Genomic DNA, 227,081 nt, shown 5'->3' with positions numbered 1-227,081 from the left:
CGCGTTCCTCGCCCAGTGGCTCGGTGGCGATGACGTAGCTGCCGGCGGGCAGCACCTTGCCGCCCAGTTCGCGGTTGAGGTCGTTGTGGTAGGCGTTGCAGCACAGTACCAGGGTGCTGGCGCGGACCCGCCCTTTGGCGGTGTGGACCTGTACCTGCGGGCCGTAGTCGATGCGGGTCACTTCCGACATTTCGTGCAGTTTCACCCCCAGCCGGGTGGCGGCTTGCGCTTCGCCCAGGGCCAGGTTGAGCGGGTGCAGGTGCCCCGAGCCCATGTCGACCAGCCCGCCGACGTAGCGGTCGGAGCCGACCACGCTGTGGATGTCGCTCTGTGGAACCAGGCGCAGTTCATGGCGATAGCCCAGGCTGCGCAGCTCTTCGGCGTCCTCGGCGAAGCCTTCCAGCTCGCGAGGCTTGTTGGCCAGGTCGCAGTAGCCCCAGGTCAGGTCGCAGGCGATGGCGTGACGCTCGATGCGCTCGCGGACGATGTCCACGGCCTCCAGGCCCATCAGCTTCATGCTGCGCACGCCTTGCTCGCCGATGATCGGCAGGAATTGCTCCAGGCCGTGGCCGACGCCACGGATCAGTTGCCCGCCGTTGCGCCCGCTGGCGCCCCAGCCGATCTTGCGGGCTTCCAGGAGGATCACCGAGAGGCCGCGTTCGGCCAGTTCGATGGCGGTGTTCAGGCCTGAGTAGCCGCCGCCGACGATGCACACGTCAGCGCTGTGTTCGCCTTGCAGGGCAGGGTAATCGGGCTGTGGCGCGCTGCTGGCGGCGTAATAGGAGGCGGCGTGCTGCGCGCTGTGGGTCATGGGGCGGGTCCTGGAGTTGGAGCGGGAGGGGCGAGGATAAGCTGGGGGTTCGCGGTGGGGCAACTAGAGCAATACCCGTCAGTTAAGCGGCCCCAAAGCCCGCCACCGCGAATGGGATATAATCCGACCCACCTCTTCGACTCGCCCGCCGACCATGTCCTGCAACCGCCACAAGATCCACTTCCTGCGCGAACTGATCCCGTCCTTCGACTGTGAGCCCGGCTGCCACGACTGCTGCGGCCCGGTCACCACCTCGGCCGAAGAGATGGCCCGGCTGCCACGCAAGTCCCGCGCCGAGCAGGAGGCCGCGCTGGAGCGCCTGGACTGCGTGCACCTGGGCCCCGAGGGATGCACGGTGTACCAGGAGCGGCCGCTGATCTGCCGCCTGTTCGGCACCACGCCACGCATGGCCTGCCCGCGGGGGCGCGGGCCTGCGCAGATGATCGAGCCCGAAGCCGAGCAGCTCGTCCACCAGTACATCGCCAGCACCCGCCAGGTGCTGGTCTGACGCTCAGTCCGGGATCGGCAGGCAGAGGCTTTCCTTCACCTCTTCCATGACGATGTAGCTCTTCGACTCCCGCACATGGGGCAGCTTGAGCAGGATGTCGCCAAGCAGCTTGCGGTACGAGGCCATTTCCGAGATGCGCGCTTTCACCAGGTAGTCGAAGTCGCCCGATACCAGGTGGCACTCCAGCACATGAGGCAGCTTGAGCACGGCACGGCGGAACTCCTCGAAGGTATCGCCGGACTTGTAGTCCAGGCTGATCTCGACGAATACCAGCAGGCTGCCCTTGAGGTGCTGCGGATTGAGCCGGGCGTTGTAGCCCATGATGATCCCCTCGCGCTCCAGCCGGCGCACACGCTCGGTGCATGGCGTGGTGGAAAGGCCGACCTTCTCGCCCAGTTCGGTGAACGAGATGCGCCCGTCGTTTTGCAGGATACGCAGGATGTTGCGGTCGATCTTGTCCAGTTCACGCTTGCTCTGGTGCTGGGTTCTCATAGGGGATGCCCCTCCACAAAAGGCGACTATGCCGAGAATTCTCGCCAAATATAGGCTTTTATATAGTGAAATACACTGGCCTGTCCTTCTTATACTGCGCCCATCCAAGCCATTTCAACAAAAGACTGCGGCAAGCCGCGTGCGAGGGATAAACAATGCGAGTTCTGGTACTTGGTAGCGGTGTGATCGGAACCGCCAGTGCCTATTATCTGGCCCGGCAAGGTTTCGAAGTCGTGGTGGTCGATCGCCAGCCGGCGGTGGCCATGGAGACCAGCTTCGCCAACGCTGGCCAGATCTCGCCGGGCTATGCCTCGCCCTGGGCCGCGCCGGGCGTGCCGCTGAAGGCCATCAAGTGGCTGCTCGAGCGCCATGCCCCGCTGGCCATCAAGCTCACCGGCAACGTCGACCAGTACCTGTGGATGGCGCAAATGCTGCGCAACTGCACCGCCAACCGCTACGCGGTGAACAAGGAGCGGATGGTGCGCCTGTCCGAGTACAGCCGCGACTGCCTCGACGAACTGCGCGCCGAGACCGGTATCGCCTACGAAAGCCGCACTCTGGGCACCACCCAGCTGTTCCGCACCCAGGCCCAGGTGGATGCGGCGGCCAAGGACATCGCCGTGCTCGAGCAATCCGGCGTGCCATACGAGTTGCTCGATCGTGACGGTATCGCCCGCGTCGAGCCGGCCCTGGCTGGGGTGAAGGACATCCTCGCCGGCGCCCTGCGCCTGCCCAACGACCAGACCGGCGACTGCCAGCTGTTCACCACCAAGCTCGCCGAGATGGCCATCAAGCTGGGCGTCGAGTTCCGCTTCGGCCAGGACATCCAGCGCCTGGACTGCGCCGGCGACCGTATCAATGGCGTGTGGATCGACGGCAAGCTGGAAACCGCCGACCGCTACGTCCTGGCCCTGGGCAGCTACTCGCCGCAGATGCTCAAGCCGCTGGGCATCAAGGCTCCGGTGTACCCGCTCAAGGGCTACTCGCTGACCGTGCCGATCACCGATCCGGACATGGCGCCGACCTCGACCATCCTCGACGAGACCTACAAGGTCGCCATCACCCGTTTCGACAACCGCATCCGTGTCGGGGGCATGGCCGAGATCGCCGGCTTCGACCTTTCGCTGAACCCGCGTCGGCGCGAAACGCTGGAGATGATCGTCAACGATCTTTATCCTCGCGGCGGCGACCTGAGCCAGGCCAGCTTCTGGACCGGCCTGCGCCCGGCGACCCCGGACGGCACGCCGATCGTCGGCGCTACCTCCTTGCGCAACCTGTACCTCAACACCGGTCACGGCACCCTGGGGTGGACCATGGCCTGTGGTTCGGGCCGCCTGCTGGCCGACCTGATCGCGCGCAAGAAGCCGCAGATCAGCGCCGAGGGCCTCGACATTTCGCGTTATGGCAAAAATCAGGAGATCGCCAAGCATGCCAATCCAGCGCCAGCTCACCAATGAGCGCATGAGCCAGATCGTCGTTCACAACGGTACCGTCTACCTGGCGGGCCAGGTGGGTGACGACATGGATGCCGGGATCGAGCAGCAGACCCGCGAGACCCTGGCCAACATCGAACAGTTCCTCGAGCAGGCCGGCACCGACAAGACCCGCCTGCTCTCGGTGACCATCTACCTGAAGGACATCGACGCCCACTTCCAGGGCATGAACGCGGTGTGGGACCAGTGGCTGCCCCAGGGCGTCGCGCCGGCCCGCGCCACGGTCGAGGCCAAGCTGTGCGAGCCAGAGATCCTCGTCGAGATGTCGGTGATCGCCGCACTGCCGTAAACCGTTCCCTCACCCTGGTGCGGCGGGCACTACCCCTCACCCGTCGCGCCAGGGGCTTATCGATAACCAGAACTGCCAGAAGGCTGCCGCCATGCGTCCTGCCCGTGCCCTGATCGACCTCCAAGCCCTTCGCCACAACTACCGTCTGGCCCGTGAACTGTCCGGCGCCAAGGCCCTCGCCGTGATCAAGGCCGATGCCTATGGCCATGGCGCGGTGCGCTGCGCCCTTGCCCTGGAGGCCGAGGCCGACGGTTTCGCCGTCGCCTGCATCGAGGAGGCGCTGGAGCTGCGCGCCGCCGGGATCAAGGCGCCGGTGCTGCTGCTCGAAGGCTTCTTCGAGGCCAGCGAGCTGGCGCTGATCGCCGAGCACGACCTGTGGTGCGTGGTGCATTCGTTGTGGCAACTGGAGGCCATCGAAAAGGCCCAGGTGCACAAGCCGCTGAACATCTGGCTGAAGCTGGACACCGGCATGCATAGGGTCGGCCTGCACCCGAAGGACTACCACGACGCCTACCAGCGCCTGCTGGCCAGCGGCAAGGTGGCGCGCATCGTGCTGATGAGCCACTTCGCCCGTGCCGACGAGCTTCAGGCCGACGCCACCGCGCAGCAGGTGGCGGTGTTCGAGGCGGCGCGCCAGGGCCTGGCCGCCGAGTGCAGCCTGCGCAACTCGCCGGCGGTGCTGGGTTGGCCGCAGGTGCCGAGCGACTGGGTGCGCCCGGGCATCATGCTGTATGGCGCAACGCCCTTCGAGGTGCCCCAGGCCCAGGCCGAACGCCTGCAGCCCGTGATGACCCTGCAATCGCGCATCATCGCCGTACGTGAGCTGCCGGCCGGCGAGCCGGTCGGCTATGGCGCCAAGTTCATCAGCCCACGCCCGACCCGCGTCGGTGTGGTCGCCATGGGTTATGCCGATGGTTACCCACGCCAGGCACCTACCGGCACCCCGGTGATGGTCGCCGGCAAGCGCACCCAACTGATTGGCCGGGTTTCGATGGACATGCTCTGCGTCGACCTGACCGACGTGCTGCAAGCGACCGTCGGCAGCCCGGTGGAGTTGTGGGGCAAGCAAGTGCTGGCCAGCGAAGTGGCGCTACTGGCGGGGATGATCCCCTACCAGATCTTCTGCAACCTCAAGCGCGTGCCGCTGGACTATATCGGCGAATGAGGCGCTGAAGCGGACAGGCTGCGGGGCGAAGTGTTGTAAATACTGAACGGCGTTGCCATCATATCGTTCACACTTCTCCCCCACCTCGACCGTTTCAGGAGGCTCCAGCTTTGGACGTCGGTGAACGACTGCAAGCCATCCGCAAGCTCAAGGGCCTGTCCCAGCGTGAACTCGCCAAGCGTGCGGGCGTGACCAATAGCACTATCTCGATGATCGAGAAGAACAGCGTGAGCCCGTCGATCAGCTCCCTGCGCAAGGTGCTCAGTGGCATTCCCATGTCCATGGTCGAGTTCTTCTCCGTCGAGCTGGCGCCGGAAAGCCCCACGCAGATCGTCTACAAGGCCCACGAGCTGATCGACATCTCCGACGGTGCGGTGACCATGAAACTGGTGGGCAAGTCGCACCCCAACCGGGCCATCGCCTTTCTCAACGAGGTCTACCCGCCGGGTGCCGACACCGGCGAAGAGATGCTCACCCATGATGGCGAGGAAACCGGCATCCTGCTCGAAGGCCGCCTGGAGCTGGTGGTCGGCACCGAGACCTTCATCCTCGAGGCCGGCGACAGCTACTACTTCGAAAGCACCCGCCCGCACCGTTTTCGCAACCCCTTCGACGAGCCCGCCCGGCTGATCAGCGCGGCCACGCCTTCCAACTTCTGAATGGCTGCGCGGCATGTTGTCGCGGCTATACCCTTTCGAACACTAGGGTTGTTCCGCTCACCTCCGGGATCCCGCTATACTTTCCAACGCCCGCGTATCCCGTGGCCGCGGGCGTGATTAGCCGCCATGAGGGTGTACGCGTGAACCAAATCAAGAAGATGCTGGCCCTACCAGCAGCCGTAGTAGCCCTTTGGGCAATCAATGCACACGCAGCGACCAATGACGATATCGCCAAGCGCCTGGAGCCGGTCGGCCAGGTGTGTATCCAGGGCCAGGAGTGCAAAGGCATGGAGGTGGCCGTTGCCGCTGGCGGCGGCGGAGCCAAGACCCCGGACGAAATCATCGCCAAGCATTGCAACGCCTGCCACGGCAGCGGCCTGCTCGGCGCGCCGAAGATCGGCGACACCGCCGCCTGGAAGGAGCGGGCGGATCACCAGGGTGGCCTCGACGGCATCCTGGCCAAGGCCATTACCGGCATCAACGCCATGCCGCCGAAGGGGACCTGCGCCGATTGTTCGGACGAGGACCTGATGAACGCCATCAAGAAGATGTCCGGTCTGTGAGTTGCACCTGATCACGCCACGGCCTGCCTTCATGGCGTGATGCTGTTCACTCAAGACGTGTAGCGACCCTTTTCGCGGGCAAGCCCGCTCCCCCGGATTCGGCGCCGACTTCGAAAGTGGCGCGGCCCTTGTGGGAGCGGGCTTGCCTGCGATGGGCTGCAAAGCAGCCCCAACGCTTTGCCCATGGGCCCATGCAGCAAAACCAGGCAGGCAAGGGTCCAACCCCCTGTATGCATGGATGTCACAGGAGGCACCGATGGCGCAACGCTGTTCCCTCGATGCGGTGGTCGACCAGGTGCTGGCTTGCCTGCCCGCCCATATCCACCTGGGCCTGCCGCTCGGCCTGGGCAAGCCCAACGCCTTCGTCAACGCGCTTTACGCCCGGGTGCGTGAGCTGCCCGAACGTCGCCTGACGATCTACACCGCCCTGAGCCTGGGCCGCCCGCCCTTGGGCGACGGCCTGCAGCAGCGCTTCCTCGAACCTTTCGTCGAGCGTGTGTTCGCCGACTATGAGGAGCTCGATTACCTGGCCGACCTGCGGGGCGACAACCTGCCCGCGAACATCCGCATCGAACAGTTCTTCGTGCAGCCCGGCAGCCTGCTGAACAGCGACCTCGCCCAGCAAGACTATGTCAGCAGCAACTACAGCCACGCCGCCCGCGATATCAACGCCAAGGGCCTGAACCTGGTCGCTCAGCTGGTGGCGGCCACGCCCGAGTGCCCTGGCCGCTTGAGCCTGTCGTGCAATCCCGACATCACGCTCGACCTGCTGCCGATGATCGCCCGTCGCCGTGCCGCCGGCGAAACCATCCTGTTGCTGGGCCAGGAGCATGTCGAGCTGCCCTATATGCCGGGCGATGCCGAGCTTGCCGAGGACGCCTTCGACCTGCTGATCGACGAGCCCGAGCGGCGCCGCCTGTTTTCCACCCCGAACATGCCGGTCACGACCCAGGACCACTGCATCGGCCTGTTCGCCAGTGCCCTGGTGCGCGATGGCGGTACGCTGCAGGTCGGCATCGGCGCCATGGGCGATGCGCTGACCGCGGCCTTGCTGGCGCGCCACGGCGACAACGCAGGTTACCGGGCGCTGCTCGCCGAGTTCGAGCCGGGCCCATGGCAGGGGCTGATCGACAGGGAAGGGGGCCTGGAGACCTTCGCCGAGGGTCTGTACGGCTGCAGCGAGATGTTCGTCAACGGCCTGCTGGCGCTGGTCGAAGCGGGCGTGGTACGGCGCTGCGCCGATGAGCGGGGAACGCTGGTGCATGGCGGTTTCTTCCTCGGCCCTCGGGCCTTCTACCAGCAACTGCGGGAAATGCCGCTCGGGCAACGCGAGCGCTTCGCCATGAGCGCTATCAGCTTCATCAACGAGCTGTATGGCGAGGAAGACCTCAAGCGTCGCCAGCGCCGCGATGCGCGCTTCGTCAACACGGTGTTCGGCATGACCCTGCTCGGTGCCGGGGTGGCTGACCAACTGGAAGATGGGCGAGTGCTCAGCGGTGTGGGTGGGCAATACAACTTCGTCGCCCAGGGCCATGCCCTGGAAGGCGGACGCTCCATCCTGCTGCTGCGCAGCTGGCGCGAGGCGGGCGGCGAGGTGACCTCGAACCTGTTCTGGACCTACGGTCACTGCACCATTCCCCGGCATCTGCGCGACATCGTGGTGACCGAGTACGGCATCGCGGATTTGCGCGGGCAGACCGACAGCGAGGTGATCGCGCGGTTGCTGGCGATCAGCGATTCACGCTTCCAGGGTGAGTTGATGGTGCAGGCCAAGGAGGCCGGCAAGCTGGCCAAGGACTTCCAGCTCGATGCGCGTTTTACCGACAACACGCCGGAGCGCCTGGAGGCGATACGCGCACGCTATCGGCGGTTGTTCCCGGAGTATCCGCTGGGGACCGACTTCTCGGCTGAGGAACAGGAGCTGTTGCGGGCGCTGAACTGGCTCAAGGGCAAGTTCAGGTTGAGCGAGGTGCTGGAGCTGGGCAAGGCGACGCTGGATGCACCTGGGCCGCAGGGGTATGCGGCACAGTTGGCGCGCATGGGACTGGATGAGCCGCAGGGGCTCAAGGAGGAGCTGTATCAGCGGCTGTTGCTGGCAGGGTTGGCGGCGACGCGGTGACTGCAAGGGGCTGCTGCGCAGCCCATCGCCGGCAAGCCGGCTCCCCTGTGGGGCTTGCCGGCAATAGGGCCCGTACGGTCAATCGATGAACGTGACCACACCACCTTCCAGCGACTTCACCCGGGCCAGCGATTCGACGCGATAGCCCTGGCGATCCAGCTCGGCGCGACCGCCCTGGAACGACTTCTCGATGACGATGCCCAGGCCCGCGACAGTGGCGCCGGCCTGCTTGATGATCGAGATCAGCGCCTGGGAGGCCTTGCCGTTGGCCAGGAAGTCGTCGATCACCAGCACGCGGTCGCTGCTGTTGAGATGGCGTGGCGAGATGGCCACGGTGTTCTCGGTCTGCTTGGTGAAGGAATACACCGAGGCGGTCAGCAGGTTCTCGGTCAGGGTCAGCGACTGGTGCTTGCGGGCGAAGATGACAGGCACACCCAGCTTCAGGCCGGTCATCACGGCCGGGGCGATGCCCGACGCCTCGATGGTGACGATCTTGGTCACGCCGGAGTCGGCGAACAGGCGGGCGAATTCGTCACCGATCAGCTGCATCAGCGCTGGATCGATCTGATGGTTGAGAAACGCGTCGACTTTGAGAACCTGGTCGGAAAGCACGATGCCTTCTTCGCGAATCTTCTGCTGCAGTGCTTCCACTGTGGTATTCCTCGATGTAGCAAAGGTGGCCACGGCCGGGGCCGCGACAAAGGTTAAAGAGTAATGGTTGATCAGCGTTTGAGCATTGCCCGGATGTCGGCCAACGCATTGTTGCCTCGCGCCGCGCGAACCTCGGTCGGCGCATCTTCCAGCCCTTCCCAGGCCAGGTCGTCCGGTGGCAGTTCGTCGAGGAACCGGCTGGGCGTGCAGTCGATGATCTCGCCGTACTGCTTGCGCTTGGCGGCGAAGGTGAAGGCCAGGGTCTGGCGTGCGCGGGTGATGCCCACGTAGGCCAGGCGGCGTTCTTCCTCGATGGTGTCGGCCTCGATGCTGGAGCGGTGCGGGAGGATTTCCTCCTCCATGCCCATGATGAACACGTAGGGGAACTCCAGGCCCTTGGAGGCGTGCAGGGTCATCATCTGCACGCCCTCGGCGTTCTCTTCCTCTTCCTGCTGGCGCTCGAGCATGTCGCGCAGCACCAGCTTGCCGATGGCGTCCTCGATGGTCATGTCACCCTCTTCGTCCTTCTCGAGGGTGTTCTTCAGCGCGTCGATCAGGAACCAGACGTTGCTGATGCGAAACTCCGCGGCCTTGTCGCTGGCGGTGTTCTGGCGGATCCAGTTCTCGTAGTCGATGTCGCGGATCATCTCGTGCAGGGCGGCGATCGGGTCTTCCAGGGCGACCCGCTGGCGCACCCCATCGAGCCAGTGCTTGAAGCGCTGCAGGCGCTCGGTGTAGCGCGCATCCAGGTGCTCGCCCAGGCCCAGCTCGTCGCTGGCGGCGTACATCGACACGCCACGTTCGGTGGCGTAGTTGCCGAGTTTCTCCAGGGTGGTCGAGCCGATCTCTCGGCGAGGCACGTTGATCACTCGCAGGTAGGCGTTGTCGTCGTCCGGGTTGACCAGCAGGCGCAGGTAGGCCATGAGGTCCTTGACCTCCTGGCGGCCGAAGAAGCTGTTGCCGCCAGAGAGGCGGTAGGGCACCTGGTGGTGCTGCAGCTTGAGTTCGATCAGCTTGGCCTGGTAGTTGCCCCGGTAGAGGATGGCGAAGTCGCTGTAGGGGCGGTTGGTGCGCAGGTGCAGGGTGAGGATCTCCATGGCCACCCGCTCGGCCTCGGCTTCCTCGTTCTTGCAGCGGATCACGCGGATCTCGTCGCCCACGCCCATCTCGCTCCACAGCTGTTTCTCGAAGGCGTGCGGGTTGTTGGCGATCAGTACGTTGGCGCAGCGCAGGATGCGGCTGGTGGAGCGGTAGTTCTGCTCCAGCATCACCACCTTCAGGGAGGGGTAGTCCTCCTTGAGCAGCATGAGGTTTTCCGGGCGGGCGCCACGCCAGGCGTAGATCGACTGGTCGTCGTCGCCGACCACGGTGAACTGGTTGCGCATGCCGATCAGCATCTTCACCAGCAGGTACTGGCTGGCGTTGGTGTCCTGGTATTCGTCCACCAGCAGGTAGCGCACACGGTTCTGCCAGCGTTCGAGCACGTCCTTGTGTTCCTCGAACAGTTTCACCGGCAGCAGGATCAGGTCGTCGAAGTCCACCGCGTTGAACGCCTTGAGCGTGCGCTGGTAGTGGGTGTAGACGATGGCGGCGGTCTGCTCGCGTGGGTTGCGTGCCTTTTCCAGGGCCTCGGCGGGGAGGATCAGGTCGTTCTTCCAGGCACCGATCATGTTCTTGATCTCGTCGATGCCGTCGTCGCCGGAGTATTCCTTTTGCATGATGTCCGACAGCAAGGCCTTGATGTCGGTCTCGTCGAAGATCGAGAAGCCCGGCTTGTAGCCCAGGCGCTCGTGCTCCCGGCGGATGATGTTCAGGCCCAGGTTGTGGAAGGTGCACACCGTCAGGCCACGGCCTTCGCCGGGGCGCAGCAGGGTGCCGACCCGCTCCTTCATCTCGCGCGCCGCCTTGTTGGTGAAGGTCATGGCCACGATGTACTGGGCACGGATGCCGCAGTTCTGGATGAGGTGGGCGATCTTGCGCGTGATCACGCTGGTCTTGCCGGAGCCTGCACCGGCGAGCACCAATAGAGGGCCGCCGACGTAGTCACAGGCTTCCTGTTGCCGGGGATTGAGTCGGGACATGCTAGAAACCGGGGGTCACCAGAAAATAGCCGCGCATTCTAGCAGGCATGGGGCGCTTGTGGCGCGACCGTCTGACAGTGTGAATCGGATTTGCCGACCGCGCCGGTTTCGCGCAGGATGCACGACAAAATACGTCGGGGCGCAGGCCACGCAGTGGCATGTATTAAAGTGAAAATCATTTTCACTTATACGGTAGGATACCTCGCGCCCGCTCGTCGATTCACCGTCCACGCCTTAAGGAGCCCGCTTGTCCACGCCTGTCGAACCCTTGCGTTTGCTGCTGTTGGCCGATGAGCCGGAATGGGCTGCCCTGCTGCGCGAGTGCCTGCAACCGTTGGCCGGCAGTGTGGTGTTGCTGACCGCGCCGGACTGGGCGGCGGTCGACAGCCTGTTCGCCCACGACCGCCAGGCCGTGGTGCTGGCGACCCCGGCCTTGCTGCCGGCGCCGGGCCGCTGCGACCTGCCCACCATCCTGCTGCTGGAGGACGAGCCCGAAGCGCCGCCGGCCGGCGTCAGCGACTGGCTGGTACGTACGCAGCTGACCGGCGATACCTTGCGCCGCTCCCTGCGCCACGTGCGCGAGCGCGGTGTGCTGGTGGCTACCCTGCAGCGGCTGGCCGAACAGGATCCGCTGACCGGTATCGCCAATCGCCAGGGTTTCCAGGCCTTGCTGAGCGCGCGCCTGGCGCAGAACGAGGGCCGTGGCGTAGCCCTCGGGCACCTCGACCTGGACAATTTCCGTCACGTCAACGACGCCCTCGGCCACCAGGGCGGTGACCGCCTGATCCTGCAGGTGGTGGCGCGGTTGAAGCAGCAGTTGGAAGCTGGCGACCAGCTGGCGCGCCTGGGCAGCGACGAGTTCGCCCTGCTGATCGATACCCGCCGCGACGGCAACCGTGCCGAGTGGGTGGCCGAGCGCATCGTCGAGGCCCTGGCCGAGCCCTACTGGATCGACGGCGAGAGCCTGTTGCTCGGCTGCAGCCTGGGGCTGGCCCATGCCCGTGCCCAGGGTGGGGCCGACCCGCTGATGTGGCATGCGCACATCGCCATGCGCCAGGCCAAGGGCAGCCAGGGTTGCACCTTCCATGTGTTCAACGAGCGGATCAACCGTAACGCCCGCAGCCTGGCCGACCTGGAGAGCGAACTGCGCCGGGCCCTGCGCCGCGACGAGCTGGAGCTGCACTACCAGCCGCGGCTGAACCTGGCCGATGGCTGCATCGTCGGCCTGGAGGCCCTGGTGCGCTGGCGCCATGTCGAGCGTGGCCTGCTGCCGCCCAGCGAATTCGTGCCCCTGGCCGAGCAGAGCGGGCTGATCGTGCCGCTGGGCTACTGGGTGATCTCCCGCGCCCTGCGCGACATGCAGGCCCTGCGCGAGCGTGGCGTGGCGCCGTTGCACATGGCGGTGAACCTGAGCTTCCGCCAGTTCCAGGACAGCCAGCTGCTGGCCACCCTGAGCCGGCTGATCATCGAGCACGGCGTCGATGCCCGTTGGCTGGAGTTCGAGCTGACCGAGACCGCGGTGATGCGCCGCAACGAACTGGTGCAGCAGACCATGGATGCCCTGGGCCGCCTGGGGGTGCGCTTTTCGCTCGATGATTTCGGCACCGGGTTTTCGTCGTTCGTTCACCTCAACAGCTTGCCGATCACCTTGCTCAAGGTCGATCGCAGCTTCGTCGGCGGCATGGAGCAGCGCGAGGAGAACCGCAAGCTGGTGCACGCCATGATCAACCTGGCGCACAACCTCAACCTGGAAGTGGTGGCCGAGGGGGTCGAGACCGAGGAACAGATGGCGTTGCTGCGTGGGTTCGGCTGCGACCAGGTGCAGGGGTACCTGGTGAGCAGGCCGTTGCCGGTAGGGGAGTTGATGGAGTACCTGGTATCAGGCGCTCGCCGGCAGATGGCCGAGGCCCTGTAATCGCGCGGTGTTCAGGGCTGCAAGGCAGCCCCAGGACTACAAGGTGTCTTTGGATCAGGTCGCGACGCTGGCCTCCCCAGCAACCTCCGCCTTCCCCAGCATCCGTTTCATCCGCCACTCGAAAGCGATGGTCAGCGCCACTGCCGCACAGGCCAACCCCAGTGCCAGCCCCCACCACACACCGACCGCGCCGCCACCCAGGGTAAAGGTGAACAGCCAGGCGCAGGGCGCACCCACCAGCCAGTAGCAGGCCAGCCCGATGAGGAAGGTGGTCTTGGCGTCCTTCAGCCCACGGATCGAGCCCATGGCGATGGTCTGCATGCCGTCGAACAGTTCGAACCAGGCCGCGACCATCAGCAGGCTCACCGCGAGCTGGAAGATCGCTGCGAAGGCCGGGTCGTCGCGGTCGATGAACAGTCCCACCAGCGCATCCGGCAGCAGCCAGAACAGCGCGGCGAAGGCGAACATGATCGTCGCCCCGAAGCCGATCCCCACGCGCCCGGCGCTACGTGCAGCCAGCAGGTTGCCAGCGCCGTAGTAGAGCCCCACGCGCATGGTCACCGCATAGGACAACCCGGTCGGCACCATGAACGCGGTGGAGACGATCTGCAAGGCGATCTGGTGCGCGGCGAGTTCCGTGCTGCCGAGCACGCCCATGCACAGGGCGGCGAAGGCGAACAGCCCGACCTCGACCATGTAGGTGCCGCCGATCGGCAGGCCCAGCCGCCACAGCTCGCGCAGTGCCGGCAGCGAAGGCCGCGACAGGCCCCGGCGCAGCGGGTAGGCGTCGTAGGCCTTGTGCCAGCGGATGTACAGGGCCAGGGCAATGGCCATGCCCATCGAAACCAGGGCGGTGACCATGCCGATGCCCATCAGCCCCAGCTTGGGCAGGCCGAACATGCCTTCGATCAGCGCATGGTTGAACAGGTAGTTGAACACCGTGCCCACCAGGCTGATGACCATCACCGGCGTCGAGCGGCCCAGGGCACTGGTGAAGCCACGCAGGGCCATGAACGTCAGGTAGCCGGGCAGGGCCAGGGGCAGCAGGGTGAGGAACTCCATGGCCGAGGTGACGTTCTCCGGCTTCTGCCCGAACAGCAGCAGGACCGGCTCCAGGTTCCACAAGGCCAGCGCGGCCACCAGCGCCAGGCCCCAGGCCAGCCACAGGCCATTCTGCGCCAGCCGCGTGGCCCCGGGGATGTCGCCGGCGCCCTGGCGGATGGCGACCAGGGTGCCGACCGCGGCGATCACGCCCAGGCAGAAGATCGACACGAACGAATAGCTGGCCGCCCCCAGGCCGCCGCCGGCCAGGGCCTGGGGGCTGATGCGGGCCATCATCAGGGTATCGGTCAGCACCATCAGCATGTGCGCCAACTGCGAGGCGATCAGCGGCCCGGCCAGGCGCAGCAGAGCCTTGAGTTCGGTGGTGGGCGCGACGTGCATGGAGGTGGTCCTTCTTGTTGCAGGGGGAATGAGGCGACGATTCTGAGGCTTCGGTCAACTTTGCACAAAAGGATAAAAGCGATCGTTGGCATGAGTTAAAGTCATGTTCATATGATGCCTGGCAGGCTTGCCAGCCCCCGAAAAAGCAGGTGCGAAATGTCCCGACAGCTACCGCCGCTTTATGCGTTGCGCGCATTCGAAGCCGCCGCCCGGCTGAGCTCCTTCACCCGTGCTGGCGAGGAATTGTCCATCACCCAGAGCGCGGTCAGCCGGCACATCCGCACCCTGGAGGAGCACTTCGCCTGCCGCTTGTTCGTGCGTAGCGGCCGTAGCCTGCAACTGACCGAGGCAGCGCGGATGTTGCTGCCCGGCGTGCGCGACGGTTTCGCTGCGCTGGAGCGGGCCTGCGATACCCTGCGCGGCGAGGATGACATCCTGCGCATGAAGGCCCCCTCGACCTTGACCATGCGCTGGCTGTTGGCGCGCCTGAGCCAGTACCGTCACCTGCAACCAGGCAACGAGGTGCAACTGACCAGTGCCTGGATGGATGTGGACCATGTGGATTTCAACCAGGAACCGTTCGACTGTGCCGTGCTGCTCAGCGACGGTGCATTCCCGGCAGACTGGGAAGTGCGGCGGCTGTTCTCTGAATTGCTGATCCCGGTAGGCGCCCCGGACCTGCTCGACGAGGGCCCCTGGGACGAGCGTCGCCTGGCGGGCATCGAGCTGCTGCACCCGACCCCGGACAAGCGAGACTGGCGCGCCTGGCTGGAGCGCATGGGCCTGCTCGACAAGGTCTCGCTCAAGGGCGGGCAGGTGTTCGACACCCTGGAGCTGGGCATGATCGCGGCGGCCCGTGGCTATGGCATTTCCATGGGGGATTTGCTGATGGTGGCCGAGGACGTGGCCCAAGGGCGGCTCAGCCTGCCTTGGCCGACCGCCGTGCCCAGTGGCATGGACTATTACCTGGTGTGGCCGCGCACGCGCCCTGGCGCAGAGCGGTTGCGGCGATTGAGCCAGTACCTGCAGGAGGAGGCCGATGCCGTGAACCTGCCCGATGTGCGGATCCTGGAGGCGCCGCCGCGAGCAAGGGCGTAGAGCCCTGGCATCGGCGGTTCGGCGCCGCGAATGCTCGCTATCGGCTCACAATGCTTCCAGGTTCAACGCCTGGGCACAGGCTTGCAGCGATCGCTGCTCGCTCTGGGCATACAGCGCCAGTTCATCCTGCACCTTCAGCCCCAGCGCCGCCTCGAAGGCATCCCGGTTGGCGTTGCTGCCATATTCGGCCTGGGCATCGTCGCCCAGGTTGGACTGGAAGATCCCGGCCGCGCTGACTGGCAGGAAGTCCTCGTACACCAGCGCTTCATAGTGCACATGGCCTGCGTCGATCAGCCCTTGCAGGGTGGTCGGGCGGCCGGCCTGGTCGCGTGCGGCCAGGCCCTTCTCGGTCGGGAAGTAGCGGAAGTAGGCCAGGCCTTGTTCACGCATCTGCGCCAGGTCATCCGGGAATTCGGCGAAGTGCATCTCGAGCAGGGCCTTGTAGCGTTCGGCATTGGCCTCGGCCGGCGCACCGCCCAGGGCGCTACGGGTGGCATCGAGCAGGCGGTCGTAGAGCTGGCGGCCCTTCGGCGTCAACGCCGCCCCGCGTTGTTCGATCTCGCCGAAACGCGCGGTATGGCTGCCTTGCGCGTCGCTGAAGGCGACCTTTTCCTGCAGGGCCTTGAAGCTGGTCTGGCGCAGCAGGATCGGATGACGGCGGCCAGGTGGGCCTTCGACCACGGCCTTGGGCGGGATGCCCTTGGCCGGCATGCCCAGCTGGATCGCGTCGATGTCCAGGGTGCGCGGGGTCAGGTGGTTGATGTGCGGGCCTTTGAACGCCACCACGTCGGCGATCAGGCGGTGCTGGTCGTGCAGTCGCTGGTACTGCTCGGCTGTCACCGTCGCTTCCTGGTGCCAGCGGAAGGTGTGCAGGGCTTCCTGGACGAAGACCTCGGCATCCGTGGCGTTCAGGCCGCCCTCGCGCTCGTGCTGGGCGATCAGCTCCAGGACGCGCGGCGTGAAGATCCTGCGCTTGGCCAGGATGCCCTGGGCCAGTTCGCGCAACTGCGGGCTGTCGATCAGCTCCAGGCGCAGCAGCGAGGTGAACACGCGGAACGGGCTGACATGCAGCGATCGCTCGTGCACCGCGCGGAACGCGGTGGAATGCACCGGCACGCCGGCCGAGCTGAGGTCGTAGTAGCCGACCGGCTGCATGCCCATGACCGCGAACAGCCGGGCGATGGTCGCCAGCTCCTCGGCGGTGCCGACGCGGATGGCGCCATGGCGTTCCTGGTCGAGGCGCTCGATCTCGCCGGTCCAGCGCAGGGCCTCGGCCACTTGAGGCTGCTGGGTCATGACCTGCTGGTTGATTTCGCTCACCAGCTCCAGCAGCGTGCCATACAGGGGCACTTCCTGTTTGTACATGAGCGACATGGCGGCAGAGAACTGCGCACGGATGCTGTCGGGGCTGACGAAATCGTGGGCGGGCATCGCTAGCTTCCTGAGGGTGGGGAGTACCCTTACATGAAAGCGGGGAATGCACCCTCCTCACAAGCGAAAAAAAGTGCAGCTGTCATTCCTTTTTGGATCGATCCAGCAGCTCCCCCAGCTCATGCAGGCAATTGCTCCTTCACCCACTTCACCAACGCCCGCACCTTCGGCACCTCCGCTGCATGTTCGGCGAACGCCAGGTAGTGCGCGCCCTCGCTTTTCATCGCATGGTTCCAGGCAAGCACCAGGCTGCCCTCGGCCAGCTCCTTCGCCACCAGGTAGCGTGGCACCAAGGCCACCCCGCAGCCTGCCTGCGCCGCGCTCAGCGCCATGTAGAAGGTATCGAACCGTGGCCCGTGGTAGCTGTTGTCGGTGTGCAGCCCCTGCTCCAGGAACCACTCATGCCAGGCCTCCGGTCGCGAGGTGCTCTGCAGCAACACCAACTGCGCCAGCGCACCGGCATTCGCCAGCTCATGCCCCTGCAGCAGCTCTGGCGCGCAGACCGGCACCACTTCCTCGCGGAACAGTTCCATGCAGGTTGCCCCTGGCCAGGTGCCCCGGCCATAGAAGAACACCACGTCGGCCGAGCCCTGGAGCAGGGCGAAGGGTTCCATTTCGTTGCGGATGTCCAAGTGGATGTTCGGGTGGCGTTTGCCGAAGCCCTTGAGATGCGGAATCAGCCAGCGCACACCGAAACTCGGTTGAGTGGCTACCTTCAATACTTCGGTCTGCTCGCCGTAGGTGAGGACGTAGCGGCTGGACATGTCCACCTGGGTGAGGATCTTGTTGACCTCCGCCAGGTACAGCGAGCCCGCCGGCGTCAGTTGCAAGCGCCGGCGGATGCGCAGGAACAGGTGATGGCGAAGCATCTCTTCGAGCTGCGCCACCTGCTTGCTGACGGCACTCTGGGTCAGGTGCAGTTCCTCGGCGGCGCGGGTGAAGCTCAGGTGTCGAGCAGCAGCCTCGAAGCACTGCAGGGCGGTCATGGAAGGCACCAGGCGTTTGGACATAGCGTTCTCTGCGGCTGAAATCATTACCTGGTGGAATGATATGCGGAATAAAGGTCGTTTGTTGCACCGGTGTGATCGGATTAATACTGATCCACATCATTTTTCCACCCCATCACCCGATGTAGGAGAAGCACAAATGGTTGCTGGATTGCTCGAGCGCCTTGGCGTTGCCGCCGAGGCTTACACCCAGGGCGACTACCCTGTTCACACGCCGATCGACGGCAGCCAGATCGCCTCGGTGAAACTGCTCGGCAAGGCCGAGACCACCGCCCGCATCGACCAGGCGCAGCAGGCCTTCGAAGCCTGGCGCAGCGTACCGGCCCCGCGCCGTGGCGAGCTGGTGCGCCTGTTCGGCGACGTGCTGCGAGAGCACAAGGCCGATCTCGGCGAGCTGGTCTCGATCGAAGCCGGCAAGATCACCCAGGAAGGCCTGGGCGAAGTGCAGGAAATGATCGACATCTGCGACTTCGCCGTTGGCCTGTCTCGCCAGCTCTACGGCCTGACCATCGCCTCCGAGCGCCCTGGCCACCACATGCGTGAAACGTGGCACCCGCTGGGCGTGGTCGGCGTGATCAGCGCCTTCAACTTCCCGGTGGCAGTCTGGGCCTGGAACACCGCCCTGGCCCTGGTGGCGGGTAACTCGGTGGTCTGGAAACCTTCGGAAAAGACCCCACTGACCGCCCTGGCTTGCCAGGCGCTGTTCGAAAAAGCCCTGAAAGCTTTCGGCGATGCCCCAGTTGGCTTGGCACAACTGGTGATCGGCGGCCGTGAAGCCGGCGAAGCCATGGTCGATGACCCGCGCGTGCCGCTGGTCAGCGCCACCGGTAGCACCCGCATGGGCCGTGAAGTGGGCCCACGTGTTGCCGCCCGCTTCGGCCGCAGCATCCTCGAACTGGGCGGCAACAACGCCATGATCCTGGCCCCGAGTGCCGACCTGGACCTGGCCGTGCGCGGCATCCTGTTCTCCGCTGTCGGCACCGCCGGTCAGCGTTGCACTACCCTGCGCCGTCTGATCGTGCACCGTTCGATCAAGGATGAAGTGGTTGCCCGCGTCAAAGCCGCCTACGGCAAGGTGCGCATCGGCGACCCACGCAAGGACAACCTGGTCGGCCCGCTGATCGACAAGCAGTCGTTCGACGCCATGCAGGGCGCGCTGGCCAAGGCCCGCGACGAAGGCGGCCAGGTGTTTGGCGGCGAGCGCCAACTGGTCGACCAGTACCCGAACGCTTACTACGTTTCGCCTGCCATTGCCGAAATGCCTGCGCAGAGCGACGTGGTGCGCCATGAAACTTTCGCACCGATCCTGTACGTGCTGACCTACGACGACTTCGAAGAGGCCCTGCGCCTTAACAACGAAGTGCCACAAGGCCTGTCGTCGTGCATCTTCACCACCGACATCCGCGAAGCCGAGCGCTTCCAGAGCGCGTCGGGCAGCGACTGCGGCATTGCCAACGTCAACATCGGCACCAGCGGCGCCGAGATCGGCGGAGCGTTCGGTGGCGAGAAGGAAACCGGCGGTGGTCGTGAGTCCGGTTCGGATGCCTGGAAAGGCTACATGCGTCGCCAGACCAACACCGTGAACTACTCGCGCGAGCTGCCGCTGGCGCAGGGGATCGTGTTCGATTGATCGGTTGATGCTGCATGGCCGGGGGCACTGCCCCCGGTTCGCGGCAGTGCGGCGAATGGGCCGTACTGCGGCGCCAAACAAGAACAAATTGCTGGAGCCTGGCCATGTCCGAACTGCGTCAAGAATGCCTGTGGGAATCCGTCAGCGAACCGACCGTCGCCGCCCAGGCCCTGGCCGGTGAGCACAAGACCGATGTCTGCGTGATCGGTGGCGGCATCACCGGCCTGTCGGCGGCCATCCACCTGCTCGAACAGGGCAAGTCGGTGATCCTGCTGGAGGCCTGGAAGATCGGCCACGGTGGCTCCGGGCGCAACGTCGGCCTGGTCAACGCCGGTACCTGGATCCGCCCCGACGATGTTGAGGCGACCCTCGGGCAGAAGCAGGGCAGCCGCCTGAACAAGGTGCTCGGCGAGGCGCCGGGAGAAGTGTTCGCCATGATCGAGCGCTTTGGCATCGACTGCCAGGCCCAGCACAAGGGCACCCTGCACATGGCGCATAACGCCACCGGTATCGCCGACCTCGAAGCCCGCCACGCCCAGTGGGCTCGGCGCGGTGCCGATGTCGAGCTGCTGACCGGTGCGCAGTGCCAGGAATATTGCGGTACCGACAAGATTTCCGCCGCGCTGCTCGACCGCCGCGCCGGCACCATCAACCCCATGGGCTACACCCAGGGCCTGGCTGGCGCCGTGGTGCGCCTGGGCGGCCAGTTGTTCCAGCAATCCTCGGTCGAGGGCCTGGAACGCGACGGCGACGCCTGGCGGGTGAAGACCGCGCGTGGTTCGGTGCGCGCCGACAAGGTGGTGATCTCCACCGGGGCCTACACCGAAGGCGAGTGGAGCAACCTGCAGAAGCACTTCTTCCGTGGCTACTACTACCAAGTGGCCTCCAAGCCGCTGCAAGGCGCCGCCGCCGACAAGGTGCTGCCCCATGGCCAAGGCTCCTGGGACACCCGCACGGTGCTCAGCAGCATCCGCCGCGACGACCAGGGCCGCCTGCTGCTCGGCAGCCTGGGGCGGGTCGACAACAAGCCGACCTGGTTCGTGCGCAGTTGGGCCGACCGTATCCAGAGCCATTACTACCCGGAGCTGGGCAAGGTCGAGTGGGAGATGCACTGGACCGGCTGCATCGACTTCACCCCTGACCACCTGATGCGCCTGTTCGAGCCGGCTCCAGGCCTGGTGGCCGTGACTGGCTACAACGGTCGTGGCAATACCACCGGCACGGTGATCGGCCGGGCGTTCGCCGAGTTCCTGCTCAAGGACGACCCCGACAGCCTGCCCATCCCGTTCTCGCCGATGAAACCGGTGAGCGCGCCGTCGCTGCGTACGACCTTCTACGAGACGGGGTTCTCGCTGTATCACGCGGGCCAGTGTTTGCGGGTGGTCTTGTAACCCAAGGCGAAACCGGACCACACGCCATCACTTGTGCAGCCAACTGAGGAATCCACCTTTCTTCACCACCGGTGGCTTCTGCATCAGCAGTGACTCACGGCCCTGGCGGCGAAAGCGTTGCAGCTTGGTCAGGGCTGTCTCCACGTCGCCACGTGTTGCCAGGCAACTGCGCACCTGCTCCTTGTCGATGCGATAAAGCAGGCAACCGGTGAGGGTGCGGAACTCGACGAAAGAGTCGTCCTCGTCGATGAGGCCCTCGATGCCCAGCACCTCGCCGGGCCCCATGCGCCCAGCCTCGATCAGCCGCTCGCCATCGCGGATCGATGCAGCGACCACTCCGCTGCCAATCACCAGCAGGTGGTCGGACTGTTCGCCCACGCCGAGAATCACCTGGTCCGCCAGGTACTCCACGGCGGTCATGCGCTGGCTCAGGGCGTCGCGCTCCTCGCTGGCCAGCGAGCGGAACACCCGCACCTCGTCAAGCAGTTCGCGCTGGCGGCTGCGGGGAGGCACGGTGAGGTCGATGTTCCACACCACCCCGCTTGCTTCCAGGTGACGATGGGCCAGATCGAACAGCTGGTTGCGTACTTCGGTCTTGCGGGCCATGTCGGCAATGAAGCCGCTGGCCTCGTACTCCACCGATTCCAGGGTCGAGGCTTTTACCGTGACCTTGGGCCGGGGCGTGGCGAGCAGCGCGCTGGAGCCCTGCAGCGCCTTCTCCAAGGCATCGAATACCCACTTGGGCCTTACCCTGGCCGGCACTACCACGCTGATCGACACCCCATGCATATCGGCCGGGCGGCTGAAGTTGAGCAACCTGGCTTTGGCCGCTACCGAGTTGGGGATTACCGCCAGGCTGCCGTTGCCGGTAAGCAGGCGGGTAGTGCGCCAGTCGATATCCACCACCTTGCCCTCGGTGCCGTCGATGGAAACCGAGTCGCCGATCTGGTAGGGCCGCGTGGTGTTGAGCACGATGCCGGAGAACACATCCGCCAGGGTGCTCTGCAACGCCAGGCCGATGACGATGGCCATCACGCCGGAGGTTGCCAGCAGGCCCTTGACCGGCAGTTGCATCACATAGGCCGCGGCGGCCACCACTGCCGCGAGAAAGATCAGTGCCCCGAGCACATCCTGCAGCAGCCGCCCACCATGGCTGCCCCGCGCCACCAGCAGCAGGCCGAAGACCACCGTGACCGTGCGCGCACCGAACAACCACCAGGCGATCGCCAGCACCGTGGCCATCAGGTTGCGTGGCACATCGTCCACCTAGGGCGGAGGTTGCAGCGGGCTCATCCCGGCGGCCAGCAGCACCCAGCTGAACAACAGGAAGATCAGCAGCCGCGTGGCGATGCGCCAGGCCCGGCGTTCGAGCGGAATCAGCTGCCACAGCAGCAGGTCGAGCAGGAGCAGGCAAGCGCCGAGCGACAGCGGGGAGGACTGGATGAAGGCCGGCATGGCGGTCTCGGTACGGAGGGGCTCAGAGCTAGTAAAGAGCAGGGTGTTTGCACAATCAACCGAGGACCGAAGCCAACGGATGCAAGGTAATTGTGCGTTTGGAGCGCTGGAGGTGATTCGTTACGCCATATCGCTGATGGCGAACTCTTGCGCCAGGTGATCGAGCAGCGAACGTACAGAAGGCAGCAAGCCCCGTCGCGACGGGAAGATCGCATGGACGATGCCGCAACGCGGATGCCAGCCCGGCAGCATTTCCACCAGCCTCCCGGCCGCCAGGTCCTCGCGCACCGACACCCGTGGCAGATGGACAATGCCCACGCCAGCCAGGACGAAGTGGCGCAGCGTGACCAGGTCGTCTGTGACCACCCGTGGCGTATGCACGATCACCTGCTTGTGCGCCATGTCCTCTCCCTGGTACAGCTCCCATTGGTACTCCCGCTGCGAGCCGCCCCAGTGCAGGCTGGGCAGTTGTCCCAGCAGCTGAGGGTCGAAGCCCTGCGGCAGTTGTTCCAGGAACGAGGGTCGGCCGACCAGGCACTGGGTGCTGTTGCCCAGTACCTTCATCACCATGTCGGTATTCTCCAGCGGCGGGAAGCGCACCCGCAGGGCCAGGTCGAAGCCCTCGTGCAGCAGGTCGACCCGGCGGTTGGTGCTTTCGATGAACAGCTCGACGCGGGGGTACTTGAGCATGTAGCGGGTCAGCATCGGCCCGACCCAGGCGTTGAGCAGGGTGGTGGGGCAACTGAGGCGCACCAGCCCTCGTGGCTCGCTGCGGTTGCGTTCGATGATTTCCGCAGCGCCTTCGGCCTCCACCCGCATGGCCAGGCAGCGCTGGTAATAGGCCTGGCCGATCTCGGTCAGCGAGCAGTGCCGACTGGTGCGATGCAGCAGCCGCACGCCGAGGCGTTCCTCGAGCTCGGCGATACGCCGGCTGAGCTTGGACTTGGGCATGTCCAGGGCCCGGCCGGCCGGCGCGAAGCCACCGTGCTCGACTACCTGGGTGAAGTAGTAGAGGGAGTTGAGGTCTTCCATGGAGCGTTCTCGGGACGGGCGCTGGGAGTATTTGCGCAGTCTACCGCAGCGGTGGCGAGGGGGGCGTGCCGGGCTGGCCTCGTGCTGCCGGTGGCGAAGGCGCCTGCTCTGGTGCCGAGGGGGCATTCAAAATCTACGTCTTCTGGCGCTGCGCTTTCGACCAGTGCCCTGCACACTGGGTTGCTCGCAATCATGTGCTGGGTGCGCCAGGATGCTGATAGTTCATTGGAAAATTCGGACATGGACTCGGTCTCCATGCGACCGAACAGGTTCTCCTCCTGAGCATGAAGGTGGGTCATTTTAAAAAGCAGCAAAATATCTTGACTCTTCATGGGCATTTGTCGGATAGCATATTTTTAAAAGTCAAGAAATTTCGAAAAATCATCGATTCCGCATTTGATCCTCAAGTAAATCAAGAGATTAAAATTCGTGCGGTGTTTCGCCTTGCCCGCGAAACACCGCGATCAGCCGATTACTCGAGGTGCTCTTTGAGCGCCTGGGCAGCCTGGGTCATGGCACTGCGTGTCCCCGGCACCTGCCCCAGCACATTGAGCAGGCCGAAGTCATGGATCATGCCGTTGTAGCGCACGGCGGTCACCGGCACCCCGGCGGCATCGAGCTTGCGGGCGTAGGCTTCGCCTTCGTCACGTAGTACGTCCATCTCGGCAGTCTGCACCAGGGCCGGTGGCAGGCCCTCGAGCTGTTCCAGGCTGGCGCGCAGTGGTGACGCATGGATATCGTCGCGCTGCTTCGGATCGGTGGTGTAGTTGTCCCAGAACCACTGCATCATGTTGCGAGTCAGGAAATGGCCTTCGGCGAACTGGTTATAGGAGCTGTTGTTGAAGTTGGCATCGGTCACCGGCCACAGCAGGGCCTGGAAGCGCAGCTTCGGCGTGCCGGCTTCCTTGGCCTTGAGCGCCACGACTGCGGCCATGTTGCCGCCCACACTGTTGCCCGCCACGGCCAGGCGGCTGCCATCGACACCGATCTGCCGGCCATGTTCGGCAACCCAGCGGGTCGCGGCATAGGCTTGGTTGATCGCCGTGGGGTACTTGGCTTCGGGCGATGGTGTGTAGTCGACGTAGACCGCCGCTGCGCCGGAGCCCACCACCAGGTCATGGATCAGGCGTTCATGGGTGGGGTAGTCGCCCAACACCCAGCCACCGCCGTGGAAGAACATGAACACCGGCAGGTCGCCTTGCGTCCCTTCTGGCCGCACCACGCGGATTTCCAGCGCCTGGCCGTCGGCCTGGATGGTCCGGCGTTCGACGCTGATGCCCGACAGGTCGACCTTGACGCCTGCCTGGGCGTTGCTCAATACGCTGCGCGCGGCTTGTGGGGAAAGGGTTTCGAGCGGTTTGCCGCCACCTGCGGCCAGGGCATCGAGGAAGCCCTGGGTGGTACGTTCCACTCCAGGGCTGCCGGCGGCGAAGGCGCCTGCGCTGGTGCCGAGGGTGAGGGTGGCGATGGCGACTGCTTTGCGAAGGGTGGTCATGATCGTGCTCCGAGTTCGGTGAGGGGGCAGCGGCTGCTTGCTGCTTGAGTGTTATGTTGCGCAATAATATTTAGTGCACAAAATATATTTCAGCTATGGAGTCGATTGAACCGGTGCATTGGCCCGCAAGGGCCGCTCAGGAGCCGGGACGATATTGCAGGGCTTCGGCCAGATGCTGGCGGGCGATAGCCTCGGCCTGTTCCAGATCGGCGAGGGTACGTGCCACCTTGAGCAGACGGTGGGCGGCGCGCAGGGACAGGTTCAGGCGCTCGCAGGCGTTTTCCAGCCAGGCCTGGTCGGCGCTCTCCAGGCGGCAATGGCGGTGCAGCCCGTTGAGCGTGAGGAAGGCATTGGCACAGCCCTGGCGACGCTGTTGCCGTTCACGGGCCTCGGCCACCTGCCGGGCGACCGTGGCGCTGGATTCGCCACTGGGCTGGTTGGTCAGCACGGTGCTTTCCCGGGCCACGGTCAGGTGCAGGTCGATGCGGTCGAGCAGCGGGCCGGACAGCTTGTTGCGGTAGCGCTGGATCTGTTCGGTGCTGCAGCGGCAGCGACCGCTGGGGTCGCCCAGGTAGCCGCAGGGGCAGGGGTTCATGGCGGCCACCAACTGGAAGCGCGCGGGGAAGCGTACCTTGTCCTTGGCCCGCGCCACCACGATTTCGCCAGACTCCAAAGGCTCGCGAAGCACTTCCAGCACACGTCGTTCGAACTCCGGGAGCTCGTCCAGAAACAGCACGCCATGATGCGCCAGGGTGATCTCCCCGGGCTGCGGCCGGCTGCCGCCACCCACCAGGGCCGGCCCGGAGGCGGAATGATGGGGATGGCGAAAGGGCCGCTGTGGCCAGCTGTCCAGGGGCGTATGCCCAGTGACCGACTGGATGGCCGCGACCTCCAGCGCCTCGCGCTCGTCCAGCGGTGGCAACAACCCTGGCAGGCGGCTGGCGAGCAAGGTCTTGCCGGTGCCGGGAGGCCCGGTGAACAGCAGGTTGTGGGCACCGGCCGCTGCCACCAGCAGGGCGCGCTTGGCCGCCACCTGCCCCTGCACCTCGCTGAGGTCAGGGTAGGGCCGGCTGTGCAGCAGCAGGCCATTGGCGGCGTAGGGTGGCAGTGGCACCTGCCCATTGAGATGGGCCACCAGCTCCAGCAGATGGCCCACCGCGTAGACCACCAGCCCGCTCGCCAGGCTCGCCTCCTCGGCGTTCTCCCGTGGCACCACCAGCGCCCGCCCGGCCTCCCTGGCCGCCAAGGCTGCAGGCAACACGCCCTGCACCGGGCGCAGGCTACCGGAGAGTGCCAGTTCGCCGAGGCATTCGATCTCGCTCAAGGTCGCCGCCGGCACCTGGCCGTTGGCGGCGAGGATGCCCAGAGCGATGGCCAGGTCGTAGCGGCCGCCGTCCTTGGGCAGGTCGGCGGGGGCGAGGTTCTGGGTGATGCGCCGGGCTGGGTAGTCCAGGCCGGAATTGACGATGGCGCTGCGTACCCGGTCCTTGCTTTCCTTGACGGTGGTTTCGGGCAGGCCGACCAGGGTCAGTGTGGGCAGGCCGTTGGCCAGGTGGGTTTCGACGCTGACAGCCGGCGCCAGCACCCCGACCTGGGCGCGGCTGTGGACGAGGGCGAGGGACATGGACACTCCGTGGTCGCTTGTGGAAAAGCCGCTTCCTGCGGTCACGGAAGAATAGTGAGCGATGGTGAGGGGCACTGGGAAAGAGTGCATCCGGATTTTACTGCGGATGCCTGGGGACTGGGTCTTGGGATTGCCCCAATGCTGGTCAGCCAGGGCTTTCAGCTGTCATTTGGGGCTGCAAAGCAGCCCCATGCTCAAGGTGTCAGGGCTTGGCGCCCAGGATGATGTGCGAGGCCTTGATCAACGCCGTGGCCGCCACGCCCGGCGTCAGGCCCAGCTCCTGCACCGCTTCGCGGGTGACGATGGCAGACACCTCGGTACCTCCTGCCAACTGCAGCACCACCTCGGCGTTCACCGCACCGTCGCCGACCCGCACCACCTTGCCTTGCAGGGCGTTGCGCGCCGACAGCCTGTAGCCGTCGGCATCGGTCATCAGCACCACCCAGGGCGCCTTGACCAGGGCCACGGCCTGCTTGCCGACGTTGATGTTCAGGTTGTGCAGGCTGGCCATGGTGACCACCGCCACCAGTTTCTCGCCGCCGCCCAGGGTCAGTTCGACCTCGGCGTTGACCGCGCCAGGCTGGACGTTGCTGACGGTACCTTCGAAGACATTGCGGGCACTGACTTTCATGGGAGCCGCTCCGTGTGTCGGTTGTTATTCCTGGATTGTCGGCGCCATCCGGGCTTCCAGCTCAGCGACTTGTCGTTCCAGGGCTTCCAGGCGCGCGCGGGTGCGGGCCAGGACGACCATCTGGCTGTCGAATTCTTCCCGGCTGACCAGGTCGAGCTTGCTGAAGGCACTCTGCATCAGGATCTTGAACTGGCTCTCCAGTTCGGCCCGTGGCGGCGTGTTGTCGCCGTTGAACAGGCGCGAGGCCTGGTCGCTCAGGGCATCGAGAAAGGCTTTGGGCGCGAGCATGTTCGGCGTTCCGCTAATCATGGAAAAGGAGGGCAGTGTAGCACGCTGCCTGGCGGGCCTTGCGCTGCACACTTTTTGCGCAGGGCGGCCGAGGTGTGCGCACCGAAGTTGTGCATCTTTTCTCTGCTGGCGACTGGCCAATGCCGGGCTTTTTCCGCAACTGATTGTTTTCACTGGCTTTCCATGACCTGGCAAGGTTTCTGCAAAGACCTTGGCAAGCCATGCACTGATGCAGTTCCTTGTGACCAGGCAGTGCGCAGGTGGAGCTGAAAGGCCCTTCGTCATTGCCGCGACATGCGTCGGCGGGGGAGGAGGGAGTCGACGACGGGTTACAAAGCCAGGCGCTGCGCTTAGACTTGAGACGGGTTTGTTTTCCTGGGGCAAGTCCACCAAATCGGGAGAGAGTTTCATGAAGCTAGTCACTGCCATCATCAAGCCGTTCAAGCTGGACGACGTGCGCGAGTCGCTGTCGGAAATCGGCGTGCAGGGCATCACCGTGACCGAAGTCAAGGGCTTCGGTCGGCAGAAAGGCCACACCGAGCTGTATCGCGGTGCCGAGTACGTGGTCGATTTCCTGCCCAAGGTGAAGATCGATGTCGCCATCGACGACAAAGACCTTGACCGGGTGATCGAAGCCATCACCAAGGCCGCCAACACCGGAAAGATCGGTGACGGCAAGATCTTCGTGGTCAATCTGGAGCAGGCGATCCGCATCCGTACCGGCGAAACCGATACCGACGCGATCTAAGAAAAAGCCTCACCAAACCCAACGCCCCAGGAGAAAACAACATGACTCTGCGCAAGATCGCAGGGCTAGGAGCCCTATTGTCCCTCGTAATGCCTGGCCTGGCCCTGGCAGAGGAAGCCACCCCGGCGCTCAACGCCGGTGACACCGCCTGGATGCTCACCGCCACCGCGCTGGTGCTGTTCATGACCATTCCGGGCCTGGCCCTGTTCTACGGCGGCATGGTGCGTTCGAAGAACGTGTTGTCGGTGATGATGCAATGCTTCGCCATCACCGGCCTGATGAGCGTCCTGTGGATGGTCTACGGCTACAGCCTGGCGTTCGATACCACCGGTATGGAACAGGGCGTGGTCAACTTCAATTCCTTCGTGGGCGGTTTCTCCAAGGCATTCCTCAGCGGCGTGACCCCTGACAGCCTGACCGCGGCGTTCCCCGAGGCGGTGTTCATCACCTTCCAGATGACCTTCGCCATCATCACCCCGGCGCTGATCGTCGGTGCCTTCGCCGAGCGCATGAAGTTCTCCGCCATGCTGATCTTCATGGGCGTGTGGTTCACCCTGGTCTACGCTCCGATCGCGCACATGGTCTGGAGCGGTGACGGCGCGCTGATGTGGGACTGGGGCGTGTTGGACTTCGCCGGTGGCACCGTGGTGCACATCAACGCCGGTATCGCCGGCCTGGTCTGCTGCCTGGTGCTGGGCAAGCGCAAGGGCTACCCCACCACGCCAATGGCGCCGCACAACCTGGGCTACACCCTGATGGGCGCGGCCATGCTGTGGATCGGCTGGTTCGGCTTCAACGCCGGCTCCGCCGCAGCCGCCAACGGCACCGCCGGCATGGCCATGCTGGTGACCCAGATCGCCACGGCTGCCGCGGCCTTGGGCTGGATGTTCGCCGAATGGATCGGTCACGGTAAGCCAAGCGCCCTGGGCATCGCCTCCGGCGTGGTCGCCGGCCTGGTGGCCATCACCCCGGCCGCCGGCACCGTCGGCCCGATGGGCGCCCTGGTGATCGGCCTCTGCTCGGGCGTGATCTGCTACTTCTGCGCCACCAGCCTCAAGCGCAAGCTCGGCTATGACGACTCCCTCGACGCCTTCGGCGTGCACGGGATCGGCGGTATCGTCGGCGCGATCCTCACGGGGGTCTTCGCCGCCCCGGCCCTGGGCGGGTTCGGCGAGGTCGTGGATATCGGCGCGCAGGTCTGGGTGCAGGCCAAGGGCGTGATTTTCACCGTGGTCTACACCGCCATCGTCACCTTCGTGATCCTCAAGGTGCTGGATGTGGTGATGGGCCTGCGGGTCAACGAAGAAGAAGAGTCGGTCGGCCTCGACCTGGCTCAGCACAACGAACGCGGCTACAACCTGTAACTGCGACGCGGTAAAAAATCTGCCCGGTTCGCCGGGCATTTTTTTGCCTGGAATTCGCTGTTCGGCGAAGAGCAAACGGTTTACCCGACACGTTCGTGACACGGCCCGAAAACTTACAGCTCACAGGGCATTCAGGGAGCTTTGCTTTTTCTCCGGGCGCGCTAGAATGCGCGCCGGAAGGGTGCTTGACGAGCTGTCCGCACACTTCGCCACCCTTTGCTAGGCTTGCCAATAGCACGGAGCCAGCAGGTGGCGCCGGGCTGTTCCGGCCAATGGCTCAAGGATTTCGTCAGGCCCTGCCAGGAGCAGGGTCTGCAGGGTGCCGGCCTCCCATCAGGAGGTGAACGCCCAGGGCAGTGGCCAACCCACGGCCAGTTGAATTTTCACCGATGGCTGCCGGTCTACGGCTGCACGGTCTATAACTAATCTGCTTTTCGCAAGTCATGAGGTAGAACATGAGCGACGACGATCTGGAAAACGATGACCTCGAAGTAGGCGATGAAGACGAGGGTGATGAGGGCCTCGACGCAGCAGCGGCAGATGATGTAGCCGAAGACGCTGGCGAAGACGACAGCCCCGCCCCCGCTGCGAAGGGCAAGGCCAAGGCCGCTGTCTCGGTTGACGACATGCCGAGCTTGGAAGCCAAGCAGAAGGAGCGCGATGCCTTGGCCAAGGCCATGGAAGAGTTCCTGGCGCGTGGCGGCAAGATCCAGGAGGTCGAGCCCAACGTGGTCGCCGATCCGCCCAAGAAGCCGGACAACAAGTACGGCAGCCGCCCTATCTGAGTGGTTGAATGCAAGAAAGCCCGCCGTCGCTGCGGGCTTTTTTGTGGGCGCTGTCGGCCCAAATGACGGCTGGAAAGTCTTAACTGACCGGCCTCGAGCTTGCTCTGCAGGGTGCCGAGCCCCTAGCGCCAGCGTGCCAGAACGTCGGGCAACTGCGATAACCGCTGGATCTGCGCATCCGGCGCCTGTTCGCCTTCCCAGTCCTTGCCCTGGGGGTTGAACCACACCGCTCGCAGCCCGGCGCGCTGGGCGCCGGCGATATCGTCCCCAGGGTGGTCGCCGATATGCACGGCGGCCTGCGCCTCTACTTCACCCCGGCGCAGGGCCTCCAGGAACGGGGCTGGGTCCGGCTTGCCGATCCCCAGGTCCTCGGCGCACAGGGCGAACCTGAAGTAGTCCGCCAGCCCCAGGCGGTGCACGTCGGCATTGCCGTTGGTGACCACGCCGAGGGTGTAGTGATGGCGCAGGATCTCCAGCACCGGCTGCACCTCGGGGAACACCTCGACCTGGTGTCGTGCGTGGAGGAACACTTCGAAACCTTCGTTGGCCAGCTCCTGGGCGTGCTTCTCGCTGTAGCCGACCTCTTCCAGGGCATGGAACAGCACGCGCCGACGCAGGGCGCTGATGCGGTGCTTGAGGCCCGGTTCGGCCTGCACCAGGCGTTCGCGGATGGCATACAGGTGCTCGACCGGTACGCTGCCCAGGCTTGGCGCGTTGGCTTCGAGCCAGTCGCGCAGGACGATCTCGGCGCTGGCGATCACCGGTGCGGTGTCCCACAGAGTGTCGTCCAGGTCGAAGGTGATCAGCTTGATGCTCATGAGTCTGTGCCTTTGCTGCGTTTGGCCCGGGGGTGGGCGCTGTCGTACACCGCGGCCAGGTGCTGGAAGTCCAGGTGGGTGTAGATCTGCGTGGTGCTGATGTCGGCATGGCCGAGCATCTCCTGTACCGCGCGCAGGTCCTGGGACGACTCCAGCAAGTGGCTGGCGAAGGAATGGCGAAGCATGTGCGGATGCAGGTGCTGGCCCAGCTCGCGCTCGCCGGCGGCCTTGACCCGCAGTTGGATGGCGCGTGGGCCCAGGCGCCGGCCCTGGCGGGAGAGAAACACCGCGTTATCCTGTGGGGCGCTGATACCGCGCAGCCGGAGCCACGCCTGCAACGCTTCGCGGGCCTTGCGGCCGACCGGCAACACGCGGGTCTTGCCGCCCTTGCCCAGCACCTGCACCAGCCCGCCTGCCAGGTCCAGATGCTCCAGGTCGAGGTTGGTCAGCTCCGACAGGCGCAGGCCGGACGAATAGAACAGTTCGAGGATGGCCTGGTCGCGGCGGGCGATGAAGTCGTCGTCGACGCCACCGTCGAGCAGTTGCAGGGCGCGATCGGTATCCAGCGCCTTGGGCAGCCGGCGCTCCCCTTTGGGTGGCGCCAGGCTGTTGGCTGGGTCGTGCTGGCACAGGCCCTCGCGGTTGAGGTAGCGGTACAGGCCGCGCACCGCCGAGAGCAGGCGTGCCAGGCTGCGGGCGGACTGGCCATGCTGGTGCTGGCGCGCCACCAATTGGCGCAGTTGCTGGACCTGCAGCGCTTCCCAGCCAGCGATACCCTGGCTGTTGCAGAAGTCGATGACCTTTTCCAGGTCGCGGCGATAGGCCAGCTGGGTGTGTTCGGACACCTGGCGCTCGTTGCGCAGGTGTGCGCAATAAGCCTCCAGCTGGCGTTCCATCAGCGCACCGATCGCAGGGTCTGGGTGAAGCGCGGGAGGACGCGGCCGAGCACCTCGGCGATATAGCTCAGGAACAGGGTGCCAACGGAGCTCTTGTAGTGCTGCGGATCGCGGCTGCCGATCGCCAGCACGCCGTGCAGGCCCTGGTGCTCGAGGGTGGCGACGGCGCTGGAGCCGACCTCCTTGTGCTGTCCCTCGCCGAACAGGAAGGCCAGTTCGTGCTCGCGCAGGTTGCCACTGACCGTCTTGCCACTGCCCAGCAGCCCGCCAATGGCTTGCTGGGCCTCGGCGCTGCTGACCCAGCGGCCGACCGGGGCGGCATTCTCGCCGAACAGGATCAGGCTGACGAAGGGCACCTGGAACGCCTGGCGCAGGCTGTCCTCGACCGCCATCACCACTTCCTCCAGGCTGCTGGCATCCAGCAGGTCGAGGATCAGCCGGCGGGTCTTGTCGAACAGCCGGTCGTTGTCCCGGGCCACATCCATCAACTGCGACAGGCGATGGCGCATCTCGATGTTGCGGTCGCGCAGCAGCGTGAGCTGGCGTTCGACCAGCGACACGCTGTCGCCGCGCTGGTGCGGGATGCGCTGCTCGATGAGCAGCTCGTCGTGCTCGGCGAAGAACGTCGGGCGGGCACGCAGGTAGGCGACCACGGCCTCGTCATCGAGGTCGCTGGCCTGTTCGGGTAGAACCTGGGGCTGATCGGTCATGGAAGTCACTCGCTTAGAGACGAACCTGTCCCTCAAAGACACGTACGGCCGGGCCGGTCATCAGCACCGGTTTGCCGGGGCCGGCCCACTCGATGCTCAGGCGACCGCCTGGCAGGTCGATGGATACCGGCGAGTCCATCCAGCCCTGGCTGATGGCCGCCACCGCGGCCGCGCAGGCACCGGTGCCGCAAGCCTGGGTCTCGCCAGCACCACGCTCCCAGACGCGCAGGTTGGCGCGGTGGCGGTCGATGACCTGGATGAATCCGGCGTTGACCCGCTGCGGGAAGCGCGGATGGTGCTCGATCTTCGGGCCCAGTTCATGGACCGGGGCCGTGCGCACGTCGTCGACGCGCAGCACGCAATGGGGGTTGCCCATGGACACCGCGGCGATCGGGTAGATCTGGCCGTCGACCTCCAACGGATAGCTCAGCGCCTGGGCCTGGGCAACGAACGGGATGTCGGCCGGGGCGAGGCGTGGTGGGCCCATGTCGACACAGACCTGGCCATCGTTGCGCACGTCCAGCTCGATGATGCCGCCCTTGGTTTCCACACGGATGCGCTTTTTCGCGGTCAGGCGCTTGTCCTGCACGAAACGGGCGAAGCATCGCGCACCGTTGCCGCACTGTTCGACTTCGGAGCCATCGGCGTTGAAGATCCGGTAGCGGAAGTCCACGTCCGGGTTGTTCGGTGCCTCGACGATCAGCAGCTGGTCGAAGCCGACGCCGGTGTGGCGGTCGCCCCATTGCTTGGCATGCTTGGGCTGGATGTGCGCGTGCTGGCTGACCAGGTCGAGGACCATGAAGTCGTTGCCCAGCCCATGCATCTTGGTGAAACGCAGCAGCATGGGGTCACTCCGGCAGCAGGCTTTCGCCGGCGAACAGTTCGGCGATGGTTTCCCGGCGACGTACTTCATGGGCCTGGTCGCCGTCGACCAGTACCTCGGCGCAACGGCCACGGGTGTTGTAGTTCGAGCTCATGACGAAACCATAGGCGCCTGCGGAGCGCACGGCCAGCAGATCGCCCTCGGCGAGGTTCAGCACGCGGTCCTTGGCCAGGAAATCGCCGGTCTCGCAGATCGGGCCGACCAGGTCGTAGGCGCGGCCTTCGCCCTCGCGCGGGGTGACGGCGTCGACCCCCATCCAGGCCTGGTACAGGGCCGGGCGGATCAGGTCGTTCATCGCCGCGTCGATGATGGCGAAGTCCTTGTGCTCGGTGTGCTTGAGGTATTCCACCCGGGTCAGCAGGACACCGGCGTTGGCCACGATGTAGCGGCCCGGCTCGAACACCAGGGCCAGGTCGCGCTCGCCCACGCGCTCGCGGATCGCCTTGATGTAGTCGGCCACCAGGGGCGGCTCTTCGTCACGGTAGCGCACGCCGACACCGCCGCCCAGGTCCAGATGGCGCAGGTGAATGCCGCATTCGGCGAGGCGATCGACCAGCACCAGCAGGCGGTCGAGGGCATCGAGGAAGGGGGCGACGCTGGTCAGCTGCGAGCCGATGTGGCAGTCGACGCCGACGACGTCCAGGTTCGGCAGTTGCGCCGCGCGCACGTACAGGGCCTCGGCGTCGGTGATGGCGATGCCGAACTTGTTTTCCTTCAGGCCGGTGGAGATGTAGGGGTGGGTACCGGCATCGACGTCCGGGTTGACCCGCAGCGAGACCGGTGCCTGCACGCCCATCTCGGCGGCGACTGCCTGCAGGCGCTCGAGCTCGTCGGCGGATTCGACGTTGAAGCAGTGCACGCCCACTTCCAGGGCGCGACGCATGTCCTGGCGGGTCTTGCCGACGCCGGAGAACACCACGCGATCGGCACGGCCACCGGCGGCCAGCACGCGCTCCAGTTCACCGCCAGAAACGATGTCGAAGCCTGCGCCCAGGCGGGCGAGCAGGTTCAGCACGCCGAGGTTGGAGTTGGCCTTGACGGCGAAGCAGACCAGGTGCGAGGTGCCCTCGAGGGCATCGGCGTAGCTGCGGTACTGGGCCTCGATGTGGGCTCGCGAGTACACGTAGGTGGGGGTGCCGAAACGTTCGGCGATGGCCGACAGGGCCACGCCTTCCGCGAACAGTTCGCCGTCGCGGTAGTTGAAAGCGTCCATTGGATTTCCTTACTGCGCTGGCGTCTGCTCGGGCTGCAGCTCAGGCTGCTGTTCCTGCGGCTGCGATGGCTGGGCGTGTTGGTGCTGGTGGGACTTTTGCTCTTTCCCATTGCCCTCTTCAGGCAGGTACAGGGGGCCCTTCTGACCGCAGGCCGAAACCAGGCAAGCAACCGCGACCAGCGCCGCAAGGGAGGAAATCAGGCGCTTCATTGGCGAAATCCTTTGAAATAAGCAGTATTGCGCCCGAGTATACCGAGCGACCGCCGGATTGCCTATGCAAGGGCCGGTCCGCCCGGCGGGCCAGCCTCGAGCGGCAAGCGGCAAGAAAAAGCAGCCTGGCGCACAATGTCAGTCAGTTAAGCGGCGCTTTGTCATTTTTGGGGCTACCTTGCAGCCCACCGTCGGCAAGCCGGCTCCCACAGGGATCGCGGCGACCACACATGATGCGGTTTGCATGGACAGTGTGGGAGCCGGCTTGCCGGCGATGGGGCGCGAAGCGGCCCCAAATGACAACTGAACGTCTTAACTGACCGGCATTGGCCTGGCGCATGCTTGGCTTTTTCTTGCCGCTCGACGCTTGCAGCTTGCAGCTGATTGGCGTGAAGCTTTGCATTCCCGCCAAGTCGCCCGTATCTTGCCCGGCTTGCCGTAAGTAGCCAATTTCGAGGTTCCTGCAATGAGTTTGAGCGAAGCGCGTTTCCATGATCTGGTCGACGCGACCCAACAGGCCCTGGAAGACCTGTTCGATGAGAGCGGCCTGGATGTGGACATGGAGAATTCCGCCGGGGTGCTGACCGTCAAGTTCGACAACGGCAGCCAGTTGATCTTCAGCCGCCAGGAACCGCTGCGCCAGTTGTGGCTGGCCGATCGCTCCGGCGGCTTCCACTTCGACTACGACGAACAGAGCGGCAAGTGGGTCTGCGAGAAGAGCGAGGAGCTGCTGGGCGAGATGCTCGAGCGTATCGTCTGGGAGCGGGCCGGCGAGAAGCTGGACTTCGACGAGATCTGAGATGAGCGACCCGGCACGGCCCCCGAAGCCGCTCTACAGCAACGTCAGCCCGGCGGTACCTTCGCCGTGCGTGAACGTCTGCCGGCTCGATGAGCACAAGGTCTGTCGTGGCTGTTTCCGGCCGGTGGAGCACATCCGCGAATGGCGTTCGGCCGATGACGAGCGACGCCGGCAGATCTGCCGCGAGGCCCAGGCCCGACGGGTGCGGTACGCCGCGCAGTGACGGCCGGGCTTGAGTATTTGCCCGGCTGTGGTAGTGTCGAACCCAGCGTCGGTGATGCCGAAAGTATTCACAAACCCCGCCCTTGGGCGGGGTTTTGCTTTATCTGCCTGTTAAAAAGGAGTCTGACTGGATCATGAGCACCAAGCCTTCCCTCATCCTCACCCGATTGGACGTACAGCGTCTCGAGCGTCTGATCGACAGCCTCGATGAAAGTACGCCGGGTGTGCTCGCCCTGCAGGACGAGCTGGACCGCGCCGACCAGGTTGTCGGTCACGAGGAGGTCCCGGCCGGTGTAGTGACCATGAATTCGCGCGTGCACTGCCGCGAAGAAGCCAGTGGCAAGGACTACCACCTGACCCTGGTCTATCCCAAGGACGCAGGGCCTGAAGGGAACGTCTCCATTCTCGCGCCGATCGGCTGTGCGTTGCTGGGGCTGTCGGTGGGCGACCAGATCGACTGGCCGGCCCCTGGTGGCAAGACCCTCAAGCTCACCCTGCTGGATGTCGAATACCAGCCGGAGGCGGCGGGCGACTACGACCTGTAGGCGGTTTTCGCGGTAGCGGTGCCGGCCATCTGGGGACGCGAAGCGGCCCCAATGAAGGCCTGCAGGGCCCCACTAGGGCTCCAGGGCCGCCTGCAACTGCTCCAGCCCATCGTTGAGCGCCTGCTCCAGCTCGCGCTTGTAGCGCAGGTAGAGCACCGTCGAGCCTTGGTCGTCCTCCAGTAGCTCGGACAGGTCCAGGTCGGTGATGTAGCAGCGGTAGTTGCCGGCGCTGCGACGCCGGCCGATGATCTGGCGGGCAACCACGGCGTAGAGCTGGTCGCCATGCTCCAGTTCGGAGAACTCCTGCTGGTCGCAGTAGAGCGTGACGTGCACATCGTCGCCCGTGCCAGCCTGCAGGATCGCTTGCACCTCATAGTAGGGCTGGTCGCTGCCATCGCTCGGCGCCGGGCGCGGCTCCAGGCTGCGGGCCTTGCCGGCACCGGAGGGCTGCAACTGGTAGTAGAGGATGTCCAGCGATGCCTGTTGCAGGCTGTCGAGCGGCAGCAGGGCGTCGCGGCGTATCACTACCGAACGCAAGAAGCGCTGCAGGGGCAGCAGCAGGTGGGTTTCGTCCTGCAAGGGCAGGCGCTGCTGCCAGAGGGCGTTGTACTCGTCCAGCACGTAGAGGTCGGCCCAGCCGTCGAGCAGGCGATAGAACACCTGGATGCAGCCCGGTTGCCCTTGCCCCAGAATCAGCGGCAGGTCGTGATCCTGCAGGGCATTGGCGTCCAGGTGCAGGGGGCTGTACTCACCGCGTTCCTCGCCCAGGCAATCGAGCACGGCCTCGTGGTCGGCGAGGGTGGCCAGGCTGACCTGCCCAGGCTGCAGCTCCAGCACATGGGTGTACTGCGCCACCTGCAGCAGGTAGCGATGGTTCAGCGCCTGGTCGAGCAGCGACTGCGCGGTATCGAAGATATCCTCGACCCGCTGGCGGATGGCCTGGGCGCGGTTGTGGCAGAAACAGCGTACCCGCAGCCGTGGCCGGTGCTTGCGCTGGCCGAGGCTGTTGAGGAAGTCGCGCAGGCAGCGCACCAGCGCGTGCTCGCCGTCGTAGCGCTGCACCAGCACTTCGTTCCAGCTGTTGAGGGTGACCTGGTCGAGGGTCAGCACCAGGTTCTCGCGCACACCGGCGTAGCTCAGCGAGTCGGTGCGCTCGGTGGTCATCAGGATGTTCAGGTCGCGATGATGGCGCAGCGGGTCGATGCCGACGTTGACCAGCAGCAGGATCTCGTCGGCCACGCTCGGCTGCAGCAGGCGGATCTCGCTGACGGTTTCCAGCGGCAGCGCAATGGTCTGTTGCAGGCTGCCCAGCAGGTTGAACAGCTCGAATTCGCTCAGGTCGCTGACCCCGGGGTGCAGGGCCAAGCGTGTGCTGCTGTCGATCACCCCGTTGCGATGGGCCCAGGTGAGCAGTTCGAGCAGTTCGCGGCAGCGCTTGATCGGGCTGAAGTGCTCCCATTCGTGCACGCCGAGGTTGCCATTGTACAGCCCCCAGTGGTGGGTCCCGGGCTCCTTGCGGTTGGGCGATTGGACCAGGGTCAGGGTATCTTCGGCCAGGTCCGGGGCGATGCCTGGGTTGATCACCTCGATCTTGCCAGCGCGGCGCTCGAAGGCAGCGTACAGGCGGCGGCCGAGGACGTTGAGGTCGCGCTGGTCGGCGCGGCTGCTGGCGTTCTGGCTGCGGGCGAACTCGCCGAGGAAGCGGTAGCTGTGGTTCAACTCGGCCACCAGCTCACGGCGCTCGGCAGCTACCTGGCGTACCTTCCACTGGCTGCGGCTGTCGAGCATGGCCAGTTGGCGCAGGTTCCAGCCCCATTCCTCGGCCAGGCGCCCGAGCAACCGGCGTTGCCAACCGCCGACACGTGAGCGGCCGGGTTCGCTGAGCTTCTTGTTGACCTTCAGGTACAGGGCGCGCCGCACCAACTCCAGGCGTGCGGTTTCGCCCCGGCGTTGCAGGTAGCGCTCGATGCGCCGGTAGACCATCACGTAGGGGTCGAGCTCGTCGAGGTCCAGGCGATTGGCGAACACTGCCTGCTTGTAGTCCAGGCTCAGGCAGCGTACCTCGGGGTGCTCGCTGGCATAGGCTTCGGTCAGCAGCAGCTTGAGCACCGACTTGTAGGGCGAGTCGATGCCCTTGAACAGTTGCCACAGCCCGGCACCGACGAATTCGCCCGGCGGGATGTGCGCCAGGTGGCCGAGGTCGAGGTCGTCCTCGGCACGGATGAAACGCTTGGACAGCAGCACCTGGGTGTATTCCCGGTAGTTGTGCTCCTGGTAGACCGGGACCAGCCACCACAGCGGCGTGCGGCCGGCCAGCCAGATCGCCGTGCGGTAGAACTCGTCGAGTAGCAAGTAATGCTGGGTGGTGCCGCAGTCATCGGAGCCGAGCTGGCCATCGCGCTCACCCTGGACGAACCCCTGGGGCTCGATGAGGAAGAAGTGCGCCTCGGCGCCCTGGCTGGCGGCCCAGGCCTCGAGCAACTGGCACTTGCGCCGCAGCTCGGCCAGTTCGGCCTCGCCCAGGTTCGCGGCATGGCAGACCCACAGGTCCATGTCGCTTTGCTCGGCCTGGGCCAGGGTGCCCAGGCTGCCCATCAGGAACAGGCCAAGGATCGGTCGCGGTGGGTTGCCATGACGGGCCTTGTGGGTGAACGAGCGGGCCAGGCGCTGGGCCTCGGCCAGCAACTGGGCGTCGGGCTCGAACCCCGAGACACCGGCCGGTGTATTGCCCGAGACATAGCCGGGCAGCAACGGGTGGTTGACGTGGAACAGTAGCGGCAGCAGGGTCAGCACCTGCTGCTGGCGTGTGGACAACCCTTCCATGGCCCGCTCCAGTCGCCCCTGGTTGAGCTGCAGGAAGCGCGCACGCAGCTTCGCCAGCTCCTTGCGGTCGATGCCTTGTTCCAGGTCGGGGCGGATTTCGTGGGGGTGGTTCATTGCGCACTCAGGCAGGCCAGGGGAGCACTGGCGAGTTTAGCCTGAGTGCGGCGCTCGGATAAGCGTTGGCTGGGTTATTGACGTCATTTTCCTCGCGGGCGTGGGGCTTTTTCGCGGCAGTTCGGCGCCCCGGCAGGCCCCCACAGGAACAACGCCGTCCTTGAGGGCGCCGGCGAACCTGTGGGAGCTTGCCCGCGCAAAGGGCGCTGCGAACTCAAGCCGGCTGCACGGCCTTGAGGATGGTCAGCAACTGCTGGACGTTCTCGGCGGCATCCAGCCCCAGGCTGGTCAGGTAGCCGCCATCGGGCTGGGTGGTCAGTTGCTTGTCGTGCAGGCGCCGGGCCGCGGCGACCAAAGTGGGGGAGGCGTTGCTGTGGACCTTGATGCCTTCCTGGCTGCTGTCCAGGTTGAACAGGGCGAGGACTTCCAGTTCGGCGATCAGTTCGGGGGTGAAGGACATGGATGACTCCTGACTTCCAGACAAGGATGGCGGCACCGTTGCCGGCGCCTGATCCAGGAGTGTAGTCAGGCTTCGTCGTTGTCGCCTTGATCTGCTTCAGGTGGCAGCTCGGGCAAGGCGCGCAGGGCGTTCTCGTACCATTGGCCATTGAACGGCCGGTCCTCGTCGAGCATGGCGTCGATCTCGATGGCCAGCACATGGGCCATGAGGTTGAGGATGTCCTCGCGTTCGTAGCCGACCAGGGTCAGCTTATTGAAGGTGGCCTTGGCCGCTGCTGGCTCGCCGCTTTCGATCTGGTTCTCGATGGCCTGAATCAGGGTCGCTTCGACGAAGGCTTCCTCGTCATTGTTGTCGATGTCGCTGGGTTCGCTCATGGCGCTGCTCCTGTGGTGGAGCACACAGTGTGCCATGCCCGCACTGCGGATGCCCTGTCATCGACAGCTCGCATGATGCTGGCCAGGCCGGGGCGATCGGTCTATAACAGCCGGGCCATCCCCACACGGCCTGGAGGCTGTATCAATGCTCAAGCTTCACGGATTCGCGGTCAGCAACTACTACAACATGGTCAAGCTGGCCCTGATGGAAAAAGGCTTGCCCTTCGAAGAGGTGCCGTTCTTCGCCGGCCAGAGCCCGCAGGCCCTGGCCATCAGCCCACGCGGCAAGGTGCCGGTGCTGGAGACCGAGCAGGGGTTTATCAGCGAGACCTGCGTGATCCTCGACTATATCGAGCAGACCCAGGCCGGCAAGCCACTGCTGCCGGCGGATGCCTTCGCCCAGGCCAAGGTGCGCGAGTTGCTCAAGGAGATCGAGCTGTACATCGAGTTGCCGGCGCGTACCTGCTACCCCGAGGCGTTCTTCGGCATGGCGGTGGAGCCGGTGATCAAGGAACGCGCCCGCAGCGAGCTGCTGGCCGGTTTCGCCACGCTCAAGCGCAACGGCCGCTTCGCCCCCTACGTGGCGGGCGAGCAGTTGACGCTGGCCGACCTGATGTTCTGTTTCTCGGTGGACCTGGCCTGCCTGGTGGGCAAGAAGGTGCTGAACATCGATTTCCTGGCGGACTTCCCGCAGGCAGGGGCATTGCTGGAGAAGCTGGGAGAGAACCCGCACATGGCGCGGATCGTGGCGGACAAGGACGCGGCGATGCCGGCGTTCCTGGAGATGATGCGCAGCAAGCGCTGAGGGGGATGCCGCGAGCGAGGGCGTAGCCCTCGCACTGGGGGAAGCCTTAGCGCGAAGCCAGCAGCGCCTTGCCCCGGGCCACGGCTGCACGCACCTGCGCCGGCGCGGTGCCGCCGATATGGTCACGGGCGTTGACCGAGCCTTCCAGGGTGAGCACGGCGAACACGTCCTGCTCGATCTGGTCGCTGAACTGGCGCAGCTCGTCCAGGCTCATCTCGGCCAGGTCCTTGCCGGTGTCGACGCCGTACTTCACCGCGTGGCCGACGATCTCGTGGCAGTCGCGGAAGGGCAGGCCACGGCGCACCAGGTAGTCCGCCAGGTCGGTGGCGGTGGAGAAGCCGCGCAGGGCCGCCTCGCGCATCACCGCGTGGCGCGGCTTGATCGCCGGGATCATGTCGGCGAAGGCGCGCAGGGAGTCGCGCAGGGTGTCGGCGGCGTCGAACAGCGGTTCCTTGTCTTCCTGGTTGTCCTTGTTGTAGGCCAGCGGCTGGCCTTTCATCAGGGTCAGCAGGCCGGTCAGGGCGCCGAACACGCGGCCGCTCTTGCCGCGAACCAGCTCGGGAACGTCCGGGTTCTTCTTCTGCGGCATGATCGAGCTGCCGGTGCAGAAGCGATCAGGCAGGTCGATGAACTGGAACTGGGCGCTGGTCCACAGCACCAGTTCCTCGGAGAAGCGCGACAGGTGCATCATCGCCACGCTTGCAGCCGCGCAGAATTCGATGGCGAAGTCACGGTCCGACACGCCGTCGAGCGAGTTGCCGGCCACGGCCTCGAAGCCCAGCAGCTTGCAGGTCAGCGCGCGGTCGATCGGGTAGGTGGTACCGGCCAGCGCGGCGCTGCCCAGGGGCATGCGGTTGGTGCGCTTGCGGCAGTCGACCAGGCGCTCGTAGTCGCGGCTGAGCATCTCGAACCAGGCCAGCAGGTGGTGGCCGAAGGTGACCGGCTGGGCGGTCTGCAGGTGGGTGAAGCCGGGCATGATGGTCTCGGCCTCACGCTCGGCCTGCTCCAGCAGGCCCTGCTGCAGGCGGGTGATCTCGGCCAGGATCAGGTCGATCTCGTCGCGCAGCCACAGGCGGATGTCGGTGGCCACCTGGTCGTTGCGGCTGCGGCCGGTGTGCAGCTTCTTGCCGGTGATGCCGATGCGGTCGGTCAGGCGGGCCTCGATGTTCATGTGCACGTCTTCCAGGTCGACGTGCCAGTCGAAGGCGCCGGCCTCGATCTCGCCCTGGATGGTCTTCAGGCCGTCGATGATGGCGTCGCGCTCGGCGTCGGTGAGTACGCCGACCTGCGCCAGCATGGTGGCGTGGGCGATCGAACCCATGATGTCGTGGCGGTACAGGCGCTTGTCGAAATCGACCGAGGCGGTGAAGCGGGCGACGAAGGCGTCGACGGGCTCACTGAAGCGGCCGCCCCAGGACTGATTGGTCTTGTCGGTGCTCATGGATTCACTCGTTGAAGGCGTGAACGAAAAAAGTGGCGTCGATCATAACAGGGTTGAGGCCTGCGCCGCAGGGGCGTCGGTCGAGAGAAACCCCGGCGAGGCGGAGGCGGGCGGGTCCTGGGGATATTCAATGATTGAACGGCAGTGTTCCACGGACCGTCTACAGTTGGACAAAGGGCTGGCGGCGAAACTGCCAGGCCAGTGAATCTTTGGCCATCGCGTCGGTCTAGAGCGTGACCGCGGTGTCGGTCGCCCTACACCTGTCTACGCTATACCGATGCGAGACTCACTCAGGAATCCAGCGCAATTATGAATGTCCTGATCGTTGATGACGAACCCCAAGCCCGCGAACGCCTGAGCCGGCTGCTCGGCGAGCTTGAGGGCTACACCGTGCTGGAGCCCAGCGCCACCAACGGCGAGGAGGCCCTGGCCCTGATCGACAGCCACAAACCCGATGTGGTCCTGCTGGACATCGGCATGCCTGGCCTGGACGGCCTGCAGGTGGCCGCCCGGCTGTGCGAGCGCGAGGCGCCGCCGGCCGTGGTGTTCTGCACCGGCGACGACGAATACGGCAGCCAGGCCTTCAAGGACAGCACCCTCAGCCACGTGACCAAGCCGATCCAACCCCAGGCCCTGCGCGAAGCCCTGCGCAAGGCCGACAAGCCCAATCGCGCCCAGCTCGCGGCCCTGACCCGGCCGGCCAACGAGGGCGGCGGCCCGCGCAGCCACATCAGCGCACGAACGCGCAAGGGCATCGAGCTGATCCCCTTGCCACAGGTCATCTATTTCATCGCCGACCACAAGTACGTGACCCTGCGCCATGAGGCCGGGGAAGTGTTGCTGGACGAGCCATTGAAGGCCTTGGAGGACGAGTTCGGTGAACGTTTCGTGCGCATCCACCGCAACGCGCTGGTGGCCCGGGAGCGCATCGAGCGTCTGCAGCGCACGCCGCTTGGGCATTTCCAGCTGTTCCTCAAAGGCCTGGATGGCGATGCCCTGACCGTCAGCCGGCGTCATGTGGCGGGTGTGCGCAAGATGATGCAGACGCTCTGACACGGGCTTCACGGTATGGCAAGGGCCTAGCCCTTGTTCGTGGCCAGGCGATAGCCGCTCAGTCAATACTTTCAGCTGCCAGCTGGGGCTGCTTCGCGCCCCATCGTCGGCAAGGCAGCCTCGGATGATAAAACACCGCGCCTACAGGGTAGCCTGATGACCTGGATCTGCTGGCAAGGCCGGCGGAGCTGTTATGATCGGCGGTATTTCTCTGGATCGGGGCGTTTCATGTCCACTCGCGAAATCCGTATTGCCACCCGTAAAAGTGCCCTGGCCCTGTGGCAGGCCGAATATGTCAAGGCCCGCCTGGAGCAGGCCCACCCGGGCCTCGTGGTGACCCTGGTGCCCATGGTCAGCCGCGGCGACAAGTTGCTCGATGCGCCCCTGGCGAAGATCGGTGGCAAGGGGTTGTTCGTCAAGGAGCTGGAAACCGCGCTGCTGGACAACGAGGCCGATATCGCCGTGCACTCGATGAAGGACGTGCCCATGGACTTCCCCGAAGGCCTGGGCCTGTACTGCATCTGCGAGCGCGAGGACCCACGCGACGCCTTCGTTTCCAATCGCTTCGCCAGCCTCGACGCGCTGCCGGCCGGCAGTGTCGTCGGCACCTCCAGCCTGCGTCGCCAGGCCCAGTTGCTGGCGCGCCGTCCGGACCTGGAAATCCGCTTCCTGCGTGGCAACGTCAATACCCGCCTGGCCAAGCTCGATGCCGGCGAGTACGACGCCATCATCCTCGCTGCGGCCGGCCTGATCCGCCTCGGCTTCGAGGCACGCATCACCTCGACCATCGGTGTCGATGACAGCCTGCCGGCCGGTGGCCAGGGGGCCGTGGGCATCGAATGCCGCAGTGCCGATCATGAAATCCATGCCCTGCTGGCACCCCTGCATCATGCCGACACCGCCGACCGCGTGGTGGCCGAGCGAGCCCTGAACAAGCGCCTCAACGGCGGTTGCCAGGTGCCGATCGCCTGCTATGCCGTGCTCGAAGGCGAGCAGTTGTGGCTGCGCGGCCTGGTCGGCCAGCCCAGCGGCGGTACCTTGCTGCGCGCCGAGGCACGCGCTCCGCGCAGCGCCGCCGAGGCGTTGGGCGTGCAGGTCGCCGAAGACCTGCTCAGCCAGGGCGCCGAGGCCATTCTCAAGGATGTCTATGGCGAGGCCGGACACCCGTGAGCCCCTGGCGCCTGCTGCTGACCCGGCCCGAGGAAGACTGCCAGGCACTGGCGCAGAGCCTCGCTGCCGCCGGCATTGCCAGCAGTTGCCTGCCATTGCTGGCCATCGAGCCGGTGGTGCTGGACGCCCGGCAAGGCCAGCGCCTGGCCAACCTGCGCGACTACCAGGCGATCATCGTGGTCAGCAAGCCGGCCGCGCGCCTGCTGCTCGAGCAACTGGCCGGGGCGGGCCTGCCGCCGCCTCGCCGGGGCTGGTTCACGGTGGGCGCAGCCACGGCGCGGATTCTCCAGGACCAGGGCCTGCTGGTCGACTTCCCCGCTGACGGCGATGACAGTGAAGCCTTGCTCGCACTGCCGGTCCTGGGCGAGGCTATCGCCGCCGTCGCCACGCCGCGCGTGCTGGTCGTGCGGGGTGTGGGAGGTCGCGAACTGCTGGCCGAGCGTCTTGGGGAGCAAGGTGCTAGTGTCGATTATCTGGAACTGTATCGCCGCCAGTTGCCGGATTACCCGGAGGGGACCCTGGTGCGTCGAATCGAGGCGGAACGCCTCAACGGCCTGGTGGTCAGCAGTGGGCAAGGTCTTGAACACCTGCTGCGCCTGGCGGGTGCCGACTGGCCGCGCCTGGCGCGTGTGCCGTTGTTCGTGCCGAGCCCCCGGGTCGCCGAACAGGCCCGGGCGGCGGGCGCCCAACAGATCGTGGATTGCCGTGGCGCCAGTGCCGCGGCCTTGCTGGCAGCCGTGCAGCGTAGCGCTGCACCTGCCTCCTAAGGCGCTAAGCTCAATGCGACGCGCCCCCATGCAAAGGATGGATACGTGAGCGAAACTGTCTTGTCCAACAACGAACAGCCATCGGCGCCCGAGACGCCGGAAACCCCCGCCGCCAAACCTGCCAAGCGCTCTGGCAATGGCTTGGCATTGCTGGCCCTGCTGCTGGGCGCGGCCGGGATCGCGGTCGGGGGCTGGGGAGCCTGGCAGGTCCGCCAGCTGCAAGGCAGCGAGCAGGGCCAGGGCCAGCACCTGCAGGCCCTGAGTGAACGCACCAGCGCGCTGCAGCAGCGAGAGCAGCAGATCAGCGCGCAACTGGCCAGCCTGCCGGCGGCCAGCGAGCTGGAAGACCGACGCCGCCTGGTGGCGCAGTTGCAGGGCGACCAGCAGCGCCTGAGCCAGCGCCTGGAAACCGTGCTCGGCGAGAGCCGCAAGGAATGGCGACTGGCCGAAGCCGAGCACCTGCTGCGTCTGGCCACCCTGCGCCTGTCGGCCCTGCAGGACATCGCCAGCGCCAAGGCCCTGGTCGAAGGCGCCGACGAGATCCTGCGCGAGCAGAGCGACCCGGGCGCCTTCGCCGCCCGCGAGCAACTGGCCCGCAGCCTGGCGATGCTCGACAGCACCCAGCAGCCTGACCGTACCGGCCTGTTCCTCAAGCTCGCGGCCCAGCGCGAGCTGGTGCAGCAGCTCAGCGCCCAGTCCCCCGAGTTCGACAGCAATGCCGACGCCCTCGGTGCCCTGACCGCCGACGGCGATGGAGCCAGCCGCTGGTCCCAGTGGTGGGCAGAAATCTCCAAGTACTTCCAGATCGAGTTCAACGCCGACGAGAACGTGCGTCCGTTGCTGGCCGGGCAATCGCTCAACCAGTTGCGCCTGGCCCTGAGCCTGACCATCGAGCAGGCGCAGTGGGCGGCGCTCAACGGCGAGGCCAAGGTCTACACCCAGGCCCTGGACGATGCGCGCAGCGTGCTGCTGGCCAACTTCAACGCCGACAACCCGCAGAGCAAGGCCATGCTCGACAGCCTCAACGCGCTGGCCGAGCAGCCGGTCTCGGTGGTCACGCCCGACCTGAGCGAGAGCCTGGCTGCGGTGCAGGCCTACATCCAGCGTCGCCACCTGCCGGCCGAAGCCGAAGGGGGCAAGCCATGAAGCGTGTCTACCTGCTGGCGGTGCTGGCGATCGTGGTGGCCGCGGCGCTGGGGATCGCCGTTGCCAAGCACAGTGGCTACGTGCTGATCGCCTATGGCGGGTTCCGTTACCAGTCGGGGCTGTGGGCGGCATTGGCGGCGCTGGTGGCCATCGTCGGGGCGCTCTGGCTGTTGCGCTACCTGGTCGGCCTGGTGTTGACCTCGAGCGGTGTGGTCAACCCCTGGTCGCGGCGCAACCGTAGCCGGCGTACTCGCATCGCCATCGAGCAAGGCCAATTGGACCTGGCCGAGGGCCGCTGGGCAAGTGCCCAGCGCCACTTGCACCGGGCTGCCGAAGCCGAGCGCCAACCACTGCTCTATTACCTTGGCGCCGCACGTGCGGCCAACGAGCTGGGCCGTACCGAGGACAGCGACAACCTGCTCGAGCGCGCTCTCGAACGCCAGCCACAGGCGGAACTCGCCATCGCCCTGACCCATGCCCAGTTGCAGATGGACCGTGGCGATGCCGAGGGGGCGCTCGACACCCTGCTGGCCATGCAAGAGCGTCACCCGCACAACGCCCAGGTGCTGCGCCTGCTGCAGCGCCTGCACCTGGAGCGGGGCGATTGGCCGGCGCTGATCCGCCTGCTGCCCGATTTGCGCAAGGGCAAGGTACTGCCGGCCAAGGAGCTGGCAGAGCTGGAACAGCGCGCCTGGGGCCAGAACCTGTGCCTGGCGGCGACCCGTGGCGAGGATGCCCAGGCCGCCCGCCAGGGCCTGGAGCGTGCCTGGCAGCAACTTACCGCTGCCCAGCGTCAGGAGCCGCAGTTGGTGCTGGCCTACGCCGAGCAACTGCGCCAGGTCGGTGCCCAGGGCGAGGCCGAGCAGGTGCTGCGCACCGCGCTCAAGCGCCAGTACGAAAGCCACCTGGCTCGCTTGTACGGCCTGGTACGGGGCGATGATCCGGCGCGCCAGCTGCAGGCTGCCGAGGGCTGGCTCAAGGAGCACCCCGAGGATGCGAGCCTGCTGCTGACCCTGGGCCGCCTGAGCCTGCAGAACCGTCTGTGGGGCAAGGCGCGCGACTACCTGGAAAGCAGCCTGCGCCTGGAGCGTAACCCAGAGACCTGCGCCGAGCTGGCCCGCCTGCTCGCCGGCCTGGGCGAAACCGAGCGCAGCAACCAGCTGTTCCAGGAAGGCCTGGGCCTGTTGGACGAGCGCCTGCTGGCCCTGCCATTGCCCGAGGGGATGCGAGCCTGAGTACCCCCAAGCGCCCGCGCCAGTGCGCGGGCGCTTGGGTTTGTGGATTTTCCAGCCGCAAAGGCTGGGTTTGCGCTTTCCTTCTTCGGAAATTTCCTACTGATTGTTGAAAACTTTCCTTGTCAATCAGCGACTTGTCCCCACTGTAGCGCCTTGAAACAAAGCGCGCCTTTCCTCTACCGTTCCAAGCCATATCTTCAACCCGGGACCTACATCGCTCATGCTGCTGGCCCGTTTGCATACGTTCTTTCTTCCTGCCTGGCTCGCCTCGCTGGCGGTGCTGGCTGCCTCTTTCCACCTCGAAAGCGTTCTGGGCCTGGTGCCGTGCCCCTTGTGCTTCAGCCAACGCTTTCTGCTGGGGCTCTACTCGCTGGTCTGTCTGTGCGCGGTCATCCACCACCCCGGCTCGTCGGGCCGGCGCGCCTACTGCGCGCTGGCCTTGGCCTGTTCGCTGGGTGGCGCGCTGCTGGCGGCGCGGCATGTCTGGTTGCAGGGGGGGAGCATGCCGCTGGAAGCCTGCCATGTCCCGTTCCAGCAGGTCCTGGAGCAGTCCTGGGGCCAGGCCTTGAAGATGCTGTTGCTGGGCGGCCCGGACTGCGACTCGCTGACCTGGAGCTTTCTCGACCTGACCCTGCCCGAGTGGAGCCTGCTGGCGTTCCTGCTGTTGTCGGCGCTGCCGTTGTCCTGGCTGCTGAGGTTTTGTTTGCGCCGCCTGGGCAACGCTTGATCCAGGGCAAGCCCGCCACGATCGCTCGACCAGTGGTGAGCCGCAACGAGATTAAACGCTTGTACGAACTTTGTCCGATGCGTACCTTGATGGTCAGCACGCGCGGGAATAATCTCCCTGCACGCATACCGAAAACACAACTGCTCGATGCCGTCCTGCTGATGTCACCTTTGTGCTGTGGTGTTGTGGTGCGAGGTGCAGCGGCATCTACCCAGAAGGGAAGAGATAGCCATGCTCGATAGTTGTCAGAACGCTCAGGAACGCTGGGGTGGGGTTCACAAGCTGATCGACCGCTGGCTGGAGGAGCGCCAGGAACTGGTGCACGCCTTCCGCGCCCTGCGCGACGCCAAGCCGGCCTTTGCCGACAAGGAGCAGAACGGCCGTTTCTGCGAGATCCTGGTCGATTATGTCTCGGCATGGCACTTCGAAGTCTGCGAACAACTGGTCAGCGAGGCCAAGGCCTTCGGCGACGACGGCGCGCTGGAGCTGGCCGAGCAGATCAACCCGCGGATCAACGACATCACCCAGATCGCTTTGGCCTTCAACGACCATTGCGAAAAAGGCCAGTGCAAGGACCCCGAGCGTTTCTCCAAGAAACTCGGCGAGCTGGGCAGCCTGCTGCACGAGCGCTTCGAGCTGGAGGATTGCCTGATCGAGGTGCTGCACAACGCCCACAAGGAAGAAGGGGCGGTCCAGGCCTGACGCCTGGCCTCAGTCGGCCACCGCCAGCAATTCGATCTCGAATACCAGGGGGGTGTAGGGCGCGATCAGGTCGCCCGCACCTTCGGCGCCGTAGGCTTGCGCCGAGGGGATCACCAGCCGCCATTTCGCCCCTGCCTTCATGTGTGGCAACGCCACCTGCCAACCTTCGATCACCGAGCCCAGGCTGAACCACTGGGGTTGCAGGTTCTGGTCGAACACCGAGCCGTCGGGCAATTTCCCCACGTAACGTACCTGCACCTTGCCGCCCGCCTTGGGTTGGGCGCCGTTGCCAGGCACCTGTTCGCTGTAGAGAACGCCACCGGCCAGCTCATGCATGCCGGCGCGGGCGCGTTCGTTGGCCAGAAAACGCTGCTCCGCGACCTGGAGCTGCTCCGCCTGGGCTTGTTCGGCTGCGGCAGCGGCCTGCGCCTCATGCTGCTGGAGAATGGCCTGCATGCGTGGCGCGTCGAGCTTGAGCGGTTGGCCCTGGTAGGCCTGGCGCAGGCCTTGCACCAGGGCATCGAGCTGCAGGCCGGGTACTTCCTCGCGCAGCCGCTCGCCGAGGCTGGCGCCCAGGCTGTAGGCGAGGTCGTGGTCGTTGGCGGGGGCGGTGTCTGGGCCTGCGAAGGCGAAGGGGGCGGCCAGGCACAGCCCGAGAACAAGATAGCGAGGCACGGTTGGCTCCTGCGGCAATGAGCCGGAAGTATGCCAGCCTTGTTGGCGGGAAATGTGTAAATATCAGCAATTGCTTATTGGGCAACTACACTTGCACCGAGCTGCAAGATAACAACTTTGCCCAGGCATGCAACGCGGCGGCACCAATACTGTCAACATGCCCTAGCGGCGTTAGCAGCAGAAGCATAGTATGAGCCGCAATCTCGTCAGCCAGGAGGTAAACCATGTCGGCCAAGAAGAAGCCAGTCAGTACGCCGTTGCACCTGCTCCAGCAACTTTCGGGTAGTCTGCTCGAACATTTGGAAGATGCCTGCTCGCAAGCGCTGGCGGATGCGGAAAAACTGCTGGCCAAGTTGGAAAAACAACGTGGCAAGGCCCAGGAGAAACTGCACAACGCACGCCTGAAGTTGCAGGATGCCGCCAAGGCCGGTAAAGCCAAGGCGCAGAACAAGGCGAAGAAAGCCACCGGCGAACTTGAAGCGTTGCTCGACTCGCTCAAAGAGCGCCAGACCCAGACCCGTACTTATATCCAGCAACTCAAGCGTGATGCCCAGGAAAGCCTGAAACTGGCCCAGGGCGTTGGCAAGGTACGCGAGGCTGCCGGCAAGGCCCTCGACCAGCGTGCCGCGGCCACCAAGGCAGCCGCCAAGCCCGTTGCCAAGGTTGCGGCCAAACCCGCCACCGCGAAACCCGCCGCCAAGCCGACCGCCACCCGCACACCGGCCAAGGCCGCTGCAGCCAAACCAGTTGCCAAGAGCACCGTTAAACCGGCTGCCAAGAGTGCCGCCAAACCGGCTGCCAGCAAGGCGCCGGCTAGGGCTGCTGCCGCGACTGCGGCCAAGGGCACCGCCGCCACCCGCGCACCTGCCAAGGCTGCTGCGACCAAACCGGCGGCCAAGGCCGCCAGCAAGCCTGCTGCCAAGGCGCCGGCCAAGGCCAGCGCTGCGAAACCAGCGGCCAAGCCTGCGGCGAAAGCGTCCAGCGCCAAGCCCGTAGCGGCCAAGCCAGCGGCGAAACCGGCTGCGGCCAGGGCCAATGCTGCGAAACCTGCTGCCAAACCCGCTGCAACCCGTTCCACAGCCGCCAAGCCGGCAGCCAAGCCCGGCGCTACCCGCTCGGCGGTTGCCAAGGCAGCGGCCAAGCCTGCCGCGAGCAAACCTGTCGAAAGCAAGCCGGCCGCACCCGCCACCAGCGCCCCGGCGCCAGTGACCAACTCGGCCGCGCCAGCCAGCGCCTCGCCGGCACCGGCCAGCAACCCGGTTCAGTCGCCGTCCACGGCGTCCTGAAGCGCCTCGGCCGCGACGCGCAAGCGATGCAGCGCGTCGTGGCCGCGGGCCTGGTCCGGCGCCAGCCAGGCCAGCCAATCGTCCGTGGGCCCGTCTGGGCCTGCGGGCCATGCCCTTGCCTGCTCCTGCAGGCGCGCCAGCAAGGTGCGCTCCGCCTCCAGTTCCAGTCCCTTGACCTGCTCACGCAGCACCGCCAGGTGCGCATCGTCCTGGGCATCGGCACGCCATTGCTGGCGTAGGACGCGCAGCGGGGCGACCACTTGCCGCTGCCAGGGTTCGGCAAGGCTCCGGAGTGCGTGTACGCGCTCGGCATCGGGTTGGACGTTACCGGCCTGCAGCCAGGTACCGCACAGCAGCAGGCAGACATCGCCGCCCAGCGCCTGCAGCTCCAGGCAGGCGGCTTCGACGCCGGGTTGCCCATAAAGCGCCAAGGCATGGCGCCACAAATCGGTATGCATGTTCGCCTCGCGCCGACGATCAAGTGGCCTGTGTGGTTGCAGGGGAAGCTGATAGACTCCGCGACCATCATGATCAGACTATCGAACCTCACTTTACAGCGTGGTCCGCAGCGCTTGCTAGAAGGCGCCGAGATGACCCTGCACCCCGGTCACAAGGCCGGCCTGATCGGCGCCAACGGTGCCGGTAAATCCAGCCTGTTCGCCCTGCTGCGCGGCGAGCTCTCGCCCGATGCCGGCGACTGCCAGCTCCCCAGCGATTGGCGCATCGCCCACATGCGTCAGGAGGTCGACACCCTCGATCGCCTGGCGGTGGACTATGTGCTCGACGGCGACGTGCGCCTGCGCCAGGTCCAGGCCGAGCTGGCAGCCGCCGAGTCGGCCCACGACGGCACCGCCCTGGCGCGCCTGCACAGCGAGCTGGAGAGCGCCGACGGCTATACCGCCGACGCCCGTGCGCGCAAGCTGCTGGCCGGCCTGGGGTTCACCGCCGAGCAGATGAACCGCCGTGTCGGCGATTTCTCCGGTGGCTGGCGCATGCGCCTGAACCTGGCGCAGGCGCTGATGTGCCCATCTGACCTGCTGCTGCTCGACGAGCCGACCAACCACCTGGACCTGGATGCCATCCTCTGGCTGGAAGACTGGCTCAAGGGCTACCCAGGCACACTGTTGCTGATCTCCCACGACCGCGACTTCCTCGATGCTGTGGTCGACCATGTGCTGCACGTCGAGCAACGCAAGCTCAACCTCTACCGCGGCGGCTACACCGCTTTCGAGCGCACCCGTGCCGAGCGCCTGGCGCAGCAGCAACAGGCCTACGAGAAGCAGCAGGCCCGCCGTGCGCACATGGAGAAATACATCGCCCGCTTCCGCGCCCAGGCCACCAAGGCCCGTCAGGCACAGAGCCGGATCAAGGCGCTGGAACGCATGGAGGAGCTGTCGGCGGCCCATGTGGATTCGCCGTTCGACTTCGTCTTTCGCGAGTCGCAGAAAATCTCCAATCCGTTGCTCGACCTGTCCGAGGGCCGCCTCGGTTATGGCGACAAGGTGATCCTGGAGAAGGTCAAGCTGCAGCTGGCGCCGGGTGCACGCATCGGCCTGCTCGGCCCCAACGGCGCCGGCAAGTCGACCCTGATCAAGAACCTCGCCGGTGAGCTGGAGCCGCTGGGCGGGCGTCTGGTACGTGGCGAGAACCTGGCCGTGGGCTACTTCGCCCAGCACCAGCTCGACGCCCTCGACGACAAGGCCAGCCCGCTGCTGCACCTGCAGCGCATCGCCCCGACCGAGCGCGAGCAGACCCTGCGCGACTTCCTCGGTGGCTTCGACTTCCATGGCGACCGGGTCGACGAGCCGGTGGTCAACTTCTCCGGTGGCGAGAAGGCGCGCCTGGCCCTGGCGCTGATCGCCTGGGAGCGGCCGAACCTGCTGCTGCTCGACGAACCGACCAACCACCTGGATCTGGAGATGCGCCTGGCCCTGACCATGGCCTTGCAGGAGTTCAGTGGAGCGGTGGTGGTAGTGTCCCACGACCGTCACCTGCTCAAGAGCACCACCAACGACTTCCTGCTGGTGGCCGACGGCAAGGTCCAGGCCTTCGATGGCGACCTGGACGACTACAGCCGCTGGCTGATCGATTACCGTCAGCGCAGTGCGCCCGCCAGCAATGCCCCAGCCAACCCGGACAAGACCGACAAGAAAGCCCAGCGCCAGGCTGCTGCAGCCCTGCGCCAGCAACTGGCGCCGCACAAGCGTGCCGCCGAGAAGCTGGAGGCCGAACTGGGCCAGGTTCACGCCCAACTGGCCGGGATCGAGGCCGCCCTGGGCGACGCGGGCCTCTACGAGGCTGCGCGCAAGGACGAGTTGCGCGACCTGCTGGCGCGCCAGAGCACGCTCAAGCAGCGTGAGGGCGAGCTGGAGGAGGCCTGGATGGAGGCGTTGGAGACGCTCGAAAGCATGCAGGCCGAGCTGGAGGCGCTGTCCTGATGGAGGCGCTGCGCACGCTACTGCCGGGCCAATGGATGGAGCCGTTCTGGCTGGGGCTGCAGATCCTGCTGATCCTGGTGGCTGCATTCGTCCTGCAACGCATCGTCGCCCGCGGCCTGAGCCGCCTGGGCGATCGCTACCCGTTGCCGCCGGAGCTGCTGGTGCCGGTGCGCGGCAGCCTGCGCTGGTTGATCATGGGCAGCGCACTGTTGTTCGTGTTGGAGCGCCTGGGTGTCTCGGCCACGGTGCTGTGGACCGCCCTGTCGGGCTTCGTCGCGGTGGCGGCGGTGGCCTTCTTCGCCATCTGGAGCGTATTGTCCAACCTGCTCTGCGCGGTGTTGATCTTCACCGTGGGGCCGTTTCGCATCGGCGATGTGGTCGAGCTGGTCGACACCCTCGACAAGCCCGGTGTGAAGGGGCGGGTGATCGCCATCAACCTGCTCTATACCACCTTGCTGGAAGTGCCGGAGGCGGGTGGGGCGCTGGTGCAGGTGCCCAACAGCCAGTTCTTCCAGAAGGCCGTGCGGCGTTGGCGCGGTACCGAAGTGCCGGTGCTGGCCCAGGACACGACAGGCGAGGCCGATTGAGCGGCAGCTGAAAAATCGCTGGTGAAAATTTCACCAACACCGTAGCTTAACGTTTTGCAACATGTTCGAACGAGGTGTGCGATGTCGATGGAAACCTGGTTGGCCTTCTTTGCCGCGTGCTGGGTGATCAGCCTGTCGCTGGGTGCCGGGGCCATCGCCTCGATGTCCAGTGGGCTGCAGTACGGTTTCTGGCGTGGTTACTGGAACGCCCTGGGCCTGCAACTGGGCCTGATCGTGCAGATCGCCATCATCGCCGCCGGTGTCGGCGCGATCCTCGCCGCCTCGGCCACCGCGTTCCAGATCATCAAATGGTTCGGTGTCGCCTACCTGGTGTACCTGGCGTACCGGCAATGGCGCGCGTTGCCCATGGACATGGACGATTCGTCGGGCGTGCGCCCGATCGGCAAGCCGTTGAGCCTGGTGTTCCGCGGTTTCCTGGTCAATGTCAGCAATCCCAAGGCGCTGGTGTTCATGCTCGCGGTGCTGCCGCAGTTCATCAATCCGCATGCCCCGCTGCTGCCCCAGTACCTGGCGATCACCCTCACCATGATCAGCGTCGACATGCTGGTGATGGCCGGCTACACCGGGCTGGCGGCCCGGGTGCTGCGGATGCTGCGCACGCCCAGGCAGCAGAAGCGTTTGAACCGGACCTTTGCCGGGCTGTTCATCGGCGCGGCGACCTTCCTGGCCACCCTGCGTCGCGCGCCGGTCTAGGCCAGCAGTTGAGTGGCCCCGCTAGCGCTGCTTGTCGACCAATCCCTTGAGCAGGTCCACCGGTAACGGAAAGACGATGGTCGAGCTCTTGTCTCCGGCGATCGAGCCCAGGGTCTGCATGTAGCGCAGTTGCATGGCCCCCGGTTCCTTGCCGAGCATCTGTGCGGCCTGCATAAGTTTCTCCGACGCCTGCAACTCACCCTCGGCGTGGATCACCTTGGCCCGCCGCTCGCGTTCGGCCTCGGCCTGGCGGGCGATGGCGCGGACCATCGACTCGTTGAGGTCGACATGCTTGATCTCGACGTTGGCCACCTTGATGCCCCAGGCATCGGTCTGGGCGTCCAGCACCTGGCGAACGTCCGAGTTGAGCTGCTCGCGCTCGGCCAGCAGCTCGTCCAGCTCATGCTTGCCGAGCACGGCGCGCAGGGTGGTCTGGGCCAGCTGGCTGGTGGCGGTGAGGAAATCCTCGACCTGGATGATCGCCTTCTGCGGGTCGAGCACGCGAAAGTACACCACGGCGTTGACCTTGACCGAGACGTTGTCACGGGTGATCACGTCCTGGGGCGGTACGTCGAGCACCACGGTGCGCAAGTCGACCCGGACCATCTGCTGGATCCCCGGGATCAGGATGATCAACCCTGGCCCCTTGACCTGCCAGAAGCGCCCCAGCTGGAACACTACGCCACGCTCGTACTCGCGCAGGATGCGCAGTGCCGACACCAACAGCACGCCAAGCAATGCCAGCAAGGCGCCGAAACCGAACTGAACGAACATCTTCACTCTCCTTGCGCCGCGGGCGCGGTGGCACTGACCTCCAACATCACGCCATGGCGGGCGATTACCCGCACATGCTGCCCAGGCTGCAATGGGGTCGCGCATTGAACTTGCCATTGTTCGCCCTGGGCCTGCACCGAGCCGCAGAACGGGTTGTCCGCCATCACTTGGGTCACCGTGACCAGGCTGCCGACCAGGCCGGCATCGCCGCTGACCAGGGCCCGCTGTCGCGCCTTGAGGGCCATGCCCAGCACACCGCCCAGGAGCACCGCCGAGAGCACTGCCAGGCTGACGATCAAGCCCAGAGGGATACCGAAGCCGGGCGCTTCGGTATCCATCAGGATCACCGCGCCGACCACGAAGGCTACGATGCCACCGAAGCCGACCACGCCGAAGCTGGGCAGGAACGCTTCGGCGATCATGAACGCCAAGCCGAGCAGGATCAGCGCCACGCCGGCATAGCTGACCGGTAGCAACTGCAGGGCGTACAAGGCCAGCAACAGGCAGATACCGCCGACCACGCCGCCAACCCCGGAGCCGGGGTTCATGAACTCGAACAGCAGGCCATAGACGCCGATCATGATCAGGATCAGTGCCACGCTAGGGTTGGTGATCACCGCCAGCAGGCGGGTGCGCCAGTCTGGCGGATGCTCGAGCACCAGGGCGCCGGCGGTCTGCAACTGACGGGGTTGGCCGGCGACCTCCAGGGTCTTGCCGTCCAGCTGGCGTAGCAGGTCGGGCAGGTCGTTGGCCACCAAGTCGACGACCTTGAGGCGCAGGGCCTCGTTGGCCGGCAGGCTGACCGCCTCGCGCACGGCCTTCTCGGCCCAGTCGGCGTTGCGTCCGCGCAACTGCGCCAGGCCGCGGATGTAGGCGGCGGCATCGTTGACCTGCTTGCGTGTGAGGGCGTCCTGGCCCTCGGGGGCGGAGGCCTTCTCGTCCTTGTCCTTGGAGGCGGGCGAGGAGGGCGGGCCGGGGGCGCCGACCTGCACCGGCGTGGCCGCGCCCAGGTTGGTCCCCGGCGCCATGGCTGCCACGTGACTGGCATACAGGATATAGGTCCCGGCGCTGGCGGCCCGGGCGCCGCTGGGGGCGACGAAGCTGGCCACCGGTACGGGGCTGGCGATGATCGCCTTGATGATCTGGCGCATGGAGCTGTCCAGCCCACCGGGGGTGTCCAGGCGGATCACCACCAACTGCGCGCCTTGCTCCTGTGCCTGCTCCAGACCGCGTACCAGGTAGTCCGCACTGGCCGGGCCGATGGCATCGTCGATGCCCAGCACCCACACGCTACCGCCTGGTGCGGCCTGGCCTCCCGGGGCCGCGCCGAGCATCAGTAACAGCAGCAGGCAGTACCAGCAGCGAGCGATCACCTGTCGTCACCTCGTCGGACCTGTCCCCGAAGTTTAGTCGTGCTCGCCGGACCAGGGCCTAAACTTCAGGTTGGGGGCTAAACCGGAGGTGCATCATGCGTATGGCCAAGACCCTGCAGCAGCGCCTGGACCAGGCCAACTGCGACTACGACATCATTTCCCATCCACACTCGGCCACGAGCCTGGAGTCGGCACGCACTGCCGGCGTACCCGCCGAACGGGTCGCCAAGTCGGTGATGCTCGACGACCGTCATGGCAACTACCTCATGGCCGTGCTGCCGGCCAACCGGCACCTGGACATGAGCAAGGTGCGCATGACCGGCGCCTGGCAACTGACCCGCGAGAGTGGCCTGCCGACGCTGTTCGGCGACTGCGAGCGCGGCGCCATCCCGGCGCTCGGCGATGCCTATGACGTGAAGATGTTGCTCGACCCGAGCCTTACCCGCCAGGGCGATGTCTACCTGGAGGCAGGTGATCACGATCACTTGATCCACATGAGCATGGAGCAATACCTGAAGCTGGTTCCGCACGCCGAAGTGCGCGAACTGTGCTGATGACGTTCAAGCCAATGCCGGGCCGGCGTCGTGGACGACCCGCCCGGCCCGAGGAGGAATCATGGAAGCACCGATCCATCCATTTTCCGAGCTGTTCAAGCAATTGGGCCTGGCGGACGATGCCGAGAGCATCGACAAGTTCATCACCACGCACTCGCCGTTGAAGAACGAGATCAAGCTGGTGGATGCGCCGTTCTGGAGCGACGCCCAGCGTGCCTTTCTCAAGGAGAGCGTGATAGACGATGCCGATTGGGCGGTGCCCTTCGATCAACTCAACGAAGCGTTGCGCCGCCCCCGCAAATAAAGCGCCGAGCGGCACCTGTTGAGTGATTTGGCCGTTGCTATGCTCAGGAAAAACAAAAAGGGGATAGCGCGATGAAAGATCCCTACGCACCAGGATTCTGGTGCACCGTGACGATCCTGGGCACCCTGACGGCGGGTTACTTCTACGGTATCCGGCACGTCCACCACATGGACCAGGCCGTGCAGTTCCTGTATGCCGCCGCCGCGGTCACCGCGGCGGTGGCGCTCTGCGCCCTGGCCTGGATCGCCTGGCAGCAACTGCACCTGAACAAGCGCGAAGTGAGCCAGGGGCGAACGTTGCTGAGCATCTGGAACACCAAGGTGGCCCTGCGCCGGGTCGAGACCGTATTCGATCGTTATTTCTGGGGCAGCTACTGGCATTCGGGGAGGACCTTCGAGGAGGTCATGGGCGAGCTCAAGGGCACGCCGCTGGAGCAGAGCCTGGATGCCCTCAAGCGTCAGTGTCGGGAGCTGGACCGGGAGGTCCACGATCCTCATCACCGCTGGCTGGCCAATGCCCGTGACCTTTCCAGCGTGGCCACGGCCATGGCTCGCGAGCGCTATCAGCTCGACCTGTGCGACCCACGGGGCAGCGATGGGGGCAATACCGCAGTGCTCAACCGCGACCTGGAAGTGCTGGTGTACACCTGGTCGGCGCGCCTGCGCAGCTTCGACCATCAGCTGGACGAACTGGAGCGCGCCTACCACTGATCACTCGCCGCGGATGTACTGCTCCAGCTGCAGGATGAGGTTGGCCTGTTCGGCGATGGTTTCCTTGACCAGGTCGCCGATCGACAGCAGGCCGAGCAGTTCGCCGTTGCTCACCACCGGCAGGTGGCGCAGGTGGCGGTTGGTCATCAGGTTCATGCAGTACTCCAGGTTCTGCTTGGGTTCGACTGTGACCACCGGCGCACTCATGATCTCGCGCACGGGCGTCGCCGCCGACGAGCGGCCCTTGAGCACCAGTTTGCGGGCGTAGTCGCGTTCGCTGACGATACCCATCACCTGGCCGTTCTCCACCACCGGCAGTGCACCGACGTTCTTTTCCGCCAGCAACTTCAGGGCGTCGAGCACCGAGTCGTCAGGCCCTATGGTGTAGACGGTCTGATGCTGAGACTTGGTCTTGAGGATTTCTTCGACGTTCTTCATACGGGCCTCTGCGGGTGGAAAAGCGATGTGTCGGCAGTAAATAAAGCATCCTGCACGGCGTCCTGCACGGCAATGCGGAAAACGGCATGGACTTGATTGAAAAACGTCATTGGCGGGGGCTGGGGGCTTCGTGGGCAGTTGGGCGGTATTGGGCTGCCTTGCAGCCCATCGCCCAAATGGCGCGTACCGAAGGCTCAGAGCTCTGGCATCTGCCCGATCCGCGCCACCATCTCGCTGACGATCTGCAGGTCCAGCATGAACTGCTCCACGGTCTTGAACTCGTTGTCGTTGTGCCCGGTGTACTTCACGTTGGGCATGGCCAGGCCGAACTGCACGCCATTGGGCAGGTCATGCACCGAGGTGGCGCCGGCGGAGGCGCCGAACTCATGGGGCAGGCCGAGGTTCTCGCTGGCCACGGCGAGCAAGGCCTTGACCCATTCGCCTTCGGGGTTGCGGTACATCGGCTCGTCGAGGCTGTACTCGAACGCTACCGAGGTGTGGCTGCCGCGGGCCCAGGTCCCGAGCTTGTCGGCCAGCTCATCCTTGATCGTGGCAATCGCCTTGCCTTTTGGAATGCGCAGGTTCACCGCCAGCTTGAGGGCCTTCTGATCGAGCCCGACGTAGGTTAGCGAAGCGGTCAGTGGGCCCATGAACTTGTCCTCGAAGTCCACGCCAAGCTTCTTGCCGAAGTAGTCCAGCCCCCAGTTATCGGCCGCATAGCGCGCGGCATCGGTGATGTGGTTGTGCTTGAGCGGTACCTGGTCGCCCAGGCCGTTGAGGAAGTCGAGCATCCGGGCCACGGGGTTGATCCCCGATTCGGGCTCCGAAGAGTGGGCCGAGACCCCGGTCACCGTCAGCACCACTTCCTTGCCGGCTACCTTGGCATCGAGGATGAAATCGCCGCCGTTGCGCTTGACGTAGTCGGCACCGGCCTTCTGCAGGTCTGCGGCCAGGGCGGTGGGATTGTCGCCACGCAGGGTCGCCACCGAGGTGGTGGGGATCTGGTTGGTGGCCAGCCCGCCCGTCAGGTGGATGATTTCCGCCCCCTTGCCGGTGGCGGGGCGCCGGCGGAAGCTGGCCATCACGGTGCCGTAGCCTTTCTCGGCGATCACCACCGGGTAGCCGCCATCCAGCGCCAGGTTGTAGGTGGGCGTGGGGTTGCGGGCGAAGTAGTAGGGGATCGCATCGCCGCTGGTTTCCTCGGTGGTGTCCACCAACAGCTTGAATTGACGGGCCAGGGGCAGTTTTTCGTCCTTGGCCACCTTCAGCGCATACAGCGCCACGACGATGCCGTTCTTGTCGTCCTCGGTGCCGCGGCCATACATGCGATCGCCCACCAGGGTGACCTTGAACGGGTCCAGGCGGGTGCCGTCCTCGAGCTTCCAGTTGTCCGGGTTCACCGGTACTACATCGGCATGGGCGTGGATGCCGACCACTTCCTTGGCGTCGTCACCCAGGGTGATCTCGTAGACCCGGTTGTCGATGTTGCGAAAGTGCAGGCCGAAACCCTCGGCCAGCGCCTTGATCTTGTCGGCGATCTTCAGGAACTCGGGGTTCTCGTGCTGCGGCACGCCCTCGACCTGGAAGGTCGGGATGGCCACCAGCTCACGCAGGGTCTCGGTCGCGGCCTTGCCGTACTTGATGCGGGTGTAGAGGCCGAGCAAGCGGTGGATCTCGTTCTGTTGCTCGGCACCCAGCGGCTTGTTGGCCAGGTACGCCTTGAGGGTTTCAGCCAGGTTGTCGGCCTTGGCCAGTTCGCTGCTGGCAAGCTGGCCGAGGAACCGGCGGAAATCCGCCGGGTCGCTGTTATCGTAGGCCTTGAGGATCGCGGCGGACTGCTGCGGGGTGAGGTTGGCCTGGGCCTGGTTGGCGAACAAGCCCAGGCTGGCCAGCAGCAGGGTCGCGGCGGTGAGTTTTTTCAGGTACATGGGCGAGCGCATTCCTTTGCTGAGCGTTGGAAGGGAGGTACCCGTTTGTAGGAAACGGGAAGACGCTCACGCTAACACCAATGGCCTGCGGTACGGGAGTGCCAAGCGTGCGATGTCGCACAAACGAAAAAGCCCCGGGAAGGTTCCCAGGGCTTTTCAGGTATGGCGCACTCGGCGGGATTCGAACCCACGACCCCTGCCTTCGGAGGGCAGTACTCTATCCAGCTGAGCTACGAGTGCAACGGGGCGCAATGATACCCATCTGCGTCGATGACGTCCATCGCCTTGATTCAGGGTGATTTTCCAGGGTCTCGGGCAGCGATGGGCGTGCCTTGGGGCCCGTGCTTGTGAATAACCATATTCAATATCGGTATTTCCCCGGGGGCTCTTATGCTCGCTACTCTCTGGTCACAACTTGTTATAACAAGTCAGTCCATAGCGAAGAGATCCCATGGCCGAACTGCTCCCCCTCTCCCCGGTACCGCTCTACACCCAGCTCAAGGAACTGCTGCGCGGGCGAATCCTCGACGGCACCTACCCGCCGCACAGCCGCATGCCTTCGGAAAACGAGCTGGGCAAGGCCTTCGACGTCAGCCGCATCACCGTGCGCCAGGCGCTGGGCGACCTGCAGAAGGAGGGGCTGATCTTCAAGATCCACGGCAAGGGCACCTTCGTCGCCAAGCCCAAGGCGTTCCAGAACGTCACCACCCTGCAAGGCCTGGCCGAGTCCATGACCCAGATGGGCTACGAGGTGCTCAACCGTCTGCGCAGCCTGCGCCATGTGCCAGCCAACGCGCTGGTGGCGGCGCGCTTGCAGGTGGAGGAGGGCAGCCTGGTCACCGAGATCCGCCGGGTACGCCTGATCAACCGCGAGCCGGTGTCGCTCGAGCTGACCTGGCTGCCCAAGGCCATCGGCGAAAAACTGGAAAAGACCGACCTGGCCACCCGTGACATCTTCCTGGTGCTGGAGAACGACTGCGGCATCGCCCTGGGCCACGCCGACCTGGCCATCGATGCGGTGCTGGCCGACAGCGACCTGACCCAGGCGCTGGAGGTGGAGGAGGGCTCGCCGATCATGCGCATCGAGCGCCTGACCCACGCCGCCGACGGCACGCCGCTGGACTTCGAGCACCTCTACTACCGCGGCGATGCCTTCCAGTATCGCCTGCGCATCGACCGTCAGAAGGGACCCAAGCCATGAGCATCGACACCCAGGACTACGACATCGTCGTGATCGGCGGCGGCACCGCCGGCCCCATGGCCGCCATCAAGGCCAAGGAGCAGGACAAGACCCTGCGCGTGCTGTTGCTGGACAAGGCCAACGTCAAGCGCAGTGGCGCCATCAGCATGGGCATGGACGGCCTGAACAACGCCATCATTCCCGGCCACGCCACCGCCGAGCAGTACACCAAGGAAATCACCGTGGCCAACGACGGCATCGTCAACCAGGCCACGGTGCATGCCTATGCCACCCATAGCTTCGAGACCCTCTCGCAGCTCGACCGCTGGGGCGTGAAGTTCGAGAAGGACGAGACGGGCGACTACGCGGTGAAAAAGGTCCACCACATGGGCGCCTACGTGCTGCCCATGCCCGAAGGGCACGACATCAAGAAGGTGCTGTACCGCCAGCTCAAGCGTGCCCGGGTAGACATCAGCAACCGCATGGTCTGCACCCGCCTGCTGCTGGACGCCGAAGGCGCTGCTGCCGGGGTCATGGGCTTCGACTGCCGCAGCGGCGAGTTCCGGGTGATCCGTGCCAAGGCGGTGATCCTCGCCTGCGGCGCCGCCGGCCGCCTGGGCCTGCCGTCCTCCGGGTACCTGATGGGCACCTACGAGAACCCGACCAACGCCGGTGATGGCTATGCCATGGCCTACCACGCCGGAGCCGAGCTGGCCAACCTGGAGTGCTTCCAGATCAACCCACTGATCAAGGACTACAACGGCCCGGCCTGCGCCTACGTCACCGGCCCCCTCGGTGGCTACACCGCCAACAGCAAGGGCGAGCGCTTCATCGAGTGCGACTACTGGAGCGGGCAGATGATGTGGGAGTTCCACCAGGAACTCGAAGGCGGCAACGGCCCGGTGTTCCTCAAGCTCGACCACTTGGCCGAGGAGACCATCCAGACCATCGAGCAGATCCTGCATGGCAACGAGCGCCCCAGCCGTGGCCAGTTCCACGCCGGCCGTGGCACTGACTATCGCCAGCAAATGGTCGAGATGCACATCTCCGAGATCGGCTTCTGCTCCGGGCATTCGGCCTCGGGGGTGTGGGTCAACGAGAAGGCCGAGACCAGCGTCAGCGGGCTCTACGCCGCCGGCGACATGGCCGCCGTGCCGCACAACTACATGCTCGGCGCCTTCACCTATGGCTGGTTCGCCGGCGTCAACGCGGCGCAGTACGTGGCCGGTCGTGCATTGGCCGCAGTGGACCAGGCCCAGGTCGAACGCGAGCAGGCGCGGGTGTTCGCCCCGCTGCATCGCGAGCATGGCCTGCCGCCGGCACAGGTCGAGTACAAACTGCGGCGCATGGTCAATGACTACCTGCAACCGCCGAAGGTGACGAAGAAGATGGAAATCGGCCTGGCGCGCTTCGCCGAGATCGAGCAGGACCTGGCGCAGATGAAAGCGAGCAACCCGCACGAGCTGATGCGTGCCATGGAGGTCACGGTGATCCGTGACTGCGCCGAGATGGCGGCCCGGGCATCGCTGTTTCGCGAGGAGAGCCGCTGGGGGTTGTACCACCACCGGGTCGATTTCCCCGAGCGCAATGACCGTGAGTGGTTCTGCCATTGCCATCTGAAGAAGGACGAACAGGGGCGGATGACCAGCTTCAAGAAAGCGGTCGAGCCGTACCTGGTGGCCCTGGATGCCGAGGAGCAGACCGCGTACGAGCGATTGAGGGTCAAGGCTGACGCTGCCTAGACACTGCCCTTTGGGGCCGCTTCGCGCCCCATCGCCGGCAAGCCGGCTCCCACAGAGTCCGCTGCATGGCACAGATTTGTGAGCTCCACTGGCCCCCTGTGGGAGCCGGCTTGCCGGCGATGGGCTGCAAGGCAGCCCCACTGGATCACCGAAGAACTCAGAAACGAGAGCCAAAGGCTCCAAGGACTCCGTGACATGCCCTATCGTCCCCAGGACATCTTTTTCCGCAGCAGCGCCCCGGTGACCATCGACGAAGACAAGTGCATCGCCGAGAAGGGCTGCACCGTCTGCGTCGATGTCTGCCCCATGGACCTGCTGGCCATCGACCCGGCCACGCAGAAGGCCTACATGGCCTTCGACGAATGCTGGTACTGCATGCCTTGCGAGAAAGACTGCCCGACTGGCGCGGTGAAGGTCGACATTCCCTACCTGCTGCGCTGAAACGAACCCTTAGCCTCACGCCATCCGGCCAAACCACCGGACGCCCATCTGCAAAGCCCCCTCGTTTCCCACCACCCCGCCTGGTGGCGGAGACGACTCCAATGACTCAAACGATTCGAGGGGAAACACCCATGCGCCTTGTTGCAACCGTGGCCGGCCTCGCGCTGGCGATCGTTGGCCTGAACGCCAATGCCCAGACCATCCGTGTGGCCATCGGCACACAGGACACCACCATCAACTGCGCCACCGGCGGCCTGCTGATCCGCGAGCTGGGCCTGCTGGAGAAGTACCTGCCCCATGACGGCAAGTACAAGGATGCGAAGTACCAGATCGAATGGAAGAACTTCACCAGCGGCGCGCCGCTGACCAACGAGATGGTCGCCGGCAAGCTCGACTTCGGCGCCATGGCCGACTTCCCAGGCTCGTTCAACGGTGTCGCCCACCTCGATGCCGGCAAGCGCAGCCTGTTCATCAGCGTGCTGTCCGGCAGCGTGCAGGGCAGCGGCAACGGCATCGTGGTGCCGGCCGCGTCCGCCGTGCAGTCGTTGGCCGAGCTCAAGGGCAAGACCATCTCCGTGCCCTTCGCCTCCACCGCCCACGGCATGCTGCTGCGGGCCATCGCCGCCCAGGGCTGGGACCCGCAGAAGGACGTGCGGATCATTGCCCAGGCGCCGGAAATCGCCGGCTCCGCCCTGCGCAGCAACCGTATCGAGGCCCACGCCGACTTCGTACCGTTCGCCGAGCTGTTCCCCAACCGTGGCTTCGCCCGCAAGATCTACGATGGTTCCCAGGCCAACGCGCCGACGCTGCATGGTGCCCTGGTGGATGCCGACTATGCGCAGAAGTACCCCGAAGTGGTCACCGCCTACCTGCGAGCGAGCCTCGAAGCCGACCGCCTGATCGCCGCCGAGCCGGAAAAGTACAGCGAGCTGATCGAGAAAGTCACCGGCATCGAGGCTGAGGTCAACTACCTGTTCCACGGCCCGCTCGGCCTGCAAACCCGCGACCTGACCTGGAAACCGGAATACCGCCAGGCCGTGGCGACCTCCATCGATACCCTCAAGTTGCTGAAGAAGACCGACCGTGGTCTGGACACCGACAGGTTCATCGACGACAGGTATATCCGTGCCGCCTTCGCGCAAGCCGGACTCGACTATGACAAGGCCCTGCACAACTACGACCCGCTGCCGTTGCAGGCCACGGATGCGCTGACCGGCAAGCCGATCACCGACTTCAGCCGCCTGGCGCAGATTTGGGTGCGCGGCGAGGATAAGGTCCGCCACTATGCCTCGCCCGAAGCCGCGCTCAGCGCCCTGGCGCAGCTGGAGCAAGCGGGCAAGGACATCCGCGCTATCTACGCCCAGGCCGCCGACAGCGGCATCAAGTTGCTCGCCAACCAAGCTTGGTTCGTACGCAACGCCAAGGGTGAGCTGGCCGCCTTCCTGCTGAAGGAGCAGGCGCAGCGCTATGCCCAGGCGCACGGTGGCGAGGCACTGGACTTCGTCAGCGCCAACCAGAAGCTGCTTGCCCAGCGCTGACCGGGAGACACCCTCATGAGCCGCGATCTCAAGCGCTGGCCCCTGCGCCTGGCTTCCCTGCTGGCCTGCCTGCTGTTCTGGCACCTGGCCGCCAGGCTGAAGCTGGACCTGGGGCTGTTCACCTTCACCTACGTGCCCACGCCACGGGCCGTGCTCGACGCCGCTTGGCAGTTGCTGGCCTCCAGTGCCTTGCTGGCACACCTGGGCAGCAGCCTGTCGCGGGTCTTCGCCGGGTACCTGGTCGCCGCCGTGCTGGGGGTGACGTTGGGCCTGCTGATCGGCCGCTCGAAATGGGCCGAGGACACCTTGCTGCCGCCTCTGGAAGTGCTGCGGCCGATCCCGGCGGTGGCCTGGATCCCGCTGGCGATCCTGATGTTCCCGTCCTCGGAACTGTCGATGGTGTTCATCACCTTCACCGGGGCGCTGTTTCCGGTATTGCTCAACACCGTGCATGGTGTCGAGGCGATCGACCCGCGCCTGGTGGCCTCGGCGCGCAGCCTGGGCGCCAGCCGCTACGCGATACTGCGCGAGGTGGTCCTGCCAGGGGCGCTGCCGAGCATCGTCACTGGGTTGGCCATCGGCATGGGCACCTCGTGGTTTTGCCTGGTGACCGCCGAGATGATCTCCGGGCAGTTCGGCATCGGCTACTACACCTGGGAGTCCTACACCCTGCAGAACTACCCGGACATCATCGTCGGCATGTTGCTGATCGGTGTGCTGGGCATGGGCAGCAGCGCACTGGTCAAGCGCCTGGGCGCGCTGGCCACGCCTTGGTGCCGGGCACGGAGGGGCGCATGATGGGCAGCTATCGACAGGCGCCGGAGCCCGGGCGCATCGAGGCACGTGGGCTGTCCATCCGCCTGGGGCAGGGCAGCGAGGCGTTCGAAGCGGTACAGGCGCTGGACCTGGCCATTGCCCCTGGCGAGTTCGTCTGCATCCTCGGGCCATCCGGCTGCGGCAAATCGACCTTGCTGGGCGCCCTGGCCGGGCACCTGGCGCCCAGCTCCGGCCAGTTGCGGGTGGATGGCCAGGCCATCGACGGGCCTTCGCCCCAGCGCGGCATGGTGTTCCAGCACCATACCCTGCTGCCCTGGCGCAGCGTGCTCGACAACGTCGCCTTCGGCCTGAAGATGCAAGGTTTGGGCAAGGCCGAACGGCACCGCCAGGCGGGTGAAATGCTGCGCCTGGTGGGCCTGGCCGACTTCGCCGGGCGCTGGCCCAACCAGCTTTCCGGCGGCATGCAGCAGCGTGCCGAGATCGCCCGGGTGCTCATCAACCGGCCGCGCCTGCTGCTGATGGACGAGCCCTTCGGCGCCCTCGATGCCCAGACCCGCTCGCGCATGCAGGCGTTGCTCCTGGACATCTGGGCGCGCATCCGTACCACCGTGGTGTTCGTTACCCATGACATCGACGAGGCGCTGTTCCTCGCCGACCGTCTGCTGGTCATGAGCCCGCGCCCCGGGCGCATCATCGAGGACCTGCGCCTGGACTTCGCCCGTCCGCGCCAGGCTGGCTTGCTGACCAGCCCGGCCTTCACCCACCTCAAGCGCCATTGCCTGGCCCTGCTGCGACATGAAGAAGGCCGCGAACTGCCGCGTCTGACGCCGCTGGGCCTGCCCGATGCCGACCACCCACCGCTGCGGATAGCCCTATGACCGAACGTACCACCGACAACCCCGACATCCTCGAACTGCTGCCACGCCTGGCCGATGCCGACGCAGGCGTGCGGCGCATCGCCCTGATCGCCCTGGCCGACCTGGAAGACCCGGACGGCCTGCCCTGGTTGACCGACGCCGTGCTGGTCGACGCCGATGCCACGGTGCGGGCCGAGGCCGCGCGCTTGCTGGAGGCCTGGGAAGAGCCCGAGGTGGTCCAGGCGTTGTGCGCCGCCCTGGCTGATGCTGACGAAGCGGTGCGCCTGGCGGCGGCCCAGAGCCTGAGCGAACTCAAGTCGCTGGAAGCCGGGCCGCTCATCCTGCCGTGGGTGGGCCATGCCGATGCCTTCGTCCGCGCCAGTGCCTTGCGTGCCCTGCGCGAGCTGCGCCTGGAGGATGCCGCCGGGCCAGCGCTGCTGGCGCTCGCCGACGCCGACGCCTCGGTGCGCCGTGAGGCGGTGGGTATCCTCGGTTGGCTCAAGCACGTGCCCGCCTTGCCGGCATTGGCCCGTTTGGCGGAGGAAGAAGCGGACACCGAGGTCCGCCGTGCAGCGATCGGCGCCTTGGGGCTGGCCCGTGATGCCAGTGTTCTGCCGGCCCTGGTCGCAGCCCTGCGCGACGACGCCTGGCAGGTACGCGAAGAGGCCGCCACGACCTTGGGCAAGGTGGGCGTGGGCGATGCGGGGGCGGCGTTGGTCGCGGCGCTGGACGACAGCTACTGGCAGGTGCGCCTGCGGGCGGCCCGCTCGCTGGGGCGCCTGCGCCATGGCCAGGCCTTGGATGCGCTGGCCACCTTGCTCGGCCATAGGATCGCCAACCTGCGCAAGGAAGCGGCGCTGGCCCTGGGCGAGCTGGGCAGGGCCCAGGCCCTGCCGGCATTGCAGGCAGCCGAGGCAGACAGCGACCCGGAAGTGCGCAAGGCTGTGCGCATCGCCCTGGCGCAGTTGCAAGGGGCGGCCTGATGGACGCTCCCAGCGCCCTGCGCAACCAGCGTGGTGCGAGGCAGTTGAGCGTGCAATGGCGCGATGCTGAGCAGGTGATCAGCCATGTCCGACTGCGCGGTGCCTGCCCCTGCTCGTGGTGCCGGGCGACGAAGCTGCGCGGGGGGATCGCCCTGGTGCGCGACGATGTGCGCCTGGAGCGCATCGCGCCACATGGCTATGGCGTCCAATTGGTGTTCAGCGACGGGCACGACAAGGGCATCTATCCCTGGGCGTACCTGCGCGAACTGGGGGGCGCAGCCCTCTCGGCACAGGACGCGCCGAGCGGGTAGGAAAGTGTTAACGCCTTGCAGGGAGAGCGTGTGCGCCTAATCGAGGATCCTTCTTGACCAAGGATCTTCACATGGCAATCGATAGTGAACACTACGCACGCAGCCTGGCCTCCCTGGGCGATGCGCGAGCGGTGATGGACAAGGCCCGTCGATACCTTGCGGCCTGGCCCGACCCCTACCGCTTGGCCCATGAAGCGGCGGGCGTCTATCTGCGTGAGCATACCGGCCAGGCGCTGGACCCCGACAACGTCTGGTGGCACGTATTCGACAGCGGTGTCAGTGCCCCGACGTTCACCGGCTGGCGCCATGCCGGCCCGCCGCGCTGCTCGATGCGTTTCACTGAACTGTTGATCCACCGCTTCGCCGGTGGCTTTCAGGCAGCGCCCGACGTGCTGCCCGTGTTCGGCGGGTTCTACACGCGGGCGGCCGGTGCGGGCGAATATGGCGTTGACGATCAAGTGGCGCTGCTGCCGCAGGCGGTGATGGATGATTTGTGGCGGCTGGATTTCGCCTCCGTGATGCGTGCCCGTGTCGAGCGCTTCTGGGGCGAGGAGGGCGAAGACTTCGCGCTACTGGCCAAGGCGCGTTTCATCGCCGCGATCGACGAAGGCGTGCGGGCCGGGCTGCTGGAAAGGCGTGATCGCAGGCACTTGCTGGCCTGGCTCGGCTTCGAGGCCGGGCAACCGCTGACGCTGGCGCGGCTGGCGCGCTCCGGGCATGGGCCCGGCACGAGCGTGCGACACTACACACCGGGCGCAGGGCACCTGTTCACGTTGAGCCACGAGTCAGGCCGCGTCGTGCTCTACGCGCCGACCCTGGCCATGCCCTTGCGGGCATTCGCCAACCACGCCGCGATGCTGACCTGGATCGCCCAGCGCCTGGCCGGGAGCGACGGGCAGGCTTGGGTAGACGCCCTGTACAGGGTGGACCAACGGGCGCCGGTGGCCGAGCGGCGGGGCCGGTTGCAGATGCTGCGCCAGCGTGTTGGCTCGTTCACCACGCCGACGTGGCCCTTTGGCGAAGGCCGCGAGTTGATGCTGCCGGACCTTTTCGACACCCTGCAGCTGTGGGCGAAGGCCGACCTCAACACCGTCCTGCACAACCTGGTCGGCAATGCCGAACTGCGCAAGCAGCTCTGGCGCGGCTACCTGGGCGCGTTCATCCAGGTGTTCGGCATTTTCGCGGCTGCAGCCTGGCCGATCGGCCTGGCCATGCTGGGGGCCGGTACCGCGCGCATGGTGCTGGACATCGACATGGCGGTGCGTGCTCGATCCAGCGGGGCACGCGACCGGGCTATCCTCGAGGCGTTCGGTGATGCGCTGGTCGTGGTGTTCTCGATCATCGACGCAGGCCTTGGGCTCAAGGCCCTGGTCCACCCGTATCCGCCACATTGGTTGCGGCTCACACCGCAAGCCTGGGAGCCGGTCGAGGATGCCCGGCAGGTAGCAGAGCGCCTTGGGCTGCTCGACAACAACCGCGTGCCCACGGAGCCACCGGGTAGGGGCGGCCCACTCGAAGGTGTGATGCTCGACGACGATGGCGCTACCTGGATCGAAATGCAGGCGATGTCCTTGCCGGTGCGCTATCACGCCTCGCTGTCCTGCTGGATGGTCGTGCAAGACCTGGATGCCCTGGAGCCGAGCCTGCTGGTGCGTCGGGGCCGGGACGGCCGGTGGCGGTTGTATGCACCGGGCGGCGACATGGATGGGCTGGTGAGGCAGTTCTGGGACACCTACATGCAAGCCGACAGGCGATCGAGCGACAGCCTGTCGCGTGCGCTCCTGGCCCGACAGGCCGCACACCTGGAAGAGGCAGGCCTGCCCGTTTTCGAAGGGCACATGGCGCAGGCGGACCGCTTCGGCCACCACTTCGTCGAGCGCGATGGGGTGCGCTTCTATACGTTCAGGCAGGAGGGCGAGTTCCATAACGACCTGGTCATGGAGTACAGCGGCCACATGGCCAAGGTCAACGACCTGTTCAGGGGCGAAAGGTCGCGGTTGCAAGGGATCGCGCAAGACGAGCTGCGCGATTTCGTCGAGCGTTTGGCCGACTCGCTGGAGCAGTTGCCCAAGAGCAAGGCTTCGCTGCTCTGGCGAGGAGGGCGCAGCCCGCGCGTCAGCCTGGGGGCCCGTTACCGCGCCGGTGAGATCAAGGCCGGCGACCTGTTGGTCAGCACCGACATCACGTCCTTCACCAGCAATCCCTTCATCCCGCGCCGGTTCATGTTGCCGCCGGACGTTGCCGACAGCCCGCTTGCGCAGGCGTCAGCCTGGTTCGACGACGATACGGTGCTGTACGAACTGGTCGGTAGCGAAGAAACCAGCGGCGCACCGGTGGCGCCGATGTCGCTGCACTGGCAGGAGGCGGAGGTCCTGTTCCTCCCTGGGCGGTGCTTCCGTATCGACGGGGTCGGCGAAGTGCGGGGCGAGCACTACCGCTTCGTCACGTTCAGGCTTCGCGAAGTGGACAGGCCCTTTGGCGAGCCTGTCCATGAGCTGCGCACCGGCCAGGTGTTCGACCGTCAGGCCTATGCCGGGCGCGTGGCCGACGAGGGGCTGGTAGAGCGCTTCTTCCCCGCTGCGCGATGGCGTTGAACGCTACAGGGCGATCAACTCGGGGCGCAGGCTCTCGATCCTGTGCACGGGCGCCGGCAAGTAGCCCTCGCCGCCGGTGATCTGGTGCAGCACCTTCTCGCGTAAACCGTGCAGGGCCACGCCGGTGCGCTGGCGCGGGTGCGGCAGGTCGATTTCCACCACCGCCTTGATCCGCCCCGGACGTGGCTCCAGCACCACCACACGGTCGGCCAGGTAGGTCGCTTCCTCGGCATCGTGGGTGACCAGCAGGGTGGTGATGCCGGCGCGTTCGCGGATCGCCAGCAGCTCGTCCTGCAATTGCTGTCGGGTCAGGGCATCGAGGGCGCCGAACGGCTCGTCGAGCAACAGGATGCGCGGGCTGGCCACCAGGCCACGGGCGATCGCCACGCGCTGGGCCATGCCCCCGGAGAGCTGGTGTGGGTAGGCCGACTCGAAGCCCACCAGGCCCACCAACTGGACGAACGCGTGCACCTTGCGGGCACGCTCGCCCTGGGTGAGCTTCTCGTTGACCAGCCCCAGGCCGATGTTCTGCTCCACGGTCAGCCAGGGGAACAGCCGATGTTCCTGGAACACGATGCCGCGTTCGCCGCCGATGCCGCTGACGGGCTGGCCATCGACGCGGATGCTGCCGCTGTAGTCGGTGTCCAGCCCCACCAGCAGGCGCAGAAGGGTGGACTTGCCACAACCGGAGGCACCGACGATGGCGATGAACTCGCCCTCGTCTATCGTCAGGTCGAAGTCGCGGATGGCTTCGAAGGGCTGGCCGTCCACCGAGAAGACCTTGCCGACCCGCTCGAAGCTGACCAGTGGCGGAGTGACGTCGGGTTGGTTGGCCGCGTGCAGGGCCGAGGTGTTGAAAGCGTTCATGCGGTTCTCCAGCGCGTGGCGCGTGATTCGAGGCGTTGTCCGAGGCTGCCCAGCAGGGCGCCGACCAGGCCGATCAAGACCATGGCGGCCATCACCTGGTCCATGCGAAACAGCTGTTGGGCGCCGAGCATGAGGCTGGCGATGCCACCATCGGAGGGCATGAAGTATTCCGCGCCGAGGGTGCCCAGCCAGGCATAGATGAGCGACAGGCGCAGGCCGGCGAAGATCGACGGGGCCGCACCCGGCAGCACCAGCAGGCGCAGGCGTTGCGGCAAGCCCAGGCGCAGCGCGCGGGCCGCCTCGCCCAGTTGCGGCGAGAGGCTGGCGATACCGCGCTGGGTGGCGATGAACAAGGGGAAGAACGCCGCCAGGGCGACGAACACCACCTTGGCCCCTTCGCCCAGGCCGAACCAGGCGGTGAGCAGCGGCACCCAGGCGAACAGCGCTACTTGGCGCAGCGCCGACAGGCTTGGCCCGAGCAGGCGCTCGGCCACCGGCGCCAGGCCCAGCAGCAAGCCCAGGGCGAAGCCTGCACCACCACCCAGCAGCAGGCCGACGAGGCTGCGCTGCAGGCTCAGGTACAGGGCCTCGGGCAGCGAGCCGTCCGCCAGCCCTGCCAGCAGGCTGCGCAGGACCTCCAGCGGCGAGGTGAGGATGTTGCCGTCGACCCAGCCGAGGCTGTTGGCGGCCTGCCACAGCGCCAGTAGCGCCACCGGCAGCAGTAGGCCCTGCCAACTCCGTGGGGCGGTGCTGCGCGGTTGCTCGCCCATGGCCGGTTGCGGCCAGTACAGCAGGCGGCGCTCCAGTGTCGAGAAACCACGGTCCATGCAGGCGCCGACCAGGCCGATCAGCAGGATGCAGAGCAACACCAGGTCGAGCATGAACAGCTGCCGCCCCCAGACCATCAGGTAGCCGATGCCTTCGCTGGAGGCCAGCAACTCCACGGCCAGCAGCGATGTCCAGCCGGTGGCCAGGGCCAGGCGTACGCCGGCGAGGAAGGCGGGTAGGGCGGCCGGTAGCAGCAGGCGCAGGAACAGCAGGTGCGGCGGCAGGCGCAGCACGGCAGCGGCTTCGCGCAGCTTGGGCTGGGCATCGCGCACCCCGACCAGCGTGTGCAGCGTCACCGGCACGATCACCGCCTTGACCAGCACCACCAGCTTGAGCAGTTCGCCGATACCGAAGAACAGCATGAACAGCGGAATCCAGGCCAGCGTGGGGATTTGCGCGAGGGCCACGAACGTCGGCAGCACCAGCGCCTGTGCCCGACGCGACGCGCCAAGCCAGGCCCCCAGCAACAAGCCACTGGCGATACCCAGCAAAAGGCCCCAGAACAGCCGTTGCAGGCTGATCCACAGGTGGCTCCACAGTTCGCCCGCACCGAATTCCTGCGCGCTCTGCCAGACCAGCGCCGGCGCCGGCAGGATCTGTTCGCTCATCCAGTGCAGGCGGCTGGCCGTGACCCACAAGGCGGCCAGGGCCAAGGGCAGCACCCACGGCAGGAGGTGAGCGCCTGGAGTGGCGAAAGCGCCAAGCGCCCCCCGCAGACGCCATGGACTCGTGCTCAGGATTTCGCTCATCAGGCATCCCTCGAAGCGTTTTTGATTTATGCGTTTATGGAATTAAAAATTCACTAGATCGCTGCTCAAGGGATAAGAGCATGGGCCGGTGGTACGTGGAAGCCCTGTGCCGTTGCGTTTTCCTCATATTTTCCATGCGCGTTGCGCAAGCCCGTCGCGAAGGCGCATGTCGCCTGATTTATGTCTTTTGGTTACTAAAAAATGAAGTTTTGATCTTTGTCGGTTCTAATCCGGACAGCCTAGCTTCTGGGCAAAGCGCCGGCCATCGCCGGTGGCAGCCTGCCAAGGAGCCTTGTCATGAACACGCCCTTTCGCCACTTGCTCAGTGCCTTCGGACTGCTGAGTGCATTCGCCCTGAGCGCCCAGGCCGCCGATACGGCCAGGCCGGACAGCATCCGTATCGCCGTGCCTGACCTCAGCGCCGGCAGCAAGCCCAGCGCTGGAGGCGTGGTGGATGTGCTGCGTGACCAGCAGTTGCTGGAAAAGGAATTCGCCAAGGACGGTATCCGTATCGAGTGGCGCTTCTTCAAGGGCGCCGGGCCGGTGGTCAACGAAGCCCTGGCCAACGGCCAGGCGGACTTCGCTTACTTGGGCGATCTGGCGGCGATCATCGGCAAGGCCAATGGCCTGGATACCCGCGTGCTGTCCGCCGGGGTACGTGGGGTCAAGAGCTACCTGGGCGTGGTGCCCGGCTCGGGTATCCACAGCCTGCACGACCTCAAGGGCAAGCGCGTGGCGGTGTTCCGTGGCACCGCCAACCAGCTGTCGTTCGCCAGCGCGCTGGCCAGCCAGGGCCTGTCCGAGCGCGAGCTGAAGGTCATCAACCTCGACTTCAACGCGGCCAACGCCGCCTTGGCAGCCAAGCAGATCGACGCCACCTGGGGCCTGTCCAGCCTGCTGTCGCTGCGCGAGCGTGGCCTGGTCGAGTTGCCGGTGAACTCGCGCGACCTGGAGGGGGCCGGCAGTACCCAGTCGGTGTTGCTGGGCACCGGCGAGTTCATCCGCCAGCACCCTGACCTGGTGCAGCGGCTGGTCAATGCCCAGCAGCAGGCGGTGCAGTGGCTGCGAAACGAGCACAACCGCGACGCCTACATCGAGCTGGTGGCGAGCACCGCCAACTGGCCGCGCTCCATCCTGAGCGACGACCTGGCCCAGGAGGACCTCGCCCACTACTTCGATCCCCGCCTGGATGCCGAATTCGTCGGCCTGCTGCAGCAGGGCGTGGACCTTGCCGCCAAGGAACGCCTGATCCGCCGTGGCTTCCAGGTGTCCGAATGGATCGAGCCACGCTTTCTCGATGCCGCCCTGCAACAGGCCCGGGCCGTGCAGGCCGTCCGCTGAACCCGCAACCCCATCATCGACCGTGAGGAGCACGACATGAGCAACGCTGCATTGGCCGCCGCGCCACAGATCCCCGAACTCGACATCCAGCCGGTCGCCGGCCGTATCGGTGCCCAGATCCGGGGCGTGAAACTGTCCGCCGACCTGGACGCCGCCACCCTCGACGCCATCCAGGCCGCCCTGGTGCAATACAAGGTGATCTTCTTCCGGGGCCAGGACCACCTGGACGACCAGGGCCAGGAAGCTTTCGCCAAGCTGCTCGGCGAGCCGGTCGCCCACCCCACCGTGCCGGTGGTCGATGGCACCAGCTACCTGCTGCAGCTCGATGGCGCCGAGGGCCAGCGGGCCAATTCCTGGCACACCGACGTGACCTTCGTCGACGCCTACCCCAAGGCCTCGATCCTGCGCAGCGTGGTGGCACCGGCCTCGGGGGGCGACACGGTGTGGGCCAACACCGCCGCGGCCTATCAAAGCCTGCCTGAGCCGCTGCGCGAGCTGGCTGACAAGCTCTGGGCGGTGCACAGCAACGAATACGACTATGCCGGTGCCAAGCCGGATGTCGAGCCCGAGAAGCTCGAGCGCTACCGCAAGATATTCACCTCGACGGTGTACGAGACCGAGCACCCGGTGGTCCGTGTGCATCCGGTCAGTGGCGAGCGGGTGCTGCAGCTGGGGCACTTCGTCAAGCGCATCAAGGGGTACTCGCAGGCCGATTCGGCCTACCTGTTCTCCTTGCTGCAGGGGCACGTGACGCGCTTGGAGAACACCGTGCGCTGGCGTTGGCAGGCCGGTGACGTGGCGATCTGGGACAACCGCGCGACCCAGCATTATGCGGTGGATGACTATGGCACCCAGCCACGGGTGGTGCGCCGGGTGACCTTGGCGGGCGAGGTGCCGGTGGGGGTGGATGGGCAACTGAGCCGGACCCTCCGCAAGGGGTGAGCCGGTCAATGGATCCTGGGGCCGCTGCGAAGCGGCCCCTGCCAGCTACACCTCTTTGTCACAGGCAATCAATTGCCTGACCAACCCCTGTGCCAACGCCGACAACCCATACCCCACCCGGCTCACCACCCCATAACGGGTGTAGAACGCTTCCTCCTGCTCCGGCGCAAGGTCGGCAAGCTCCAGTGCCACCAACCCCCCTTCCCGCTGGTAAGGCCGCAGGTTCGCGCTGCAGGCGATGCCCAGGGTGTCCGAATGCAGCACCACGTTGAGTAGCGCATAGCCATGCTCGCATTCCACGCTGGGCAGGAAGTCCTGGCGGCCGCTGAGGTCGCCGAGGACCTTGCGGATGTTCGGCGGGCGGAAGGTGGTGGCCAGGGGGTAGTCGAACAGGTCGCGGGCGTGCACTTCGGCACGCTCGGTCAAGGGATGCCCGGCCCGGCAGCAGAAATGCCAGCGCTGCGGGGTCAGCTTGTGCACCTGGTAGTCCGGGTCGGCCTCGAACTGGCGGGTGTCGGCGACGAAGAACTCGATCTCCTCGGCGACCAGCCTGCGGTTCAGCGCCTGCCAGTTATCCACCTGGAAACAGGTACGCGCTGCCGGGTACTCGGCGACGAAGCGCGCCACCGCCCGAGGGACCAGGCCCCCAGCCGGCGCCGGGCCGGAACCGAAGCGCACCACCCCGGTGGTGGCGCCGTTGAACTGGTTGATCTCGTTGACCAGGTTGTGCGCCCCGTGCACCAGGCGCCGCGAGTGTTCCAGCACCAGCAGGCCCTGGCGGGTCGGCGCCAGTTCCTTGCTGGCGCGGTCGACCAGGCGGCAGCCGACGTTGTGTTCCAGCGTCTGGATGCTGCGGCTGAAGGCCGATTGCGACAGGTTCACCGCCGCCGCCGCCGCGACGAAACTGCGGTGCTCGACAAGGGCGATGAAGTGGCGGAGCTGGCGGAGATCGATATGCATTTTCTACATGGAAACTTTCGGTCGAATGCAATTGCTGATGAGGGTCTCGATCCTTATAAAGGGAGTTACTTATTCCACAAAATATGAATTACAAATATTTATATCTCTTAAAAGAATATAAGCCTGCCTGACCGCGATTCGGTTCCGCCAACGGAAATGCTCGCCAGGGCCCATGCCTCAAGGAGCATTTGCATGTCCCGACTTCACCGTTGGCCAGCCCGCGTGTCGCTGTTCTCCCTGCAACCCTTGGCCGCCGGCGTGCTGCTGGCCACGGCCGGCGGCAGCTTCGCCGAGCAAGCGCCGGTCGACGTGGCCCCGGCGGCCCAGCAGGACGCCAGGCTCGGCACCGTCACGGTCAATGCCCGCCGCCGTGAGGAGACCGCCCAGAGCGTACCCACGCCGATCAGCGTGCTCGGCAGCGAAACCTTGGAAACCCAGCGGATCTACCGGGTCCAGGACCTGCAGCAACTGGTGCCGAGCACCAATGTCGCCTACGTCCACGCCCGTCAGTCGAGCATTTCCATTCGCGGCCTGGGCAACAATCCGGCCAGCGACGGCCTGGAAGGCAGCGTCGGTGTCTACCTGGACAACGTCTACCTGGGCCGCCCGGGCATGGCGGTGTTCGACCTGCTCGACGTCGAGCAACTGGAAGTGCTGCGTGGCCCGCAGGGTACGCTGTTCGGCAAGAACACCACCGCCGGGGTGCTCAACATCACCACCCGCAAGCCGACCTTCCACCGCGAGGGCAGCATCCAGTCGTCCCTGGGCGAAGACGGCTACTGGCAGACCCAGGGCAGCTTCTCCGGGCCGCTCAGCGAAACCCTCGCCGGGCGCATCAGCGCCTACCACACCGAGGACGACGGTTATGTGAAGAACGTCTACAACGGCGACGACCTCAACGGCGGCAAGCGCCAGGGCTTTCGTACCCAGTTGCTGTTCGCGCCGAGCGAGACCTTCAACCTGCGCTGGATCGGCGAATACAACGAGGAAGACTCCAACAACGGCATCCTCAGCCTCTACAGCACCGGGCCGACCATCAACGGCGTCAACCGCTACGAGAGCCTGGCGGCCCAGGCCGGCGCCACGCTGGTGTCGGGCAAGGACCGCAAGGTCAATTTCGACGCCGACCAGATGGTCAAGGTATTCCAGGGCGGCACCTCGGTGGAGGCCAACTGGACCCTACCCAACGATTTCACCCTGACCTCGATCACCGCCTACCGTTGGTGGGACTTCACCCCGCGCAACGACGACGGGCTCAACGTGGCAGCCGCCCACAATGCCGGCGTCTCGGTCCGCGACAAGCAATACTCCCAGGAGCTGCGCCTGGCCTCGCCCACCGGTGGGTTCTTCGACTATGTGCTGGGCGCTTACTACTTCAAGCAAGACCTGGACAACAAGTCCTTCACCTACTTCGGCCCCCAGGCGGACATCTGGAACCTCACCCCGGCCGGTGCCCTGGCCAATGTCACGACCCTCGGCGACGGCCACATCGACACCGACAGCTACGCGCTGTTCGCCCAGGGCACCTGGCACCTGTCCGAGCGCCTGGACTTCACCGCCGGTGTACGCGGCACCTACGAGGAAAAGAGCGCCTGGGTCACCCGCGACGCGCCGATCGGTGGTGCGGCGGTGACGGGTGGGGCGGCTGCCGCGCGCCAGGGCCGGGTCGGCGCCTACGACTCGGGCGACCTCAACCAGTACAGCTTCAGCCCTTCCGGCCTGCTCAGCCTGAGCTACCGCTTCAGCGACGAGGTGCTCGGCTACGCCAGCCTGTCCCACGGCGAGAAGTCCGGTGGCATCAACCTCACCGTAGGTGCCGCGCCGCGCCTGGGCACCGACTCGCTGCTGGTCGGTACCGAGCGGGTCAACAACGCCGAGCTGGGGATCAAGAGCACCCTGCTGGACAACCGCCTGCAACTCAACGCCAACCTGTTCTGGGCCGAGGTCCATGGCTACCAGGCCAACGTCTACGACCAGGTCAACCGCGTGCAGTACCTGGCCAACGCCGGCAGCGTGCGTTCCCGGGGCCTGGAGTTCGAGGCCACGGCGCTGCCGCTGCGCGGCCTGACGCTCAACGTCAACGGCTCGTGGAACGACGTGCGCTACACCGAGTACGACGACGCCCCATGCCCGCCGGAGGTGAGCCTGGCCGACGCCACCGCCACCTGCGACCTGACCGGGCACCAGGTGGTCGGCGCCTCCAAGTACATCGCCAACTTCAATGGCCAGTACAGCTGGCAACTGGCCGAGCGCATCGAGCCCTACCTCACCGCCAGTTACGCCTTCCGCTCCAGGGCGGTGGGCACCATCGACGACTCCGACTACGGGCAGATTCCCAGCTACGCCATCGTCAACCTCTCCGCCGGCGTGCGCCTGGACCAGGGCGACGGTGTCCTCGACCTGTCGCTGTGGGTGAAGAACGCCGGCGACAAGACCTACTTCACCAGCCTGTGGAACTCCGCCAACGGCGGTTATGCCGGCGTGCTCGGCACGCCGCGCACCGTCGGTGCCACAGCCCGCTACGACTTCTGAGCACAAGGAGCTTTGCCATGAATGCCAAGACCCAAACCCCACGCCTGCCCGAAGGCGCCTGCATCACCGCCAAGGTCCCCGACCACGATGAGGCGTTGCTCGGTGACGTGGTGGTCAATCCCTATCGCCTGGCGCCGCTGACCGCCATCATCCGTGACGGTGGCCGCATCCTCGGCGCGGCCCACGTACGGGTGCTGGGCCGTGGCGAGCGCGGCGTGGACATCGCCTACGCGGTGTCCGACCGCTCGCTGTGGACCTACGGCGGCATCCCGGTGTTCGGCCTGTACCCGGATCACGTCAACCAGGTGGAGGTCACCTACAAGCTCGATGGCGAGCGCATTCGCGAGCGCTACGAAATCTACGCGCCTGCCGTGCGCCTGCCGGTGGTGGCCAGGCAGACGGCCGCCTTGCCCGAGGTGGAGCCGGTCAAGGTCGCGCCAGGCTTCGAGCAGCGCCTGTACCTGTTCAACCACCTGCTCGGCGACATCCCGGGCGGGCGCGCCTTCAAGTGGAACGGCCTGGGTGGCGCTGCCGAGTGGGACCAGGTCGGCAACAATTGGATCGCCGACAGCAATGGCGACGTGCGCTGGTACCTGGACATCGAGCAGATCCACGACTCCAACCGCCGCGACGGCCTGGGCGGCACCATGGGCTTCCAGCAGACCCGCGATGGCAAGCTGATCTGGGGCCAGGGCCAGACCTACTCCAAGTACGACCTGCTCGGCCGGCGTATCTGGCAGCGCAGCCTGCCGGACAAGTTCGCCGACTTCTCCCACGAGATCCGCGAGACCGCGCACGGCACCTACCTGCTGCGGGTCGGCACCAGCGACTACCGCCGTCCGGACGGCAAGCGCGTGCGTTCGATCCGTGACCACATCATCGAAGTGAACGAGGCCGGCGACGTGCTGGACTTCTGGGACCTCAACCAGATCCTCGACCCGTACCGCGGCGACTTGCTGGAAACCCTGGGCAAGGCGGCGATCCAGCTACCGGATGGCGTGCAGAAGCAGGACAGCCGGCTGGCCAACGAGCTGGCCGAGGGCGAGCTGCCGTTCGGCGACACGCCGGGCGTCGGCACCGGGCGCAACTGGGCCCACGTCAATGCCATCGACTACGACGCCGATGACGACAGCATCATCGTTTCAGCCCGTCACCAGGGCGTGGTGAAGATCGGCCGCGACAAGGCGGTGAAGTGGATTCTCGCCTCGCCCCAGGGCTGGCCGGCGCACCTGAAGGCCAAGGTGCTGACCCCGGTCGGCAGCGACGACTTCGACTGGTCCTGGACCCAACACACCGCCTGGTTGACCGGGCAGGGCACGCTGACGGTGTTCGACAATGGCTGGGGACGTGGCTTTGCCCCGACGAAACTGAGCGGCAACTACAGCCGGGCGGTCGAGTACAGGATCGACGAGACCAAGGGAACGGTCGAGCAAATCTGGCAGTACGGCAAGGAGCGGGGCGAGGCGTGGTACAGCCCGATCACCTCGGTGGTGGCGTATCGGCCGGATACCGACACCCAGTTCATCTATTCGGCGTCGGTGGGCTACCTGACGCCACAGAAGCTGACCACCACCGTGCTCAATGAGGTGCGCCGAGGTACCCAGGAGGTGCTGGTGGAGCTCAAGGTGCACAGCCGCCAGCCAGGGAGCGTCGGCTACCGGGCACTGGTGATCGACCTCGCCAAGGCGTTCTGACCCTGCCGGGAGGGCCGTCGGTCCTCCCATCACGATGTCTCCTGGCCCATGGTCTAACCTTCACTGGCCCTTTCGCGGGCACGCCCGCTCCCACAAGCTTCGAGCCGATCACACATCAATTGTGGTTTGCAGGGCCCTGCGGGGGCCACGAAGGGGGCTCATGCCTCACCGCCGATCTGGAAATTCCAGCCCGGTGTTCAACCATTCGTTCTTTTTTTCGAACAGCCTATTGTCCAACACCCCAGCAGCCGCTTAGCATTCGTTTGAGATTTCAAACGCTCACTGCCCAGGCGTTGAACACCCTTGGTGCAAGAATTCCTGACGGCAGCCCCTTGGGGCGCCTTTTCAACAATCAATAATTCGCCCCGTGCGTGCACGGTGCTTTAAGGGAAGCCGACATGCAGCTCAAAGACGCTCAGTTGTTCCGCCAGCAAGCCTTCATCAACGGTGAATGGCTGGATGCGGACAGCGGTCAGACCATCAAGGTGACCAACCCGGCCACCGGCGAAGTCATCGGTACCGTGCCGAAGATGGGCGCCGCCGAAACCCGCCGCGCCATCGAAGCGGCCGACAAGGCCCTGCCGGCCTGGCGCGCACTGACCGCCAAGGAGCGTTCGAACAAGCTGCGCCGCTGGTTCGAGCTGATGATCGAGAACCAGGACGACCTGGCCCGCCTGATGACCACCGAGCAGGGCAAGCCGCTGGCCGAAGCCAAGGGCGAGATCGCCTACGCCGCCTCGTTCATCGAGTGGTTCGCCGAGGAGGCCAAGCGCGTCTACGGCGACACCATCCCGGGTCACCAGCCGGACAAGCGCCTGATCGTCATCAAGCAGCCGATCGGTGTCACCGCCGCGATCACCCCGTGGAACTTCCCGGCCGCGATGATCACCCGCAAGGCCGGCCCGGCCCTGGCCGCCGGTTGCACCATGGTCCTCAAGCCTGCTTCGCAGACCCCGTACTCCGCCCTGGCCCTGGTCGAGCTGGCCAACCGTGCCGGCATCCCGGCCGGTGTGCTGAGCGTGGTCACCGGCAGCGCGGGCGAAGTCGGCGGCGAGCTGACCGGCAACTCGCTGGTGCGCAAGCTGTCCTTCACCGGCTCGACCGAGATCGGCCGCCAGCTGATGGAAGAGTGCGCCAAGGACATCAAGAAAGTGTCCCTGGAGCTGGGTGGCAACGCCCCGTTCATCGTGTTCGACGACGCCGACCTGGACAAGGCCGTCGAGGGCGCGATCGTCTCCAAGTACCGCAACAACGGCCAGACCTGCGTCTGCGCCAACCGCATCTACGTACAGGACGGCGTCTATGACGCGTTCGCCGAGAAGCTCAAGGCCGCCGTGGCCAAGCTGAAGATCGGCAACGGCCTGGAAGAAGGCACCACCACCGGCCCGCTGATCGACGGCAAGGCCGTGGCGAAGGTCCAGGAGCACATCGAGGACGCCGTTGGCAAAGGCGCCAAGGTGCTGTCCGGCGGCAAGCTGATCGAAGGCAACTTCTTCGAGCCGACCATCCTGGTCGACGTACCGAAGACCGCCGCCGTGGCCAAGGAAGAAACCTTCGGCCCGCTGGCCCCGCTGTTCCGCTTCAAGGACGAGGCCGAGGTCATCGCCATGTCCAACGACACCGAGTTCGGCCTGGCCTCGTACTTCTACGCCCGTGACATGAGCCGTGTGTTCCGTGTCGCCGAGGCCCTGGAATATGGCATGGTCGGCATCAACACCGGCCTGATCTCCAACGAAGTCGCGCCGTTCGGCGGCATCAAGGCCTCGGGCCTGGGTCGCGAAGGTTCCAAGTACGGCATCGAGGACTACCTGGAGATCAAGTACCTGTGCATCAGCGTCTGATCACGGGCTGACAGTTTTTACCTCTGCCAGCGGGGCGCGAGAGCGACGTCTCGCTGGTCTTTTTTACACCGCGGTACCTGGTGGCCAGGGCGTTCATGACAGTCGATCAACGCATGCTGCTCATGCACGGATCCAGCCACCCCCGAATAACAGCGCCGTCAGCGTCGGCGCGAATGAGGGCACTATGAGCAAGACCAACGAATCCTTGATGCAACGCCGTGTCAACGCCGTCCCACGTGGCGTTGGCCAGATCCACCCGATCTTCGTCGACACCGCGAAGAACGCGACCGTGATCGACGTTGAAGGCCGCGAACTGATCGACTTCGCCGGCGGCATCGCAGTACTGAACACCGGCCACCTGCACCCGAAAGTGGTGGCGGCCGTGCAAGAGCAGCTGACCAAGGTCAGCCACACCTGCTTCCAGGTTCTGGCCTACGAGCCCTACGTAGAGCTGTGCGAGAAGATCAACGCCCTGGTGCCAGGAGACTTCGCCAAGAAGACCCTGCTGGTCACCACCGGTTCCGAAGCCGTTGAAAACGCCGTCAAGATCGCCCGTGCCGCCACTGGCCGTGCCGGCGTCATCGCCTTCACCGGCGGTTACCACGGCCGTACCATGATGACCCTGGGCCTGACCGGCAAGGTCGTGCCGTACTCCGCTGGCATGGGCCTGATGCCAGGTGGCATCTTCCGCGCCTTGTACCCGAGCGAGCTGCACGGCGTCAGCGTCGACGAGTCGATCGCTTCGATCGAGCGTATCTTCAAGAACGATGCCGAGCCTAAGGACATCGCTGCGATCATCCTCGAGCCGGTCCAGGGCGAGGGTGGTTTCATCCCGGCACCGAAAGAGCTGATGCAGCGCCTGCGCGCCCTGTGCGACCAGCACGGCATCCTGCTGATCGCCGACGAAGTGCAGACCGGCGCTGGCCGTACCGGCACCTTCTTCGCCATGGAGCAGATGGGCGTCGCGCCTGACCTGACCACCTTCGCCAAGTCCATCGCTGGCGGCTTCCCGCTGGCCGGTGTGTGCGGCAAGGCCGAGTACATGGACGCCATCGCCCCGGGTGGCCTGGGCGGTACCTACGCCGGTTCCCCGATCGCCTGCGCCGCGGCCCTGGCCGTGATCGAAGTGTTCGAGGAAGAGAAGCTGCTCGAGCGCAGCCAGGCGGTGGGCGAGCGCCTGACCGCTGGCCTGCGCAAGATCCAGGAAAAGCACCCGATCATCGGTGATGTCCGTGGCCTGGGCTCGATGGTCGCTGTCGAAGTGTTCGAGAAGGGGACCCACACCCCGAACGCTGCCGCGGTCGCCCAGGTCGTGGCCAAGGCACGCGACAAGGGCCTGATCCTGCTGTCCTGCGGCACCTACGGCAACGTCCTGCGTATCCTGGTGCCGGTCACCGCGCCGGACGAGCAGCTGGACAAAGGCCTGGCGATCATCGAAGAGTGCTTCGCCGAGCTGGCCTGAATGTGACAGGCGTTAGAAAAAAACCCGCTTCGGCGGGTTTTTTTTGCACCCTCGATGCGGCTGGGCGCTATCGTAGGCGGATGGATTTGCCTTGGAAGCTGCGAAGGATCGTGTGTCAAGGATTACCCAGGAGCCACTCATGAGCGCTGCCGACCCCATCCCGCCTTGTATCCTGATTGCCGAAGGCGATCCGTGGGTGCGCGACATGCTTCGCGACATGTTGCTCAGCGTGCGCTGCGACGCCCGCCTGCAGGTCTGCGCCAACGGCTCCGAGGCCTTGGCCGCGCTGTCGAGCAAGCCTGACCTGATCATTGCCGCCCGTGAGCTGGCCGGGGTCGATGGCCTCGACCTGTTGCGCAACGTGCGTGCCAAGGGGTACAAGCCGTCCCTGCCGTTCATATTGATGAGCGAGCGCACCGACAGCGCCAGTGTGCATGAGGTGCTACCGTTCCACCCCACCGCCTACCTGGGCAAACCCCTCGACCTGGCCAACCTGCGCAAGCGGTTGGAGAGCCTGTTGCTGGCGGTTGGCGAGCAGATTGCCTGCCCGACGCCGTCCTTGCAGCCGGGCATCCGCCTGTCGGCGTTCCTCGAGCAACGCCGTGTCACTGCCGATGGCGGGCCGCTGTTCGCCGATGTGCAGGTGGCGATCAAGCGCGCCCTCAACCCCCATGGGCTGAACCTCAAGGTGCTCGAGGAAGAGGTACGCAACGATCCGCAGATCACCGGCGTGCTGATCGCGGCGGCCAACAGCGCCGCACTGCATCGCGAGGCGCCGGTGCAGACCCTGCTGCAGGCGCTGAACAAGCTCGGCAGCACCCAGAGCATGAACCTGATCCTGGGCCTGGCGCTCAAGCGCAGCGCTCGCCTGAGCGACCTGTTGCTGGCCCGGCATGCCGCTCACTACTGGGACCTGTCCCTGCACACCGCCGAGTACGCCCGCAGCCTGGCGCGCATGCTCGAGCTGGATGAAGGCCGCTGCTACTGCGCCGGACTGCTGCACTGCCTGGGCGACCTGGCCGTGCTGCGTTGCCTGCAGGAATGGCGCCTGGCCGGTGGCGAGCTGGACGAGGACCAGGTGCAGTTGTCGCTGAACGCGTTCGGCGCCGCCTTCGGCTCGGCGCTGCGCACCCGCTGGCGGCTGCCGCTGAGCCTGCGCGAGCTGATCGCCGCCATCTACCAGTTGGGTGGCGGGGTGTATTCGCGGGAGATCCTGGCAATGAACCTGGCCGGGCAACTGGCGCGGCTGCCGGCGGAGCAGGGGATGGAGAAAATCGCCGACAGCAAGACGGCACGGTTGCTCAAGCTGGGCTTGCCGGAGCTGGGGCGGTTGCGCAGGGTGGAGAAACAGGAGATCGTCCAGCCGGAGGCCAACCGGTAGATCCCGTGTGACAGCCCAGGATCTTGAGAAAACAGGGGGTTCTGAATGGCGAAACCCAGCCTAGGCTGGGTTTCGCAGGTCCCTCTAAGGGGAATAAAGCGCTGAGTGCCTCTAAGGGCTACGGGGCCACGATAGGGAAAAGCTTGGATCCTGTCAATTTTTGAGCAGGGAGCTCGCATTCATCACCTTCACCACGGCGCGTTGGACTCGCTCGACAACCTCGCGTGCCACGACTTGCTCAAGAAAACCGCGGCCGATGGTCCTGGGCTTGAACAAGCGCTCCCGGCTCACCTGGGCGACCAAGTCAGCCTTGGCCCAACGTACCTGTTGCTTGAAATACGGGAGATCCTCGATCAGGTCGGCAGAGAACTGCACATGCCATCCTCGGCTCAGCTTGCCGGGATCCTTGGTGGTCGAGAGTGGAACGACAATACAGGCATTCGAATCGATTTTTCCATTGAGCACCATGACAAGCCGATTTTTCACCATTTCCGGTTTAAGGCGGAAGTCGTACCGACTCGATGCTGAAACAACATCGCCTTGATCTCGATACTCGCCGTAATTGCATTCCAGCACCTGCCCTACTTTTGGCTCGAACCTAATTGCCATGTTCCACCCTGAGCAGTTGTTAAGCGGCTCATGGTGTCATAACGGGAACAGCTTCCGATTGCTCTAGGAATGCCTCACGGCAATTAAAGAATATTCCCCTTTGGAAGGTAACCAAAGGGAGTAAGACATTTCTGAGCTTGCTAGATAATGGATCCAAATGGGCAAGTATGGCCATTCGGGGCTGGCTCACCCCAGCACGATCTGGTTCTTGCCCTGCCGCTTGGCCTGGTACATGGCTGCATCGGCCCGGGCGAACAGGGCTTCGAGGGTTTCGTCGGTGTCGTTCAGGCCAGTCAGGCCCTGGCTCACGGTGACGCCATACACCTGCTGCCCATGGCTGAAGCTCAGGCGCTGGATCTCGCGTTGCAAGCGTTCGGCGATGTGCTTGGCGACTTGGGCGGTGCAGCCGGGGAAGACCGCCGCGAACTCCTCGCCACCGATACGCCCGAACAGGTCGCCCCGGCGCAGCACGGCCCTGCCGCTGTCAGCGATACGTTGCAGCACCTGGTCGCCTTCCTGGTGGCCGTAGCTGTCGTTGATCTGCTTGAAGTCGTCGATGTCGAGCAACAGGAAGGCCAGGGGCGAACCCTCCTCGCGCGCGGCCTCGAAGGCTTGGCGGGCGCATTCGAAGAAGTGCCGACGGTTGCTGCTCTGGGTCAGCACATCGGTGGTGGCCAGGCGTTGCAACTCGCCTTCGAGCTGCTTCTTCTCGGTGATGTCCTCGGCGATACCGACGATGATCACCCGCTGTTCGTTTTCACGTTGCTGGTTGATGAAGCATTTGTCGCTCAGCCAGCGCACTTGGCCCGCGGCATTGATGATGCGGTACTCGCGGTCTTCCACCGCGCCCTTGAGCAGCACCTGGGCCAGGCTGCGCTCGGCGTAGTCCAGGTCGTCGGGGTAGATGCTGTCGCGCCACTCGTTGTAGTCGGCCAGCACCAGGCTGGCCGGGCGCCCGAAGATACGTTCGTAGGCTGGGCTGACATACAGCACCTGGCGGGTCTCCCAGTCGAAGGCCCAGAGCACGGCATTGAGGCTGTCGAGCAGCGAGCTGTAGAGCTGCTCGCGTTCGCTCAGGCGAGCCACTTCGCCCTGAGCGTGCAGCAGGGCGAGCAGGGTCTGGGCGGCTTCGGGCGGCGGGTTGCCGCAGAGGGGCGGGGTGAAGTCTTTGGCCATGAGCACGGAACGGTTCTCGGCATGAAAGCGTGCGGCCACGATCCGGCCCGCCACGCGGGCGATGTGCCGGATTTGAGTGGAAGGCAGGGGACGAAGTTCCGGGGTGGCCCGCCCCGTCGCGGGGCGGGCCGATCAACGGTGCTCAGGCCCCGGCAGGGCGCAGGGAGTAGGTCTTGAGCTGGCCGGCGAAGTCGCGCAGGGCCTGGATACCACTGGCCTCGGCCTCATGCACCCAATCCTTCATGGCGGCGAGCATGTCGTGGCCGTTGGCGCTGGTACGGGCCCAGATCTGCTGCAGGGCCAGGCGTTTTTCATAGATGGTCTTGAGCGCCTGGCTGTGGGCCAGCATGGACTCGATACGTACGTGATGGCGGTCCTGCAGCAGGCTGGTTTCCCGCGACAACAGGCGCTTGGCGCGGCGGAAGCGGTGGCGCATCGAGGCATCGACCCGGGCCAGTTCCTGCTTGACCAATGGCGCGATCACCAGCTTGCGGTACTGGGCCATGATCTGGAAACGGTTGTTGAGGATCGCCATGGCCGTGTCCATGTCCAGGTGCGCCTTGCCCTCGACGCGGTGGGCGATGGGCGCCACACGCTGCACCTTGGCCAGGCGCAGCAGGCACAGCAGGCGGATCCACATCCAGCCGATGTCGAACTCCCAGCGCTTGACCGACAGCTTGGCCGAGTTGGGGTAGGTGTGGTGATTGTTGTGCAGCTCCTCGCCGCCAATGACGATGCCCCAGGGCACCAGGTTGGTGGCCGCGTCGCGGCATTCGAAGTTGCGGTAGCCCAGCGCATGGCCCAGGCCGTTGACCACGCCAGCGGCCCAGAACGGAATCCACATCATCTGCACTGCCCAGATGGTGATGCCGATGGTGCCGAACAGCAGCAGGTCGATCAGTGCCATCAGCGCCACGCCGCCGAGCCTGTAGCGCGAATAGAGGTTGCGTTCGATCCAGTCGTCCGGGCAGTTCTTGCCGTAGATGCGCAGGGTCTCGGGGTTGCGCGCTTCCTCACGGTAGAGCTCGGCGCCCTTGCGCAGCACGGTGCCCAGGCCCTTGTGCAGCGGGCTGTGCGGGTCGTCGGGGGTTTCGCACTTGGCGTGGTGCTTGCGGTGCACCGCGGTCCACTCGCGGGTGTTCTGCGCGGTGGTCAGCCACAGCCAGAAGCGGAAGAAGTGCTTGACCCCGGCATTGAGCTCCAGGGCGCGGTGGGCCGAGTAGCGATGCAGGTAGAGGGTGACGCTGACGATGGTCACATGGGTCATCAGCAGGGTGACGCCGACCAGTTGCCAGGCCGACAAGTCGAGCAAACCGTTGTACCACATAGGTGTAGAAGCCCTCGGAAACACAGGGGAACAGCGTCGGCAATTATCCCCTGGCGGGGAAATAAAGCCAGTCGCCCGTTGCGAGGGTGCCAGCCCTGTCGCGGGTGCGCGCGCTCCCGCACGAGGTCGTGCAGCCCCCGTGGCAGCGGGCTTGCCCGCGAGCAGGGCAGATGAAATCTGCAACCTATTTCTAATGCCGGGAATTAAGTCACGGCATGTTTCCGCCTTTATAATGCCCCATCCTTTTTCATGGGCTTACCCACCCGACATGTCTGTTTCCGTTCGCGACGCCCTGCGCATGGCGGCGTTGTACCTGGTGCTCTCGATTCTCTGGCTGGTGCTGTCCGAACAGGTGCTGCGCGGCCTTTCCGATGACCCGACGGTGCTGGCCGTGGGCCGCCAGGCCAATGTGCTCGTCTGGGTGCTGGTCAGTGCCTTGCTGATCTTCGTCTCGCGTGCTCGCCTGCTCAATTTCATCGGCATCGGTGCGCGCCTGCGCAGCGAGGACCGTGAGCGCCTGCGCATGGCCGCGGCGGTGTTCGACAGCACCCTGGAGGGCGTGTTGGTGACCGACCGCGACGGCCTGATCGTGCACGTCAACCGGGCCTTCATGCGCATCACCGGCTACCAGCAGGACGAGGTGATCGGCCAGCGCCCGAGCAAGTTCAAGTCGGGCCACCACGGTGCGCCGTTCTACCAGCAGATCTACGCCGCGCTGGCGCAGAAGGGCGAGTGGAGCGGCGAGATCTGGAACCGGCGCAAGAGCGGCGAGATCTACCCGCAGTGGCAGACGATCTGCGCCATCCGCGACGACAGCGGCGCGGTCAGCCACTATGTGGCGGTGTTCAGCGACATCAGCGCGATCAAGCACTCCGAACGGGAGCTGGCCTACCTGGCGCACCACGATCCGCTGACCGGCCTGCCCAACCGATTGCTGTTCAACGACCGGGCCGAGCAGGCCCTGGCCGCCGCCCAGGCCAACAAGCGCGGCTGTGCCCTGTTGCTGCTGGACCTCGATCATTTCCAGAGCATCAACGATGGCCTTGGCCACACCATCGGCGACCAGTTGCTCAAGCTGGTCGGCGAGCGCCTGCGCGACATCCTCGGCCATGGCGTGACCCTGGCGCGCCTGGGCGGCGACGAGTTCGGCGTGCTGGCGGAGAACTGCCCACAGGTCGGCCAAGCCGCGACCCTGGCGCAGACGATCATCGAGCGCATGCGCGAGCCGTTCGTCTTCGACGACAATCGCCTGTTCATCAGCGTCAGTGTCGGTATCAGCCTGTTCCCCAGCGATGCGCTCGGCGCCGAGCAACTGCTGCGCAATGCCGATTCGGCGCTGTTCAAGGCCAAGAGCAATGGCCGCGCCTGCTACGCCCTGTACACCGAGGAACTGACCGCCCACGCTCAGCACCGGGTCGAGACTGCCGGCGAGTTGCGCCGTGCCCTGGAGCACGAAGAGCTGCGTGTGTACTTCCAGCCGGTGCACGACCTGTGCAGCGACAGGATGGTCGGGGTCGAGGCGTTGGTGCGCTGGCAGCATCCGCTACGCGGGCTGGTGTCGCCGGGCGAGTTCATCCCCATCGCCGAGCGTACCGGGTTGATCGCCGAGATCGATGCCTGGGTGCTGCGCCAGGCATGCCGGCAGATGGTGCGCTGGCAGGGCAAGGGGCGGCAGCTGGCGTTCGTCGCGGTGAACATTTCCAGCCGCCTGTTCGGCCAGCGCGATCTGTACCGGCAGGTGGCCGAGGTGCTGCACGACACCGGCATGGACCCGGCGCTGCTGGAGCTGGAGGTCACCGAAAGCGCGGTGATGGAAGATCCGGAGGTGGCTCTGGAACAGTTGCACCGGCTGCGCGAGCTGGGCCTGAGCCTGGCCATCGACGACTTCGGTACCGGTTATTCGTCGTTGCTGCGGCTCAAGCGATTGCCGGTGCAGAAGCTCAAGATCGACCAGGGCTTCGTCGCCGGTCTGCCCCATGACGAGGATGACATCGCCATCGTCCGGGTGATCATCGCCCTGGCCCGCAGCATGGGCATGCAGGTGCACGCCGAGGGGATCGAGCAGGCCGAGCAGGCTCGCTTCCTGCTGGAACAGCAATGTCACCTGGGGCAGGGGTACTGGTTCGGGCGGCCGGTACCGGCACAGGCGTTGCGCTGGGACTGAGGCCGGTCCGGGGCCGCTCCGACCAGTAGGGGAAGGCTTCAGCGCTTGTTCAAGCCCTTCGCCAACCGATCCCCACCCAGCTGGATCAACGCCACCAACGCCACCAGCATGGCGATCACGGTTAGCATGACCTGGCTGTCGAAGCGCTGGTACCCATAGCGATAGGCAATGTCCCCCAGCCCGCCCGCGCCGATGGCACCGGCCATGGCCGAGGAGTTGATCAAGGTCACCAGGGTGATGGTGAAGCCGCCGACGATCCCCGGCAGTGCCTCGGGCAGCAGCACGTGCCAGACGATGTGCCAGCGCCGGCACCCCATGGCCTGGGCCGCCTCGATCAGGCCATGGTCGACCTCGCGCAGGCTGACCTCGGCGATCCTGGCGAAGAAGGGCGTGGCGGCGATGGTCAGCGGGACCACGGCGGCCCACACGCCATAGGTGGTACCCACCACCAGGCGGGTGAAGGGGATCAGGGCGACCATCAGGATCAGGAACGGGATCGAGCGGAACAGGTTGACGAACGCACTCAACACACGGTTCAGCAACGGCGCCTCGAAGATCCCACCCTTGTCGCTGGTGACCAGCAGCACCGCCATCGGCACCCCGACCAGCAGGGCGATCAGCGACGACACGCCGACCATCAGCAAGGTATCCAGCAAGCCCTGGAACAGACGCTCAAACCACATAGCCCAGTACCTCCACCTCATCGGCCCAGCGACGGGCGCGCTCCAGCAATAGCGGCAGTGCATGGGGCGAACCCTGTACCGACAGGATCAGTTGCCCCACGGCCCGCTCGCCGATGGTCTCGATGCCGCCCTGGAGCAGGCGCACGCGCCCGCCCAGGGCACTGAACAGCTCGGACAGTTCCGGCGCGCCCAGCAGGCTCAGCCTGAGTACCAGCGCCGCATCGCTTGCGCCCGGGCTGGTGCGCAGGTTGGCCTGCAAGGCGGCGGGCAGCTTGGCTTGCAACGGCGCGAGCAAGCTGCGGGTGACCTCGTGCCGCGGTGCGCCGAACACCTGCCAGACGTCGCCCTGCTCGACGATCTGCCCACGTTCGAGCACCAGCACCCGGTGGCAGATGTCGCGGATCACCGCCATCTCGTGGGTGATCAGCACGATGGTCAGGCCCAGGCGCTGGTTGATGTCGCGCAGCAGCTCGAGGATCGAGGCGGTGGTTTCCGGGTCGAGCGCCGAGGTGGCCTCGTCGCACAGCAGGATTTCAGGGTCATGGACCAGCGCCCGGGCGATGCCCACCCGCTGCTTCTGCCCGCCCGACAACTGCGCCGGGTAGACGTGGTGCTTGTGCGCAAGCCCCACCAGCTCCAGCAGTTCGCGAACCTTGCGTTGGCGCTCGGCCTTGGCCACGCCCGCCACCTTCAGCGGCAACTCGACGTTCTGCCAGACAGTCTTGGCCGACATCAGGTTGAAGTGCTGGAAGATCATGCCGATGCGCCGGCGCAGCGCGACCAAGTGGTCCTCGTCGAACGGCGCGATGTCCACCTGGTCGATCAGCACCCGGCCCTGGGAGGGCTGTTCCAGGCGGTTGATGGTGCGTAGCAGCGATGACTTGCCGGCGCCGCTGCGGCCGATGATGCCGAAGATCTCGCCGCGGCGGATGTTCAGGTCGATGCCCTGCAAGGCGGGCTGGGCCTGGCCCGGGTAGGTCTTGCCCAGGCCGACGAAGCGCACGTGGGCATCGTTCACCTCTGGGCGCAGGGCCTGCTCGCGGGCAGGGGCCGGCGAGGCTTGCGCGGTGGGCGCCCTGAGGGCGCTGGCGCTGCTCATCTCAACCCTCCCAGCCGGCCTGGTAGAGGCTGCCGTGGGCTTTGTCCAGGGCCGCGCGCACGGCGGGCGAATGCTGGTAGATGTCGACGAACCTGGCCAGGCGCGGGTCGTCCTTGCTCTGTGGGCGGATGACGAACTGGATCACGTATTCCTTGTTCTCCAGGCCATCGAACAGCAGTGCCGAGGTGGCGTCGAAGCTGTTGGCCAGGCGGATGTACGCGGGGTAGCCCTGGACCAGGTCGGCGTCATCGTAGGCACGTACCAGTTGTACAGCTTCCACCTGGAGGATCTTCAACTGCTTCGGGTTGGCGACGATGTCGTCCTCGGTGGCCTTGTAGCCAACCCCCGGCTTGAGGTCGATCAACCCAGCCTTGGCCAGCAACTGCAGGCCGCGGCCGCTGTTGATCGGGTCGTTGGCGATGGCCACGCTGGCCCCGTTGGGCAGATCGGCAAAGCGCTTGTAGCGCTTGGAGTACAGGCCGACGTTGTTGATGATGCCCGGGGCGTAGGGCTCCAGCTCGAAGCCGGCGGCGGCCTTGGCGTTCTCTAGGAAGGGGATGTGCTGGAAGTAGTTCACGTCGATGTCGCCGCTGGCCAGGCTCACGTTCGGCGCGATCCAGTCGCTGAACTCGATCAGCTTGACCTCCAGGCCCTGCTTGCGGGCCTCGTCTACCGCCGCTTCGAGCGGGATGGCAAAGGCTGCGGTGGTGCCGACCTTCAGCGGTTCGCCGGCCAGCGCAGTGGCGGCCAGGCCCAGGGACAGCACGGCGGCCGCGACGGGCCGGAACAGTTTCTCAAGCATGGTGCAAGGCTCCAGTCGGGGCAGGGGGGGTGGCGCGGTAGGCGGCACCGGGGTGGTCGGCGGGCAGGTGCGGGTGGCCGCTGGCGAAGAGCTTCTCGCGCAGGCTGCCGGGTGCGTAGGCGGTCTTGTAGCGGCCACGGCGTTGCAGCTCGGGGACCACCAGGTCGATGAACGCCTCATGGCTTTCCGGGGTGACGGTGCGGGTCAGGTTGAAGCCGTCCAGGCCGGTCTCGTCGATCCAGGCGATCAACTGCCCGGCGACCTGTTCGGGCGAGCCGACCAGGGTCACGTAGCGCCCGCCCAGGGCGTGCTGCTCCAGCAGGCGGCGGCGGGTCCAGGCGTTGTCCTGCAACTGGCGGGTCGCGGACTGGATGGCGTTGCCCTTGGCGAAGCCGATCGGCTCGTCCAGGCCGTAGGCGGCGAAGTCGATGCCGGTGGAACTGGCAAAGTGCGCCACGCCCGCTTCCGGGCTGGCATAGCGCAGGTATTCGGCGTGCAGGGCCTGGGCCTGCTGTTCGCTCGGCGCGACGATCACCGTGATGCCCATGAAGACCTTGATCGCCTGCGGGGCGCGGCCGCTGGCCTGGGCCGCGGCACGTACCTTGTCGACCTGTGCACGGGTGGTCGCCTTGTCCTGGCCGCTGATGAACACGCACTCGGCATGCTGGCCGGCGAAGGCCAGGCCGCGTGGCGAGCTGCCGGCCTGGAACAGCACCGGGGTACGCTGGGGCGAGGGCTCGCACAGGTGGTAGCCCTCGACATGGTAGAACTCGCCCTGGTGGCGAACCTTGCGCACCTTGTCTGGGCGGGCATAGACGCGCCGAGCGCGGTCGGCGACCACGGCGTCGTCGTCCCAGCTGCCTTCGAGCAGTTTGTACAGCACCTGCAGGTATTCGTCGGCCTGGTCGTAACGGCGGTCGTGCTCGGGTTGCCGTGCCAGGCCCATGGCGCGGGCGGCGCTGTCCAGGTAGCCGGTGACGATGTTCCAGCCGACCCGGCCATTGCTCAAATGGTCGAGGGTGGAGAGGCGCCGAGCGAACAGGTAGGGCGCGTCATAGGTGAGGTTGGCGGTCAGGCCGAAGCCCAGGTGCCGGGTCACGGCGGCCATGGCCGAGACCAGCAGCAGCGGGTCGTTGACCGGCAACTGGATGGACTCTTTGAGCGTCACGTCCACCGACTGCCCGTAGACGTCGTAGGTGCCGACGATATCGGCGATGAACAGCCCGTCGAACAGCCCGCGCTCGAGCAACTGGGCCAGCCGGGTCCAGTATTCCAGGGTCCGGTACTGGGTCGCTTGGTCCCGAGGGTGGGTCCACAGGCCGTGGTTGATGTGCCCGACGCAGTTCATGTCGAAGGCGTTGAGGAGGATCTGCTTGCCCATCAGATCGTCCCCCGGCGTGGCGGGTTCTCGCCGTTGAGGTAGTAGTTGCCGATGGCGTGGTACTTCCAGCGCACCGGGTCGTGCAGGGTGTGGACCCGGGCGTTGCGCCAGTGGCGGTCGAGGTTGTGCTCGGCCAGGGTGGCCTGGCTGCCGGCCAGTTCGAACAGGGTGCTGCCAGCTGCCAGGGCAATCTCGGTGCTGATCGCCCGGGCCTCGGCCACGGCGATGGACGCGGCGGCGACGGTGTCGGCGTTGCTGGCGTCGCGGGCGCGGTCGAGGTATTCACCGGCGCGCTCCAGCAGGGCCTCGGCGGCATGCAGGCGGATGGCCAGGTAACCGAAGCTCTTGAGACTCAGTGGGTCGTCGCTGGCCTTGTCGACGCCGGAATCGACCCAGGGGCGGCTACGGCTGCGCACGAAGCGCAGGGCGTCGTCGAAGGCGGCGCGGGCGATGCCGGTATCGATGGCGGCATGGAGGATCTGCGCCAGCGGGCCGACCGGGGTCGGGCGCTCGAAGGCGCTGTCGAAGGGCACCACGTCCTGGTTCGCGACGAACACGTTGTCGAACGTCACCGAGCCGCTGCCGGTGGTACGCTGGCCGAAGCCGCTCCAGTCGTCGATCACCTGCAGGCCAGCAGCATCGGCAGGCACGAAGGCCAGGTGCTGTACACCCTGTTCATCGATCACCGAGGTGGGGATGCGCTGGGCGTACAGGGCGCCGGTGGCGTAGAACTTGCGGCCGTTGATCCGCCAGCCATCGCCATCGCGGGTCAGGCGGGTGGTGCGGTCGTGGGCGGTCTTGGTGCCCAGCTCGGCCAGGGCGTTGCCCAAGCGTCGCCCGGCCAGGACCTCGGCATAGAGGCGCCGTTGCTGCTCGGGGGCGCCGTTCACCCGTAGCACTTCCAGGGCATAGAAGTGGTTCTGCGGAATCTGCCCGAGGGAGGCGTCGGCCTGGGCGATGCGGGCGATGACCTTGGCCAGGGTGACGTTGGATACCCCCGCGCCGCCGAAGGCCTTGGGCACGCTGATGGCCCACAGGCCGGAGCGGGTGAACAGGTCGAGCTCGGCGTGGGGCAGGCGGCGCTCGCGGTCGCGCAGGGCGCTGTCGCGTTGCAGCTGCTGGGCGATTTCCTCGGCGACGGCCAGGGCCTGGGCGTCGGAGGTGATCAGGGATTGGGTCATGTCGTTCTCCAAGGGGCGCTGCTTCGCTGCTCTCGCAGGGACACCCACATGAGTCGCGCTGTTCGTGAGAACAGCGTCAAACCTATGGGTGCGGGCTTGTCCGCGAAGGGCTGCGAAGCAGCCCCGGCTCACTCAAATCCAGGAATGACGGGCAGGGCGGGTGCCGTTGAGGTGCCAGGCGCCGACCGCGTGGTATTTCCAGCGCACCGGGTCGTGCAGGGTGTGCACCCGGGCGTTGCGCCAGTGACGGTCGAGGTTGAACTCGGCGAGGGTGGCGCGGCTGCCGGCCAGTTCGAACAGCTTCTCGCTGGCTTGCAGGGCGATCTCGGTGGTCAGCACCTTGGCCTCGGCCACGGCGATCGAGGCGCGTGCCGCGGCGTCTTCGTCCACGGCGCCGGCGTTGACCTCGTCGAGCACCCTGGCGGCCTTGCGCAGCAGGGCCTCGGCGGCATGCAGCTCGAGCTTGAGACGGCCGATGTCGGCGATCACGTAGAGATCATCGCCGGCCCGCTCGACCTTGGCGTCGACCCATGGCCGGGACTTGTCGCGCACGAAGGCGATGGCATCCTCGATCGCCGCTTCGGCGATGCCGGCATCGATGGCCGCCTGGATCAGTTGCGAGGCGGCACCCTGGGTGTTGGGGACTTCGCGCTGGCGGCGGGTGTCGATCACCAGGTCCGCCTCCACCGGCACCTGGTCGAGCAGCACGGTGCCGCTGGCGGTGGTGCGCTGGCCGAAGCCGGACCAGTCGTCGACGATGCGCAGCCCCGGGCTGCCACGGCGGACGAAGGCCAGGCGCTGGTGGCCCTCGTCATCCAGGGCCTTGACCGCTACCCAGTGGGCGAACAGGGCGCCGGTGGAGTAGAACTTCTCGCCACTGATGCGATAGCCGGCGCCGTCGCGGGTGATCCGCGCCTTGAGCGTCAGGGTGTCCTTGGTGCCGCGTTCGGGGCCGGCATTGCCGATGCGCCAGCCGTCGAGCACGGAACGAAACAGCACGGCCTGCTGCGCCTCGCTGGCGGTCAGGCGCAGCAGTTGGAGCATGCCGAACTGGTTCTGCGGGATCTGCCCGAGCGCCGGATCGGCGGCGCTGATGAGGCGAAAGACCTCGGCGATGGTGGCGAAGGAAACCTCGGGGCCGCCATGGGCCTTGGGAATGCTGATGCTGCCCAGGCCGCTGCGGGTGAATTGTTCGATCTCGGCCCATGGCAGCCTGCGCTGCTGGTCACGGCGTGCGGCTTGCTGGCGAGCGGTCTCGGCCAGTTCGCGGGCGGCTTGCAGGGCCTCGGCATCGGTGCGCAGCACCTTGGCCGGCAGCAGCAGGGGCGAGCTGTCGAGATCGCTGGAGGGAAGCGTGTTCGGCTGGCTGGACATCAGTGCCGCTCCCTGGCTGCACTCAATGCCCTGGCGTTGCGCACTGGGGTGATTGTGATCCTGACCATTCCTTACCTCACAAAAGTTGAAAGCGTCGCCTCAGCTGACGGCGACAGACGTTTGCTGGTCCGGTGGTCCGGTCTATATACCCTATGCGCTTATAAAAACTTTATGAACTAACTTTTTGGACTATAGATAGAAGAGCCGCTCGGGCGGGGAAGGATGGCGCTTGATTGATAGGGGCGCAAAGCGCCCCCAGGTGCTCGAAGGCGCTCTAGCCTTGCGAGGCTGCCGTGCCAAGGAACTTGCGCAGGAACTGCCGCGTACGCTCCTGCTGCGGATGGGCGAACAACGCCTTGGCCTCGCCCTGCTCGACGATCACCCCCTTGTCGAAGAAGATCACCCGGTTGGCCACGTCCCGGGCAAAGCTCATCTCGTGGGTGACGATGATCATGGTGCGCTTTTCCTCGGCCAGGCCGCGGATGGTCGCCAGGACCTCGCCGACCAACTCTGGATCGAGCGCCGAGGTCGGTTCGTCGAAGAGGATCACCTCCGGTTCCATCGCCAGGGCCCGGGCGATGGCCACCCGCTGCTGCTGGCCGCCGGACAGGCGCCGCGGATACGCGTCTTCCTTGCCGCCCAGGCCGACCTTGGCCAACAGCGTGCGGCCCAGTTCCACGGCCCTGTCGCGGGGCATCTTCTTGACGATCACCGGCCCCTCGATGACGTTCTCCAGGGCGGTGCGGTGGGGGAACAGGTTGAAGTTCTGGAACACGAAGCCGGCCTGCTGGCGCAGACGGCGGATCGCCGCTTGCTGGCCGCCGAGCGGGCGGTTGGCGTCGATGCTGATGTCACCGACCTGGATGCGTCCGGCGTCGGGTGTCTCGAGCAGGTTGAGGCAGCGCAGGAAGGTGGTCTTGCCGGAGCCACTGGGGCCGATGATGGCCACCACCTCGCCGGGCTGGACGGTCAGGTCGATGCCGTTGAGCACGGTGTGGCCCTTGAACTGCTTGCTCAGGCCTTCTACGACGATCATCTTCAGTGCTCCCGGTCATGCTGGTTGACCCGCGCTTCCATGCGGTTCTGGAAGTGCGCGAGGATGCTGCACAGTATCCAGTAGATAACGGCCACGGCCAGGTACATGGTGAAGACCTCGAAGGTCCGCGCGGTGATCAGTTGGGCCTGGCGGAACAGCTCCGGTACCTGGATGGTCGCCGCCAGGGCGGTGTCCTTGACCAGGGAGATGAAACTGTTGCCCAGCGGCGGCAGGGCGGTGCGCATGGCCTGTGGCAGGATCGCCCGGCGCATGGCCTGGGTGCGGGTCATGCCGATACTGGCGGCGGCCTCCCACTGGCCACGGTCGATCGAGGAAATCGCCGCGCGCAGGATCTCGCAGATGTACGCCGCCATGTTCAGCGACAGGCCGATCAGCGACGCCGGTATCGGGTCGAGCTCGATACCGATCTGCGGCATGCCGAAGTAGATCACGAACAGTTGCACCAGCAACGGCGTGCCGCGGAAGAACGACACGTACACCCGGGCCAGCCAGTCCAGCGGCAGGATCTTCGACAGGCGCATCAGCGCCAGGGCAAAGCCCAGGATCAGACCGAAGAACATGCCGCCGACGCTGAGGACGACCGTGTAGCCAGCGCCCTTGAGCAGGAAGGGCGTGGAGTCGAGGACGAGTTGCAGGCTTTCGGCGATCATTGAGTGACGTCGGCACCGAAGTATTTCTCGGACAGCTTGGCCAGGGTGCCGTCAGCCTTGAGCTTGTCCAGTGCCTTGTTGATCGCCTCGAGCAGCTCCGGCTCGCCCTTGCGCAGGGCCACGCCCGATTCCAGGCGCGAGAACGCCTCGCCGGCGAGCTGGGTGTCCTTGGCCTTCTGGGCGTATTCCAGGGCGGCCAGGCGGTCGATCAGGATGGCGTCGATGCGGCCGTTGCGCAGGTCGGCGAACTTGCTCGGGTCGTCCTCGTAGGTGCGCACGTCGGCCTGCGGCACGTCCTGCTTCACCCATTGCTCGTAGTTGGTGCCCAGGCCCACGCCAACCTTCTTGCCGGCCAGGTCGGCGGCCTTGTGGATGTTCAATTGCTCGGCCTTCTTCTTCAGCACCAGGGCCTGGATGCCGGAGATGGTGTAGGGCTCGGAGAAGTCGTATTTCTTCTTGCGCTCCTCGGAGATGGTCACCTGGTTGACCACCACGTCCAGGCGCTTGGATTCCAACGCCGCGAGTATACCGTCCCACTTGGTCGGCTGGATCCTGGCCTTGACCCCCAGCTCCTTGGCTAGCAGCTCGGACAACTCCACCTCGAAACCGGCCAGCTTGCCGTTCTCGTCGACGAAGCTGAACGGCGGGTAGGTGCCCTCCAGGCCGATGCTGATGCTGCCTTTTTCCTGGATGGTCTTGAGTTGCTCGCCGGCGAAGGCCTGGTTGAACAGGCCGGTGCCCAGCAGGATGGCCAGGCTGGCGGTGAGAAGCGGTTTGGCGAATGTCGACATGTGTGGGCCCCGCGCTTGTTGTGGAAGTAGTGGGTGGCGACTATAGGGGTGGGCTATATAGGTCTTGAAATAATAAAAACTTATTTTGTTATTTCTTTTGTTTCTTTATCGAGGGTTCGACAGCATTGAGGGTAGGTCAGGAATGCCTGGTCTGTCAGCGCTGCTTATGCCCGACTTAGCGCAGGATGGAATAAAGCGTTGTTTTTTCCAAGGGACGGATTTGCCGTAGAGTGGATCGTACCGGCGCAGCCATTACCAAGAAAACCGCCGGGTCAGGAGAATACCGTGAGCGAACATCCATCGACTGGGCATTGGCAACTGCAGGGCATCGTCAGCGGCTTGCGCAGCGCCCGTGAGCAATGGCGTAGCCGCAACGGCCGCAGCAGCGGCGAGCAAGGCGGGCGGGAATTGCCTTCGCGCGAGGCCATGCGGCAGATCCTCGAGCAGTTGTGCGGGGCGCTGTTTCCCATGCGTCTGGGGCCGGTGGACCTGCGTGAGGAAAGCGAGGACTTCTATGTCGGCCATACCCTGGATGCCGCCCTCACGGCGTTGCTGGCCCAGGCCCGTCTGGAGCTGCGCTACGCGGCGCGCCACGGCAAGGCCGAGATCGTCGACGTGGATGCCCATGCCCTGCGCCTGATCCAGGACTTCGCCGCCGCCCTGCCGGGCTTGCGCGTGCTGCTCGACACCGATGTACTGGCCGCCTACCAGGGCGACCCGGCGGCGCGCAGCGTCGACGAGGTCTTGCTGTGCTACCCGGGCATCCTGGCGGTCATCCACCACCGCCTGGCCCACCACCTGTACCAGGCCGGCTTGCCGCTGCTGGCGCGGATCAGTTCGGAGCTGGCCCACTCGGCCACCGGTATCGACATCCACCCCGGTGCGCAGATCGGCTCGAGCTTCTTCATCGACCATGGCACGGGCGTGGTGATCGGCGAGACCGCGATCATCGGTGAACGGGTACGCATCTACCAGGCGGTGACCCTGGGCGCCAAGCGCTTCCCGGCCGACGAGACCGGCATGCTGCACAAGGGCGAGCCGCGCCACCCGATCGTCGAGGACGATGTGGTGATCTATGCCGGGGCGACCATCCTTGGGCGGATCACCATCGGCAAGGGCTCGACCATCGGCGGCAACGTCTGGCTGACCCGCAGCGTTCCGCCGGAGAGCAACATCACCCAGGCGAACCTGCAGCTGGAATGCGAGGGGCAGAAGTAGGCCTGGCGCTTGGGATGACGGGGGCAGTCCATTCTGTGGGAGCCGGCTTGCCGGCGATGGGGCGCGAAGCGGCCCCAACTACCCGCGCCGTGAAAGGTTCGATGGTCGGCCGAACCGCGACCCCGGGTCGCATTGAACGCCGATCCATGTTTAACTTGAACGCTTGTTCAAATTAAACGCTGGTCCATTGCCGGTGTTCAACAGGAGGATTCCCTTTGCTGAACCCGTTCAATCCGAACCTTACGTCCTTCGACGAGGTGCACGTTCAATGACTGCACCGACGCCATCCCTTGCCAACGGCAAGATCCGCATGAACCCGCCGGTGTTCTATTTCGCGGCAAGCTTCATCCTCATCTTCGGCCTGGTGGTCATCGCCAACCCGCAGGCGGCGGGCGAGTGGTTGCTGGCGGCACAGAACTGGGCGGCCAACACGGTCGGCTGGTACTACATGCTGGCCATGACCCTGTACCTGGTCTTCGTGGTGGTCACCGCCTTGTCTGGCTACGGCAAGATCAAGCTCGGTGCCGACCACGACGAACCCGAGTTCAGCTACCTGTCCTGGGCCGGCATGCTGTTCGCCGCCGGTATCAGCATCACCCTGTTCTTCTTCTGCGTCTCCGAACCCCTGACCCACATGCTCCAGCCCCCCCAGGGCGAGGTGGGCACGGTGGAGGCCGGGCGCCAGGCGATGCAGTTGCTGTTCCTGCACTGGGGCCTGCATGGTTGGGGTGTGTTCGCCTTCGTCGGCATGGCCCTGGCCTATTTCGCCTACCGCCACAACCTACCGCTGGCGCTGCGCTCGGCGCTGTACCCGTTGATCGGCAAGCGCATCAACGGGCCGATCGGCTACGCGGTGGACGGCTTCGGCATCATCGCCACGGTGTTCGGCCTGGGCGCCGACATGGGCTTTGGCGTGCTGCACCTGAACGCAGGCCTGGACTACCTGTTCGGCATCGACCACAGCCAGTGGGTGCAGGTGACACTCATCGTGCTGATGATGGGCGCGGCCGTCGCCGTGGCGGTCGCCGGGGTGGAGAAGGGCGTGCGGGTGATGAGCGACATCAACTTGTTCCTGGCCTGCGCTCTGCTGTTGTTCGTGCTGTTCGCCGGGCCTACTCAGCACCTGTTCAACACCCTGATCCAGAACCTGGGCGACTACCTTGGCGCCTTGCCGCGCAAGAGCTTCGATGTCTATGCCTACGGCGAGAACCGAGACTGGCTGGGCGGCTGGACGGTGTTCTACTGGGCCTGGTGGATCGCCTGGGCGCCCTTCGTCGGGCTGTTCATCGCACGGATTTCCCGGGGCCGCACGATCCGTGAGTTCGTCTTCGGCGTGCTGCTGATCCCGCTGGGGTTCACCCTGGCGTGGATGTCGATCTTCGGCAACAGCGCCATCAATCAGGTGCTCGAACACGGCATGACCGCGCTGGCCCAGTCGGCCTTGGACAACCCGCCCATGAGCCTGTACCTGCTGCTGGAAACCTACCCGTGGAGCAAGACGGTGATCGCGGTGACGGTGTTCATCAGCTTCGTGTTCTTCGTCACCTCGGCCGACTCCGGCACCGTGGTGCTCTCGACCCTGTCGGCCAAGGGCGGCAACGCCGACGAAGACGGGCCGAACTGGCTGCGCATCTTCTGGGGGGCGATGACCGCATTGGTCACCAGTGGGCTGCTGTTCGCCGGCAGCATCGACTCGCTCAAGTCCGCGGTGGTGCTGACCTCGCTGCCGTTCTCGCTGATCCTGCTGTGCATGATGTGGGGGTTGCACAAGGCGTTCTACCTGGAGTCCCAGCGGCAGATCGCGCAGATGCATTCGCTGGCACCGTTCGCCCAGTCACGCCGTGGTCGCGGCGGCTGGCGCCAGCGCCTGAGCCAGGCGGTGCACTTCCCATCGCGGGACGAGGTGTATCGCTTCATGGATGACGTGGTGCGCCCGGCCATCGCCGAGGTGACCGAGGTGTTCGAGCAGAAGGGGCTGGCGTTGATCACCCAGGACGATCCGAGCCATGACAACGTCAGCCTGAAGATCGGCCATGGCGAGGAACAGCCGTTCATCTACCAGGTGCAGATGCGCGGGTACTTCACCCCATCGTTCGCCCTCGGTGGGCTGGGGACCCAGGAGTTGAGGAATCGCCGTTACTACCGCGCCGAGGTGCATCTGTCCGAGGGCAGCCAGAACTACGACCTGGTGGGCTACAGCAAGGAGCAGATCATCAACGACATCCTCGACCAGTACGAGCGGCACATGCAGTTCCTGCACCTGGTCCGGTAGATCGCTGGGGCCGCTTTGCGGCCCCTTCGCGACACGAGGCCCTTCAGAACGGCACATCCCCAAGAATGGTCGCCCGGTGCATCACCCGCCGCTGCGGCCGGTAGTCGTCCACCGCGTAATGCTGGGTCACACGGTTGTCCCAGAACGCCACGTCATGCTCCTGCCATCTCCAGCGAATGCTGAACTCCGGCCGTGTGGCATGGGCGAACAGCAGCTTGAGCAGCGCCTCGCTCTCATGCTCGTTCAATTCGTTGATCCGTGTAGTGAACCCTTCGTTGACGAACAGCGCCTTGCGCCCGCTCACCGGGTGGGTGCGCACCACCGGGTGCGACAACGGTGGGTTGTTGCGCCGGGTCGCCTCCCAGCGTGCCAGGTCTTCGGGGGTGGTGCCGAAGCGCTCCAGGGGGAACGACTTGGTGAAGTCATGCGTGGCGGTCAGGCCGTCGAGCAGCGCCTGCAATGGCGCCGACAGCGCTTCGAAGGCGGCGATGCCGCTGGCCCACAGGGTGTCTCCGCCAAAGGCTGGCAACTGCTTGGCGCTGAGCACCGCGCCCAGCGCCGGCGTCGGCAGGAAGGTGACGTCGGTGTGCCACACGGCATTGTCGCGTACATCGGTGACCGCCGTGTCGAGGACCAGCACCTGTGGGGTGTCCGGCACGTTGGGGTAGATCGGGTGGATGTGCAGGTCGCCGAAGCGCGCGGCGAAGTTCGCCTGCTGTACCGGCTCGATCGGCTGGTCGCGGAAGAACAGTACCTGGTGTTCGAGCAACGCCTGCTCGATGGCATCGCGCTGTTCGGCGCTGATGTCGCGGGTGAGGTCCACGCCGCTGATCTGGGCGCCGAGCGCCGGGCTGAGGGGGGTGACGATCAGGCTCATGTCGGTTGCTTTCCTAGGCGCCGGGGTGCCGGCGTGGTCAGTGTCATCAGTGGCTCTGCCCGTGCCAGGGCACCAGCTTGCGTTGCAGGGCGCGCAGGCCCATCTCCAGGGCGAAGGCGATCAGGGCGATCAGCAGGATCCCCAGCACCACCACGTCGGTGACCAGGAACTGCGCCGCCGACTGCACCATGAAGCCCAGGCCGCTGGTGGCGGCGATGAGCTCGGCGGCCACCAGGGTCGACCAGCCGACACCCAGGCCGATGCGGATGCCGGTGAGGATGTCGGGCAGGGCGCTGGGCAGGATCACGTGGCGGATCAGCTGGGCCTTGCTGGCGCCCAGGGACTGCGCCGCGCGCAGCCTGGCCGGATCGACGGTGCGCACGCCGGTGGCCGTGGCGATGGCGATTGGGGCGAAGATCGCCAGGTAGATCAGCAGCACCTTCGACAGCTCGCCGATGCCGCACCAGATCACGATCAGCGGCAGGTAGGCCAGCGGAGGGATCGGCCGGTAGAACTCGATCAGCGGGTCGAGGATGCCGCGGGCCACACGGTTATGGCCGATGGCGAGGCCGACCGGGATGGCGCTGAGCACCGCGGCGCCCAGGGCCAGGCCGATGCGCCCGAGGCTGGCGCCCAGGTGTTGCCAGAGGCTGGCGTCCATGTAGCCCTGGCTCAGCAGTGTCCAGGCCTTGGCCAGGATGTCGGCGGGCGAGGGCAGGAACAGCGGCTCGATCCAGCCGGCCGCGGTCACCAGCCACCAGGCCAGCAGCAAGGTGGCCAGGGTCAGGGCGCTGATCCAGCGGGTCGGCAGCGCGCGGCGTGCCTTGGCGGAGGGGTGTGGCCGGGCGTTGCGCTTGGCGGCGACCGGCAGGTCCAGGCTGCTCATGCGGACTCCTGCCGACGGGCGGCTTCGCGTTGGGAGAACACCCGCGCCAGTACGTGCTCGCGGGTCTCGATGAAGCGTGGGTGGGACTTGATCGCCCGCGCCGGCTCACCGGCGGCGTAGCGCTGGCCGAAGTCCAGCTGCAGGCGCTCGACCACGCGCCCCGGGTTGGGCGCCAGCAACACCAGTTCGCTGGCGAGGAACACGGCTTCCTCGATGTCGTGGGTGATCAGGAACACCGGCTTGGCGGTGCGTTGCCAGACTTGCAGCAACAGCTCCTGCATCTGTTCGCGGGTGAAGGCGTCGAGGGCGCCGAAGGGTTCGTCCATCAACAGCACCCGAGGGTCGGCCGCCAGCGCTCGGGCCAGGCCCACGCGCTGTTTCTGGCCGCCGGAGAGTTGCCAGATGCGCCGCTCGCCGAAGCCGGCGAGGTCGACCAGGGCGAGCATTTCGCGGGCCTTGGCCTCGCGCTCGGCGCGGGGCACTCCAGCGAGTTCCAGGCCAAAGGCGACGTTGCTCAGCACGTCCTGCCAGGGCAGCAAGGCGTCGTCCTGGAACACCACGCCGCGCTCGGCGCCCGGGCCCTGCACCGGCGCGCCATCGAGGGTGATGCGCCCACCGCTGGGGGCGACGAACCCGGCGATCAGGTTGAGCAGCGAGGTCTTGCCGCTGCCGGAGGGGCCCAGGGCTACCAGCAGTTGGCGGGGGCCGAGGTTCAGGTTGATATCGGCCAGCACCGGGGTGGTGGCGCCGGGGTACTGTGCGCTGATGCGCTCCAGTTCGAGCAAGGCCATGGCAGGCTCCGGATCAGTTGGGGAGGTATTGCGCGCTGACGTAGGGCGAGTAGTCCGGCAGTACCGCCTCGACCTTGCCTTGCTGCTTGAGGAAGGTGGCGGTGTCGGTCAGCGCCTGGGTGGTCGGTGCACCGAGCGCGCTGGCCTGGTCGGCGGCCAGGGGGTAGACGTTGCCCTGCAGCAGCACCGGGATATCGGCGGGCTTGGCGCCGGAAAGCTTGGCCAGCTTGGCGACGTTGTCCGGGTTGGCCAGCCAGGCCTGTGGGTCCTTGCCGTAGTCGGCGTAGGCGTCGAGGGTCACCTTGGCGAACGACTTGACGATGTCCGGGTGCTTGGCGGCGAAGTCCTTGCGCACGATCCAGGCGTCGAAGGTCGGTGCGCCTTTCTCGGCCAGCTCGCCAGAGGTGATCAGCACCTTGCCGTTCTCCTTGGCCACGCCCAGGGCAGGGTCCCAGACGTAGGTGGCGTCGATGTCGCCACGTTTCCAGGCGACGATGATCGCCGGTGGCGCCAGGTTGAGGATCTGCACCTTGGCCGGGTCGATGTTCCAGTTCTTCAGGGCGGCCAGCAGGCTGTAGTGGCCGGTGGAGACGAAGGGCACGGCGACTTTCTTGCCGACCAGGTCCTGCGGCGTCTTGATGCCATCGCGGGCGACCAGGGCTTCGCCGGCGCCGATCTGCGTGGCGATCAGGAAGGTTTCCACCGGCAGCTTGCGGGTGGCCGCGGCGGCCAGCGGGCTGGAGCCCAGGTAGCCGATCTGCACGTCGCCGGAGGCCACGGCGGTGATCACGTCGGCGCCGTTGTCGAACTTGCGCCAGTCGATGCTGGCCTGGCTGGCCTTTTCATAGGTGCCATCGACCTGGGCGACCTTGGCGGGGTCGACGGTGGTCTGGTAGGCCACCGTCAGGTCGGCTGCCTGGGCGAACCAGCTGGCGCCGGCCAGGGTCAGGGCGGCGAACAGGCGCAGCGGAGCGTGCGGGATCATGGGAGGACTCCTCGTCAGGCAATCAGGGTGATGGATGGCGAGAGGCTAAATGATCTAAGAAATTAAAAATAAATAACTTTTTAGCATTAGCTTAGGAGCCAATCGCTTTAAGCCTGGGGCGGCAGGCTGACGGGACGTGATCTTGCGCAATGGCGAAACGGGAGAGGCCTGCTAGGCTTTCCGGGCTTTGCTGGAGGGTGATGACGGTTATAGGCAAACGTTTGCAAATAACCTAAAGGAATGGTAGCCGGGTGCCGATACAACTTTTGGCAGTAAAGGTTCCTAGATTATTCCTTAAAAGTCTTAGGAATTCATAAAACAGTCATTTTGGATTTATAGGATTGTCATTATCCTGTAGCGCAGGCGGCGTCTTAGACCAAAGTCGTGAAATGATTGGTAACGATTGACTTCACGACCACTCTTTGGTGCTAACCCGGATTTCTCATGAGGCCGGCAGGCGTGGCCGGTGAAGCCTCGGCGTATCAACAACCTGCCTTCCACCGCTAAAAATTGATCGTTTTTTATTCAATTCCCGCGTATGGGGCGCACTGCCCCCTTTCCCCCATTGAGCCGGGCCGGGGGCGCCCGCCTGTTCAGGTCGGCTTGAGGCGGGCAACCAGCCCCGCAAAGAGTTCCTGATGCGGATAGGCCTCGCTGATCAGCACGCGGATGCGCCGGCTGTTGCGAATGATCACCGCACCGATCTTGAGCAGTTTCAAGCGCAGGTTATGGATGCTCATGCGCGCCAATGCGGTGCCCTGGAGATGATCGCGTAGCCGTTCGAACAGCACATAGGCAAAGGCCGACAGCATCAGCCGCCACTGGTTGGTCCACCAGCGTGGGCTGGAGGTGCGGTCGGCGAACAGATCCAACTGTTGGTCCTTGATCCGATTCTCCATGTCGCCACGGCCGCAGTAGTCTTCGTAGTACTGCTGGGCAGCATCCTCGGCAAAGCGGGACACGACGATGAAGCGTGGATTGGCACCCTGCTCGCCATGTTCCAGGCGCGACACGACCAGGCGGCGCCTACGCCAACTACCGGCCTGATAGAGGAAGCGATACACGCCGGACATCTTCTGCCCGGTTTCTTGGTAGGCCTCGGCGACCGCTTGCATGGCCGGCGCCGCCATCCGCTGCAGGCGGGTGTTGCGGGCCAGACCCACCACATAATCCACCTGCTTGCGGTCACACCAGTCGAGCATGCGATGTCGGCAAAAACCGCCGTCACCGCGGAACACGATGCGGGTCTCTGGCCAGAAGCGGCGAATGAACTTGACCAGCAGTGCCAGGATGGCCCAACTGTGTCGGGCGCCATCGATGTTGCTCGGGCGCAAATAGCTCACCAGCAGATGGCGACCACAGAACACATAGAGCGGCAGGAAGCAGTAATGGTCGTAATAGCCATGGAAGAAGCGCCCTTCCTGATCTCCATGCACCGGCACATCGGTCGCATCGAAGTCGAGCACGATCTCAGCCGGCGCCTGGTCATGCTGGGCGATGAAGTGCTCCCACAGCAGGCGATGGGCTTGCACCACCGTTTCGCGATCGGCTTGCTGTTCCAGGCGCCCCAGAGTGGATTTGCCGGCCAGCGGTTGCAGGCGGTTGACCGCAGTCTGCAGCGCGTAGTCATGGCGCAGGCCGTCATGATCGTTGAGATCCTCGTAGCCGGCGGCCAGTGCATAGATACGCTGGGCGAGCAGTGTCTGCAGTCCATGCTGGACACGCCCAGGATCACGCCGATCGGGAACGATTTTGGCCAGGCGGCGGGTCAAGCCATGTTGCCGGTCGACCTCGCGCAGCAGCAACAAGCCCGCATCCGAGGTGATGTGACCACCGGTGAAAGAGGCCTCGACGAGGCGGCGAGAGAGGGGTGAAAAGTGGAGTTTTTCTGGTAGCATTTTGTGCGCGGCTGAAGACTTATGGGGCTTTGTTTGGCGACAAGAATCATAAGGCTTTCAGCCGTTTTTGTTTATGCGGTCATGAGAAATCCGGGCTAAATCGCCCATCCCGGGTGAGCGGGGCAGAAGATCCCGCCGCCAGAGACGCACAAGAATTAGAACGTAGAGGAGCAAAACATGTACAAGTCCAGCCTGGCCCTGGCCGTGGCACTGGGGGTTCTCGCCCAACAAGCAAGCGCAGCCGGTTTCATCGAGGACAGCAAGCTGTCCCTGAGCTCGCGCACCATGTACTTCAACGACGATAACCGCGAAGGCGGTGCCGACCAGAAAGAAAGTGGCCAGGGCTTCAAGCTCGACTACCTGTCTGGCTTTACCGAAGGCACCGTAGGTTTTGGCGTTGATGTTCAAGCGCTGTGGGGCATTCACCTGGATGGTGGCCGTGGCAGCCGTCCAGATGCCAACAACACGTTCTTCCCAAGTGATTCCGACGGTTCGGCCGTCCACAATTGGGCCCGCATCGGTGGTAACGCCAAGGCGCGCTTCTCGAAGACCGAGGCTCACTTCGGTAGCGCCCTGGCGCCGAACCTGCCGATCCTGGTCTCCAACGACGGTCGTCTGCTGCCGCAGACCTTCGAAGGTGGCACCATCACCTCGAAGGAAATCGACAACCTGACCATCAATGCCGGTCAGCTGACCCACGCCATGGGCCGTGCTTCGAGCAACCGTACCGGCCTGTCGGTCGCTGGCGCCTCGGCTGACAGCAACAAGTTCCGCTTCGGTGGCGTGGACTGGAAAGTCACTCCAGACCTGACCCTGCAGTACTACTACTCGAACCTCGAAGACTTCTACAAACAGCACTTCCTGGGTGCGACCCACGTCTTCAAGATCTCCGACGATTCGTCGTTCAAGACCGACCTGCGCTACTTTGACAGCAGCAGCGACGGTAAGAACGGCGACGGCGGCGGCTACAACTTCAACAACAACGGTGGTTATGCCAAGAACACCGGCGAGGTCGACAACAGGACCTGGTCTGCCATGTTCACCTACACCCTGGGTGGCCATGCGTTGATGGTCGGCCATCAGCAAGTCAGCGATGACGGCGGTTTCGTCTGGCTGAACCAAGGCAACGTCGAAGATGGCAACGGCAACCTGGAAGGCGCTGGCGGTGCCAGCTTCTACCTGTTCACCGATAGCATGATCAACCAGTTCGCACGTGCGGGTACCAACACCACCTTCGGTCAGTACAGCTATGACTTCGCCCGTGTCGGCGTACCTGGCCTGAAAGCGTCGGTCGCTTACCTGCGTGGTACCGACATCCGTAACGCTTCCGGCAACGGTACCTACCATGAGTGGGAACGTGATGCGCGGATCGACTACGTGATCCAGGAAGGTACCCTCAAGGGCCTGGGCGCCAGCCTGCGTCACGGCGTCTACCGTGGCGAGGGCGAAGCTCCGGTCGACAAGGACCAGACCCGCTTCATCGTCAACTACACTTACAGCTTCATGTAAGTCGTAGCTGCATACAAAAGCCTCGCCTAGTGCGAGGCTTTTTTGTGATCGTGATTTCGTATGCTTTGTGGTTATAAATAAATCGATATTTATTCTTTTTGTTTTGCATTGGATACAGGCACATTGAACCCATAACGCAGACACAGGAGCCCCACCATGAGCCTCAAACTCGGCGACATCGCCCCCGACTTCGAACAGGATTCCAGCGCCGGCAAGATCCGTTTCCACGAATGGCTGGGCGACAGCTGGGGCGTACTGTTCTCCCACCCGGCCGACTTCACCCCGGTGTGCACCACCGAACTGGGCCTGACCGCCAAGCTCAAGGAGGACTTCGCCCAGCGCGGCGTCAAGGCCATCGCCCTGTCGGTGGACCCGGTCGAGTCGCATACCCGCTGGATCGATGACATCAACGAGACCCAGAACACTGTGGTCAACTTCCCGATCATCGCCGACGCCGACCGCAAGGTTTCCGACCTGTACGACCTGATCCACCCCAATGCCAGCGACACCCTGACCGTACGTTCGCTGTTCGTCATCGACCCGAACAAGAAGGTGCGCCTGACGATCACCTACCCGGCCAGCACCGGGCGCAACTTCAACGAGATCCTGCGGGTGATCGACTCGTTGCAACTGACCGACAACCACAAGGTCGCCACGCCGGCCAACTGGCAGGATGGCGACGAGGTGGTGATCGTGCCGTCGTTGAAGGACGAGGACGAGATCAAGCAGCGCTTCCCGAAAGGCTACCGGGCGGTGAAACCCTATCTGCGGCTGACTCCGCAACCCAATCGTTGAGAATCCTTCGTTGCATTGCTCTTAGCCATAGCAGGGATCTTCGGGCCGTTTCGACGGCCCTTTTTTATGGGCGCAATCTTGTGGGTGAATCGGAGCGATGGTTCTTGGGGCCGCTCTGCGGCCCCACATGCATTGCCCCAATTTGTCGGACATTTCCGATCCTGAAACGAATTGCTTCAGTTCATCGTAATTAGCGAACTATCCTACGTGCCTGCCGGAAACCGCCGCATTGTTGGTGCAATGCCCCGGGGATAATTTCACCGGGTCGTCATATTTGGCGACCGGGGGTGAGATCCCGGAGCTACAAGCGGCCTTTCCTGTTATGGCAGCCGTGTTCGGGCAGACTTCGGTCTGACCGGGTTTCTTGTGCCCCGGATCTCACCCCGTACACGGCTGCCACCCTTCGTCTTGTGAGATTGACGATGGTGGTGACTTCCTGAAATCGCACAAGAGTCTCTGCCATGAAGAAGATCGTCCCCGATCCACCGCACTCTCCTGATTTTCCCGCCGACAACCACCTCCGCCCATATCAGGAGCAAGGCGATGACCGATAGCCCCTGGAAGACGGCAGGTGTCCAGACCTGCCTGGATACGTATCGCATCCAGCCCGGCATTCCATTCCAAACGGCCTTCAGCGAACTCTCCGTATTGCTCGGCTGCATCCGTCATCTGGCCTGTGAAGCGGAAATGGAGGGCGACCTGATCGCTGGCAGCGCCACCCGGATCCTCAGCGCCATGGCCAAGGCGTTGATCGATGACATGGAGATCGGGATGAACCGGGAACGGTGATTCGACTCAGGGGCCGCTCTGCGGCCCCAAATGGCAAAACAAAAAATGGAATAAACAAATGAAAAAATATGATTTCTAGATATATATGGTGAGCTGTTAATGTCACCTCATCCAGCGGGGCCCACAAACCCCGCGGCCATGTAACAGAATTCAAGGACGCGTCTTCCATGCTGGTCGTTTCTCTCGGCGGTAGCCCCAGTACCCGTTCACGCTCCGGCGTGCTTCTCGATCGTTCACGCCAATGGCTGCAGGACCGTGGTGTCGAGGTGGTGACCTTCCAGGTGCGTGAGTTCGCCGCCGAGGACCTGCTGCATGCGCGCTTCGACAGCCCGCAGGTACGGCACTTCAACGCGCTGGTCGCCCAGGCCGACGGCCTGGTGGTCGCCACCCCGGTGTACAAGGCCTCCTTCGCCGGAGCCTTGAAAACCCTGCTCGACCTGCTGCCCGAGCGCGCCCTGGAGCACAAGGTGGTACTGCCGATCGCCACCGGTGGCAGCATCGCCCACATGCTGGCGGTGGATTACGCGCTCAAGCCGGTGCTGTCGGCGCTCAAGGCCCAGGAGACGCTGCAGGGCATCTTCGCCGACGACAGCCAGGTCGCCTACGGCGAGCACGGCCAGCCGGCGCGGCTGAGCGAAGCCCTGGAAGAGCGCCTGCAGGATTCGCTGGAACTGTTTCACAGCGCCCTGGCCCGACGGCCCAAGCCCGTGGCTCCTGGCGTGCTCAACGAACGCCTGCTCAGTGCCCGCTGGAGCATCTGAGCTGGTAATACCGCTTCACTGTTTTCCCCACCTTACTCGCCCGCCAACGGGCAAGCAGGTGCAACCCGAACCCCATCGCACAGGAGAGCGCCATGCGCACAGTCTTCTTGCGTCGAGGTCTGGTCGCCCTGTTTGCGGCGGCTGTGTCCTTCGGCGCCATCACCCAGGCACAGGCCGAGAGCTTGCGCATCGGCTACCAGAAATACGGCACCCTGGTGCTGCTCAAGGCCAAGGGCACGCTGGAGAAGCGCCTGGCAGAGCAGGGCGTGCAGGTGCAATGGACCGAGTTCCCCGGCGGCCCGCAGTTGCTCGAAGGGCTGAACGTCGGCTCCATCGACTTCGGCGTCACCGGCGAGACGCCGCCGGTGTTCGCCCAGGCCGCCGGGGCCGACCTGCTCTATGTCGCCTATGAGCCGCCTGCCCCGCACAGCGAGGCGATCCTCGTGCCCAAGGGCTCGCCGATCCAGTCGGTGGCGCAGCTCAAGGGCAAGAAGGTCGCCCTCAACAAAGGCTCCAACGTCCACTACCTGCTGGTGCGCGCCCTGGAAGAGGCGGGCCTGAAGTACAGCGATATCCAACCGGTCTACCTGCCACCGGCCGATGCCCGCGCCGCCTTCGAGCGCGGCAGCATCGACGCCTGGGTGATCTGGGACCCGTACCAGGCCGCCGCCGAGCAGCAACTGCAGGCGCGCACCCTGCGTGACGGCAAGGACCTGGTCGACAACCACCAGTTCTACTTGGCCACCCGCCAGTACGCGACCACCCATCCGGGCGTGATCGCCACCCTGGTCGACGAGGTGCGTGCCGTGGGCGAATGGTCCCAGGCCAACCCGCAGCAGGTCACCGACCAGGTGGCGCCGCTGCTCGGCCTGCCCGCCGACATCACCCTCACATCGGTCAAGCGCCAGGGCTACGGCGCGGCGCCACTTACCCCAGAGGTGGTGGTGGCCCAGCAGAAGATCGCCGACACCTTCCAGGCCCTGAAGCTGATTCCCAAGCCCTTGAGCATCAAGGACGTGATCTGGACACCGCCAGCCAAGGTCGCCATCGCGCCTTGACGATTCGCCTGTACCGGGGCACCGCCCCGGTTCGCACCCTTCGAGGAGACAACTCCAATGAGCCTTAACATTTTCTGGTTCCTTCCCACCCATGGCGACGGCAAGTACCTGGGAACCAACGAGGGCGCCCGCGCCGTCGACCACGGCTACCTGCAGCAGATCGCCCAGGCCGCCGATCGCCTGGGCTTCGGCGGGGTGCTGATCCCCACCGGCCGTTCCTGCGAGGACTCCTGGCTGGTGGCGGCATCGCTGATCCCGGTGACCCAGCGCCTGAAGTTCCTGGTGGCCCTGCGCCCAGGCATCATTTCGCCGACCGTGGCGGCGCGCCAGGCGGCGACCCTCGATCGCCTGTCCAATGGCCGCGCGCTGTTCAACCTGGTGACCGGTGGCGACCCGGACGAGTTGGCCGGCGACGGCCTGCACCTGAACCACCAGGAGCGCTACGAGGCGTCGGTGGAGTTCACCCGCATCTGGCGCAAGGTGCTCGAAGGCGAAGTGGTCGACTACGACGGCAAGCACATCCGGGTCAAGGGCGCCAAGCTGCTCTACCCGCCGATCCAGCAACCGCGTCCGCCGCTGTACTTCGGTGGCTCGTCGGAAGCCGCGCAGGACCTGGCTGCCGAGCAGGTCGAGCTGTACCTGACCTGGGGCGAGCCACCGGCCGCGGTGGCCGAGAAGATCGCCCAGGTGCGGGAGAAGGCCGCCGCGCAAGGCCGCCAGGTGCGCTTTGGCATCCGCCTGCACGTGATCGTGCGCGAAACCAACGAAGAAGCCTGGGGTGCCGCCGAAAAACTCATCTCGCACCTGGACGACGATACCATCGCCCGTGCCCAGGCCTCGCTGGCGCGCTTCGACTCCGTGGGCCAGCAGCGCATGGCTGCCCTGCACAACGGCAAGCGTGACCAGCTGGAAGTGAGCCCCAACCTGTGGGCCGGTGTCGGCCTGGTGCGCGGCGGTGCCGGCACGGCCCTGGTCGGCGATGGCCCGACCGTGGCGGCGCGGGTCAAGGAATATGCCGAGCTTGGCATCGACACCTTCATCTTCTCGGGGTATCCACACCTGGAGGAGTCGTACCGGGTCGCCGAGTTGCTGTTCCCGCACCTGGACGTCCAGCGCCCGGAAATCGCCAAGAGCGGCGGCTACGTGAGCCCGTTCGGCGAGATGGTGGCCAACGACATCCTGCCCAAGTCTGTGGCACAGAGCTGAGGGCCGGGCCATGAGTCGTACAACCTCCACCACCTGGCTGCAGCGCCTGGCGCCCTGGGCCTTGCCGCTGGCGCTGCTGGCGGTGTGGCAACTGGCGGTCGCCAGTGGCTGGCTGTCGACCCGCATCCTGCCGGCACCGAGCGCGGTGTTCGGCGCCGGCGTCGAGCTGGTACGCAGCGGGGAGATCTGGAGCCACCTGGCCATCAGCGGCTGGCGGGCGGCCCTGGGCTTCCTGATCGGCGGCAGCATCGGCCTGGTGCTGGGCTTCATCACTGGGCTCTCGAAGTGGGGCGAACGCCTGCTCGACAGCTCGGTGCAGATGATCCGCAACGTGCCGCACCTGGCGCTGATTCCGCTGGTGATCTTGTGGTTCGGCATCGACGAGTCGGCGAAGATCTTCCTGGTGGCGCTGGGGACGCTATTCCCCATCTACCTCAACACCTACCACGGCATCCGCAACGTCGACCCGGCGCTGGTGGAGATGGCGCGCAGCTATGGCCTGTCGGGCTTCGCCCTGTTCCGCCAGGTGATCCTGCCGGGCGCGCTGCCGTCGATCCTGGTGGGCGTGCGCTTCGCCCTGGGCTTCATGTGGTTGACCCTGATCGTCGCCGAAACGATCTCGGCCAACGCCGGCATCGGCTACCTGGCGATGAATGCCCGTGAATTCCTGCAAACCGACGTGGTGGTGCTGGCCATCGTCCTGTACGCCGTGCTCGGCAAGCTCGCCGACCTGGCCGCCCGCGGCCTGGAGCGTGTCTGGCTGCGCTGGCACCCCGCCTACCAGGCGGTGAAGAAGGAGGGCGCATGACCGTGCTCAACGAACAACCGCCGCGCCTGTTGCGCGGTATCCCCCTGGCGGCCAAGGACCTGCGCAAGACCTTTGGCCAGCGCGAAGTGCTGCGGGGCATCGACCTGCACATTCCGGCCGGCCAGTTCGTCGCCATCGTCGGCCGCAGTGGCTGTGGCAAGAGCACCTTGCTGCGCCTGCTGGCCGGGCTCGACCAGCCCAGCGGCGGTGAGTTGCTGGCCGGGGCCGCGCCCTTGGCCGAGGCCCGCGAGGACACCCGCCTGATGTTCCAGGACGCACGCCTGCTGCCCTGGAAGAAGGTGATCGACAACGTTGGCCTGGGGTTATCCGGCAACTGGCGCCCCCAGGCCCTGGAAGCCCTGGAGGCGGTCGGCCTGGCCGAGCGCGCCAACGAGTGGCCGGCGGCGCTGTCCGGTGGCCAGAAACAACGTGTCGCCCTGGCCCGGGCGCTGATCCACCAGCCGCGCCTGCTGCTGCTGGACGAGCCGCTCGGCGCCCTGGATGCCCTGACCCGTATCGAGATGCAGCAACTGATCGAGCGCCTCTGGCGCCAGCACGGCTTCACCGTGCTGCTGGTCACCCACGACGTCAACGAAGCCGTCGCTGTGGCCGACCGGGTGATCCTGATCGAGGACGGCGCCGTCGGCCTGGACCTGGTCGTCGACCTGCCAAGGCCCAGGGCGCGTGGCTCGCACCGCCTGGCAGCGCTGGAGAGCGAAGTCCTCAACCGAGTCCTGTCCGTCCCGGGCACACCCCCCGAGCCGGAACCTGTAGCCCCTCTGCCCACGCAACTGCGTTGGGCGCACTGAACCCCAGAAGCCATAGAGAAGGAATCAAAGCCATGACCATCAAAGCGATCAACGTGCGTAACCAATTCAAAGGCACCGTGAAGGAAATACTCGAAGGCCCGGTGCTGTCGGAAATCGACGTGCAGACTGCATCCGGTATCGTCACCTCGGTGATCACCACCCGCTCCGTGCGTGAGCTGGAGCTGCAGGTGGGCAGCGAGGTGATCGCCTTCGTCAAATCGACCGAGGTGTCCATCGCCAAGTTGTAATGTTGGCGAGCAGGGCTGCGTTGCAGCCCTTTCGTCACACAAGCCTATTGGCCGGCGGTGAGGCCCTTCAACGTGCTGATGGGCGCAGGCCTTCGAACAGCAGGTTCGCTTGCGCCTCGCTCACAGGGCCCCGCCATGCACCGCTTCCGGCTCCCAGATTCCGTTCGCTTGCCACTTTGATATGGCCGGCCTTCAGCCGGGCGAACCCTTGCACAGGCCGCTGTTCGAAGTGAAAGTGAACGTACCAGAGGGCTTCGCCGGTGATGCTATCGTCGACCCGGTATTCCTCAAGGTATTCGAGTGGCTTGCCTTTGCTGCTTCTGGCTGGTACCAGTTCACGAGACCAACGGACTTTTACCGCCTTTTGGTCCACCAGGTATGTCAGGTGATCTACAGTTGGCTGCTGTGTGGCTTTGGTTTGTTGCAGGCGCAGTCGCAGCCCTAGTGCATCCAGTTCATCGGCGGCTTGCCTTAGGCGCTGGACCAGTGCCGACTGGGCTTCAGAGAGCGCCTCGCCGATCTGGCGGACCATGTCGTCAGCCCCCTTTCGCAAGTTGCTGGCGTAACCTTCGGCCATGCTCTGCAGGTCTAAGGGCCGCATGTTCAACACTTGGTAGTGTTGTAGCTTGGCGTGTTGTGCGGGTACGTTCTTCAGCAGCCGCTTTGCTGCGGTTTCCAGTGCCTTGGTCGGTACTGACGGCATTCGTCTGTCGTGGTGGGTAGCTCGCCATGTGCCTTGTTCGGTTCGGGTGTACCTGGCATGGGGCTGACCGTTCAAATTATGGCTGACCTCCATGGCTGACTCGCCATTCACTACCCGCTCGTGACCGATGAACACTTGATGGTCATCCGTCTCGAATACACGGGGCCGGCTTTGTCCGCGGTTACTGGCAGGCCGGGCTGAGGTGGCCGGTGTGCCGAGTCCTTGTTCGATCTTGGCGATCAGATCTTGCAGTGCGTCGCGCACCTGTGCCGCTGCAGCCGTATCGATGAAGTCGCCGTAGGTGTCCTCCCAGATGCGAGTCTGGTTGATGAAGCTTTGATACTGTTCCTTGAACTGGTGCAGTGCACGGCGCTCCTGTGATCGGCTCATGACCGCCAGGTCCAGGTCGCCCTGGCTGAACAGGCTTGTGCGCAGGTCACGGACGTGTGGGTTGAAACGCCTCAGGAACAGCAGGCTCTCGTAGCTAAATGGCGCGGGCTTGACCAACAGCGCTACCTGGGCAGAGACACGTACGATTTGATAACCGGCAGGATTGAGCGGCATCTCGAGCTTCATGATGTCCTGGTCGTAAGCCGTAAGGTCTGCCCCCCTCAAATGGTTGCGAACACGGGCGTAGCGTACGAATTCGGCTTCCAACTTCTGTAATACCAGGACCAACTGTTGTGCATTATTCCTCAGTGCCGTCATATGGGCCTTTACTGCGGTTTCGGTCAATTGGTCTGTCAGCCCCTCCAGACGCGCCAATTCCCTGAAGTAGTTCTGCATTTGCTGCCGTTGCAAGCTGATCAGTTTGCTGTGCTGTTTGCGCAGGTCATATTTGAACTCGTCGGCAATCGCCTGGTAAGACCGACGGTCGATCTGTCTGCGCAGCGTTTGCAAACGCTCCAGGCTCCGCTCGTTGAAATCCACGAACTCCAGTAACTGGTCAACGGCTCGTGTCAGGGCTCGATCTATGGTGGCGGCATCTGCGCGGCTGCCGGTGATACCGTCGCGGGTCACCCCGCGAACTCGGTTGTAGTTCTCCATCGTCTCGGGCAAGGTACGATGGAAGTGCTGCCTTGTACGATGCATTTCAGTCAGGATGGCGCGCGGCGACTGGATCGCCGGGCGTGGCCTGAGGTAGCCGCGCACCGTCTCAAGGCCCCGGTTGTAAAGGGTGCTGAGGTAAGCACCGCCGCCAGCCAGACCTGCATCGACGATCCGCCCGCTGACGCTGCCGTGGCTTTGCCATACACCCTCCCCGTTGAGCCGAACAGGTTGCTTGTAGGAGCGGGTGGCGTTGCCTTTCAGTCGCCAGGTGTGGTGGGAAGCGTCCCATTCGACAGGGTAGAGCTGGCCTTGGTGGGCAATGTAGTCCTGCCCCGACTCGACATGCCGATGCACCCCGCTGCCCCATGGCTGGGGATGATCGCTCCAGCGCCCGGAGGGCGCATCGATCGCATAGCCGGTGAACGGATTGGAGTGTTCCATGCGCGGGAGGCTGGTGACATGAAACCCGCTCTGGCGCTGCCTCTGCAAGGTCCGCGCGCGGGCCAGGGCTGCCCCGCTGGTTGGTGCGGCCATCGGCCAAAGATCGAACAATGCATCGATCAGTGACAGGAACACGCTGTTCAGGTGCTCGACGCCTTGGCGTGGGTCGCCGCGCATGAAGGCGGCAACGGCTGCGTTGGCGGCGCTCCATCCGTCATAGAGGCCGACGGCCAGACCTACGCCTGGAACGAAGCCTAGTGCGAGCTTGATGTAGTCATATATCTGGCCGTGAAGCATGGCCTCGGTTTCAAGGTATAGGTCGCTCTGGCTGCGCGACGATGTTCGGTGACGGCGGATGAGCCGGCCCATTTCAAGACTGGCATGGAGCTGTGGCAGGGACTCGTTGCGTACCAGGCCCACGCCGATGAAGCCCGACACCTTGGCCAGCAGCGCAGCATTGAGGTAGGCGAGGTGGTCGGAGGCCTTGCCATCCACAGGCAGTTCCGCCAGATAAGTACGCATGTCTTGTTCGAGCGCCATGGTTTGCAGGGCCTCGATCGCCAATTGCGAGGTGGTGTACTGGCTGACGACCTTGCCGTTGGGCGCATCGGGTAGCAATAGCAGCACGGGCCCTGTTTCGGCGTACAACAAGGATGCGCCAGACAGCTCTACATCCGTGCGCGATCCGTCTGGGGCCGTGCCGGGCCGGAGGACCAGCGATCGATGCTTGACGGTTCTCGCCGCGGCAAGCGTAAGTTGCTCCTGGGCGAAACGCTCCAGGAGCGCTTGGCCTTGTGTATCGAGTGTTTGCTGGCCTAGGGCGATGATTCGCAGACGGTGTTCGAACGGTGCACGGAGCAGTTCCTGGCGACGTGCGGTCTCCCAGTCAGTCTCCCCTTCCAACCCTTTGAACGCCTGGAGTATCAGGCGTTCGTAGGCGCCAGCCAGGTCCAGCTCCTTGGCCAGGTTGGCAATGTAGGTGAGATCAAGGCCTTCGATGTGTACAGGCGTTTCGTCTGGGCCTGTGAGCCGCAGATGCGCATTGGTCAGGCGCATGGCCATATGGTCATCCGCTGCCCATAAGAGGAACGTTTCCAGCGTGATATCGCTGCGCTGTTCACTGAAGCGGTAAACGATCTTCTGGGCATGCCCCTGGCCAGAGCCGGGTATGGGTTCACGCTCCTGGAACACGTGGTCGGCCATGTTGAGCGTGATCTTGGGCACTTCAGTCAGATTGAAATCCTGGCGAACCCGCTTATGCATGGCCGCGCGTGCGAACCGGGCTCGCTCGGGCAGATCTCGGCTCATCAACTGATGGGTGGCAAACATGGCTTGGCGCAGTGCTTCGAGCTGCTTGGCCAACCGTGCTGCCTGCGAGGCATCGAGCCTGACTTTCGGGCTTAGCTGGGTGTGAATCTCTGCGGTGCGGTTTCTTTCGGCAAGGCGCTCGAATGCCAGGAGCCTGGCCATGTTCGTGCTGATGCCCAGGCGCTGCCTGAATATTTCATGGTGAGCCGCCGAGGCTGGCGTGTTCTCGCTGTGCAATGCGCTGAGCAGGGTTTGCACGCAGTAGTCGAAAAAATGTGTGCCGACGGGCACCTGTGATATCGCAGGCGTGCTGGTCTCGAGAAGTTGCAGCACGGTGGCAGGCTCATGAGGCCAAGTGCTGTCGAGCAAGGCATCTGGCCAGGCTCCCTGAAGTGTGTCGAGCAGGCCTTGGAACAATTGCTCTGGGTTGGCGAACGCCTTGAGCCCCCCGTCTTCTCCAGGCTTGTAGAGCAATATCGAAGTCTCTGGCGTTTGTTCCTGGTCGCTGGGTATGCCTTGGAGGGTAAGGTAACCCGTTAAATAAAAGTTGCGACCACCCAGGGTCAGCATCAGCGCGCTCGTTTCAACCGGGCGCAGATAACTGGGCTCGGGCTGTTCCACGACATATTGGGTCCAGGTCAACTGGGCTTGGGTCAACTCGCCGAGTCGCTGCTGCAGTCGGGCCTCCAGGAGCAGCCCTTGGCCAAGATGCTGACTGATGTGACTGAACCGGGAGGTGTCGCCATGGCGCTCGCTCCAAACCTGCGGGGTGAGCGTTGGCGGGAGTTTGTCGAACAACTGCGCAAGTTCCACACGCTGGCGTTCCAGCGTCGATTGAAGTGTTCTGAGCTCGGTAAGCTTGGCCGATTGGGGAGTTGACGCACCGTCCAGATAGCCGGCCAAGAGGTCCTCCTGGCGCTCGACTCGTTGCCTGCGCCAGCCGAACGGCAAGCGCGGGGCGAGCGAGTCGAAATGCACCTCTTGCGCTGCCAGATGCTCATCCGCCTGGATCAACTGGTTGATTTCAGCTTCGGTAGCGTTTGCCAGATCCTTTCGCATCCACTCGGCACGCTTTTCTTCCCAGGCCTCGAACGCGCTCCAGTCCAGAGGGTCGGTGCTACCTTCGGGGCCGGCCTGAACAAGGCGTCTCATACTCAACCCTTGATGGTCAGCCAGTGTGCTATCGAACATTCGAGCGAAGCCGTTGGCACCTATGTCTTGCAAGCTGATGAGGGTAAGGTCGGCGTTCTCCGCGAGGAGTGTTTCAGTGTCTGGCCAGATTATCTTTCGATGCTCGAACAACCAGCCCAGTAGCGCAGGTTCATGCTGGAACGCGCGTATGGCGCTATTGGCACCCGGCCTGTAGAGCAGCCAGCGGGTTTCGCCCGCTCTGGGCTTGACCAGCAAGGCATGGTTGCTAATTTTTCTATGGTTGGCGGGATGGTCCCAGCTTGCGAGTGCGTACTGGCTGTTTTCGTCCAACTGGCCATGGTCCCATGCCTGCGCACCTATGCGCTCGAGGGCAAAGGCAAGGTCCAGGCTATGGACGAAGTGCTCGTGCAGTAGCCGTTGGCCTTGTTGCCGGCGCGAAACGGCGTGCCCAGGCATACGCCCTTCCCAATAGTTGGATTGGGCATGCAAGTGGGCTGTGCCGATCAACGGGGTCAGGTGGGTTATCCAGTCTGCGCCGCTCCAGCGGTGGTACTCGGAGGTCTGTGCAAAACCCCAGGTTGACCAGGCGCTGAAAGCGTTGGCGAATGATGGGCTGACCAGAAGGCGGGCCGCGAAACCCAGCAGCGTGACTTGGCTGTCGCCATGCATGAGGCCGCAGCTTTCAGGGTCGGCCTGTATGTGCGTCTGCAATACCTGGCGCACAGTCGGACGCAGGCGGGGAGCTTGCTGGAGCAGCATGCGCAGTTCAGTGGCGAGCCGCAGCCGGTTCTGGTTGGCCGTGGCAAGGGCATTGCCGCGCCCGGCGGTTCTCCAGCCTACATCCTCGACGTCGAAGGAGGTGGTGGCGGGCTCGAAGGAGAGGTGGGAGTCATGTGTCATGCGATCACCGAAGTGGGTAGCCAGGAATGGAACCCGAATTTCAATGATCAGAGGGAAGGCGTGGGTGTTACATATTGCTCATGGATGCTGGCGCTTGGCCAGGAACGGCGGCAGGTACAGCCCCAGGTACGCCTCGAACACCCGCTTGCCTTCCTCGGCCATGCGCGGCGTGATCTGTTCATGCAATTGCACCGACCGGGCATAGACCCGGTCGCTCAACTCCATGGCCAGCGCGAACACATCCACATCCTTCGGCATCGCCGGCAACTGGAAGTGTTGGTCGAACAGCTTGTGCATCAGCTCGCCCAGCTCCATGTCGTGCTGGCGGTCGGCCTGGACCACTTCGCTCAGGCCATGCTGGGCGAGAATCAATTGGCGCGCCGCGGTGTCCTGGTTGTAGATCTCCAGCATGCGCTGCTCGATCAGCCGCGACAGGTCGTGCCAGGTGTCCAGCGTGGCCGTGTCGATCGGCGCGCGCAGGGCTTCGCGGAAGGCCCGGTGCACATCGGCGGTCAGGGCCTCCAGCAGGGCCGGGACGCTGGCGAAGAAGTGGTACACCGACGACGGCGGGATCTGCGCCCGCTCGGCCACGCTGTAGATCGACAGGCCTGCCACACCCTCGTGGGCCAGCAGCTCACGCGCTGCGGCGAGGATCGCGTCGATCCTCGCCTGGCTGCTGGCGCGTGGCTTGCGCGGGCCGGTGCTGCGGCTCATCAGTTGCTGATCGCCAGGATGCTGGCCTGGTAGGCACCGACGAACAGGTCGAAGTCGCCGACCTCCTGCTGCTCCAGGCGTGCCTGCTCGGCCAGGGACTGCCGGGCGAGGGTGTCGAACGCCTGCTGACGTTCGGCTGGCAGCGGCTGCTCGCGGAACGTCTCGGCGTGGGCCTGGCTCTGGCGCAGGGCGAAGCGCACGAAGCTTTCTTCGCGCTCGGTCATGCGTGCCAGCACCTGGGCCGAGGGCGTGAGGGCCGGGTCGTCGATCTTGGCCTGCTGGGCGGCCAGGGCCTTGGCATGCCCGTCGCCGCCCTGGGCGCGGTCGAGCAGCTCGGCCAGCGGCGCGATGCGGGTGATCAGCTCGCCGGCCCAGTCCTTCAGGCTGATCGGCTGGCCGTCACGGCGTAGCTCCAGCCCTGGGCGTCGGCCTTCCTTGACCACGGTGAGAAAGTTGCTGGTGCACTGGCCGCATTCGCCGTTGTCCAGCAGCGGGCTTTCATCCAGGGCACAGAACAGCAGGAACGCATCGAGGAAGCGTGCCTGGGACAGGTCGATGCCCACCGGCAGGAACGGGTTGATGTCCAGGCAACGCACCTCGACGTACTGCACGCCGCGGGCCATCAGGGCCTGGATAGGCCGCTCGCCGGTGTAGGTGACGCGCTTGGGGCGGATGTTCGAGTAGTACTCGTTCTCGATCTGCAGGATGTTGGTGTTCAACTGCACCCACTCGCCATCCTTGTGCGTGCCGATCGCCACATAGGGCGGATAGGGCGTGCCCACGGCCTTGCGCAGGCTGTCGGTGTAGCTGGCCAGGTTGTTGTAGCAGGGCGTCAGGCCCGCCTGGGCGTTGCTCTGGTAGCCCAGGTCGCTCATACGCAGGCTGGTGGCGTAGGGCAGGTACAGGGTCTCGGCGTCGAACTGCTCGAGCTGGTGCGGGCGGCCGCGCAGGAAGCCGGCATCCAGCGCCGGCGAGGCGCCGAACAGGTACATCAGCAGCCAGCTGTAGCGGCGGAAATTGCGGATCAGCGCGATGTAGGCCGCCGACTGGAAGTCGCGGTCGTTTTCATCGCTGCCTTCGGCCTGGCGCAGCAGCGGCCACAGGGCTTCGGGCAGGGAAAAGTTGTAGTGGATGCCGGCGATGCACTGCATGGTGCGGCCGTAGCGCAGGGCCAGGCCCTTGCGGTACACGTGCTTGAGCTTGCCGATGTTGGAGGTGCCGTACTCGGCGATCGGGATGTCATCCTCGGCCGGCAGCGCACAGGGCATCGACGGGCTCCACAGGTACTCGTCGCCGAGCCTGGAGTAGACGAAGCGGTGGATTTCCTCGAGGTTCTCGAGGACCTGGGCCGGGTCGGCCAGGGCTGGGGTGATGAACTCCAGCAACGACTCGGAGTAGTCTGTGGTGATCTGCTCGTTGGTCAGCGCCGAACCCAGGGCCTCCGGGTGCGGGGTCTGGGCCAGGCGACCTTCGTCGGTCACGCGCAGGCATTCGCGCTCAATACCGTGCAGGCACTGCTTGAGCAGGGGGAGATTGGCGCCGAGCAGGCTCAGGCGGCGGTTGAGGAGTTCGCTCAAGATGGATTCCTTCACGCGTCAGTCGCCCCAATATGGGGGTAGCATTGACGGTCTACAAGGGTAGGGACAAAGGAACTGGCGTTGTCGCCTGGTTTACGCGGATCCGGCAGTGCCAGCGCACTGCCGAAAATACCGCAGATGCCCCGTCGGGAGCTAGAGAACCGCGAAGGTTCCTTGGGCCTTGGCGACGAGTTTGTCGCCCTGGCGTACGTCGGCGTCGACCACCAGGGTGCGGCGCCCGGCATGCAGCACGCGGGCGACGCACAGTACCTCGCCGTCGCTGACGGCGCGCAGGTAGTTGATCTTGCATTCGATCGTCACGCTCTGCTGGTCGAAGCCATGGCTGGCCGAGCAGGCCAGGCCCATGGCGATGTCCACCAGGCTGAAGATCGCCCCGCCATGCAGCTTGTGGGCGCGGTTGCGCAGCTGTGGCGTGAGCGCCAGGGCGACCTCGGCGACGCCTTCGTCCAGGCGTTGCAGGCGGCAGCCCAGGAGCTGGCTGAAGGCGCTTTCGACGTATTCGGCAGGAACGTCCATCACTTCTTCTTCAACTGCTTGGCGTTGGCGAACAGGGCGGCCATGGCATTGTTGACCGGCGCCGCGGTTTCACGCTGGCGGGGTGCCTGCTGTTGGCGGCTGCCCGCATTGCCGCGTCCACCGCCACGGTTGCCTTCGACCTTCTCGCCCGGGGTGTCGCTCATGCGCATGGACAGGCCGATGCGCTTGCGCGGGATGTCCACTTCCATGACCTTGACCTTGACCACGTCGCCGGCCTTGACCGCTTCGCGCGGGTCCTTGACGAACTTTTCCGACAGTGCCGAGATGTGCACCAGGCCGTCCTGGTGCACGCCGATGTCGACGAAGGCTCCGAAGTTGGTGACGTTGGTCACCACGCCTTCGAGGATCATGCCCGGCTCCAGGTCCTTGAGGTCCTCGACACCGTCCTGGAAGGCGGCGGTCTTGAACTCGGGGCGCGGGTCGCGGCCGGGCTTGTCCAGTTCCTGGAGGATGTCGGTCACGGTCGGCAGGCCGAAGGTCTCGTCGGTGAAGGTCTTCGGGTCGAGGCGCTTGAGGAAGCTGCTGTCGCCGATCAGCGAACGGATGTCGCGGCCGGTGTCGGCGGCGATGCGCTGTACCAGCGGGTAGGCCTCCGGGTGCACCGCCGAGGCGTCGAGCGGGTTGTCGCCATTCATCACGCGCAGGAAGCCTGCGGCCTGCTCGAAGGTCTTCTCGCCGAGGCGGCTGACCTTTTTCAGCGCCGCGCGGGTGGCGAACGGGCCATTGGCGTCGCGGTGGGCGACGATGTTCTGGGCCAGGGTGGCGTTGAGGCCGGAGATGCGCGTCAGCAACGCCACCGAGGCGGTGTTGACGTCCACGCCGACGGCGTTTACGCAGTCCTCGACCACCGCATCCAGGCCACGGGCCAGTTTCACTTGGGAAACGTCGTGCTGGTACTGGCCGACGCCGATGGATTTCGGGTCGATCTTCACCAGTTCGGCCAGCGGGTCCTGCAGGCGTCGGGCGATCGACACGGCGCCGCGCAGGGACACGTCCAGCCCAGGGAATTCGCGGGCGGCCAGTTCCGAGGCCGAGTACACCGAGGCGCCGGCCTCGGAGACCATGATCTTGGTCAGCTTCATGGCCGGGTACTTCTTGATCAGCTCGCCGGCCAGCTTGTCGGTCTCGCGGCTGGCGGTGCCGTTGCCGATGGCGATCAGTTCCACCGAGTGCTTGGCGCACAGGGCGGCGAGCACGGCAAGGGTGCGGTCCCAGTCGTTCTTCGGAGCGTGCGGGTAGACGGTGGCGGTTTCCAGCAGCTTGCCGGTGCCGTCGACCACGGCCACCTTGCAGCCGGTACGCAGGCCCGGATCCAGGCCCAGGGTGGCACGCGGGCCGGCCGGCGCGGCCAGCAGCAGGTCGTGCAGGTTGTGGGCGAAGACGTTGATCGCCTCGCCTTCGGCGTTGTCGCGCAGCTCGCCGAACAGGTCGGTTTCCAAGTGGGTGTAGAGCTTGACCTTCCAGGTCCAGCGCACCACCTCGGCCAGCCATTTGTCGGCAGGGCGGTTGCGGTTGGCCAGGCCGAAGTGCTCGGCGATCATCACCTCGCACGGGTGCAGGGTGCCCGGCAGTTCCTCGCCGACCTTCAGCGACGCGCTCAGCACGCCCTCGTTGCGGCCACGGAAGATCGCCAGGGCACGGTGCGAAGGCACGCTACGCAGCAGTTCGTCATGGGCGAAGTAGTCGCGGAACTTGGCGCCTTCCTCTTCCTTGCCGGCCACCACGCGGGCGCTGAGCACCGCCTCCTGCTTGAGGAAACCGCGCAGCTTGTCGAGCAGCGCGGCGTCTTCGGCGAAGCGCTCCATGAGGATGTACTTGGCGCCTTCCAGGGCGGCCTTGATGTCGGCCACGCCTTTTTCGGCATCGACGAAACGCGCCGCTTCGGTTTCCGGGGTCAGCTGCGGGTCGCCGAACAGCCCGTCGGCCAGGTCGCCGAGGCCCGCCTCCAGGGCGATCTGGCCCTTGGTGCGGCGCTTTTGCTTGTAGGGCAGGTAGAGGTCTTCGAGGCGGGTCTTGGTGTCGGCCAGCTTGATCTCGCGGGCCAGCTCCGGGGTCAGCTTGCCCTGTTCCTCGATGCTGGCAAGGATGCTCGCACGGCGCTCGTCCAGCTCGCGCAGGTAGCGCAGGCGCTCTTCGAGGTGACGCAGTTGGGTATCGTCCAGGCTGCCGGTCACTTCCTTACGGTAACGGGCGATGAAGGGCACCGTCGAGCCTTCGTCCAACAGGGCCACGGCCGCCTCGACCTGCTGTGGGCGAACGCCCAGTTCCTCGGCGATACGGCTGTTGATGCTGTCCATGAGAACCACCTGACAAATTGTGAATGCTGGAGGCCGCAAGGGGGCATTCGGGCCCGGCGGCGCTGGGTGAAAGCGGCGCATTATACCCATCGTGCCGGGCTTGCGGTGATAGCGCCGGGCCAGCGCAGGCCCGGCGGGAACTGGCGCCAGGGGAAAAATCTGCTAACAATGCACACGGCACGCGTTGCAATGGCTACGCCATAATGCGCGGCGACATCAAAGGAGTTATTCATGACCAGCACCGCAAACACCGCTGAAGGCGACAAGATTCTCATCGTCGACGACGATCCGGGGCTGAGCAGCCTGCTGGAGCGTTTCTTCACCAGCAAGGGCTATCGCGCCCGTGCGGTGCCCAATACCGAACAGATGGACCGCCTGCTGGCCCGCGAGGTCTTCAACCTGGTGGTGCTCGACCTCATGCTGCCGGGCGAGGATGGCCTGGCGGCGTGCAAGCGCCTGCGTGCGGCGAACAACCAGATCCCGATCATCATGCTCACCGCCAAGGGCGACGAGCTCAGCCGCATCAAGGGCCTGGAGCTGGGCGCCGACGACTACCTGGGCAAGCCGTTCAACCCCGACGAGCTGATGGCGCGGGTCAAGGCCGTATTGCGCCGCCAGGCGCCCAGCGTACCGGGTGCGCCCGGCAGCGAGGACGAGACCGTCACCTTCGGCGACTACGAGCTCTCGCTGGCCACCCGCGAGCTCAAGCGCGGCAACGAGGTGCACATGCTGACCACCGGTGAGTTCGCCGTGCTCAAGGCCCTGGTGATGCATGCCCGCGAGCCGCTGACCCGCGACAAACTGATGAACCTGGCCCGGGGCCGCGAATGGGATGCCCTGGAGCGTTCCATCGACGTGCAGATCTCGCGCCTGCGCCGCATGATCGAGCCCGACCCGTCCAAGCCGCGCTACATCCAGACCGTCTGGGGCGTGGGCTATGTCTTCGTGCCGGACGGAAACGCCGGAAAATGAGCCTGCTGGCATGCCTCGACGCGGCAGGGCGATCCGGACGGGTCGCCCTGTTTTCGTCTGTGGCGTGCCGGCAACCCCCGCGAGCCCTGCTCGTGCCGCATTGCAGTAGTTGTCCTCGATGAAAACGCCCCTGTGGTTCCCGCAAAGCTTCTTCGCCCGCACCCTGTGGCTGGTGCTGATCGTCGTCCTGTTCTCCAAGGCGCTGACGCTGGTGTACCTGCTGATGAACGAGGACGTGCTGGTCGACCGCCAGTACAGCCATGGCGTGGCCCTCACGCTACGTGCCTACTGGGCGGCCGACGAGGAGAACCGCGACAAGATCGCCGAGGCCGCGGGCCTGATCCGGGTGACCGGTGCCGGTGTGCCCGAGGGTGAACAGCACTGGCCCTACAGCGAGATCTACCAGCGTCAGATGCAGGCCGAGCTGGGCGAAGACACCGAGGTGCGGCTGCGTATCCATGCACCGCCAGCCCTGTGGGTCAATGCGCCGAGCCTGGGGCCGGGCTGGCTGAAGGTGCCGCTGTACCCGCACCCCTTGCGTGGGCAGAAGATCTGGAACGTGCTGGGCTGGTTCCTGGCCATCGGCCTGTTGTCCACGGCGTCGGCCTGGATCTTCGTGCGCCAGCTCAACCAGCCGCTCAAGCGCCTGGTGTTCGCCGCGCGCCAGCTGGGCCAGGGGCGCAGCGTGCGCTTGCCGATCAGCGATACGCCGAGCGAAATGACCGAGGTGTACCGCGCCTTCAACCAGATGGCCGAGGACGTCGAGCAGGCCGGGCGCGAGCGCGAGCTGATGTTGGCGGGGGTGTCCCATGACCTGCGCACGCCGCTGACCCGCCTGCGCCTGTCACTGTCGCTGATGGCCAACGACAGCGAGCTGACCGACGACATGGTGCGTGACATCGAGGACATGGACGCCATCCTCGACCAGTTCCTCGCGTTCATCCGCGACGGGCGCGACGAGCCGCTGGAGGAAGTCGACCTGGACGAGCTGGTGCGCGAGGTGGTGGCGCCGTATAACCAGCCGGAGGAGCGCGTGCGCCTGTGCCTGGAGCCGATCCCGCCGTTTCCGCTGCGCCGGGTCTCGCTCAAGCGCATGCTCGGCAACCTGATCGGCAATGCCCTGCATCACGGTGGCAAGGGCGTCGAGGTGGCCGCCTATGTGTCTGGCGACCAGAGTGCGCCCTACGTGGTGCTCAGCGTGCTGGACCGGGGCACCGGTATCGATGAATCGGAGCTGGAGACCATCTTCAACCCCTTCATCCGTGGCGACCGGGCCCGGGGAGGCAAGGGCACCGGGCTGGGGCTGGCGATCGTCAAGCGTATCGCTGCCCAGCATGGCGGCAATGTCGAGCTGCGCAACCGCTCCGGTGGCGGGGTCGAGGCCCGGGTACGCCTGCCGCTGGGGTTGATGCTGCCGCGTAACGCGGTCTGATTCGCGGGGCTCCCTTCGCGGCGTTGGTTTCAGCCCTTGCCCTTGGTCCGCGTCTGGTTCGGCCCGCCGTTCTTTTCCAGGTGCGCGATGATCATGCCGGCCACGTCCTTGCCGGTGGTCACCTCGATCCCCTCCAGCCCTGGCGATGAGTTCACTTCCATCACCAGCGGCCCGTGGTTGGAGCGCAGGATGTCCACGCCGGCCACGCTCAGCCCCATGACCTTGGCTGCGCGGATGGCGGTCATGCGCTCTTCCGGGGTGATCTTGATCAGGCTGGCGACGCCGCCCCGGTGCAGGTTGGAGCGGAACTCGCCAGGCTTGGCCTGACGCTTCATCGAGGCGATGACCTTGTCACCGACCACGAAGCAGCGGATATCGGCCCCGCCGGCCTCGCGGATGTATTCCTGGACCATGATGTTCTGCTTCAGGCCCATGAATGCCTCGATCACCGACTCGGCGGCCTTGGTGGTCTCGCACAGGACCACGCCGATACCCTGGGTGCCTTCGAGCACCTTGATCACCAGCGGGGCGCCGTTGACCATCTGGATCAGGTCGGGAATGTCGTCCGGCGAGTGGGCGAAGCCCGTGACCGGCAGGCCGATGCCGCGCCGTGACAACAGTTGCAGGGAACGCAGCTTGTCGCGCGAACGGGCGATGGCCACCGACTCGTTGAGCGGGTAGACGCCCATCATCTCGAACTGGCGCAGCACGGCGCAGCCATAGAAGGTGACCGAGGCGCCGATGCGCGGGATCACCGCGTCGAAGCCCTCCAGCGGCTTGCCGCGGTAATGGATCTGCGGCTTGTGGCTGGCGATGTTCATGTACGCACGCAGGGTATCGATCACCACCATCTCATGGCCGCGCTGGGTACCGGCTTCGACCAGACGACGGGTGGAATACAGACGCGGGTTGCGCGACAGCACAGCGATCTTCATGCAGCACCTGTGACAGGGGAAAGGGTGGTCGCAAAGGCCGGTTTGTCCTGAACGTACTTGAGGCCGGGGTTGACGACCAGTTGGCCATGGATCAGCGCCTTGGAGCCGAGCAGCAGGCGATAGCGCATGTTCTTGCGGCAGGCCAGGGTGAACTCCACTTCCCAGACCCGGTCGCCCAGGGCCAGAGGGGTACGGATCACATAGCGGACCTGGGCCTGGCCGTTGGAGCTCTTGATGGTCTTGCGGGTGACCAGTGGCGCCTCGCAGCGGCGGTGACGCAACTGCACCACCGAGCCCAGGTGGGCGGTGAAGCGCACCCAGGGTTGGCCATCGCGCTCGAAGGGTTCCACATCGGTGGCGTGCAGGCTGGAGGTGCTGGCACCGGTGTCGATCTTGGCGCGCAGGCCCGCGACGCCGAGGTAGGGCAGGGCGACCCACTCGCGCAGGCCGATCACAGTCAGATGGTCAAATGTCTTCACGAAGCACACCCTGCGAATGAGGTGGTGAACTGTAAGCACGCCGGCGACTTTTTGCATCCGCAAGTTACGGTAGTACAGTTCGGTGACAGACAGCATTCGAGGTATCGGGATGGCACACAAGTCGGAAGAAGACGACAAGGTTCGCCTGGACAAATGGTTGTGGGCGGCGCGTTTCTACAAGACCCGGGCCCTGGCCAAGGCAGCCATCGAGAGTGGCAAGGTGCATTGCCGGGGCGAGCGCTGCAAGCCGGGCAAGGAGCCGCGGGTGGGCGACGAGTTCGTCCTGCGTACCGGGTTCGACGAGCGCACCGTGGTGGTCAAGGCGCTGTCGGTGGTGCGCCGGGGCGCGCCGCAGGCGCAGGCCTTGTACGAGGAGACCGAGGAAAGCGTTCGGCGTCGCGAACAGGCGGCGCAGATGCGCAAGGCCGGGGCGCTGGGCGTGACCACCGACGGGCGCCCGACCAAGAAGCAGCGGCGGCAGATCCACCAACTGCAGGGCAGTTACGACTGAGCCGACAGGGCTGCCTTGCAGCCCCAAAGGGCAGCCAAGCGCGATCAGCCCGCGCGTACCACGCTCAGCCGCCTCACCCACGGCAACCGGGCCAACAGCGCGAACAGCGGTGCCGTCCAGCGCAGCAGCGCCGCGCTGGCCTTGGCCGCCAGTGGCGTATGGCAGCTCCAGCCTAGCGCCAGGACCGCCATCAGCAGCCCGCCGATATAGTCGTCCTGCCCCCAATGGGCACCGGCCACCAGGCGCGGCAGCATGAACAGCACGGCCAGGCTCCAGGTCAGCAGGTGCTGCACCAGGCGACGGCTGAACAGGCTCATGAACAGCGCCCAGACCAGCAACACCGAGGCATGGTCGCCCGGGAAGCTCTTGCTGGAGCGGTCCTTCAGTTCCCAGCTGGCCTCGAGGTCGGGGTAGAAGTCGCTCAGGTGGATGGCATCGCCGAATACCATCGACGGGCTGTCATGTTGCCAGCCGGAGGCATCCACCCACTTGGAAAACAGCGCGCGAATCACCACTAAGAGGATTAGCGTGACCAGGAAGCCGAAAAAGGCCTCGCGTACCTGGCAGGCCTTGAACACCCAGTCGCCACGGATCAGCAGCGCCAGCAGGATCAGGCCGACGACGATATCGAAGGGGCGCAGGCTGCCGAGGGTCCAGATGTAGCGCCAGATGGCGTTGTCGGCCAACGGCGCGTTGAGGCTGTGGAACAGCCACTCGTCGAAAGTCAGGCACAGGATCTGGCCAAAGGGCCATAACCAGAAACACAGTAGAGCGATGGGCAGCAGGGTACAGGCTGCCAAGGGGCCCCAGGACCACCTTGCTTGGAACAGTGGTCGATTGTCCATAAGATACCTCTATTGCCAGCGGGATATGGAGCGCCTCGTGAGCGCTCTGCAACGGGACTTTCAAGTCCGTTTACACATTTTGTCATCATTTTCAGATAGCCAGAACCTATGCACGATTTGCCGGATACCGATTTCACCCAACGTTTCATCTTCGACGACCGCGATGTGCGCGGTGAGTGGGTGGCGCTCGAACGCAGCTATGCCGAGGTGCTGGCCCGTCATCCGTACCCGCAGCCCGTGGCGCTGCTGCTCGGCGAACTGATGGCCGCCGCCGCGCTGCTGGTCGGTGCGCTGAAGTTCGATGGCCTGCTGGTATTGCAGGCGCGCTCGGAAGGCCCGGTGCCGCTGCTGATGGTCGAATGCTCCAGCGACCGCGAGATCCGTGGCATGGCCCGGTACGACAGTGCGCGCATCGATGCCGACGCCGGGCTCGAGCAACTGATGCCCGAGGGCGCCCTGACCCTGACCATCGATCCGCTGCAAGGCCAGCGCTACCAGGGCATCGTCGACCTGCACGGGGCCAGCCTGTCGGAGTGTTTCACCAACTACTTCGTCCGTTCCCAGCAGCTCAACACGCGCTTCTGGCTGCATGCCGACGGCCAGCGCGCCCGGGGCCTGCTGCTGCAGCAACTGCCGGTGGACCGTGAGCGCGACGAAGAAGACCGCGAGGCCAGTTGGCAGCATGTGACCACCCTGGCGGGCACCCTCAGCGCCGAGGAAGCCCTGACCCTGGACAACGAGACCCTGTTGCACCGCCTCTACCATGAGGATGCCGTGCGCCTGTTCGACATCCAGCCGCTGCACTTTCGCTGCAGCTGCTCGCGCGAGCGTTCCGGCAATGCCCTGGTGAGCCTGGGCGAGCACGATGCACGGCAACTGGTCGAGGAATGTGGCGGCCAGGTCGAGATCGATTGCCAGTTCTGCAACCAGCGCTACTTCTTCGATGCCAGCGATGTCGCGCAATTGTTTGCCGGGGGCGGCACGGACGCACCGTCAGAAACTCGGCACTAAAACGATTCACTACAGGAAATTCTCCTGTCTAACTGCGAAAAAGCGCAGTTCTGACAGGAGGGGCCTACTTTTTTTGGGCTTTTCTGGCATAATCCGGCCACTTTTTTCGCTGTAGTAGTTTGCAACAGACCACTACAAAACGTTTGGAGCACTCGGCCTCGGGCCGGATGGGGTACCTCATGACGCAAGCCAACAACACCGTGTACACCGACCTGAGCGTCGATGAGCTGGTAAAAGAAGCGCTGTCCCGCGGTGAAGGCGAACTGGCCGATACCGGCGCGTTGGTCGTGAAAACCGGTCATCGCACCGGCCGTTCGCCAGCTGACCGTTTCATCGTCGACGAGCCCAGCACCTCCGGTGCCATCGCCTGGGGCCCGATCAACCGCAAGTTCCCTGCCGACAAGTTCGATGCCCTGTGGGCGCGCGTCGAGGCGTTCAACAACGCCCAGGAGCACTTCGTCTCCCACGTTCACGTAGGCGCTGCCGCCGAGCACTACCTGCCGGTCAAGATGGTCACCCAGACCGCCTGGCAGAACCTGTTCGGCCGTTGCCTGTTCATCAACCCGGCCCAGTACAACCCGGCCGGCCGCGAAGAGTGGCAGGTCCTCAACGTTGCCAACTTCGAGTGCGTCCCCGAGCGCGACGGCACCAACTCCGATGGCTGCGTCATCATCAACTTCGCCCAGAAGAAGGTGCTGATCGCCGGTATGCGTTACGCCGGTGAAATGAAGAAAGCCATGTTCTCGGTGCAGAACTTCCTGCTGCCGGCCGCCGACGTGCTGCCGATGCACTGCGCCGCCAACATCGGCGAAGCCGGCGACGTGACCCTGTTCTTCGGCTTGTCCGGCACCGGCAAGACCACCCTGTCGGCCGACGAGAGCCGTTACCTGATCGGTGACGACGAGCACGGCTGGGGCGAGGGCGTCGTGTTCAACATCGAAGGCGGCTGCTACGCCAAGTGCATCGACCTGTCCGAGAAGAACGAGCCGGTCATCTGGAAAGCCATCAAGCACGGTGCGGTGCTGGAAAACGTCGTCCTCGACGATGCCAAGCACGCTGACTACGCCGACGGCAGCCTGACCCAGAACAGCCGCGCGGCCTACCCGCTGGAGCACGTCGAGAAGCGTTCCGAGAAGAACCTGGGCGGCGAGCCGAACGCGGTCATCTTCCTGACCTGCGACCTGACTGGCGTTCTGCCTCCGGTGTCGATCCTCAACAACGAGCAGGCGGCCTACCACTTCCTGTCCGGCTACACCGCGCTGGTCGGCTCCACCGAAATGGGTTCGGGCGGCGGCATCAAGTCGACCTTCTCCACCTGCTTCGGCGCGCCGTTCTTCCCACGTCCGGCCGGCGAATACGCCGAACTGCTGATCAAGCGCATCAAGGGCTTCGGCTCCAAGGTCTACCTGGTCAACACCGGCTGGACCGGCGGTGGCTACGGCGTCGGCAAGCGCTTCAGCATCCCGACCACCCGTGCCGTGATCGCTGCGATCCAGAGCGGCGCCCTGGTCGGTGCCGAGACCGAGCACCTGGACATCATCAACCTGGACGTGCCGAAGGCCGTTCCGGGCGTCGAGACCGTCCTGCTCAACCCGCGCAACACCTGGGCCGACCCGGCTGCCTACGACGAGGCTGCCAAGAGCCTGGCCAAGCTGTTCATCGAGAACTTCAAGAAGTTCGAGGTTTCCGAGGCCATCCAGGCCGCCGGTCCACAGCTCTAAGCCAAGACCCACGGGGGGCCGCTTTCGCGGCCCATCGCGACACAAGGCCGCTCCCACGTTGATCTCAAGATCAGTCGTGAACCTGGAGCGGCCTTGTGGTGTTTGGGGTTACGGTTATTGCTTTATGCTTCATGGCCACTTCTGCCTAGCATGCATCATACGGATGATTTCGATACGGTCCTGAAGGGCTCGATAGACCATCACGTCATTTGGCCGAACGACAATTTCCCGTGTGCCGTCGTATCTACTCAGCTTGTAGAGCGATGGGATATGGGCGCCCGCCTCGCTTTTTCCCTGAAAGCTTCATCCAGCGCAATGGCAGCGTCGGGATTGTCTGCCGCGATGTGCTCCATTATGCGGTAGCGGTCCTTGCACGCCATACCAGGCGTGTCACTGCCGCCTGGCTCTGAGGGCTGCGCGACGTGCAGTAAACAGTCGCTCTACTTCCTCGTCATCCCTCAGTAGTGACGGGTCGTTGAGGCTGGCCTCCATGTGTTCAGCAAACCACATTGCCGCCGCGTTGGGCTGTCAGGACGTGTCCTGTTCATTGATACTGACCTGTATGGCCCAGCCGCCTGGTTGCCGAGTTTCTGTGGGAAGCGTCCCTTCCATGGAGCAAAATTGATCTATGTGATTTTCAGAAAATTTATCTCCGTGCCACTGGCCAGGACAAATCATGACCGAATCTCCCCAACACGCCGACTTCGCCCACTTCCACCCCATCCTCACCCGTGCGCAAGACAATGATCTCAACGGCCACCTCGCCGGCGCCACGGTGCACGGCTGCTTCGAAACCGCCATCCAGGCGTTTCTCATCGAGCAGGCCGAGCTGGACCTGCGGGATGGCGAGCTGGCGGCGTTCGTGGTCAGTTCGGCGGCGGATTTCTATGCGCTGCCGGGCTTCCCGGATGTACTGGAGGTGGGCTTGGGGGTGACGCGCCTGGCGGGTAGCACGGTGGAGTATCGCCTGGCGCTGTTTCGCCCGGGCGAGCCGCAGGCCTGTGCGGCGGGCACGGTGGTGCAGGTGTTCGTCGAGCGTGCCAGCGGCCGGCCGGTAGCGCTGCCCGAGGCCTTGCAGGCCACCCTGGCGGGGCTGCAGCTCAAGCGTTGAGGCCGATACGAAAAGGCCCTGCCGGTCAGGGCAGGGCCTTTAGGCAAGGCGCAGGCCTTGCGTATCTCAATGGCGCCAGTGGCGCTTGTTCTTGTGCTTGCGATGGCCGTAGTGATGGCCGCGGTCCCAGTGACGACGGCCGTCGTAGTCACGACGATAACGGCGGTCGTGACGCTCGTCGGCGTCGGCCTTGTTGCCCATGTAGTTACCCAGGGCACCGCCGGCGCCACCGCCAGCTGCGGCGCCGATCAGGCTGCCGGTATTGCCGCCGACCTGGCGGCCGATCACGTTGCCGCCCGCAGCGCCCAGCGCGCCACCGATGGCCGCTTCGCCGCGTTGGCGCTTGTCGGCCCCCACCGCACTACCGGCGGCACCGCCCAGGCCCGCGCCGATGGCCGAACCCGTGCTGCCACCGATGGACTGGCCGACCACGGAGCCGAGTACCCCACCCAGTGCGCCGCCAATGCCAGCCTCGGTGTTGCCGCCTGCCATGGCAACGCCGCTGAGCAGGCCGAAGGACAACAACAGAATCGAGGAGTACTTCTTCATCAAGAGAGCCTCATAGGGATGACGAGGCGAATTTGAGGCTCTCCGATGCGCCTGGCAACGAAAATCCGACGAGTTGCACGAGTTGTACACAATTTTCTAACTAATTGATTTTAATATGAAACTTTCTTGTTTTTCGGTTGTCTTAAGTTACTTGAGACAAAGCCCTGGCCCTTGCGGACAGGGCTTTTTTCGTTGTGCCTGCCAGGCAGTCGTCACGCGTGCGCCGCCGGGCTGAACACCCGTGGTGCGCTGTGCTTGGGTACGTGGATGAGGTTGAGGTTGTGCTGGCGGGCCCATTGCAAGGCCAGGCCGGTGGGGGCTGAAAGGCTGACCAGGGTCTGGATGCCGGCGCGCAGGACTTTCTGGATCAGCTCCAGGCTGCAGCGGCTGGTGACGACGGCCAGGCCGCCCCGGGTATCGATGCCCTGGCGCAGCAGGGCGCCGATCAGCTTGTCCAGGGCGTTGTGCCGGCCGATGTCTTCGCGGCCGAGCAGCAATTCGCCGTGGCGGTCCATGAACAGCGCTGCATGCACGGCGCCGCAGTGCTGGCCCAAGGGCTGGAAGGCGTCGATGCGCTCGCGCAGCCCGGCCAACCATTGGGCAGGTGGCAGTGGCGCGCCAGGCAGTTCGGCAAGCTCAGGCAGCGCCTGCTCCAGGGCCTCGACCCCGCACAGGCCGCAGCCGCTGGTGCCGGCCAACTGGCGGCGCTGGTTCTTCAGGTTCCAGAAGGCCCGGCTGGAGATCTCCAGGTCGGCGTACAGCGCCGAGCCACTGCCGGAGAGCTTCACGTCGTAGATTTCCTCGGTGCCAGCAACGATGCCGCTGCCGACGCTGAAGCCAACGGCGAAGTCTTCCAGGTCGGTGGGGCTGACCAGCATCACTGCCTGGTTCAGGCCGTTGTAGGCGATGGCCAGGGCGACTTCCTCGGCGAGCGGGGTGCTGTCGCGCGCCTCGTCGGTGAGCTGTCGGTAGTCGTAGGTATTGCTGGCGGCAGGCAGCGACAGCGATGTGGACGCCGCACAGACCGGAGGTTTGCTGTTCATCGGGGCGGGTTACCGGCGGCTTTGTTTACCCGCCCAAGCCTAAGCCGGTGGGCGGGTGGCGTCCAGTCGCTAGGGTCTATGTGGTGATAAAGCGCGTCGATGGGGCGCCGGGCAGCGGGGTGGACGATCCTGGCCTAGACTCCTGCTTCCGAGTATTCATCATCAAGGAGAGCGACATGAGCCTGTTCAGTTTCGTGAAGGAAGCCGGAGAGAAGTTGATCGACCTGCTGACCCCCGGCAACGCCAATGCCGAGGAGCAGCTCAAGAAGCACGTCGAGAGCGTTGGCTTGGGCAACCCGAATATCTCTGCCACGGTGGAGGGCGACAAGGTCATCCTCAAGGGCGAGGTCGCCAGCCAGGAGGAAAAGGAGAAGCTCATCCTCGCCGCCGGCAATATCGATGGCGTGGCCACGGTCGAAGACCAGATCACCGTCACCGGGCCGGTGGCTCAGGCGGCGCGTTTCGTCACGGTGAAGAAGGGGGATACCCTCAGTGCCATCGCCAAGGCCGAGTACGGCGATGCCAACCAGTACAACAAGATCTTCGAGGCCAACAAGCCGATGCTCAAGCATCCGGACAAGATCTATCCGGGGCAGGTGTTGCGCATTCCTGAGTGATACGGCGTTGGGGGCCGTGCCGGCCTGTTCGCGGCGGTTCGGTGCCCCGACGAGCCTGCTTCCATAGACTTTGAATCAAGTGGCATTGGGGCTGCGTTGCAGCCCATCGCCGGCAAGCCAGCTCCCACAGGGGCCATGGGGCGTTCACAAGTCTGTGTCATGTCAAGAACAGTGGGAGCCGGCTTGCCGGCGATGGGGCACGCAGCGGCTCCAGAAAGCCTTGGGGCAGTTTTCAAAGGCCTACCAGCAACGCCCGATAATCCTCGACCGCCGCGAACTCCTGGGTATCCCTCGGCTCGCCGCGACTGTCCGGCTGGCGCACCGCCAGCAGATGCCCGACCCCGAACCGCCGCGCACTGCGCAGGATCGCCAGGGTGTCGTCGATGAACAGGCTGCGCCCCGGCTCGAAGCCGATGTCCGCCCGCAGCGCATCCCAGAACTGGGCGTTCTCCTTGGGGTAGCCGTAGTCATGCGAGCTGATCAGCCGCTCGAAGTACGGTGCCAGTTCCACCCGCTCCAGCTTCAGCGACAGCGAGTCGCGATGGGCATTGGTGATCAGCACCACGCGCTTGCCGGCCCGGCGCAGGGCGGCGAGGAAGGTGTCGGCGTCCGGGCGCAGGGCGATCAGGTCGGCGATCTCCTGCTTGAGCTCACGGATCGGCAAGCGCAGCTCGCGGCTCCAGAAATCCAGGCAGTACCAGTTCAGGGTGCCGGCGTTGCGCTCGAACAGCGGCTGCAGCTCCATTTCCGCCATGGCCCGGCTCACGCCATGCAGCTCGGCGTAGCGCTGGGGCAGGTGTTCCAGCCAGAAGCGGTTGTCGTAATGCAGGTCGAGCAGGGTGCCATCCATGTCCAGCAGGACGGTATCGATGGCGGACCAGGGAAGAACGGGCATGGGAAATTCTCGATCAGTCGGCAAGCCACGGTATAGTAACCCGTTCACGCCAAGGAGCCGCCCCATGCGCCAGAAACCCACCGTCCTCAGCCGCGAGATCGTCGCCAGCAGTCGCCTGTTCCGGGTCGAAGCCGTACAGTTGCGCTTCGCCAACGGCACCGAGCGGACCTACGAGCGCCTGGTCGGGCGCGGCAATGGCTACGGTGCGGTGATGGTGGTGGCCATGCTCGACGCCGAGCATGCAGTGTTGGTGGAGGAATACTGCGGCGGCACCGACGAATACGAGTTGTCCCTGCCCAAGGGCCTGATCGAGCCGGGCGAGGACGTGCTGGCAGCGGCCAACCGCGAACTCAAGGAAGAAGCCGGCTTCGGTGCGCGCCAGTTGGAGCACCTGACCGAACTCTCCCTGTCGCCTGGCTACATGAGCCAGAAGATCCAGGTGGTGCTGGCCACCGACCTCTACGAGGAGCGCCTGGAAGGCGACGAGCCCGAGCCGATGCGGGTCGACAAGGTCAGCCTGCGTGAACTGTCGGCCCTGGCCATGCACCCGCAGTTCTCCGAAGGCCGTGCCCTGGCGGCGCTGTACCTGGCTCGTGACCTGCTGGCCCAGCGGGGGCTGCTCGAGGTATGAACGACCAACAGCTGATGCACGAGGTGGCCAGGCTGGCAGGCCTGGCCGGCAAGGCCATCTTGCCGTTCTGGCGTGCTGGCGTCGCGGTGACCACCAAGGCCGACGACTCGCCGGTGACCGCCGCCGACCTGGCCGCCCACCGGGTCATCGTCGAGGGCTTGCAAGCCCTGGCGCCGCAGATCCCGGTGCTGTCCGAGGAGGACTGCGACATCCCCCTGGCCGAGCGCCAGGCCTGGCAGCGCTGGTGGCTGGTGGACCCGCTGGACGGCACCAAGGAGTTCATCGCCGGCAGCGAGGAATTCACCGTCAACATCGCCTTGATCGAGGCCGGCGAGGTGGTGTTCGGCGTGGTCGCCATGCCGACCAACGGGCGCTGTTATTTCGGCGGTCGCCGCTTGGGTGCCTGGCGCGCCGAAGCGGGGGCGCAGGCCGAGCCGATCCAGGTGCGCAGCGCCCCACCTGCCGGGGCGCGCTTCACCGTGGTCGCCAGCCGGCGCCACTCCAGCCCGCAGCAGGAAGCCCTGCTGGCCGGCCTGGGCAGCGCCGTGGGTGAACTGGCGCTGGCCAATATCGGCAGTTCGCTGAAGTTCTGCCTGTTGGCCGAAGGCGCCGCCGATTGCTACCCGCGCCTGGCGCCGACCTCCCAGTGGGACACCGCCGCTGCCCAGGGCGTGCTCGAAGGTGCCGGCGGCGAGGTGATCGGCCTGGATGGCCAACCGTTCCTCTACCCGCCGCGCGAATCGCTGCTCAACCCATTCTTCCTGGCCTTGCCCGGCGCCGCCGACTGGCGCCAGGCACTGCTGCAACTCGCCTCAGCGATGTAGCACGTACTGCCCGCTGAAGGTCACGGCGGGCGCGTCGCTGCCGGCATTGCTGACCACGGTGTCCAAGGTCAGGCGTGCCCGGCCGCGGCGCTGGTACAGCGCCACGAAGCGTTCCCAGGTCTTGTCGTCCGGCGCCTCGCAGCGCGCCACGGCGGTGCCTGTGACCGGTAGCGGGTAGTTGATCCGCCCCTCCTGGATGACGATATGACCATCGTCGATGCCCAGTTCGCGCAGGCGCAGGTGCAGCCAGCCCCAGCCCACCAGCACCGCGGCGCAGTACAGGCTGCCGCCGAACATGGTGCTCTTGTGGTTGACGTTGGCGGCCAGGGGTAGTTGCAAGCGCAGGCATTGCTGTTGCCAGTCGATGACCTCCAGGCCCATCTGCCGGGTCAGGGGAATGTCGCTGTGCAGTACGGATTGCAGATACTGGCTGTCGGTGGTCATGGGCGGTTGTCCTCCTGGTCGTCGTGCCCGCTGCTGCTGCCTTCGAAACTCAGGCCGTGCTTGCGCAGCTTGTCGTGCAGGGTCTTGCGCGGGATGCCGAGGGCCTCGGCGAGGCTGCGCATGGAGCTGTGTGGCTGGGCCAGCTCGGCGGCGATCAACGAACGCTCGAACTGCTCGACCTGTTCGCTGAGGTTGCCGCCGGGCACCGGCGCCGGTGCACTGGGGCTGGCCGGCGCCTGGCCGTCGAGGGCCAGCTCCAGGCCCAGGGCGAAGCGCTCGGCAGCGTTCTGCAGCTCGCGCACGTTACCCGGCCAGTCATGGCGCAGGAGCATGACCCGCTGGGCCGGTTGCAGGCTATTGGGCGAAAGGCCATGGCGCTGGCTGGCCGCGTCGGCGAAGTGCTGGAACAGCACCAGGATGTCGTCGCCGCGCTCGCGCAGCGGCGGGATGCGCAGCGGCGCCACGTTCAGGCGGTAGTACAGGTCGGCGCGGAAGCGCCCCTGGTCGGCGGCCTGGCGCAGGTCTTCCTTGGTCGCGGCGATGACGCGGATGTCCAGAGGGATCTGCTGGTTGCCGCCCAGGCGTTCCACCACCCGCTCTTGCAGCAGGCGCAACAGCTTGACCTGCACGTCCAGGCTCATGCTCTCGATCTCGTCGAGGAACAGGGTGCCGCCATTGGCGAACTCGAACTTGCCGATGCGCCGTTTCTGCGCACCGGTGAAGGCCCCCGGCTCATGGCCGAACAGCTCGCTCTCGACCACCGACTCGGCCAGGGCACCGGCGTTGATCGCCACGAACGGGCCGTCGCGGCGGCTGGACAGGTCGTGCAGGGCGCGCGCCACCACCTCCTTGCCGGCGCCGGTCTCGCCGAGGATCAGCACATCGGCGCGGGTGCCGGCCAGGGCGCCGATCTGTTCGCGCAGGCGTTGCATGGCCGGCGACTGGCCGACCAGACGCGCGGCCAGTTGCTGACGGTCGCTCAGGGCCAGGCGCAGGCTGCGGTTGTCCAGCACCAGGCGGCGCAGGGCCAGGGCACGGCGCACGCTGTCGAGCAGGGCATCGCTGGCGAAGGGTTTTTCCAGGAAATCGTAGGCCCCGGCGCGCATGGCCTGCACCGCCAGGGGCACGTCGCCGTGGCCGGTGATCAGCAGCACCGGCAGCTCGTTGTCGCGGCCCTGTACTTGCTCCAGCAGTTGCAGGCCGTCGATGCCCGGCATGCGGATATCGCTGACCACCACGCCAGGCCAGTCGGCCTCGATGCGCTCGGCCAGGCCATGGGCGTCGGGCAGGGAGACGACCTTGAGCCCGGCCAGGTCCAGGGTCTGGCTCAGGGCCTGGCGCAGGTGCGGGTCGTCGTCCACCAGGATGACCTGGGCGCGGCTGTCGATCAGTGTCTCGGGGCTCATGCCGAGGGGTCCTCCGAAGGTTGCAGGTTGGCGCCGGGCTTGGCCACGCGCAGTTGCAGGGTCAGCAGGGCACCCCCTTCGGGGTGGTTGCCCAGCAGCAGCTCACCGCCGAGGGCGTGCATCAGGCTTTCGCAGATGGCCAGGCCCAGCCCCAGGCCCTGGGTCCGGGTCTTGGTGGTGAAGAACGGCTCCTTGGCATGTTCCAGGGCCTGGCGGCTGAAGCCAGGGCCATTGTCGCGGATGTACAGGTAGACGTAGCCGTCGCGCTTTTCGGCACTGAGCCACAGCTTGCGCGGGTTGGCCTTCTCGGTCAGCGCGTCGAGGGCGTTGGCCAGCAGGTTGCCGAGTACCTGGCGCAGGCGCGTCTCGCCTGCCTGGACCCACAGCGTGGCATCCGGCAGGTCGCGGACCAGCTCCACGGCCATGGCACGGCGGCGCTTGGCCAGCAGCGCCAGGGCGTCGTCCAGCGCCGGCTGCAGGGCCACGCTCTCCGGGGCATGCTGGTCGCGGCGGGCGAAAGCGCGCAGGTGGGCGATGATCGAAGCCATGCGCCCGGTCAGTTCGCCGATCAGCTTGAGGTTGCCGCGGGCGTCCTCGGTGCGCTCGTGGTCGAGGAGGATCTCGGCGTTCTCGGCGTAGCTGCGGATCGCCGCCAGCGGTTGATTGAGCTCATGGCTGATGCTCGCCGACATGGTGCCGAGCACCGACAGCTTGCCGGCCTGGACCAGCTCGTCCTGGGCGCGCACCAGCTCCTGCTGGGCCTGCTCGCGTTCCAGCACTTCCGTTTTCAGGCGGGCGTTCAGCCCTTCGAGGTCGGCGGTGCGCTCCATCACGCGCTTTTCCAGCTCCTGGCGCCCGCGCGCCTCGAAGCCGATGCGGTCGATGTAGTGGCGCCGCCGCTGCATCACCAGGCCGGCCAGCAGCATCAGTACCAGCAGGGTGCCAGCGCCGATGGCCATGACCGTCTGCACCGAGCGATCCACCAGCATGCGGGGGGCGAGGATACTGACCTTCCAGCCGGTCTCCTGGATGTCGCGGCTCTGCACCAGCCAGGCCGAGGGGTTGAGGTTGAGCGGCTGCGGGGCCTGGGTCGGGTAGGGCTGGATGGCGATCATCGCCTCGCGCTCGGCCTCGGTCAGCTCGCGGGTGGCCCGGAAACGCCAGTCGGGGCGAGAGGTCAGCACGACCACGCCGTTCTGGTCGGTGAGCAGCAATTGTTCGGGGGTACGCCCCCACAAGGTCTCGGTGTGGTCCAGGTCGACCTTGACCACCAGCACGCCGACCACCCGCTCGCGCTCGTGCACGGCCGCGGCGAAGAAATACCCCCGCTTGCCCGAGGTGGTGCCTTGGCCGAAGAAACGCCCCAGGCGCCCCTCCATGGCTTCGATGAAGTAGGGACGGAAGGCGAAGTTGCGACCGACGAAGCTGTCGTGCTTGTCCCAGTTGGAGGCGGCCAGGGTATTGCCGCTGATATCCATCAGGTACATCACCTCGGCGCCGGTCTGCTCGACGATGCTCTTGAGCAGGCGGTTGGCGTTGGTCACCGCCTCGGTCTTGAACGGGTCGGCCAGCACCCCGCGCAGGGCCGGCAGGTCGCCGAGAATCTGCGGCAGGGTCTCGTAGCGGTGCAGGGTGCCGAGCAGGTTGGCGACGTAGAGGTCGAGGGTCTGGCGGTTCTGCGAGGCCAGTTCGTCCTGGTAGTAGCGTTCGGCAAGATGGTGCAGTGGCCAGAGCAGCGGGGCCAGGCACAGGGCCAGCAGGGCAAGGCTGCGCCAGCGTGGGCGGCGGGGAGGCGTGGAAATCGAAGTCATGGTGATGCGCCAGAAGGATCTGGCGCAATTATGCGCTACTTGAGGCAGTCGATCAGCGCCTGGCGCCAGTGCGGCTGGCTGACCTGCCATTCACGGGCCAGGCGCGAGCAGTCCAGGCGCGAATTGCGTGGGCGGCGTGCCGGGGTCGGGTATTCGCTGGAAGGGATCGGCAGCAGCTCGGCGCAGGGTAGCCCCTGGGCGCGCAGGTGTTCGCCGATGGCCTGGGCGAAGCCGAACCAGGAGGTCTCGCCCTGGGCGGTCAGGTGGTAGGTGCCCCAGGCGCCGGGCTGGCCGGCCTGCCAGCGCTCGATGAGGGCGCGGGTGCTGGCGGCGATGGTGGCGGTCCAGGTCGGTGCGCCGATCTGGTCGTCCACCACGCGCAATTGCGGCCGCTCCTGCAGCAGGCGCTGCATGGTCAGCAGGAAGTTGCGCCCGTGCAGCGAGTAGACCCAACTGGTGCGCAGGATCAGGTGCTCGCCCACGACCGCGGCGATGGCCTGCTCACCGGCCAGCTTGCTGCACCCATAGACACTCAATGGATGGGGCGTGTCCTGTTCGGTGTAGGGGCTGGGCTTGCTGCCATCGAAGACGTAGTCGGTGGAGTAGTGGATCAACGGCACGCCCAGGCGCGCGGCTTCCTCGGCCAGTACCCGTGGGCCTTCGGCGTTGATGGCGAAAGCCCGTTGCGCGTCCTGTTCGGCCTGGTCCACTGCCGTATAGGCCGCGGCGTTGACGATCAGGTCGGGGGCGAGCTGGCGTAGCGGTTCGCGCAGCGCCTCGGGGTGGGCCAGATCGAGTTGCTCGCGGCCGAGCAGGTGCAGTTCGCCCAAGCCCGCCAGTGCGCCTTGCAGCGCCTGGGCGAGCTGGCCGTTGCGGCCGCACACGAGGATCTTCATGGAAACAGCTGCGCCTCGGCCAGCGATACGCCGGCCTGGTCCTTGGCCGACAGCTGCGGCGGGCCTGGCACGGCCCAGTCGATGGCCAGGTCCGGGTCGTCCCAGCGGATGCAACGCTCGGCGGCGGGGTTGTAGTAGTCGGTGGTCTTGTACAGGAACTCGGCCGATTCGCTCAGGACCACGAAGCCATGGGCGAACCCCGGCGGGATCCACAGTTGGCGATGGTTGTCGGCCGACAGGCGCACCGCCACCCAGCGGCCAAAGGTCGGCGAGCTGCGGCGGATGTCCACTGCCACGTCCAGCACCTCGCCCTGGACCACGCGGACCAGCTTGCCCTGGGGGTTCTGCACCTGGTAGTGCAGGCCGCGCAGTACGCCGTGCTGGGAGCGGGAGTGATTGTCCTGGACGAAGTCGACGGTGACGCCGGTCTGCGCCGCGAATGCACGGGCATTGAAGCTTTCGAAGAAGAACCCCCGGCTGTCGCCGAACACCTTGGGCTCGATGATCAGCACGTCGGGGATCTGCGTGGCGATGACGTTCATGGGTACTCTTCCGCCAGCTTGCCCAGGTACTGGCCATAGCCGGTCTTCTTCAGTTCATGGGCCTTGGCCAGCAGTTGCTCGCGGCTGATCCAGCCCTTCTGGAAGGCGATTTCCTCGAGGCAGGCCACCTTCAGGCCCTGGCGATGCTCGATGGTCTGCACGTACTGCGAGGCCTCCAGCAGGCTGTCGTGGGTACCGGTGTCGAGCCAGGCGAAGCCACGACCGAACCGCTCCACGCGCAGGTCGCCACGCTTGAGGTAGGCGTTGGTGACATCGGTGATCTCCAGTTCGCCTCGGGCTGACGGGCGGATGCCCTTGGCGATCTCGATCACATCGTTGTCGTAGAAGTACAGGCCGGTCACGGCATAGCTGGAGCGGGGCGCGATGGGTTTTTCCTCGATGGACAGGGCGCGGCCCTGGTCGTCGAACTCGACCACGCCGAAACGCTCCGGGTCCTTGACCCAGTAGCCGAACACCGTGGCGCCGGAAGGTTGGTTCACCGCGCGCAGCAACTGCTCGCTGAAGCCCTGGCCGTGGAAGATGTTGTCGCCGAGGATCAGGCACACCGGGTCGTTGCCGATGAACTGCTCGCCGATCAGGAAGGACTGGGCCAGGCCGTCGGGCGAGGGCTGCTCGGCGTAGCTCAGGGCGATGCCGAACTGGCTGCCGTCGCCGAACAGCTGGCGGTACTGCGGCAGGTCCTGGGGCGTGGAGATCAGCAGGATGTCGCGGATGCCCGCGAGCATCAGCACCGAGATCGGGTAGTAGATCATCGGTTTGTCGTAGATCGGCAGCAGCTGCTTGGAGACGCCGAGGGTGATGGGGTGCAGGCGGGTGCCGGAGCCGCCTGCCAGGACGATGCCCTTGGTCATGCGATCAGGTCCTTGAAGTCGGTATTGCCCAGGCGCTCGCCCTGGTAGCTGCCATCTTGGACGTGCTGGCACCATTGGCGGTTGTCCAGGTACCACTGCACGGTCTTGCGCAGGCCGCTGTCGAAGGTTTCTTGCGGCACCCAGCCCAGCTCCCGCTCGATCTTGCCGGCGTCGATGGCGTAGCGCAGGTCATGGCCGGGGCGGTCCTGGACGAAGGTGATCAGGTCGGCGTAGTGGGTGACGCCGGCTGGGCGCTGGGGCGCCAGCTCTTCGAGCAGGGCGCAGATGGCGCGTACCACGTCGATGTTCTTCTGCTCGTTGTGGCCGCCGATGTTGTAGGTCTCGCCGACCTGTCCTTCGCTCACGACCTTGAGCAGGGCGCGGGCATGGTCCTCGACGAACAACCAGTCACGCACCTGCTGGCCATCGCCATACACCGGCAACGGCTTACCGGCCAGGGCATTGAGGATCATCAGCGGGATTAGCTTCTCGGGGAAGTGGAACGGGCCGTAGTTGTTCGAGCAGTTGCTGATCAGCACCGGCAGGCCGTAGGTGCGATGCCAGGCACGGACCAGGTGGTCGGAGGCTGCCTTGCTGGCCGAGTAGGGCGAGCTGGGCGCGTAGGGCGTGGACTCGGTGAAGAGGTCGTCGGCGCCATGCAGGTCGCCATAGACCTCGTCGGTGGAAATGTGGTGGAAGCGCAGCGCGCTGCGCTGTTCGGCCGGCAGCCGGCTCCACCAGGCGCGCGTGACCTCCAGCAGGGCATAGGTGCCGACGATGTTGGTCTGGATGAACGCCGCCGGGCCGTCGATGGAGCGATCCACGTGGGACTCGGCCGCCAGGTGCATGATCGCCTGGGGTTCGAAGCGCGCCAGCAAGGCGCTGACGGTGGCCTGGTCGGCGATGTCGGCCTGGACGAACTCGTAGCGGGTATTCGTGGCGATGCTGCGCAGGGACTCGAGGTTGCCGGCGTAGGTGAGCTTGTCGAGGTTCAGCACCTCATGCTCGGTGTGGTCGATCAAGTGGCGGATCAGGGCCGAGCCGATGAAGCCGGCGCCACCCGTGACGAGAATGCGCATCTCAAACTGCCTCTGGAAAAGCGGGTTCAGGTCCCCTGGAAACACTAGCTTGGCGGCTCGGGGGCCGGGTTACAAGCGATGCCGTCGAGCCTTTGCCGGCCTTGACCGATCGACATAGTCATCGCCTGCCTCTTGTATATCGGCAGCAGCGGTGGCGATATAAGCGACAAAAAAACGAGGTACCTTTTCCATGCCCCTCAGCACCCTGATCCAGCGTTCCAGCCAGCCCAGCCCCTCGCTCGGCGAAGCCCAGGCCCACGCCCTGCTGCGGGCGCACTACGACCTGGAAGGGGCCTTGCACCCCCTGGGCAGCCAGCAGGACCTGAACCTGTGCCTGGACAGCGCCGAGGGCCGCTTCGTGCTCAAGGCCTGCCACGGCAGCTATGCCGAGGTGGAGCTGCAGGCCCAGCATGCAGCGCTGGCCTACCTGCGCGCGCAGGGGCTGCCGGTGCCGGCGGTACGCCAGGCCCGCGACGGCCAGGACCTGCTGACGCTGGACATCGACGGCCAGCCGCTGCGGGTGCGCCTGCTCGACTACCTCGACGGCCAGCCACTGACCCGCCTCAAGCACATGGCGCCGTGCCTGATGGCCGAGCTGGGCGGCTTGTGCGCTCGAGTCGACAAGGCCTTGGCAGGCTTCGATCACCCAGGCCTGGAGCGCACCCTGCAGTGGGATCCACGCCATGCACAGGCGCTGATCGGGCACCTGCTGCCAGCCTTGCAGGACGACAGGCGGCGTGCGCAAGTCGAGCAGGTCACCCGTCTTGCCGTCGAGCGCCTGCAGCCCCTGGCAGGGGCGCTGCCGAGCCAGGCCGTGCACCTGGACATCACCGACGACAACACCGTCTGGGCCCGCGACGCCGAACGCCAATGGCAGTTGCAGGGCGTGATCGACTTCGGCGACCTGTTGCGCACCTGGCGCATCGCTGACCTGTCCGTCACCTGTGCGGCCCTGCTGCACCACGCCGAAGGCGATCCGCTGCGCATCCTGCCGGCGGTCAGTGCCTACCAGGCCATCAACCCCTTGCAGGAAGCCGAGCTGCGTGCGCTGTGGCCGCTGGTGCTGATGCGTGCCGCAGTCCTGGTGCTCAGCAGCGAAGAGCAATTGCGTGTGGAGCCCGGCAACCAGTACATCCGCGACAACATCCCCCACGAATGGGAGATCTTCGATACCGCCTGCAGCCTGCCCTTCGCCTTGATGGAGGCGGCGATCCTGCAGGCTGGCGGGCACGCCCTGGCACCACTGGCACTGGATGGGTGCGTGCCGTTGCTGCCGGCCCTGGCCGGGCAGGCCGTGGCACGGCTCGACCTGGGCGTGCTCAGCCCGCACTGCGAGGCGGGCAACTGGGAGCAACCCGGCTTCGACCAGCGCCTGCTGGCTGCGCAAGCCACCCCGGCCTGCACCCTGCACGGCCAGTACCGGCTGTCGCAGACCCATGTCGATCGCCCCCAGGAGCCGGCCACCTGCGTCCTGGGCGTGGAGCTGAACGTGCCGCCTGGCAGCGTGCTGCAGGCGCCAGCAGCGGGCACCTGGCAACGTGATGGCGATGGCCGGGGCTGCCTGCGCACCTCGCACTGGAGCCTGTGGCTGAAGGGGTTGGAAGAGGCGCCGGCGGATGGCCAGGCCCTGGCCAAAGGGCAAGTGCTGGGAACCACCTGCGGCTTCCTGGGCGTCCAACTGTGCCGCGACGACGGCCAGCAGCCCCCGTTCTTCGCCATGCCCTCGCAGGCCCAGGCGTGGCTGGCCCTGTGCCCGTCGCCACGGCCCCTGCTCGGCTTCGATTGCGACGCCGAACCGCTGGTCGACCCGCAAGCCCTGCTGGCCCGCCGCGAGGCCAGCTTCGCCCGTTCGCAGAAGCACTACTATGCGCAGCCACCGCATATCGAGCGGGGTTGGCGCAACTACCTGGTCGACATGCAGGGCCGCTCCTATCTGGACATGCTCAACAACGTCGCCGTGCTCGGCCATGGCCACCCGCGCATGGCGGCCGAGTCGGCCCGGCAGTGGTCGCGGGTCAACACCAACTCGCGCTTTCACTACGCGGCCATCGCCGAGTTTTCCGAGCGCCTGCTGGCGCTGGCGCCAGAGGGCTTCGACCGGGTGTTCCTGGTCAACAGCGGCACCGAAGCCAACGACCTGGCCATCCGCCTGGCCTGGGCCTACAGCGGCGGGCGCGACCTGCTCAGCGTGCTGGAGGCCTACCACGGCTGGTCGGTGGCCACCGATGCCATCTCCACGTCCATCGCCGATAACCCCCAGGCCCTGGAGACCCGGCCAGACTGGGTGCACCCGGTGGAAGCGCCCAATACCTTCCGGGGCCGTTACCGTGGCCCGGACAGCGCCGCCGGCTACCTGCGCGATGTCGAGGCCAAGCTCGCCGACCTCGACGCGCGCGGCCGGCAGTTGGCCGGCTTCATCTGCGAGCCGGTGTACGGCAATGCCGGCGGCATCGCGCTGCCCCAGGGCTACCTGCGCCAGGCCTATGCCAAGGTGCGCGCGCGTGGCGGGGTGTGCATCGCCGACGAGGTGCAGGTGGGCTACGGCCGCCTGGGCGAATACTTCTGGGGCTTCGAGGAGCAGGGTGTGGTGCCGGACATCATCACCATGGCCAAGGGCATGGGCAACGGGCAGCCGCTGGGGGCGGTGATCACCCGGCGGGAGATCGCCGAGGCGCTGGAGGCCGAGGGCTACTTCTTCTCCTCGGCCGGAGGCAGCCCGGTCAGTTGCCGCATCGGCCTGGCGGTGCTGGACGTGATGCGCGACGAGGGCCTGTGGGACAACGCCCGCGAGGTGGGGCGGTATTTCAAGGCGCGGTTGCAAGCGCTTGTCGATAAACATCCACTTGCCGGCGCCGCCCATGGCTCGGGCTTCTACCTGGGGCTGGAGCTGGTGCGCGATCGCCAGACCCTGGAACCGGCCAGCGAGGAAACCAAAGTGCTGTGCGACCGGCTGCGCGACCTGGGGATCTTCATGCAGCCGACCGGCGACTACCTGAACATCCTCAAGATCAAGCCGCCGATGTGCACCACGCGGGAGAGCGTGGATTACTTCGTCGACAGCGTCGACCGGGTGCTGGGGGAGGATCTCTAGCGGCGGTAGGGCGCAGACGTTCAACTGCTGCCGGGGGCCGCGAAGCGGCCCCCAAATACCACCTGAGACGTCTCAGCCAGATTTTTATCGTTCTAGGCGGCAGCCTTATGTCGGTCAAGTCTGTTTTTTGGCTTTTAAAGTCGATATTTATCGGTTATAAATTTCGCCACGTCACCAACAGGAACCCGCCACGACCGCGGAAGGTGTGCTGGTGCATACTTTCGACCTGGATGGCCCGCTGGAATCCTGATCGATCAACGACCCGGCGCAACCGGCGCCGGGCCTTCGCAGAGGTTACCCATGAAAACCCTCAACACCACCCCGCGTGCCGACGGCTTCCACATGCCTGCCGAGTGGGCTGCGCAAACCCAGGTCTGGATGGTCTGGCCGGAGCGCCCGGACAACTGGCGCCTGGGCGGCAAGCCGGCGCAGGCCGCACACGTGACCCTGGCCAAGGCCATCGCCCGCTTCGAGCCGGTCACCGTGGCCGTCTCCGCCGGCCAGTACGAGAATGCCCGCCGTCAACTGGACCTGCCCAACATCCGCGTGGTGGAAATCAGCAGCGACGACGCCTGGGTGCGCGACACCGGCCCGACCTTCGTCATCAACGACCAGGGCGAAGTGCGTGGGGTGGACTGGGGCTTCAACGCCTGGGGTGGCTTCGAGGGCGGCCTGTACGCGCCCTGGAACCGCGATGAGGCGCTGGCGGCCAAGGTCCTGGAGATGGAGCGCTGCCAGCGCTACCACACCGAAGGTTTCGTGCTCGAAGGTGGCTCGATCCATGTGGATGGCGAAGGTACCCTGATCACCACCGAGGAATGCCTGCTCAACCGCAACCGCAACCCACACCTGAACCGCGAGCAGATCGAAGCGATCCTCCGTGAACACCTGGCGGTGGAAACCATCGTCTGGCTGCCGGAAGGCCTGTACAACGACGAGACCGACGGCCACGTCGACAACTTCTGCTGTTACGTCAGCCCCGGCGAAGTGTTACTGGCCTGGACCGACGATTCCAACGACCCCAACTACGCGCGCTGCCACGCTGCCTACGACGTGCTGAAGAACAGCCGCGACGCCAAGGGCCGCGAGTTCGTGGTGCACAAGATGCCGATCCCGGGCCCACTGTATGCCACCGAAGAAGAGTGCGCCGGTGTCGACCAGGTGCTCGGCAGCCAGGAGCGCAACCCGTCGGTGCGCCTGGCCGGTTCGTACGTCAACTTCCTGATCGTCAACGGCGGGATCATCGCGCCGAGCTTCGACGACCCGGCCGATGCCCAGGCCCGGGCGATCCTGGCCAAGGTTTTCCCGGATCATGAAGTGGTGATGATCCCGGGCCGCGAACTGCTGCTCGGCGGTGGCAACATCCACTGCCTGACCCAGCAGCAACCAGCGCCGGTCAAGCGCGGTTGATGTCCAGGGGCCGTGAAGCGGCCCCTTTCTTTTCCTGGCGATGGCCGGTGGGGGGCATGGCACAGGATTTGTATTGTTTTTTCATTGTGTTTCATACAGTTAGGCCTACGCCGTTCTGTAACAAAACCAACGTAAGTTAACCGCTCACGGCCCCAGGGAGTACGTGTGGAGATGAATGCAGCAAGTGAGTCGGTTTTGCCCCCCTCGGCAGTGAACCACCAATCGCTCAGGATCCTGACGCAGTGGTTGAAACAGCATGGAAGCCATCCGGTCAGGACGACCGACCCACGACGTCTGCTGGATGGGCGATACCCTCAAGGCCTGATCAGCGAAGCGGAGCTCGAGGCGCTGTTGGCTGACTGGCATTGACCCGGGCAGGAGCCCTGCAACGAAAAACGCCACCGCATGTCGCGGTGGCGTTTTTCGTTGCAGGGACTGCCACAGGGTCAGAAGCTGTAGGTCCCGGTGACCACCAGGCTGCGCGGCTCGCCCGGCTGGATCTGCGCCGCACTGGTCGCCGAGCTGTAGTAGGTCTTGTCGGTGATGTTGCTCAGCGCCGCACGCACATCCCAGTCATGGGTGCGGTAGCCGGCCAGGGCGTCCCAGCGTCCATAACCTGGCATCAGCGTGGTGTTCTGGTTGTCGGCATAGCGCTCGCCCACCAGGGTCAGGCCGGTCTCGGCGTACCAGCCCAGCTCCGGCTTCCAGGTGATGAACAGGCTGCCGTTACGCTTGGCCACGTTGTTGATGCGGTTGCCTTCCTGGCCGTTGTTGTCCTTGACGAGGGTCGCGTCCTGGATACCGATGCCGCCGCGTACGTACCAGTTGCCAACGATGTTGCCGGTGGCGGTCAGCTCGATGCCGCGCGAGCGCTGCAGGCCGCTGAGCAGGGTGATGGTGGGGTCGTTCGGGTCGCGGGTGCGGCGGTTGTACAGCTCCAGCTCGTAGAGGGCCAGGGTGGTGGTCAGGCGCTCGTCGAGCCAGTCGCTCTTGACGCCGATCTCTTTCTGCCGGGTGTGTTCCGGGCTGGTCTGGTTGGCATTGCCCGTCGCGCCCGGGGTGATGCCGATCAGCCCGCCACCGACCGGCGAGAAGGTCTTGCTCCAGGAGGCATAGAAGGAATGCTCGCGCCAGGGCGAATAGACCACGCCCAGGCGTGGGCTGGTGCTGGTGCTGTCCTGTTTCTCGGACAGGCCGTTCAGCCTGTTGGTGGTTTCCACCTCGAAGCGGTCGAAGCGCACGCCGGCGAGGATCTGCCACTGATCGTTCAGGCGGATCTGGTCCTGCAGGTACAGGCCACGGCTGTCGACCACGGTGTGGTTGTCGCTGGTCACCGTCATCGGCCCGTTGTGCTGCTGGCTGCGGTCGGGGTTGTCCAGGTCCACCCCTGGTACCGACGGGCCGGCGGAGCGCAGCAGCGGATCGCGGCGCTGGTTGCCGATCTCAACGCCGACCAGCAGCTTGTGTTCCAGGCCCCAGGTGGCGATGTCGCCTTCGGCTTCCAGGTTGTTGAACAGGTTGCGGGTGTTCAGGTCCTGCTGCCAGCGCTGGCGGGAGACCAGGTTGGTGCTGGGGGCGTAGCCGGTCAGGTAGGTATTGTCGAACTCACTGTCGAGCTTGAACAGGCCCAGGGTGTGGCGCAGTTGCCAGTTGTCGCTGAGCTGGTAGTTCAGCCGCGAACGCAGCGACTGGGCCTTGTCGTCGATGAAGTCGCGCTGGGTATCGCCGTAGGTGGTGTCGCGCCCGACATCCGCCGGGCGGCCGTCGACGCCAGGGATACCACGGTCCGGGGTACGGTTGTAGCGGCTGTACTCGTACTGCACCAGCCAGTTCAGCTCCGGGGTGAGTTGCCAGCTCATGGATGGGGCGAACAGCTGGCGGTTGCCGTCCACGCCGTCGCGGAAGCTGTTGCTGTCTTCGTTGCCCATGTTCAGGCGCAGGCTGAGGGTGTCGCTGGGGTCGGCGCTGAGGTCGGCATACAGGCTGCGCAGGTCTTCGCTGCCGCCACGGGCCTCGATGCTCGAGCGGCGGCCGTGCTCGGGTGCCTTGCTCACCCGGTTGACGATGCCGCCCTGGCTGCCACGGCCGTAGAGCACCGCTGCCGGGCCCTTGAGCACTTCGATCCGCTCGATGTTGTGCAGGTCGCGCACGTACTGGCTATCGTCGCGGATGCCGTCCAGGTAGAAGTCGTTGCTGGCATCGAAGCCGCGGATACGCACGCTGTCGAAGCGGGTGTCGGCCCCGCTGCTGACGTTGGGGATGCCTTCGAGGGCCTTGCCCAGGGTATTGCTGCCGTAGTCCAGGAGGTTGTCGGTCTTCACCGTGTCGATGGCCTGGGGTACGTAGCGCACCGGCGTGGAGGTACGGGTCGCGGTGCTGACTTCCTTGACCCTGGGGGTGTCGCGCTCACGGTCGCTGTCGGCGGTGACCGACAGCTCCGGCAGGGTAGTGGTGGCGGCATTGGCCAGCCCGGCGCTGAACAGCAGCGACAGGCCCAGCGTCAGGGGTGACAGGCGGCAGGGAACAAGCATGGACACATCCGAAAGGGCGGTAGGTGAAAAATGGATGCGGATGATAATGCTTGTTATTTGCTCTTGCTCGGGTATTTGTAAGCTCTTGTCTTTACATATGTATCACTTTGTTTCTACGACTTTAGTCGTAGATGTTTCGTACTTATGGCGACTCGAATACCGGCCCGTCAAACGGGCGTCTTGGGGCCGCTTCGCGCCCCCGGGTCCCGAGCCATGCGGGTAACCCGGGAGTCTCCTTCCACCCACTGGCCGGGGCAGTTGCCGACAAGAGGCAAATTGTCCAGAAGCTGGAGGGATATGGCCACGAACACACCTGCCAAACGCATGATCTTGGTTATAACCACCTGCATTTCACGATTTTTTGACATGCCGAAGCACAGGCGGCTAGGATTCGGCCAACGCCTGCTGGCCATGACTTGGCCATGCTGCTGCGAGGCCCGCTGCTGGCGGGCCTTTTCAGTTCGGATCCGCATAGCGTCGAACCTACGAAGGGGCGTTGGTTCCTGGCGTCATATTGCAGAGCGTTTTTGATTAAGAAATAAGGAAAACAACATGTTGAAAACCAGGATCAGCCTGGTCGCACTGGCGATGATCGCCGCGACTCAGGCCCAGGCCAACGAACAGGCCGAAAGCAAGGGCTTCATCGAAGACAGTAGCGCCAGCGTCCTGCTGCGCAACGCCTACATCAACCGCGACAAGAAGCACGGCACCAACGACCAGATCGAGTGGGGCCAAGGCTTCATCGGCACCTTCTCGTCGGGCTTCACCCAGGGCACCGTGGGCGTGGGCGTCGATGCCTTCGGCCTCTACGCCATCCGCCTAGCCCGGATTTCTCATGAGGCCGGCAGGCGTGGCCGGTGAAGCCTCGGCGTATCAACAACCTGCCTTCCACCGCTAAAAATTGATCGTTTTTTATTCAATTCCCGCGTATGGGGCGCACTGCCCCCTTTCCCCCATTGAGCCGGGCCGGGGGCGCCCGCCTGTTCAGGTCGGCTTGAGGCGGGCAACCAGCCCCGCAAAGAGTTCCTGATGCGGATAGGCCTCGCTGATCAGCACGCGGATGCGCCGGCTGTTGCGAATGATCACCGCACCGATCTTGAGCAGTTTCAAGCGCAGGTTATGGATGCTCATGCGCGCCAATGCGGTGCCCTGGAGATGATCGCGTAGCCGTTCGAACAGCACATAGGCAAAGGCCGACAGCATCAGCCGCCACTGGTTGGTCCACCAGCGTGGGCTGGAGGTGCGGTCGGCGAACAGATCCAACTGTTGGTCCTTGATCCGATTCTCCATGTCGCCACGGCCGCAGTAGTCTTCGTAGTACTGCTGGGCAGCATCCTCGGCAAAGCGGGACACGACGATGAAGCGTGGATTGGCACCCTGCTCGCCATGTTCCAGGCGCGACACGACCAGGCGGCGCCTACGCCAACTACCGGCCTGATAGAGGAAGCGATACACGCCGGACATCTTCTGCCCGGTTTCTTGGTAGGCCTCGGCGACCGCTTGCATGGCCGGCGCCGCCATCCGCTGCAGGCGGGTGTTGCGGGCCAGACCCACCACATAATCCACCTGCTTGCGGTCACACCAGTCGAGCATGCGATGTCGGCAAAAACCGCCGTCACCGCGGAACACGATGCGGGTCTCTGGCCAGAAGCGGCGAATGAACTTGACCAGCAGTGCCAGGATGGCCCAACTGTGTCGGGCGCCATCGATGTTGCTCGGGCGCAAATAGCTCACCAGCAGATGGCGACCACAGAACACATAGAGCGGCAGGAAGCAGTAATGGTCGTAATAGCCATGGAAGAAGCGCCCTTCCTGATCTCCATGCACCGGCACATCGGTCGCATCGAAGTCGAGCACGATCTCAGCCGGCGCCTGGTCATGCTGGGCGATGAAGTGCTCCCACAGCAGGCGATGGGCTTGCACCACCGTTTCGCGATCGGCTTGCTGTTCCAGGCGCCCCAGAGTGGATTTGCCGGCCAGCGGTTGCAGGCGGTTGACCGCAGTCTGCAGCGCGTAGTCATGGCGCAGGCCGTCATGATCGTTGAGATCCTCGTAGCCGGCGGCCAGTGCATAGATACGCTGGGCGAGCAGTGTCTGCAGTCCATGCTGGACACGCCCAGGATCACGCCGATCGGGAACGATTTTGGCCAGGCGGCGGGTCAAGCCATGTTGCCGGTCGACCTCGCGCAGCAGCAACAAGCCCGCATCCGAGGTGATGTGACCACCGGTGAAAGAGGCCTCGACGAGGCGGCGAGAGAGGGGTGAAAAGTGGAGTTTTTCTGGTAGCATTTTGTGCGCGGCTGAAGACTTATGGGGCTTTGTTTGGCGACAAGAATCATAAGGCTTTCAGCCGTTTTTGTTTATGCGGTCATGAGAAATCCGGGCTAGACGGTGGCAAGGGCCACAACGGTGGCGCGGGCGTCGACTTCTTCAAGCCGAGCGACACCGAGCCATCCAACTCGCCGCACAACCTGGCCCGTGCTGGCGCCGCCATCAAGTTCCGTGTCTCCAACACCGTGCTCAAGTACGGTGACCAGATGCCAGCGCTGCCCGTGCTGCAGTACGACGACGCGCGCCTGCTGCCGGAAAGCTTCACCGGCACCATGATCACCTCCAAGGAGATCAAGGGCCTGGAGCTCAACGCCGGTCGCTTCACCCAGGAAGCGCGCAAGAGCGCCGAAGGTCGCGACAGTGGCGGCCTGAAGTCGATCAACGTGTTCGGCGGCAGCTATCAGTTCACCGACAACTTCACCGGCTCCCTGTACACCTCCGATGTCGAGGACGTGCTGAAGAAGCACTACCTGGGCCTGAACTACGTCCACGCGATCGCCGACGACCAGTCCCTGACCCTGGACTTCAACGGCTACAAGACCAGCATCGACAGCAAGTACGAGCGTGAAGCTGGCCTGACCGGCGACTCCAACACCATCTGGAGCCTGGCAGCCACCTACGCCTTCGGCCCTCACTCGGTGACCATCGCCCACCAGCGCAGCACCGGCGACACCGGCTACAACTACGGCTGGTACCAGAACCGTGGCGGCGTGGGTGACGGTGGTTCGACCATCTACCTGGCCAACTCCTACTGGTCCGACTTCAACGCCGAGGACGAGCGCTCCTGGCAGATCGGCTACGGTCTGGACTTCGGCGCCTTCGGCGTACCTGGCCTGACCTACAAGCTCGCCTACGTGCGTGGCGACAACATCAACACCCACGGTTTCGGCGAGGGCAAGGAGCGCGAACTGTTCAACCAGATCCGCTACGTCGTCCAGGAAGGCCCGGCCAAGGACCTGTCGGTCAAGGTGCGTAGCTCCATCGTGCGTACCAACACCGCAGTCCGCCAGAACGGCTACAACGACGACGGCAACGAAGTCCGCGTATTCGTCGAGTACCCAATCAGCATCTTCTGATCCTGATTCGGCGTTACCAGCAGCCCCGGCCTATGCCGGGGCTGTTTCTTTCCGGCGCACCGTGGCCATCGGTACGACCGCCTCGGTGTCACTGACCTGGGGTGCGAAGCTGTCGCTGCGGGCCATTCGCCACATCCGTGCATAGAACTCGCTGTCGATCGAGCCGCTGAGCAATTCGCCCGGTTTGAGGAAGTGGTGCAACTGGGAGAACAGGCTGATCTCGCTGGGGCTGATGCGCCGCGCCAGGTGCTTGGGCTTGAGCGCCGAAGGGTGTTCCAGGCCGGCGGCGGCGAGCATTTCTGCCAGGGCATGCAGCGTGTTGCGATGGAAGCTGGCAACCCGCTCGGCTTTTTCCGGCACCACCAGCGCGCGCTGGCGCAGCGGGTCCTGGGTGGCCACGCCGGTCGGGCACTTGTTGGTATGGCAGCTCTGGGACTGGATGCAGCCAATGGCGAACATGAAGCCACGGGCCGAGTTGACCCAGTCGGCGCCGAGGGCCAGCACGCTGGCGATATCGAAGGCGCTGACGAGCTTGCCCGCCGCCCCGATACGCACACGATCCCGCAGGTTCAGCCCCACCAGGGTGTTGTGCACGAACAGCAACCCCTCGCGCATGGGCACGCCCATGTTGTCGCTGAATTCGCGAGGCGCCGCGCCGGTACCGCCTTCCTTGCCGTCGACGACGATGAAGTCCGGGGTGATGCCCGTGGCCAGCATGGCCTTGGCGATCCCCATGAACTCCCACGGATGACCCAGGCAGAACTTGAAACCGACCGGTTTGCCGCCCGATAGCTCGCGCAGGCGGGCGATGAACTGCAACAGCTCCACCGGCGTGCGGAAGGCGCTGTGGGCTGCCGGCGAGATGCAGTCTTCACCGACCCGCACGCCACGGGTGGCGGCGATCTTCGGGCTGACCTTGTGCCCAGGCAGGATACCGCCATGGCCGGGCTTGGCGCCTTGGCTGAGCTTGATCTCGATCATCTTCACCTGCGCATCGCCAGCCTGTTCGGCGAAGCGCACCGGGTCGAAACGGCCATCTGCCGTCCGGCAGCCGAAGTAGCCGCTGCCGATCTCCCAGATCAGGTCGCCGCCATGCGCACGGTGGTAGGGGCTGATGCTGCCTTCGCCAGTGTCGTGGGCGAAATGGCCCAGGCGTGCGCCCTTGTTCAGCGCGGCGATGGCATTGGCGCTGAGGGCGCCGAAGCTCATGGCCGAGATGTTGAAGATCGAAGCGCAGTAGGGCTGTCGGCACTGCGGCCCGCCGATGTCGATGCGAAACGACGCCGGGTCGGGGGTCGCGGCTGGCAGCATCGAATGGCTGATGAACTCGAAGCCCGGCTTGTAGGCATCGTTGAGTGTACCGAAGGCTTTCTCGGCACTCTCGTTCTTGGCCCGGGCATACACCAGCGAACGCTGCGAACGGGAGAACGGCAGCTTGTCGTCGTCGCCCTCGATCAGGTACTGGCGGATCTCCGGGCGGATGGTCTCGATCAGGTAGCGGATGTTGCCCAGGATCGGATAGTTGCGCCGTACCGCATGATGGCGTTGGCGCAGGTCGTTGAGGCCGACCAGGCTGAGCAGGGCGGTGACCAGGGTGACGGGCCAGAGCCAGGCGTGCTGGGCAAGAAAGGGAAGGCTGGCGAAGGTGAACAGCAGGCAGGTGGCCAGGCAGGCGTAGCGGGTGGGAAGCGTGTGTTTCATGGGTCCATCGCAGGCAGGATGACCCGCACTAGGATAGGCAAAGGGCGCCCGCGGAAAACCAGGGGTTTTGGTAAAAGACTCTTACCCGAGGTGTGGATTGTGCCGATGTGCAGCGCTGCGCTGTGCCGAAGCCAACCCGGCGTGCTCCTGGCTGCCCAGCGGCTGCCCCTCGAACCAGCACCGGGCATGGCCCATGAGGGTTCCGGGTAAGCCACCTCATATTCGATGGCAATCGCTTCTTTAGTTTCCGAGCAGTTGGGTCACAGTGCACACCCTGTCATTTCCGAGTCACCTGACCGGCGCTGCCATCTCGCCAACGGGGTCAGGCAGGGATGGCCAGTGCCAGTGTCTTCCAGCTCGCCGTTCGCTTGCGTTCGACCAGCGTTGCCAGGGCCTTGGCGACGGGAGCGCCCTTGCTGGTGAACTTCACCGGCGCCAGCATCAACAGGGTGACACGCTCCTCCTTCGGTATGGCTTGCGCGGCAGGCTCCTCGTTCCAGAGCTTGTCCACCACCAGCATGGCATCCACGGCCTCTGGCCAGGGCAGGTCCGCATATCCCGGGTCGCTGCGCTGAATCAACATACCCTCGCAGAGCGGCCCGTGCTCCAAGGTCTGTCGGGCGAGGCGTGCCAGCAACTGCACCGGGAAGTTCCAGGCACCGTGCTGCGGCAGTCTGGCCTGGGGCAGGGCCCAGTCGCCCGGTAGGCAGATGAAGAGTTCGGTCATCGGTACGGCCTGGTACAGGCCGACAGTGAACAGCAGCTTGAAGTCGCTTTTGCCATCCAGCAGGCTGACATGCAGTGTGGTGCGAGGATCCTCGCTGGGCGGGCTGAAGACGTTCGGCAAGACCCACCCAGCGGTGTTGTGCACGAAGGTGACAATGGCCTGCCCCGCACCTTCGGCATCATCCGCTTCCACCTCGAGGGTGCTGCGTGCCCCATGGGATAGCAGCAAGTCGGCGGTGTGTGGATGATCCCATGCCCGGGCGGCATCGAGCGCGCTGTCGTTGAAGCGCAGATGCAGGCGATTGACCTCGGCACCACGCGCCAGGAGCAGTGCGACCACCTCTCGGTGGCCTGACTGGGCGGCTGCATACAGGGGAGGGCAGACACTCAGTGGCAGACCATCGACCCAGGCACCGGCATCGAGCAGGCATGCGCAGGTCTCCAGGTGCCCTTCGCTTGCGGCCTGTGCGAGAGCAGTGCCATGCCCTTCGTCAACGAACGGCTGGTTCGGATCCAGGCCCAGCTCGAGCAGCAGGCCGCAGATCTTGGTTTGCCCAGCCCTGGCAGCCATATGCAGCAGGCCTTCTTCACCGGCCTCGCCATAGCGTGGCAGGGCCAGCAGGTCTGGGTACTTCTGGGCAAATGTGCGCACTCGCTCCAGCTTGCCCTCTTCGATGTCGTCGTAAAGGCGGTCCAGCTTGGTTTCGTGCTTTTCGTAGAGTCGTTGCCGGTCGGTCATCGGATGAAAGTACTTGGTTTGAAGGCCAGGTCCATCGCTGCCGTTATCTTTGTGGTGTGGTGCCGAATCACGGAATCGGCCGATCAGGAAAGTAATGCTCGATAGGCAGGCCGCTGTTTTCGAACTCGTACATCACTCGCCAGGTGAATGTGCTCATCCAGGCATTGATGATGCGCTGGGCGTGATGACGGTCCTCCGTCGATTGGGTCCGGGACAGCAGGGCCGTTCGTTTCTTGCCTTTGAGTATCGAGATGGAAACCTGATATTCGATGGGCGAGATCTCCTCGTCACCCAAGGGGCTGCACCAGACATCGAGGGTGGCAGTGACAGGCAAGCCGCTGTCGAATGTTCGCTCGCTGGAGGCCATGAAGATGTCGTCGGCGAAAAAGTTCTTTGCGGCGAGAAAGCGGGCATGCTCGTCGGTGATGCCGGTGAGCAGGACGGGTGAGGCATCGATGAAATTATTCTTCGATACCTGCCAGCCGGTAGGTACCAGCAGTTCTGCGAGAGGATGGGCCAAGGCGATTTCTTGAATGATGTTCATTTTTGCGACTTCAGGTAGGTCATATAGTCAGCCTGGGAAATGGGGTGTCCATGGAATTCAGGCATTGGTGTATCGGTTACTTCTACCCGGACATACTGGGTCGGTTTGCCGTTATTGAATCCGATGGGTTTCCCTGCATCGTGAATGTAGTAGGAGGAGCCCTTGTTGCCCAGGTCGATTTCGGTACCGTGCCGCAGCGCGTCTTTCTCCACTTGGTTACGGAACGCTGTGACTTGTTTGGCTGTAGCGTTTTCCGGCAAATCCTTGCCCCAGTATTGAGCCGCTCCTCCACGCGACGACAAGCTTTGAGCCTGTGATTGCGTCTTGGCCTGGGTATGTTTCGTATAGGTGGCCGAACGTGAGTGATGGCGATTCCTGCGTGCCAGCTTCGGACAGCCGGCGGTGAGCCCGAGCGGGTCTATCCAGCCGAGCGGGTTTGGACTGTAGAGATAGAGATTCCAGCCCCCAGCCAGTCCGAGGGGGTCTGGTTGGGTGAAGCGTCCAATATCCGGGTCATAAAACCGGAATGTGTTGTAGTGCAGGCCCGTCTCGCGATCCAGGTACTGCCCCTGGAACCTGAGATTCTGTTCCTCATCATGACCTGGGGCACGCCATTCTCCGATACTGGTGCCCCATACCTCGTAACGGGTTTCCCACCTGGTATCGCCATCCTCTGACGTCAGTCGTAGTGGCAGCCCATTGAGGTGATTGTGGAAATGCAGCACTTGTTGATGGGCGCCTGCGCTGTCGATGCGTGCCAGTGGTTCATGACCGGCATCGGTATAAACGTACAGGCTGCTTCGTCCGTTGCGACGCTCCTCCAGCAAACGCAAGCCGTCCCAGGTGAACTCGGTCCTGCCGACAAGCAACCCTTGCGGGGTACGCTCCTCCTTGGCGATGCGTCGTCCCAAGGGGTCGTAGTGCATGGACACTACAGTTTCGCGCCCGGCGCACAGGTTACGGACCTCAATCAGCCGATGTTCGGCATCGTAGCGAAACCGTTGAATGCCTCGCCTGTTGCTGCGCTTTTCGACCAGTCGGCCGAAACCGTCGTAGCGGTAGTGCTTGTCCTGATAGCACAGCAGGCGGTTATGACGGATAGGTGGCTTCCCAGACCTGTCGAGCAGGTTGGCTGCTGCATCGTAGTGGAAGTGTTCGTACTGGCCTGCGAGTGGGTCGTGGCGCACGAGTATTCGGCCTGTCGCGTCATAGCCTAAAGACTCTAGAGTGTTGCCCTGGGCTTTCAGGGCCTGGACTTCGACCAGGTTGTTGCCGCCATCGTAGGCGAAGTGCTGTCGCGCCACCGACAAGGGGTTAATTGTCTGGTCGGCTGCATGGCTACCACGGCTGCGCAAACGCCCCACCGGATCGTACTCGCTGCGGCACAGCAGCCGCCCTTGAGTGCGCGTGACCTCACGGTGCAAGCGGTCGCGTTCGAAATCCGCAATGACATGTCCATTGAGGTTCAACTGATGCAGATGCCCGGAGCCATACATCAATCTATTCAACTGGCGACCGTCACCAAGACGTATCCCAGTCAGGTTACCCAGCTCGTCGTAGCTGTATGACAGGCTCCCCCGTGCTGTCCGTTCCTGCAGCAATTGACCGAGCCTGTCATAAGTGAAATCCAATGTTTGCCGAATACCGTCAGGGCTTGTGGATTCCACTGAGGTCAACTGGTCCAGTGCGTCGTAGTGATAGTCGGTGCGACCATCGGACGTGATCTTGGCAACCAGCCTGCCTGCGGCATCGCGTTCGAGTGTATGGACGATGGGCACCTCGGGGCTGCCAGGTTCGGGGTGAAAGACCAATCGGACCAGATTACCCAGGCTGTCATAGGTGTATTGCTTGCAGGTGTCGTCGAGGTCTCGTTGCTCTACGAGGCGATCATCGGCATCCCAAGAGAATCGATAGCTTTCTCCATTCTCGTTTCTCAACCGCACAAGCCGGCCTTGGGCGTCATACTCGAAACCAACCTGGCGACCAGCGGCATCCACTTGGCGACTGACCTGTCCACGTCGGTTGTACTCGTAGCGGGTGACATGCCCGGCCGCATTGGCATGAGCGAGCAGCAATCCTTCCGTCGAGCGTTGGTATTGCTCGCGATTGCCATCTGGACGTTCCAGGCACAGTAGCCAGCCCCGCGCATCATGGGTGTATCGAGTAGTGCGACTCTCAGCATCGATCACCTGGCTCAGGTGGCCCCGATGGTCATAGGCGTAGCGGGTTGGAAAGCCCGAGCAATCAACCTCTTCGACGAGCAACCCCAGGCGGTTCCAGCGGCGGGTCGTCGATTGGCCGGCGGCGTTGGTAACCGCCACGACCTGCCCATGTACATCATAGCGATAGCGGGTAACGTTACCCTGCGGGTCACATTCCCGAACGCAGTTGCCGCGTTGGTCGTAGTGGTAGTGCCAGCGATTGCCCATTGGGTCCAGATGGGTCCGGGGCAATGCCCAGTGTTCGAGCCACTGTGTCGATTCGCTTCGCCCCAAGGGGTCGATGGTTTGTGAAAGATTGCCTGACTCGTCGTAGAAATATTGCCAGCGCCCACCTTGCGGGTCGGTGGCAGCCAGCAGTTGACGCTCATCGTTCCACTCGAAGCACCAGGCCTGCGCCATTGCGTCGATATACTCAGTGATCTGGTACTGGGCGTTCCACCGACGAATGCTGACACGCTGCAAATTATCGGTGATGCGGGTCAGGCCAGCGCTAATGTCGTAGTTGAAGCAATACTCGTCACCTGCGCAGGTCCAGTGTCGGGAAACCCGGCGTTCGCCTTCGATGTCCTGCCATTCGTAGTAACACCGAAGCCCGGACGCTGTCTGGTGCTCGATCATGTGCCGATGGTCGTCATAGGCGAAGCGGCGCCGTAGGCGACCTTTCTCGTCAAGCACCTCGCAGAGGTCGCCCTGTTCGTCGTAGCGATAACTGGCCAGTGTCTCCAGGCTCCCATCGTCATGAACGCGCTCGATGGTACTGACCCGAGAGGGCCACTGTGGGCTGTAGTGCAGCTGTATGCGTACCAGGTCGAACGTGTCGCGCAGGCCCGACAGACGTCCACGCTAGTCATAGTGCAGGTAGAGCCGATTGTCGTTGCGGTCTCCCAGTTGGCTCAAACGCAGGTGTGCGGGTTTTTCGGGGCTGGGCTCGAAGAGGCGGTAAAGGCCTTCGATGTCCTCGATGAGCAGTTCGCCATTCAAGGCCCGGCGCACGCTCAGGCCTTCGCCGGGGCTGAACACAGCATCGCCGGGCGGGATGTGACCCATGTCTATCACCCGTGCCTGCTCGTCCGTGTACAACAGGCGCTCACCGCCTTCTGGGTCGGCCTCGATGCGTACGAAGACTTCGTAGGACACGCTCCAGCCGGCACCAAACAAGCCGTCGCGCCGCTCGTCCCTACTACTGTAGAAGCGTTGCCACTCCAGTGGTATCAGGGCCGCGAGCCTGAAATCCTGCTCGTCCTCGCCACCCAGGACTTTCGCACCTGTGGCAGCGTGCACGGGGTTCGGTGAGCCAGTGATCGCACGAGTCAGCGCACCGGTCACCTGTCCGCTGACGAAACTGGTGGCGCCACCGACTAGCATGCAGCCGAGCTTGCTGTAGAACTTGCCCCCGCGTCCTCGCAACATCATCAGAGCCGTGACTGCCAGACCGACGCCGGGAGTCTTGCCGCTGCGGATTTCACGCACCACGATCGGTTCGCCACCAATGCGTACATCGCTGGAAATCAGCCCGGAATCGACGATTACACCCTCGCAGGTACTGCGGTCGCCGCTGCGAGCGGCGGGTTGGCCGTTGATGCTGACCTTACTCGAACCCTCGGCAATGTACTGTGGCGGCATAGCCGGGTGCTTGCTGCAGATGACCTTGTCGTCATCGGCCGGTGCAGTGTTGGGGGCCGGTGACGCGACCGTGGGACGCCACAGTTGCGAGAAGAAGCCCTGGGCCATGTCGAGGAAGGTTTCCTCCTCGGGTTCCTCCTCTGCAAGCGAGGCGTCCGCAGGAGGAGGCGGCAGGACCACGCCAGCGGCACGTGCGGCTGGCTTGCCGTTGGTATGGGTGTCGTGCGAGCCGGTGGCGATGTTGGCCTGGATGGACGGCGGGAACAGCGCATTGCCGATCCCTTCGCAGAATCGGCTGAGTGCCGTATCGGCGCCGGTACTGGCCATGGCCACGCCCACCACGACACCGACCACCGCGCCGAGCACGAAGCAGCCCAGGCCTCCGGTGGCGGCAGTGATGCCAAGCGCGGCGCCAACGGCAGCGGTGGCCAACGCACCGATGGCAACGGTCGCCGCCACTTCCAGCACGCCGCCGACGATGTCTGCCAGCATCGAGGTGTGCATCAGTGCGTCGCCTTCGCGCGCGGCCCAGAGTGCGTCGGACATCGCAGGTACCGTCAGGCCAGGCTGTCGAAAGCGAGCGATTGCTTGATCGCGCCCCAGTGGCCTGCCTCGGCCTCGCCCATGGGCTGCGCCTTCACGTAGCTGAGGGCGAACATCTTGCGGGTGCCAGGCAAGACCAGGGCGAGCTGGTACTGGAAGACCTTCTCTTGGCCTTTGCTGAACTGACTGCTCAACTCGATACCGTCGATATCCTGCGCCGCGCCAAGGCGCACGCTCTGCGGAGCCTGGAAGCGCAGGTCCTGGACCTGTTGCTGCAAGCGTTGCAGCTGGCTGTCGAAATTGCTCTGCAACGTTTCGCCATCGGCCAGCAGGCTGCGGCTGATCACCAATGAGGTACCCAATGCCTCGAATCGCAGGATGTTGATGCTGTTGTCACGCACGTCGGCGTCAGGCAGCGCGAGGTGGAACTCGTTGACGCGGTAGATCATGTATTCGTTGTCCTGTTACTGGCCGGCCTTGGGGAATTTCGCCTGGACCCTGCCATCGATGCTGCCCTTGCTGCCGTCCTGGCCGGAGGAGGTGCCTGGCGCCCCGCCGATGTTCAGGTCGAGCGTGCCTTCGGGGGTATTGATCTGGGCATGGTCCTTGGCGTTGATGTTCAGGCGCACACCGGTGAGGTTGATTTCACCGTTGGCGTTGAGTTCGAGCACGCTATCGCCACAGACCAGGCGCAGTTTCTCGCCAGCCTCCATGAGGTAGGTCGTGCTGATGCTGTCGGTCTTGCTGGCGCCTACCAGCAGGGTGTCGTGGTGGCGCACCGCGCGGATGCGATCCTGGCCGATGGTCACCATTTCGATCATGCCGACACTCTTGGTACGGCTGATACCCACCGACAACGTCTCGTTCTGCTCCACCACCGTGTCCATGTTGCGTTCGGCATGGATGTACAACTGTTCGGCACCCTTCTTGTCCTCCATACGGATCTCGTTGAAGTTCGCCGGGCTGCCGCCTTTGCTGGAGCGGCTCTTCATGCCGCTCTGGGTGGCGCCTGCGGGCAGGTCGTAGGGCACCGTCTGCTCGGCGTTGTAGACCCGTCCGGTGATGATCGGGCGGTCGGGGTCGCCCTCGAGGAAGCTGACGATCACTTCCTGGCCGATCCGTGGGACCTGCATCGAGCCCCAGTTCTTGCCGGCCCAGGCCTGGGATACGCGTATCCAGCAGGAGCTGTTCTCGTTGGACTGGTCGTGGCGGTCCCAGTGGAAGTGCACCTTGACGCGGCCGTACTGGTCGGTCCAGATCTCCTCGCCGGCCGGGCCGACCACCACCGCGGTCTGCGGGCCCTTGACGATCGGCCGCAGGGTGCTGGCCACCGGGCGGTAGCTCTGCTGGGCGTCGATGCAACTGAGGTTGCTCTCGAACTGGGCCGATGCGCTGCCGCCACCGGTTTCCAGGCGCTCCTGGGCTACGTAGTAGCGGGCGGCGACGATCAGGTACTCGCGGTTCTGGTCCTGGCGGGTGAAGCCGGTGAGGTTGAACAGGTGGCCGCTGCCCAGGCCCCGGGCATTGCCGCGCAGTTCGACCCGCTCGTGCAGGCTTTGCAGCGCTTCCAGGCGGGTGCGGGCGTAGTGCTCGCCATCCTGGGTCTGCGCATAGGCGCCGGGGTAGTCGTACAGCGGATAGTCGCCGGCCTGGTGCGGGCGCGGCATGGCCGAGCGCACGTCGATGCGCGCGCTGGGGCGCTGGAAGTCGTAGTCGTTGAGTTCCAGCGAGCCGGGCTGGACTTCCTGGGCCAGGTACCAGTCGTTGATGTGGTCGCGCTCGCGATGCTGGCCATCCGGCGGGTAGAAGGGCACCGACTCGTAGCCGGGGGCCTGCTGGTGGGCGCCGTAGGCATCGGCCAGCACCAGCACATGGCGGTCCTGCTCATGGCGGAAGAAGTAGTAGATGCCTTCTTCCTCCATCAGCCGGCTGACGAAGTCGAAGCTGGTCTCGCGGTACTGCACGCAGTATTCGCGTTCCCGGTAGCTGCGGCTCAGGGCGTCCTCGAAGTCGGAGAAGCCCAGGTCGCGAAACACCTGCTTGATGATCTGCGGCGCGCTCTGGTGCTGGAAGATCCGGCAGTCGCTGGTGCGGGTCAGCAGCCACAGCCAAGGCCGCAGGGTCACCCGGTAGCTGGCGAACTGGCCCTTGTCGACCGCCTGGCTGCAGCGCGCGACGATGCCGTGGAAGTGGCGCCAACTGCCCAGGTTCAGTTGCAGCGACAGGCTCATGGGCTTGCCCAGCAGCTGGTTGAGGTCGATGGCCGGATCGTCGCTGGTCAGCTGCAGCTCGTAGTCGAACAGGCGGCCGAGCTCTTCGCTGCCGCCCATCTCGCTGAGGATCAGCACGTCCGGCCCCAGGGGGCTGTTGATCTGCGCCAGGCGCGTGAATTGCTTGAACAGCATGGGTCGTCCCGTACGGCGCGCCGTCAGCCGGCAGCGCCGAAGTCATAGTGCAGGTCGTTGTCGCGGCGGCTGATGGCGACGCTGGCCAACGGCTTGCCTTCGAGCAAGCGGGTGAGGAACTCGCGGCTCATGTCCGGCAGCAGGCCGTTGGTCAGGATGGCGTCGATCATGCGGCCGCCGCTCTCGGTCTCGGTGCAGCGCGAGACGATCAGGTCGAGCACCCCGTCGTCATAGGCGAAGCCCACCTTGTGCGTGCTCTCCACGCGCTTGCGGATGCGCTCCAGCTGCAGGCGGGCGATGGCCTTGAGCATGGCATCGCTGAGCGGGTAGTAGGGGATGGTCACCAGGCGGCCGAGCAGCGCTGGCGGGAAGATCTCCAGCAGCGGCTGGCGCAGCATCGTCGCCACCGACTCGGGCTCGGGCAGGGCCTGTGGATCCTTGCAGATGTCGGCGATCAGCTCGGTACCGGCGTTGGTGGTGAGCAGGATCAAGGTGTTGCGAAAGTCGATCTGGCGGCCTTCGCCGTCTTCCATCACACCCTTGTCGAACACCTGGAAAAAGATCTCGTGCACGTCCGGGTGGGCCTTTTCCACCTCGTCGAGCAGCACCACGCTGTATGGCCGGCGCCGCACCGCCTCGGTGAGCACGCCGCCCTCGCCATAGCCGACGTAGCCGGGCGGGGCGCCCTTGAGGGTGGAGACGGTGTGGGCCTCCTGGAACTCGCTCATGTTGATGGTGATCAGGTTCTGCTCGCCACCGTACATGGCCTCGGCCAGGGCCAGGGCGGTCTCGGTCTTGCCCACGCCGGAGGTGCCGGCGAGCATGAACACGCCGATCGGCTTGTTGGGGTTGTCGAGGCCGGCGCGGGAGGTCTGGATGCGCTTGGCGATCATCTTCAGGGCATGGTCCTGGCCGATGATGCGCTTGGCCAGGTGCGTGTCGAGGTTGAGTACGGTCTCGATCTCGTTGCGCGCCATGCGCCCGACCGGGATGCCGGTCCAGTCGGCGACCACCGAGGCGACCGCCTGGTAGTCCACGGTCGGCAGGATCAGCGGGCTCTCGCCTTGCAGGGCGGTGAGGCGTTGTTGCAGGTCGACCAGCTTCTCGCGCAGCTCATGGCTGCCCTGGGCATCGACCTCGTGGTCGACCACGCCCACCTGCTCGCGCAGTTGCGCGCGGGTGGCCAGCAGTTCGTCGACCAGGGCCTTTTCCTCCGCCCAGCGCTCCTCCAACCCGGCCAGGCGTTGGTGCTCGGCCTCCAGCAATGCCTCGGCCTGGGCCTGGCGCTGGTCGGTGACGACGCCGATGGCCTGTTCGCGGGCGATGATCTGCAGCTCGACGTCCAGCGCCTCGATGCGTCGGCGGCTGTCGTCCACCTCGGCCGGTACCGCGTGCAGGCTGATGGCCACGCGGGCGCAGGCGGTGTCGAGCAGGCTCACCGACTTGTCCGGCAACTGGCGCGCCGGGATGTAGCGGTGCGACAGCTTGACCGCCGCCTCCAGGGCCTCGTCGAGGATCTGCACCTGGTGGTGCTGCTCCATGGTCGAGGCCACGCCGCGCATCATCAGCAGCGCCTTGTCCTCGCTCGGCTCGGCCACCTGCACCACCTGGAAGCGGCGGGTCAGGGCCGGGTCCTTCTCGATGTGCTTTTTGTACTCGGCCCAGGTGGTCGCCGCCACGGTGCGCAGGCTGCCCCGGGCCAGCGCCGGCTTGAGCAGGTTGGCGGCATCGCCGGTACCGGCCGCGCCACCCGCGCCGACCAGGGTATGGGCCTCGTCGATGAACAGGATGATCGGCTTGGGCGAGGCCTGTACGTCTTCGATCACCTGGCGCAGCCGCTGCTCGAACTCGCCCTTCATGCTGGCGCCGGCCTGCAGCAGGCCGACGTCCAGGCTGCGCAGCTCGACGTCCTTGAGCGCCGGTGGTACGTCGCCGGCGACGATACGCAGGGCGAAGCCCTCGACCACCGCGGTCTTGCCCACCCCGGCCTCGCCGGTGAGGATCGGGTTGTTCTGCCGACGGCGCATGAGGATGTCGACCAACTGGCGGATCTCCTCGTCGCGGCCGACGATCGGGTCGAGCTTGCCGTTGCGCGCCTGCTCTGTGAGGTCGACGGTAAAGCGCTTGAGCGCCTCCTGCTTGCCCATCGCCGCCGGCGCCACGGCGCCGCTGGCCTCGCCCGGCACGGCGGCGCTGAAGCCGTCGCTGGCGCCCAGGTTGTTCTCCGGCGAGTCGCCCACGTATTCGTCGAAGCGCTCGCTCAAGGCCTCGACCTTGAGCTTGGCGAACTCGCCCGAGAGGTTCAGCAGGGCATTGCGCAGGCTCGCTGTCTTGAGGATGCCCACCAGCAGGTAGCCGGTACGCACCTGGTTTTCGCCGAACATCAGGCTGCCGTAGACCCAGCCGCGCTCCACCGCTTCCTCGACCTGGGACGACAGGTCGGTGATCGAGGTCGAGCCGCGCGGCAGGCGGTCCAGGGCATCGGTCAGGTCGCGGGCCAGGCGGGCCGGCTCGACGTTGAACTGGCGCACGATGCGGTGCAGGTCGCTGTCCTGCAGTTGCAGCAACTGGTGCAGCCAATGCGCCAGCTCCACATAGGGGTTGCCACGCAGCTTGCAGAACACCGTGGCGGCCTCGATGGCCTTGTAGGCGATGCTGTTGAGTTTGCCGAACAGCGCGGCGCGGCTGATTTCACCCATGGTCCTGACTCCTTGTGGCAGGTGGTTCGACCGGCTGCTCGGCGTAGTACCGGGCCAGCGCAAGGTCGTTGGCATCGTGTGGCGGACGGCCGAGCCAGGTGTCGAAACCCAGGCGTCGGCCAGCGTCGAGTTGCAGGGCGGGTACTTCGTCCCGCCGCAGGATCAGGTTGAGGTCCCAGTCCAGCTCGTGGCCCAGGTACTCGGCGACCCAGGCTGCCAGCTCGACGAAGGCGCTGCCGCCGGGGAGCAGGGCGTGGTACTGCGCCAGGCTCAGCGGCCCGAGGCACAGGCGGAACTTGTGCTGGCGGTCCCAGGCATAGCGCCCCAGGCACAGGTCGACGCCCAGGCGGTTGGCACGGGCGCCCAGGCGGCTGCGCTCGGGCAACTCCAGCCACTGGCCGACGTATTCCTCGAGGGTCACCGGTACGCCGAAGTAGCCCGACAGGATGCTGCACAGGCCGTCCGGGTAGCGGGTCTGCGCCGCCAGGTGGCCCGACCAGTGCAGCTTGGCGGTATCCGCCAGCGGCCCCTGGCCACGCAGGGCCGGCAGGCCACGGCCGCTCAGGGCGGCCAGGCGTGCGGCCCAGTAGTCGTCGTCCGGGCGGTCGTGGCTGACGGTGGGCCGGGCCTCGGCCCAGGCACGGTAGAACAGGCTCAGCAGGCGGTGGTGGAAGATGTCGAGGAAGCGCTTGCTGGTAGGGTCGGCGTGGTTGCGCTGGCGCTCGCGCATGTACTCGGTCAAGTGCAACGGCAGCGGGCCGTTGGGGCCGCCGAGGCCGAAGAAGAACTGCTCCAGGCGCGCCGGGCCGCCGTCCTCGGCGGGCGTCACCGAGGCCAGGGTGGCTGGGGCGAAGGCGCAGTCCAGGCGCTGGCCGAGGCGCACCGGCTCGTCGGCCAGGCGCAGGGAATGGCCGAAGCGGGGCAGCTCGGGATGTTCCGCCTCGAGGCGACGCAGGGCCTGGAAGAAGTCGTACTCCCAGGGCTCGGCCTGCATGGCCTGGAGCGTGTTCACAGGGTCGGTCGGCATCCGGGCTTGGCTTTCCATCGCATGATCTCGCCGCGTTCGCTGGTGCGCAGCACGGTTTCGGTGAAGCTGTTGATGGACACGTAGCGGGTCAGGAAGCGTTCGAACACCGCACCGAGGAGAAACACCCCGGTGCCACGGAAGGCGTTCTCGTCGAACGCCAGGGTGATTTCCAGGCCCCGGCCGAAGACGATCGGCCCGGGCATCGGCAGGCGCCGGGTGCAAGGCTTGGCGCTGACCTCGCGCAGGCCGTCGATCTGCAACTGCAGGGCACCGTCCTGGCTGTCGCCGTACAGGCGCAGCAGCTCGCGCAGGGCGGCGGCGCCCTGGCCTTGTTCGGTCAGCGACAGGTAGTTCAGCGACAGCTGGCTGATCAGGCGCCAGGCGCGGTTGTCGTGAGCATGGCTGGCCCTGGGGCGGCTGGGGCCGGCCAGGCAGCGCACGGCGGACACCGGCGCGCTGTCGGCCAGGTTGAAATCGCTGCGGCCGTCGCCGATGTTCATGAACAGCGGCAGGTCGCGGTTGCTGCACAGGGCGCTGATGCCCAACTGGCGCAGGTCGTGGCGGTAGGGGGCGTGCTGGCCGTCGACCAGGCTGACGAAGGTCTCGCTGCCCATGTAGCTCGAGCGCGTACCGTTGCGCCGCTGTTCGCTGGACAGCACCCGTGGCTCGCGACGCACGATGTAGTAGGCCTGGTCGCGGCCATAGCGCGACGGGTCGCGCACGGCGTAGAACGGCAAGAACGCTTGGTCCGCCCCGGTGCCGTGGCCGGTGACTTGTTGCAGCGAGTGGATCTCGAAGTCGGTCGGCCGGGTGCGGTCGGCGATCACATGGTGCTCGTTGACCTTGTCGGTGAGGTGGATGCGGTCCACCCGGCGTGGGAACAGGTTGATCGCCGGGGTGCAGAAGGGCACGAACTGGGCCTCGCCGACGCTGCTTTCCAGGCTCTGGTCGAAGCGCTCGAAGAGGATAACCAGCTCCAGCTCCTCGCCGGTGCAGCGCTGCACCGCCCGCTCCAGCCCGGCGAAGTCGACGAACAGAAAGCGCTGGGGCAGGGCGAAGTACTCCTGCAGCAGGCGATAGCCCTGGAAGGCCTGGGGCACCACTGGCAGCGCCGCCTCGCAGTCGTCGAAGCCACGGGGGCGCAGGGCCTGCTCCAGGGGAATGCGCTCGACCCACTCGCCGCCCGGCTGGCGGGCGAACACCGCGCAGGCGCTGCCGAGCAGCTGCTCGTACAGGCGGAACGGGGTTTCGTCGGCGCCGTTGAGGTACAGCGGCAGGTGGCTCAGCGGCAGGCTGGCGAAGGGGATCCCGGCGCCGCTGCGCAAGGTCAGGCGCAGCCCGGCGCGGGCCTGTGGCTCGCTGGCGGCGAGGCGGCCGAGCACGGCGCCGGGGTTGCCGAAGTATTCGGCGCGCGCCACCCGCAGCGGCCACAGGGTGACGTCCTGGGTGCTGCGAAATTCGCACGGCGTCTGCGAGTCGCGGCCCAGGTTGGCGCGCAGCACGCTGCCCCGGGGCAGTTGGAAGCCGGCGGCGAGCGAGCCTTCGTCGGGGTCGGTCTGCAACTGCACCACGGTCATCGAGGGAGTCGGCGCCAGGTAGTGCGGGTAGGCGATCTCCAGCAGGTTGTGGGTGAAGGTCGGGTACTCGGCGTCGAGCTTGAGCTGGACTCGCGCGGTGAGGTAGGCAAAACCTTCGAGCAGACGCTCGACGTAGGGGTCGGCGCAATCGATGCCGGCCAGGGTCAGGCGGCCGGCGATCTTCGGGTACTCCCTGGCGAACTCCGCCGCGCTTTCGCGGATGTGTTGCAGCTCCTGGTTGTACAGCTCGAGCAGGCGCGGGTTCATGCACGTCTCCGGCGGTCGGCGGGGGCCACGCGCACATGCCCGGACTCCAGGTCCAGGTCGGTCTGCAGCAGCAGCGGCAGGGCCGCCGGCTGGGCCCAGAGGTCGCCCTCGATCTCGAAGCTCAAGGCGTTGGCGTTCATTTCGGCGGGCGCGACCTGGGCGCGCACGCGCAAGGTGTGGGCGAGGATGCGCGGTTCATAGGTGACGATGGCCTGGTGGATGATGCGCTCCAGGGCGAGGGCGTCGATGTTCGAGGCGCTGTTGCCGGCCAGGGCCGGCAGGCCGTAGTTGATCACCGAGGCACCGGCCGGGGTGTCCAGGGTCGCGGCGCTGTCGAGCAGCGAGGTGGTGTTGAGCAACCAGGTGAGGTCACGCAACACCGACGCCTTGAGCTGCTGCAGGGACAGCACGCGCTTGTCCGGCGCCTCCTGCGGGTTGCCGGGATCGTCGTCGGTCAGGCGATCCAGCAGCGAGGGCTGCAAGCGGTCGCGGGCGGCGATTTCGGCTACCACTTGAACAGCCCCACGAAGTTCTTCTGGTCGACAGCCCCGGTCGTGCAACTGGCACTGTGGGCGACGACCGAGGGTTCCAGCTGGTTATTGAACCAGCGGATGGCCTGGTATTGGCTTCGGCAACTGCCTGGTGTCGGGGTATCGAAATCAATGTGCCTGACAATAATGATCTGCGCGCCGTTGAAGTGTTCCACGCGTGGCTCCCCGGAACGCCTGTCGGGGCTGAACTGGCACGGCCAGGGTATTTCCAGTTGCAGGAGTGTCTGGTCTGTCTTGCTGCGCAGGGCGCAACGCCCCTGATGGTTTTCCAAGGTCAAGCGCCGCTCGGACAGTGTGACATGCGGTCCCTCGGGAAGCGGCTCGGTGGCGGCGGGACGTTCTTGCGCGCAGGCACTCATTGAGGTCGCCAACGAAAGAACGATCATCGGCAGTGTATGGCACCGTTTCATTTCAGCTCCCAGAACCAGACGGCCTTGGAGCGGTGGGCCTGGTCGGCGAACTCGCCGGTCACCAACCCACGGTCCCAGAGATCTATATGATCGCCACTGCGGTCCTCGAACGACTGTCCGGCGCGGGCGAAGCAATCCTTGAAGAAGATGATGCCACGCTTGGTCTTCAGCTTCTGGCGGTCCTCGGCGCTGCCGCTGAGTTGCACAGGGGCGCCCAGGTGGTGTTTCCACAGCCAGTTGGCCAAGGACTCCGCGCCCCGGGCATGGCCATGGGCACAGCGCGGTTCGCTGTAGCTGGAGGCGTTGACCTTGACGCTGCGTTCCCCATTGAGGGCGATGCTCATGCGAATGGCGCACTGGTTGTCCCACGGTCCGTCGCAGGGAAACTGGTCGGACGGGTAGGCATTCCACAGATTGATAAACGAGGGCTTGGCCATGGTCTTCACCGGGTGCGGCTGACGCGTCGGGGAAAACGCCTGCGGGCATGGGCCGCAGGCGTACTCGGTCAGATCTTGACGTTGGAGCGCACGTTCCAGCCGTACTTGATCGGGCCGCCATCCTTGCTGCCATCGGCTTTCTGCGGCTGGTAGTCGACGGTGACCTTGGCGAAGTTCAGGGTGATGTTCTCGGTCAGGCGGTCGTCGCTGCCCGAGCCACCGGTGCTCAGGGAGCTGATGAGGACCTCTTCGAGGTTGATGATCAGGTACTCGACCTGGTTCTCGCCCCCGGCCTTGCGCACGGTTAGCTTGACCTTGTCGATGTGCTTGCCGCTGGAGCAGTGAGCCATCAGGTTGGGGCTGGACTTGTCGACGTACTTGGTCACCGACAGGTCCTGGATATTGACCTTGCCGGCGCCACCGCCGCCGCCCATGTGCATGTTGCCGGACTGGGACATGCCCCAGCTCCAGTTCAGCACGTCGATCTCGTCCTTGTGGGCCTTGTCCATGGACTCGCCCTTGATGTCGCCGATCTTGATGAAAATATCTACAGCCATGGTCTCTCCGGAAACGCTCGTCGTTTGGCAGTTTTGTCGGGGCGACCTTGCCGCTCTTCGCGGGCAAGGCCGCCCCGACAGGGTTCAGCGCCGTGTCGGTCAGGCACCCTTGGCCGAAGGCAGCTTCGTCACCAGGCGCAGCGACACGGTCAGCCCTTCGAGCTGGTAGTGCGGGCGCAGGTAGAAGCGCGAGTTGTAGTACCCAGGGTTACCTTCGACCTCCTCGACCACCACTTCGGCGGCCGCCAGCGGGTGTTGGGCCTTGGTGGTCTCGGTGGAGTGCGCCGGGTCGCCGTCGACGTAGTTGAGGATCCAGTCCTGCAGCCAGCGCTGCATCTCGTCCTTCTCCTTGAACGAGCCGATCTTGTCGCGGACGATGCACTTGAGGTAGTGGGCGAAACGGCAGGTGGCGAACAGGTATGGCAGGCGCGCGGCCAGGTTGGCGTTGGCGCTGGCGTCCGGGTCGTCGTACTCGGCCGGTTTCTGCAGCGACTGGGCGCCGATGAACGCGGCGAAGTCGGTGTTCTTCTTGTGCAGCAGCGGCATGAAACCGTTCTTGGCCAGTTCCGCCTCGCGACGGTCGGAAATGGCGATCTCGGTCGGGCACTTCATGTCCACGCCACCGTCGTCGGTGGGGAAGGTGTGCGCCGGCAGGCCCTGCACCTCGCCGCCCGACTCCACGCCACGGATGCGTGAGCACCAGCCGTAGTGCTTGAACGAACGGTTGATGTTCACCGCCATGGCGTAGGCGGCGTTGGCCCAGGTGTACTTGCTGCTGTCGGCGCCGTCGGTGTCTTCCTCGAAGGCGAAGGCCTCCACCGGGTCTGTCTTGGCGCCATAGGGCAGGCGGGCGAGGAAGCGCGGCATGGTCAGGCCGATGTAGCGCGCGTCTTCCGATTCGCGCAGCGAACGCCAGCCGGCGTATTCCGGGGTGGTGAAGATCTTGGTCAGGTCGCGCGGGTTGGACAGCTCCTGCCACGAGCCCATGCCCATCACGGTCGGCGAGGCGGCGGAGATGAACGGCGCGTGCATGGCCGCGCAGATCTTCGACATCTCGCCGAGCAGCTCGACGTCGGGCGGCGACTGGTCGAAGTAGTAGTCGCCGACCAGGCAGCCGTACGGCTCGCCGCCGAACTGGCCGTACTCCTCTTCGTAGAGCTTCTTGAACACCGGGCTCTGGTCCCAGGCGGTGCCCTTGAACTTCTTCAGGGTCTTGTGCAGGTCGGTCTTGGACACGTTGAGCACGCGGATCTTCAGCTGCTCGTCGCTCTCGGTGTTGTTGACCAGGTAGTGCAGGCCGCGCCAGGCGCTTTCCAGTTGCTGGAAGTCCGGGTGATGGATGATCTGGTTGACCTGTGCAGTGAGCTTGGCGTCGATCGCCGCGATGATCGACTCGATCGAGCCGATGGCGTCATCGGACACCAGGTTGGTCTGCGCCAGGGCCTGCTCGGCGAGGGTGCGCACGGCGCTTTCGACCGCCTCTTTGGCGCGCTCGGTCTTGGGCTTGAATTCCTGCATGAGCAGGGCGGCGAACTCGCTGGTCTGCTCGGTGGCCGCCGGCTGGGCTTGGGTTTCGCGCAATGGATCGTTCATGGGCGGTCTCCTCAGGCGCTCGGCTCGTTGTCGGCCGGCTTCGGCGCGCTGGCCAAGGCCTGGAGCAGGGCGGGGTCCTTGATGGCTTTCAGGATGATGTCTTCGGCGCCAGTCTTGCCGTCCATGTAGGTCAGCAGGTTGGCCAATTGGGTGCGCGCCTCGAGCAACTGGTTGAGCGCATCGACCTTGCGCGCCACGGCGGCGGGGCTGAAGTCGTCCATGCTCTCGAAGGTGAGGTCCAGGCTCAGGTTGCCGTCGCCGGTCAGTTCGTTGGGTACGTTGAACGCCACCCGGGGCTGCATGGCCTTCAGGCGCGAGTCGAAGTTGTCGACGTCGATCTCCAGGAACTTGCGCTCGGCCACCGCCGGCAGCGGCTCGGCCGGCTTGCCGGCTAGGTCGGCCAGCACGCCCATGACGAAGGGCAACTGGACCTTCTTCTCGGCGCCATACAGCTCGACGTCGTACTCGATTTGCACCCGCGGCGCACGGTTGCGCGCGATGAATTTCTGGGAGCTGTCTTTCGCCACGTTGTTCCTCCTGGTCGCCGGTGCGGCGGCTTCGTTCGTTGCGGGCGTCGGTGATAAGCGGTCCGCGCGGCGTCAGTCGCCTTCGGGGCCGCGCAGGTTCTCGAATTGCGACAGGCCATCGGGGATCAGGTCGCGCACGATGGTCGCGAAATCGGCGTTGACCAGGTTCTTGGCCCGTCGCAGCAGCACCGGCAGCGGGCTCGAGGGCTCGTGGCGGGCGTAGTACTGGAGCAGGCGCTCGAGGCTCTGCACGACGTCCTCGCGGCTGTTCACTTCGCCGGGGCGGGCCGCAGGGCGTGTGGCCTGGGCCGTGGGTAGCGGCGATTCGCCTGGGCTGCCGACCGGCAGTCGTTCGGCGGCGTCGGTCGAGGTGTCGTCGGCCGAGGACGCCGGGCCGTAGTCGGCCAGCACCTGCTGGGCCTGGCGCAGCGGCTGCTTGAGCGCGTCGAGGTCGACGCCGCTGGCCGAGCCGACCTGGTCGCTCACCCGGCGTTCGATGGCCTCGCAGGCCGCGCGAGCCAGGGTCAGGGCCTGGCGGGCCTGTTCCAGCTGCTCGGCGTCGGCATCGCGCAGGGCGGCGGCCAGTTCCTCGACGCTCAGTTGCTCGCTGGCGAAGTGCTGCAGGCCTGCGGCATGCAGGGCGGCGCGCAGCGTCACCGGGCCGAAGGCGCGGGAGCGCACCAGCATGCTGTCACGCAGCAGGGCGAGGTTGGTGTCGCAGGTGAGCCCGGCCAGGGCGTTGATGCGCACGGTCGGGTCGTTGTCGTCGGCGGCGTCGAGCTGCGGATGCAGGTGCAGCCAGTACTCGTCGAGCAGGTCGCGGATCAGTTCGAGGCTGGCCGCCAGGCCAGGCAGACCATGCAGGGCCAGGTTGGCCTGGACCAGGAAGTGGGTGATGCGCAGGTCCTTGCTGCGTTGCAACAGGGCGGTGCAGGACTGTTCGATGTCGCGCCACTGGGGAGGTTCGGCAGGCTGCACGGCATCGCCCATGACCCGCTCCGGACGGCCCTGTGCATCGCGTTCCAGCTGCAGGAAGTCCGGGTCGTATTCCAGGTCGTCGCCGCAGGGAAAGTCTGCGGAAACAGCGGCAAGCAGCAGCGAGGAGTTCACCAGAAATCGATCTCCATATCGGCCCGTGGCATGGGCTTGTATCGGCGCTGGCAACTTTTGTGAACCAGCGCACAAACTTGTCAAAGAGCATTAAATTGATATCGGAGTGATATCATCTTGGCTCTATTAAAGTTGCGCATTTATGGTTTATTTCCAAAATGCTGTCAAGGTAAGCTACACCTCGGCAAAGAGGGCGGTGATCCGTTTGTCAGGCAGGTTTATCCATTTGTCAGGTGCCATCAATGTGCCTGTTCATTATGATTGAATATATCGACCCTGATTCTATTTAAGGCCTGAAAGCCACGTGATTCAAGGGTTGTGCGCATGATGTGGGGCGAGCTGGGCGGCCCATTCATTTGAGGGTGCGCGCGTTTCATATATATGCAAGGAGGCGTGATGGCACTTTGCCTGACCATAACCAGTTATCACAAGATAACACCGGGACAATGCCCGGAAATGTTGCTTGAAACGGGTGCCATCACCATTGGTCGCGGCGCGGACAATGATTGGGTATTGCCCGATCCGGAGCGACTGGTGTCTTCGTCTCATTGTGTGATCCAGTTCAAAGATGGGCGTTATTATCTGACCGATAACAGCACCAATGGCGTGGAGTTGGTGCATGCCGGTGTACGCCTGCGTCGTGGCAACAGCGAACCGCTGATGGACGGTGAAGTCATCCGCATTGGTGACTATGAAATCCAGGCGCGGATCGATTCGGGGTTTTCCGTCCCCGCCGCCGACCAGCCGAGTGCGCACGGGTTCGAGGCGTTGATGGCCAACCAGGTGGCCGCCTCCGCTCCCCCTGTCGTCCCAGCGCCGGTCGTGGTGCCGCCGGGTGCCTCCAGCCATGACACCCTGCCGGACCTGTTCGACTTCCTCGGCCCCTCCAGCGTGCCGCCCGCCAGCCAGCCGGACCATGTGCCGGCCCAGCAGCATGCCTTCCATCCACCGGAGCCGCTCGCCCCGGCGCCCGCCCCGGCAGCGCCTGCCAGCCCGGGCCTGATCCCTGAAGACTGGGACCTGTTCGGCGGCAGCACGCCGCCGCCTGCGCCCCAGGTCGAGATTGCCCCGGCAACACCCACCGAGCCGCTCGCGCCGCCACCACAATCGCAGCCGCAGCCGCAGCCGCCAGCGCCAGCGCCAGCGCCAGTGCCAGTGCCTACCGCCACGGCGCCCATGGCCGATGGAGCGCTGCTCCAGGCGTTCCTGCGCGGTGCGGGGGTCGAGCACTTGTGCATCGATGGCGGTGATGCCGCAGCGCAGATGGAGGCGATCGGCCGCAGCTACCGGCTGATGGTCGAGGGGCTGATCGACGTGCTGCGCGCGCGCAGCAGCCTCAAGGGTGAGTTCCGCATGCAGCAGACCACCATCGCCCCCGTGCAGAACAACCCACTGAAGTTCGCCCCCAACGCCGACGAAGCCCTGCTGTTGCTGCTGCGCCATGGCAGCCAGGCGTTCATGGCCCCCGACCAGGCGGTGCGTGACAGCTTCGATGACCTGCGTGCCCACCAGCTTGCGGTGATGGCTGGGGTCGAGGCGGCCATCAAGCACCTGCTGACGCGCTTCGAACCGGGCCAGCTGGAGGCTCGCCTGGCACCGCCCGCAGGCCTTGGCAAGTTGTTCGGCGGCTCGCGCCAGGCCCATTGCTGGCAGCAGTTCACCGCGTTGTACAAGCAGATTTCCCAGGAAGCCGAAGACGACTTCCAGGACCTGTTCGGCCGTGAGTTCAGCCGTGCCTACGAGGCCCATAGCGCTCGATTGCAACGCTCCTGAGCCAAGCGCCGGGAAGGAAGAAGACCGATACGTCATGAGGACGAGGATGAATGCAAGAAGACTGATCGCCGCCCTGGTTGCCCTGCTGCTCAGTGGCTGTGGCGGGCAGGGCGGGGTCGAACCCTCGGCCGGCCAAGCGCCAGGCGTCACCCTGTATTTCAGTGCCGCTGCCGGGCTCAACCCTGGCGCCAGCGGCAGCCCGGCACCCGTGCGGGTGCGCATCTACGAACTGAAGAACAGCGCCACCTTCGCCCGGGCCGACTACTTCGCCCTGGCCGAGCGCGCCCAGGCCACCCTTGGCGCCGACCTGCTCGACCAGGACGAAGTGCTGCTGCACCCCGGCGAGCAACTGCGCATCGAGCGCCCATTGGACCCGGCCACGCGCCAGGTCGGCCTGGTGGTCGGCTACCGCGAAATCGACCAGGCCCAATGGCGCAGCGTGCTGCCGGTGCCACCGCGCGACTACCAGATCAGCCTCGATGTGCGCGCCGTGCGCAGCGCCGTGGCCACCCCGCAACCTGAACCTGTGCGCTAGGCAATCGGAGAACCCATGTCCTGGAACAATCGAGTGGTCTGGTCGGAAGGCATGTTCATCACGACCCAGCACTTCCAGCAGCACGACCGTTACCTGGAGAACCTCATCGATGCCCGCAGCCGGCCGTTGTCTGCCGCTGCCTGGGGTTTCTCCGAGCTGCTGATCGACCAGGGCCTGCTGGCCCAGGGCAAGCTGGCGATCCTCAGCGCCCGCGGTCTGCTGCCCGATGGCACGCCGTTCGACATCCCTCGCGACGACCTGCCGCCACCGCCGCTGGAGATCCCCGACGACCTGCGCGACGGCGTGATCCACCTCGGCCTGCCGCTCAAGCGCGCCGGCGCGCGTGACACGGTCGACGACGGCCAGGCCCTGGACGGGGCGCGTTATGTCAGCCGGGTGAGCGAAGTGCGCGACGACAACGCGCCGTTCGAGAACCGTGCGCCGCTGGCCCTGGGCAGCCGCGCCCTGCGCCTGTTGCACAGCGAGGATGGCCTGGGCGAGTACGCCGCGTTGGGCGTGGTGCGCATCCGCGAGAAACGCGCCGACCGCGCCCTAGTGCTCGACGACAGCTACATCCCGCCGCTGCTCGACGTGAGCGCCAACGACCTGCTGTCGGGCTTTCGCAGCGAGCTGCTGGGCCTGCTGCACCAGCGCGGCGAGGCGCTGGCCGGGCGGGTGGTGGCCTCGGCCAACGGCGGAGCCTCGGAAATCGCCGACTTCATGCTGCTGCAACTGGTCAACCGCGCCCAGCCGCTGTTCGAGCACCTCAACCAGCTCAGCCCGTTGCACCCCGAGCGGCTGTACAGCGAACTGCTCGCCCTGGCCGGCGAGTTCTCCACGTTCTGCAGCGAAGGCCGCCGCCCGGCCAGCTACCCGGTGTACCAGCACGACGACCTGGCGGCGACCTTCGCCCCGGTGATGGCGGCGCTGCGCGAAGCCCTGTCGATGCTGATCGACAGCAAGGCGGTGGCGATCCCGATCGTCGAGAAGGCCTATGGCATCCACGTGGCCATGCTCGCCGACCGCAGCCTGCTGGACAGCGCCAGCTTCGTCCTCGTGGTGCGCGCCGACGTGCCCAGCGAAACCCTGCGCAGCCGTTTCGGCCAGCAGAGCAAGATCGGCTCGGTGGAGCACATCCGCGACCTGGTCAACCTGCAGTTGCCGGGCATCGGCCTGTTGCCGCTGCCGGTGGCGCCACGGCAGATCCCGTTCCATGCCGGCTCGACCTACTTCGAGCTCGACCGTGGCAGCGAACACTGGAAGCAGTTGCAGCACTCCGGGGGCTTCGCCTTCTACGTCGCCGGCGAGTTCCCTGGCCTGAACCTGGCCTTCTGGGCCATTCGAGGATAAACCGCGATGCAGCCCGACGATCCGCAGGCCAACGACCGTACCCAGTTCATGCCGCGCCCCGGCGGGCGCGGCCCGCAGCCTGCCGCACCGGCCGCGGCGGCGCCGCTGAACGTGCCCGCCGAGCCACTGGCGCCGGGCCAGGCCGAGGGCCTCAACCCCCTGGAGCAGGCCGCTGGCCCGCTGCTGGCGCTGCTCACCCGCCTGCGCAACACCATCGCTCACCCCGCGCCGGCCAGCCTGCGTGCGCAACTGCTGGCCTACCTGCGCCAGTTCGAAGAGCGTGCCGAGGCCGCCGGGGTGCCGCGCAACGAGGTGCTGCTGGCGCGCTACGCCCTGTGCACGGCGCTCGACGAGGCGGTGCTCAGCACGCCCTGGGGCAGCGGTAGCGACTGGGGCAAGCAGAGCCTGCTGATCACCGTGCACAACGAGGCCTGGGGTGGCGAGAAGGTGTTCCAACTGCTCGAACACTGCCTGCAAAGCCCGCGCGAGCGGCTCAACCTGCTGGAGCTGCTGTACCTGTGCACGAGCCTGGGCTTCGAAGGCCGCTACCGGGTCATGAACGGTGGTCGCGCCCAGCTCGAGGCCCTGCGCGAGCGCACCGCGGCGGCCATTCGGGGGGCCCGTGGCGAGATCGAGCGCGAGCTGTCGCCGCACTGGCGTGGGGTCAGCGTGGCGCGTGACCGGTTGGCCCAGTTCGTGCCGCCCTGGGTCGGCCTGGCGGTGGCCCTGGCGCTGTTGCTGCTGGTGCTGTTCGGCCTGCGCCTGAAGCTGGCCGCTGACGCCGAGCCGGTGTTCCGGGGTATCCACGCCCTGGGCGAGATCCCGGTGCAGGCCATGGACCGCCCGGTGGTGCAGCCCAAGCCGGTGGAGCGCCCGCGCCTGGCCGGCCTGCTGGCCGAGGATATCCGGGCCGGGCGGGTCGCGGTGGAAGATGCGGTGGACCGTTCGGTGGTGACCATCCGGGGGGATGAGTTGTTCGCCTCCGCCAGCGCCAGCATCAAGGGCGACTTCCAGCCGTTGATGCTGCGCATCGCCGAGGCCATCGCCAAGGTCAAGGGCAACGTGCGCGTGACCGGCCACAGCGACAACCGGCCGATCGCCACGATCCGCTTCCCATCCAACTGGGCGTTGTCCCAGGCCCGTGCCGAGGAGGTGCGCCAGCTCCTCGCCGCGCGCACCGGCCAACCCGGGCGCTTCAGCGCCCAGGGCCTGAGCGACACCGAGCCGCTGGCCTCCAACGACACCGCGCAGGGCCGGGCGAAGAATCGCCGGGTAGAGATCACCGTTCTGGCGGAGGGCGTCGAGTGAAGGCGTTTTTCAGTTTTGTCATTCGCTGGGTGATCCCGGTACTGGGCCTGCTGGCCCTGAGCCTGATCATCTGGTTCGTCGGCCCGCTGCTCGACTGGCTGGTGCCGGCCGCACCGCGCTGGGCGCTGATCGTCCTGCTGTTCGCGGCGTGGATCGCCTACCGCATCTGGCGCATCGTCCAGGCCCGCCGCCAAGCGGCCAAGGTGATGGAAAGCCTGGCCGCCGAGACCGCTCCAGACCCGGCCAGCGTAGCCACCGCCGAAGAGCTGGCGACCCTGCGCCAGCGCATGGACGAGGCCCTGGCCCTGCTGAAGAAGGCGCGCCTGGGCGGCGACGAGCGGCGCAACCTGTACGAGCTGCCGTGGTACGTGATCATCGGCCCGCCCGGCTCGGGCAAGACCACCGCGCTGGTCAACTCCGGCCTGCACTTCCCCCTGGCGGCGCAGATGGGCGCCGGGGCGATCCGTGGCGTAGGCGGCACGCGCAACTGCGACTGGTGGTTCACCGATCAGGCCGTGCTGCTCGACACCGCCGGGCGCTACACCACCCAGGACAGCCATGCCCAGGTGGACAAGGCGGCCTGGCTGGGCTTTCTCGACCTGCTCAAGAGCCAGCGCTCGCGTCGGCCGATCGATGGCGCATTCATCGCCATCAGCCTGTCCGACCTGCTGTTGTGCAGCGATGCCGAGCGCGCCGCCCATGCCGTGGCGATCCGCACGCGCATCCAGGAGCTGTACACCCAGTTGGGCGTGCGCTTCCCGATCTACCTGATGCTGACCAAGCTCGACCTGCTGCCGGGCTTCATGGAGTTCTTCGACAACCTGGGCAAGGAAGAACGTGCTCAGGTCTGGGGCATGACCTTCCCCCTGGACGACGGCCAGCAAGGCGATGGCCCGCTGGCCCAGTTCAGCGGCGAGTTCGCCTTGCTCGAGCAGCGCCTCAACCAACGCCTGGTCGAGCGCCTGCAACAGGAGCGCGATCCAGCCAGACGTGACCTGGTGTACGGTTTCGTCCAGCAGTTCGCCGCCCTGCGCGGCAACCTGCAGGTATTCCTCGACGGCGTCTTCAAGCCCAATGCCTTCGAAGAGCGCGCGCTGCTGCGCGGGGTGTACTTCACCAGCGGAACCCAGGAAGGCAGCCCGATCGACCGGCTGATCGGCAGCATGGCCCAGAGCATGGGCCTGGACCGTGCCCAGTTGGCGCGCCAGAGCGGCACCGGGCGCAGCTATTTCATCGAGCGGCTGTTCACCGCCGTGGCGTTCGCCGAGCGCGGCCTGGTCGGCTGCGACCCCAAGGTCGAGCGGCGGCGCAAGTGGATCGCCCGTGGCGCCCTGGCCCTGAGCGTGGCCCTGGTACTGGTGGTCGGCACCCTGTGGACCCTGAGCTACCGGGCCAACCAGGCCTACATCGCCGAGGTGGACAACCGCCTCAAGCCCCTGGGCCGCAGCGTCCAGGAACTGAGCCCGGCCCAGCGCGAGGTCATCGAGGTGCTGCCGCTGCTCAACGCCGTGCGCCGCCTGGCCGACGACCCGCCGGCCTGGGCCGAGGGCCTGGGGCTGTACCAGGGCGACATGCTCGAAGGCGAGTCGGCCAGCGTCTACCGCAAGCTGCTGATCGCCATCTTCGCCCCGCGCCTGGTCACCCGCATCGAGGAGCAGCTGTATGCCGGCGGCCCCTCCGACTACCTCTACGAGGGCCTGAAGGCCTACCTGATGCTGGCCGACGGCGAACACTACGACGCCGAGTTCATCAAGGCCTGGATCAGCCTCGACTGGGAGCGCAACCTGCCCCGCGACTTGGCGCCCGACCAGCGCCAGGCCCTCGACCAGCACCTGCAGGCGCTGTTCGAGCGGCGCCCGCCCAATGCCCGGCTGGACCAGCGCCTGATCGACGACACGCGCCGCCAGTTGCAACAGCTGCCGGTGGCCCAGCGCGTCTACGACCGGGTCAAGCGCCAGAAGCTACCGTCCGGGGTCGCCGATTTTCGCATCAGCGAGGCCGCCGGGCGCGACGCTGCGCTGGTGTTCCGGCGCAAGAGCGGCAAGCCGCTGGACGAACCGCTCCCAGGGCTGTTCACCGTCGAGGGTTACCGCAAGGCCTTCCTCGCCGCCAGCCTGGCCCACAGCACGACCCTGGCCGAGGAACGCTGGGTGCTTGGCCGTGAAGTGGGCGAGGCGGGCGATGCCAAGCGCCTGGCCGATGACGTGGGCCAGCTGTTCTACCAGGACTACATCCGCCACTGGGATGCCCTGCTGGCGGACCTGGACTTCGTGCCCATCACCAGCGTCGGCCAGGCTGCCGACGTGCTGCGCGTGCTGTCTGGCCCCACTTCGCCCTTGAAGAAACTGCTCCAGGCGGTGGCCAGGGAAACCGACCTGCAACAACCGACCACCCTCGACCAGGCCCAGGCCAAGGTCGAGCAGGCCGGGGTCGACCAGCTACGCCAGCGCCTCGGCGGCCTGCTCGGCGATACGCCGGTGCCCGGCGAGCGCCAGGCAACGCGCGAGGTCGACCCGGTGACCGCGCACTTCGCCGAACTGGCGGCCCTGGCCGACGGCGGCGAGGGCGAGCCCGCCGCGCTCGACGGCCTGCTCAGCGACCTCAACGCCTTGTACGTGCAGGTCAGCGCCATGGTCGGCGCCAGCGGCGAGGCCCTGCTGGGCGAGGCCAAGAACCAGGTCCAGGCTGCCTCCCAGCGTGTGTCCCTGGGCGCGGCGCGCCAGCCGAAGGTGGTCCAGGAACTGGTCGGCTCGGTGGTCGGCTCGACCAACGCGATCGTCATGGGCGGGGTGCGCAACCAGCTCAACGCGGCCTGGACCAGCGAGGTGGTGAGCGTCTATCGCCAGTCGTTGAGTGGCCGCTACCCGCTGTCAGCCGGCAGCCCACGCGACGCGACCCTGGAAGACTTCGGCCAGTTCTTCGGCGTCGGCGGGGTGATGGACAACTACTTCCAGAAGTACCTGCAACCCTACGTCAACACCGCCACCTCGCCGTGGAGCTGGCAGCCGGGCGCGGCGCAGAAGCTTGGCATCAGCTCGAACGTGCTGCACACCTTCCAGCGTGCCGCGGCGATCCGCGACGCCTTCTTCCGCAGCGGCGGCGGGCTGCGCCCTGGGGTGCGCTTCGAACTCAAACCGGTAGCCATGGATGCCTCGATCACCCAGTTCTTGCTCGACCTCGACGGCCAGCAGGTCAGCTACGACCACGGCCCGAGCCGCCCGGTGGCGCTGCAGTGGCCCAACCCCAACAGCATCGGCGTGGTGCGCCTGTCGATCTCGCCGCCATTGGCCAATGGCCGCTCCGGGATGACCCTGGAAGGGCCTTGGGCCTGGTTCCGCCTGCTCGACCAGTCCGACCTGGTGGCGGGCGGCTCGCCGGAGCGCTTCAACCTGCGCCTGCGCGTGGAAGGGGCCAGCGTGTCCTACGAGCTGCGTGCCAGCAGTGCCTTCAACCCGTTCCGCAGCCGTGTGCTCAGCGGTTTCAGCCTGCCGGAGCGCCTGTGAACGACGTGGGGTTCTACGGAAAGCTGGCCTGCCGTGGCGACTTCGTCAGCCGTGGCCTGCCGACGAGTTTCATCCAGCCTTGGGACCAGTGGCTGGCCGCTGGGATCCAGGCCAGCCAGCGCCAGCTCGGCGAGCAGTGGTTGCAGGCCTACCTGGTCAGCCCCCTGTGGCGCTTTGCGCTGGCGCCGGGGGTGTGCGGGCCCCAGGCCGTGGTCGGCGTGCTGATGCCGAGCATCGACCGGGTGGGCCGGTACTTCCCGCTGACCGTGGCGCAGGTGCTGGAGCCAGGGCAACGGCTCGCCGCGGCCGTGGGCGGGGGCGAGGCGTGGTTCGAGGAGGTCGAGGCCACGTTGCTGGCCACGCTCGAGCCCGATGCCGCTTTCGACGCCTTCGCGGCGGCCTTGCAGCCTTTTCGCGACACCCGGCCGCTGCCCCAGGCGATGCCTGCGCGGCTGACGGTGGGGGGCCTGCAACGGCTGGACGCGACCACGCCCGAAGGCCGCGCCCTGGCCCTGGCCGAGTGCGCCTGCGAGGGCATGAGCCTGTGGTGGGGCAGGGGCTCGGAGCGTATCGCTCCTGGCTTGATGCGCTGTGCCGGCTTGCCGCGCAGCGAGGATTTCGCCGGGTTTCTCCTGGGTAGCGAGGCAGATTTCGGATGACCGCCATGCATTACACCGCGGCCAGTTACAGCCATACCGGCATGGTGCGCCGGATCAACGAAGACGCCTGCCTGGAGCTCACCGCCGATGGCCTGTGGGCGGTGGCCGACGGCATGGGCGGTCATGCCGCTGGCGACTACGTCAGCAGCCTGACCGTCGACAGCCTGCGCCGCCTGCCGCCGTGCCAGGGCCTGGAAGATTGCGCCCAGGCGGTGCGTGACAGCCTCGCCCGGGTCAACCGTGCGGTGCGCGACGAAACCGTTCGCCGTGGGGTGGCGATGATGGGCAGCACCGTGGTGGTGCTGGCCGTGCGCGGCGACCAGGGCATCGGCCTGTGGGCCGGCGACAGCCGCCTGTACCGCCTGCGCGATGGCCGCATCGAGCGCCTGTCCCACGATCACAGCTACGTCCAGGAACTGCAGGACAGCGGCCTGCTCAACGAGGCCGAGGCCCGTGTGCACCCGCGCGGCAACATCGTCACCCGTGCCATCGGTGTCGAGGACCGGCTGGAGTTGCAGGCGGTCGCGCTGCAGGTGCTGCCCGGCGACACCTACCTGTTGTGCAGCGATGGCCTGACCAAGACCGCCGAGGACCACGAGATCGGCGACGTGCTCGGCCACGCCGACCCCTACCAGGTAGTGCGCGGCCTGGTGCACCTGGGGTTGACCCGTGGCGCTCCCGACAACATCACCGCCGTGGTCGTCAAGGCCGGCTGAAGAACCCCACCATGGACATGCAAATTCCCGGATTCGACATCGACAGCGAGATTGGCCAGGGCGCCATGGCCAGCGTGTACCTGGCCACCCAGCGCTCGCTGGAGCGCAAGGTGGCGCTCAAGATCATGGCGGCGAGCCTGGCCGCCGACCCGACCTTCTGCGAGCGCTTCCTGCGCGAAGGGCGGACCCTGGCACGGCTGTCGCACCCACACATCGCCACCATCCATGACATCGGCAATGTCGGCGAGCTGTACTACATGGCCATGGAGTACCTGCCCAATGGCACGCTCAAGGAGCGCATCGCCGCTGGGCTGGAGCCTCGCCAGGGGCTGCTGTACGTGCGCCAGATCGCCCAGGCGCTGGGCTATGCCCACGCCCAGGGGCTGGTGCACCGCGACGTCAAGCCCGCCAACATCCTGTTCCGCGCCGACGGTACCGCGGTGCTGTCGGACTTCGGCATCGCCAAGTCGCTGGACGACCGCACCCAGTTCACCCAGGCGGGCTTCGCCGTGGGTACGCCCAGCTACATGAGCCCGGAGCAGGCCCGTGGGCTGGAGATCGACGGCCGTGCCGACCTCTATGCCCTGGGCGTGGTGCTCTACGAGATCCTCGTCGGCAAGCTGCCGTACAGCGGCAACGATGCCCTGTCCACGGCCCTGGCCCACCTCACCGAGCCGTTGCCGGAGTTGCCCATCGAGCATGGCCGCTACCAGGACATCCTGCGCGGGCTGCTGGCCAAGGACCCCAACGAACGCTTCGCCGATGCCGCCGCGTTTCTCGCGGCCCTCGACCGCCTGCCGGCCGAGGACAGCGAAGCCACGCAGGTCCGGCCGCTGCCGGTGAGCACGCCGGTGGCCCCGACGCCATCGGACCTGGGCGGCCTGACGCCGGTTTCCATTGAGATCCCCCAGGTGCCACCGATCGCCGAACCGGCCAAGCGCCCGGCGGCCGAGGCACCGCCCGCGCCCGTACCTGCCAGGAAGAAACCCGCCATGGCGTTGCTGGCCGTGGCGGTCGCCGCCGCGCTCGGCCTTGCAGGTGTCGGCTACTGGTGGCTGGGCAGCGGCGATACGCCGGCACCCGACGCGCCGCTGGCACAGGCCACCACACCGCCCTCGCCGCAGGCGCCCGAGCAGGGTAGCGCCACGCCCGTCGCGGCTGTGGATGACCAGCGTCCGCTGCTGATGCCAGGCAAGAAGACGCTGTTCCAGCGGGTGCTGAGCCAGCCCGGCGCGCGCTTGGCCAGCGAGCCTGGGGCCGAGTCCGGCGACAGCCTGCCGGCGTTCAGCGTGCTCTACGTCTACCAGCGCAAGGACGTCGACGGCAAACCCTGGGTGCAGGTCGGCGCCTCCAGTGATGGCCAGCGCGACGGCTGGCTGCCCGCCGGGCAGACCAGCGACTGGAAGCAGAGCCTGGTGCTCAAGTTCACCGAACGCTCCGGCCGTTCGCCGGTGATGTTCCTGCGCCAGGCCGATGACGTGCAGCGCCTGCTCGACGATACCGGCATGGCCCGCGATACCCTGCTCAAGGCGCAGGGCCAGCCGGACCAGGTGCCCCAGGTGATGGCCCTGGAACCAACCGCCAGCGCGGTGCCCCAGGAGCAGTTCTACCTGATGCCGATCTTCGACTTCCGTGAAAGCTTCGATGCCGAAGGCCAGCCGGTGCAACTGCTCAACATCGCCTCCATCGACCCAGGAGCCAGTGCCCGCGACAGCGCGGCCACGGCCGCAGGCGTCGCGGCGGGCGACGACAAGGCGTTTCGCACGGCCATCGTCCTGGTGGTGGACACCTCGGTCTCCATGCAGCCCTACATCGACCGGGTCCGCCAGGTCGTCAGCGAACTGCAGCAGCAACTGGCGGCACGCGGCGAGCTGGACAACGTCAGCTTCGGCCTGGTGGGCTTTCGCAACAGCACCCAGCGCACGCCCGGCCTGGAGTACCTGAGCAAGACCCTGGTGAACCTCGACGAGGGCCGCGACCCGGCGCGCTTCCTGCGGGCGGCGTCGCAGGTCAAGGCCACCCAGGTTTCCAGCCATTCGTTCAACGAAGATGCCTTCGCCGGCATCCTGCAGGCGGTCGAGGGCCTGGACTGGTCCGGTTACGGCGGGCGCATCATCCTGCTGGTCAGCGACGCGGGCGCCTTGCGCAAGAACGACCCGTTCAGCAGCACCCAGATGAACGAGGCCGAGGTGCGCCAGGCCGCCCTGAGCAAGCAGATCAAGATCTACGCCCTGCACCTGCGCACCCCGGCCGGGCAAAAGAACCATGCCTCGGCCGAACAGCAGTACCGTGTGCTCAGCGCCGACAGCAACCCGCAGATCGGCGACCTCTACGTCTCGGTGCCGGGCGGCGAGGTGTCGGTGTTCGGCGAGCGGGTGCGGGAGATCGGCTCGACCTTCGCCGAGCTGGTCCACCAGGTGCGCAACAAGCAGCCACAACCGGTGCCGCTGCTGACCTCGGCATCGAGCCTGGCGGCCAAGTCCCAGGCCATCGGCTACGCCATGCACATGGACTTCCTCGGCCGCCAGGGCGCCAGCCAGGCGCCGCGTCTGGTCAGCGCCTGGACCGCCGACCGCGACCTGACCAACCCGGCGCTGCCGACCCTGCAGGTGTGCGTGATGCTGACCAAGCTGCAGCTCAACGACCTGCAGCAGTCGCTCAAGCTGATCGTCGATGCCGCGCGCAAGACCCGCTCGTCCCCCGGCGACTTCTTCAACGAGATCGCCAGCGCCAGCGCCTACATGAGCCGCGACCCGGGCGAGCTGCGCAAGGGCGCCAACCTGGCCCAGAGCGGTGTGCTCGGCGAGTACCTGGAGGGCCTGCCGTACCGCAGCAAGTCGCTGAGCATGACCCAGGACCTGTGGTTGTCGCTCTCGGTGGCCGAGCAGGAGGACTTCATCGACGAGCTGGAGTCGAAGATCCGCCTGTACGAAACCTTCCACAACGACATGGCCAACTGGGTGCGCTTCGGCAATGCCGAGCCGGGTGATGCCTTGTACCGTGTCCCGCTGTCGACCCTGCCGTGATGATCCGCTTGCAGGGGGTGCGCAAGACGCGCGGGCAGGGCGCCCAGCGCTACAGCCTGGAGATCGACCGGCTGCGGTTGGCCGCGGGCGAGCGCGTGGCCCTGGTCGGCCCCAGCGGCTGCGGCAAGAGCACCTTGCTGGACCTGCTGGCATTGGTGCTGGCGCCCGATGCCGCCGAGGGCTTCAGCCTGGGGCTCGACGGCATCGAGCAGGACATCGCCGGGCTCTGGCGCCAGCGCCGGCTCGATCGCCTGGCCGCGCTGCGCAGCCGTCACCTGGGCTATGTGTTGCAGGCCGGTGGGCTGCTGGGCTTTCTCGACGTGCGCGGCAATATTCGCCTGCCGCGCCAGTTGCTCGGGTTGAGCGACGACGGCAGCGTCGAGCGCCTGGCCGAGGCGCTCGACGTGCACGACCAACTGGACAAGCGCCCGGCCGCGCTGTCCCTGGGCCAGCGCCAGCGGGTCAGTTGTGCCCGCGCCCTGGCGCACGGTCCGGCGCTGCTGTTGGCCGACGAGCCCACCGCGGCCCTCGACCCGGTCAATGCCGGGCGGGTCATGGACCTGCTGTTGCAGCAGGCCCAGGCACATCGGGTGACCTGCGTGGTCGCCACCCACGACGAGGCCCTGGCGCGCAGCGCGGGCCTGTCGGTGCTGCGCATGGCGTGCCGGCGCGATGCCGACGGCGGCGTCACCGCGACCCTGGAGAGGGCAGCCTGATGCGCCCGCTGCTGATCGCCGGCCTGGCCTGGCAGGACTACCGCAACGACGGGCGCTTGTCGGCCTGCAGCGTGTTGGCGCTGGTGGCGGTGATCGCGCCGTTGCTGGTGCTGTTCGGCCTCAAGTTCGGCCTGGTCGGCAGCCTCACCGAGCGCTTGCAGCGCGACCCGGGCGTGCGCGAAATCATCCCCCTGGGCGGCGGGCGCTTCGATGCCGCCTTCGTCGCTGCGCTGGGCGCCCGTCCGGACGTGGCCTTCGCTATCCCGCGTACCCGGCAGATCGCCGCCACCGCCGAGCTGCTGCTGCCGGCCAGTGGGCGCGGAGTGACGGTGGAGATGCTGCCCACCGCCGCTGGCGATCCGTTGCTGCACGGTGTGCCGCTGCCGGGTGACTTGCAGGAGGTGGTGCTCAATTTCACCGCGGCGGAAAAGCTCGGCGCCAAGGCCGGCGATGAGCTGCAGGCCAGCATCGGTCGCCAGCAGGCTGGCCAGGTGCAATGGCGCCAGGCGCGCCTGCGGGTGCTCGCGGTGTTGCCACTGGCGGCATTCGAGCGCGATGCCCTGTTCGCCCCCCTGGCGCTGCTGGAGGCCGCCGAAGACTATCGCGACGGGCGTGCCGTGCCGGCCCTTGGCTGGCCGGGCGAGGCCCAGGCTGACCCCGCGCAGCGGGTCTATCCGGCGTTTCGCCTGTATGCCCGTGGGCTCGCCGACGTGGAGCCGCTGCGCCGTTATTTCGCCGAGCGCAAGGTGCTGGTCTCGACCCAGGCGGCGCGGATCGCCCAGGTGCAGTCGTTGAGCCGCAACCTCGACCTGGTGTTCTGGATCATCGCCGCCCTGGCCGTGAGCGGCGCGGCTGCCGCCATCGCCGCGGGCGCGGTGGCGGCGGTGGAGCGCAAGCAGCGCGAGCTGGCAGTGCTGCGCCTGCTGGGCTTGGGCACCGCCGCGTTGCTGCTGTTCGTGGTGCTCCAGGCACTCTACAGCGGCGTGCTGGCCGCGGCCCTGGCCGCCGTGCTGTACCTGTTGGCCGAACACGGCCTGAACCGGCTTTTCATGCAGGTGCCCGGCGAGTACGCCAGCCACCTGTTGCCCCTGCACTATCTCGTCGCGCTGCTCGCCGTCCTGCTGGCCAGTGCTGCCGCGGCCGCCCTGGGCGGCTGGCGGGTGGCGCGGATCGACACCTGCGAAGGAATCCGTGATGTCTGAACGTCGCCTGAAGGCCGCCGCCTTGGTCATCGCCGCCCTGAGCCTGGTCGCCTGCGTCCAGGCCGACGACGATGACAAGCCCAAGGCCCAACCTGGGAACGAGGCCCAGCCTGGAAACAAGGTCGAAGCCACTGCCAGCGCCAAGCTGGACAACCCCAAGCCGCTGGCCGATGACGTCAGCCTGCCCTTGCCCTGTGGCGGCGAGATGGTGTTCCGCCACGTCTATGTGCTGGCCCAGGGCAGCCTGGACGACCGTGAGGTGAGCCTCGGCTACCCCTTCAGCGAGGGCGAGGCGGGCTACAAGCAGTCGTTCATCTCCGGCTACCGCCGCGACTTCATCAACGGCCAGTTCAGCCTGCAGGACCTGGCGCCGCAGTGGCGCGAGCAGGTCGGCTCGAGCCTGCCCAAGGTCGAGGCCGGCAGCCCGCTCAAGCCCATGATGTACTTCATCGGCAAGTACGAAGTCACCGCCCGGCAGTATGCCCAGGTCATGTCCCAGGCCCAGTCCCTGGCCAGCGGCGAGGCGCCGCCGGCCTGCGAACCGGTCACCGAGGCGGCCGGGCGCTTGCCCAAGGTCAAGCTGTCGCGCTTCGAGGCCGAGCGCTTCGCGGCGGTGTACAGCGCCTGGCTGATGAAGCATCACCGCGACCTGCTGCCGATCAGCGGCCGTGGCAGCAAGCCCGAGGATGGCGGTATCGGCTTCGTGCGCCTGCCCACCGAAGTGGAGTGGGAGTTCGCCGCCCGTGGCGGTTCGGTGGTCAGCCGCCAGGCGCTGGAAGGTCGGCTGTTCCCGCGCAAGGTCGAGGGCAGCGACAGCGAAGGGCCGCTGGCCGACTGGGCGGTGTTCAACCAGGTGGCCGGTGGCACCGGCCAGGCTGCGCGGTTGATGCCGATCGGCACCCGGCAGCCGAACCCGTTGGGGCTGTTCGATGTGATCGGCAACGCCGCGGAGATGGTCCAGGAGTCGTTCCAGTTGGTGCATGCCGGCCGGCGCCAGGGGGCCTATGGCGGCTTCGTGGTCAAGGGCGGCAACTACCTGGAAGGCGAGGGCACGCTGTTCACCGGCATGCGCCGCGAATACCCGCTGTTCGGCGCCGACGGCACCGAGCAGCGTAACGAGACCACCGGTTTTCGGGTGGCCATCGGTGCCCTGTCGGCGCCGCGCTCACGCTACCAGGAGCTGTTCGAGCAATGGCAGAAGGAGGGCCGCCTGGCCAGCCTGACCGACGCCATCGACGATGCCCAGGACCCGACCAAGCGCCTGGACGGCATCATCGCCAGCACCGCCGACCCACGCCTGCAGGCCGAGCTTGGGCTGGTCAACGAGGAGCTCAAGCGCAACGTCTCGCTGATCGCCCAGCAACGCGAGGAAGCCGCCGGCAACCTGATCCAGTCCGCCGCCCTGGTGGCCGAGACCATCAACAACTACAACATCCGCCTGACCAACCTGCAGAACAGCCAGCGGCAGGCCGAGGCCTCGGGCGACCCGACCAGCGCCCGCATGTTCGCCGCCGCCATCGCCAATGGCCGCAACGCGCTGGACGGCGCCGTAGCGATCTACATCGACAACCTGGCCAGCGGCACGCGCTACACCGATGCGGTGATCCAGGCGCAGTTCCAGCGGGTCAAGGAAGAACTCAACCGCAAGCCGGTCCTGGGCAGGAGCCTGGTGACCCGTGCGACCCTGTTCGTCCGCCATGTCGGGGAGTACCGCCAGAACCGGCGGGCCGACCCGGCGACGATCCTCAAGGAGCTGCTCGCCTCGGCCACCCCGAGGCCCTGAACGACTCGACCGAGAAAGGAATCCCGGCCGGCATGACGCTGGTCGGCCCCGTACAACCCAAGAGAGAACCTGACCATGCTTTTCACACGCAAGCCCCTGATCAACGCTTCCCAGGCCCGTACCGCACTGCTGCTGGCGGCGGGTTTCAGCAGCGTACTGCTGACCGGTTGCGCCGGCTCGCCGGTGTCCAGGATCGGTGCGACCACCAAGGTCGAGTACTACCCCAACTGCTACGAGCCGGTGCAGCACCTGCGCTCCACCGACTCCGACATGACCCGCTCGGTGGCCACCGGTGCGCTGCTCGGCGCGGTGGGCGGTGCCCTGACCGGCGCCCTGGTGGACAACGACAACCGTGGCCGCAATGCTGCCATCGGCGCGGCCGGCGGTGCCCTGGTCGGCGGTGCGGCGGGCTACTACACCGAACGCCAGAAGCAGATCAGCGATGACAAGCAGCGCATCGCCTCCTATGCCACCGACATCGACAAGAGCGCGGCGGACATGGACCGCACCACCGCCTATGCCAAGGCTTCGCAGAGCTGCTACCAGCGCGAGTTCGCCAACCTGATGGACGGGCGCAAGGCCAAGCGCATCGACGACACCGAGGGCCGCAAGCGCCTGGCCGAGATCGTCTCTGGCCTGCAGGAGTCGAACAACCTGATCACGGCGGTCAGCGGCCGTCTCGGCGAGAACCTGGACAACTACACCCAAGCCTACGAGCAAGACCTCAAGCAGGTCGGCGTGCAGCGTTCGGACGTCACCGTGGTGGCCCAGGCCGAGACCGCGAAGAAGACCACGCCCAAGAAGCTGCCGGCGGTGCCGAAGGAGGCCGTGGCCACCGAGAAGACCTTGCAGAACGCCACCAGCAAGAAGACCGAGGCCCAGCAGGTGGCCAAGGCCGGCCAGGACCAGGTCAACCGTATGTGCAACAGCCCGGACATGGGCGACTGGGCACCGGTGCCTTGCCCGAACGTGTGAGCCTGAAACCAGGGGCGCGCTGCGCCCCTATCGCGGCACCGAGAGTTGAGGGAATCGACCTGTGACAGATCTTCTGGTCAACCAATTGGGCAACACCTCGCAGTTCATGGCGCGCCAGCGCATCCAGAGCCGCATCAACCTGCCGCAGATGTTCGCCGCCATCGATGCCGACCCGCGCATCGTTGGCGCCGGGGTGGTGTACATCGACGCCAACTACAACGTCATCACCCTGCGCGAATTCCAGCCGATCTGCAGCATCAAGCCCAAGCGCGTGATCCTGCGCGAGATCAACAAGTACCAGACACCGGCCCAGTACACCGAGCAGTTGCAGAACAACCCCCGCGAATCGCGGGTGATCAAGGAGGCGGTCAATACCACCTTGTCCTGCGCCGGTGCGGTGCTGGGGTGGTTCGTGGTGTTCAGCGGCACCATCGCCGCGCCGTTTTCCGGCGGTACCAGCCTGGTACTGACCTACATCGGCGGGGCTGCAGCCACCGCCAGCAGTATCCAGTGCGGCATCGGCGTGATGCGCACGGTGCGTGAAACCACCAATCCGGCGGCCAACGACGCCCTGGACGAGAACGAGTGGTACCAGGCCGCGTCCAGGGTGCTCGACGGTGTCTCGCTGCTGGGCGTTGGCGCCTCGGGCCTGACCACGCTCAAGTACCTGCAGGTGCACAAGGCCGCCACCGGGCGCAGTTGGCTGGAGCTGAGCAAGACCCTTTCCCGCCAGCAGCGCAAGGCACTGACCACCGAGCTCTTGTCGATCAAGCACCCGGCGTTGACCGCCAAGCAGCTCAAGCTCGAGCAGGCGGCCGGGACCCTGGCCAAGCGCTACACGCCGACCCAGATCAGCCATGCCACCCAGACGTTGCTGCGCGACTCCCTGGGCGCCACCTTCGGCCTGGCGGGCAGTGCCACGGTGCAGAGCATTGCCGTTGGGCTTTATGAGGAAATCGAGTGATGGCCGCTGGCAGTGATTTCGGTGCCTTCATGGCGCGCTACTTCCCCACGTTCCTGCTGGGGTTCTTCGCATCGCTGCTGTCGGTGGCGTTGGCGGTGACCTTGTGGGTGGACAGCCACTGGCGCGACCATCCGGACAATGCGTCGTACAGCGTATTGCTCAGCGGTGGCCTGGTGCTGGTGCTGTGCCTGGGGCACTTTCTGATGATCCGTGGGCAGGGTTGGGCGGTCAGGGTCGTGGTCGGCGTGCTGGTCATCAGCCTGCTGATGGCCCTGAGCCTGTTCGGCGGCGCGGTGCCCGCCTTGTTGCTGGCGATCAGTGCCGCGTTGCCGCTGCTGGCCTTGCTGGTGCTCAACGGCAAGCGGCATCGGGAGATGCGCGCGAAGCTGGTGGCGCTGCGCCAGGAGCGCCGACGCTGAGGCGGCTGGCTCGTCTATGGCGCCTGTGTGCCCCTTGTGTCGGGCACCGTCTCTTCGCTGGCCTGCTCGGCCCATTGCTCCTGCTGGTACCAGTCCTCGCCGAACAACTCCGCCGGATGCATGGTCCGGTCCGCGCCGTTGCCGCAGGCCAATGCCTTCGCCGGGCAGTACAGGTCGCAACCCCAGCAGATGCGCTCGGGATGGCTGGGGTTGTGGGGAAATTTCTTGGCCATGGTTTCCCTCCGACAGCGGTCGTCTGCCTCCAGACTATGCCTGGTACACCCGCCAGCGTTGATCGACATCAAGGTTTTTAGTCGCATACCCCGGTGGTACCTCCTTCGAGGGATGGGCGCAGGCTTCGGCCTGGCCCAGGCTGCGGGCTGTCATCCAGAGGAGGGCGCCAGCATGGCTCACCTTGCATCCCGCGAATTCCAGGCACTGCGCATCGCCGTGCTGACCATCAGCGACACCCGTACCCTGGCCAACGACGGCTCGGGCCAGGCACTGGTCGATGGCCTTGAGGAGGCCGGGCACATCCTTCACGAGCGGGCGTTGGTGCCCGACGATACCTGGCAGATCCGCGCCCGCCTGTGCGCCTGGATCGCCGACCCGCAGGTGCAGGTGGTGCTGCTCACCGGTGGCACGGGCTTCACGGCCCGCGACAACACGCCCCAGGCTGTCGAGCCCTTGCTGGAGAAGGTCGTGGAAGGTTTCGGCGAGTTGTTCCGGCAGGTCTCGCTGGAAGAGATCGGCACCTCGACGATCCAGTCGCGTGCCCTGGCGGGCCTGAGCAACGGCACCTTGGTGTGTTGCCTGCCGGGTTCTCCGGGCGCTTGCCGCACCGGTTGGGACGCGATCTTGCGCAAGCAGCTGGACTGGCGCACCGGACCATGCAATTTCGTCCCGCACCTCAAGTGCCTGCCCGAGCAGGCCGTGGAGGTGTGCGGGAGCCGTGGGTGAGCGGGGTACCGGGGCTGCTTTGCAGCCCATCGCCGGCAAGCCGGCTCCCACATTGTCCGTGCAAACCGCATCATATGTGGTCGCCGCGGTCCCTGTGGGAGCCGGCTTGCCGGCGATGGGGCGCGAAGCGGCCCCGGGAATGCAGGCCCTAGCGCAGGTTCTCCAGCGCCCAGACCGCCGCCTCCACCCGCGAGCGCAGCCCCAGCTTGTGCAGCAGGTTCTTCACATGCACCTTCACCGTCCCTTCGGTGATCCCCAGCTTGTTGCCGATCATCTTGTTGCTCAACCCGCCGGCGATCATCTTCAACACCTGCCGCTCCCGGTCCGTCAGGTCCTGCGAGCTGGCGCCGTGGGATGCCCGCAGCGCCTGGGCCAGCACCGTGGTCAGCGATGGGCTGACCACCAGGCCCCCCGCCAGCACCTCGTGCAACCTGTCGATCAGCAGCTCCGGCTCCATGTCCTTGAGCAGGTAGCCATTGGCACCGAAGCGCATGGCATCGCTCACATCCTGTTCGGCATCGGACACCGTGAACAGCAGGATCCGCCCCGCATAGCCCTGCTCGCGCAGGCGCTTGAGCGCTTCGACGCCGTTGAGCTCAGGCATGTTGTGGTCGAGCACCACCAGGTCTGGCTGCAGCCGCTCCACCAGGGCGCAGGCTTCCAGGCCGTTGTTGGCCTCGCCGACCACCACCAGGTCGTGCTCCAGCTCGATCAACTGGCGCAGCGCGCGACGCATCATCGGGTGGTCGTCGGCCAGCAGCAGGGTGTGAGGGGCGGTAGCGTTCATGCGAGTACCTCGGGTTGACGCAAAAAGCTCGGCGCGAAACGTAGTCGCACCTGGGTGCCATGGGGTTCACGGGGGGCCAGGCTGAGCTGGCCGCCCAGGCTGCGGGCGCGCTCTTGCATGATGTTCAGGCCATGGTGCAGGCGGCCGTCGTAGCCGGGCTGGATGCCGATGCCATCGTCCTCCACCAGCAACTCGACCTCGCCGCCCAGCTGGCGTACGTGCACCCAGGCCTCGCTGGCCTGCGCGTGGCGGGCGCAGTTGGACAGCGCTTCGCGGGCGATCTGCAGCACGTGGATCTGTTCGTTGGCGCCGAGGCTGAAGGCCAGCGGCTGCTGTTGCAGGTGTACGCGCATCGCGCCCCGTTCGGCGAACTCGCGGGCGGTGTCCTCCAGCGCCTGCTCCAGGCCACCGTCCTGGATCTGCAGGCGGAAGGTGGTCAGCAGCTCGCGCAACTGGCGATAGCCATTGTTCAGCCCTTCGCGCAGTTCATCGCTCACCACCAGCAGGTGCTCGGCGTTCTCGCCACGGCGGATCAGGGTTTGCAGGCGGCTGACCTGCAGCTTCATGTACGACAGGGCCTGGGCCAGGGAGTCATGCAGCTCGCGGGCGATGGTGGTGCGCTCGTCGAGCAGCAGCAAGCGGTTGTCCTTCTCGCGCTGGCCTTCCAGCGACAGGCTGGTGCCGATCAGGTCGGCCAGGGCCTGGATCAGTTCGCGCTCCCATGGGTGGGCGGCATGGCCGTCGATGAAGTGGGCACGCAGGTCGCCGAGCACGGTGCCCTGGGAGCTGACCTGCAGGCTGAAGCGGTTGGCCAGGCGCTGGCGTTCGCAACCGGCGCAGTCCTGGGGGGCGCACACTTCACGGGTGTCGTTGTCGCCATGCAGGGCGATCAGTTGCCCCTGGCCGGCCTCGGCTCCGCCGCGCAGGCACAGCGACAGGCGCAGGCCGGGCAGGCGTTGCTGGAAGCTGACGATCAGTGCGTCCAGGTGCTCGGCGCTGGTCGGCTGGGTGGCGATGCTGCGGCTGGCATGGCAGAGCAGGTCGAGGGCGGCGTTGCTCTGGGCCAGTTCCTGGGTTTTCTCCGCGACCCGCGAAGCCAGCGTGCGGTGGGACTGTTCGATGGCCTCGGCCATGGCGTTGAAGCTATCGGCCATCTGCCCCAGTTCGTCGCGCGAGCGATAGCGGATGCGCGCATCGAGCTTGCCGGCGCGAAAGCGCTCGGTGGCGCGGACCAGCTCCTGCAGCGGTGCGATCACACCGCTGTGCAGCTCGAACAGGCCGACCAGCAGGATGACCACGGTGATCAGCAGCGCCGCGCCCTGGATGTTCTGTTGCCAGCCCTGGCGCCGCTCGCTCTGTTTCTGCAGTTGCAGGACGAAGTCTTCGAGATGGTCGACGAACACCTGTGCCTCGCGCTGGAACAATTGCCGGTCATTGGCCTCCAGCGCCGGCAGCAAGTGACCTTGCCATTGTCCGAGGACCTTCGAGAAGGCCTTGCCGACCGGGCTGTCGTCGCCGTCTTGCAGCGTGTACGCCAACGTTGGGCTCGCCAGGCGCTGCTGCATGTCCTGGCGCAGTTGCTCGAGGGTGGCGGCCGAGGCATCGGACGCCAGTTGCCAGTTGAGGCGGAAGGTGGCCATGCGCAGGGAGCCGGCGGTGTTCATGGCCGCGGCGTCGTTCTCGCTGACCCGGGCGATCAGCACGGCACTGAAGGTGCTGGCCAGGCTGAGGGTGGCCAGCAGGACCACGGCCAGCCCTGCCCGCGCGGGCAGCGAGCTCTTCAGCCAGTTCAGCATCGCGCTACCTCCAAAGAATCCCAGGCCGTCCAGTAGCGTCGCGAAGCGTCCTGCAATATTGACTAACTATTTGATTTAAAAGGATTAAACCGCCAAGTAAGGCTCTACCACTTTGGTGGTAGATGCCGCCATGGTAAGCCCGCCCCGGCCCCTGCCGCCTTGATGCAGGTCAATCGTGGCCTGCCGGCATGCTCCTAGCCTGCGCTGGACAAGTCGCCCTGGAGAGCGTTCATGCAACGCAAGGTACAACAGGGGCTGGTGCTCGGGATGAGCACGACCGCGTTCACCGTCTGTTTCATGGTGTGGATGATGTTCGCGGTGCTGGGGGTGCCTATCAAGGATCTGCTCGACCTCAACGAAACCCAATTCGGCCTGCTGGCCGCCACGCCGGTGCTCAGTGGCTCGTTGGTGCGCCTGCCGCTGGGCATGCTGGGCGACCGCTTCGGCGGGCGCATCGTGTTCTTCGTGCTGATGCTGGCCTGCGTGTTGCCGATCTACCTGATCGGCCATGCGACCGCGTACTGGCAGTTCCTCGTCCTGGGCCTGTTCGTCGGCCTTGCCGGTGGTTCGTTCTCGGTAGGCATCGCCTACGTCGCCAAGTGGTTCGACGCGTCCAGGCAGGGGCTGGCCATGGGCATCTTCGGCGCCGGCAACGCCGGCTCGGCGCTGACCAAGTTCCTCGCCCCGGCGATCATCGTCGCTGCCGGCTGGCAGATGGTGCCGAAGGCATTCGCGGCGATCCTGCTGGTCACCGCGCTGCTGTTCTGGTGCTTCACCTTCGACGACAAGTCGCACCGGGTGGCGGCCAGCGTGTCCCTGCGCGAGCAACTCGCCACCCTCAAGGACCCCCGCGTCTGGCGTTACTGCCAGTACTACTCGATCGTCTTCGGCGGCTACGTTGCCCTGGCCCTGTGGATGACCCAGTACTACGTCGCCGAATACGGCTTCAGCCTGCAGGGCGCTGCGCTGCTGGCCGCCTGTTTCTCGCTGCCGGGCGGCGTGCTGCGTGCGCTGGGCGGCTGGATGTCGGACCGCTGGGGCGCGCACAGCGTGACCTGGTGGGTGCTGTGGGTGAGCTGGGTGTGCCTGTTCTTGCTGTCGTACCCGCAGACCGACCTCACCCTGCACACCGTCGACGGCCCGCGCACCTTCCACATCGGCCTCAACGCCTGGGTGTTCACCCTGTTGATGTTCGTCGTCGGTGTCGCCTGGGCCTTCGGCAAGGCCTCGGTGTTCAAGTACATCGCCGACGAGTTCCCGGAGCGCATGGGAGCGGTGTCCGGCATCGTCGGCCTGGCCGGCGGCCTGGGCGGCTTCGTCCTGCCGATCCTGTTCGGCGCGCTGGTCGACCTGACCGGCGTGCGCAGTTCCAACTTCATGCTGCTGTACGGCGTGGTCTGGGTCTCGCTGATCTGGATGTACCTCAGCGAAGTCCGTCGGACACCCGTCCTCGGCACCCCCCGTTCCGATTCCTGAAACCTCGAGGAGACTGATCATGTCGGCATCCAACAACCCCGCTGTGGGCGGTGCGCTCCAGCCGGGGCCAGTGATCGAAGACTGGCGTCCGGAAGACCCGCAGTTCTGGGGCGCCACCGGCAAGGCCATCGCCAGCCGCAACCTGTGGATCTCCATCGCCGCGCTGTTCCTGGCCTTCGCCATGTGGATGGTATGGAGCACGGTGATCGTGCGCATGAACGTCGCAGGCTTTGCCTTCACCACCGACCAGCTGTTCTGGCTGGCGGCGCTGCCGGGCCTGTCCGGTGCGGCCTTGCGGGTGTTCTATGCGTTCATCGTGCCGGTGTTCGGCGGCCGCCGCTGGACCGCGCTGAGCACCGCTTCGCTGCTGCTGCCGGCCGTGTGGATGGGCGTGGCGCTGCAGGACACCGCCACGCCCTACAGCGTGTTCGTGATCATCGCGCTGCTGTGCGGCTTCGGCGGCGGCAACTTCGCCTCGTCGATGTCCAACATCAGCTTCTTCTTCCCCAAGGCGCAGCAGGGCACGGCCCTGGGCCTGAATGCCGGGTTGGGCAATTTGGGGGTGTCCGGGATGCAGTTCCTGGTGCCGCTGGTCATCGGCGTGGGCCTGTTCGGCGCCGCCGGTGGCGAGCCGAGCGAACTGGCCGATGGCGGGGCGATGTGGCTGCAGAACGCCGGCCTGGTCTGGGTGCCGTTGATCATCCTGGTGACCCTCGCCGCCTGGTTCGGCATGAATGACCTCAAATGCGCCAGCGCCTCGTTCTCCGAGCAGGCGGTGATCTTCAAGCGCAAGCACAATTGGCTGATGTGCTGGCTGTACCTGGCCACCTTCGGCTCGTTCATCGGTTTTGCCGCCGCCTTCCCGCTGCTGATCAAGACCGCCTTCCCTGAGGTCAATGCGCTTCAGTTCGCTTTCCTCGGCCCCTTGGTCGGGGCCCTGGCGCGGCCACTGGGTGGCTGGATCTCGGACAAGCTTGGCGGGGCGCGGGTGACCCTGTGGAACTTCGTGCTGATGATCGCCGCCGTGCTTGGGGTCATCGCCTTCCTGCCCGGCGAAGGTGAGGCGGGGCACTTCTTCGGCTTTCTCAGCATGTTCATGGTGCTGTTCGTCACCACCGGCATCGGCAACGGCTCCACCTTCCGCATGATCCCGGTGATCTTCCGCACCCTGCACGAACGCGCCAGCGCCAAGGCCCAGCCGGCCGAACGCGAGCGGGTCCTGCGCGAGGCGGGCAAGGAGTCGGCCGCGGTGCTGGGCTTTAGCTCCGCCGTCGGCGCCTTCGGCGGCTTCTTCATCCCCAAGAGCTTCGGCAGCTCCCTGGCCCTGACTGGGGGGCCGGAAGCGGCCCTGTACGCGTTCATCGCCTACTACGTCAGCTGCATCCTGGTGACCTGGTGGTGGTACTCGCGCAAAGGCGCCGAGACCCCTTGCTGACCGAGCCCGACGACTTGACCACGAGCGCGGGCCACCGCGCTCAGCCTGAGAGGAACAGAACATGAGCCACCTACTCGACCAGATGCGCTTCTTCAAGCGCAAGCAGGGTGAGTTCGCCGATGGCCACGGCGAGACCCGCCAGGAGTCCCGCGACTGGGAGAACGTCTACCGTTCGCGTTGGCAGTACGACAAGATCGTGCGTTCCACCCATGGGGTGAACTGCACCGGGTCGTGCTCCTGGAAGATCTACGTGAAGAACGGCCTGATCACCTGGGAAACCCAGCAGACCGACTACCCGCGTACCCGCAGCGACCTGCCCAACCACGAGCCACGCGGCTGCCCGCGCGGTGCCAGCTACAGCTGGTACATCTACAGCGCCAACCGCCTGAAATACCCCAAGGTGCGCAAGCCGCTGCTCAAGCTGTGGCGTGAGGCGCGCCGCACGCTGGCGCCCGTGGACGCCTGGGCCAGCATCGTCGACGATCCGGCCAAGGCCGAGTCGTACAAGTGCCAGCGCGGCATGGGTGGCTTCGTGCGTTCGAGCTGGGACGAAGTCAACGAGATCATCGCCGCGGCCAACGTGCATACCGTCAAGCAGCATGGCCCGGACCGGGTGGTGGGTTTCTCGCCGATCCCGGCCATGTCGATGGTCAGCTACGCCGCCGGTGCCCGCTACCTGTCGCTGATCGGTGGCGTGTGCCTGTCGTTCTACGACTGGTACTGCGACCTGCCGCCGGCCTCGCCGCAGGTGTGGGGCGAGCAGACCGACGTGCCGGAGTCGGCCGACTGGTACAACGCCAACTACATCATCGCCTGGGGCTCCAACGTCCCGCAAACCCGCACCCCGGATGCGCACTTCTTCACCGAGGTGCGCTACAAGGGCACCAAGACCGTGGCCATCACCCCGGACTACGCCGAGGTGGCCAAGCTCACCGACCTTTGGCTCAACCCCAAGCAGGGTACCGACGCGGCGCTGGCCCAGGCCTTCGCCCACGTGATCTTCAAGGAGTTCCACCTCGACACGCCCAGCGACTACTTCCGCAGCTACGCCAAGCGCTACACCGACTTGCCCATGCTGGTGCTGCTCCAGGCGCGGGACGATGGCTACAGCGCCGACCGTTTCCTGCGGGCCTCGGACCTGGCTGGCAACCTGGGCCAGGACAACAACCCCGAGTGGAAGACCATTGCCATCGACGACAACAGCGCCGGGCTGGTCTCGCCACAGGGCGCCATCGGTTATCGCTGGGGCGAGAAGGGCAAATGGAACATCGAGGCCCGCGAGGGCGGTGAGGGGCGCAGCACCGACTTGCGCCTGAGCCTGATCGGCGACGGCGATGTCGCCGAAGTGGCCTTCCCTTACTTCGGTGGCCAGTACCACGAACACTTCGCCGCCGCCCCGGGCGACGAGGTCCAGCTGCGCCGTGTGCCGGTGCGCACCCTGACCCTGGCCGACGGCCGCCAGGCCAAGGTCGCCACGGTGTTCGACCTGATGGCCGCCAACCTCGGCATCGACCGTGGCCTGGGTGGCGCCAACGTGGCCAGCAGCTACGACGACGCCAGCGTGCCGGGCACCCCGGCCTGGCAGGAGCGCATCACCGGCGTGTCGCGCGAAAAGGCCATCCAGGTTGCCCGCGAGTTCGCCGACAACGCCGACAAGACCCATGGCCGCAGCATGATCATCGTCGGAGCGGCGATGAACCACTGGTACCACATGGACATGAACTACCGCGGGCTGATCAACATGCTCATGCTCTGCGGTTGCGTCGGCCAGACCGGTGGCGGCTGGGCCCACTATGTCGGCCAGGAGAAGCTGCGCCCGCAGTGCGGCTGGCTGCCGCTGGCCTTCGGCCTGGACTGGAGCCGTCCGCCCCGGCAGATGAACGGCACCAGCTTCTTCTACAACCACAGCTCGCAGTGGCGCCACGAGAAGATGAGCATCCACGAAGTGCTCTCGCCGTTGGCCGACAAGTCGCAGTTCCCCGAGCACATGCTCGACTACAACATCCGCGCCGAGCGTGCCGGCTGGCTGCCCAGCGCGCCGCAGCTCAACCGCAACCCGCTGCAGATCACCCGCGATGCCGCCGCGGCCGGCATGACGCCGCAGGACTACGTGCTCACGTCGCTGCAGGACGGCTCCCTGCGCTTTGCCTGCGAGCAGCCGGACAACCCGGCCAACTTCCCGCGCAACCTGTTCATCTGGCGCTCGAACCTGCTGGGCAGCTCCGGCAAGGGCCATGAGTACATGCTCAAGTACCTGCTCGGCACCCGCAACGGCGTGATGAACGAAGACCTGGGCAAGCGCGGCGGCGTCAAGCCGAGCGAAGCCGAGTGGGTGGAGGAAGGTGCCATCGGCAAGCTCGACCTGGTCACCACCCTGGACTTTCGCATGTCCTCGACCTGCATGTACTCCGACATCGTCCTGCCGACCGCGACCTGGTACGAGAAGGACGACATGAACACCTCGGACATGCACCCGTTCATCCATCCGCTGTCCGCCGCCATCGACCCGGCCTGGGAAGCGCGTTCGGACTGGGAGATCTACAAGGGCATCGCCAAGGCGTTCTCGGCCATGAGCGAAGGCCAGCTGGGTGTCGAGCAGGACCTGGTCACCGTGCCGCTGCTGCACGACACCCCCGGCGAGCTGGCCCAGCCGTTCGGCGGCAGCGACTGGAAGACCGAAGGCGTGGCGCCGGTGCCGGGCCTGAACTGCCCGAACATGACCGTGGTCGAGCGCGACTACCCGGCCACCTACAAGAAGTTCACCTCCCTCGGCCCGCTGCTCGACACGCTTGGCAACGGCGGCAAGGGCATCAACTGGAACACCGAGCACGAGGTGGAGTTCCTCGCCGAGCTCAACCATACCGTGCGTGACGAAGGCGTGAGCCAGGGCCGGCCGAAGATCGAGTCGGCCATCGACGCCGCCGAAGTGATCCTCAGCCTGGCGCCGGAAACCAACGGCCATGTGGCGGTGAAGGCCTGGGCCGCGCTGTCGGCGTTCACCGGCCGCGACCACAGCCACCTGGCCGTGCCCAAGGCGCATGAGGCGATCCGCTTCCGCGATATCCAGGCGCAGCCGCGCAAGATCATCTCCAGCCCCACCTGGTCGGGCCTGGAGGACGAGCACGTGAGCTACAACGCCGGCTACACCAACGTCCACGAGCTGATCCCCTGGCGCACCCTCACCGGCCGCCAGCAGTTCTACCAGGACCACCCGTGGATGCAGGCCTTCGGCGAGCAGTTGCAAAGCTATCGCCCACCGATCGACACCCGCACCGTGGACTACGTGAAGGGCAAGAAGCCCAACGGCAACCCGGAGATCGCGCTCAACTGGATCACCCCGCACCAGAAGTGGGGCATCCACAGCACCTACAGCGACAACCTGATCATGCTCACCTTGAGCCGTGGCGGGCCGATCGTGTGGCTCTCGGAGATCGACGCGAAGAAGGTCGGCATCGAGGACAACGACTGGATCGAGTGCTTCAACGCCAACGGTGCGCTCACTGCCCGTGCGGTGGTCAGCCAGCGGGTCAAGGAGGGCATGGCGATGATGTACCACGCCCAGGAGCGCATCGTGAACGTGCCTGGTGCCGAGAGCACCAAGACCCGCGGCGGCCACCACAACTCGGTGACCCGCGTGGTGCTCAAGCCCACCCACATGATCGGTGGCTATGCCCAGCAGGCCTACGGTTTCAACTACTACGGCACGGTCGGCTGCAACCGCGACGAGTTCGTCGTGGTGCGCAAGATGAGCAAGGTCGACTGGCTCGATGGCACCGATGTCGGTGACTTGGGCGGCGATGCCCTGCCACAGCCACTGCCCAACGACCTCTGAGGAGATAGCCATGAAGATTCGATCGCAAGTCGGCATGGTCCTGAACCTGGACAAGTGCATCGGCTGCCACACCTGCTCGATCACCTGCAAGAACGTCTGGACCAGCCGCGAAGGCATGGAATACGCCTGGTTCAACAACGTCGAGAGCAAGCCCGGTATCGGCTACCCCAAGGAATGGGAGAACCAGGACAAGTGGAAAGGCGGTTGGGTGCGTAACCGCGATGGCTCGATCAACCCGCGCATCGGCGGCAAGTTCCGGGTGCTGGCGAATATCTTCGCCAACCCCGACCTGCCGGCCATCGACGACTACTACGAGCCGTTCGACTTCGACTACCAGCACCTGCACAGCGCGCCGCAGGCCAAGCACCAGCCGGTGGCGCGGCCGCGTTCGCTGGTGTCTGGCCAGCGCATGGAGAAGATCGAGTGGGGGCCGAACTGGGAGGAGATCCTCGGCACCGAGTTCGCCAAGCGGCGCAAGGACAAGAACTTCGACCAGGTCCAGGCCGACATCTACGGGGAGTACGAGAACACCTTCATGATGTACCTGCCGCGCCTGTGCGAGCACTGCCTGAACCCCGCCTGCGCGGCGTCTTGCCCCAGCGGGGCGATCTACAAGCGCGAGGAAGACGGCATCGTCCTGATCGACCAGGAGAAATGCCGTGGCTGGCGCATGTGCATCAGCGGCTGCCCGTACAAGAAGATCTATTTCAACTGGAAGAGCGGCAAGTCCGAGAAGTGCATCTTCTGCTACCCGCGCATCGAGGCGGGCATGCCCACGGTGTGTTCGGAAACCTGCGTCGGGCGTATTCGCTACCTCGGCGTGCTGCTGTACGACGCCGACCGCATCCACGAGGTGGCCAGCACCCCAGGCGAGCAGGACCTGTACCGCAAGCAACTGGAGATGTTCCTCGACCCTAACGATCCGCAGGTCATCGAGCAGGCCCTGAAGGATGGCGTGCCGATGTCGGTGATCGAGGCGGCGCAGCAGTCGCCGGTGTACAAGCTGGCGGTGGACTGGCAACTGGCCCTGCCGCTGCACCCGGAGTACCGCACCCTGCCGATGGTCTGGTACGTGCCGCCGCTGTCGCCGATCCAGAACGCCGCCGCTGCCGGCAGCGTGAGCCTGGATGGCGTGCTGCCCGATGTCGACAGCCTGCGCATCCCGGTGCGCTACCTGGCCAACCTGCTCACCGCCGGCGACGAAGCGCCGGTGCGCCTGGCCCTCAAGCGCCTGCTGGCGATGCGCGCCTACAAACGCGCCGAGCAGGTGGACGGCGTGCGCGACCTGGACGTGCTGGCCTCGGTCGGCCTGACCCAGGCCCAGTGCGAGGACATGTACCGCTACCTGGCCATCGCCAACTACGAAGACCGCTACGTCGTGCCCTCGGCGCACCGCGAGGAGGCCATGAGCGACGCCTTCGCCGAGCGTTCCGGCTGCGGCTTCAGCTTTGGCAGCGGGTGTGGCGGCAGCTCCGACATCAACCTGTTCGGGGCGAAGAAGGCCAACCGCCGCGATGTGCTCAAGACCGTCCAGCTGTGGGAGAAATGAACATGCGCATTCTCAAGGTGATTTCCCTGCTGCTCGACTACCCCGAGGCGCCGCTGTGGCAGGCCCGTGCCGAGCTGGCCCAGGCGATCGACGCCGCCCGCCAGATCAGCCCCGCCCAGCGCGCGGCGTTGCGCTGCCTGCTCGACGAACTGACCGGCGCCGAGCCAATGGATGTCCAGGAGCGCTACGACGCGCTGTTCGAACGGGGCCGGGCGTTGTCCCTGCTGCTGTTCGAGCACGTGCATGGCGAGTCCCGCGACCGTGGCCAGGCCATGGTCGACCTGATGGCCCAGTACGAAGCCGCCGGCTTTGCCATCGGCGTGCGCGAGCTGCCGGACTACATCCCGCTGTACCTGGAGTACCTCGCGACCTGCGACGACCTGGGCGCCCGCGAGGGCCTGGCCGATGTAGCGCACCTGCTGGCACTGCTGACTGCGCGCCTGGAGGAGCGGGGCAGCCGCTACGCGGCGTGTTTCCGGGCCCTGTTGCAGATCGCCGGGGTGCAACCGGGCCAGGTCATGGAGGCTGCCCGCGAACGCGTGGCCGACGAGCCACGCGACGACTCGTTGGAAGCGATGGACAAGGTCTGGGAGGAAGAGGCCGTGGACTTTCTCAAGGCCGAGCAGCAGGAGCGCTGCGCCAGCCAGCCACGTGCGCCTGGCAAGGCGCGCGAGGAGGTGCCGGTGCCGTTGCACTGGGTGGATTTCAAGCATGAGGGGGCGGATGCCCAGGCTCGGGAGGTGCGCAATGTCTAACGTCGATCTGCTGGTGTTCGGGGTCTACCCGTACATCGCCCTGGCCATCTGCCTGGTCGGCAGTTGGGCGCGCTTCGACCTGTCGCAGTACAGCTGGAAGGCCGGCTCCAGCCAGATCTTCAGCCAGACCCCGGCCGACCGGCGCTACATGCGCATCGCCAGCAACCTGTTCCACGTCGGCGTACTGTTCATCCTCGCCGGCCACTTCGTCGGCCTGCTGACGCCCGAAGCGGTGTACCACCATGTCATCGGCACTGCCGAGAAGCAGTTGCTGGCCATGGTGTCGGGTGGTTTCTTCGGCGTGCTGTGCTTCATCGGCCTGGTGATGTTGCTGCATCGGCGCCTGTTCAACCCACGGGTACGCGCCAGCTCGAGCGTCTCCGACATCCTGATCCTGGTGGTGTTGCTGACCCAGCTGTCGCTCGGCCTGCTGACCATCGTCGCGTCCACCCAGCACCTGGACAGCTCGGTGATGGTGATGCTGGCCGACTGGGCGCAGTACACCGTGACCTTGCAACCGCAACGGGCGGCCGCAGCGATCGCCCAGGTGGGCCTGGTGTACAAGCTGCACGTGTTCCTCGGCCTGACCCTGTTCGTGCTGTTCCCCTTTACCCGCCTGGTGCATTTCGTCAGCGCGCCGGTGTGGTACCTGGGCCGGCGCTACCAGATCGTGCGCCAGAAAGGTTGATGACCGTGGGGGCGCGAGCCCCCGCACTGGATGAAGGAGGCCCGAACATGGGCATTGCAAATACCCACGAGCAGCTGCCGGATGCCGCGACGCTGATCGCGACCAGCGAGCTGCAGTGGCCGCGTATCACGGTCAATGGCGTGGCCCTCGAAGGGGCGGCGATCGCCCGCGAGCTGCAGTACCACCCGGCGCCGAGCCGCGAGGAGGCGATCTTCCTGGCCAGCCAGGCGTTGGTGGTGCGTGAACTGCTGCGCCAGCGCATCGCGCAACTGGGCTTGCAGGCGCAGTGCGCGCAGGGCGAAAGCGAGGAAGAGGCGCTGACCCGGATGCTGATCGAGCAGGAGCTGCAACTGCCGGGTGCCGACGAAGCCATTTGCCGGCACTACTACGACAACAACCGCGAACGCTACACCAGCGCGCCGCTGCTGGCCGTGCGGCATATCCTGCTGGCCTGCGCCCCGGACGATGCCGAGGCGCGCAGCCACGCCAGGGCCTTGGGCGAATGCCTGATCGCCCAGCTGGCCGAGGATGGCGCGCGCTTCGCCGAGCTGGCGCTGGCCCATTCGGGGTGCCCGTCGAAAGAGCAGGGCGGGGCGCTGGGGCAGATCAGCCTGGGGCAGACCGTGCCTGAGTTCGAGCGGCAACTGCTGCGCCTGCCGCCAGGGCTGGCGCAGCAGCCGCTGGAAAGCCGCTATGGCGTGCACCTGGTGTGGGTCGACCAGCGTGTCGAAGGCCGTGCGTTGCCGTTCGCGGTGGTGCACAAGGCGATTCGTGCCGAGCTCGATCAGCGCGTGTGGCAGGTGGCGGTGGCGCAGTACCTCAAGAACCTGGTCGGCCAGGCTGATATCCGCGGCATCTTGCTCGATGGCGCGGATTCGCCGTTGGTTCAATAGCGTTTTGCGCGCCTCTTCGTGGGTTTGCCGGCGATGGGCTGCCAGGCAGCCCCAAGGACTCTCCGAATGAACACCCCGCTGCTCGACGGCCACGGCCGGAAAATCGACTACCTGCGCATCTCGGTCACCGACCGCTGCGATTTGCGCTGCGTCTACTGCATGGCCGAACACATGCATTTCCTTCCCCGCCAGCAGGTGCTGAGCCTGGAAGAAATCGAGCGTGTGGCGCGGCTGTTCGTCAGCCAGGGCGTGCGCAAGATCCGCCTCACCGGCGGCGAGCCGCTGGTGCGCCCTGGCATCGTCGGCCTGTGCGAGCGTATCGCGACGCTGCCGGGCCTGCGCGAACTGGTGATGACCAGCAACGGCTCGCAACTGGCCAAACTGGCCCATCCGTTGGCCCAGGCTGGCGTCAAGCGCCTCAACATCAGCCTCGACACCCTCGACCCCAAGCGCTTCCGTGCCATCACCCGCACCGGTGAGCTCGACTGTGTGCTGCGCGGCATCGAGGCGGCATGCTCGGCAGGTTTTGCCGCCATCAAGCTCAACACCGTGGTGATGCACGGTCGCAATAGCGACGAAGTGCCCGCCTTGGTCGAGTTCGCCATCGCCCACGGCCTGGATATCAGCTTCATCGAGGAAATGCCGCTGGGGGACGTGGGCCGCTCACGCCACGAAAGCTATTGCGCCAGCACCTGGGTGCGCGAGCGCATCGCCGAACGCCATGCACTGATCGACAGCGCCGAGCAGAGCGGCGGCCCTGCCCGTTACGTGCGGGTGAGCGGGCATCCTGGTACGCGCATCGGTTTCATCTCGCCGATCAGCCAGCACTTCTGCGACACCTGCAACCGCGTGCGCATGACCGCCGAGGGGCGCCTGCTGCTGTGCCTGGGCCATGAGCACGCGCTGGACCTGCGCGGGCTGCTGCGGCGTCATCCTGGTGATGACGCGCCCGTGCTCGAGGCGATACGCCAGGCCGTGCTGCGCAAGCCTGCCCGGCACCGGTTCGACAGCGATGAGGTGCAGGTGCTGCGGTTCATGAATGCCAGCGGGGGATAGGGTTTGTACGAACTGGCCAGATGCTGGCGGGCTGCAAGACAGCCCGATTAGAGAGGCCTTTCGCGTAGGGCTGGCGAGTGTCGATCGCAAAAGCTGGGCAGGACCTGCCGATTCGTTCTAGGTTTATTGGCGCAGGAAAAAGAACAATAAGTGGAGACTTCGCCATGAACCGAGCCCTTCGACTGGCATTGGCCAGCACCGTTTTTGCCGTCTGCGCCACGGCCCAGGCCGCGCCCACCTTCATCAACATCCTCACGGGCGGCACCAGCGGTGTCTATTACCCCATCGGTGTGGGGATATCGCAGATCTACAGCCATGGCATCGAGGGCAGCAAGACCTCGGTCCAGGCCACCAAGGCCTCGGTGGAGAACCTCAATCTCCTGCAAGCCGGGCGGGGGGAGCTGGCTTTCGCGCTCGGTGACTCGGTGGCCGATGCCTGGAAAGGCGACGCCGAGGCGGGTTTCAAGACGCCGTTGAAGAAGCTGCGGGCCATCGCCGGTACCTACCCCAACTACATCCAGATCGTCGCCAGCAAGGAGTCGGGGATCGAATCCCTGGATGACCTCAAGGGCAAGCGCATCTCGGTGGGCGCGCCCAAGTCCGGCACCGAACTCAACGCCCGCGCCATCTTCAAGGCCGCAGGGCTCAGCTACCAGGACATGGGTAAGGTCGAATACCTGCCCTATGCCGAGTCCGTCGAACTGATCAAGAACCGCCAGCTCGACGCCACGCTGCAGTCCTCCGGGCTCGGCCAGGCAGCTATCCGCGACCTGGCTGCCACCTTGCCGGTGGTGTTCGTGCCCATTCCCGCCGATGTGGTGGCCAAGATCGGCAACAACGCCTACCAGCAGGCCGCTATCCCCGCCGGGACCTACGATGGGCAGGACGCCGAGGTACCTACCGCAGCCATCAACAACATCCTGGTCACCCATGAAGGCATCAGCGACGACCAGGCCTACCAGATGACCAAGCTGATCTTCGAAAACCTCCCGCGACTAGTCACGGCCCATGCCGCGGCGAAGGACATCCGCGTGGAAAATGCCGCGACGAACCTGCCGATCCCCCTGCATCCTGGCGCGGAGCGTTACTACAAGGAAAAGAACCTGCTCCCCTGAAACCATCGTCGAACCGTGGGAGCAGCGCATGAGCGATACCACCCAAGGCCTGCAGGCCAGCACCGATCGATGGCCTGCCACTCTCTTCGCCGTCGCCCTGGCGTTTTCGATCTTCCAGGTCGCCACCGCGGCCTTCCCGTTGATCTCCACCCAGGTACTGCGGGCGGTCCATGTGGGGTTCCTGCTTCTGGTCGTATACCTGAGCTACCCGCTCGCCGGCCATCGCCGGCCCTGGCAGCCCATGGCCTGGCTGCTGGGGCTCGCGGGCATGGGCACCGCGTTTTACCAGTGGTATTTCGAAGGTGAGCTGATCCAGCGCTCTGGCGAGCTGACCACAGGCGACCTGGTGATCGGGCTGGTGCTGATCGGCCTGGTGTTCGAGGCGGCGCGACGTGTCATGGGCATTGCCCTGCCGATCATCTGTGCGTTGTTCCTGGCCTATGGCGTGTTCGGCCAGTACCTGCCGGGCGAGCTGGCTCACCGGGGCTACGGCCTGGACCAGATGGTCAACCAACTGGCCTTCGGTACCGAGGGGCTCTACGGTACGCCGACCTATGTGTCGGCCACCTACATCTACCTGTTCATCCTGTTCGGTGCCTTCCTCGAGCAGGCGGGGATGATCCGTCTGTTCACCGATTTCGCGATGGGGCTGTTCGGCCACCGCAGCGGTGGCCCGGCCAAGGTCTCGGTGTTTTCCTCGGCGCTGATGGGCACCATTACCGGCTCCGGAGTCGCCAATGTGGTCACCACCGGTCAGTTCACCATCCCCCTGATGAAGCGCTTTGGGTACGCGCCAGCCTTTGCCGGTGGCGTCGAGGCGACGGCCAGCATGGGGAGCCAGCTGATGCCGCCGGTCATGGGGGCAGTGGCTTTCATCATGGCCGAGACGATCAACGTGCCTTACGCCGAGGTGGCCAAGGCGGCGCTGATCCCGGCCTTGCTGTATTTCGGCTCGGTCTACTGGATGGTCCATCTGGAGGCCCGGCGCAGCCAGTTGCACGGCCTGCCACGCGAGCAGTGCCCAAGCGCCTGGGGGGCGTTGCGTGAGCGTTGGTTCCTGCTGGTGCCGCTCATCATCCTGGTGGTCTTGCTGTTCTCCGGGCGCACGCCGCTGTATTCGGGAATGGTCGGGCTGGCCCTGACAGCCATCGTCATCCTGGGCTCGGCGATTATCCTGCGCGCTGGCAAGACCTGGCTGCGGGTGGCCTTCTGGATCGCCCTGGGTGTGCTTTGCTCGGGTTTCTTCCGCATGGGCATCGGCGTCATCCTGCTGGTGATCGCCGCACTCGCTTTGGCGTGCTGCTTCGTCCAGGGCGGCCGGGCGACGCTTCGCGCTTGTGTCATGGCACTGGTCGAGGGCGCGCGCCATGCGGTACCGGTGGGCATCGCCTGCACACTGGTCGGGGTGATCATTGGCGTCATCTCGCTGACTGGCCTGGCCACTACCTTTGCCGGCTACATTCTGGACTTGGGGCGCGACAACCTGTTCTTGTCGTTGGTGCTGACCATGTTCACCTGCCTGGTGCTGGGCATGGGCATCCCGACCATTCCCAACTACATCATCACCAGCTCCATTGCCGCCCCGGCCTTGCTGGAGCTTGGGGTGCCGCTGATCGTCTCGCACATGTTCGTGTTCTACTTCGGCATCCTCGCCGACCTTACCCCGCCGGTGGCGCTGGCATGTTTCGCCGCCGCGCCCATCGCCAAGGAAAGGGGGCTGCTGATCAGCATCTGGGCAGTGCGCATCGCACTGGCCGGGTTCGTCGTGCCGTTCATGGCGGTATACGATCCGGCGCTGATGATGCAGGGCGACAGCTGGAGCGCCACCCTGTACATGCTGGTCAAGGCCATGTTCGCGGTGACGCTCTGGGGCTGTGCCTCGATCGGCCACCTGCGAGGGCCCATGCCCTGGTGGGAGCGCCTGTTGGCATTTGCCGCTGGTGTGTCGTTGATCCTTGCGCTGCCTATCAGCGACGAAGCGGGCTTCGCCCTGGGGGCGATCGTGCTGGGCTGGCATTGCTGGCGACAGCGTCCGCCTACCCAGCAGCCGGCATGACCAGCTTGTGCATTGGGCTCGCGGGGGTGGTCTGGGTCAGCCTGCCGCTGCACGACTTCACCCTGGCCTGGCAGCACAGCATCGAGAAGATCCGCTGGGAGGAGGATTACCAGGTGACGCCTGCAGGCTTGGTCCTGGGCGAGGCGCGCGTGCGCGGTAATGGCGCAGGCATGGACATCCCGGACGATGCCCGCCTGCGTGATGGTGCCTGGCATTACCATCGGCAACTGCCACCCTTGCAACCCCTGCGCGCCGGACGCACGCCCGAGGCTGGCGATTACCAGGTGTGTGCCACTGGCCGATGCCAATGGTTGTCGGACTGGCTGGGACCACCGAAGCAGGACGTCGCCGCCGTGGACTTCTGGGCCTGCGAGCGACCTCAGTCGGACCCTCTGCGAGCTGCACAGCCCTGATGCCGGCCAGGCTGTGCAGCAGAACCGGCTTGCCATGTGTTCGCGTTCGATCGGGGGCGTTAGCGGCTCTCCTATGATCGCGACGTTCTGCTTCAGGGGCGATGGGTCAGAAGGTGCCGCGCAGGGTCAGCATGTAGTTGCGCGGCTCGCCATACCAGTTGTTGCGGTCGGTGGCGCCGATGGTCTGGTGGTACTTCTTGTCGAACAGGTTGTTGCCGTTCAGCGCCGCCCAGGTAGGGCCCAGCCGATACGAGCTTCAGTTGGACAATTGCCAGAATGGGTCTTGCTGCCAGTCGGGGGGAAAGCCCATCGCTCGCAGGTTGGTTTCTGGAAAGTCCGCCAGTAAATCATGCAATCGCCTATCCCAGCTGGTGTGTGGGCTGACCCGGCGCATCAACAGGTTGAGCATGCACAACACGGTAAACACCCGTGTGTGTTGCCCAGGCTCTTGCAGATGCTGCGGCCAGGGAAAGGTGACTGTCTTTGGCAGCTCAGGTCGAATGCCCAGCTCGCGGTTCCACAGCCGCGCATGGTGCGCGCAGATGTTGCGGATGGTGGTCAGGGTATGGAGCCAGGACTGCAGCAACGGGCCAGGTAGTTCCAGGCGGCGGGCAATGGCTTTCCTGTCTGCGTCTCGCGCCAGGCCTTTGAATAAGTGCGAGAGGTCCCCTAGGGTGATTTCTTCCATGGCGGCCCAAGCGGGCATCAGGCCTGGCGCGTCATAGGTCAGCGCATAGTGGCGGGCATAGCTTTCCTTGGCGCGTAGGTTTTTCAGCTGCTCTTTGCGTCCTGTGGATGCCTTAGAGGCATCGATGCGCCGACATTCGCGCTGATGATCCTGGCGTGCCTTGTCCTGCTTGCTGCGAATGCTGTCCAGCAGCTCCGGATGTCGATAGCTGCTTTGAAACAATTGGCGCTGGAGATACCAGTGAGCACCGTGGGTCGGTCCCATGTGGTTGCTGATTGCGGCGCGTGCGGCGACTTCGATGCGCTCGATGGCATCGATGACGAGCAGGCGCAAGCGTCGATCGAAGTCGTACAAACGGGTGAGGTCGCGTAGTCGGGTGCCGGCTTTGAAAGCGTGGTCAGCATCTTCCGGAATCTGGAAGGGGCGCATGTAGGGCGTCAGGCGAAAGAAGCTGACTGCTTCGAGAAAGCAATGCGCCTTGGCTTCATCCTGAATGCTCAAGCCCCGTTGTTTGAGCAGAGCCAGCTGCGCAGGAATGTCGATGGCAGGTTTTTGGAAGGGCTTCATGCAAAACGGCCAGGTAAAAAAAACCCGCTCAATTTGTGCATAGCTGCCGAGGCAACCATAGGCATGGCGGGTGTGTTGTGCGCAAGGGTATGCAGTGCTGCGCAGTTTTGCAAGGTAGTTTGGCACCGTGCTGATGAGAGGGGGAGGTGAAATCGGGGCAGCAAATCACTTACTCCCTCCCGTCAAGGCCCGCTGCGGGTTCTAGCCGCTGAGGGTGCATTGCACGGTGTGTAAGGATTTGCAAAAGAAATGTCACGTGATTGTACGGCGTGACTGAGGGCACGGCGGGGTGGTTTGCGCAAGCCGCACGAGCTGCCGGATTCGAATCGTACTTGGGCTGAACCACCGCGGTTGCGGCGTGGCTTTTCAGGTTCCGGGCTACATTTTGCTGCATCGCGCCCGTGCGTTATGTGCCAAGGCCCTATAGTCGTCGATGATGTCTTGCCTGCAATCATCCCCATAGTCTTCGTGAAAATCCCTTTGGAATGGCGCCGCGTGAATCACTGCGTATCTCTCATGCCACCCCCCGGGTTGGGTGATGAGCGTGTGAGGAAGAGCTGCATCGAATTGGTCGGCGGTGATATCCAGATTGTACCCTTCGAGTCTCAGCCAGATGTGCCGTTGCTCCCTATCTTCCTTCAACTCACCCGTTACCACGTCGATGGTAATGCCCTCGTGTCCCTCGCATAGAAACCACGCCAGCAGCAAACTCGCGAATTCACAGCAGTTCGTGGGGAACATGGAGAATAGGCCGAACGCAAACCATCGCGGAGGGGTTTGCCGGAACGCCTTTGAGAACGCCATAGCTGAATGCACAACGCCTTGCGCAAGGTTGGGGGAATTCGCCATCTGAGTCACATCTCGCAGCCAAAACAAAAAAGGCCCACCTTTCGGTGAGCCTCTTGAGTACTACGTATGGTGCGGCACCAGGAGTCGAACTTCATCTCAAGATATTGTTTTTATTGAGGTTTTTTTGCTTTATAGCGCAATTATATCCCTAAAAGTATCCCGGTGTGCTCGGTTAGTTACTGAGCGCTCGGGGATCTACTGCTAGTCTAGGGGAGTAACGCCTATCGCGATTTTCTTTTAGTGGACTGGGCTGCGTCGACCAGAATTTCAATCGTGGAAATTTAAGTATGGATAATAAATTCCCTCCACAGAGTGTTAATGTCGAAGCTCTGCTGCAGGAGCTGGAGCGGGACAAGAATACGTTAATTAAATTCGGCATGGATGTTATGGGTCCTTCTGGTAGCCCTATGTATCCATTAGACTGGATGGTCTTCGCCGCCATAAAACGAAGTATTAGTACTTCAAGTGCACTCGAATCAATGGTCCGTACATGGAATATGGTTTGTGCGCGCTCGCTGTTGCGGATGCATATAGACACGGCTCTACGATTCTCTGCCGCCTGGCTTGTACCCGATCCGCATGAATTTGCTCTCAATGTAATGAAAGGGACGCCAATCAACAAGATAAAGGCGAGAGATGGAAAACAAAAGCTATCAGATGCATTTCTCGTTGAGACTCATAAAGATGAGTATCCGTGGCTTCCCGATGTTTACAAAAACCTCTGTGGGTATGTGCATTTTTCAGGCTCGCACATGATCGATTCTATCTCTGGTATTGGAGATGAGGTTGGAACTATCGAGTTTGAGATTTCTGCGACTGATTTAAAATTTCCTGAGTTCAGTTGGGTTGAGGTGCTGGAATGCTTTAGGAAGTCAACCTCTATCCTGTCATGGTATTTACAGGGATATTCGAATACGAAAAAGCTAACTCCGGCGGAGCTGGAAGCGCTGCGTAAGGAGCGAAAATGACACTTAATTTAAGCAGGCAGAATTAACCTGAAAATTGTATCTTTCAGGGTTTGGTGCAGGTAGAGATATTCCTATAAAGGTGTAAGCGGGGCACAGCCGGATCATCTGAGTAGAGCCGGTTCTTGGTAGGTAGAAAGATTTTAGACAGCTGTTTAGGGTTGGTGCATGTAGCTTGGTCTCTGATTTGATCGGGAAATCGGGCTGCACTTTGTGCAGCCTGATTATGCTAGTCAAACCCTTGAGAAAGGAACCGCGTCTTTAATGTATGTATGGAAAAATTGACCTTTCGAAGGAGCTGCTTTGAATTGTTCATAAAGGTGCTCGCTCACGTTGTAATACTGGTAAACGGCTCCGCTTTTGAACTCAATTTCTAAGGTCTCACTCCCTGGGTCATAGCCGGCAGATATAATGTTTGACGAAGATACGGCATCACGGTTCATTTTCAGCCTTCCTCAGAATCGTCTTTTATTGGGGAACGGGTTATATCAAGCTTTTGGACAACTGCTGTAGTTTGCTGACTACGCCATGACGCAACCACTCGATCATATCCCTCTGCTGAGCGCCGCCTAGCCCAAGCGTGAGTCACCTTCGGATCATTGCTACGAGGTAAATGTTCTTGGCGAGGTAATGCAACTCGGCAGCGAATAGGAAGGCGTGCTGCTTCACCCGTGATAATTGCTTCTCCTGTTCTTAAGACTGGCAGCAAATCCATTAGACCGGCTAAATTATCTGGTAAGGTCCCCTTCACACGTGCTCGGTCTACAGGGTTAGACAGACGGAGCGCGATAATCGTGCCGCATTGCGATAGAACTGTTTCATCAACCTCTGCTGGGCGTTGAGAAACAACCATCGCTCCAACACCGTATTTTCGGCCTTCTTTAGCAATACGCTTTACTACTTCTGAAGCTACTGTTCCGGCGTCAGGACCCAAGTAGCGATGAGCCTCCTCCATTACTACTAGGAGAGGGCGCTCTACGCCGCCTTCTGATTTTTCCCGGCTCCAAAAAAGGGCTTCATAAACAATACGGAGAATAGAGCCGATAAGGCGTGTGAGGACAGTGCTTGGAACCCCGGATAAGTCTAATATCGTGATTTGTTTATCGTGGCCAAGCCAGCCCTTCAGCAATTGGTCGAGGTCATTCTTTACCGCGCCGGTGAGCTCTGGCTCCCAATCTCCTGGATGAAGTAAGAAGTCAAAGCGTCGATCTAGCAAGCGGGATCGAAGCAGATTCAGCGGTCTACGGATTCCCTTTGCCGCTGTATTGGTAAATGGACCCTTGGTACCCATAGCGTGAGGTTGATATTTTGGTGCTATCAGAGTATCTGCGGCGCCAGCCTCCTCTAAAGCAGGCTCATCACGATTCGCGCCGATGTAGGTAGTTGTTTCAAAATCGATCAACTCGTACCAGAGCTGCTTCAGACTGAATGGTACAGGGCTATCCACGGTCAATGTTCTTGAGTCGACGCCTGCTTTGGGATGCGCCCTAATCGCCTTTTCCTTTAACTCCGCAATTTTATCCGTAAATGCAATTTCATGGGCGTCGGAAAGCCCGCCGGTAACGAACTCCAGAAGCTCTCCAGCCTCTAAGGCCCAATAAGGAACGAACAGTGACTCTTGGCCTTGACTAGGTGTAGCACTAAAAACTGTCGCCACATCCTCAAGTGCTTTTGTGTATTCCCCATGGATGTCGAGCATGAGGATACGTGCACCTGGAGAACCCGCTACTTGATCTTTTCGAATTATTGACCTTAAAAGACTTGCAACTGTTGTGGATTTCCCTGCTCCTGTTGAACCAAGTATGGCAGAATGACGCGTTACTAGGGCGTCCAAAGATAGCCGCACCTCAATATTCTCAGCGCTAGCTAGGTGGCCTATAACAACTTGGTCATCGCCAACTGATCCGTATATTCTCCTCAAGTCGGCTTCGGTTACCAAATGTACAGAGTCATTTATGTTCGGGTGCTGGCTTAAGCCCCTTTCGAACTGCCCCCCAATGGTTTCACCGGCCAACTGGACCGTCATCCACCTCCCTGAATCGATGCCTGATGCAATAGACTGTACCGGTGCCGCAGTCGCGCCAACCTCAGAGACGATACCAAATAGGTCTTGGTAGCCTTGAGGGATTCTGACAAAGCTTCCTACTTGCCCTACCCGATATGTATGACCTCTGATGACAGCAAATCCTGAGTCTAGAGACTCTGCGAGCTTAACAGTAAGAGTAGCGCCAGATACGGCGCTGACGACACCTAGATAGGTAGGATCATTGCCACTCATCCATTAGAGTCCTCTGATTTGCCACTACTGAAGTCGGAGCTTTCAACTTCTTCTTTTGGGGCTTCTGGTTCGTCTCTTTTAAGAGACTGGACTACCAAGTCATTAGCCTGAGCTAATGCGCAAAAACGTGCAAATGCTGAAAAGTCTCCCAGCAAGAATAGATCAGGCTCTTTCGGCCAACGTGGTGCCCAAAAGCTTTCGCGTATACTTCCCCAGTTTTTTGGTAGTTCACCTGGACGCCATTTTCCAGGTACACCTCCTATCACAGCCCCGTCAGCTGCGTAGACACTAAGGTTTGGTCTGTCGCTTGCTAACTTAACAGCGGGTTCTTCATTTACGAGATTTTGGTACTGGAAAGCCAAAACTGCCGAGTTGGCGTTCATCGCCAAGCTTTCATCAAGAACTGCACATATATGAGCGTCCCTAAAGGAAAACCCTATTGTAAGTAACAAGGAGTCTGGGGTTAGTAAAAAGCGCTTAAGCCTTTCAAAAAGTGCTGAGTAGGGCTGTTTTTGCGTTAGGTCATACTTTAAGTGGTCTGGATAAACTAGCTCGGCTGCTTCCCTGCCATGTCCACGGACGACGGCTCCATCCTCCAATGCCCAACCTAGAGATCCATGCATTTTCCAAAGCTTTGCCCATCGTGGAGGCAAGTCATCACCAGCGACTGAAACCGGATCGAAAAACGGTTTGCCACCGCCTGAAAATCCGTCGAAGTAGGGGCTCCGAACTCTCTCAAATGCTTCCTCAAACAAAAAGTCGTAGTTTGTGGTGAATATTTCTACAGAGTTTGTGCGGACCGTTCCCGTTATCCAGGCGATCAAATCAGAGTAGGCATTCCGTTCTTTTGGTAAATAAACCCCTACGATTTTTGCAATATTCTTGCAAATATCTCTGCCGAGATCTTTATAGCCATTAGAGTCTAGTCCTTGAACTACAGTCTTTCCCAAGGCCTGTTCTAGCAAACGAATGTGGGAAAGAATAGATTCGATATTGGCATTGCTGCCTAGGCTTTCCTTTATCGAATTAACCGCCAATGTCTGCGTCTCTGTAAGCCCAGTGGTAGCTTGGGAAGTCAGCGCTTCAACACCCGGGATTAGCGACTTGCCTTTAGGGTCTATTTCATTCTTCTCATTAACACGAATCGCGAGGGGAGCTCCTGCGCCGACAAGAATCCCGATACGCTTTCTTCCCTGAGATAGCACTTGCCGTAGATCGGACATAAACCGGTCCGGATTGTGGAACGTTTCCATCGTTCTCCCCCCCCTGAGGATTTTTTACCGAGATCCTTCATTAGGACCTCAACGTTCTATACCAGCTTCCTGAAAGGCAGACTACCCGAGCCAGACAATCTCTGATGGATCGTCATTTCGAGGGTAGGTGCGTCGTCTCCCGCAGTGTGTAAGACACATTGGGTCGGTCGGTGTAGCTCGTGAACAAGAAAATTAGATCCTAGATCATAGGTTGAAAGCCCATGACTTTTCTAAACGATATGCGAGCAGCCGTACCGTCAGCAAGTAGTAGTACCGCGTCGCCTCACTGTGCTGGCTGAGGCGATAATTGAGGAACCAAGCCACATGCTTTCGCTTCCACCCCCAGGGTGTGTCTCGATTCCAGCGTTCTGATATTTCAGCTTGGATAGTTTTTGCCTGTCGTAGATGACGCTGCCGTGTCGCATGCGAGCCGGTCAGCACGCCAGCCAAGAACGTTTCCATATCGAATGGCTTGCTCATGCCATTCCCCCGATGTAGGCAGCGACCACATCGATCCGACCGTGCCCCAGCTCGTAGCTGATTTCTCTCCGGGTCACACGATCAAGGTTCCTATCTAACTGGTGACAATTGCCGCCATTGATTGGCGCGGGGCATCGGGTGATCTGCTCGTAGCGCTCACATGCGTACGCTGCTCGTAGCTCATGGAAGCCTTTGAGGTTGTGTGCATGCAGGATATCCCGCGCCGGGTGGATAACTTGTTGCAGAAGATCTAGGTAGTTTTCGTGTGCCGCAATCAGGTTGCGGCTGCCCGCAGACGACACCTGCTGTGCAAACTCAAGTGCACTTCGAACATGGTCATCCACCGCAATCCAACGGGGCGCCGAGGCGCCGGCGCGGCCGCCTTTGGTGCCATCCTGAATGTTAATCCTACCTAGATTGTTAGCCTCACGGCTTAACCGTGGCAGGTCAGCCAAGATGGCCTCACGCAAGCGCATGCCGGTGGCTCGCGCCAACAGAACGATTGCAGCGGCTCGTAGTTGATGTTGGTTGCAAAGCGCATCGACGATCTGCTTAACCTGTTCGCGGTCTTGGCCCTGCGGCACTGAATGTCGAACCCCGGTGCGCTGCATATCCAGCACCTTGCTCGGACTGGGCAATTTCACGCACTGATCACCGCGAAGCGCCGCCATGGTCCTGTTAACGCTGGATAGGCGGTTTTGTGCGGTGCTGACGGCGAGATCACCGCGCCTAACCGTGTCGCGCAGATACGCCGCGTAGTCGGCCAACACCTTTCGATCAATCTGCCGCGCATCATTGATACCGGGCCCCTGTTCGGAGCGGCACCATTTCACGAATGCCTGCCACCGATCACAGTGTGCCTTCACCGTGCCGTAGTGGCCGCCGCCGAACATGTCTTTCAGCGCTTGCGGACCTGCGTAGCTCAATTGCCTGCCGTAGCCGAAATTACGGCCATCGCGTTTACCCACCAATGCCATGTCGGTCACCTCATCGTCCGCTCTTCGATCCTCGCCCCACGTCATCCCGCCAAGAATGTTGAGTGTTATCAGGGATCAAGGCCCCTGCGACCTGTGGGGAATGTCCTCTTCGCGGGACTGGCGGCTCCTTACGTCCGGGAGCAAGGGCATCTCATGATCTGGCCTCCTGAACACCGTTACCGGTGGGCGGGTGGAGGCAGCACTGGCTGACGAGACCAGCGCCTGAAGATCCTGAGCCATGTGCAAGCAGCAATGCGATGACCGGGGCGTGCCTGACTGTCAGTCAGGTGCAGTCCATTCCTTGGTCTGCGGCACCGTCATCTACAGCGCTGTTGCTGGTGACATCGGCGTTTGTCACGCCGATTGTCACGAGGGGGAATGCCGCAAAGCCATGTGCGATCAGGGCTGCCCCAGTGGTAGAAGTGCCCGTCTCTTTTCAGGAAAAGAGACGGGCACAGGTTGGCGCAGTATTCGGCCAAGCGGATAGGTTGCTGCAGGGCAGCGAGGTACGGAGCATCTGGCGCACGAGCGCTTTATGTGTAAGAGCATCCATCACATGGGTAGTGACCGGGCGAGCTGCCGGATGCGAATCGCCCTTGGGGAGAACCACCGCCAGAGCGGCGTGACCTTTAAGGTTCGGGTCACCTGGGGTGCTGTCATCGACAGCGTTTGCAACTCCCGGTCTACGCCTGTGGACAATGTTCGTCAAGCAAAGCGATTTCAGGGATTTAGCGCCTGTGGATAAAACTATCCCCCAGTGGACATCAGTGGTTTTCCACAGACGTAAGCTGTGCCAGCAGTTTTTTTCTTAGGTATGGTCCTTTCAAACGGGGCGGCTTTGCAGCCCCGTTTGAAAGGACCCGCGCGGAGGAGCTTCATGCGGTGCTGTGGGTAACTTCACAGCTAGTTGAGGTGGTGGTGCGGCGGGTTACTCGGTCCTCTTGGCACTGCGAAGGCGCGTGACGTTCTCGCCCG

192 protein-coding genes, 1 tRNA gene and 5 pseudogenes (2 of these 198 only partly in view) are annotated in these 227,081 nt (G+C 65.2%); 101 read left to right on the top strand and 97 right to left on the bottom strand.

Going from position 1 to position 227,081, the window contains the following annotated elements:
• A protein-coding gene (locus tag ACDI39_RS16540) for an NAD(P)/FAD-dependent oxidoreductase (RefSeq protein WP_225786746.1) crosses the window boundary here: on the bottom strand, window positions 1–811 show its 5' portion. 482 nt of this gene lie to the left of the window's left edge; 811 of the gene's 1,293 nt are visible here — the first part of the coding sequence; the start codon lies at window positions 809–811; its stop codon lies beyond the left edge, outside the window.
• 154 nt (window positions 812–965) lie between these two features.
• Between ACDI39_RS16540 and ACDI39_RS16535 the strand changes: the two genes are divergently transcribed.
• A complete protein-coding gene (locus ACDI39_RS16535) occupies window positions 966–1,319 on the top strand; it encodes a YkgJ family cysteine cluster protein (protein WP_225786745.1) in 354 nt (117 codons plus the stop codon).
• A gap of 3 nt (window positions 1,320–1,322) precedes the next feature.
• Here the strand turns inward: ACDI39_RS16535 and dadR are convergent, their stop codons facing one another.
• Entirely contained in the window at window positions 1,323–1,811 is a 489-nt protein-coding gene (gene dadR, locus ACDI39_RS16530; RefSeq protein ID WP_003258963.1) for a transcriptional regulator DadR, read from the bottom strand.
• A gap of 155 nt (window positions 1,812–1,966) precedes the next feature.
• Between dadR and dadA the strand changes: the two genes are divergently transcribed.
• The 6 genes from dadA (at window position 1,967) to ACDI39_RS16500 (ending at window position 8,099) form a co-directional block, all read left to right on the top strand.
• A complete protein-coding gene (gene dadA / locus ACDI39_RS16525; RefSeq protein WP_225786744.1) occupies window positions 1,967–3,268 on the top strand; it encodes a D-amino acid dehydrogenase in 1,302 nt (433 codons plus the stop codon).
• Window positions 3,240–3,593 (top strand): RidA family protein, encoded by a 354-nt coding sequence (locus tag ACDI39_RS16520; RefSeq protein WP_225786743.1) that lies wholly within the window; start codon window positions 3,240–3,242, stop codon window positions 3,591–3,593. Before dadA ends, ACDI39_RS16520 begins: the two co-directional genes overlap by 29 nt.
• 91 nt (window positions 3,594–3,684) lie before the next feature.
• Complete coding sequence (alr, locus tag ACDI39_RS16515; RefSeq protein WP_253167626.1) at window positions 3,685–4,758, top strand: alanine racemase; 1,074 nt, start codon at window positions 3,685–3,687, stop codon at window positions 4,756–4,758.
• A 110-nt stretch (window positions 4,759–4,868) separates the two neighbouring features.
• Window positions 4,869–5,417 carry a cupin domain-containing protein gene (locus tag ACDI39_RS16510; protein ID WP_225786741.1) on the top strand — a complete coding sequence of 183 codons (549 nt, stop codon included), beginning with the start codon at window positions 4,869–4,871 and terminating at the stop codon, window positions 5,415–5,417.
• Between the two features lie 158 nt (window positions 5,418–5,575).
• Window positions 5,576–5,980 carry a c-type cytochrome gene (locus tag ACDI39_RS16505; RefSeq protein WP_225786866.1) on the top strand — a complete coding sequence of 135 codons (405 nt, stop codon included), beginning with the start codon at window positions 5,576–5,578 and terminating at the stop codon, window positions 5,978–5,980.
• 256 nt (window positions 5,981–6,236) lie between these two features.
• Window positions 6,237–8,099: an acetyl-CoA hydrolase/transferase C-terminal domain-containing protein gene (locus tag ACDI39_RS16500; protein WP_225786740.1), complete on the top strand. Its 1,863-nt coding sequence runs from the start codon at window positions 6,237–6,239 to the stop codon at window positions 8,097–8,099.
• 78 nt (window positions 8,100–8,177) lie between these two features.
• Here ACDI39_RS16500 and xpt read toward each other — a convergent pair whose 3' ends face one another.
• Together xpt and rep are read right to left on the bottom strand one after the other, a co-directional pair.
• A complete protein-coding gene (gene xpt / locus ACDI39_RS16495; protein WP_225786739.1) occupies window positions 8,178–8,750 on the bottom strand; it encodes a xanthine phosphoribosyltransferase in 573 nt (190 codons plus the stop codon).
• A 71-nt stretch (window positions 8,751–8,821) separates the two neighbouring features.
• On the bottom strand, window positions 8,822–10,831 hold the full coding sequence (gene rep / locus ACDI39_RS16490) for a DNA helicase Rep (protein WP_225786738.1): 2,010 nt from the start codon (window positions 10,829–10,831) through the stop codon (window positions 8,822–8,824).
• Between the two features lie 247 nt (window positions 10,832–11,078).
• On the opposite strand from rep, the gene ACDI39_RS16485 reads away from it, so the two are divergent.
• Window positions 11,079–12,746: a putative bifunctional diguanylate cyclase/phosphodiesterase gene (locus tag ACDI39_RS16485; RefSeq protein ID WP_253080642.1), complete on the top strand. Its 1,668-nt coding sequence runs from the start codon at window positions 11,079–11,081 to the stop codon at window positions 12,744–12,746.
• 54 nt (window positions 12,747–12,800) lie between these two features.
• Here the strand turns inward: ACDI39_RS16485 and ACDI39_RS16480 are convergent, their stop codons facing one another.
• Entirely contained in the window at window positions 12,801–14,189 is a 1,389-nt protein-coding gene (locus tag ACDI39_RS16480) for a NorM family multidrug efflux MATE transporter (RefSeq protein ID WP_225786736.1), read from the bottom strand.
• Window positions 14,190–14,345: 156 nt separating this feature from the next.
• Between ACDI39_RS16480 and ACDI39_RS16475 the strand changes: the two genes are divergently transcribed.
• A complete protein-coding gene (locus tag ACDI39_RS16475) occupies window positions 14,346–15,287 on the top strand; it encodes a LysR substrate-binding domain-containing protein (protein WP_225786735.1) in 942 nt (313 codons plus the stop codon).
• Window positions 15,288–15,332: 45 nt separating this feature from the next.
• Here ACDI39_RS16475 and hglS read toward each other — a convergent pair whose 3' ends face one another.
• Both hglS and ACDI39_RS16465 read right to left on the bottom strand, forming a co-directional pair.
• Complete coding sequence (gene hglS / locus ACDI39_RS16470; protein WP_225786734.1) at window positions 15,333–16,718, bottom strand: 2-oxoadipate dioxygenase/decarboxylase HglS; 1,386 nt, start codon at window positions 16,716–16,718, stop codon at window positions 15,333–15,335.
• Between the two features lie 119 nt (window positions 16,719–16,837).
• Complete coding sequence (locus ACDI39_RS16465; RefSeq protein ID WP_225786733.1) at window positions 16,838–17,728, bottom strand: LysR family transcriptional regulator; 891 nt, start codon at window positions 17,726–17,728, stop codon at window positions 16,838–16,840.
• A gap of 136 nt (window positions 17,729–17,864) precedes the next feature.
• Here ACDI39_RS16465 and amaB point away from each other — a divergent pair, with 136 nt between their 5' ends.
• Entirely contained in the window at window positions 17,865–19,355 is a 1,491-nt protein-coding gene (amaB, locus tag ACDI39_RS16460) for an L-piperidine-6-carboxylate dehydrogenase (RefSeq protein WP_317235043.1), read from the top strand.
• A 104-nt stretch (window positions 19,356–19,459) separates the two neighbouring features.
• The gene (gene amaA / locus ACDI39_RS16455) at window positions 19,460–20,746 is read left to right on the top strand and encodes an L-pipecolate oxidase (RefSeq protein ID WP_225786732.1); all 1,287 of its coding nucleotides are present in this window, start codon (window positions 19,460–19,462) and stop codon (window positions 20,744–20,746) included.
• A gap of 27 nt (window positions 20,747–20,773) precedes the next feature.
• Here the strand turns inward: amaA and ACDI39_RS16450 are convergent.
• The 7 genes and pseudogenes from ACDI39_RS16450 to ACDI39_RS16420 all read right to left on the bottom strand — a co-directional run bounded on the left by ACDI39_RS16450 (window position 20,774) and on the right by ACDI39_RS16420 (window position 27,271).
• A pseudogene (locus ACDI39_RS16450) lies at window positions 20,774–22,201 on the bottom strand (mechanosensitive ion channel domain-containing protein).
• Window positions 22,202–22,321: 120 nt separating this feature from the next.
• Window positions 22,322–23,233, bottom strand: a complete 912-nt coding sequence (locus ACDI39_RS16445) for a LysR substrate-binding domain-containing protein (RefSeq protein ID WP_225786731.1) — start codon at window positions 23,231–23,233, stop codon at window positions 22,322–22,324.
• Window positions 23,234–23,465: 232 nt separating this feature from the next.
• Window positions 23,466–23,565, bottom strand: a pseudogene (locus ACDI39_RS16440) (MarR family transcriptional regulator); the annotation flags it as partial.
• 140 nt (window positions 23,566–23,705) lie between these two features.
• Window positions 23,706–24,728 carry an alpha/beta hydrolase gene (locus tag ACDI39_RS16435; protein WP_225786730.1) on the bottom strand — a complete coding sequence of 341 codons (1,023 nt, stop codon included), beginning with the start codon at window positions 24,726–24,728 and terminating at the stop codon, window positions 23,706–23,708.
• Between the two features lie 136 nt (window positions 24,729–24,864).
• Window positions 24,865–26,352 carry a YifB family Mg chelatase-like AAA ATPase gene (locus ACDI39_RS16430; RefSeq protein ID WP_225786729.1) on the bottom strand — a complete coding sequence of 496 codons (1,488 nt, stop codon included), beginning with the start codon at window positions 26,350–26,352 and terminating at the stop codon, window positions 24,865–24,867.
• Window positions 26,353–26,554: 202 nt separating this feature from the next.
• Window positions 26,555–26,983 carry a TOBE domain-containing protein gene (locus ACDI39_RS16425; RefSeq protein ID WP_225786728.1) on the bottom strand — a complete coding sequence of 143 codons (429 nt, stop codon included), beginning with the start codon at window positions 26,981–26,983 and terminating at the stop codon, window positions 26,555–26,557.
• 24 nt (window positions 26,984–27,007) lie between these two features.
• Window positions 27,008–27,271 (bottom strand): accessory factor UbiK family protein, encoded by a 264-nt coding sequence (locus tag ACDI39_RS16420; protein WP_225786727.1) that lies wholly within the window; start codon window positions 27,269–27,271, stop codon window positions 27,008–27,010.
• Between the two features lie 409 nt (window positions 27,272–27,680).
• On the opposite strand from ACDI39_RS16420, the gene glnK reads away from it, so the two are divergent.
• The 3 genes from glnK to sutA all read left to right on the top strand — a co-directional run bounded on the left by glnK (window position 27,681) and on the right by sutA (window position 30,168).
• Window positions 27,681–28,019: a P-II family nitrogen regulator gene (gene glnK / locus ACDI39_RS16415; protein ID WP_002555808.1), complete on the top strand. Its 339-nt coding sequence runs from the start codon at window positions 27,681–27,683 to the stop codon at window positions 28,017–28,019.
• Between the two features lie 41 nt (window positions 28,020–28,060).
• A complete protein-coding gene (locus ACDI39_RS16410) occupies window positions 28,061–29,383 on the top strand; it encodes an ammonium transporter (RefSeq protein ID WP_253101296.1) in 1,323 nt (440 codons plus the stop codon).
• Window positions 29,384–29,838: 455 nt separating this feature from the next.
• Window positions 29,839–30,168 (top strand): transcriptional regulator SutA, encoded by a 330-nt coding sequence (gene sutA, locus ACDI39_RS16405; protein ID WP_225786725.1) that lies wholly within the window; start codon window positions 29,839–29,841, stop codon window positions 30,166–30,168.
• A gap of 122 nt (window positions 30,169–30,290) precedes the next feature.
• Here the strand turns inward: sutA and ACDI39_RS16400 are convergent, their stop codons facing one another.
• From ACDI39_RS16400 to lptM, 6 genes are read right to left on the bottom strand one after another with little or no spacing between them, the layout of a single operon-like run.
• Window positions 30,291–30,986, bottom strand: coding sequence for an HAD family hydrolase (locus ACDI39_RS16400; protein ID WP_225786724.1), 696 nt, complete (start codon window positions 30,984–30,986; stop codon window positions 30,291–30,293).
• The gene (xerC, locus tag ACDI39_RS16395) at window positions 30,983–31,882 is read right to left on the bottom strand and encodes a tyrosine recombinase XerC (RefSeq protein ID WP_486536948.1); all 900 of its coding nucleotides are present in this window, start codon (window positions 31,880–31,882) and stop codon (window positions 30,983–30,985) included. Before xerC ends, ACDI39_RS16400 begins: the two co-directional genes overlap by 4 nt.
• Complete coding sequence (locus ACDI39_RS16390; protein ID WP_225786722.1) at window positions 31,882–32,592, bottom strand: DUF484 family protein; 711 nt, start codon at window positions 32,590–32,592, stop codon at window positions 31,882–31,884. The genes xerC and ACDI39_RS16390 overlap by 1 nt, the downstream gene beginning before the upstream one ends.
• A gap of 13 nt (window positions 32,593–32,605) precedes the next feature.
• Entirely contained in the window at window positions 32,606–33,436 is an 831-nt protein-coding gene (dapF, locus tag ACDI39_RS16385) for a diaminopimelate epimerase (protein WP_225786721.1), read from the bottom strand.
• 4 nt (window positions 33,437–33,440) lie between these two features.
• Window positions 33,441–34,688: a diaminopimelate decarboxylase gene (gene lysA / locus ACDI39_RS16380; RefSeq protein ID WP_225786720.1), complete on the bottom strand. Its 1,248-nt coding sequence runs from the start codon at window positions 34,686–34,688 to the stop codon at window positions 33,441–33,443.
• 9 nt (window positions 34,689–34,697) lie between these two features.
• Window positions 34,698–34,898 (bottom strand): LPS translocon maturation chaperone LptM, encoded by a 201-nt coding sequence (gene lptM / locus ACDI39_RS16375; protein ID WP_225786719.1) that lies wholly within the window; start codon window positions 34,896–34,898, stop codon window positions 34,698–34,700.
• Window positions 34,899–35,364: 466 nt separating this feature from the next.
• On the opposite strand from lptM, the gene cyaY reads away from it, so the two are divergent.
• The 3 genes from cyaY (at window position 35,365) to rnk (ending at window position 36,464) form a co-directional block, all read left to right on the top strand.
• The gene (gene cyaY / locus ACDI39_RS16370) at window positions 35,365–35,697 is read left to right on the top strand and encodes an iron donor protein CyaY (protein WP_225786718.1); all 333 of its coding nucleotides are present in this window, start codon (window positions 35,365–35,367) and stop codon (window positions 35,695–35,697) included.
• Window position 35,698: 1 nt separating this feature from the next.
• Window positions 35,699–35,920, top strand: a complete 222-nt coding sequence (locus ACDI39_RS16365; protein WP_225786717.1) for a DUF1289 domain-containing protein — start codon at window positions 35,699–35,701, stop codon at window positions 35,918–35,920.
• Between the two features lie 133 nt (window positions 35,921–36,053).
• Window positions 36,054–36,464 carry a nucleoside diphosphate kinase regulator gene (rnk, locus tag ACDI39_RS16360; RefSeq protein WP_225786716.1) on the top strand — a complete coding sequence of 137 codons (411 nt, stop codon included), beginning with the start codon at window positions 36,054–36,056 and terminating at the stop codon, window positions 36,462–36,464.
• Window positions 36,465–36,536: 72 nt separating this feature from the next.
• Here the strand turns inward: rnk and ACDI39_RS16355 are convergent, their stop codons facing one another.
• From ACDI39_RS16355 to ACDI39_RS16345, 3 genes are all read right to left on the bottom strand, one after another.
• Window positions 36,537–39,401, bottom strand: coding sequence for a class I adenylate cyclase (locus ACDI39_RS16355; RefSeq protein WP_486536947.1), 2,865 nt, complete (start codon window positions 39,399–39,401; stop codon window positions 36,537–36,539).
• A 214-nt stretch (window positions 39,402–39,615) separates the two neighbouring features.
• Window positions 39,616–39,861 (bottom strand): TIGR02647 family protein, encoded by a 246-nt coding sequence (locus ACDI39_RS16350; protein ID WP_225786714.1) that lies wholly within the window; start codon window positions 39,859–39,861, stop codon window positions 39,616–39,618.
• Window positions 39,862–39,926: 65 nt separating this feature from the next.
• Complete coding sequence (locus ACDI39_RS16345; RefSeq protein WP_225786713.1) at window positions 39,927–40,235, bottom strand: hypothetical protein; 309 nt, start codon at window positions 40,233–40,235, stop codon at window positions 39,927–39,929.
• A gap of 145 nt (window positions 40,236–40,380) precedes the next feature.
• On the opposite strand from ACDI39_RS16345, the gene ACDI39_RS16340 reads away from it, so the two are divergent.
• On the top strand, window positions 40,381–41,040 hold the full coding sequence (locus ACDI39_RS16340; protein ID WP_225786712.1) for a glutathione S-transferase: 660 nt from the start codon (window positions 40,381–40,383) through the stop codon (window positions 41,038–41,040).
• Window positions 41,041–41,086: 46 nt separating this feature from the next.
• Here ACDI39_RS16340 and argH read toward each other — a convergent pair whose 3' ends face one another.
• Window positions 41,087–42,481: an argininosuccinate lyase gene (gene argH / locus ACDI39_RS16335; RefSeq protein ID WP_253090669.1), complete on the bottom strand. Its 1,395-nt coding sequence runs from the start codon at window positions 42,479–42,481 to the stop codon at window positions 41,087–41,089.
• A 309-nt stretch (window positions 42,482–42,790) separates the two neighbouring features.
• On the opposite strand from argH, the gene ACDI39_RS16330 reads away from it, so the two are divergent.
• From ACDI39_RS16330 to rsd, 7 genes are all read left to right on the top strand, one after another.
• Window positions 42,791–43,534: a LytR/AlgR family response regulator transcription factor gene (locus ACDI39_RS16330; RefSeq protein ID WP_225786710.1), complete on the top strand. Its 744-nt coding sequence runs from the start codon at window positions 42,791–42,793 to the stop codon at window positions 43,532–43,534.
• A gap of 228 nt (window positions 43,535–43,762) precedes the next feature.
• Window positions 43,763–44,704: a hydroxymethylbilane synthase gene (gene hemC / locus ACDI39_RS16325; RefSeq protein WP_225786709.1), complete on the top strand. Its 942-nt coding sequence runs from the start codon at window positions 43,763–43,765 to the stop codon at window positions 44,702–44,704.
• Window positions 44,701–45,471 (top strand): uroporphyrinogen-III synthase, encoded by a 771-nt coding sequence (locus tag ACDI39_RS16320; protein ID WP_225786708.1) that lies wholly within the window; start codon window positions 44,701–44,703, stop codon window positions 45,469–45,471. Before hemC ends, ACDI39_RS16320 begins: the two co-directional genes overlap by 4 nt.
• 45 nt (window positions 45,472–45,516) lie before the next feature.
• The gene (locus ACDI39_RS16315; protein WP_225786707.1) at window positions 45,517–46,617 is read left to right on the top strand and encodes a uroporphyrinogen-III C-methyltransferase; all 1,101 of its coding nucleotides are present in this window, start codon (window positions 45,517–45,519) and stop codon (window positions 46,615–46,617) included.
• Window positions 46,614–47,852 (top strand): heme biosynthesis protein HemY, encoded by a 1,239-nt coding sequence (locus ACDI39_RS16310; protein ID WP_225786706.1) that lies wholly within the window; start codon window positions 46,614–46,616, stop codon window positions 47,850–47,852. Before ACDI39_RS16315 ends, ACDI39_RS16310 begins: the two co-directional genes overlap by 4 nt.
• A 220-nt stretch (window positions 47,853–48,072) precedes the next feature.
• Window positions 48,073–48,579: a disulfide bond formation protein B gene (locus tag ACDI39_RS16305; RefSeq protein WP_225786705.1), complete on the top strand. Its 507-nt coding sequence runs from the start codon at window positions 48,073–48,075 to the stop codon at window positions 48,577–48,579.
• Between the two features lie 231 nt (window positions 48,580–48,810).
• Complete coding sequence (gene rsd / locus ACDI39_RS16300) at window positions 48,811–49,281, top strand: sigma D regulator (protein WP_225786704.1); 471 nt, start codon at window positions 48,811–48,813, stop codon at window positions 49,279–49,281.
• Between the two features lie 9 nt (window positions 49,282–49,290).
• Here rsd and ACDI39_RS16295 read toward each other — a convergent pair whose 3' ends face one another.
• Window positions 49,291–49,956 carry an FKBP-type peptidyl-prolyl cis-trans isomerase gene (locus ACDI39_RS16295; protein ID WP_225786703.1) on the bottom strand — a complete coding sequence of 222 codons (666 nt, stop codon included), beginning with the start codon at window positions 49,954–49,956 and terminating at the stop codon, window positions 49,291–49,293.
• Window positions 49,957–50,180: 224 nt separating this feature from the next.
• On the opposite strand from ACDI39_RS16295, the gene ACDI39_RS16290 reads away from it, so the two are divergent.
• A complete protein-coding gene (locus ACDI39_RS16290) occupies window positions 50,181–51,242 on the top strand; it encodes an AlgP family protein (RefSeq protein ID WP_225786702.1) in 1,062 nt (353 codons plus the stop codon).
• On the opposite strand, the gene ACDI39_RS16285 is transcribed toward ACDI39_RS16290, so the two are convergent.
• Window positions 51,218–51,700, bottom strand: coding sequence for a TIGR02444 family protein (locus ACDI39_RS16285; RefSeq protein ID WP_225786701.1), 483 nt, complete (start codon window positions 51,698–51,700; stop codon window positions 51,218–51,220). The genes ACDI39_RS16290 and ACDI39_RS16285 overlap by 25 nt on opposite strands.
• Window positions 51,701–51,769: 69 nt before the next feature.
• Here ACDI39_RS16285 and ACDI39_RS16280 point away from each other — a divergent pair, with 69 nt between their 5' ends.
• The 3 genes from ACDI39_RS16280 to ACDI39_RS16270 all read left to right on the top strand — a co-directional run bounded on the left by ACDI39_RS16280 (window position 51,770) and on the right by ACDI39_RS16270 (window position 54,981).
• On the top strand, window positions 51,770–53,680 hold the full coding sequence (locus ACDI39_RS16280; RefSeq protein ID WP_225786700.1) for an ATP-binding cassette domain-containing protein: 1,911 nt from the start codon (window positions 51,770–51,772) through the stop codon (window positions 53,678–53,680).
• Entirely contained in the window at window positions 53,680–54,267 is a 588-nt protein-coding gene (locus ACDI39_RS16275) for a mechanosensitive ion channel family protein (protein WP_225786699.1), read from the top strand. Before ACDI39_RS16280 ends, ACDI39_RS16275 begins: the two co-directional genes overlap by 1 nt.
• 81 nt (window positions 54,268–54,348) lie before the next feature.
• A complete protein-coding gene (locus ACDI39_RS16270; RefSeq protein WP_486536946.1) occupies window positions 54,349–54,981 on the top strand; it encodes a LysE family transporter in 633 nt (210 codons plus the stop codon).
• 21 nt (window positions 54,982–55,002) lie between these two features.
• On the opposite strand, the gene ACDI39_RS16265 is transcribed toward ACDI39_RS16270, so the two are convergent.
• Both ACDI39_RS16265 and ACDI39_RS16260 read right to left on the bottom strand, forming a co-directional pair.
• Complete coding sequence (locus ACDI39_RS16265) at window positions 55,003–55,755, bottom strand: slipin family protein (protein WP_253080625.1); 753 nt, start codon at window positions 55,753–55,755, stop codon at window positions 55,003–55,005.
• Window positions 55,756–55,757: 2 nt separating this feature from the next.
• Window positions 55,758–57,128, bottom strand: coding sequence for an NfeD family protein (locus ACDI39_RS16260; RefSeq protein WP_225786696.1), 1,371 nt, complete (start codon window positions 57,126–57,128; stop codon window positions 55,758–55,760).
• Window positions 57,129–57,223: 95 nt separating this feature from the next.
• Here ACDI39_RS16260 and ACDI39_RS16255 point away from each other — a divergent pair, with 95 nt between their 5' ends.
• The 3 genes from ACDI39_RS16255 (at window position 57,224) to ACDI39_RS16245 (ending at window position 58,696) form a co-directional block, all read left to right on the top strand.
• Window positions 57,224–57,682, top strand: a complete 459-nt coding sequence (locus ACDI39_RS16255) for an aminoacyl-tRNA deacylase (RefSeq protein ID WP_225786695.1) — start codon at window positions 57,224–57,226, stop codon at window positions 57,680–57,682.
• 61 nt (window positions 57,683–57,743) lie between these two features.
• Window positions 57,744–57,986 carry a DUF2789 domain-containing protein gene (locus tag ACDI39_RS16250; RefSeq protein WP_225786694.1) on the top strand — a complete coding sequence of 81 codons (243 nt, stop codon included), beginning with the start codon at window positions 57,744–57,746 and terminating at the stop codon, window positions 57,984–57,986.
• Window positions 57,987–58,057: 71 nt separating this feature from the next.
• Window positions 58,058–58,696, top strand: a complete 639-nt coding sequence (locus tag ACDI39_RS16245) for an NADH:ubiquinone oxidoreductase subunit N (RefSeq protein ID WP_225786693.1) — start codon at window positions 58,058–58,060, stop codon at window positions 58,694–58,696.
• On the opposite strand, the gene ACDI39_RS16240 is transcribed toward ACDI39_RS16245, so the two are convergent.
• From ACDI39_RS16240 to ACDI39_RS16230, 3 genes are all read right to left on the bottom strand, one after another.
• A complete protein-coding gene (locus ACDI39_RS16240; protein WP_225786692.1) occupies window positions 58,697–59,134 on the bottom strand; it encodes a CBS domain-containing protein in 438 nt (145 codons plus the stop codon).
• 194 nt (window positions 59,135–59,328) lie between these two features.
• On the bottom strand, window positions 59,329–61,062 hold the full coding sequence (locus tag ACDI39_RS16235; RefSeq protein WP_486536945.1) for a dipeptidase: 1,734 nt from the start codon (window positions 61,060–61,062) through the stop codon (window positions 59,329–59,331).
• A 163-nt stretch (window positions 61,063–61,225) separates the two neighbouring features.
• A tRNA-Arg gene (locus ACDI39_RS16230) sits at window positions 61,226–61,302 on the bottom strand.
• Between the two features lie 211 nt (window positions 61,303–61,513).
• Here ACDI39_RS16230 and ACDI39_RS16225 point away from each other — a divergent pair.
• The 9 genes from ACDI39_RS16225 (at window position 61,514) to ACDI39_RS16185 (ending at window position 71,485) form a co-directional block, all read left to right on the top strand.
• Window positions 61,514–62,263, top strand: a complete 750-nt coding sequence (locus ACDI39_RS16225) for a GntR family transcriptional regulator (protein ID WP_225786688.1) — start codon at window positions 61,514–61,516, stop codon at window positions 62,261–62,263.
• Window positions 62,260–63,984 (top strand): fumarate reductase/succinate dehydrogenase flavoprotein subunit, encoded by a 1,725-nt coding sequence (locus ACDI39_RS16220; protein WP_253080623.1) that lies wholly within the window; start codon window positions 62,260–62,262, stop codon window positions 63,982–63,984. The genes ACDI39_RS16225 and ACDI39_RS16220 overlap by 4 nt, the downstream gene beginning before the upstream one ends.
• A gap of 195 nt (window positions 63,985–64,179) precedes the next feature.
• A complete protein-coding gene (locus ACDI39_RS16215) occupies window positions 64,180–64,425 on the top strand; it encodes a 4Fe-4S dicluster domain-containing protein (protein ID WP_253080622.1) in 246 nt (81 codons plus the stop codon).
• A gap of 131 nt (window positions 64,426–64,556) precedes the next feature.
• Window positions 64,557–65,963 carry an ABC transporter substrate-binding protein gene (locus tag ACDI39_RS16210; protein ID WP_225786685.1) on the top strand — a complete coding sequence of 469 codons (1,407 nt, stop codon included), beginning with the start codon at window positions 64,557–64,559 and terminating at the stop codon, window positions 65,961–65,963.
• A gap of 15 nt (window positions 65,964–65,978) precedes the next feature.
• Complete coding sequence (locus tag ACDI39_RS16205; protein WP_253080621.1) at window positions 65,979–66,761, top strand: ABC transporter permease; 783 nt, start codon at window positions 65,979–65,981, stop codon at window positions 66,759–66,761.
• Window positions 66,761–67,618, top strand: a complete 858-nt coding sequence (locus ACDI39_RS16200; RefSeq protein WP_225786865.1) for an ABC transporter ATP-binding protein — start codon at window positions 66,761–66,763, stop codon at window positions 67,616–67,618. Before ACDI39_RS16205 ends, ACDI39_RS16200 begins: the two co-directional genes overlap by 1 nt.
• Window positions 67,615–68,580, top strand: coding sequence for a HEAT repeat domain-containing protein (locus ACDI39_RS16195; RefSeq protein WP_225786683.1), 966 nt, complete (start codon window positions 67,615–67,617; stop codon window positions 68,578–68,580). The genes ACDI39_RS16200 and ACDI39_RS16195 overlap by 4 nt, the downstream gene beginning before the upstream one ends.
• On the top strand, window positions 68,580–68,891 hold the full coding sequence (locus ACDI39_RS16190) for a DUF971 domain-containing protein (RefSeq protein ID WP_253080620.1): 312 nt from the start codon (window positions 68,580–68,582) through the stop codon (window positions 68,889–68,891). The genes ACDI39_RS16195 and ACDI39_RS16190 overlap by 1 nt, the downstream gene beginning before the upstream one ends.
• Before the next feature lie 71 nt (window positions 68,892–68,962).
• Complete coding sequence (locus ACDI39_RS16185) at window positions 68,963–71,485, top strand: dermonecrotic toxin domain-containing protein (RefSeq protein ID WP_253080619.1); 2,523 nt, start codon at window positions 68,963–68,965, stop codon at window positions 71,483–71,485.
• A 3-nt stretch (window positions 71,486–71,488) separates the two neighbouring features.
• On the opposite strand, the gene ACDI39_RS16180 is transcribed toward ACDI39_RS16185, so the two are convergent.
• Window positions 71,489–72,352 carry an ABC transporter ATP-binding protein gene (locus tag ACDI39_RS16180; protein ID WP_225786681.1) on the bottom strand — a complete coding sequence of 288 codons (864 nt, stop codon included), beginning with the start codon at window positions 72,350–72,352 and terminating at the stop codon, window positions 71,489–71,491.
• A complete protein-coding gene (locus ACDI39_RS16175; RefSeq protein WP_253080618.1) occupies window positions 72,349–73,929 on the bottom strand; it encodes an ABC transporter permease in 1,581 nt (526 codons plus the stop codon). Before ACDI39_RS16175 ends, ACDI39_RS16180 begins: the two co-directional genes overlap by 4 nt.
• A gap of 297 nt (window positions 73,930–74,226) precedes the next feature.
• Between ACDI39_RS16175 and ACDI39_RS16170 the strand changes: the two genes are divergently transcribed.
• On the top strand, window positions 74,227–75,270 hold the full coding sequence (locus ACDI39_RS16170) for an ABC transporter substrate-binding protein (RefSeq protein ID WP_225786679.1): 1,044 nt from the start codon (window positions 74,227–74,229) through the stop codon (window positions 75,268–75,270).
• Window positions 75,271–75,306: 36 nt separating this feature from the next.
• Window positions 75,307–76,212, top strand: coding sequence for a TauD/TfdA dioxygenase family protein (locus tag ACDI39_RS16165; protein ID WP_486536944.1), 906 nt, complete (start codon window positions 75,307–75,309; stop codon window positions 76,210–76,212).
• 45 nt (window positions 76,213–76,257) lie between these two features.
• Here ACDI39_RS16165 and ACDI39_RS16160 read toward each other — a convergent pair whose 3' ends face one another.
• Complete coding sequence (locus ACDI39_RS16160; protein ID WP_225786677.1) at window positions 76,258–77,172, bottom strand: LysR family transcriptional regulator; 915 nt, start codon at window positions 77,170–77,172, stop codon at window positions 76,258–76,260.
• A 192-nt stretch (window positions 77,173–77,364) separates the two neighbouring features.
• Here ACDI39_RS16160 and ACDI39_RS16155 point away from each other — a divergent pair, with 192 nt between their 5' ends.
• The 5 genes from ACDI39_RS16155 (at window position 77,365) to ACDI39_RS16135 (ending at window position 86,082) form a co-directional block, all read left to right on the top strand.
• The gene (locus ACDI39_RS16155; protein WP_486536943.1) at window positions 77,365–79,704 is read left to right on the top strand and encodes a TonB-dependent receptor; all 2,340 of its coding nucleotides are present in this window, start codon (window positions 77,365–77,367) and stop codon (window positions 79,702–79,704) included.
• 17 nt (window positions 79,705–79,721) lie between these two features.
• The gene (locus tag ACDI39_RS16150) at window positions 79,722–81,398 is read left to right on the top strand and encodes an aryl-sulfate sulfotransferase (RefSeq protein WP_486536942.1); all 1,677 of its coding nucleotides are present in this window, start codon (window positions 79,722–79,724) and stop codon (window positions 81,396–81,398) included.
• 398 nt (window positions 81,399–81,796) lie between these two features.
• A complete protein-coding gene (gene gabD, locus ACDI39_RS16145) occupies window positions 81,797–83,239 on the top strand; it encodes an NADP-dependent succinate-semialdehyde dehydrogenase (RefSeq protein ID WP_225786674.1) in 1,443 nt (480 codons plus the stop codon).
• 184 nt (window positions 83,240–83,423) lie between these two features.
• Window positions 83,424–84,701 carry a 4-aminobutyrate--2-oxoglutarate transaminase gene (gene gabT, locus ACDI39_RS16140; RefSeq protein ID WP_225786673.1) on the top strand — a complete coding sequence of 426 codons (1,278 nt, stop codon included), beginning with the start codon at window positions 83,424–83,426 and terminating at the stop codon, window positions 84,699–84,701.
• A 139-nt stretch (window positions 84,702–84,840) separates the two neighbouring features.
• Window positions 84,841–86,082, top strand: a complete 1,242-nt coding sequence (locus ACDI39_RS16135) for a response regulator (protein ID WP_253080306.1) — start codon at window positions 84,841–84,843, stop codon at window positions 86,080–86,082.
• A gap of 153 nt (window positions 86,083–86,235) precedes the next feature.
• Here ACDI39_RS16135 and ACDI39_RS16130 read toward each other — a convergent pair whose 3' ends face one another.
• The 3 genes from ACDI39_RS16130 to desA all read right to left on the bottom strand — a co-directional run bounded on the left by ACDI39_RS16130 (window position 86,236) and on the right by desA (window position 89,194).
• Window positions 86,236–86,691, bottom strand: a complete 456-nt coding sequence (locus tag ACDI39_RS16130) for a type II toxin-antitoxin system PemK/MazF family toxin (protein WP_225786671.1) — start codon at window positions 86,689–86,691, stop codon at window positions 86,236–86,238.
• 186 nt (window positions 86,692–86,877) lie between these two features.
• Window positions 86,878–87,909 (bottom strand): GGDEF domain-containing protein, encoded by a 1,032-nt coding sequence (locus ACDI39_RS16125; protein WP_410046028.1) that lies wholly within the window; start codon window positions 87,907–87,909, stop codon window positions 86,878–86,880.
• A gap of 100 nt (window positions 87,910–88,009) precedes the next feature.
• On the bottom strand, window positions 88,010–89,194 hold the full coding sequence (desA, locus tag ACDI39_RS16120) for a delta-9 fatty acid desaturase DesA (RefSeq protein WP_486536941.1): 1,185 nt from the start codon (window positions 89,192–89,194) through the stop codon (window positions 88,010–88,012).
• A 268-nt stretch (window positions 89,195–89,462) separates the two neighbouring features.
• On the opposite strand from desA, the gene dibA reads away from it, so the two are divergent.
• Window positions 89,463–91,358: a phosphodiesterase DibA gene (gene dibA, locus ACDI39_RS16115; RefSeq protein ID WP_486536940.1), complete on the top strand. Its 1,896-nt coding sequence runs from the start codon at window positions 89,463–89,465 to the stop codon at window positions 91,356–91,358.
• Window positions 91,359–91,396: 38 nt separating this feature from the next.
• On the opposite strand, the gene ACDI39_RS16110 is transcribed toward dibA, so the two are convergent.
• The 9 genes from ACDI39_RS16110 to tcyJ form a co-directional block, all read right to left on the bottom strand.
• On the bottom strand, window positions 91,397–92,041 hold the full coding sequence (locus tag ACDI39_RS16110) for a methionine ABC transporter permease (protein WP_225786668.1): 645 nt from the start codon (window positions 92,039–92,041) through the stop codon (window positions 91,397–91,399).
• The gene (locus ACDI39_RS16105) at window positions 92,031–93,140 is read right to left on the bottom strand and encodes a methionine ABC transporter ATP-binding protein (RefSeq protein ID WP_225786667.1); all 1,110 of its coding nucleotides are present in this window, start codon (window positions 93,138–93,140) and stop codon (window positions 92,031–92,033) included. Before ACDI39_RS16105 ends, ACDI39_RS16110 begins: the two co-directional genes overlap by 11 nt.
• A gap of 1 nt (window position 93,141) precedes the next feature.
• Window positions 93,142–93,942, bottom strand: a complete 801-nt coding sequence (locus ACDI39_RS16100; RefSeq protein WP_253080303.1) for a MetQ/NlpA family ABC transporter substrate-binding protein — start codon at window positions 93,940–93,942, stop codon at window positions 93,142–93,144.
• Window positions 93,935–95,323: an LLM class flavin-dependent oxidoreductase gene (locus ACDI39_RS16095; protein ID WP_253080302.1), complete on the bottom strand. Its 1,389-nt coding sequence runs from the start codon at window positions 95,321–95,323 to the stop codon at window positions 93,935–93,937. Before ACDI39_RS16095 ends, ACDI39_RS16100 begins: the two co-directional genes overlap by 8 nt.
• Complete coding sequence (locus ACDI39_RS16090; protein ID WP_486536939.1) at window positions 95,323–96,504, bottom strand: SfnB family sulfur acquisition oxidoreductase; 1,182 nt, start codon at window positions 96,502–96,504, stop codon at window positions 95,323–95,325. Before ACDI39_RS16090 ends, ACDI39_RS16095 begins: the two co-directional genes overlap by 1 nt.
• A 132-nt stretch (window positions 96,505–96,636) precedes the next feature.
• The gene (locus tag ACDI39_RS16085; protein WP_225786663.1) at window positions 96,637–97,878 is read right to left on the bottom strand and encodes an SfnB family sulfur acquisition oxidoreductase; all 1,242 of its coding nucleotides are present in this window, start codon (window positions 97,876–97,878) and stop codon (window positions 96,637–96,639) included.
• Window positions 97,879–98,152: 274 nt separating this feature from the next.
• On the bottom strand, window positions 98,153–98,914 hold the full coding sequence (gene tcyN, locus ACDI39_RS16080; protein WP_486536938.1) for an L-cystine ABC transporter ATP-binding protein TcyN: 762 nt from the start codon (window positions 98,912–98,914) through the stop codon (window positions 98,153–98,155).
• 2 nt (window positions 98,915–98,916) lie between these two features.
• Window positions 98,917–99,585, bottom strand: a complete 669-nt coding sequence (gene tcyL / locus ACDI39_RS16075) for a cystine ABC transporter permease (RefSeq protein ID WP_225786661.1) — start codon at window positions 99,583–99,585, stop codon at window positions 98,917–98,919.
• A complete protein-coding gene (gene tcyJ / locus ACDI39_RS16070; RefSeq protein WP_225786660.1) occupies window positions 99,582–100,376 on the bottom strand; it encodes a cystine ABC transporter substrate-binding protein in 795 nt (264 codons plus the stop codon). Before tcyJ ends, tcyL begins: the two co-directional genes overlap by 4 nt.
• Before the next feature lie 285 nt (window positions 100,377–100,661).
• Between tcyJ and epsC the strand changes: the two genes are divergently transcribed.
• Complete coding sequence (epsC, locus tag ACDI39_RS16065; RefSeq protein ID WP_225786659.1) at window positions 100,662–101,594, top strand: serine O-acetyltransferase EpsC; 933 nt, start codon at window positions 100,662–100,664, stop codon at window positions 101,592–101,594.
• Window positions 101,595–101,904: 310 nt separating this feature from the next.
• Complete coding sequence (betT, locus tag ACDI39_RS16060) at window positions 101,905–103,866, top strand: choline transporter BetT (RefSeq protein WP_225786863.1); 1,962 nt, start codon at window positions 101,905–101,907, stop codon at window positions 103,864–103,866.
• A gap of 43 nt (window positions 103,867–103,909) precedes the next feature.
• On the opposite strand, the gene tauD is transcribed toward betT, so the two are convergent.
• From tauD to ACDI39_RS16035, 5 genes are all read right to left on the bottom strand, one after another.
• On the bottom strand, window positions 103,910–104,743 hold the full coding sequence (gene tauD, locus ACDI39_RS16055; RefSeq protein WP_225786658.1) for a taurine dioxygenase: 834 nt from the start codon (window positions 104,741–104,743) through the stop codon (window positions 103,910–103,912).
• 46 nt (window positions 104,744–104,789) lie between these two features.
• On the bottom strand, window positions 104,790–105,629 hold the full coding sequence (gene tauC, locus ACDI39_RS16050) for a taurine ABC transporter permease TauC (protein ID WP_253080298.1): 840 nt from the start codon (window positions 105,627–105,629) through the stop codon (window positions 104,790–104,792).
• Window positions 105,626–106,420, bottom strand: coding sequence for a taurine ABC transporter ATP-binding subunit (tauB, locus tag ACDI39_RS16045; protein WP_225786656.1), 795 nt, complete (start codon window positions 106,418–106,420; stop codon window positions 105,626–105,628). The genes tauC and tauB overlap by 4 nt, the downstream gene beginning before the upstream one ends.
• 13 nt (window positions 106,421–106,433) lie before the next feature.
• Window positions 106,434–107,405 carry a taurine ABC transporter substrate-binding protein gene (gene tauA, locus ACDI39_RS16040; protein ID WP_486536937.1) on the bottom strand — a complete coding sequence of 324 codons (972 nt, stop codon included), beginning with the start codon at window positions 107,403–107,405 and terminating at the stop codon, window positions 106,434–106,436.
• Between the two features lie 593 nt (window positions 107,406–107,998).
• Complete coding sequence (locus ACDI39_RS16035) at window positions 107,999–109,303, bottom strand: IS1380-like element ISPa33 family transposase (protein WP_010793081.1); 1,305 nt, start codon at window positions 109,301–109,303, stop codon at window positions 107,999–108,001.
• Window positions 109,304–109,480: 177 nt separating this feature from the next.
• Between ACDI39_RS16035 and ACDI39_RS16030 the strand changes: the two genes are divergently transcribed.
• The 9 genes from ACDI39_RS16030 (at window position 109,481) to ACDI39_RS15990 (ending at window position 117,286) form a co-directional block, all read left to right on the top strand.
• Window positions 109,481–110,812 (top strand): OprD family porin, encoded by a 1,332-nt coding sequence (locus tag ACDI39_RS16030; RefSeq protein WP_368815493.1) that lies wholly within the window; start codon window positions 109,481–109,483, stop codon window positions 110,810–110,812.
• A 156-nt stretch (window positions 110,813–110,968) separates the two neighbouring features.
• On the top strand, window positions 110,969–111,607 hold the full coding sequence (locus tag ACDI39_RS16025) for a peroxiredoxin (RefSeq protein WP_225786653.1): 639 nt from the start codon (window positions 110,969–110,971) through the stop codon (window positions 111,605–111,607).
• Window positions 111,608–112,150: 543 nt separating this feature from the next.
• Complete coding sequence (locus ACDI39_RS16020) at window positions 112,151–112,396, top strand: DUF3077 domain-containing protein (RefSeq protein ID WP_253080296.1); 246 nt, start codon at window positions 112,151–112,153, stop codon at window positions 112,394–112,396.
• A 167-nt stretch (window positions 112,397–112,563) separates the two neighbouring features.
• On the top strand, window positions 112,564–113,157 hold the full coding sequence (ssuE, locus tag ACDI39_RS16015) for an NADPH-dependent FMN reductase (protein ID WP_225786651.1): 594 nt from the start codon (window positions 112,564–112,566) through the stop codon (window positions 113,155–113,157).
• Between the two features lie 92 nt (window positions 113,158–113,249).
• Window positions 113,250–114,215, top strand: coding sequence for a sulfonate ABC transporter substrate-binding protein (locus ACDI39_RS16010; protein WP_225786650.1), 966 nt, complete (start codon window positions 113,250–113,252; stop codon window positions 114,213–114,215).
• Between the two features lie 57 nt (window positions 114,216–114,272).
• On the top strand, window positions 114,273–115,421 hold the full coding sequence (ssuD, locus tag ACDI39_RS16005) for an FMNH2-dependent alkanesulfonate monooxygenase (protein ID WP_225786649.1): 1,149 nt from the start codon (window positions 114,273–114,275) through the stop codon (window positions 115,419–115,421).
• A 10-nt stretch (window positions 115,422–115,431) separates the two neighbouring features.
• Window positions 115,432–116,229: an aliphatic sulfonate ABC transporter permease SsuC gene (gene ssuC / locus ACDI39_RS16000; RefSeq protein WP_225786648.1), complete on the top strand. Its 798-nt coding sequence runs from the start codon at window positions 115,432–115,434 to the stop codon at window positions 116,227–116,229.
• On the top strand, window positions 116,226–117,038 hold the full coding sequence (gene ssuB / locus ACDI39_RS15995; RefSeq protein WP_253080293.1) for an aliphatic sulfonates ABC transporter ATP-binding protein: 813 nt from the start codon (window positions 116,226–116,228) through the stop codon (window positions 117,036–117,038). Before ssuC ends, ssuB begins: the two co-directional genes overlap by 4 nt.
• 32 nt (window positions 117,039–117,070) lie before the next feature.
• Entirely contained in the window at window positions 117,071–117,286 is a 216-nt protein-coding gene (locus ACDI39_RS15990) for a TOBE domain-containing protein (protein ID WP_003255829.1), read from the top strand.
• Between the two features lie 67 nt (window positions 117,287–117,353).
• Here ACDI39_RS15990 and ACDI39_RS15985 read toward each other — a convergent pair whose 3' ends face one another.
• From ACDI39_RS15985 to ACDI39_RS15965, 5 genes are all read right to left on the bottom strand, one after another.
• The gene (locus ACDI39_RS15985; protein WP_225786646.1) at window positions 117,354–122,840 is read right to left on the bottom strand and encodes a dermonecrotic toxin domain-containing protein; all 5,487 of its coding nucleotides are present in this window, start codon (window positions 122,838–122,840) and stop codon (window positions 117,354–117,356) included.
• 78 nt (window positions 122,841–122,918) lie between these two features.
• Entirely contained in the window at window positions 122,919–123,554 is a 636-nt protein-coding gene (locus ACDI39_RS15980) for a TetR/AcrR family transcriptional regulator (protein WP_225786645.1), read from the bottom strand.
• A complete protein-coding gene (gene gshA, locus ACDI39_RS15975; protein ID WP_225786644.1) occupies window positions 123,554–125,131 on the bottom strand; it encodes a glutamate--cysteine ligase in 1,578 nt (525 codons plus the stop codon). The genes ACDI39_RS15980 and gshA overlap by 1 nt, the downstream gene beginning before the upstream one ends.
• Window positions 125,132–125,284: 153 nt before the next feature.
• A complete protein-coding gene (locus ACDI39_RS15970) occupies window positions 125,285–125,668 on the bottom strand; it encodes a PaaI family thioesterase (RefSeq protein ID WP_225786643.1) in 384 nt (127 codons plus the stop codon).
• Window positions 125,668–127,986, bottom strand: coding sequence for a Tex family protein (locus ACDI39_RS15965; RefSeq protein ID WP_225786642.1), 2,319 nt, complete (start codon window positions 127,984–127,986; stop codon window positions 125,668–125,670). Before ACDI39_RS15965 ends, ACDI39_RS15970 begins: the two co-directional genes overlap by 1 nt.
• Window positions 127,987–128,217: 231 nt before the next feature.
• Here ACDI39_RS15965 and ompR point away from each other — a divergent pair, with 231 nt between their 5' ends.
• Together ompR and ACDI39_RS15955 are read left to right on the top strand one after the other, a co-directional pair.
• On the top strand, window positions 128,218–128,958 hold the full coding sequence (gene ompR / locus ACDI39_RS15960) for an osmolarity response regulator transcription factor OmpR (protein WP_225786641.1): 741 nt from the start codon (window positions 128,218–128,220) through the stop codon (window positions 128,956–128,958).
• A gap of 118 nt (window positions 128,959–129,076) precedes the next feature.
• Window positions 129,077–130,390, top strand: a complete 1,314-nt coding sequence (locus ACDI39_RS15955) for an ATP-binding protein (protein ID WP_225786640.1) — start codon at window positions 129,077–129,079, stop codon at window positions 130,388–130,390.
• A 29-nt stretch (window positions 130,391–130,419) separates the two neighbouring features.
• Here the strand turns inward: ACDI39_RS15955 and rimK are convergent, their stop codons facing one another.
• Together rimK and rimB are read right to left on the bottom strand one after the other, a co-directional pair.
• Complete coding sequence (gene rimK / locus ACDI39_RS15950; RefSeq protein WP_225786639.1) at window positions 130,420–131,325, bottom strand: 30S ribosomal protein S6--L-glutamate ligase; 906 nt, start codon at window positions 131,323–131,325, stop codon at window positions 130,420–130,422.
• Window positions 131,322–131,804, bottom strand: coding sequence for a retropepsin-like aspartic endopeptidase RimB (rimB, locus tag ACDI39_RS15945; protein WP_253080290.1), 483 nt, complete (start codon window positions 131,802–131,804; stop codon window positions 131,322–131,324). Before rimB ends, rimK begins: the two co-directional genes overlap by 4 nt.
• A gap of 109 nt (window positions 131,805–131,913) precedes the next feature.
• Between rimB and ACDI39_RS15940 the strand changes: the two genes are divergently transcribed.
• A complete protein-coding gene (locus ACDI39_RS15940) occupies window positions 131,914–132,315 on the top strand; it encodes an RNA-binding S4 domain-containing protein (protein WP_225786637.1) in 402 nt (133 codons plus the stop codon).
• Window positions 132,316–132,359: 44 nt separating this feature from the next.
• Here the strand turns inward: ACDI39_RS15940 and ACDI39_RS15935 are convergent, their stop codons facing one another.
• Window positions 132,360–133,160, bottom strand: a complete 801-nt coding sequence (locus ACDI39_RS15935) for a phosphatase PAP2 family protein (RefSeq protein ID WP_253080289.1) — start codon at window positions 133,158–133,160, stop codon at window positions 132,360–132,362.
• Between the two features lie 108 nt (window positions 133,161–133,268).
• Here ACDI39_RS15935 and hslO point away from each other — a divergent pair, with 108 nt between their 5' ends.
• The 3 genes from hslO to ACDI39_RS15920 all read left to right on the top strand — a co-directional run bounded on the left by hslO (window position 133,269) and on the right by ACDI39_RS15920 (window position 137,003).
• Window positions 133,269–134,171 carry an Hsp33 family molecular chaperone HslO gene (gene hslO, locus ACDI39_RS15930; protein ID WP_225786635.1) on the top strand — a complete coding sequence of 301 codons (903 nt, stop codon included), beginning with the start codon at window positions 133,269–133,271 and terminating at the stop codon, window positions 134,169–134,171.
• A 179-nt stretch (window positions 134,172–134,350) separates the two neighbouring features.
• Window positions 134,351–135,892 carry a phosphoenolpyruvate carboxykinase gene (locus ACDI39_RS15925; RefSeq protein WP_225786634.1) on the top strand — a complete coding sequence of 514 codons (1,542 nt, stop codon included), beginning with the start codon at window positions 134,351–134,353 and terminating at the stop codon, window positions 135,890–135,892.
• 676 nt (window positions 135,893–136,568) lie between these two features.
• Window positions 136,569–137,003 carry an acyl-CoA thioesterase gene (locus ACDI39_RS15920; RefSeq protein ID WP_253080287.1) on the top strand — a complete coding sequence of 145 codons (435 nt, stop codon included), beginning with the start codon at window positions 136,569–136,571 and terminating at the stop codon, window positions 137,001–137,003.
• Window positions 137,004–137,069: 66 nt separating this feature from the next.
• On the opposite strand, the gene ACDI39_RS15915 is transcribed toward ACDI39_RS15920, so the two are convergent.
• Entirely contained in the window at window positions 137,070–137,552 is a 483-nt protein-coding gene (locus ACDI39_RS15915; RefSeq protein WP_225786632.1) for a glycine zipper domain-containing protein, read from the bottom strand.
• A gap of 212 nt (window positions 137,553–137,764) precedes the next feature.
• Window positions 137,765–138,595 carry a formate dehydrogenase accessory sulfurtransferase FdhD gene (gene fdhD, locus ACDI39_RS15910; protein WP_253080286.1) on the bottom strand — a complete coding sequence of 277 codons (831 nt, stop codon included), beginning with the start codon at window positions 138,593–138,595 and terminating at the stop codon, window positions 137,765–137,767.
• Window positions 138,596–138,771: 176 nt separating this feature from the next.
• Between fdhD and lysM the strand changes: the two genes are divergently transcribed.
• A complete protein-coding gene (lysM, locus tag ACDI39_RS15905; RefSeq protein ID WP_225786630.1) occupies window positions 138,772–139,212 on the top strand; it encodes a peptidoglycan-binding protein LysM in 441 nt (146 codons plus the stop codon).
• Window positions 139,213–139,444: 232 nt separating this feature from the next.
• Here lysM and yrfG read toward each other — a convergent pair whose 3' ends face one another.
• On the bottom strand, window positions 139,445–140,107 hold the full coding sequence (gene yrfG / locus ACDI39_RS15900) for a GMP/IMP nucleotidase (protein ID WP_253080285.1): 663 nt from the start codon (window positions 140,105–140,107) through the stop codon (window positions 139,445–139,447).
• Between the two features lie 64 nt (window positions 140,108–140,171).
• Between yrfG and nudE the strand changes: the two genes are divergently transcribed.
• Window positions 140,172–140,738, top strand: a complete 567-nt coding sequence (gene nudE / locus ACDI39_RS15895) for an ADP compounds hydrolase NudE (protein WP_225786628.1) — start codon at window positions 140,172–140,174, stop codon at window positions 140,736–140,738.
• Window positions 140,735–141,562, top strand: a complete 828-nt coding sequence (gene cysQ, locus ACDI39_RS15890; RefSeq protein WP_486536936.1) for a 3'(2'),5'-bisphosphate nucleotidase CysQ — start codon at window positions 140,735–140,737, stop codon at window positions 141,560–141,562. The genes nudE and cysQ overlap by 4 nt, the downstream gene beginning before the upstream one ends.
• On the opposite strand, the gene ACDI39_RS15885 is transcribed toward cysQ, so the two are convergent.
• Genes ACDI39_RS15885 through rfbB form a run of 7 tightly spaced genes read right to left on the bottom strand, consistent with a single transcriptional unit; the run spans window position 141,551 to window position 148,612 of the window.
• On the bottom strand, window positions 141,551–142,006 hold the full coding sequence (locus ACDI39_RS15885) for a thioesterase domain-containing protein (protein ID WP_486536935.1): 456 nt from the start codon (window positions 142,004–142,006) through the stop codon (window positions 141,551–141,553). The genes cysQ and ACDI39_RS15885 overlap by 12 nt on opposite strands.
• Window positions 142,003–143,412, bottom strand: coding sequence for a sigma-54-dependent transcriptional regulator (locus ACDI39_RS15880; RefSeq protein WP_253080284.1), 1,410 nt, complete (start codon window positions 143,410–143,412; stop codon window positions 142,003–142,005). Before ACDI39_RS15880 ends, ACDI39_RS15885 begins: the two co-directional genes overlap by 4 nt.
• On the bottom strand, window positions 143,409–145,223 hold the full coding sequence (locus ACDI39_RS15875; RefSeq protein WP_225786624.1) for a sensor histidine kinase: 1,815 nt from the start codon (window positions 145,221–145,223) through the stop codon (window positions 143,409–143,411). Before ACDI39_RS15875 ends, ACDI39_RS15880 begins: the two co-directional genes overlap by 4 nt.
• A 35-nt stretch (window positions 145,224–145,258) precedes the next feature.
• On the bottom strand, window positions 145,259–146,119 hold the full coding sequence (gene rfbD, locus ACDI39_RS15870) for a dTDP-4-dehydrorhamnose reductase (protein WP_225786623.1): 861 nt from the start codon (window positions 146,117–146,119) through the stop codon (window positions 145,259–145,261).
• Window positions 146,116–146,661: a dTDP-4-dehydrorhamnose 3,5-epimerase gene (gene rfbC / locus ACDI39_RS15865; protein ID WP_253090681.1), complete on the bottom strand. Its 546-nt coding sequence runs from the start codon at window positions 146,659–146,661 to the stop codon at window positions 146,116–146,118. Before rfbC ends, rfbD begins: the two co-directional genes overlap by 4 nt.
• The gene (gene rfbA, locus ACDI39_RS15860; RefSeq protein ID WP_253090682.1) at window positions 146,658–147,533 is read right to left on the bottom strand and encodes a glucose-1-phosphate thymidylyltransferase RfbA; all 876 of its coding nucleotides are present in this window, start codon (window positions 147,531–147,533) and stop codon (window positions 146,658–146,660) included. The genes rfbC and rfbA overlap by 4 nt, the downstream gene beginning before the upstream one ends.
• A complete protein-coding gene (rfbB, locus tag ACDI39_RS15855; RefSeq protein ID WP_253080281.1) occupies window positions 147,530–148,612 on the bottom strand; it encodes a dTDP-glucose 4,6-dehydratase in 1,083 nt (360 codons plus the stop codon). Before rfbB ends, rfbA begins: the two co-directional genes overlap by 4 nt.
• A 190-nt stretch (window positions 148,613–148,802) precedes the next feature.
• Here rfbB and ACDI39_RS15850 point away from each other — a divergent pair, with 190 nt between their 5' ends.
• The 3 genes from ACDI39_RS15850 to ACDI39_RS15840 all read left to right on the top strand — a co-directional run bounded on the left by ACDI39_RS15850 (window position 148,803) and on the right by ACDI39_RS15840 (window position 153,482).
• A complete protein-coding gene (locus ACDI39_RS15850; RefSeq protein ID WP_486536934.1) occupies window positions 148,803–151,703 on the top strand; it encodes an aminotransferase in 2,901 nt (966 codons plus the stop codon).
• Between the two features lie 300 nt (window positions 151,704–152,003).
• A complete protein-coding gene (aguA, locus tag ACDI39_RS15845; protein WP_225786618.1) occupies window positions 152,004–153,113 on the top strand; it encodes an agmatine deiminase in 1,110 nt (369 codons plus the stop codon).
• A gap of 171 nt (window positions 153,114–153,284) precedes the next feature.
• A complete protein-coding gene (locus ACDI39_RS15840; protein WP_225786862.1) occupies window positions 153,285–153,482 on the top strand; it encodes a hypothetical protein in 198 nt (65 codons plus the stop codon).
• 77 nt (window positions 153,483–153,559) lie between these two features.
• Here the strand turns inward: ACDI39_RS15840 and ACDI39_RS15835 are convergent, their stop codons facing one another.
• Entirely contained in the window at window positions 153,560–155,644 is a 2,085-nt protein-coding gene (locus ACDI39_RS15835; protein WP_225786617.1) for a TonB-dependent receptor, read from the bottom strand.
• Between the two features lie 552 nt (window positions 155,645–156,196).
• On the opposite strand from ACDI39_RS15835, the pseudogene ACDI39_RS15830 reads away from it, so the two are divergent.
• A pseudogene (locus tag ACDI39_RS15830) lies at window positions 156,197–156,466 on the top strand (OprD family outer membrane porin); the annotation flags it as partial.
• A gap of 162 nt (window positions 156,467–156,628) precedes the next feature.
• Here ACDI39_RS15830 and ACDI39_RS15825 read toward each other — a convergent pair.
• Window positions 156,629–157,933: an IS1380-like element ISPa33 family transposase gene (locus ACDI39_RS15825; RefSeq protein ID WP_010793081.1), complete on the bottom strand. Its 1,305-nt coding sequence runs from the start codon at window positions 157,931–157,933 to the stop codon at window positions 156,629–156,631.
• A 95-nt stretch (window positions 157,934–158,028) separates the two neighbouring features.
• Here ACDI39_RS15825 and ACDI39_RS15820 point away from each other — a divergent pair.
• A pseudogene (locus tag ACDI39_RS15820) lies at window positions 158,029–159,051 on the top strand (OprD family outer membrane porin); the annotation flags it as partial.
• 30 nt (window positions 159,052–159,081) lie between these two features.
• Here ACDI39_RS15820 and ACDI39_RS15815 read toward each other — a convergent pair.
• The 16 genes and pseudogenes from ACDI39_RS15815 to tssA all read right to left on the bottom strand — a co-directional run bounded on the left by ACDI39_RS15815 (window position 159,082) and on the right by tssA (window position 180,309).
• Window positions 159,082–160,752 carry an FMN-binding glutamate synthase family protein gene (locus ACDI39_RS15815; protein ID WP_486536933.1) on the bottom strand — a complete coding sequence of 557 codons (1,671 nt, stop codon included), beginning with the start codon at window positions 160,750–160,752 and terminating at the stop codon, window positions 159,082–159,084.
• A 322-nt stretch (window positions 160,753–161,074) separates the two neighbouring features.
• On the bottom strand, window positions 161,075–162,217 hold the full coding sequence (locus ACDI39_RS15810; protein WP_225786614.1) for an ankyrin repeat domain-containing protein: 1,143 nt from the start codon (window positions 162,215–162,217) through the stop codon (window positions 161,075–161,077).
• Between the two features lie 67 nt (window positions 162,218–162,284).
• Window positions 162,285–162,761 (bottom strand): hypothetical protein, encoded by a 477-nt coding sequence (locus ACDI39_RS15805; RefSeq protein WP_225786613.1) that lies wholly within the window; start codon window positions 162,759–162,761, stop codon window positions 162,285–162,287.
• A pseudogene (locus tag ACDI39_RS15800) lies at window positions 162,758–167,152 on the bottom strand (RHS repeat-associated core domain-containing protein). The gene ACDI39_RS15805 and the pseudogene ACDI39_RS15800 overlap by 4 nt, the downstream one beginning before the upstream one ends.
• A gap of 11 nt (window positions 167,153–167,163) precedes the next feature.
• Entirely contained in the window at window positions 167,164–167,598 is a 435-nt protein-coding gene (locus ACDI39_RS15795) for a DcrB-related protein (RefSeq protein WP_253080277.1), read from the bottom strand.
• A 15-nt stretch (window positions 167,599–167,613) separates the two neighbouring features.
• Window positions 167,614–169,554 (bottom strand): type VI secretion system Vgr family protein, encoded by a 1,941-nt coding sequence (locus tag ACDI39_RS15790; protein WP_253080276.1) that lies wholly within the window; start codon window positions 169,552–169,554, stop codon window positions 167,614–167,616.
• A gap of 23 nt (window positions 169,555–169,577) precedes the next feature.
• The gene (gene tssH / locus ACDI39_RS15785; protein ID WP_225786609.1) at window positions 169,578–172,253 is read right to left on the bottom strand and encodes a type VI secretion system ATPase TssH; all 2,676 of its coding nucleotides are present in this window, start codon (window positions 172,251–172,253) and stop codon (window positions 169,578–169,580) included.
• Window positions 172,246–173,298, bottom strand: coding sequence for a type VI secretion system baseplate subunit TssG (gene tssG / locus ACDI39_RS15780; RefSeq protein WP_225786608.1), 1,053 nt, complete (start codon window positions 173,296–173,298; stop codon window positions 172,246–172,248). The genes tssH and tssG overlap by 8 nt, the downstream gene beginning before the upstream one ends.
• A complete protein-coding gene (gene tssF / locus ACDI39_RS15775) occupies window positions 173,262–175,124 on the bottom strand; it encodes a type VI secretion system baseplate subunit TssF (protein ID WP_253080275.1) in 1,863 nt (620 codons plus the stop codon). Before tssF ends, tssG begins: the two co-directional genes overlap by 37 nt.
• Window positions 175,121–175,636 (bottom strand): type VI secretion system baseplate subunit TssE, encoded by a 516-nt coding sequence (gene tssE / locus ACDI39_RS15770; RefSeq protein ID WP_225786606.1) that lies wholly within the window; start codon window positions 175,634–175,636, stop codon window positions 175,121–175,123. The genes tssF and tssE overlap by 4 nt, the downstream gene beginning before the upstream one ends.
• A complete protein-coding gene (locus ACDI39_RS15765; protein ID WP_225786605.1) occupies window positions 175,630–176,085 on the bottom strand; it encodes a hypothetical protein in 456 nt (151 codons plus the stop codon). The genes tssE and ACDI39_RS15765 overlap by 7 nt, the downstream gene beginning before the upstream one ends.
• Window positions 176,082–176,522, bottom strand: coding sequence for a type VI secretion system amidase effector protein Tae4 (locus ACDI39_RS15760; protein WP_225786604.1), 441 nt, complete (start codon window positions 176,520–176,522; stop codon window positions 176,082–176,084). The genes ACDI39_RS15765 and ACDI39_RS15760 overlap by 4 nt, the downstream gene beginning before the upstream one ends.
• A gap of 68 nt (window positions 176,523–176,590) precedes the next feature.
• Window positions 176,591–177,079, bottom strand: a complete 489-nt coding sequence (locus tag ACDI39_RS15755) for an Hcp family type VI secretion system effector (protein ID WP_225786603.1) — start codon at window positions 177,077–177,079, stop codon at window positions 176,591–176,593.
• 99 nt (window positions 177,080–177,178) lie between these two features.
• Entirely contained in the window at window positions 177,179–178,672 is a 1,494-nt protein-coding gene (gene tssC / locus ACDI39_RS15750) for a type VI secretion system contractile sheath large subunit (RefSeq protein WP_253080273.1), read from the bottom strand.
• A gap of 11 nt (window positions 178,673–178,683) precedes the next feature.
• On the bottom strand, window positions 178,684–179,199 hold the full coding sequence (gene tssB / locus ACDI39_RS15745; protein WP_225786601.1) for a type VI secretion system contractile sheath small subunit: 516 nt from the start codon (window positions 179,197–179,199) through the stop codon (window positions 178,684–178,686).
• Between the two features lie 72 nt (window positions 179,200–179,271).
• Window positions 179,272–180,309 (bottom strand): type VI secretion system protein TssA, encoded by a 1,038-nt coding sequence (tssA, locus tag ACDI39_RS15740; protein WP_253080272.1) that lies wholly within the window; start codon window positions 180,307–180,309, stop codon window positions 179,272–179,274.
• 396 nt (window positions 180,310–180,705) lie between these two features.
• On the opposite strand from tssA, the gene tagH reads away from it, so the two are divergent.
• The 14 genes from tagH to ACDI39_RS15670 all read left to right on the top strand — a co-directional run bounded on the left by tagH (window position 180,706) and on the right by ACDI39_RS15670 (window position 199,238).
• Window positions 180,706–182,082, top strand: coding sequence for a type VI secretion system-associated FHA domain protein TagH (gene tagH, locus ACDI39_RS15735; RefSeq protein ID WP_486536932.1), 1,377 nt, complete (start codon window positions 180,706–180,708; stop codon window positions 182,080–182,082).
• Window positions 182,083–182,128: 46 nt separating this feature from the next.
• Entirely contained in the window at window positions 182,129–182,617 is a 489-nt protein-coding gene (gene tssJ, locus ACDI39_RS15730) for a type VI secretion system lipoprotein TssJ (protein WP_225786598.1), read from the top strand.
• 15 nt (window positions 182,618–182,632) lie between these two features.
• Window positions 182,633–183,967, top strand: a complete 1,335-nt coding sequence (gene tssK, locus ACDI39_RS15725) for a type VI secretion system baseplate subunit TssK (protein WP_225786597.1) — start codon at window positions 182,633–182,635, stop codon at window positions 183,965–183,967.
• Window positions 183,968–183,973: 6 nt separating this feature from the next.
• Window positions 183,974–185,275, top strand: coding sequence for a DotU family type VI secretion system protein (locus ACDI39_RS15720; protein ID WP_225786596.1), 1,302 nt, complete (start codon window positions 183,974–183,976; stop codon window positions 185,273–185,275).
• A complete protein-coding gene (gene tssM, locus ACDI39_RS15715; protein ID WP_486536931.1) occupies window positions 185,272–188,778 on the top strand; it encodes a type VI secretion system membrane subunit TssM in 3,507 nt (1,168 codons plus the stop codon). The genes ACDI39_RS15720 and tssM overlap by 4 nt, the downstream gene beginning before the upstream one ends.
• Window positions 188,775–189,437, top strand: coding sequence for a type VI secretion system-associated protein TagF (gene tagF / locus ACDI39_RS15710; RefSeq protein ID WP_253080269.1), 663 nt, complete (start codon window positions 188,775–188,777; stop codon window positions 189,435–189,437). Before tssM ends, tagF begins: the two co-directional genes overlap by 4 nt.
• Window positions 189,434–190,153: a PP2C family protein-serine/threonine phosphatase gene (locus tag ACDI39_RS15705; protein ID WP_486536930.1), complete on the top strand. Its 720-nt coding sequence runs from the start codon at window positions 189,434–189,436 to the stop codon at window positions 190,151–190,153. The genes tagF and ACDI39_RS15705 overlap by 4 nt, the downstream gene beginning before the upstream one ends.
• An 11-nt stretch (window positions 190,154–190,164) precedes the next feature.
• Window positions 190,165–193,179: a serine/threonine-protein kinase gene (locus ACDI39_RS15700; RefSeq protein WP_486536929.1), complete on the top strand. Its 3,015-nt coding sequence runs from the start codon at window positions 190,165–190,167 to the stop codon at window positions 193,177–193,179.
• Window positions 193,179–193,895: an ABC transporter ATP-binding protein gene (locus ACDI39_RS15695; RefSeq protein ID WP_225786861.1), complete on the top strand. Its 717-nt coding sequence runs from the start codon at window positions 193,179–193,181 to the stop codon at window positions 193,893–193,895. The genes ACDI39_RS15700 and ACDI39_RS15695 overlap by 1 nt, the downstream gene beginning before the upstream one ends.
• The gene (locus ACDI39_RS15690) at window positions 193,895–195,097 is read left to right on the top strand and encodes an FtsX-like permease family protein (protein WP_486536928.1); all 1,203 of its coding nucleotides are present in this window, start codon (window positions 193,895–193,897) and stop codon (window positions 195,095–195,097) included. The genes ACDI39_RS15695 and ACDI39_RS15690 overlap by 1 nt, the downstream gene beginning before the upstream one ends.
• Entirely contained in the window at window positions 195,090–196,880 is a 1,791-nt protein-coding gene (locus ACDI39_RS15685) for a formylglycine-generating enzyme family protein (protein WP_486536927.1), read from the top strand. Before ACDI39_RS15690 ends, ACDI39_RS15685 begins: the two co-directional genes overlap by 8 nt.
• 75 nt (window positions 196,881–196,955) lie before the next feature.
• Window positions 196,956–197,855 carry a type VI secretion system-associated lipoprotein TagQ gene (gene tagQ, locus ACDI39_RS15680; protein ID WP_225786589.1) on the top strand — a complete coding sequence of 300 codons (900 nt, stop codon included), beginning with the start codon at window positions 196,956–196,958 and terminating at the stop codon, window positions 197,853–197,855.
• A gap of 106 nt (window positions 197,856–197,961) precedes the next feature.
• Window positions 197,962–198,819: an Ssp4 family T6SS effector gene (gene ssp4, locus ACDI39_RS15675; RefSeq protein WP_262923596.1), complete on the top strand. Its 858-nt coding sequence runs from the start codon at window positions 197,962–197,964 to the stop codon at window positions 198,817–198,819.
• Complete coding sequence (locus ACDI39_RS15670) at window positions 198,819–199,238, top strand: hypothetical protein (protein ID WP_253080265.1); 420 nt, start codon at window positions 198,819–198,821, stop codon at window positions 199,236–199,238. Before ssp4 ends, ACDI39_RS15670 begins: the two co-directional genes overlap by 1 nt.
• Before the next feature lie 14 nt (window positions 199,239–199,252).
• Here ACDI39_RS15670 and ACDI39_RS15665 read toward each other — a convergent pair whose 3' ends face one another.
• Window positions 199,253–199,471, bottom strand: a complete 219-nt coding sequence (locus ACDI39_RS15665; protein ID WP_225786586.1) for a DUF3079 domain-containing protein — start codon at window positions 199,469–199,471, stop codon at window positions 199,253–199,255.
• Between the two features lie 172 nt (window positions 199,472–199,643).
• Between ACDI39_RS15665 and moaB the strand changes: the two genes are divergently transcribed.
• The gene (gene moaB, locus ACDI39_RS15660; RefSeq protein WP_225786585.1) at window positions 199,644–200,198 is read left to right on the top strand and encodes a molybdenum cofactor biosynthesis protein B; all 555 of its coding nucleotides are present in this window, start codon (window positions 199,644–199,646) and stop codon (window positions 200,196–200,198) included.
• A gap of 148 nt (window positions 200,199–200,346) precedes the next feature.
• Here the strand turns inward: moaB and narL are convergent, their stop codons facing one another.
• Both narL and ACDI39_RS15650 read right to left on the bottom strand, forming a co-directional pair.
• The gene (narL, locus tag ACDI39_RS15655; RefSeq protein WP_253080263.1) at window positions 200,347–200,985 is read right to left on the bottom strand and encodes a two-component system response regulator NarL; all 639 of its coding nucleotides are present in this window, start codon (window positions 200,983–200,985) and stop codon (window positions 200,347–200,349) included.
• The gene (locus ACDI39_RS15650; RefSeq protein WP_486536926.1) at window positions 200,982–202,781 is read right to left on the bottom strand and encodes a HAMP domain-containing protein; all 1,800 of its coding nucleotides are present in this window, start codon (window positions 202,779–202,781) and stop codon (window positions 200,982–200,984) included. Before ACDI39_RS15650 ends, narL begins: the two co-directional genes overlap by 4 nt.
• A gap of 231 nt (window positions 202,782–203,012) precedes the next feature.
• Between ACDI39_RS15650 and ACDI39_RS15645 the strand changes: the two genes are divergently transcribed.
• From ACDI39_RS15645 to ACDI39_RS15595, 11 genes are all read left to right on the top strand, one after another.
• The gene (locus ACDI39_RS15645; RefSeq protein ID WP_225786582.1) at window positions 203,013–204,257 is read left to right on the top strand and encodes an MFS transporter; all 1,245 of its coding nucleotides are present in this window, start codon (window positions 203,013–203,015) and stop codon (window positions 204,255–204,257) included.
• Window positions 204,258–204,276: 19 nt separating this feature from the next.
• A complete protein-coding gene (locus tag ACDI39_RS15640; protein WP_486536925.1) occupies window positions 204,277–205,692 on the top strand; it encodes a NarK family nitrate/nitrite MFS transporter in 1,416 nt (471 codons plus the stop codon).
• Window positions 205,693–205,753: 61 nt separating this feature from the next.
• Entirely contained in the window at window positions 205,754–209,524 is a 3,771-nt protein-coding gene (locus ACDI39_RS15635; protein WP_486536924.1) for a nitrate reductase subunit alpha, read from the top strand.
• Between the two features lie 10 nt (window positions 209,525–209,534).
• Window positions 209,535–211,073, top strand: a complete 1,539-nt coding sequence (narH, locus tag ACDI39_RS15630) for a nitrate reductase subunit beta (protein WP_225786579.1) — start codon at window positions 209,535–209,537, stop codon at window positions 211,071–211,073.
• Between the two features lie 2 nt (window positions 211,074–211,075).
• Complete coding sequence (narJ, locus tag ACDI39_RS15625) at window positions 211,076–211,828, top strand: nitrate reductase molybdenum cofactor assembly chaperone (protein ID WP_486536923.1); 753 nt, start codon at window positions 211,076–211,078, stop codon at window positions 211,826–211,828.
• Window positions 211,821–212,516: a respiratory nitrate reductase subunit gamma gene (narI, locus tag ACDI39_RS15620; protein WP_486536922.1), complete on the top strand. Its 696-nt coding sequence runs from the start codon at window positions 211,821–211,823 to the stop codon at window positions 212,514–212,516. Before narJ ends, narI begins: the two co-directional genes overlap by 8 nt.
• 47 nt (window positions 212,517–212,563) lie before the next feature.
• Complete coding sequence (locus ACDI39_RS15615) at window positions 212,564–213,409, top strand: peptidylprolyl isomerase (RefSeq protein WP_253080258.1); 846 nt, start codon at window positions 212,564–212,566, stop codon at window positions 213,407–213,409.
• Between the two features lie 66 nt (window positions 213,410–213,475).
• On the top strand, window positions 213,476–214,465 hold the full coding sequence (gene moaA / locus ACDI39_RS15610) for a GTP 3',8-cyclase MoaA (protein ID WP_486536921.1): 990 nt from the start codon (window positions 213,476–213,478) through the stop codon (window positions 214,463–214,465).
• 164 nt (window positions 214,466–214,629) lie between these two features.
• Entirely contained in the window at window positions 214,630–215,580 is a 951-nt protein-coding gene (locus ACDI39_RS15605) for a TAXI family TRAP transporter solute-binding subunit (protein WP_253080256.1), read from the top strand.
• 28 nt (window positions 215,581–215,608) lie between these two features.
• Window positions 215,609–217,636: a TRAP transporter permease gene (locus tag ACDI39_RS15600; protein ID WP_225786573.1), complete on the top strand. Its 2,028-nt coding sequence runs from the start codon at window positions 215,609–215,611 to the stop codon at window positions 217,634–217,636.
• Complete coding sequence (locus tag ACDI39_RS15595) at window positions 217,633–218,049, top strand: DUF1850 domain-containing protein (RefSeq protein WP_486536920.1); 417 nt, start codon at window positions 217,633–217,635, stop codon at window positions 218,047–218,049. Before ACDI39_RS15600 ends, ACDI39_RS15595 begins: the two co-directional genes overlap by 4 nt.
• A 256-nt stretch (window positions 218,050–218,305) precedes the next feature.
• On the opposite strand, the gene ACDI39_RS15590 is transcribed toward ACDI39_RS15595, so the two are convergent.
• Complete coding sequence (locus ACDI39_RS15590) at window positions 218,306–219,304, bottom strand: Abi family protein (protein WP_486536919.1); 999 nt, start codon at window positions 219,302–219,304, stop codon at window positions 218,306–218,308.
• Between the two features lie 1,136 nt (window positions 219,305–220,440).
• Here ACDI39_RS15590 and ACDI39_RS15585 point away from each other — a divergent pair.
• Entirely contained in the window at window positions 220,441–221,121 is a 681-nt protein-coding gene (locus tag ACDI39_RS15585; RefSeq protein ID WP_486536918.1) for a hypothetical protein, read from the top strand.
• Window positions 221,122–221,351: 230 nt separating this feature from the next.
• On the opposite strand, the gene ACDI39_RS15580 is transcribed toward ACDI39_RS15585, so the two are convergent.
• From ACDI39_RS15580 to ACDI39_RS15555, 6 genes are all read right to left on the bottom strand, one after another.
• A complete protein-coding gene (locus tag ACDI39_RS15580; protein WP_082405765.1) occupies window positions 221,352–221,561 on the bottom strand; it encodes a KTSC domain-containing protein in 210 nt (69 codons plus the stop codon).
• 2 nt (window positions 221,562–221,563) lie between these two features.
• A complete protein-coding gene (locus tag ACDI39_RS15575; RefSeq protein ID WP_486536917.1) occupies window positions 221,564–223,396 on the bottom strand; it encodes an ATP-binding protein in 1,833 nt (610 codons plus the stop codon).
• Complete coding sequence (locus ACDI39_RS15570) at window positions 223,393–224,649, bottom strand: SIR2 family protein (RefSeq protein WP_486536916.1); 1,257 nt, start codon at window positions 224,647–224,649, stop codon at window positions 223,393–223,395. Before ACDI39_RS15570 ends, ACDI39_RS15575 begins: the two co-directional genes overlap by 4 nt.
• Before the next feature lie 204 nt (window positions 224,650–224,853).
• Window positions 224,854–225,129 (bottom strand): hypothetical protein, encoded by a 276-nt coding sequence (locus ACDI39_RS15565; RefSeq protein WP_082405762.1) that lies wholly within the window; start codon window positions 225,127–225,129, stop codon window positions 224,854–224,856.
• The gene (locus ACDI39_RS15560; RefSeq protein WP_486536915.1) at window positions 225,126–226,106 is read right to left on the bottom strand and encodes an integrase domain-containing protein; all 981 of its coding nucleotides are present in this window, start codon (window positions 226,104–226,106) and stop codon (window positions 225,126–225,128) included. The genes ACDI39_RS15565 and ACDI39_RS15560 overlap by 4 nt, the downstream gene beginning before the upstream one ends.
• A 928-nt stretch (window positions 226,107–227,034) precedes the next feature.
• A protein-coding gene (locus tag ACDI39_RS15555; RefSeq protein WP_486536914.1) for a tyrosine-type recombinase/integrase crosses the window boundary here: on the bottom strand, window positions 227,035–227,081 show its 3' end. The gene runs 1,273 nt beyond the window's last position; 47 of the gene's 1,320 nt are visible here — the last part of the coding sequence; its start codon lies off the right edge, out of view; the stop codon is at window positions 227,035–227,037.

The organism is Pseudomonas sp. Tun-23181, assembly GCF_057415455.1.
The sequence above is the reverse complement of the archived record's forward strand: the minus strand, read 5'-3'. Positions and strand labels throughout refer to the sequence as shown.

Excerpts from the sequence above, each read along its gene's own strand:
- ACDI39_RS16210 (WP_225786685.1), top strand. The coding sequence starts at position 64,557 with ATGCGCCTTGTTGCAACCGTGGCCGGCCTCGCGCTGGCGATCGTTGGC.
- tagQ (WP_225786589.1), top strand. The coding sequence starts at position 196,956 with ATGCTTTTCACACGCAAGCCCCTGATCAACGCTTCCCAGGCCCGTACC.
- fdhD (WP_253080286.1), bottom strand. The coding sequence starts at position 138,595 with ATGAACAGCAAACCTCCGGTCTGTGCGGCGTCCACATCGCTGTCGCTG.
- ACDI39_RS16505 (WP_225786866.1), top strand. The coding sequence starts at position 5,576 with ATGCTGGCCCTACCAGCAGCCGTAGTAGCCCTTTGGGCAATCAATGCA.
- ACDI39_RS15935 (WP_253080289.1), bottom strand. The coding sequence starts at position 133,160 with ATGGACAATCGACCACTGTTCCAAGCAAGGTGGTCCTGGGGCCCCTTG.
- ACDI39_RS15590 (WP_486536919.1), bottom strand. The coding sequence starts at position 219,304 with ATGAAGCCCTTCCAAAAACCTGCCATCGACATTCCTGCGCAGCTGGCT.
- ACDI39_RS16520 (WP_225786743.1), top strand. The coding sequence starts at position 3,240 with ATGCCAATCCAGCGCCAGCTCACCAATGAGCGCATGAGCCAGATCGTC.
- ACDI39_RS15840 (WP_225786862.1), top strand. The coding sequence starts at position 153,285 with ATGAATGCAGCAAGTGAGTCGGTTTTGCCCCCCTCGGCAGTGAACCAC.
- ACDI39_RS15795 (WP_253080277.1), bottom strand. The coding sequence starts at position 167,598 with ATGATCTACCGCGTCAACGAGTTCCACCTCGCGCTGCCTGACGCCGAC.
- cysQ (WP_486536936.1), top strand. The coding sequence starts at position 140,735 with ATGAACGACCAACAGCTGATGCACGAGGTGGCCAGGCTGGCAGGCCTG.
- ACDI39_RS16400 (WP_225786724.1), bottom strand. The coding sequence starts at position 30,986 with ATGAGCATCAAGCTGATCACCTTCGACCTGGACGACACTCTGTGGGAC.
- ACDI39_RS16150 (WP_486536942.1), top strand. The coding sequence starts at position 79,722 with ATGAATGCCAAGACCCAAACCCCACGCCTGCCCGAAGGCGCCTGCATC.
- ACDI39_RS15705 (WP_486536930.1), top strand. The coding sequence starts at position 189,434 with ATGACCGCCATGCATTACACCGCGGCCAGTTACAGCCATACCGGCATG.
- dadA (WP_225786744.1), top strand. The coding sequence starts at position 1,967 with ATGCGAGTTCTGGTACTTGGTAGCGGTGTGATCGGAACCGCCAGTGCC.
- ACDI39_RS16250 (WP_225786694.1), top strand. The coding sequence starts at position 57,744 with ATGGAAGCACCGATCCATCCATTTTCCGAGCTGTTCAAGCAATTGGGC.
- ompR (WP_225786641.1), top strand. The coding sequence starts at position 128,218 with ATGACCAGCACCGCAAACACCGCTGAAGGCGACAAGATTCTCATCGTC.
- ACDI39_RS16355 (WP_486536947.1), bottom strand. The coding sequence starts at position 39,401 with ATGAACCACCCCCACGAAATCCGCCCCGACCTGGAACAAGGCATCGAC.
- ACDI39_RS15825 (WP_010793081.1), bottom strand. The coding sequence starts at position 157,933 with ATGCTACCAGAAAAACTCCACTTTTCACCCCTCTCTCGCCGCCTCGTC.
- rfbB (WP_253080281.1), bottom strand. The coding sequence starts at position 148,612 with ATGCGCATTCTCGTCACGGGTGGCGCCGGCTTCATCGGCTCGGCCCTG.
- ACDI39_RS16205 (WP_253080621.1), top strand. The coding sequence starts at position 65,979 with ATGAGCCGCGATCTCAAGCGCTGGCCCCTGCGCCTGGCTTCCCTGCTG.
- ACDI39_RS16305 (WP_225786705.1), top strand. The coding sequence starts at position 48,073 with ATGCTGCTGGCCCGTTTGCATACGTTCTTTCTTCCTGCCTGGCTCGCC.
- dadR (WP_003258963.1), bottom strand. The coding sequence starts at position 1,811 with ATGAGAACCCAGCACCAGAGCAAGCGTGAACTGGACAAGATCGACCGC.
- tssF (WP_253080275.1), bottom strand. The coding sequence starts at position 175,124 with ATGAACCCGCGCCTGCTCGAGCTGTACAACCAGGAGCTGCAACACATC.
- ACDI39_RS15815 (WP_486536933.1), bottom strand. The coding sequence starts at position 160,752 with ATGAAACACACGCTTCCCACCCGCTACGCCTGCCTGGCCACCTGCCTG.
- ACDI39_RS16430 (WP_225786729.1), bottom strand. The coding sequence starts at position 26,352 with ATGTCCCTCGCCCTCGTCCACAGCCGCGCCCAGGTCGGGGTGCTGGCG.
- ACDI39_RS15695 (WP_225786861.1), top strand. The coding sequence starts at position 193,179 with ATGATCCGCTTGCAGGGGGTGCGCAAGACGCGCGGGCAGGGCGCCCAG.
- narH (WP_225786579.1), top strand. The coding sequence starts at position 209,535 with ATGAAGATTCGATCGCAAGTCGGCATGGTCCTGAACCTGGACAAGTGC.
- ACDI39_RS16425 (WP_225786728.1), bottom strand. The coding sequence starts at position 26,983 with ATGAAAGTCAGTGCCCGCAATGTCTTCGAAGGTACCGTCAGCAACGTC.
- ACDI39_RS15580 (WP_082405765.1), bottom strand. The coding sequence starts at position 221,561 with ATGAACCGTGATGCCGTATCTTCGTCAAACATTATATCTGCCGGCTAT.
- hglS (WP_225786734.1), bottom strand. The coding sequence starts at position 16,718 with ATGCCCGCCCACGATTTCGTCAGCCCCGACAGCATCCGTGCGCAGTTC.
- ACDI39_RS16160 (WP_225786677.1), bottom strand. The coding sequence starts at position 77,172 with ATGCATATCGATCTCCGCCAGCTCCGCCACTTCATCGCCCTTGTCGAG.
- desA (WP_486536941.1), bottom strand. The coding sequence starts at position 89,194 with ATGTGGTACAACGGTTTGCTCGACTTGTCGGCCTGGCAACTGGTCGGC.
- ACDI39_RS16085 (WP_225786663.1), bottom strand. The coding sequence starts at position 97,878 with ATGTCCAGCCAGCCGAACACGCTTCCCTCCAGCGATCTCGACAGCTCG.
- ACDI39_RS15575 (WP_486536917.1), bottom strand. The coding sequence starts at position 223,396 with ATGAGTGGCAATGATCCTACCTATCTAGGTGTCGTCAGCGCCGTATCT.
- ACDI39_RS16170 (WP_225786679.1), top strand. The coding sequence starts at position 74,227 with ATGAACACGCCCTTTCGCCACTTGCTCAGTGCCTTCGGACTGCTGAGT.
- ACDI39_RS15605 (WP_253080256.1), top strand. The coding sequence starts at position 214,630 with ATGAACCGAGCCCTTCGACTGGCATTGGCCAGCACCGTTTTTGCCGTC.
- ACDI39_RS16185 (WP_253080619.1), top strand. The coding sequence starts at position 68,963 with ATGGCAATCGATAGTGAACACTACGCACGCAGCCTGGCCTCCCTGGGC.
- ACDI39_RS16330 (WP_225786710.1), top strand. The coding sequence starts at position 42,791 with ATGAATGTCCTGATCGTTGATGACGAACCCCAAGCCCGCGAACGCCTG.
- ACDI39_RS15755 (WP_225786603.1), bottom strand. The coding sequence starts at position 177,079 with ATGGCTGTAGATATTTTCATCAAGATCGGCGACATCAAGGGCGAGTCC.
- narL (WP_253080263.1), bottom strand. The coding sequence starts at position 200,985 with ATGAACGCTACCGCCCCTCACACCCTGCTGCTGGCCGACGACCACCCG.
- ACDI39_RS16275 (WP_225786699.1), top strand. The coding sequence starts at position 53,680 with ATGGAGGCGCTGCGCACGCTACTGCCGGGCCAATGGATGGAGCCGTTC.
- moaB (WP_225786585.1), top strand. The coding sequence starts at position 199,644 with ATGGCTCACCTTGCATCCCGCGAATTCCAGGCACTGCGCATCGCCGTG.
- ACDI39_RS15665 (WP_225786586.1), bottom strand. The coding sequence starts at position 199,471 with ATGGCCAAGAAATTTCCCCACAACCCCAGCCATCCCGAGCGCATCTGC.
- ACDI39_RS16100 (WP_253080303.1), bottom strand. The coding sequence starts at position 93,942 with ATGCTTGAGAAACTGTTCCGGCCCGTCGCGGCCGCCGTGCTGTCCCTG.
- ACDI39_RS16475 (WP_225786735.1), top strand. The coding sequence starts at position 14,346 with ATGTCCCGACAGCTACCGCCGCTTTATGCGTTGCGCGCATTCGAAGCC.
- ACDI39_RS16165 (WP_486536944.1), top strand. The coding sequence starts at position 75,307 with ATGAGCAACGCTGCATTGGCCGCCGCGCCACAGATCCCCGAACTCGAC.
- ACDI39_RS15885 (WP_486536935.1), bottom strand. The coding sequence starts at position 142,006 with ATGACCACCGACAGCCAGTATCTGCAATCCGTACTGCACAGCGACATT.
- ACDI39_RS16245 (WP_225786693.1), top strand. The coding sequence starts at position 58,058 with ATGAAAGATCCCTACGCACCAGGATTCTGGTGCACCGTGACGATCCTG.
- ACDI39_RS16365 (WP_225786717.1), top strand. The coding sequence starts at position 35,699 with ATGAGCGACCCGGCACGGCCCCCGAAGCCGCTCTACAGCAACGTCAGC.
- ACDI39_RS16480 (WP_225786736.1), bottom strand. The coding sequence starts at position 14,189 with ATGCACGTCGCGCCCACCACCGAACTCAAGGCTCTGCTGCGCCTGGCC.
- ACDI39_RS15880 (WP_253080284.1), bottom strand. The coding sequence starts at position 143,412 with ATGAGCCCCGAGACACTGATCGACAGCCGCGCCCAGGTCATCCTGGTG.
- lysA (WP_225786720.1), bottom strand. The coding sequence starts at position 34,688 with ATGGACGCTTTCAACTACCGCGACGGCGAACTGTTCGCGGAAGGCGTG.
- ACDI39_RS16025 (WP_225786653.1), top strand. The coding sequence starts at position 110,969 with ATGAGCCTCAAACTCGGCGACATCGCCCCCGACTTCGAACAGGATTCC.
- ACDI39_RS15685 (WP_486536927.1), top strand. The coding sequence starts at position 195,090 with ATGTCTGAACGTCGCCTGAAGGCCGCCGCCTTGGTCATCGCCGCCCTG.
- xerC (WP_486536948.1), bottom strand. The coding sequence starts at position 31,882 with ATGGAACGCCAGCTGGAGGCTTATTGCGCACACCTGCGCAACGAGCGC.
- ACDI39_RS16410 (WP_253101296.1), top strand. The coding sequence starts at position 28,061 with ATGACTCTGCGCAAGATCGCAGGGCTAGGAGCCCTATTGTCCCTCGTA.
- ACDI39_RS16350 (WP_225786714.1), bottom strand. The coding sequence starts at position 39,861 with ATGTCCTTCACCCCCGAACTGATCGCCGAACTGGAAGTCCTCGCCCTG.
- tauD (WP_225786658.1), bottom strand. The coding sequence starts at position 104,743 with ATGAGCCTGATCGTCACCCCCCTCAGCCCGGCGCTCGGCGCCCAGATC.
- ACDI39_RS15560 (WP_486536915.1), bottom strand. The coding sequence starts at position 226,106 with ATGGCATTGGTGGGTAAACGCGATGGCCGTAATTTCGGCTACGGCAGG.
- ACDI39_RS16345 (WP_225786713.1), bottom strand. The coding sequence starts at position 40,235 with ATGAGCGAACCCAGCGACATCGACAACAATGACGAGGAAGCCTTCGTC.
- ACDI39_RS16175 (WP_253080618.1), bottom strand. The coding sequence starts at position 73,929 with ATGAGCGAAATCCTGAGCACGAGTCCATGGCGTCTGCGGGGGGCGCTT.
- ACDI39_RS15635 (WP_486536924.1), top strand. The coding sequence starts at position 205,754 with ATGAGCCACCTACTCGACCAGATGCGCTTCTTCAAGCGCAAGCAGGGT.
- rfbD (WP_225786623.1), bottom strand. The coding sequence starts at position 146,119 with ATGAAGATCCTCGTGTGCGGCCGCAACGGCCAGCTCGCCCAGGCGCTG.
- ACDI39_RS16110 (WP_225786668.1), bottom strand. The coding sequence starts at position 92,041 with ATGTGGTTTGAGCGTCTGTTCCAGGGCTTGCTGGATACCTTGCTGATG.
- ssuD (WP_225786649.1), top strand. The coding sequence starts at position 114,273 with ATGAGCCTTAACATTTTCTGGTTCCTTCCCACCCATGGCGACGGCAAG.
- lptM (WP_225786719.1), bottom strand. The coding sequence starts at position 34,898 with ATGAAGCGCCTGATTTCCTCCCTTGCGGCGCTGGTCGCGGTTGCTTGC.
- ACDI39_RS16105 (WP_225786667.1), bottom strand. The coding sequence starts at position 93,140 with ATGAGCAGCGCCAGCGCCCTCAGGGCGCCCACCGCGCAAGCCTCGCCG.
- ACDI39_RS16445 (WP_225786731.1), bottom strand. The coding sequence starts at position 23,233 with ATGGAAGACCTCAACTCCCTCTACTACTTCACCCAGGTAGTCGAGCAC.
- ssuC (WP_225786648.1), top strand. The coding sequence starts at position 115,432 with ATGAGTCGTACAACCTCCACCACCTGGCTGCAGCGCCTGGCGCCCTGG.
- glnK (WP_002555808.1), top strand. The coding sequence starts at position 27,681 with ATGAAGCTAGTCACTGCCATCATCAAGCCGTTCAAGCTGGACGACGTG.
- dapF (WP_225786721.1), bottom strand. The coding sequence starts at position 33,436 with ATGCTGCTGCGTTTCACCAAGATGCATGGGCTGGGCAACGACTTCATG.
- ACDI39_RS15980 (WP_225786645.1), bottom strand. The coding sequence starts at position 123,554 with ATGAGCCGCAGCACCGGCCCGCGCAAGCCACGCGCCAGCAGCCAGGCG.
- ACDI39_RS15670 (WP_253080265.1), top strand. The coding sequence starts at position 198,819 with ATGGCCGCTGGCAGTGATTTCGGTGCCTTCATGGCGCGCTACTTCCCC.
- lysM (WP_225786630.1), top strand. The coding sequence starts at position 138,772 with ATGAGCCTGTTCAGTTTCGTGAAGGAAGCCGGAGAGAAGTTGATCGAC.
- tcyJ (WP_225786660.1), bottom strand. The coding sequence starts at position 100,376 with ATGTCGACATTCGCCAAACCGCTTCTCACCGCCAGCCTGGCCATCCTG.
- tcyN (WP_486536938.1), bottom strand. The coding sequence starts at position 98,914 with ATGATCGTCGTAGAAGGCCTGAGCAAGCAGTTCAAGGGCCACACCGTG.
- hemC (WP_225786709.1), top strand. The coding sequence starts at position 43,763 with ATGTCCACTCGCGAAATCCGTATTGCCACCCGTAAAAGTGCCCTGGCC.
- gabD (WP_225786674.1), top strand. The coding sequence starts at position 81,797 with ATGCAGCTCAAAGACGCTCAGTTGTTCCGCCAGCAAGCCTTCATCAAC.
- gabT (WP_225786673.1), top strand. The coding sequence starts at position 83,424 with ATGAGCAAGACCAACGAATCCTTGATGCAACGCCGTGTCAACGCCGTC.
- ACDI39_RS16465 (WP_225786733.1), bottom strand. The coding sequence starts at position 17,728 with ATGTCCAAACGCCTGGTGCCTTCCATGACCGCCCTGCAGTGCTTCGAG.
- tssC (WP_253080273.1), bottom strand. The coding sequence starts at position 178,672 with ATGAACGATCCATTGCGCGAAACCCAAGCCCAGCCGGCGGCCACCGAG.
- ACDI39_RS16310 (WP_225786706.1), top strand. The coding sequence starts at position 46,614 with ATGAAGCGTGTCTACCTGCTGGCGGTGCTGGCGATCGTGGTGGCCGCG.
- tssK (WP_225786597.1), top strand. The coding sequence starts at position 182,633 with ATGTCCTGGAACAATCGAGTGGTCTGGTCGGAAGGCATGTTCATCACG.
- ACDI39_RS16290 (WP_225786702.1), top strand. The coding sequence starts at position 50,181 with ATGTCGGCCAAGAAGAAGCCAGTCAGTACGCCGTTGCACCTGCTCCAG.
- ACDI39_RS16135 (WP_253080306.1), top strand. The coding sequence starts at position 84,841 with ATGAGCGCTGCCGACCCCATCCCGCCTTGTATCCTGATTGCCGAAGGC.
- ACDI39_RS16535 (WP_225786745.1), top strand. The coding sequence starts at position 966 with ATGTCCTGCAACCGCCACAAGATCCACTTCCTGCGCGAACTGATCCCG.
- ACDI39_RS15850 (WP_486536934.1), top strand. The coding sequence starts at position 148,803 with ATGCCCCTCAGCACCCTGATCCAGCGTTCCAGCCAGCCCAGCCCCTCG.
- ACDI39_RS15690 (WP_486536928.1), top strand. The coding sequence starts at position 193,895 with ATGCGCCCGCTGCTGATCGCCGGCCTGGCCTGGCAGGACTACCGCAAC.
- ACDI39_RS15835 (WP_225786617.1), bottom strand. The coding sequence starts at position 155,644 with ATGCTTGTTCCCTGCCGCCTGTCACCCCTGACGCTGGGCCTGTCGCTG.
- ssp4 (WP_262923596.1), top strand. The coding sequence starts at position 197,962 with ATGGCGCGCCAGCGCATCCAGAGCCGCATCAACCTGCCGCAGATGTTC.
- rfbA (WP_253090682.1), bottom strand. The coding sequence starts at position 147,533 with ATGACCAAGGGCATCGTCCTGGCAGGCGGCTCCGGCACCCGCCTGCAC.
- sutA (WP_225786725.1), top strand. The coding sequence starts at position 29,839 with ATGAGCGACGACGATCTGGAAAACGATGACCTCGAAGTAGGCGATGAA.
- ACDI39_RS16255 (WP_225786695.1), top strand. The coding sequence starts at position 57,224 with ATGCGTATGGCCAAGACCCTGCAGCAGCGCCTGGACCAGGCCAACTGC.
- ACDI39_RS16265 (WP_253080625.1), bottom strand. The coding sequence starts at position 55,755 with ATGTTCGTTCAGTTCGGTTTCGGCGCCTTGCTGGCATTGCTTGGCGTG.
- ACDI39_RS16200 (WP_225786865.1), top strand. The coding sequence starts at position 66,761 with ATGGGCAGCTATCGACAGGCGCCGGAGCCCGGGCGCATCGAGGCACGT.
- ACDI39_RS16035 (WP_010793081.1), bottom strand. The coding sequence starts at position 109,303 with ATGCTACCAGAAAAACTCCACTTTTCACCCCTCTCTCGCCGCCTCGTC.
- ACDI39_RS15805 (WP_225786613.1), bottom strand. The coding sequence starts at position 162,761 with ATGAACATCATTCAAGAAATCGCCTTGGCCCATCCTCTCGCAGAACTG.
- dibA (WP_486536940.1), top strand. The coding sequence starts at position 89,463 with ATGTCTGTTTCCGTTCGCGACGCCCTGCGCATGGCGGCGTTGTACCTG.
- ACDI39_RS16220 (WP_253080623.1), top strand. The coding sequence starts at position 62,260 with ATGAGCATCGACACCCAGGACTACGACATCGTCGTGATCGGCGGCGGC.
- narI (WP_486536922.1), top strand. The coding sequence starts at position 211,821 with ATGTCTAACGTCGATCTGCTGGTGTTCGGGGTCTACCCGTACATCGCC.
- rnk (WP_225786716.1), top strand. The coding sequence starts at position 36,054 with ATGAGCACCAAGCCTTCCCTCATCCTCACCCGATTGGACGTACAGCGT.
- tssG (WP_225786608.1), bottom strand. The coding sequence starts at position 173,298 with ATGGAAAGCCAAGCCCGGATGCCGACCGACCCTGTGAACACGCTCCAG.
- betT (WP_225786863.1), top strand. The coding sequence starts at position 101,905 with ATGAACCCGCCGGTGTTCTATTTCGCGGCAAGCTTCATCCTCATCTTC.
- tcyL (WP_225786661.1), bottom strand. The coding sequence starts at position 99,585 with ATGATCGCCGAAAGCCTGCAACTCGTCCTCGACTCCACGCCCTTCCTG.
- ACDI39_RS16285 (WP_225786701.1), bottom strand. The coding sequence starts at position 51,700 with ATGCATACCGATTTGTGGCGCCATGCCTTGGCGCTTTATGGGCAACCC.
- ACDI39_RS15790 (WP_253080276.1), bottom strand. The coding sequence starts at position 169,554 with ATGCTGTTCAAGCAATTCACGCGCCTGGCGCAGATCAACAGCCCCCTG.
- ACDI39_RS15940 (WP_225786637.1), top strand. The coding sequence starts at position 131,914 with ATGGCACACAAGTCGGAAGAAGACGACAAGGTTCGCCTGGACAAATGG.
- ACDI39_RS16390 (WP_225786722.1), bottom strand. The coding sequence starts at position 32,592 with ATGACCGATCAGCCCCAGGTTCTACCCGAACAGGCCAGCGACCTCGAT.
- ACDI39_RS16500 (WP_225786740.1), top strand. The coding sequence starts at position 6,237 with ATGGCGCAACGCTGTTCCCTCGATGCGGTGGTCGACCAGGTGCTGGCT.
- ACDI39_RS16095 (WP_253080302.1), bottom strand. The coding sequence starts at position 95,323 with ATGGGCAAGCAGATCCTCCTCAACGCCTTCGACATGAACTGCGTCGGG.
- amaA (WP_225786732.1), top strand. The coding sequence starts at position 19,460 with ATGTCCGAACTGCGTCAAGAATGCCTGTGGGAATCCGTCAGCGAACCG.
- ACDI39_RS16010 (WP_225786650.1), top strand. The coding sequence starts at position 113,250 with ATGCGCACAGTCTTCTTGCGTCGAGGTCTGGTCGCCCTGTTTGCGGCG.
- ACDI39_RS15920 (WP_253080287.1), top strand. The coding sequence starts at position 136,569 with ATGACCGAATCTCCCCAACACGCCGACTTCGCCCACTTCCACCCCATC.
- tauC (WP_253080298.1), bottom strand. The coding sequence starts at position 105,629 with ATGAGCAGCCTGGACCTGCCGGTCGCCGCCAAGCGCAACGCCCGGCCA.
- ACDI39_RS16340 (WP_225786712.1), top strand. The coding sequence starts at position 40,381 with ATGCTCAAGCTTCACGGATTCGCGGTCAGCAACTACTACAACATGGTC.
- ACDI39_RS16030 (WP_368815493.1), top strand. The coding sequence starts at position 109,481 with ATGTACAAGTCCAGCCTGGCCCTGGCCGTGGCACTGGGGGTTCTCGCC.
- ssuE (WP_225786651.1), top strand. The coding sequence starts at position 112,564 with ATGCTGGTCGTTTCTCTCGGCGGTAGCCCCAGTACCCGTTCACGCTCC.
- ACDI39_RS15925 (WP_225786634.1), top strand. The coding sequence starts at position 134,351 with ATGACGCAAGCCAACAACACCGTGTACACCGACCTGAGCGTCGATGAG.
- ACDI39_RS16420 (WP_225786727.1), bottom strand. The coding sequence starts at position 27,271 with ATGCTCGCGCCCAAAGCCTTTCTCGATGCCCTGAGCGACCAGGCCTCG.
- ACDI39_RS15570 (WP_486536916.1), bottom strand. The coding sequence starts at position 224,649 with ATGGAAACGTTCCACAATCCGGACCGGTTTATGTCCGATCTACGGCAA.
- ACDI39_RS16155 (WP_486536943.1), top strand. The coding sequence starts at position 77,365 with ATGTCCCGACTTCACCGTTGGCCAGCCCGCGTGTCGCTGTTCTCCCTG.
- hslO (WP_225786635.1), top strand. The coding sequence starts at position 133,269 with ATGCACGATTTGCCGGATACCGATTTCACCCAACGTTTCATCTTCGAC.
- ACDI39_RS15760 (WP_225786604.1), bottom strand. The coding sequence starts at position 176,522 with ATGGCCAAGCCCTCGTTTATCAATCTGTGGAATGCCTACCCGTCCGAC.
- tssJ (WP_225786598.1), top strand. The coding sequence starts at position 182,129 with ATGAATGCAAGAAGACTGATCGCCGCCCTGGTTGCCCTGCTGCTCAGT.
- ACDI39_RS16130 (WP_225786671.1), bottom strand. The coding sequence starts at position 86,691 with ATGGCAATTAGGTTCGAGCCAAAAGTAGGGCAGGTGCTGGAATGCAAT.
- ACDI39_RS16190 (WP_253080620.1), top strand. The coding sequence starts at position 68,580 with ATGGACGCTCCCAGCGCCCTGCGCAACCAGCGTGGTGCGAGGCAGTTG.
- ACDI39_RS16280 (WP_225786700.1), top strand. The coding sequence starts at position 51,770 with ATGATCAGACTATCGAACCTCACTTTACAGCGTGGTCCGCAGCGCTTG.
- ACDI39_RS16270 (WP_486536946.1), top strand. The coding sequence starts at position 54,349 with ATGTCGATGGAAACCTGGTTGGCCTTCTTTGCCGCGTGCTGGGTGATC.
- tauA (WP_486536937.1), bottom strand. The coding sequence starts at position 107,405 with ATGATCCCGCACGCTCCGCTGCGCCTGTTCGCCGCCCTGACCCTGGCC.
- ACDI39_RS15915 (WP_225786632.1), bottom strand. The coding sequence starts at position 137,552 with ATGAAGAAGTACTCCTCGATTCTGTTGTTGTCCTTCGGCCTGCTCAGC.
- tagH (WP_486536932.1), top strand. The coding sequence starts at position 180,706 with ATGGCACTTTGCCTGACCATAACCAGTTATCACAAGATAACACCGGGA.
- ACDI39_RS16235 (WP_486536945.1), bottom strand. The coding sequence starts at position 61,062 with ATGTACCTGAAAAAACTCACCGCCGCGACCCTGCTGCTGGCCAGCCTG.
- ACDI39_RS15595 (WP_486536920.1), top strand. The coding sequence starts at position 217,633 with ATGACCAGCTTGTGCATTGGGCTCGCGGGGGTGGTCTGGGTCAGCCTG.
- aguA (WP_225786618.1), top strand. The coding sequence starts at position 152,004 with ATGAAAACCCTCAACACCACCCCGCGTGCCGACGGCTTCCACATGCCT.
- ACDI39_RS15585 (WP_486536918.1), top strand. The coding sequence starts at position 220,441 with ATGGATAATAAATTCCCTCCACAGAGTGTTAATGTCGAAGCTCTGCTG.
- ACDI39_RS15875 (WP_225786624.1), bottom strand. The coding sequence starts at position 145,223 with ATGACTTCGATTTCCACGCCTCCCCGCCGCCCACGCTGGCGCAGCCTT.
- ACDI39_RS15650 (WP_486536926.1), bottom strand. The coding sequence starts at position 202,781 with ATGCTGAACTGGCTGAAGAGCTCGCTGCCCGCGCGGGCAGGGCTGGCC.
- ACDI39_RS15700 (WP_486536929.1), top strand. The coding sequence starts at position 190,165 with ATGGACATGCAAATTCCCGGATTCGACATCGACAGCGAGATTGGCCAG.
- tssH (WP_225786609.1), bottom strand. The coding sequence starts at position 172,253 with ATGGGTGAAATCAGCCGCGCCGCGCTGTTCGGCAAACTCAACAGCATC.
- ACDI39_RS15990 (WP_003255829.1), top strand. The coding sequence starts at position 117,071 with ATGACCATCAAAGCGATCAACGTGCGTAACCAATTCAAAGGCACCGTG.
- ACDI39_RS16195 (WP_225786683.1), top strand. The coding sequence starts at position 67,615 with ATGACCGAACGTACCACCGACAACCCCGACATCCTCGAACTGCTGCCA.
- amaB (WP_317235043.1), top strand. The coding sequence starts at position 17,865 with ATGGTTGCTGGATTGCTCGAGCGCCTTGGCGTTGCCGCCGAGGCTTAC.
- ACDI39_RS16225 (WP_225786688.1), top strand. The coding sequence starts at position 61,514 with ATGGCCGAACTGCTCCCCCTCTCCCCGGTACCGCTCTACACCCAGCTC.
- ACDI39_RS16180 (WP_225786681.1), bottom strand. The coding sequence starts at position 72,352 with ATGAACGCTTTCAACACCTCGGCCCTGCACGCGGCCAACCAACCCGAC.
- rep (WP_225786738.1), bottom strand. The coding sequence starts at position 10,831 with ATGTCCCGACTCAATCCCCGGCAACAGGAAGCCTGTGACTACGTCGGC.
- ACDI39_RS16090 (WP_486536939.1), bottom strand. The coding sequence starts at position 96,504 with ATGACCCAATCCCTGATCACCTCCGACGCCCAGGCCCTGGCCGTCGCC.
- ssuB (WP_253080293.1), top strand. The coding sequence starts at position 116,226 with ATGACCGTGCTCAACGAACAACCGCCGCGCCTGTTGCGCGGTATCCCC.
- ACDI39_RS15615 (WP_253080258.1), top strand. The coding sequence starts at position 212,564 with ATGGGCATTGCAAATACCCACGAGCAGCTGCCGGATGCCGCGACGCTG.
- ACDI39_RS16240 (WP_225786692.1), bottom strand. The coding sequence starts at position 59,134 with ATGAAGAACGTCGAAGAAATCCTCAAGACCAAGTCTCAGCATCAGACC.
- ACDI39_RS16435 (WP_225786730.1), bottom strand. The coding sequence starts at position 24,728 with ATGACCACCCTTCGCAAAGCAGTCGCCATCGCCACCCTCACCCTCGGC.
- ACDI39_RS15955 (WP_225786640.1), top strand. The coding sequence starts at position 129,077 with ATGAAAACGCCCCTGTGGTTCCCGCAAAGCTTCTTCGCCCGCACCCTG.
- rimK (WP_225786639.1), bottom strand. The coding sequence starts at position 131,325 with ATGAAGATCGCTGTGCTGTCGCGCAACCCGCGTCTGTATTCCACCCGT.
- ACDI39_RS15810 (WP_225786614.1), bottom strand. The coding sequence starts at position 162,217 with ATGACCGACCGGCAACGACTCTACGAAAAGCACGAAACCAAGCTGGAC.
- ACDI39_RS15970 (WP_225786643.1), bottom strand. The coding sequence starts at position 125,668 with ATGGACGTTCCTGCCGAATACGTCGAAAGCGCCTTCAGCCAGCTCCTG.
- argH (WP_253090669.1), bottom strand. The coding sequence starts at position 42,481 with ATGAGCACCGACAAGACCAATCAGTCCTGGGGCGGCCGCTTCAGTGAG.
- ACDI39_RS15985 (WP_225786646.1), bottom strand. The coding sequence starts at position 122,840 with ATGACACATGACTCCCACCTCTCCTTCGAGCCCGCCACCACCTCCTTC.
- ACDI39_RS15965 (WP_225786642.1), bottom strand. The coding sequence starts at position 127,986 with ATGGACAGCATCAACAGCCGTATCGCCGAGGAACTGGGCGTTCGCCCA.
- ACDI39_RS15645 (WP_225786582.1), top strand. The coding sequence starts at position 203,013 with ATGCAACGCAAGGTACAACAGGGGCTGGTGCTCGGGATGAGCACGACC.
- tauB (WP_225786656.1), bottom strand. The coding sequence starts at position 106,420 with ATGGCCTTGCTCGAACTGGAGCGCATCAGCGCACAGTACCCCGGCGCC.
- moaA (WP_486536921.1), top strand. The coding sequence starts at position 213,476 with ATGAACACCCCGCTGCTCGACGGCCACGGCCGGAAAATCGACTACCTG.
- ACDI39_RS16020 (WP_253080296.1), top strand. The coding sequence starts at position 112,151 with ATGACCGATAGCCCCTGGAAGACGGCAGGTGTCCAGACCTGCCTGGAT.
- narJ (WP_486536923.1), top strand. The coding sequence starts at position 211,076 with ATGCGCATTCTCAAGGTGATTTCCCTGCTGCTCGACTACCCCGAGGCG.
- cyaY (WP_225786718.1), top strand. The coding sequence starts at position 35,365 with ATGAGTTTGAGCGAAGCGCGTTTCCATGATCTGGTCGACGCGACCCAA.
- ACDI39_RS16215 (WP_253080622.1), top strand. The coding sequence starts at position 64,180 with ATGCCCTATCGTCCCCAGGACATCTTTTTCCGCAGCAGCGCCCCGGTG.
- alr (WP_253167626.1), top strand. The coding sequence starts at position 3,685 with ATGCGTCCTGCCCGTGCCCTGATCGACCTCCAAGCCCTTCGCCACAAC.
- nudE (WP_225786628.1), top strand. The coding sequence starts at position 140,172 with ATGCGCCAGAAACCCACCGTCCTCAGCCGCGAGATCGTCGCCAGCAGT.
- ACDI39_RS15640 (WP_486536925.1), top strand. The coding sequence starts at position 204,277 with ATGTCGGCATCCAACAACCCCGCTGTGGGCGGTGCGCTCCAGCCGGGG.
- rfbC (WP_253090681.1), bottom strand. The coding sequence starts at position 146,661 with ATGAACGTCATCGCCACGCAGATCCCCGACGTGCTGATCATCGAGCCC.
- ACDI39_RS15565 (WP_082405762.1), bottom strand. The coding sequence starts at position 225,129 with ATGAGCAAGCCATTCGATATGGAAACGTTCTTGGCTGGCGTGCTGACC.
- ACDI39_RS15720 (WP_225786596.1), top strand. The coding sequence starts at position 183,974 with ATGCAGCCCGACGATCCGCAGGCCAACGACCGTACCCAGTTCATGCCG.
- rsd (WP_225786704.1), top strand. The coding sequence starts at position 48,811 with ATGCTCGATAGTTGTCAGAACGCTCAGGAACGCTGGGGTGGGGTTCAC.
- yrfG (WP_253080285.1), bottom strand. The coding sequence starts at position 140,107 with ATGCCCGTTCTTCCCTGGTCCGCCATCGATACCGTCCTGCTGGACATG.
- ACDI39_RS15600 (WP_225786573.1), top strand. The coding sequence starts at position 215,609 with ATGAGCGATACCACCCAAGGCCTGCAGGCCAGCACCGATCGATGGCCT.
- ACDI39_RS15765 (WP_225786605.1), bottom strand. The coding sequence starts at position 176,085 with ATGAAACGGTGCCATACACTGCCGATGATCGTTCTTTCGTTGGCGACC.